We start from the raw sequence: 229,351 nt of genomic DNA, 5'->3' as shown, positions 1-229,351 counted from the left end.
GACCGGTTTTGAGATCCGGCAGACGGAGAAATTCCGCGAAGCCAGTGCCAGTGCGGAGTACCTTCAGGGAACACCGGACGGCAAAAGACCGGGAATCTTTTATGTTCCCCTTCCCGACCCTGCCAAATTCAATGTGACGTCCGGAATGGAATCTCTTTTTTTACATGAAGCGATTCCGGGACACCATTACCAGGTTTCCCTCCAGCAGGAAAACACCAGGCTTCCCAAGTTTATGCGGTTCGGATGGTTCGGGGCCTACGGTGAAGGCTGGGCACATTATTGCGAGACGCTGGGCCCGGAATTCGGCCTGTACACCGATCCTTACCAGAAAATGGGCTATCTGAGCGACCAGATGCTGAGAGCAGTGCGACTGGTAGTGGACACCGGCCTTCATACGGGAAGAATGACCCGGGAACAGGCCATCCAATATTTCCTCAGCAATATCTCTTATGACGAAGCCGGCGCTACAGCCGAGGTGGAAAGATACATGGCCATGCCCGGACAGGCCTTGGGCTATAAAATCGGATCGCTGCGAATCCGTGAGCTGAGGGAAAAGTACCAGAACGAACTGGGGAGCAAATTCAGCCTGGCAAAATTCCATGATGAAATCCTGAGCCAGGGATGCCTTCCGCTGGACGTACTGAACCGGAAAATGGAGCTTTGGGCGAAAAAACAGAGGTAATTTAACGTGAACCCGATGGACAACCGGATTGTAAGGCTGGAAGAAGCTGGATGACAGAAGTTCTCCTGTCGCTATTAAGATTAAAGGTATTGAATTGCTCGTCACTCCATCAAACAGATCAAGCACTTAGACGTAAAGTCTTTTGCTATCGATTAATTATGATCATTTAAAAGTAAAAACATTAGGAATTACGGAGGAATGGGCACCCGCGGACTGCGAAAAATTTATGACACCCTCTCAGAATTAAATAATAAATAAATTGACACCCTATGACAGAAAATTTAAGAGCTCTGTTCCTCAGAGATTTAACTAAATTAAAAACAGAAATCGAAGCATATCAAAACGAAGAAAGCCTCTGGAAAACCGATAAAGATATTCTGAATTCTGCAGGAAACCTGTGCCTGCATCTGATAGGAAACCTCAACACGTATGTCGGTGCTCAGCTTGGAGGTTCAGGATACATCAGACAGCGGGATCTTGAATTTTCGTTAAGGGATGTACCCCGTACCGAACTTATTGAACAGATCGAAAAAACAATTGATGTTGTTGTTTCTTCGCTAGCGAGATTAACGGAAGAAGATCTTAAAAAAGACTATCCGGCCGAGCCATTAGGATACAAAATGAGCACTTCCTATTTCCTGATCCATCTCTTCGGACACCTGAATTATCATTTGGGACAGATCAATTATCACCGCAGAATGCTGGATGAATAAATAAGATGAATAAATAAATTACCGCTCTTAGGCAACCTGAAAAACTGCCAGACAACCATTGATTTGATTTTAGAGTCAATACTATTCATTTTGTTTTCAGCTGCTCAAAGAAGACTCAGAGAATGTAATAAGGTTTAGCCCATACACGATATTTAAGACTCTTAAAAGTATTTTAAGAATATTTACTTCCAGCCTCCCGCATCCCTCTCCCAGCCTTTCCCATACAGCTTCTGCCCCGAGTTCACGCTGGTTTAATTATTTTTCAAACAGCATCTTTGTAATAAAGTCCTTTTCTCCTTTGCCGCGGGCGGGAGAATATTCCCTTCCGTAATAGATGATCTGAAGATGCAGTTTGTTCCAAGCCGTTGCCGGCCATAATGATTTCGCGTCTTTTTCTGTTTCCACTACATTTTTGCCTGAGGTAAGCTTCCATTTCGTCATCAGGCGATGGATATGGGTGTCTACCGGGAATGCAGGGAATCCGAAAGCCTGGCTCATCACTACCGAAGCGGTTTTATGTCCTACGCCTGGCAGTGCTTCCAGCTCTTCATACGTCTGAGGTACTATGCCGTCATGCTTTTCCATCAGCAGTTCCGCCATTCGTTTCAGGTTTTTGGCCTTTTGGTTGGAGAGTCCGATCTCTTTGATCAGTTCCTTGATTTCAAAGACCTCCAGCTTAGCCATCCGCTGCGGGGTCCCGGCTACGTGAAAAAGGTCGGGTGTTACCTGATTCACTTTTTTATCCGTGGTCTGCGCCGAAAGGGCAACGGCTACCAGTAAAGTAAAAGGATCGGTGTGGTCGAGCGGAACAGGAACCTGAGGATATAATTTTTCCAATTCTGTCAGAACGGTCTCGGCTCTTTGCTTTTTTGTCATGTAACCATTAAATTTGAACAAAAATAAATCATTATGTTGAAAATCGGAGATAAATTACCGGAATTTGAAGGAATAAATCAGGATGGCGAAGCTATTGATTCGAAAAAATTTAACGGAAAGAAGCTGGCTGTTTTCTTTTACCCGAAAGCGAATACCCCCGGATGTACCGCTGAAGCCTGTAACCTGCGCGATCATTATTCTGAACTGCAGGATCAGGGATTCCAGTTGCTGGGCGTCAGTGCTGACCCGGTGAAGAGCCAGAAAAGCTTCAGTACGAAATATGAACTGCCGTTTGATATCATCGCCGACGAAAACCGCGACCTTATTGAAAAATTCGGGGTATGGCAGCTGAAAAAATTTATGGGCAGGGAGTTTATGGGAATTGTAAGAACAACGTTTGTTTTTGATGAAAACGGAACCTGCATCCAGGTAATCGACAAGGTGAAAACCAAAGATCATGCGGCACAGATTTTAGAAGGATAATCACCTGATTTAAAGTGGACATGAATAGAAATCAGATGATAGGACGGACAAGGAAGTATTTCTTTGTCTTAAAAAATCATTCCGTTTCATAATACATGAGTTCTTCCGGATCATCCGGAATCGTAACGTATTTCCGGAATTGTAACCCTAACTTTTCAATTAATTTTTGAGAAGCGAAATTGTCTTTTGTGGTAATAGCAGAGATTTTTTTCAGTCCAAAGTCATTCATCCCTACCGATTTAATCTTTGAGGCCGCTTCATAAGCATAGCCTTTTCTTTCGAATTCATCCAGCAGTGAGAACCCGATGTCTAAGACATCCAGCCCTTCCCTTTCAAAAATTCCGACTCCACCGATCTTATGATTTCCTTCTTTTGTGATCATCAGGTAATTTCCGTAACCCAGGCGGTCGAACTGCGGAAGAAAACGGTTTTGAATATAGTTTTCGGCATCGGCCACTGTTTTCAGATTCCGGTTTCCGATAAACTGAATGAATTTCGGTCTGTTGTAAAGATCAAGGATAAATCCGGCGTCCTCCAACGACATCGGACGCAGTATAAGGCGCTCCGTCTCGTAAAAATCAGCGGCGTTTTGCCGGTCTTGAAGGTTTCTTTTTAGGCTCATCTTTAGGTTCTTCTTTTTTCTCGATTTTCAGAAGCCTGGGATTATTCGTGCATTTTTTATTATACAGTTCGATATAAGCGCCATTGTCTTTCACATCGGTAACGGTTCCTGATGATTTGCTGACCGTTAAGGTATAGTGCTTTTTCTGATAGGGGCATTCCGTGGAAGTAAGTTTGCCCAGATCCAGGTAATAATTGGACGGATCCTCATAATAGTTCCCGGCCATATCTTTGAATTCTTCGTCAATAATATAACCATCCGCAGCCGCAAGGACCGCCGCTTCCTGGACATCATCTGCTTTTCCGACAAATTTTTTCAACCCTTCAAGATCGGTAACATATGCAGTTTTTCCGCCCGCAACGTATGCGATGTAATAAAATTCGTCTTCTTCCGCTATTCCGATGTTAAATCCCGAAGATGGTGAAATATACCCTTTTACCACTCCTGCCTGCTTTAAAACCTGATCCTTTCCGTAGCTTTTATGAATCAGAATCCATGAATCCGTTTTCATATTGGGCACAATTCTCTGCAAAAGTCCCGGAACACTCGAAAACTGCTTTTTTTCCTGAGAAAATGCGAGAATTCCTAAGAACAGAAAGACAGAAATATGAAATTTAGTAATAAGTTTAAACATAGTAAGAGAACGGAAAAAACCTGCAGATTATTTTATATGAACCGGTCTCCTTTTTTCAGGTTTTTAAGATCAAGCACGTAATCTTTGATCAACTGATCATTATCCCGTGGGCAGATCAGCAGTGCTTTGTCGGTATCTACAATAATATAATTTTCCAATCCGTCAATAATTACCGCTTTGCTGTTGTTTTTGACGCGGATTACGTTTCCTTTGGCATTGTACGTAAGGATCGGCTGCTTGCTTTTAAGAGCATTCAGATTTTCATCTTTGTCCGCATTTTCATAAACGGAAGTCCAGGTTCCCAGATCGCTCCAGCCCAGATCGGCAGGAATTACATAGACGTTCTTTGCTTTTTCCATAATCCCGTTATCGATGGAAATCTTCTGTACTTTCGGGTAAATCAGTTCGATACAGCTTTTTTCATTGTCTGCATTGTATTCACAGACCATGAAGTGCTGGGTCATTTCGGGCAGATAGGTTTCAAAAGCATGCCTGATGCTTTTCACATTCCATATAAAAATTCCGGCATTCCAAAGAAAATCCCCGCTTTCAAGGAAGCTTTTGGCAAGCTCAAGAATCGGCTTTTCCGTAAATGTTTTTACTTTATAATATTCCGAATCGCGTTTGTCTACAAACTGAATGTATCCGTATCCCGTATCCGGTCTGGTAGGCGTGATTCCTAAGGTAACAAGATATTCGTTTTCAGAAGCGATATCAAATGCCAGCCTTACTTTTTCCAGAAAGGTTTCTTCTTTAAGGATCAGATGATCTGCCGGCAGAACAATCATCGTGGCCTCCGGATTAATTTCAGCAATTTTGTTGGCCATATAAAGATTACAGGGCGCCGTATTCTTCAGCAGCGGTTCTCCCACAACATTATCCTGAGGAATTTCCGGCAACTGCTGGTGCGAAAGCTCTACATACTCTTTATTGGTTATGACAAATATATTTTCATTAGGAATGATCCTGCTGATCCGGTCGTACGTCTGCTGAATCATGGTGCGCCCGACCCCTAAAATATCCTGAAACTGTTTCGGGAATTTCTGTGTACTCATAGGCCAGAATCTGCTGCCGATTCCTCCTGCCATAATTACGCAATATCTATCTGATTGTAACATTTTTAAGCATATTTTTCTACCCTCGCCAAGGGTTTGAAAGAATACTTCCTTCCCGTAGCCAGGTGCTTGCAAAGATAGTTTTTTTTAATAAGACCTTCTAGCAGGTACTTTTCATTCCGGTAAATAAAAAAGTCTCCTTTCTGTAATGTTTCAATAAAAACGAGTTTATCGTCCTGTTTTTCAACATGGAAATATTTTACCAGGTCGGGACTTGCCATGAAATTGGCTTTCGGAGATTTTGAAAACCTGATAATAACCGGTCTCAGATCTTCGTCGTACACCTCCAGGCTCTGCAACAGCATTTTCCGGAATGTTTCTTTCCATTCGTTACCATGCGGCAAAATCCTGCGGCCATATTTCTCAAATGCAATAAGATGGGCCAGCTCGTGGGTCAGCACAAAAAAGAACAGCTGTGGCACCAACGTGGAATTGATGGTAATTTCATGGGAGTGATCCGGGAGTCTGCGATAGTCTCCCAGCTTGGAGTCCCGGTTGCGGGTTATCTTGATATGAATGTAATAATCGGCAAACCAAGCCTTTAAATATTGATGGGTATTTTCCGGCAGGTATTTTTCTAAGGGTTGAATGGACATTTCTATAAACTCAGCGGAATTCCTGAATAGAAATTCAGCAATTTAAGGCTGAACACATAATTATATTTGGCCTGGGCTACAGATCCCTGGGCATTGGCGTAGTTGTTTCTGGCTACATTTACATCATAGATCGTCGATCTTCCGGCCGCATAGCTTTTATCTGCAAAATCCAATGCCAGCTTGGTGCTTCTTTCGGCCTGCAGGGCAGACAAGTAGATTTCATAGTTCGCATCCACATCAAACTGCGCCTTCTGCACATTTTCGCGGACGATCTGCTTCTGTTGCTGCATCGTTACTTTAGCAATGTTCTCATTTACTTTGGACTGTTCCACCTGGAGCCTGGTAATCCCTTTATTGAAAACCGGAATATTCAAAGAAACAGCCGCCTGCTGACCGAAGTTATCTTTGTACTGGCCAAAGAACCCCTGCTCCTGTACATAGAAAAGCGATGACCCTACATTATTGGTATTCAATAAATTATTATAGAAACTTCCGATCCCGACGCTTGCCGTTAAAGTAGGCCAGAATGCCGTTTTATTGATCTCGGTCTGCGCTGCAGCCGACTTGATCCGGCTTTCCGCCGCTTTGATCTGGGGCTGGTTTTCGTAAGCGATGGCCAGTACCTCATCCACTCCTTTCAGCTGCGGCGCAAGCTGATCCGGAATATCCACATCCTCCACATCAAAATCTTTGTATTCCTGAAGCTGTAAAAGCTGGGCCAGCGCAAACAGGCTTCTCCCGACGTTGATTTCTGCAGTTTTCAGATTCTGCTTTTCCCGGGCCAGTCCGGCTTCAGCTTCGGCAAGGACCGTCTGCGCAGTTGTTCCGATTTCCGTAGTAATTTTTGACCGGTCATATTGTTTCTTTGCATTCTCCACGGCAGCTTGAGATATCTTTACGATTTCTTTATTCAGTAAAGTAGTCAGGTATTGCTGGGCGATCTGAAGCGAAATATCATTTTTAATCGTCTCAATATCGTACTGGCTGGCCTCAACATCAAACTCAGTCTTTCTTACGGTCTTTTCCAGTCTTCCGTAATTGAAAACCAGGATATCCGCCCCCAGATTGGCACTGTTGCTGAAACGGTCGTTCCTTAAACTTCCGGTACCGAAAGAAGTCTGCCCGAAACTTACCGTATTGCCCACATTGGCGGAAACAGACGGCAGATAATTTCGTTTTGCGATTCTCAGGTTCAGATCCTGTACCTGTTTCGAATATTCGTTTTGGATGACCTGAAGATTATGCTCGGTTGCATAATCCACACATGCTCTCAAAGACCATTTTTTCTGGGCATTGACCGCCAGGCACGTTAATCCCAAAACAATAGTCAAAACTCTTTTCATAAGCTATTTTTCCCTATTAGACGAAGTAAAGATAAAAAAGTTACACTTTGTTATTTCTTTTTAAAAAACTTTTGAGAATTTTGTACCATGACTCATGAACAATATCAGGAGGCTGTAGACTGGCTTTTCATACAGGCTCCCAATTACCAGGTTGACGGTCAGAAGGCCTATAAGCCCGGACTGGATAATATTAAACGGCTCTGCGACTTTTTTGGAAATCCACAGGAAAAAATAAAATGCATCCACATCGGCGGGACAAACGGCAAAGGATCTTCCAGCAATATGCTGGCCTCCGTGCTGCAGGATTCGGGTTATAAAGTCGGATTGTACAACTCTCCCCATCTCATTGATTTTACAGAACGGATTAAAGTGAATGGCCACAACTGTGATAAGGAATTCGTTTTTGATTTTATCCAGAAATTAAAAGACCTGCCGGCAGATATACAGCCTTCTTTTTTTGAATTTACAACCATCATGGCTTTCGAATACTTTTACCGCCAGCAGGTAGACATTGCGATTATTGAAGTCGGATTAGGGGGAAGGCTGGATTCCACCAATATCATCAGCCCCCTGGTTTCAGCGGTTACCAATGTTCAGCTGGATCATCAGAATATTTTAGGCGATACCATTGAAGAAATTGCAGCCGAAAAAGCGGGAATTGTAAAACCGGGCATTCCGGTTGTTTCAGGAGATGAAAATGAAACGGTAAAAAGAATTATCCGGAATAAAGCAGATCAGGAAAAGGCGCCGTTTATTGATGCGACCCCCTCACAGACTTCATTAAAATCCGACTTGAAGGGAAATTACCAGGAAAAAAATATTAAAGTCGTTTTAAGTATAATTGAAGAGCTGAGAAAATTAAATTTCATTATTTCTGATAAGAATATTGAGACCGGACTTTTACATGTACACCAGAATACCGGCTTTATCGGGCGGTGGTTTGAGTTTTCAAAACATCCGCTGACCATATGCGATACGGGGCATAACCAGGCCGGCCTGGAATATGTCTTTGCCCAATTGAATTCGATTGATCGGCACAAGCATATAATTCTGGGTTTCGTCAATGATAAGAAAATAGATGACGTGATGAAAATTTTACCTGAAGATGCCACATTCTATTTTGCAAAACCGGCCATTCACCGGGGAAGACCGCCTCAGGAATATGAAGATTTGCTGACCGACGCAAAAATTTCCTATAAAATTTTCAATTCGGTGCAGGCAGCGTATCTTTCTGCAAAAGAGGAATGTACAAAGGAAGAAATGATTTTTATCGGTGGCAGCAACTTTGTCGTGGGAGAATTTTTAGAAAAAAATTTGGAGATTTCTAAATAAGTCGTATATTTGCACCACTCTAAACGAGGAAACAAGTATAGGGGCTCTTAGCTCAGTTGGTTCAGAGCATCTGGTTTACACCCAGAGGGTCGGGGGTTCGAATCCCTCAGGGCCCACAGAAAATCTCTCTTTTTTAAGAGAGATTTTTTTATTTCAGCTATTATTGAATAGAATATTGAATTAAAAAAATAAGCCTCCCAAAATGAGAGGCTGTATTTATAAAATCTTTTCTGCAATTTTCTGCACACTCAGTTCTTCCAGGCAAGCCCAGTCTCCCCGATAGCATTCTTTGTCCCCGAAAACGGAACATGGCCTGCAGGTGAGGTCTTTGATCTGCACCACATCATCTTCGCTTTGTCCGAAACCTAAGAATCCGGCATACGGATGGGTCTGCCCCCAGATGGAAACACATCGGGTTCCCATCAGGCTTGCCAGGTGCATATTGGCGGAATCCATGGAAATCATGAGCTCCAGTCCGGCAATCTTGTTCAGTTCTTCGGTAAGGCTCAGCTTTCCGGCCAGGCTGAAGGTATTCGGGATTTCCTGCTCCCATTTTTCCAGGGTTTCCGTTTCGGCTTTTCCTCCCCCGAAAAAGTAAACGGGATGTTTCCGGGCTAAAATCCGCACCAGCTCATACGATTTTTCAAGCGGAAGCATTTTCCCTCGGTGCTGGGCAAAAGGTGCAAATCCGATTCCTGATTTTTCACCCGGTACAGGTCGTAACCGGTGTGAAAGTTCGACATGATAACCCATTTCGCGGAAAACATCGGCATAGCGCTCCACCGTTTTTCTCAGCTGGACTTTATTCAGGTTCCAGACATCGGTCAGATTCTCTTTTTCTTCTTTCCCTTTATTGATTTTAAATACTTTAAGTCCTTTTCGCCGGTAAATCCGGTCCAGCACCTTGGTCCGGATCACATCATGCAGATTGGCAATGATATCGGGTTTAAATTCCCTGATCAGTTCATTGGCCAGCCTGTTTAATCCGAAGAAGCCTTTGTAGTCATCAAGATTCACTCCTTTAAAGATAATATTCGGAATATCCTCAAACAAGCCTTCAAAGTTCTTTCTGGAAACCATGATAATTTCCACCTCAGGATTCTGTTCCAGAAACTCGCGGAAAACCGGTGCGGTCATGGCAACATCACCGAATGCAGAAAAACGATATGCTAAAATCCGTGTCAAAACTAAGCTTTCAATTGATAGGCTACTGCGTAGAACTTGATTTGTTTGGTCATGGCCATCAATCCGTTGGCCCTTGAAGGGGAAAGGAATTCCTGCAATCCGATCTCGGAAATAAAATCAAAATCGGAATCTAAAATTTCCTGGGTGGAATGCCCGCTGTAAATGCTTACCAGCAGTGATACGATTCCTTTCGGCAGAATCCCGTCGGAATCGGCATTGAAAAATAAATTTCCATCCCTGAATTCAGCGTCGATCCAGACTTTGCTCTGGCAGCCTTTGATGAGGTTGTCATCCGTTTTCTTATCTTCCGGCAAACCTTTCAGTTCTTTTCCAAGATCGATAATATATTCATACTTCTGCTCCCAATCTTCAAGAAACGCAAATTCATCGATGATTTCCTGCTGTTTTTCTTTAATGGTCATGTTAAACTAATTTCTTACGGCAAAGATAGCCAATTTAAAAAAGATAATGTAATCGGGCAACCCTGGAAATAATTAGGTTCAGATCCGAATACCTGATGCTTTCTCAAAAACTCCGAGCAGCTTCTTTTCTTCATTTTCCCAGCAAAAGAGGCCTGCAGCTTTTTCAAGTTCAGTCTGGTAATTCATTCTTCCTTTACGTAAAACCGTTTGAATAGCCTTTGCAATATCCTCCGGCTGATGGCTGCTGATGATTTCACCAATGTCAAATTGTCGCTTAATATTCTGCATTTCAGGAAGATTTGACAGAATGACCGGCACGCGTGCCTGAATAGCATCCAGGACTTTATTCGGTAAGGAATAATAGTAGCTCTCTCCCCCATTCTCTTCAATGCTCATCCCGCAGTCGGCATTAAGGGTTACTTTTCGGAGATCTTCCGGCAGCAGCTTACCCAGAAATTCAACTTTATGCTGTAAATTTTCTCTTGAAACAAGGAGTTCATATTCCTTTTTCACCGGGCCGTCCCCTGCTATTTTAAAAACAGCATTCTCCAGATGTTTCATTGCAAGAATGGCCTTGTCGATGCCGCGAAACGGATTGATGGCTCCCTGGTACAGGATAATTTTGGGCTGATTGTCGGGAATATGACGGCTGAAATCCAATCTTCTCGGCGCGTTCTGAATAACTACGGGATCAACCCCGTATTTTTTTCTAAACCAACGGGCATATCCTGTGCTGGCTGTAATCATCAACGGCTGTCCGGGAACCAGTTTTCTTTCGAGATAACGCCACAGTTTCTGCGACATTCTGCCCTGGATCGCCGGCATTTCAGAAAAAATTTCATGACTGTCGAAGATCAATGGAATCCTTAATTTTTCAGCTAGAATAGAATTGGGAAGCAAAGCATCCAGGTCATTGGCATACAGAATGGTATCCTGATCCGCTTTCCGTTTCAATTCCCCGTATAATTTCCAGTTGAATTCAAAATAAGCCGTCTTTAAACTTTTAGAAACCAGGGGGATTCTTGTAAAAGGATAAGGCCGTGACATTTTTTCAGCACCGTTCCAGGTGTTGCCGATCAGCTCAATCTCATACCCGTTTTCATGTAAAGTCCGGCACACTTTTTCGATACGCTGATCGGTATATAGATTGCTGAAAGCAGAAATAATGGTCTTTTTCCGCTGCATTATTTTCTTTTATCCGCCAGCAGGTGGTAGATCTGGATAAAACAGATTAGACCGTTCGGGATGATGACCGGCCAAAGCATCCCGCTGAAGATTCCGTAAATGACAAAACAGATACAGCCGATCATGTTTACGATCCTTATTTTCCGGATGTCTTTCAGTATAAAGCTCAATACAATAAACAATGATGCGGAATATCCTATATAAGTGGCAATTTCGGGAATCATGGGAAATTTTTAAAGCACAACAAACTTAATCATTTCCAATAAGATAATAAAATTTTTTCTGCCATAAAGTCATTTATTGGTTTTTGGTAAAATATTTGTAATTTAGATAATGAATAAACGGCAATGTTGCCTTTATTCTAATGAGATATATTATGGATTATAAGTTTTCACAAGGTTTGAGCCAGGTGTTCAAACAAAGCAAGAGCGAAGCGAAAAGGCTCAAAAGTGAATTTCTTAATACAGAACATCTACTTTTAGGTATTATAAAAACAGAAAACTCTGCAAAAGAAATCCTTCAAAACCTTAATGCGGATCTAACCCAAATCAGAAGAAAAATTGAAACTTTAAATACAGCAAGTCTAAATCCTATTTCTGAGGAGGTTTCCAATATTTCTTTCACGAAAATGGCAGACCATGCCGTTAAGCGTGCCGAACTTGAATGCCGGCAATATAAAAGCAACGAAATCAATACCGTTCATTTGCTTTTAGGCATTCTCTACAAATATGAGGATCCTACTTCCAATATCTTAGGAGCTTATGACGTTGACTATGAAGGCGTTTCAAAAGAATATCAGACCATGCTCAAAAATTCCGGGCAGGCGCCTCAGATGAGTGCCTACGATGACGATGATGAAAGAGAGGATTTTGAGCAGATGAGAAAGCCAACAGGCAATCTGGGTTCTGCCAAAAGCAAAACCCCTACGCTGGATAATTTCGGAAGGGACCTTACTTCACTCGCCAGAGACGGGAAATTGGACCCTGTAATCGGGCGTGAAAAAGAAATTGAAAGGGTTTCCCAGATTTTGTCCCGAAGAAAGAAAAACAATCCGCTTCTTATCGGGGAGCCGGGTGTAGGTAAATCGGCTATCGCAGAAGGACTAGCTCTGAGAATTCAGCAGAAAAAAGTGTCACGGGTTCTTTTTGGAAAAAGAGTAATTACTCTGGATCTTGCCAGTCTGGTAGCCGGAACCAAATACCGTGGACAGTTTGAGGAAAGAATGAAGGCCATCATGACGGAGCTGGAGAAAAACAGAGATGTTATTTTGTTTATCGATGAGCTTCATACCATTGTAGGAGCAGGAAGTTCAACAGGAAGCCTTGACGCATCGAATATGTTCAAGCCTGCTTTGGCCAGAGGGGAAATCCAATGCATCGGAGCAACGACGCTGGACGAATACCGTCAATACATTGAGAAGGACGGTGCTCTGGAAAGAAGATTCCAGAAAGTTATGGTAGAACCGACTTCCATTGATGAAACCATCCAGATCCTGAATCAGATCAAAGATAAATACGAAGAGCATCACAATGTGGTTTATACGGATGAAGCCATTGCTGCATGTGTGAATTTAACTTCAAGATATATTACAGACCGTTTCTTACCGGACAAAGCGATTGACGCAATGGACGAAGCAGGATCCCGTGTATATATCAAAAACATGAAGGTTCCTACTGAGATTATCGATTTTGAGAAGAAAATTGAAGACATCAAGGAACTGAAGCAGAAAGCTGTGAAAGCTCAGGATTATCTTGAAGCCAGAAAGCTGAAAGATGAGGAGGAAAGACTTCAGATGGAGCTGAATTCTGCCCAGGAGAAATGGGATAAGGATGTAAAGGAGAAAAAAGAAACCGTAAGCGAGGAGAATGTTGCGGAAGTAGTTTCGATGATGAGTGGTGTTCCTGTAACGAAAGTGGGCAAAAACGAGCTGGATAAACTGGCCGGTATGGACAGCCATCTGAATGGAAAAGTTATTGGACAGGAAGATGCCGTTAAGAAAGTAGTGAAAGCCATCCAGAGAAACAGAGCCGGTCTTAAAGATCCGAACCGCCCGATCGGTACTTTCATCTTCCTGGGAACAACAGGAGTGGGTAAAACCGAGCTGGCAAAGGTAATGGCAAGAGAGTTATTCGAGTCTGATGAATCGTTGATCAGGATTGATATGAGTGAATACATGGAGAAATTTGCTGTTTCCAGATTGGTGGGTGCACCTCCGGGATATGTTGGGTATGAAGAAGGGGGTCAGCTGACGGAAGCCGTACGAAGAAAACCTTATGCAGTGGTTCTTCTGGATGAGATTGAAAAAGCGCATCCTGATGTATTCAATATTCTGCTGCAGATTCTGGATGAAGGACATGTGACCGATAGTTTAGGAAGAAAAATCGATTTCAGAAACACGATCATTATTCTTACTTCCAACATCGGTACAAGAGATCTAAAAGATTTCGGTGACGGTGTAGGATTCGGAACTTCTGCGAAAAAATCCACTTCGGATTCAAGAGCGAGAAGTACTATTGAAAATGCCCTTAAAAAAGCATTCTCACCGGAATTCCTGAACAGGATTGACGATATCGTAATCTTTAATTCCCTTGAAAAAGATGATATCAAGAGAATTATTGATCTTGAGCTGAACAAGCTGTACAGCAGACTTGAAAAATTAGGCTATAAAGTTGAATTGACCGATGAAGCCAAAGATTTCATTTCAGATAAAGGATGGGATAAAGATTTCGGGGCAAGACCATTGAAACGGGCAATCCAGAAGTATATTGAAGATTTATTAGCTGAGATGCTGGTAAACAAACAATTATCTGAAGGAGAAACCGTGGTTCTCGATCTGAACGAAGCCAAAGACGGATTAGCCGGAAAGAGCTCGAAGCCAAAAAAATCGGCTGCTGAAAAATCTCAGTCATAAATAAATAATTTAATCATATGAAAAGCACCGGGAAGTTTCCCGGTGCTTTTTTATGTAGGTACCACAAAAATTGCATTTTATTCACTAAATAATGATTAATTGATAAAATTGATTAATTTTACCGGACAAAATTAATTAATATGAAAATCAACAAAATGCTTTTGGTGATGGCCGTTCCATTGCTTACCATTTTTTCATGTACCAATGAAACGACAGCCAGTACCGCTGCTACCCAGATTAGCCAATCTGAGGCTGTAGGAAAATTCAATGCTGCCATAAGAAAGGTGGCCATGATGAAAGAACCAGATCCTTCACAGCCCAGAACTTCGGCAGAACTCAGTGATGAAAAAAAGGATCTTCTGATTCCTGCTGCTAAGGGACTTATTGTCTCTTCAGGCATCAGCATGGCTGAAATCGAACGCCAAACGGCAAATGACAGAGAAAAAATCCTGAAATGGGCTGTAAAAGTTTATGGAGACTACAACAGACAGATGAATCAAAACTACAAATCCCAAAACTAAACCTATGAAAAAGCTTTTATTGCTCGCTGCAGGATTGATGTCTTATTGCACTTTTGCCCAGGCTTTATACATACAGAACCTGTCTCCTTATAATATTGAATATACCATCTGGAAATCGAATCTCGGCAGTCCAAGTACAGGCTGTACCCCCCTGATCGAATCCAAGCTTTTTGTTGGTACCGTACCGGTTTTACCGGCTTCTCCGAATCCCGGAGTTACAGCTGTTGAAGCCTATTACGATGGAAATGTCAATTTATCGAATACATTTAATCCGGCTTATCCCAATACTCCTCTGATCGACGGATGGATGTTTAACGGAACCCATTATAACCTGGGAGCAAATCCTCCTCAGCAAATCCCTGTTATCTTTAGTAACGTTACCACCTGGACAGGTATAAAATTCAGTACAAGTGTACCTGGAGGTGGTACAGCTGGCGGATATACTATGAATATCGGATGTGGTACAAATCCAAGTACGGTAAATGTATCAAGCCCCAATCCTTCAACACCGTTCAACGGTTCATTGTTTACGTTTGGCGGCAATACCTGGATCGTTTTTTTTTAATGCAAAGAAACAGGTATTTACCATTAGAAATTCCCGGAAAATCTGATCCGGGAATTTTTTATTACAGCCCCACAACAAACCCGATGCTGGGAGCCAGTCCGCTTGAAAAAATACTTGAATTCTCTTTCCATAATACATTGTACATCAAGCCTAACTGCAGATAAGAATTATTTCCGATTCTCTGCATATAGCCTCCGCCCAGATACAGTGCATCTTCATTGGTCTTGGCATTAAAATCATAAATTTTATCTTTATAATTGATAAAATAATGCTGATAATTGGCACTTATAAAAAATGTTCTGGCGATATAATAATTCAGAAACGGCCCAACGCCGAACATCGTTGAGCTATAGGCATTGGATTTCTGCCAGGAGACACTTCCCAATACCCCGCCTTCAAGATCGTTGGTCAGCATATACCCGACCCTTGGCGCTGCCGAAAGATTGAAGTAACTGTTGCTTCCGAAGCCGAAGCCGACCCCGCCTCCGAAAGTCCAGCGGCTGTTATTCTGCACCGGAGTTTCCATAACCTCCTGAGAAAATATAAAACCTGAAAACAGGATAGATAGAGAGATCATAAGCTTTTTCATAGACATTGTTTTTATCGATGTCTAAATTATCATTTTTTTGCGAATCTTTTTAATTGTACTTTTGCAGCGTCAAACTAAGAACTCCCGTTAAGAGTTTCGTAAAATTGAAATACAATGAAAGTAGTAGTAGGCCTCTCCGGAGGTGTAGACTCAAGTGTAACAGCCTATCTGTTGCAGCAGCAGGGCCATGAAGTGGTGGCTTTGTTTATGAGGAACTGGAACGATGCTTCCGTAACCCTGGAAGACGAATGCCCGTGGATCGAGGACAGCAATGATGCGCTGATGGTTGCCCAAAAGCTTGGGATCCCTTTCCAGGTGATCGATATGAGCGATCTTTACAAAGAAAGAATCGTGGACTACATGTTCGACGAATATCAGAAAGGGCGTACGCCGAATCCGGATGTCCTGTGCAACCGGGAAGTGAAATTTGATGTTTTTCTGAAAACGGCGATGTCGCTGGGTGCAGATAAAGTAGCTACAGGGCATTATGCAAGAGTCGATTCAACGACTGATGAAAGCGGTAAGGAAATTTTCCATCTTCTGGCCGGAAAAGATAACAACAAAGACCAGTCGTATTTCTTATGCCAGCTGAGCCAGGATCAGTTGTCTAAAGCGCTGTTTCCGATCGGCGAACTGACGAAACCGCAGGTAAGGGAAATCGCCAAGGAAATCGGGTTGGTTACAGCAGATAAAAAAGACTCCCAGGGATTATGCTTCATCGGGAAAGTAAGCCTTCCGCAATTTTTACAACAGCAACTGGTTCCGAAAGAAGGGGAAATCGTAGAAATTTTCAAAGATTCACCTCTGTTTGCCCAGGAAACCCCTGAATTTTCTTCAAAACACAAAGAACTGGAATACCTGAGCCGGAAGATTAATTATAAAAAATCCGACGGAAAAGTAATCGGTAAGCATCAGGGTGCCCAGTTTTTCACCATCGGACAAAGCAAAGGACTTGGTATCGGCGGCCATAAGGAAAGCTGTTTTATCATCTCCAGAGATATGGAAAACAATATCCTTTTCGTAGGAGAAGGCCATCAGTTCCCGGGATTACTGAAAAGAGCTTTAAAAATAGACAATTCAGAGCTTCACTGGGTTCGTGAAGACCTGAGGCTTAAAAACGGAGAATCAATGGAAGTGATGGCCAGATTCAGATACCGCCAGCCATTGCAGAAAGCGACGTTGTATCAGTTTGAAGAAGGATTTTATATAGCGTTCGAAGAGCCTCAGTCTGCCATTGCAGAAGGCCAGTTTGCAGCCTGGTATACAGAAGATGAGCTGATCGGAAGCGGGGTAATTTCATAAAAGAAAAATATCTTTATGTAGCCTGTTTTGTTATATCATATCTAAACCCGGAAATCTGTTCCGGGTTTATTTTTTAAAATCATCGGGAAATTTTTGCTTCGTGTTAAAGTTGATATAATTTGATTTAATTACCAGTAAAACAATAAATTCCAATATTAAGATCAATAGCAGAAAACCTATGGGCTTTCCCAGAACCATTCCCCTGATCAGCTTGATGGCCCCCAGTATGAAAAGGAAGACCATTCCGGAAAAGCTTATTCGTGATAAGTGCACATTATGTTTTTTTAAAATAAAAGCTGAAGCATAAAATCCGATAAGGAGAATCAGATAAAACTTCAGAAAAGCAGGGCCTTTTAAAACAAATGGATTAAGCGGATGGCCGGAGAGAAGGAGCCAGATCAAACTGGTGGCCACCGGAACTGCATGAATGATTATCCTTTTCATTATTGTATTAATTAACGTGAACTCCAAAAAGAACCCGGATTAAACAGGTCCGAAGATGAAAGCCGGATACCGGAAGTTTTCATGGCCAAGAATACCCGCTGCTGCATCAAACCCGTTTTAAAGTTCCAACCCAACTATTTTACTTTTTCACCTGTCTGGCTGATTGAAAAATTAAACTGAATATCATCGAATTTATTTCAACTAATCTCCTCCACATCCTCCGCAACCTCCGCAACTGCTTCCGCAGGAATGTCCGGAACCGGAGGAATCATTTCCCCCGCAGATTCCCGAAAAACAGGAACTTCCGTCAGAATCATTGTCTTTATTATTTGCTTTAGATGATCTGATAATGCCCCATATGATGATAATGAAAAAAATTCCGGTAAAAGCCATGCTGCCTTCCCCCGAGCAGGAAATTACCGTCAACAGCAGCGGTAACAACGCCAGGAAACGAAAATATTTTTTAAAAAACCTAAAAGGTTTTCCTGCATTTTTCGTGAGCCAGATTTCTTCCGGCGGCATTTCTCCGAAGACTTTACGATAATTTTCCAGCGTTTCCGCAAACCATTTTCTGTGCTTTCCAGCTTCATTTCTGCCTCCCGGTGACGGATGATGATGCAGTTTCCGCTGCAGGATATCCGGACAGAACTCTTCCCAGTAATTCTGAGTATATGTAAGATGCAGATGCCAGACCTTATCGACGATTTCACTGGGAGAAGCGCCGTTGGGCAGTACACAGCACAGATAGATGAATTTCTTATATTCTTCAATGGCTTCCAGGGTAAAGCTTCTGGTCCAGTTTTGTTCCTGAGCCAGTTTCCTGGAAAAAGGAAATTCTGCATCCGGATGATCCGGTGTAAAATGCCGGAGCCTGTTCCAAAGCAGATCGTTTTCGGGTAAGATGATGGTTTTCATTGTGTCAACTTTTAGTTTCTATTCAAATATCATTTGATTTTAAAATATAAAAGTCTTAACAGGGCATTATTTAGTTTTAAATTAATCTTATATTCGTCTTAAATAAACCAAAATGACAAGAGAAGATCTCCTGCATCTTGAAAAGCTGATGAATTTTCTGAGCATGCAGTTCCTGAAGAAGAACCGGTGGGAAGATGTTTCAAAAACGGAGTGGTCTTATATCGCTGCTGAACTCAACGATTTGATCATCAAAGAATGGAAAGAAAAAAGAATTAAGAAAAAGCCCGATCTCCTGGGATCGAACTATCTTTATGAACATTTGATTATCAATAAATTAAAAAAATCCAGCCAGAATAAAAATGCCGTTCTCAGCAAGCCGAATCTTGCGAAACTGAGTGTGATCGTAAAAGTATTGGGCTACTCAAATTATATCGATTTCATCAATTCAAATACGGAATCCTTTAATTTTAATGATTTGCGGATTGAGATGAACAACGTCAGGCAGAATACGGATCTGCTGGACCGCCTGGTGGGCTGCTGGTATTCCTATAACCGGAATCTTCCGGAAAATCCGTCCCAAATAAAAGACAACCGGATCTGGCGTTCCGCTACGGAAATCTACAGATCGGAAACCACCGGCGAGTATTTCATCGAGCGAAGCGGCGGCGACCGTCACAAGTATTTCGGGAAGGTTACCGCTTATTCAGACTATGTTTTCATCATCATGAACAGCAATACCTTCATCCGGCAGCGGCATTTTATCTCAAGGATAAAAGATATCAAGGAAAAGCTGAAGAATCCAGAATATAAGCTCCATGAATTGCATTTTATAAGTACGTGTATCAGTTTCAATCAGGAACCGATTGCCCTTTTTGAAATCTTTCAGAAAGCAGACCGGAGAACATTCGTTACCGATTCCATCAGCTTCCCGATCGACAGCGATGAAATACCGAAATCTATTCTACAACAGCTTGAAGACACGGAATCTAACCGTATCGACTATAAGTAGTTATGAGTCATTAATGATGAGTTATGAATGATAATTGATAACAATAAATAATCCAGATTAGCTTACCAGCCAGTCTTTAAAATCCTTTACCCTCTCTCTGCTGACGGTGATTTCTTCCTGCGGCTGAAACTCCAGTTCCACTTTGTAATTGGGGGAAGTATGAATATTTTTGATGTAATCGGAATTGATGATAAACTGCCGGTTTGCCCGGAAGAATTTTTTTTCGTCCAGTACCTCTTCCAGTTCGTCCAGCGTGAAATCGGATGGATAAGTCCGTTCCTTGGTCTGCAGGTAAACGATTTTATTTTCGCTGAAAAAGCAACTTACTTCCTGCGTCTGTACGATTTTCAGGTTATATCCTATTTTTACCAGAATTCTGGAGAGCGTGGATTTATCTTTCTTAATCAACTGCTTAATCTCCTGAGAATTAACCGCACTTTCTGAAGGAATGAAAGATTTGAATTTTTCCACTGCAGCAGCAAGATCTTCATCCAGGATCGGCTTCAGCAGGTAATCGATGCTGTTCAGCTTGAAAGCCTTCAGGGTATATTGGTCGAACGCAGTCGTATAGATAATAAACGCTTTGGTCCGCACTTTCTCAAAAATATCGAATGACAGGCCGTCTCCCAGCACAATATCTGAAAAAATCAGCTGCGGGTGTTCATTTGCCGAAAACCATCCGATGCCCTCCTCTACGGATTCTATTTTGGCAACCAATTTGATATCAGAAAATTCACTGAGCATTCTTTCCAATTTCCTTGAAGCCGGCTTTTCGTCTTCGATAATTACTGTCTTAATCATGGGTTTCCCGATTCAGTTTTAAAATTCCGGATAAAAATAAACAAAATTTACCGTTTTTAAAATTTGACCGGCTGTTTTGATTTTGCCATCTCTTTTTCGATGATGCCCTTCTCCCATCCGGAATCCAGCAGGAAGAGTTTTACCGCTTTCACCGTAAGGATAATCCCCCAGATTGCCAGAAGTACAGATCCGTCCCTGAATGAAAAATCAAAAATTCCTTTTTCAAAAATATTATTGAAAAAAATAATAAAAGCGACGATAAAGAACCATAAAACGCTTTTGTAGAATTTTTTAAGATCTTTTACCCTTTGTTGTGCCTGATTGTAGTCCATTGTATTATATTTTTAAGTTTATGAATTGATTATAAAGTTTTTGTGCTCTTTCTTTCTTCGTTCATCAGCTCTTTGATCTTACGTTCTTCCCAGTCTTTCCCGATTCCGAAAGTACCGGCAGCATGGGCGGCAACACCGATTCCCCAGCCCATCATCGGCCATATAAACCATAGGTATCCCGGAGAAGTAAGAATGTTCAGGATCACCAAAAAGGAAATGACCAGAACGTAGGAAGTAAGATTTCCGTAGAACCCTTTCAGTTCTTTTACTCTTCTTGATGCTTTTTCGTAAGCCTGTGTTTCTTTGTTGATATACGTTTCCATATTTTTTGTTTTAAAGATGAATTGTTTGTTTTTGTTGATACAAATGTAGCACAGTAAACAGTCTCAGATCAATTTTATATCACCGAACGGTAGAATATGGAGACTGAACCGTAGAACAAGATGTTTTACGGAAAATATGTTAGCCTGAAAACCTTCCTTATGCTCTGGTCATCCTAAAAGAATGCTATGGACGGGCCATATTCCGTGAAGCATACAACTGCTCAAAATAATTGCCCAGGCTTACTACCCTATCGTAGTGAACGGAATTGATGTAGTTTAAAAACATATGTTCGGTACTGTGTCCGGTGGCCTGCATCAGCAAAGGAGTCGGGATCTGGCCATAAAAGTTGGAGGCAAAACTTCTTCTTCCGATATGGCTGGTCATGCTCTGCCATTTTTCCACCTGCATATCCTTTCCCCTGAACCCTACCCTCTTCCGCACTTTTACATAATCGCTGATGCCGGCTAATGCAGCAATCTTTTTAATATGCCTGTTATACAGCGTTGTGTCCAGGGGTTCCGGAAACGAGTTGCCGTATTTGTTCAGGATATTCAATACTTCAGGATGAAGAGGCAGTACAATTTCCTTACGGGTTTTTTTCTGTATAAATGACAGACACTGCTTTCCTCCGATCTCCGTAAGCTGTCCGGCATTAAAATGCATAAAATCCGAAATCCTCTGTCCGGTATAGCAGCTGATTAGCAGCCAGTCTCTTGCACGCTGAAGTTTTTCCGGGATCTCCGCTTCTGCAACCCGGCTGATTTCTTCTTCGGTAAGGATCATTACCTTTTTTACGTTCTTTACTTTAGGCACTTCCAGCTGCCTTACGCTGGTGAGGATTCCTTTCCGCTCCGCATGATTGAGAACGGTTTTAATGAACTCGATGGTCCTGCTGATGGTACTCTGGGTATAATTTTCCTCTTTTCCGAACTGACAAAAGCGGCCGATGAGCTCCGGATCAATCTCAGCAATGGAAATATGCCTGACTATAAAACCTTCAAACATTTCAACCATCCGTATGAATACCCTGTATCTTCTGTAGGTGGAAAGGCATATCGTCCCGCCCTTCTCCTCCAGGTATGATTTCATCATGTCAAGCAGCGACCCTTCAGCATATTCCTTTTTCCCGCAGGAACATATTTTCCTTATTTCCCGGGTAAGCCCTTTGAACGACAATCTTTTCCCGTTTTTACAGGCTTTGGCAACAAGCGGGACCACCTGAATTCTTACCGTATTCAGATGATCATAAATGATCTTGTATTTCTTCAGATAAATATTGAAAGGACGCTGTTTCTGCTCATCCCAATCCTCTTTTGTGATCATAAAAGGCATTTCGCAGATAAATGGCTTTTGAGAAAAAGCAGCAACAACGGAAAGACAGATCCTGTATTTCTCTGATAATTTTTCCGGCTTTAAAAAAAAAGTGATAACCATGGGAATTGAAAATATTAAATTAATTTCCCAAAAATAGTACAAATAATTAGTCTATTACAGACTAACAATGCAAAGGTAATAATTAAATTAAAATAAACAAGTAGGGTTTATTAAATTATTGTAAAATACAAGATTGCAGCTTTAAATTGAAAAAATAATATAACCTAAATTCTGCACATGATCATACACCAAATGTACAAATGCCTTTCTATACAAAATTAAAGTATTCATATATAATAACATCCAAATCCACATTAGTCTGTAATAGACTAATTAACTACTCTAACCATAATTAGTTCACGCAATGAAAAAAAAATTACTGACAATGGCCTCCCTTACTTTATCTGTTGCCATATACTCACAGGTGGGGATTAACAATCAGAATCCGAAAGCCACGCTGGATGTTACTGCAAAAAATACCGACGGTACTTCTCCTGAAGGGGTTATTGCCCCAAGATTGACTGGAGATCAGATTCTGAGTGCCGATTCCAGGTATACTGCGGCTCAGATAGGCGTTATTGTCTATGCTACCTCAACACCCACAACGTCGTCCGCAAAAACGGTAAACATTACCGCGCCCGGATATTATTACTTCGACGGGAGCGTCTGGAACGGAATGGGGGCCCAAAGTACCACCACGACTCTCAGTATCAGTACCGTTATCGATCCTAATATTTTGGGCTATGTTCCCAGCACCACCGCAACCGCTGCCACCAATGCCCCGGCTACCCTTACCGTAAACGGCGTTACCTGTACCAGAACAGGTACTGCTATTTACAACGGACATTCTTATGCGGCATATGCTGCTTCTGCTGCAGGAGTTTCCTGGTACAATGCTTATAACGCTGCCAAGAATATGGGAGCTTATCTTGCCACCTTTACCAATGATGCGGAATGGCAATATGTAGAAACCAATCTCCTGAATGCGACAGCTTTCAATACCCAGTATGCATGGATCGGGTTTGCTAAATTTTCATGGTTCGCAGGGGCTGCCCTGACTCCGGATCCGGAAGAAAAATGGATTACCGGAGAACAGCCGCTACACGATTATTCTGCAGGAGGAACATCAGCCGTACGAAAATCCAACTGGTTCGGCTCCGGAGAACCCAACAATGCCGGAGGTTCCGAAGGATTTGTACAGACCCTGAAGAAAAATGATGCCAGCAAAACCTATAATGGCTATACCTCAACCCATCTTTGGAATGACGTTGTCGCAAATACGACAAATGTTTCAGGATTCATTGTAGAATTCCAACAATAACCCAATACATAAGAATATGAGAAAAAAATTATGCCTGATTTTCCTGGCAATTCAGAGTCTCGCTTTTTCCCAGATTGGTATTGCAAATACAGCACCTGATGCGACGTTGGATGTAAAAGCTCTTAAGGCCGACGGAAGCACTTCAGAAGGAATAATGATACCGCGGCTTACCGGTGACCAGATAAAAAATGCAGGAAATCAGTATGCGGCAGCCCAAACCGGAGCCATGGTATATGTAACTTCCGTTCCTTCATCTACCGATACCAAAACCGCCGATATTACCGCTCCGGGGTGTTATTATTTTAATGGTAGCGTATGGAAAAGCATGGGTAAATCGGTTAATACGACCGTTATCAGCTATTCTACCACAGTGGATCCGAATATTTTAGGATATATTCCAAGTAAAACAGCAACCGCCGCTTCTGCTCCGCAAACCGTTTCGGCGGGAGGACATACCTATACCAAAGTTGCCAGTATCTCGTACAGCAGCAACGGCCATTCCTATACGGCTTATTCGGGATCTACTGCAATCAGCTGGTTTGATGCCTACAATGCCGCCAAAAATATGGGTGGTTACCTGGCTACCTTCGCTTCCGATGCCGAATGGCAATATGTAGAACAGAACCTGCTAAACAATTCCGTTTTTAATACCCAAAAAGCATGGATCGGCTTTGTCAAGTTTTCCTGGTATGCCGGGGCTGCCCTTACGCCCGATCCGGAAGAAAAATGGATCAGCGGCGAACAGCCTGTTCATGACTATTCCGCCGGAGGGACAAACGCCGTAAAAAAATCCGGCTGGTTTGCAAATGGTGAACCCAATAATGCGGGTTCAGGAGAAGGATTTGTTCATACCTATGAAAAAAATGCAGCAGGAACAAAAACCTATAACGGTTATACCAGCTATCACCTCTGGAACGATTTTCCTGCAAATAACGGTTATGTCAATGCATTTATCATAGAGTTCCAGCAATAACCGTCTTATATATTCCGGCAAAGACCGCAGGCCTGACGACCTCTATGCTTTGCCGGGATTATCCATCTCCCTGTACCTTAAATTACAGGGCGCTTAATAAAAACACATCTGTCTACATAAACCAATAGTCGTTATGGACTTTAAAAACATCCACATCGGAAAGATCATTCAAAAAAAGGTTGATGAAAGTGACATCAGTATGCTTCGTATCTGCAATTTTTTAAAAGCAAACGAAGCGCAGGTTTACCAAATGTATCAGTGCGAAGAACTCCCGACAGGCATTCTGCTGAGGTGGTCCAAACTTCTGGAATACGATTTCTTCAGGATGTACAGCCAGCACCTGATCCTTTATTCCCCGCAGAAAAGCTCCGAATGCAATCCGCTGAAGCAGGTTAAAAATTCCGGGCTCCCGCAGTTCCGTAAAAATCTTTACACTAAAGAAATTATCGATTTCATTCTTGAGCTGCTTGAAAGCCATACGAAGACAAAACTTGAAATCATCCAGGATTATAATATTCCAAAAACCACTTTGTATAAATGGATTGAGAAGAGTAAAAAGTAATCCGGCCTTTTGTTGAGATCACCGATCTGAAATAACGAATTCAGGCAAGTGCCGGATGATTTTATCATCCGGCCATTTAAATAAAATATAACCCCCCGTAATCCCGTCTCCGTATGAAAAATGTTCCGAACTACAAGAAGATTTACAGCGATATGATCTCTATGAAATATCCTGAAAAAGCTTTGTTCTGTCAAAAACTTTTGAAAAAAAATAGCATCAACATCATGGATGTCATCAGCCTCAACAGTATTATTAACGAAAACAATTCAGACCTGTTTTCCACCAATCAGCGGCTTAAATCTTATGATCAGCCTACCATCCTGAAAATGCTCGATTACCAGAAGAAACATGCACTGAACAACATTCAGCTGGCAAAACATTTCAAGATCAGCAGAAACTCAGTTACCAAATGGAAAAAAATGTTTGGTTATTAACGGTATCGCTTTACCGGAAAATGAAGGCGGCAGATTTTCTTTATTACTAACCTCCATCACCATATGATTTATCCTTCTCAATAAAGTTCCGTGCAGAATCTTTAAGCATAACTTGCCTTTTTAGACTGGTAAAAGGCAAAATTACAGCGGAGATTACCGGACTTATAGCAGGTTAATAGACAAACGGAATCAGTTTTTTTGTTTTTCGCCGGTACTCCAGGTAGTCTTCACCGAACTGTTCGATCAGCGCTTTTTCTTCCACTTTGATCCTGTACAGGAACGCCACAAAAGGAATGGTAAAAGCTAAACCCAGAGAAAGCCAGTTATTCAGGTATAAACCAAGCCCTAACGAAGTAAGCAGGGAAAAAGCATACGACGGATGCCTGATGTACCTGTAAAACCCTTCCCTTTTGATCTTATGGTCTTCGCGAATGGTGACATCCACCGTGAAATATTTACCCAAAGAGCGGATGATGACAAACCTTAAGATAATTCCGGTCCATATCAGGGCCGCTCCTGCATAATAAATCAGGACCTCATCGGAAATCGGAATTCTTATAAGGGATGAAACTGCAACAGCACTCAGAATAGATCCCGGAATGGCCATCCAGAGAATGTTCAGGGTAGACCGGTCTTTGCCTTTTTTATCCGTTTCACCGGATTTCAGGATATTTTTGTAAAGAATTTCCGTGATGAACCATACGAACATGGACACGGTAAACAAGATCTGTAAAGTCTTCATAACATCAGTTTGTATTGATTTACTTTAAACAGAGCTTACCGCTACAGCTGCTTCTCTTTATCCATCAGTTCCTTGATCTTACGGTCTTCCCAATTGCTTCCCAGCATAAAGTTCGGCATGAAGGTTCTCAGGCCATGAATGACCACGGCAATTCCCCAAAAGATCGGCAGTGAGAAATACTTCAGCTGCCAGATGGTATCTCCCGGCTGCAATTCTCTGTAATTGAGCACCAGGATAAAAATATTTACTGCGATATAGATAAACAGGAAAACATAGAATTTTTTGATTCTTTTTACCTGTCTTTCGGCTTCTTTGTAGCGGATGTCGTCTTTGCTGATATTTTCCATGATATACATTTTATCGTTTGTTTTGTTTTTCAAGAATCTCCCTGATTTTTTTGTCTTCCCATTTTTTACCGACACCGAATACCCCCATTCCATGTGCAGCAAGCCCGATTCCCCAGCCTAACATCGGATAAATGAACCAGAGGTCACCCGGGCTGGTCATGATGTTGACAATAATTAAAAAAGGAATGATGAGACAGTAGGAAATAAGGTTTCCGTAGAAGCTTTTGATTTCCTTAACGCGCTTCTGTGCCTTTTCATAGGACTCATTTTTTGTTTCCGGCAATATGCTTACGGCATTGGGCCTGGAAGAAAGCACCGGGAGCTTTACTTTAAAATAATCTTCCGATTTCTCAATGAATACGTTTCTCTTCGTCAGCAGGGAATACCGCTGAACGATATTCGACAGACCAATTCCCGAACTTTCCTTAATCTGCTCCCTTACCTGCAGGTTGTTTTCAATACAGAGCGTATCGTTTTCGGAGAAAATTTTAATGACCAAAGGTTTGGATGAAGTGGCGAAATTATGCTTGATGCAGTTCTCCAGCAGCAGCTGCAGCGACAACGGCACGACAAATCTCCGGTAATCATCTTTTTTCACGTCAAAAACAAAGTCTACGCTGTCTTCAAATCTCGTTTTCAATAAATCGCAGTAGGTTTTCGCAAATTCCAGCTCGTCTTCTACGGTTACGAGTTCCTTATCTTTCTGTTCCAAAACATAGCGGTAGATCTTTGACATCGAGGCGGTAAACTTCTGCGCCTGCTTGGGGTTTTCGTCGATCAGCGAGCTTAAAACATTCAAAGAATTGAAGAGAAAATGCGGATCCAGCTGGTTTTTAAGGCTTTCAAACTGGGCATTGGCCGATTTGGCAATCAGCTTCTGCTCCACCACTTCCTTTTTGGAAGTCTTTTTCAGCTCTTCCATAAAGCCTTTGGCATGGAGAAAGGCGGAAATCAAAAGGGCAATATTGATCGTAAACCAGTTCACAAAACCATATTTTCCTGAAAAATATTCTTCGGTGGTCGCTGCCTTCTGGAATACGACAAAATTCATGTAGTTGCAAAAATACACCATTACCGTATTGGCGATCAGGATAGAGACAATACTGATGACCGCCCTTTTTGTCGTCGCTTCAGACCACGGGAACTTCTTATTGAGATAATCGTTGATCAGCCCGTTTCCAGCACCCAGGATAAATGAATACATGAAACATACCGCCACGGTAAGCATGAAATTTTCCACCGTTTTCTCGCTGGTAAACCCAAAGAAAAAGACCATCGATGTGGCCACCGAGATCCAGCATAAAGTGATAAGGTTCTTCCGTTTCATTTACAATTTTCTTATTTCAAAAATAGGCTATATTCTAAGTACTAAAAATTATTTTTTTCCGAACGGTAGTTTTTTGGGACTGAACGGAAAAAACCTTCTTTCATGAGAAGGTTTTAAAGTATATTTCGGAATTATTTCGCCGCGCCGCTTAAAAAATACTGGGCTTCCGTTTTACTCCAGTTTTATTTGTATTTAAGTCACATCATCAGTAATTTAAAGAAAGGTCGGCCTACTGGGCTTGATTTATTGATTTCAAAGTATTTTAAAACGTTTAAAGCATAATTAATTGATAGGGCTTCCTATTATTCAACTTGTTATTTTTTGCTTGTAAAATGCAATTCTTTTTCATCTATATTTCTATCTTTTAAAAAATCCGCCCATTTTTACTTTTATAAGATCTTCAATATAAGTCCCCATCAAAGGTACTGCTTTATCACCTAAAATTCTATAATAAGGCTCTTCGTATTTTTGGGGTCTTTTATAAGAATAAGAATGTGAGTTTGAAATATCAATTCTCAAAGAAGGCTCAAATTCAATAGCTTGTGCTTTCACTAACTTTTCTTTTTGATAGCCGTGAAACTTATAAGGATCTCCCGGACTTGCCCACCTTCCGTCTCTGGTTTTATAAAAATCAAAGAACTGATATTTTTCATGGTATAATTTTCCACACCACTCTCCTACGAACAAGAGAACTGTATCATAAAGCCTGAATTTAGGTGCTCCATAATGATCATATGCTTTAAATTCTATAGTATCTGTGGGATAATTTCCGTAAATCTGTTCTTTAATTTTATACTTAAATCGAAATCCTCCCATATCTAATGAGAACACATTACAGTAATATGGATCTGGTTCCCAATCCATCGAAACTTTTTCTACAACAAAGATATAATACTTGGAAGGGTTTTTCTTTTTGCATTCTACAAAGGCGATGCAAGGTTCCGGCTCAAGCTGTACTCTTACTTTTTTCTTGATAATATCTGCAACTTTATATTTTTGGGTGAAATATTTATTGCTGTAAAAATATAATGTATCAGTAAGTTTTGCCCTTATTTCATAATTTCCTTTTTATCTGCGATTGTATTAAATTCTCTGTTTTTTGTGAGTTCTAAATAACTGTTTTTTTTTCAGCTTTTGTTTTTCTCCTGCATATTTCTATGCTTGCGTAAAGTATCATTTACAACAACCATTACAAAGTTTCTGTTCTTTGTAGTATCTCTGGCAATACCTCGGACCGTTATCTTTTGAGATTTATAAAACATTGACAGCAAAATCAAAAGTAACAAAATTATTTTTCCTCTCATCGATAAATTCTTATATCTTTTACGATCTTATTTCCGTAGAAAGCTTTCTCATCATTGGTGAAGTATGAATGATTCAAGACTTGATAATATTTACTATCTGACCTTGATATGGGTGTTTGCCACTCAACAATAAGGGTAACTGCATTATAAAAGGAAAACTCTTTATCACAAAATTTAAAATCTGTCGAGAAATTATAATGTTTTGTTTTAAAATTTGGAATAGGCCAAGCTGTTTTTGGCTGTATTTGAGTTATATCTTGTAATAATTTTGAAAATGGTTGACCAATATAATTAACTTTGTTTGCCTCAAATTGTTTTAAGTAATTTAATGTATCTAATTGTGCTTTGCTCTTTATAAACAAGAACAAAGCACAGAACAGGAATATTTCAGAAGACCATTTCATTAGCGATATACTTTGATATCTTTCACTATTTTGCTTCCATAAAGATTTTTTTCATCATTAGTGAAGTAGAAATCATGCAATTGTTGATAATATTCAGATGAACTTACTGGAATAGGTGTTTCCCACTCAACAGATAATGTTATTACATTAAAATAAGATTGTTCAACATTACAAAATTTAAATCGTGTACTAAAATTATAATTTTTATTTTTAAAATTTGGAGATGGCCAAACTGTTTTTGGCTGTATTTGGATCATATCTTGTAGCAATTTTGAAAACGGCTGTCCTATATAATTTGCCCTATTGGCTTCAAATTGTTTTAAATAATTTAATGTATCTAATTGTGCTTTGCTCTTTATAAACAAGAGCAAAGCACAGAACAGGAATATTTCAGAAGACCATTTGATTATCGATATACGTGTATATCTTGTATTATTTTACTGCCATAAAAAGCTTTCTCGTCATTGGTGAAATTACCATGATGAAGAATACCATAATAATCTGCTTGTGAGAAAGGAATTAAATCTGCCCATTCAATTGACATATTTATAACATTATGAAATGAGTAATCATAATCACAAAAGTTAAATATTGTTTTATAAGTTATATTTTTGTTATTAAATTTTGAAAATGGCCATGCCGTTTTAGGCTGTATCTGAGTCATATCTTGTAATAGTTTTGAAAAAGGCTGTCCAATATAATTAGCCTTGTTGGCTTCAAATTGCTTTAAATAATTTAATGTATCTAATTGTGCTTTGCTCTTTATAAACAAGAGTAAAGCATAAAATAGAAATATTTTAAAAGACCATTTCATTATCGATATACGTGTATATCTTGTATTATTTTACTGCCATAAAAAGCTTTTTCATCACTAGTAAAATAACAATTGTTTTAAAATGCAAGAGATGATGTCGTAGATTCTAATAATGGATTCTGCCATTTTATAAGTAATTTTATTGAATTGCCATAAGAATAATCTTTTTCGACAAATTTAAAATCGGTACTTAATATTATTTTTTTATTATTGAATGGTGTGTGGCTCCATACCGTTTTTGGCTGTATTTGGGTCATATCATTCAATAATTTTGAAAAAGGTTGACCAACATAATTTATTTTATTTACTTCAAATTGTTTTAAGTAATTTAAAGTATCTAATAATTGCGCCTTACTCTTAATTGAAAAAGTTAAAAGTATAATTCTATGGTAGATGTAGAAATTCCAGCTTTCATTGCGGTATTCTGATTAGCGATTACCGTTTGATTGAGGAGAGCTTTTGCTTTTAAATTTTCCGTAATTATCTTTTGACAAGGATCATCAAGACCATTCAAACCCGCATCTCCTCCGCTTCCCAAACATCCTGGCCGTACTCTATAAAATACTTTCGCCTGGGTACAGGGATCTTTCGGATAATCGATGGGAATTCCGCCCCCCCTCCGCCATGGCTACCGGGAAAGGATCATCGATCCAGGTAGCCGTTGTAGTGCAGGAAGTCACTAGCTTCCATAGACAGGATATTTTATTGGATCATTAAAATTACTATTAAATAAATAAAGCTGTAAATAGATGTAATGTTTTCATATTTGCAAAAAGGCTGTAGTTTTTGCTACAGCCTGTACTATTTTATTGCTTTATCAGATAATAAAAACCTCCAGGAATTACAGGATCACAAACTTGGTGTAATTCCATTGGCTTCTTTTTAAATATCTGTATTGCAGGTTGTCCATTTAAAGTCAATGTTCTTATTTCCATGTGACTTATACAGTCATTTTCTTTTATAGATATTTTGAGTCTACTATTATTAGTAGTATATTGTGCAAAAGGTGAAGTATTATTCATAAAATAATCTCCCCAAATAGCGTGATTTCTAGGATCTGATAGAGAAACGTTAATATCATTTAAAGTATTAATAATTTCTATTCCATTTTCTTTATATTGAAAACCTCCGATAATACAATCTTCAAAATATTGCCATACAGGAATTTTAATTTTCTTTATTAATACTATTTTAATATAAGATGTTCCATCATTATATACCCAAGTTCCTACATAGGGGTCAAATTTATCACCAATATCTTTATAATAAGTATTGGGAGTGTTTGTGGGATAAGTGTTATGCAAGTCTGCAACTGTCTGACAAGAAACTAAACTTGAAATGAATATCGTTAAAACTAAAAGTATATTTATCTTTTTCATAATTATTCGCAAGGTGTTGAGATTATTGTATTGTTTTCCAAAGTAATCTTCATCCATTTATTTGCTGTTTTGTCAAATTTATAAAGGCCTAATCCAAAGTTACCATATTTCTGTAAAAATTTTTTCTCTAATTCTGTAGGATTATCATCGAGACCTGCGTAATATTTATCATCTTCCGCTAATAATTGATCTCTTTTACCATCATAATTTAAAGAACTTAGATCGGAACGATCTAACATATCATCCACTTTTATTGAGATGGTATTAGAATCATCCGTTGCTATTGCATAAATATTGGCTTTTGTAGGGTCATTAGGACTTACAGGATTAGAACACACCACAATATTATATGCTACCGCTTTTGAAGGTGCAATATTTTCTTTACATAGCTTAAGCCACATGATATCTCCTACTGAAGGAATTCTTACTCCATTAGAAGGGTGATTGTGTGCATTGCCTTTTATAAAGCCTCCATAAGAAACCACTACCGAAAAGCCAACCCCTTCTTTTAAATTAGTGTCATAATCATAATCTTGGGTAGCATTATTGTATTTTCTCTCAATTTCATAAGTAAATTCTTTTTCTAATAAAGTCTTAGGTTTTAGATCTTCAAGAGCGTTATTTACTTTAGGATTCTGCTTTGCCTTTGTCAAAGTTTCACAGGGAGATTGCGGTGGCAATAGTTCTTCATCACTCCCGCCATCTCCAATCCCACCGCCATTACATCCGGGTAATACCCTGTAAAAAACTTTCGCCTGGGTACAGGGATCTTTCGGATGATCGATGGGAATTCCGCCGCCGCCCCCTCCGCCATGGCTGCCGGGAAAGGACGGGAAAGGATCATCGATCCAGGTAGCCGTTGTAGTGCAGGAAGTCACCACAAAGCAGCTTATAAATCCTCCGCAGGTACAGTTGCCGTAATCGCAGTTTGAAGTTCCTTGGCCGTGTACACAGTAATGAAAAGTGGTACAGACCGTATTGTAGATAAATCCTTTACTATGTTCTGCTTCTATCTTTATAGCCGGAATGTTCAGCCTGTTGTATTCGGTAGAACCTTTGTAAAGATCTTTCGGCAGGTTGGTAAACTCCTGATGGCCGAAGGTGAAGAAATCCATCTGCAGGAAGGTATCCATCAGCAGTTTCCGCTTCGCTGTAGGGTTATCGGCATTATACACATACGCTTCCAGGTAATCATTGGTGAAATTCTGAAGACGGGAAACGGCATTTTCCTCATCAATATTCACAATCAGCAATGAACTCAGTCCGGTCTGGTCTGCAGAAAGCGGCACATAGAGAACAGTCTTTTCACCGTTGTCCAATACCTGCATTTTATCCCAGACCGGCATCCCCTGCTGGTCGGGCATGGTGGAGAGGAAATCCTTTTCATCATTATAAGCTTGAAGGATCGCTACATAATCGACACTGCCTCTGGCTGCAGCCCCTCCTTTTGTAGAATGCAGGAAAAAATTGGCATTGTTTCTTTGGGGTTCGACATTACCGTTGGCAAAATCTTCGTTGTTACAGGACCAGAAAACGGTCAGAAAGACTATCAGGTAAGACAGCCTGAGAATAATTTTTCTCTTCATGGGTATTTTGTTTTTTTTAATGGGTCAAATATACTGTTCTTTTCTATATAGATGCAATATTTTGCCTTCAGGTTGGAAAAGATAAATATTTTTCCGTAATCAAGCTAAACTGTTCATCCAGGGACAAATTTGTTAAAAAAAATATTGAACGCTATCCAACTTTGGTTGTAAAATTTCCAAACCTTAGTTGTATTTTCTTTTTTTTATTACATTAGCATAAAATATAAAAATATGACTTTGGGGACCAAGCTGAATAAATTAAGGATAGGAAGAAATCTTACACAGGTACAGATCGCCGAAAGGCTGCAGGTCTCTCAGAATGCTTATAACAAATGGGAGAGCGACAAAGCGAAGCCTGCGATGGAAAACCTGATGAAGATTGCCGATTTCTACGAAACCGATGTCTATGAATTACTGGATGAAAAGGCTATCGTTCAGAATAATACGGATAAAGCCATTGGTAATATACAAGGAACTGTTACGATCAACCATTCAATTTCAGAAGAATTGATCAATAGCATTATAAAAAATCAACAGGACATCACAAAGCTTATAGAAGCCCAAAGCAGGCTTATTGAGAGTCTTCTTAAAAAAGAATAGTCCGGAAATAAAAAACCTTCTTTTGCAGAAGGTTTTAAAGTATATTTCGGAATTATTTCGCTGCGCCGCTCAAAAAATACTGGGCTTCCATTTTCCCCCAGTTCGGGTCCAGTGCGGTTTTGGGTTTAAAGGTATTGAATTTATCCAAAGCCATTTTAAAAAGTTCCATGCCTTTTGTCTTGCTTCCCCCGAACTGCTCCGGTGTGTAATAGGTATCTTCCGCTTTGATCAGGGTTACTCTTGGGTTGGATGGGTCCAGCTGCTCCGCTTTTTTCAGTTCTTCTTCTGCCTGGGATCCGAAAGTCCTGAACCGTTCCATTGGATTGACCATCATTTTAAGCGAATAGATCATTTTCTGAAGCAGATGAATTTCGGAATTGTTTTTTTCCAGAGATTCTGCTGCATCTACAAATTTCTGAGCCTGGTCTGCTGTTTCTTCCAATGCCTGGTTGTTGCCGCCCTGCATCTGCGATCTTCCTTTCTGGATGTAGGCCAATGCAGTGTAGTAATTGGGTTGCCATTTGTCTTTTTCCTTTTCGGCAATTCGCTGGAAATCGTTGGCCAATGCCTGCAGTTCTTCGGGAGACCGGGTGGCTTCCAGTTTGACTATTTTTTCAGTCATTACTTTTTCATAATTGGACTGAGCGTAAGTTACCAAGCTCATACAGCCTAAAGCAAAGCTTAAAAAGTATTTTCTCATGATTTCTAAATTTTTAAGATTATTCTATATTGATTTTAATTAAATTATCGATTAAAGATTATTGTCTATCGCTTCCTGGGTTTTATCGATTCCGAAGCTGATTAATGCGCCGATATAAACGAAAGTCTGGGCTGCAGGTAAAACCGGGGCACTCATTTCGCCGTTGGTGGAAAAACGGTAGCCGTATATGTTTTTATTGCCTAAAATATTGTTAACCCCGGCTACCAGGACAGTAAATGCCTTTGCATCTTTTTTCCCCAGATTCGGAAGATAGTTCAGGCTGAAATTCAGGGAACTGAAATCTTTTACCTTACCTTCCGTTTTAAGTATATTCTCTCCGTTTTGCACTATAATATTGTAGAAAGGCCGGCCGGAAGTATAGGTATAGGAAAAATTAAAACCCGTTTTCCATGAAGTCACAAACTTTTTCGCCACCAGGGAAATATTATGCTTTGCCGCAAAGCTTGGATAGAGTTCGGTAGGATAATTTAAGAATTCCCTTCTGCTGTCCAAATACGAATAAGAGATCCAGTAATCCACATTCTTAATGCTCTTCTTATCCCTCCATAAGACCTCCACTCCTTTTGCAAAACCGTTTCCATCATCGGGAAGCACAGCATTTTGGAATCCTGAAACCGAAGTTTTCACCAGGTTCTTATAATCTTTGTAAAATGCTTCCATCCTCAGCGTTCTGTTGTCCTCGCTTCGCTGGATCTGGAAAATATAGTGGGTCGCCTTCTGGAAATTCTGCTTAAAGCTCTGGGTAAGATATTTGGATTCCGGAGTCTGGTAAAAAATACCGTAGGCTAAAGAAGTTACCCATTTATCTGACAGCCGGTAGGCGGCTGAAACGCGCGGGGCTACATTCCATTGGTTCAGGAAGCTTGAATTTTCTGCCCGAATTCCTAAGCTGGCGGAGAAATTACGTCCGAAAGCCAGGTTATTTTCCGCAAACAAAGCCGTGGTAAAATTGCTGATGCTGCTCTTCTGCTGTGGCGAACCGAAGATGGAGAATGAAGACGTATCGTTTTCCGAAAGAAGCTCAAAACCGGCTTTGATATTGCTTACGGCTGCGATTTTTCTTTCGAAGACCGCCCGGCTGTTCCAGTACAGGCCTTCCGTATTCATATTGACATTGCCTATTTTGTTTCCTTCATTCACAATCCCTATTTCCAGATCATTTTTATTGATGCTGAAAGAAGACCCCAGGTTCATCAGGTAACGACCCATTTTCTTTTTGTAGGTAATGCTGTGAAAAGTGTTCTTCCCGTTAACCGAAGGCTGCTGCTCATCGTAATTCTGCTCCAGGCTTGGCTGCGAAACCGTCAGGGAATTGGCATCAAAGCTTCCGTAATATTTCAGGAAACCGCCGGATTTTGTTTTAATCCTGAAATTTCCGTTCACGGAAACACTTCTGGGTGCTTTGATAAAATCCGTCTCGAAATTCAGCACTTTGGTCACCAGTCCCAGATCAGAAATATTGGCATCGATCCCGTAGCTGAAGGTCTTCTTCTCATTAACGTGCTGGTAATCCCCGCCCAGCGAAAAAGGAAAAATATTGAAGGCATAGGAACTTTCATCCGGCATATCCACACTTTCCAAAAGCAGAACGGAAGACAACGCCTGTCCGTACAAAGCGGAATAACCGCCGCTGGAGAATACGCTTCCTTTAAAAATAGAAGTATTAAAACGTTCCCTTCCCGCCAGTCCCGGCACCGAGCTGCTGAAATAATTGTTCACCAGGTTACCGTCGATGTAAAATTTGGTTTCGGCACCTGTACCGCCTCTTACGAAAAGGCCCTCATTGTCTCCGGCGTTCTGTACCCCGGGTAAAAACTTGTAGCCGGTAGTGGTCTGGCCCTGGGAACCTGCCGTCGTATAAATATCCATCGGCGTCAGGGCGGCAGTTGCTCTTCTTTTATCGCTGGCTTCAATGGAACCTGCAGAAATAACCACCGCATCGATTTCGCTGATCTGTTCTTTTATTTCCGTATTGATTACCAGATCCTGGTTTTCAATAAGAATTGATTTTTCGACGCTGGTGTATTTAGGATTTGTAAAAACGATGGTATAATTTCCTTTTTCGGAGGTTTCAAAAGAGAAATTTCCGCTGCCGTCTGTAGTCGCGCCATCGTAAGTATCTTTTAAGGTTACGCTTACCTCTCTTACCCCTTTATTTTTGTAGGTTACTTTTCCCGAGATTCTGATCTGTGCAAAATGGAAAGTGAAAGATAAAAAGGTAATGAGAAGTAATAGTTTTGTTTTCATAGCTGTTTCTATTTCGATTCAAAAGTAGGTCGAAATTCCAGGGATAATAAATTTTTGTCACTGAACGGTAGATTTTACAGGCCGAACGGTAAAAATTGATTTTTTGCCTGTGATGCAGGGATTAAATTGGAATTTGAAAAAAAGATTTTAACGTTGGCCAGATGCAGAAATCAGGTAATGAAGCTGAAAGAGAAAACCGGATGCCGGAAGTTTCTTTTATTAGCAATATGGCCAAGGCATTTATTATCATTTAAATCATTTTTACGCACTCAGAGCCTAGTTGAGTCCATACTCAATAACTGATTGAAAATAAGTTGAATATCATCAAATTTTCCTGTTTTAAGTATGATCCCATAATTTAGCCAACCCTAAAGGAGTGGAATTTAGATTAAGATATTATCCGTGATTTTTATAATTTAGGGATAAGCCTTTACCCCTTCATATTTTCAAACCTGATATTCAGTAAATTGAATTGACGGGAAAAGCGAATTGACCATTTACGGTTTCATAAGGTTAATCAACCGGAATGCAGAAATCCACGGTCATTTTGCCTTCGGGATGTTCTTTGAAATTGGTATGGCAGATTTCAAACGGGAAAGCTTTACGTACGGAGTAACCGTTCTCTTTCATCCACAGAAAAAGGGAAACCCAGCTTTTCTCGAAATCATCCAGGGTGACTTCCCCGCTTCCGACGATGAATTTCCCGGCCCCAATGGTTTCGGCAAATATTTCGCTTTCCTGCTTTTCCAGTTTTTTATCCAAAAGCATGCAGGCATGGATTCTTACTTTATCCGGAGGCGTCACTTTAAAACTGTCGTGGTACACCGAGACCATCTTTATATTTTCCCGGGGAAAAAGATTGTTTTCCTTTGCCCAGTCGGTCAGAAGGGTATAAGAAGATTCCACATGGGCAATTCCCAGGCTCATCACGGCAGCCAGATTCATTTCAGGAAGCTCGGTAACTTTAATTTTTAAATTCATTTCTGTCCAGTTGATCAGGTTTTCGATATGGCAAAGATAGGTGCTGAAAACCGTATCGGCTTGTCCGTTCCTGCTTTCCTGTAAACGGATCTGATGAAAGTTCTCCGGCGCAGATTTCCTGAATGCGGAAGGGGAATGCCCGTAATGTTTTTTGAAGTTCTTTGTGAACGTAGAATGGCTTGAAAAGCCGAATTGGAGATAAATATCCTTCAGGCTCAGCGGCTTCCTCAAAGCCAGGTAAAACGCCGATCGCTCCATTCTTTTCCTGTTGATGTACTGCTGAACCGTTTCGCCGGTAACCAGCCTGAAAATCCTGTGGAAATGAAACGGTGAATACGCTCCGACCTCAGCAATTTTCTGCAGAGACAGTTCGGCGTCCAGGTGGTCATCGATATATCGGATGGCTGTTACAATTCTCTTTTTATATTCTTCCACGTTTCAGGCGCTTGCTGCAAATGTATTAAGTCCGGAATAAATTAACTTGCCTTTTGTTGCTATTCTGTAAAAAATCCTCGGATTGTGAAACTTTTCGCTAAATCTTTATTAAATTTATCCTGCAATCACTTTAAAACATTTAAACAATGAAAAGTAAAACATTAGCCTTATTGGCAGGCTGCGCTCTTTTTGCGGTTTCCTGCGGAACCACAAACACGTATCCGGTACTGTCCAAAAGCAACACCCAAACAGGAGGAACCGCCAAATTTACCCAGAAAGGAGATGAGGTCATCATGAAGCTTGCCGTAACCAATCTTACGCCGGGAATCCATGCCGTACACATCCATGAGAAAGGAGACTGCTCAGCGGCTGACGGAACGTCTACGGGAGGACACTGGAACCCGGCCAAAGACGATCACGGAAAATGGGGTGCCGAACACTTCCACATGGGTGATATCGGAAACCTTACTGCTGACGGAAGCGGAAATGCAATGCTGACCTTCAAGACCAGCAAATGGTGCCTGGGTTGTACAGATGCTTCCAAAAACATTATCGGAAAAGGAATGATCATTCATGCTGCAGCCGATGATTTCCATACGCAGCCGACGGGAAATGCCGGAGGAAGAGTGGGATGTGTGGAGATTAAGTAGTCAATTCACTTTAAATAAAAATCGCTAATAGTATTAGCGATTTTTATTTTAAGCCAAAACCTTTCAAACATTTCCCTTTTTTCCGGTTTTCAAAGTTTTTGGGATATTATCTGAAATCTTTGTTGAGTGGATCATTCTGTCAAAATCAGATTTGTATTCCTTATCTTGAACGGTTCTAAATTTTTCGTATTGCGTTTCTGCCAATTTTTTAGCTATGGAAGAAGATACTTTACCGGAATCTTTCAATAGATCATATTCGTTAAAGGAAAGGAAACTATCCAGCCTGCTGATCCACTCTATCATTTTTATTCATTCTGTCTCCTGGCCCTATTCACTGCAAAATCCAGGTACATGGTTACGATAGTATTGAGTTCTCTCAATTCATCTTCATTCAAATAGTTTTTAGCAACAGAAACATCAGTTCTCAATATTTTACCTCCACTCTTTTCATTTTTCCAGGAGGTAAGTCCCATATTGGTTTAGCAGCATCGGCTCTGAGACTGATGAGTTCTGCCGCTGTATGGTTGTGAATTGTCCAATGAAGTTTATTCTGTACCGTTGCATAAAATTCCTTAGTAAGAGGCGATTGAATATCATAATCAATAGCTGTAGCATAAATATCCGTAATCTTTTGGTAAAACAGTCGTTCACTTGCGCGGATCTCCCTGATTCTTTCAAGTAATTCTGAAAAATAATCTTTACCAAATAACTGATTCCCTTGTTTCAACCGTTCATCATCTAAAGCAAATCCTTTAATCAGGTACTCTTATAAAACAGAAGTTGACCATTTTCTGAATTGGGTGGCCTGATAAGAATTTACACGATATCCTACGGAAATAATGGCGTCAAGATTGTAAAATTTTGTCCTATACTTTTTATTATCGGATGCAGTTGTCAAAATTTCTTTTACAACTGAATTTTCTTCAAGCTCTTCTTATGTAAAAATGTTGGATAAGTGATAACTAATATTTTGTTTTGAGGTATTAAAAACGGCTCCTATTGAATTTTGCGATGCCCAGATCGTTTCATCCTTTTTATACTATTACCTGTACTTTTATTTTATCATCCTGCGACTGATAAAATATAAAATCCGATAAATTTTCTAATTGTTTTCCATCTGTTATTCTGCTATTTTATGTTTTTATGATGATTCAAATATAAGAAGTTCTCTGAATAAAAGCAGATTATTACCGGACATAAAAAAAACCGCTGACTATCATCAGCGGTTTTGTATGTTAAGACTTTGCGCTCATGTCGGCAATAATGTTCATTGCTTCCTGAAGGTACAGGTCTTTTTTAAGGTTTTTAATCCAGATTTCGGATTTCTTCTTGAAGGCTTCATCTTTTTTCTCCCTTTCGATTTCGTTCTGGTACAGGGTAAACTGAAGTCCGTTTTCAAATTTCGTCAACGACTTGAATTTGTCAATCTGCGCTTTTCTCTGCTTCATCAGTTCATTGAATTTATTGATATTCAAAGTGATGGTTTCTTCTTTATCCAGTTTCTCTCTCCACTGTGCCGACTCCAATAAAAGCTGATATTTCGCATTCTTCGCCATCCGGTCATTGCTGGCTTTTTCCAGTGCCTGAATATTGAAATAATTCAGTTTCTGGAAGCTGGTGGAAGGAATCTTATCCCAGGCAAGCGCATAATCATCATATCTTTCTCCAACCTCAGCATAGGTAAAGAAGTCTTTCATCTGAATGTCGGACACAATTCCTTTTCTCTGGGTAGATTCTCCTGTGATTCTATAGAACTTCTGGATGGTCAGTTTCAGGGATCCGAAATCATCTTCCGTATTTAAGAACCGGTTCAGGTCTACGAAGGTCTGTACGGTTCCTTTTCCGAAAGACTGAGGCGACCCTATGATCATGGCTCTTCCGTAGTCCTGCATCACTCCAGCTAAGATTTCCGATGCCGAAGCAGACAATTCGTTCTGCATAATCACCAACGGACCTGTCCATACCGGTGTCTCATTCTTATTCTTTAGGGTCTGTATTTTTCCGTTTCCGTCTTTTACCTGAACATAAGGTCCGGCCTGCATAAACAGTCCCATGATATCCCCTACTTCCGTTAAAGATCCTCCTCCGTTGTTTCTTAGATCAAGCACAATTCCCTGGATTCCCTGCGCTTTCAACTTAACAATCTCATTTTTAATGTCGTCCGAAGCATTTCTGCCGTTCGGATTTTCAAAATCGGCATTAAAGCTCGGTAAATTGATGAATCCGTATTTTTTGCCGTTCGGCGAGTTTACCACGATACTCCTTGCGAAAGTATCTTCAATGGCTACCTCCTCCCTAAGCATGGTTACATCCTTGATTGTCCCGTCTTTCTTCTGAACGGTAAGGGTTACCGGTGTACCTTTTTCCCCCCGGATCAAACGTACTGCTTCGTCAGAAAGCATTCCTACGACGTTCACGGCATCTTCTTTCGGTTTGGATCTTACTTTAAGGATCTTGTCCCCTTCTGAAAGCTGCTTCGATTTCCACGCCGGTGCTCCGATCGTAAGGGCACCCAGATAGAGATTTCCTTTTTTCTCCTGAATGATCGCTCCGATCCCGATAACTTTTCCGGTGAAGTTGGTATCGAAATCCTCTTTATCCTTAGGGGAATAATAATTGGTATGCGGATCGAAAACTTCGGTATAGGCATTCATATAGACCGTAAACCAGTCCATTTTCTTTCTTTTCTTGAATCTTGTAAAGGTTTCTTTTACCAGATCCTTCACCTCATCGGTCGCTTTTTTCAGCTTTTGGTCTGGTGCGAGAGGTTGATATTTGATGGTATCTTTCAGGTTGTATTTCTGTACGGAATCCTTCTTTTCTTTCTGCGCTTCTTCCTTGCTGTTCATCGACTCAATTTCCTGGAGGATGTTGTATTTGATGAACTTTTTCCATTCATTGTACTGTTCCTGTTTGTTGGCCGGAACTTTCTTCACTTTCGGCTCTAAAACCAGTGTTTCATCTTCTTCCAGGTTAATCGGTTTGCTGAAGATGTCCTGTGTGATTTTATCGATTTCGTCTACCCTCTGGTAAAGCCGGTCGATGGTAAGTTTATAAAACGTAAGATCGCCCTGGTTGATATAGTCGTCCAGCTTGGTTTCATGCTTGCCGAATTCATCCATATCCGACTGAATAAAGTATCTTTTACCCGGATCCACCAATTCGAAATAATGCTTGTAAACATCCTTGGAGTAAGCATCATTAATCGGTTTCGGGCTGTAGTGTAAATAAGAAAGTGTATTTTTTACGCTCACCATTATCGTCTGCATCTTTTCGTCATCATTCTTTGGCGAGTTGAAACAAAACATTAGACTTGTTAATGGAATCAGGAGTAAAAATTTATTTAGCTTAAAATTTTTCCACATAAATCTGTCATGTATTTTTATTAATTTCTAAAAAGTTTGTTTGATAGGTCGCCGATTTTCCGGCATCGTTACAAACTATCAAATTTAATACCTTATTTGCAATTATCAATTACTTTTAAGAGATTTTATCAATAGTACGGTATTTCATCAATTCAGACTGTTAAAATCCGGAATTAAGAGAATAAATCATAAACGTAAAAACTTATGACTGATGTTTTTTGGTTTGTATTTTAAATAAAAATATGAAAACAAACGAGTACATACGGGCATACTATTCCCGGCTATTACCCGTATATATTTTGGTAAGATTTGTGTAGAGAGATTCGGTACATGTTCAGATAATATTTAAATACAAAGGTTTTTAAAGAAAAGCTTTTATAGTATATTTGTTAAAATTAAAAATGTATATGGAAAGACCACTTATTCTGGTAACGAATGACGACGGAATTACAGCGCCGGGTATCAGAAATCTTGTCAGTTTTATGAATGAAATCGGAGAAGTAGTGGTGGTAGCGCCCAATTCTCCACAGAGCGGTAAAGGCCATGCCATTACCATCAACTCTACCCTAAGCTATGAAGAAGTCCATCTGGACGGCCCGCAGACTGATTTTTCCTGCAGCGGAACACCGGTAGACTGTGTAAAGATGGCACTCGATAAAATTTTGCCGAGAAGGCCGGATATCGTGGTGTCCGGGATCAACCACGGGGCGAATTCATCCATTAATGTGATCTATTCGGGGACAATGTCTGCCGCTGTGGAAGCCGGTGTGGAAAATCTTCCTGCGATCGGGTTTTCGCTGCTGGATTTCAGTTGGGAAGCCGATTTTACCCAGGCCAAAGAATACATTCAGAATATCGTTAAAAGAACACTGGAAAATCCGATGCCGAAAGGAATCGTTCTCAATGTCAACATTCCGAAGCTTACGAAAGAAGAAATCAAAGGCGTTAAGGTCTGCAAGCAGGCCCATGCCAAATGGGAAGAAAGCTTTGACGAAAGGGTAAACCCACATGGCAAAAAATACTACTGGCTGACCGGCTATTTCAACAATATGGATGAATCCGAAGATGCCGATGAAACGGCTCTGGCCAACGGATATATTTCCATTGTCCCGGTAAAGTTTGACCTTACTGCTTATGAGTATATGAATACGCTGAATGAAGTAATGAAATTTGATTAACAAAAATAGATAAGGCGTAAAAATTTACGCCTTAATTTTTTCCTACGGATTTCACAGATTTCCACATCATTCCTTGGGATTTTCTATTTAAAAAGATATGACATCATTAGGCATGAGCTTTGGCCTGTTTACCTTACCGTGCACGATGATCGGCTTAGCCGGAACCTGTATTAAAACAACACCTTATCCTCCCGTCTCAATTCTTCCAGGTATTTGCTTTTATCATCCCGGTAAAAAAGGTTCATCGTTTCAAAAGGAATCAGCTTCAGATCTTTATTCACGATATGGACACAGGATTTCTTAACGGCACGAACATCAAAATCATGGGCATCCATAAAATTCATAATGATGATCCGGAACAGGTTGTCGTAATCCAGGTTCGGCGCCGAAACTTCAGGAAGACAGCACAATAACTGGTTGACTTTGGGCTGTACTTTATCTACGGAAATCCCCGTGCTGAAAATATCCAGCAGCTGCATCTGCAATCCGGTGTCCTGTTCGTAAACGATGGTATTGCGGGTCTCATTATTCAGCAGATCAGCAGGGTTGATGTACCGGGTCAGAGGAATGGTTTCCCCTTCCAGCTTCAGGATATAGCCCATTGCTAAAGCATCGGGATTACACGGCACCGGAATGAGATCATCGGAATTCAGGAGCGGAAACTGGTTCAGGATTTCCTGCCGTACTTCGGTAAGCGTTATTTTCTCATGTGCCGAATCTTCCCGGTTTCTTCCGGCAATTTCCACCGGCTGAAAAGTAATCCCACGGACACATTTCTGTTTTAAGGCAAATTCAATGATTTTACCAATCTCATCGATATTTTTATCTTTCTGCAGGACGATCACCAATGTGGTCGAAAGGTTCAGGGCATTCAGTTTCTCCAGAGCTTTCATGCGGATATCGGTAAGATCCTTCCCCCTGAAATCCTGCAGCACTTCCGGTTTAAAGGAATCAAACTGGAGATAGACCTCAAATTCCGGGGCGTAGGCCGCCAGCTTCTCGGCAAATCCGGGATCGTTTGCAATCCTTACCCCATTGGTATTCAGCATCAGATGCTTGATGGGCTTCGATTTGGCAATATCCATGATTTTAAAAAACTCGGGATGGATGGTCGGCTCTCCTCCGCTGATCTGAACCACATCGGGCTCTCCTTCATTTTTAACGATAATATCGAACATTGCTTCGATTTCTTCCAGGCTCCGGTGGCTTCCGTAATGCGGCGAAGACATGGCATAGCAGGTCGGGCAGGTCAGGTTGCAGCGATCCGTTACTTCAACAATGGAAAGACAGCTGTGCTGCTCATGGTCTACACACAGACCGCAATCATAAGGACAGCCATATAATACTTCCGTTCCGAAATGTACGGGCATTTCAGAAGCTTTGTTGTAGTTCCTGATATTTTTGTAATAATGGATATCGGAAGCAATTTTCGTTTTGAAAAACCCGTGGTCCGGGCATCTTTTCGTCATGAAAACCGCTTCATCCTCAATGATAATTTTGGCACCTACCCTTTTCAGGCATTCCGGGCACAAACTGATGGTGTAATCGTAATACGTATAATTTCTTACCGGCATAATTTTCAGTTTAAATTCCCCCTCCGCAAATAAGTCCGCTGATCAAACCACAAAGCAGCAGGCAGATCAGCATGGTCTGAGCAAACTGTTTCCCGGAAAATTTCCGGTTATCTTTTGATTCGTAAATCGATTTGACAATAAAAGTGACGATCAGGGAAAAAATGGAAGCCACAAACAGGATAATGAGAATGATTATCAGGACCAGGCCTCCCAGGTCACCGACTTCCAACAGGGTCAGGGTTTTCATAAATTTCGTTTTTATGGTGATTAATACGGACCGTATTTTTTATTTTATAAATGTAGTAAATAATTACACAAATACATACGATCTGAATGGTTCCCAGATTTCCGATAATTTCCAGCCTTGGCTTTATAAAGTCCAGCAGGAACCTGAAGCTGAAGTAACTCAGCATAAAGATCTGAAAGACAAAACCGGAAGGGTATACTTTCTTCCTTTGAAGAATTGTTAAAATAACCCAGAGGATAATCAGAAAAGCAATTTCATACAATGCTACGGGATGTCTCAGGTACTGGTCCCCGAGATGCATTCCGAAGATAAAACCGGTGGGAACACCGTACGTTTCTTCGTAAATTCCGGTAAGGAAGCAGCCGATCCTTCCGATAATCATGGCCAGTATCAATGGGAAGACAATCAGATCACCGGTGCTTTCCTTATGGCCGACCGCTTTTTTGGCCAGTTCCACGCCTATCAGGCCGAAAGCCAGTCCCCCGACAATTGTATTGTTGGTCCAGATCGTCTTAAAGTCGAAATGTTCATACAATTTGTATGGGTTTTCCAGGTTGCCAATCAGTTTAGAACCGAACAGAGCCCCTGCCGTTGCTCCGATTAAAACAGCAGCCGAAATATTGAAGGAAACTTTTTCTGCGGATTTTCTTTTTAAATAAAAATAACAGCGCATCCCGATAAACATCCCCAATCCTTCAAAAAGCGGATGGGCAAGTACGGTTTTGCCAAAAAGATGAAAGGTTACCGGAAAATCCATGGTTTCAAAAGTATTGCTTTTAATTAAAACCGACAGCATTGTAGCCGGAATTTTTAGGGGAATTTATGATGGATTAAGTGCTTCCGCAAATAATTGTTTAAGGCATTAAGCATGCTTTTTTTGAAATTCAATTCTGGTCTGAAAGGATTCAGTCAAAGTTTTTTCATACATTTAAGTAAAATAATTTTCCAAATATGAGAATAGAATATGATATTAAACTGGGATTTAAAGATGTAATGTTCCGCCCGAAACGTTCTACTTTGAAATCCCGTTCGGAAGTTGACCTGGAAAGAGAATTTACCTTTAAGCATACTCATAAAAAATGGAAAGGAATCCCGGTGATTGCGGCCAATATGGATACGGTGGGAACTTTTGAGATGGCGGTGGAACTGGCAAAGGAAAAAATCATTACGGCTATTCACAAGCATTATTCTGTTGAGGAATGGACTGAATTTTTAAACAGCCAGCCAGAAGAGATCCATCAATATATAGCCTTAAGTACCGGAACAGGGAAAGCGGACGAAGAAAAGCTGGGAAAAATCCTTGGACTGCATCCGGAGATCGAGTTTCTCTGCATCGATGTAGCCAATGGCTATTCCGAACATTTTGTTGAATTCGTCAAGAAAGCCAGGACTGATTTTCCGGATAAGATTATCATCGCCGGAAATGTGGTCACCGGGGAAATGGTAGAAGAACTCCTGCTGGTAGGTGCCGATATCATTAAAGTTGGCATCGGTCCCGGCTCGGTCTGTACGACGCGGGTAAAAACCGGAGTGGGATATCCCCAGCTTTCCGCAATTATCGAATGTTCGGACGCCGCCCATGGTCTGGGTGGCCATATTATCGCAGACGGCGGCTGTAAGGTTCCGGGTGATGTGGCCAAAGCTTTCGGCGGAGGCGCCGACTTCGTAATGTTGGGAGGAATGTTTGCCGGACATGATGAGAGCGGAGGCGAAATGGTAGAAGAGAACGGCAGGAAATACAGACTTTTCTACGGTATGAGCTCAAAGACTGCGATGGATAAGCACTCAGGAGGTGTTGCAGAATACCGTGCCTCCGAAGGAAAAACCGTAAGAGTCGCTTATAAAGGTCCGGTTTCCGGAACGGTGAAAGATATCCTCGGCGGCGTACGTTCCACATGTACCTATGTCGGGGCTTCAAAGCTGAAGGAACTGTCGAAGAGAACCACATTCATCAGGGTTCAGGAGCAGGAAAATCAGGTATTTAACGATTAAAATACATTGATCTATTCAATACACTGAAAACAGAAATCCGTCGCAGTGACGGATCTCTGTTTTATATTTTATTTAAAAAAATTCTTAAGTCAATAAGCCTCCGTCTACATTTAAAGTCTGGCCGGTAACATAAGAAGCCATGTCACTTCCTAAAAATACGCAGGCATTGGCCACATCCTGAGTCTGGCCAAGCTTTTTCATCGGGATGGATTCATTCCATTTTTCTTTGGCTTTGTCATCCAGAGCATCCGTCATTTCAGTCTGGATGAACCCCGGAGCAATGGCGTTGCAACGGATATTTCTGGAACCTAATTCCAAAGCAACCGATTTCGTAAAACCGATCACGCCAGCCTTTGAAGCCGCATAGTTGGCCTGTCCGGCATTTCCGCTGATACCTACCACCGAAGTCATATTGATAATCGATCCTGCTTTGGCCTTCATCATCGGCTTGATGACCGCTTTAGTAAGATTGAATACCGAATCCAGATTAATATTGATTACTTTGTCCCAGTCTTCTTTGGACATTCTCAACAGCAGGTTGTCTTTTGTAATTCCTGCATTGTTGATCAGGATATCAATTTTTCCAAACTCAGCGATTACATCATCCACTAAAGTTTGGGCAGCATCAAAATCCGATGCATCCGACTGGTAGCCTTTAATTTGCGTTACAGAACTTAAAGCTGCTTCTAATTCCCTAGCTTTGTCTACAGATCCGGCATAGGTAAAAGCTACTTTTGCGCCCTGCTGAGCATACATTTCAGCAATTCCTTTACCGATTCCTCTTGTAGCTCCCGTTATTAGCGCTACTTTTCCTTCTAATAGTTTCATATATATGACAATTATTTACTTTATAATCCATTTACTTCCTGAAAACCGGCCGGTATACCGTATCGGCTCTACAGAAATAAAACAGTGCGCAAAGATATTACAAAATGTTGTTCATTACATTTTAAATCATTCTTTTAGCAAAACTTTTCAACTGTTTTTTGTCATAAAATCATTGCGGTTTCTTAATCGGTAAAATTTCGGTCTTTCTGTTCCGTGAAGTAAATAAACTCAGAATCCTTGCCTTTCGTAAGCAGGATGCCTTTCTTCTCATGAAGAAATTTATCATAAATTATTTCGGTCAACGGCTCATTCTGATGGTTGGTTACCCCAAACTTGTTATTCTTCTTTACGACAAACTCGTTGGCTCCCAGAAAAGTGGTAATATCATCATATACGAAGGGAACGATTTCGTTGCCGTTTTCATCCATCATTCCGTACAGATCATCGTTGTTTTTCCCGACGAGTTCAGGATAAAGTTCTGATTCCCTGACCTCTTTGAGGGTCTTCAGTTCCCGGTAAATTCCGTTTTTGGGAGAAAATGTATAATACCGATCTTCTTTGTTCAGAATAAGGGTATGGGGAAATATTTTTTCTATTCCGTATGTATCGTCCAGAATGTTTTTTAAATCCTTATTTAAAATTTTCTCTTCGTCATCCTTTCTCAGATAGAGGTATTTTTCGCCGGAAATGGTAAGCCCTTCCACCCGGTCGTATTCTTTTGGAAAAACAATTTCTCCGTTCAGACGCACGACGGCCGTTTTTGGATTTGTCTGGTCCTGCGACGTTTTGAAAAGACCGTTGAAAACAGGGTTTACGTAATGATAATCAAGATCATACAACTTCCCTTCCTTCTTTGAAAAGATACTTACTTTATCGTCTTTGGTAAGGTAAATATATTCCCTGCCTACAAAAGCCTGTTCGTATATTTCATCGGCAATCACCTTTTCGTTTTCATCGATGATGCCATATCTTTCTTTTGAGGCATCCAGAGTAATCAGATAAGGAAAAGCATTAATGTTATCTACATTATGACCGGAAATGGTACTGATGGTTCTGCCGTTGTTATCAATCACCTCACCGGACTTCTCTCCTTTCGTAAGATAGGCCCTGCCTTTGTAAAATCGTAAATCATCGGTAAACGTACGTTCGGAAACTTTATTTCCATTGAAATCGTAAATTATCCAGACCCCGCCATTTTTCACGAAAAACCTGTTCTCGCTTCCGAATACGATCTTTTCTGAAAAAGGAATGATCTCTTTACCGTTAAAATCATAGACCCTGTCTTTTCCCTTTTTGGTATAGATCATACGGTCTTTATTTTCCCAGGTCCTGAATCTGAACAGATCCATCGGGATAATCTCTTTTCCGCCAGCATCAATAACAGCTGTTTTTCCATTTGCTTTCCCGGCTTTTACTTTCAGAACGAACCTGTTCTTCCATAGAGGGGAAATTTCGCTTTTTACCGGATAATTGAACGTGATATTACCCAACGAATCTACAATTCCTGACCTTCCGGTTCCGGCATCGGTAAATATGCCGTAACCTTTTGAATAGGAACGGACTTCTTTACCCAATTTTTTGGTTAACAGGATTTGCTTGTACTGGTCCGTCTGTCCCAAACAGACCGACGAAAACAGCACGAAAATTAATTTTTTCAATTAAATGGAATTATTTACGATAAGGACGATTTCGCCTTTTAAGGTTTTGCTTTTTGAAAATTCAATGAGTTCAAGAATTGTTCCGCGTTTGGTCTCTTCAAATTTCTTGGAGATTTCGCGGCTCAGGCTTACTTTGGTTTCCTCACCGAAGAATTCCCTGATCTGTTCCAGGGTCGTATTGATCTTATGCGGACTTTCGTACAGAACGATGGTCTTTTTTTCTTCTGCCAGCTGTTTCAGCTTGGTCTGACGGCCTTTTTTCTGGGGCAGGAATCCGGCAAACAGAAATTCATTGTTCGGCAGTCCCGAAACCACGAGTGCCGGAACAAAGGCCGTAGCACCGGGCAGGCAGATCATTTCAATGTGATGGTCCGAGCCGGCTTTTGCCAGCAGATAACCGGGATCTGAAATTCCGGGAGTTCCGGCATCGGTAATGATGGCAATGTTCTGGCCGTTTTGAAGATCAGTAATCACCTTTTCAGTGGCCTGATGCTCATTATGCAGGTGATAGGATTTCAAGGGCTTTGAAATCTCGAAATGTTTTAAAAGAATACCTGAAGTTCGGGTATCTTCACACAAAATATAATCAACCTCTTTCAGGACATTTACCGCTCTGAAGGTCATATCTTCCAGATTCCCGACCGGTGTGGGAACAAAATATAGGATTCCGCTCAAAATTAAGTTTATAAAAATTTATTTTCTACCAATATCCAAAGCCTTTGGGCATATTCATCCACCTTGTTCCATTTTCTGGAATAATAGAGGTCACTCAGATATTCTTTCGCCTCTTCCAGGGTTTTAAAGCTGTTGAGATTGGCAACCACTTCATTCAGTTCAGACTGGCTTCCTCCGAATAACATTTTGGAAAAGGCAATCCTGTCATTCAAATCCAGTTTAAACTCAGGTTTTTTCTTTTCCGCTTCCATAAAATCCGTCGGAATATTGGTTTTTAAAATGCTTCCCGTTTCTTCTTTTTTTTCTGCGGGAACAGATTTTTCTTCCGGATGTTCCCTTTCCGGATGTTCTTCATCAAAAAAAGACTGTACGGCTTTCAGGCCTCTGATGTTGGCCAGCTTTATCTTTCTCTCATGATTATAGGCATTGTATGCCTCCAGGCTTTCAAAGCTTTCATCCGGTTTTCTTTCTTCTCTCACCTCAGAAACCGGCGTTCCAAAGTCTGAAACCGCTCTTCTGTCATGCTCTTCCGAAGCAGCTTCTTTCTGTCTTTCCTCCTCTGACGCTTCATTTTTAAGATCGTTTATGATATTTTCTGCGCCGGAAGTATCGCTGGCCATTTCTCCCTGTTCCATCATCTGGGATGAAAACAACGGATTATGGGATTCTTCATTCGGATATTCTTTCTTTTCCGAAGCAGATTCAAAATTGTTCAGGATTCTTTCTTCTTCCTCAAAGGAATTTGAAATTTCCCCGTCATTATCGGAAATTTCATTTTCAAATTCATCAATTTCATTCAACTGGTTGTTGAAAACAGCTTCTTCCTCCGTCTTTTTTTCATGGAATATTTCATCCCGGGTCTCATCCTCAAGATCTGCAGGCGTTTTTTCTTCCTCTGAAAAATGAACCGGTTCTTTGTTGGAATCGGGACTTTCCGATGGACTGTTTTCATCCGGCTGACCGTTAAAAATGTCTGCATTTTCATTCAGCACTTCCTGAAGATCCGCTTCTTTATTCTCCTCTGCAAAATTAACTAAAGTTTCGTGAAGTTCTTCTTCTACAATTTCATTTAACTGATTATTGAAAACAGCTTCTTCCTCAGTCACCTGGCCGGAATAATTGCCGGATCTGTTTTCATTGATTTCATTCAGCTCATTGTTAAAGATGGCTTCTTCTTCCGTTACTTCACTATTTTCAGCAGATCGGTAAAAATTTTCGTTATTTTCCGGAACCGGCGAAAAATTTTCATTTCCGAAATAGGCGATATTTTTTTCCAGCAAACGCAGGAAAGAAATTCTTTCGGCCAGCTCTTCTACCAGATCCAGCTTGGACGAAAGTTCGTCTACATGGCTTATTTTGTCCAGAATACCAATGATATTCCTGGATTCAAAAAATATCTTTTCCTTTAAATCTTGGATGTTCTGCATAGAAGAATCTTGTTAAAATTGCTTACTTTTGATCTTGAAAATATACGGCTAATTTAACAAATGTTTTTAGAAAATACAATTAATCATTCCAAACAAAGCGGTTGGATGGAAGTAATTTGTGGCTCCATGTTTTCCGGAAAAACCGAAGAGCTGATCCGGAGGCTGAGAAGAGCTGAAATGGCGGGGCAGAACGTGGAAATTTTTAAACCGAAACTGGATACGCGATATTCGGAAGAAGACGTGGTTTCCCACAACCAGAACAAAATCCGGAGCACATCGGTGGAAAACCCCAGCGAGATCCTCCTTCTGGCCTCAAATTGCCACGTCGTAGGAATAGACGAAGCCCAGTTTTTCGATGAAAGCATTGTATATATTGCCAACCAGCTTGCCAACAGCGGTGTCCGGGTGGTGATCGCCGGATTGGATATGGATTTCCTGGGAAGACCCTTCGGTCCCATGCCCAACCTGATGGCTACTGCGGAATATGTAACAAAGGTTCACGCCATCTGCAGAAGAACCGGAAACCTGGCCAATTATTCCATGAGGATTTCCGAAGGCAAAGACCTGGTAGAGCTCGGAGAAACAGAAGCTTACGAAGCCGTAAGCCGGAGGGTTTTCGTAGATGAAGTTTTGGATAAAAACTGATTCGATATCAAATTTTATCCGTATTTTTGCTTAAAATTTAATAGTAAAAACTATCGGAAAATGATATTGGAAATCAAAAATTATATAAAAATCAGCAATTCCATTGATGAGATTCTGAAAAATTCGCCGTTCAAAATGAAATACATTATTGAAAAGAGCGGGATTTCCGAACCTACCTTTTTCCGGAAAATGAAAGAGAAAAAATTTCTTCCGGAAGAGCTGCTGAAAATTGCGGAGATCATTGAGCCTGAAAAATCCTTCCTTCAATCTCTTGAAGAAGCCGAAAATGATTTCGAAAAAGGTATTTTTTATTCCCACGATAAAGTCATGAAAATTTCCGGAGAACGCTTTATAAAGAAATATGGAAATAAGGTGGTCTAGATTTGCAGTACAGGATCTGGAGCAGATTGAAGATTATATCGGAACCAGGTTTTCTTACAGGGAATACCGGAGCTTTATGATTAATCTAAACCATACAATAGAATTGATTCTCGACCGGAAAGCAGTTTTTCAGAAGCTGGAAAAGTTTCCCAATTATTATAAGCTTCTAATTGCAGAACAAACGACCCTTATTTACAAATTAGAACCTGACTCTCTGAAAATACTACGCTTGTATAATAATTATCAGGACGAAGACAAAAAATTTATCATAGACGATTTATAAATGAATTATACAGCAGAAGCTATTGCAAGGATTACCAATGCAGAAATTGTAGGGAACGGAAGTTTAATCATCCGGAATATCGCTTTCGACAGCCGGATTATTTATTCTACCAAAAACACGGCTTTCATTGCGATCAATACCTCCAAAAATTCCGGCGAAAAATTTATTGAAGCGGCCATAGACCGCGGCATCGATATTATTATTTCCGAGCACCATGATCCGCAGTTTGAAAATGTTACCTGGATCATTGTAGAGAATTCGGTGGTATTCCTTCAGAAATTAGCCCGGTACCATTTTGAACATTCCCGTTTGAAATCAATCGGAATTACCGGCAGCAACGGAAAGACGATTTTAAAAGAGTGGCTGTATCAATGTCTCTGGAATGAGTTTCCTACCGTAAAAAGCCCCAAAAGTTTCAATTCGCAGATCGGGCTTCCCCTTTCGCTTCTTCAAATTAATGATTCCCATGAACTCGGAATTTTTGAAGTCGGGATTTCCAAACCGGAAGAAATGGAAATACTGGAATCCGTTTTTCATCCGCAGATCGGCCTGCTTACCCACATCGGGACGGCCCATTTGGCGAACTTCAGCTCAGAAGAACAACTGATTGACGAAAAGATTAAACTCTTCATCAATTCAGAAGTGATTATTTACAACGGCGATCATCCTCTGGTCGGGAAAAAAATAAAAGAACGGTATTCCGGCAAAAAATTAATCGCTTACGGTTTTAAAGAATACAACCAGGTTTACTATAAAAACAGCCTTCAAAGAAATGAAGACGTGGTGGTGCATTATTTCGGAGAAGAAATTTCATTCCCCGTACATCAGAGAGACGAAGCGACATTAACCAATGTTCTGGCACTTATTACGGTCTTAAAGGAACTGAATATCGGCAACCGGGAGATCGTTGAAAAAATCAATGCGCTGAAGGCGGTTGAAATGAGGCTTGAAGCCATCGAAGGCGTAAGGGGCAATATCGTTATCAACGATTCTTTCAATCTGGATCTCGATTCCCTGAAGACAGCGCTCCAATTTCTTAACGAATACAAAAAGCCGAAAAAGTCTCTGGTACTGACCGACATCCTGGGAGTAAATTCCAATTCTAAAGAACTTTATGAAGAAGTTTCCGATCTGGTCAACGAACAGCAATTTAATTCGGTATTCCTGATCGGAAATGAAATATCAAAATTCAGTGAATTATTTGAAGCTGAAACCTTTACTTTCATCAGTACCCGGGAACTTATTGACAGCAGACACCTTAATGAACTGGAGAACCAACTTGTTTTATTAAAAGGTGCAAGAAAATTCGAAATCGAAAGATTGAAAGAGATCCTGGAACTGAGAAAGCATGATACAGTACTGGAGATCAATTTAAACGCCATTCTCCACAACATCAATTACCATAAATCCCTGCTTCAACCTTCCACGAAAATGATGGCCATGGTAAAAGCCAATGCCTACGGACTGGGAAGTTATGAGATCTCCGAGTTTCTGCAGCATCACCATATTGATTATTTAGGGGTTGCTTTTGCAGATGAAGGGGTGGAACTCCGGAAAAAAGGGATTACCGTACCGATCGTCGTGATGAATCCTGAGCAGCACAGTTATGAAACCGTCATTGCCTACAACCTGGAACCGGAAATCTACAGTTTCCGTGTACTGGAGTTATTTTATGATGCCGTCCGGAAATCCGGTTACGATAAGGAGTATCCCATCCACCTTAAGCTGGAAACCGGAATGCACCGCCTTGGTTTTAAAGAAGATGAGCTGGATCAGTTAAGCCTTACTTTAAATTCAATGAACGTTAAGGTACAGAGTATTTTCAGCCACCTTTCCTCTTCCGATATACCGGAAGAAAAAGAATTTACCCTGAATCAATTAAAAACATTTGAAAAGAATTCATCGTCTATTATAGAAAAACTGGGTTATGTTCCGATCCGGCATATCCTGAACTCTTCGGGAATTACTTCTTACACCGGTTACCAGTATGACATGGTAAGAATCGGCATCGGAATGCTGGGAGAATCACCAAATAGTGAAATACAGAAGCAGTTGCGGCCTGTCGTCAGTTTCAAAACCGTCATTTCCCAGATCTCAATGGTTCAAAACGGAGAATCAGTAGGTTACAGCCGCCGCTTTAAAGCAGGCCATCAGACCAAAATAGCCACGATTCCCGTGGGATACGCAGACGGAATCCCGAGACTGATCGGAAACCAGGTAGGAAACGTTGGAATCAACAAGACCCTTGCCCCCATTGTCGGAAGCATCTGCATGGATATGATGATGATCAATGTCGATCACATTCCCCATGTGAAAGAAGGTGATGCCGTAACGGTATTTAATGCGAAGCCCACTTTAAAAGAATTTGCGACCTACTGCCAAACGATAACCTATGAAGTCCTTACTTCTATTTCGCCCCGTGTAAAACGGATTTATATAAAAGATTAAGTCACACATTATGAGAAAGCTCCTGATTATTTTATTTGCATTTCAATTGCTCTTCATCCGGTCCCAGGTAAGAAAAGATCTGGTGATTCCCAAAAATCCAAGAATCGGACTTTCACTGGCCGGCGGCGGAGCTAAAGGATTTTCTCATGTAGGCGTTCTTAAGGTGCTGGATTCTCTAGGAGTAAAAGTAGATTATATAGCCGGTACCAGCATGGGAGCCATTGTCGGTGGCCTCTATGCTTCAGGATACTCCGGAAGAGAAATTGAAAAGATCGTTATGGATACCGATTTCTATTCCCTGATTACAGATCCGAAAGCCAAACGCCAGGAAACAACCTTCTTTAATAAATCGGTAGATAAATACCTTCTCTCCATCCCACTGAAAAACGGAAAGATCAATCTTCCTTCTTCCATCAGTTCCGGGCAGAAAAATGTTTACCTGCTGAAAGAACTTTTTAAAAATGTTTCCAACATCGAAGATTTCTCAAAACTTCCGATTCCTTTTATGTGTGTGGCCACCAATCTGGAAAGTGGCAACATGCAGATCTTTGAAAAAGGCGATCTCGTACAATCCATCATGGCGAGTTCTGCTTTTCCTTCCCTTATGGACCCTGTGAAAATCAACGACAGCATTTATATCGACGGAGCCATGACGGTGAACTATCCGTCAAAACCTTTAAAGGACAAAGGAATCGATATCGTGATCGGTGTCGATCTTAACCAGGATCTCTCCAGAAGAGAAGACCTGAACAGCATCATTGCCATTCTGAACCAGGTCATTGATTTCGGGATTAAAAAAGATACCGAACGCCAGTATAAATATACCGACATCAATATCAAGCCGAATTTACAGGGCATGACTGCGACGAGCTATGATGACAAGAAAAAAATTCTCGACAGCGGCTATGTGGAAGGCTTAAAATACGCAGATGTCCTGGACCAGCTTCCTAAGCGCCCTTTTGACCGCATACGGCAACAGATGAGTCCTATTTATTCCAATGTCTATAAGATTGACAGCGTTGCCATTGACGGAAACAGAATCTACGGGAAAAACTACATGCTCGGAAAAATGGGGCTCCGTCTCCCTTCTCTGCAGACCTATGGAAGCATTAATAAAAGAATCGATAAGCTGGTCGCTACTAATAATTATAAATTCATCAACTATGATATTATTTCCGACAGTAAAGCCAGTTATCTGAAGCTCTATGTTACCGAAGATGACGCCAGGCATTTCCTGAAATTCGGATTGCATTACGACGAGATCTTTAAAACCGGCCTGCTGGTCAATTACTCGGCGAAGCGTCTTTTGTTCCGTAACTCCAATCTTTCCCTGGACGTCATCGTCGGAGATAAACCCAGATACTACCTAAACTATTTTATCGACAACGGATACATTCCCGGCTTCGGAATTTATTCTTCCGGGATGAGCTTCAGCCTGAGGGATACCAGCAATAATGAATTCGACAAATGGCAATGGCTCCGGAACGAAGTCTACCTGCAGTCGATCTGGAAAGATAAGTTTGCCGTCGGCGGCGGGATCAGCCATGATTATTTCGAAGCTGAATTCAACGGCGATAATAAAAGATACAACCGGTTCCTGAATCCTTATGTATTTCTGAAAAGCGATACCCAGAATGACAGGGACTTCCCTACCCGCGGAATCTACATTAATGCGGAAGGGAAAGTGATCGATCTGCTCAAATCCGAGGTAGACCGGAGGCTGGTTCAAATCAAGGCAGACATCAGGATCAATATCCCCCTGTCCAAACAGTTTGCTTACCGGCTGAACCTGTATGGAGGAATCACCTTAGGTGAAAATCTGCCGGACTTTTATAAGTACAGGCTGGGCGGGATCTTTGAACAGAACATTGTTAACTTCAGAAGCTTTTCCGGGTTTTACTTTGCCCAGCTGAACACCAACAACGTAATTCTGGCTTCAAACGATCTTCAGTTCAAATTCAATAAAAACTATTTTCTGAGCGGAAATTTTTCCTTCGCCAATCTTTCAAATGACATTTCCTTTGAAGATGCAGTTAAATTAAACTACAGCTCCGTAGGACTTACCGCAGGATATAAATCCCCTTTCGGACAGATCAAAGTAAACTTCAGTCACTCTCTTAAAAACAACCAAAAAGGCATATTCAGTGTCATCTTAGGACACTGGTTTTAATTACAATGATACAATTCTTTTACGAAAACTTACCGGAATCGGTAAATACAGACTATACGGCATGGCTGGAAGAAATCATTCTTTCAGAAGAAAAAAAGCTCGGTGAGATCAACTATATTTTCTGTGATGACGACTATCTGCTCAAAGTAAACCAGGATTATCTTCAGCATGATTACTATACTGATATCATAACCTTTGACTATGTAAAAGGCAGGACCATAAGCGGAGAGATTTTCGTATCTTTGCAGCGCATTTCCGATAACGCTTCTACCCTATTTAAAAATTATGAAGAAGAATTAAGAAGAGTACTGGCTCATGGCATTCTTCATCTCTGCGGATATAAAGATAAAACGGAGGAAGAGGAAAAGCAGATGAGAGCAAAAGAAGACTGTTATTTGGCAAAATACAATTAGGGCCCTGTTTATTTTTCAGGAGCTTAATCCCGCTCTCCGCACTCGCTGTTTTCTTTTTCGGGAAAAAGAAAACGAGCTCAGACAAATGCTGCGATCGGGGCTAAATAAGATCTCAATACAGACGTTTTAAGACTGTAAAAAACGGATGATGTTTCACGTGAAACATTTGTAAAAAAGGACAAGATATAAAGCTTTAAAATAAGCGATAAAAATGATTTCAGAAATATATGATGTAATTGTAGTAGGTGCCGGGCATGCAGGATGTGAAGCAGCCGCTGCCGCTGCAAATTTAGGTTCGAAAACCCTGCTTATTACCATGAATATGCAGACCATCGGACAGATGAGCTGCAACCCCGCGATGGGCGGTATTGCCAAAGGACAGATCGTACGGGAAATTGATGCCATGGGCGGATATTCAGGAATTGTAGCCGATAAATCGGCTATACAATTTAAAATGCTGAACCTTTCCAAAGGCCCCGCGATGTGGTCTCCGAGAACACAGAACGACCGGATGCTTTTTGCCGAAGAATGGCGTCTGGCATTGGAAAATACACCCAATCTTGATTTCTTTCAGGATATGGTAAAACAGCTTATTGTTGAAAATAATAAAGTAACGGGGGTAGTTACCTCTCTGGGAATCGAGATTAAAGGACGCTCCGTGGTTTTGACCAACGGTACGTTCCTGAATGGCCTGATCCATGTCGGAGATAAGCAATTGGGAGGAGGAAGAATGGGTGAACCCCGAGCTTTCGGAATTACTGAGCAACTGGTTTCTTTAGGTTTTGAAGCAGGAAGGATGAAAACCGGCACTCCACCGAGAGTAGACGGAAGAAGCCTGGATTATTCTAAAATGGAAGAACAGAAAGGCGACGAAAATCCGCAAAAGTTCAGTTATCTGGATACGCCCAAATTAACCAGGCAGCTTAGCTGCCATATCGTTTATACCAACGAAACGGTTCACGATATTTTACGCGAAGGTTTCGACAGGAGCCCGATGTTCAACGGAACGATTCAAAGCTTAGGGCCGAGATATTGCCCGAGTATTGAAGATAAGATCAACCGTTTTGCCGAACGGAACCGGCACCAGCTGTTTGTAGAACCTGAAGGATGGAAAACTGTGGAAATCTATGTAAACGGATTCAGCTCTTCCCTGCCGGAAGATGTGCAGATCAAAGCCATGAAACACATCCCCGGATTTGAAAATGTAAAAGTTTTCCGTCCGGGCTATGCCATTGAATATGACTACTTCCCTCCTACCCAGCTCAAGCATACCTTGGAAACCAAACTGATCGGCAATTTATATTTTGCGGGACAAATCAATGGGACTACCGGTTATGAAGAAGCGGCCGGACAGGGTCTGATCGCCGGGATCAATGCCCATAACAAAGTAAAGGAAAAAGGAGAATTTATCCTTAACCGTGACGAAGCCTACATTGGTGTTCTGATTGATGACCTTATTACCAAAGGAACGGAAGAACCGTACCGGATGTTTACTTCCAGAGCGGAATACAGACTTCTTCTGAGACAGGATAATGCGGATATCCGGTTAACGCAGAAGGCATTCGATCTAGGATTAGCGAAAGAAAACCGTCTGAAGAGAGTTCACGAGAAAATAACTAAAAGTGAAGAACTTGAAGCCTTCTTGCGGGAAACTTCTTTAAAGCCCGGAATTATCAATCCGATCCTCGAAACTATCGAAAGCAGCCCTGTAGATCAGGCATACCGTGCAGCACAAATTCTTACAAGACCGAATATGACGCTGGAAAAGCTGGATGAAATTGATTTCATCAATGAGGTTTCTTCTACCTTTGATGAAGAAGTAAGAGAACAGGCTGAAGTAAATATTAAATACAGAGGATATATTGAAAAGGAAAAAGAAAATGTAGCCAAGTTGAACCGTTTGGAAAATATTAAAATCCCTGAAGATTTCGATTATTCTAAGATATCCAGCCTTTCTGCTGAAGCAAAGCAGAAAATGACCAACGTGAGGCCAAAGACAATAGCACAGGCCGGAAGAATCAGTGGAGTTTCTCCTGCGGATATTAATGTTTTACTGGTCTATTTAGGACGTTAAATTAAAAATGTTTCACGTGAAACATTTAAAAATTAAAAATGAAAATTAAGGTATTTATGAGGCTGTTATGGACTCTGAATATCTTAATTTTTAATATAAAGAAAACCATCAAATGAAAATAAAAGATCATTTTCTTTCCCAGGAAGTTTTTGAAATAGAAGAGACGGATACCAAAGGGGTTTTTAAGACCTCCCCTATTCCATCGAACATTTCAAAGTATTACGAAAGCGAAGATTATATTTCCCACCACCAGGATTCCGGAAGCTTAAAACAAAAACTTTACAAATTTCTACAGTCATTTAATTTACAGTATAAAAAAACCATTTTGCTTGACCGCATTCCTAAAGGGTCAAAAGTCCTGGATTATGGCTGCGGCGCAGGGGAATTTGTAAAATATATTGAAAACGATTTTGAAGTATCAGGATTTGAGCCGGATGAAGATGCGAGAAAAGCCGCCCAAAACAAAATTTCAAAAGCAAAAATTTTAAATGACATCAATTTAATTGAAGATCATAGTCTTGATGCAATCACCCTCTGGCATGTTTTCGAGCACGTAGAAAATCAGGATGAGATGCTTGAAATCTTTAACCGGAAACTAAAAGAAAAAGGTTTGCTGATTATTGCAGTTCCGAACCCGACCTCCTATGATGCGATACATTATAAAGAATATTGGGCAGCTTATGATGTTCCGAGACATGTGTACCATTTTTCCAAAACCGGTATGGAAAACCTGATTTCTAAAAAACCCAATTGGAAACTGAGAAAAATAAAACCATTGGTTCTGGATTCCTACTACATCTCCATGTTAAGCGAAAAATATAAAAAATCATCATTATTTTGGCTAAAAGCAGTGATCCACGGAACGATTTCTAACGTAAAAGCCCTTTTTTCCAATGAATTTTCAAGTTTGATATATGTTATCGAAAAAAAATAGAAAATTGATTTTTGAACCATTTCTGAAGGTCAATTTTAATCAATTTGAGTTAAAAATTGTAAAAAGTCCGGAGCTCTCTCCGGATTTTTTCCTTTTAAACCCCTCTCCCACCCTCTTTGCCGGCCGGAAAACTTTTAAAAAATTCCAGGCGTTTTAAATTTCACCGCTTTTGCTCCGGCATTGTTAGTAAAGAGTTAGTAACTCATATAAAAGAAGTCAAATTTTAGGATGATCACCACCATTTGTTAATTTTACCGAAACATCATCAGCATAAAAATTCCCGTAATTATTTTATAATGAATGTATGCAGCGGAAAATTATTATTTCTTAGGATTAAAACACATCTTCTAAATAAAAGCATAGCCAATTAAACACGGCAAAATGAATCATTAAAATATTTTCTTTCCGGATTAAAAATATTTTCCGGAATAAGGTTCTGACTAATCCATCCGAAAAATAAAAAGGTCCGCTGAAAAATTCAACGGACCTTTTTTATAAAATTAAATTTCTTAGTTATTGATTGCAGCAACCCCCGGAAGTTCCAAGCCTTCCAGACTTTCCAGCATTGCTCCTCCACCGGTAGAAACATAGCTTACCTTGTCGGCATAACCGAACTGTTTTACAAAAGCCACACTGTCTCCTCCTCCCACTAAAGAGAAAGCTCCGATTTTTGTCGCTTCAGCAATACTGTCTCCCAAAGCAACCGTTCCGGCAGCGAAGTTTGACATTTCAAAAACACCGATCGGTCCGTTCCAAAGAATCGTTCTTGAATTCAGTAAAACATCATTGAACTGATCTCTTGATTTCGGGCCGGCATCCAATCCCATCCATCCCTCCGGAATATCATAAATGTCGGATTCTTTTCTTTCCGCATCGTTGCTGAAACTTTCCGCGATGATCGTATCGGAAGGAAGGTATACTTTTACCTGATGTTCTTTGGCTTTCCCCAGAATCTCAAGGGCCAGAGGAAGTTTATCTTCTTCCACCAGCGAAGTTCCGATCTTTCCACCCAGCGCTTTGATGAAAGTGAAGGCCATTCCTCCTCCGATAATGAGATTATCAACTGCCGGAAGTATGTTTTCTATAATGGTAATTTTAGTTGAAACTTTAGAGCCTCCCAATATGGCGGTAACCGGCTTCTCACCACTCTTTAATACTTTATCGATCGCCTGAAGTTCATCGGCCATCAGTAAACCGAAGAATTTAGTTGAAGGAAAGAATCTAGCAATAACAGCCGTAGAAGCATGCGCTCTGTGTGCCGTACCGAAAGCGTCATTCACATAGGCATCCGCCAGCTGGGAAAGTTTTTCAGCAAACGCTTCGTCACCCTTCTCCTCTTCACTGTGGAAACGCAGGTTTTCCAACAGGAGAATTTCACCCGGCTGAAGAGCTGCGGCGGCCTGTTCTGCCTTCTCCCCCACACATTCTTCTACAAACTTGACCTCCTTACCCAATACATTGGAAATTTCATCAACGATATGCTTAAGGGAAAACTCATCCTTAGCCTCTCCTTTCGGTCTGCCCAGGTGGGCCATCAGGATGACGGAACCACCGTCATTCAGGATTTTATTTACCGTAGGCTTTACAGCCGTAATTCTCGTATTATCCGTCACCTTGAGCTGGTCGTCCTGCGGAACATTGAAATCCACTCTTACCAGGGCTTTCTTTCCGTTGAAATTGAAATCATTGATTGTTTTCATATGTACATTTTATATTTTTTCGGGGCAAAGCAGAACCGGTTCCAGGAAAAGATTTCCGTTAAAATTTTCCGGACAGTTCGGTTTCATGCTCTTTTCGATTTTCGTTTCACAAATGTAAGATTTTAAAATTTTCAGGACGAGACAGCCGTTGAAAAGTTTTCAAAAAGTTTCCCGCAGCCTCAACATACATCAATCAACATATTTTCTTTTCTCTTAAAAAAAATAAATGGGTACTGTTGTTGAGTGTTGTGAGTTTCGGGGATAAATTCTGCGTTAATACTTTCTGATAATGAATCAGACCGTAACTCACATTTTATCTACATTACAAGGTGTTGTAAATGAAATATTTAACACAGTTATCCATAATTGTGAGTAATTTTCCACAAAATGGAATATGGATAAAGTAAATATGGAAAACCATGGGAGTTTCTCCAGAAAACTTTGTGAAAAAATATATTGGATTTTCTGATGCCAATCTTCATTACAAAATTTTTCAATGTTACGAAAGATTTACTTTCCCTCTTTTTTCAACATTTACTCACAAGCCATTTCACATTTAATTCCCAAAAATTTAAGACTTATCCACATTATACTTAAATTTGTGTGAATAAATCTAAAAAAAGGCTTAATACGAAAATTATGAAAAGAAAAATAGCAATCGCTGCAGACCATGCAGGCTATGAATATAAAGAGATTGTGAAGAACTATCTTTCAGAAAGATTTGATATTCAGGATTTTGGAACGTTTTCCACAGACAGTGTGGATTATCCGGACTTTGTTCATCCTGCAGCAACGTCTGTGGAGAACGGTGAAAACGAACTGGGAATCTTAATCTGCGGCAGCGGAAACGGGGTTCAGATTACGGCCAACAAACATCAGAAGATCCGCTGCGCGCTGTGCTGGATGCCGGAGATTGCATCGCTGGCGAGACAGCATAACGATGCGAACATGATTTCCATTCCGGCCCGCTTTATATCTAAGGAACTGGCTATGGAGATTGCCGATAAATTCCTTGCTACGGATTTCGAAGGCGGAAGACACCAGAACCGGGTTGATAAAATTGCATTCTGCTAGACCGATAAAGGCTTGTAAATCATATTACAAGCCTTATTTAGTTTTTTATTTTGTATATTTGCAGCGTCCGGCAGGTTTACCACCTGTTATTTCCAGTTAACCTGATGAAATGGTAAAAGTACATTTCCTTCAAGGTTGTATCCATTCTTCTCCATATTTGTATTACATTTATACAAACCTAAAACTTCCGTTATAATAGAATTGGAAGGATAATTGATGTCGTCATTCTATATTGATGATACAATAGATCAGATGTCTGCAGTAGGGTTTTGTTTAAAACTATTTCTCTATGCGGAGTAGAGTAAAATCTTGTAATAAAAGAAATCGGCGTTAATAAAGCTTTCAATAAATATAGAGACAGAATAAAAAATCACATCCGATAGCAGAGCTGATACAGCAAATTAAATTTCACAAAAATTAAATAACGGATTGTGAAGAGATTAATTAAATAAATTAAAATGGCAAAAAAGAAAAAATATATAAGTCAGAAAAACGACCATAAATTAAGAGAGATCGGCAGACTGATCCTGAGATTTATGAATGAAAATTCCACAAAAGTCTACAATTACAAGCAGATTGCAGACGGCATCGACCACAAAAATCCCAGACAGCGGGAACTTGTTATACAGGCGATTCATAAACTTCAGGCGGAAGAAAGAATCAAGGAGAGCGAAAAAGGAAAATACATCGTTAACCTTAATATCAAAGGAACATTAACGGGGACGATCGATTTCAACCAGTCCGGGAATGCGTATGTAACTGTACAGGGGGTGGATGGTGATATCTTTATCCACTCCAAAAATGTAAAGGATGCATTGCAGGGAGATAAAGTCCTGATTGTCACGTATACGTATAAAGGAAAGAAAATGGAAGGTTCCGTGCTGGAAGTTCTGGAAAGAACACGAACGGAATTTGTAGGAACCTTACAGATGGTTCCCCATAAAGACTTCGGATTTGTGGTTTGCGATAAAAAGACCATCAATACCGATATTTTTATCCCGAGAGGAAATTTCGGAGGGGCTCAGGACGGTGATAAAGTGATCGTAAAAATGACCGAATGGAGACCGGGAGATAAAAATCCTCAGGGGGAAATCACACAGGTTCTGGGAGCTCCGGGAGAGCATGAAACGGAGATCCATTCGATTCTTGCAGAATACGGATTGCCTTATACTTTCCCTGAAGAAGTGGAAAGGGATGCCGATAAGATCGACAGAAGTATCAATGACGAAGAAGTGGCTAAAAGATGGGATATGCGGGGCACTACCACTTTTACCATCGACCCGAAAGATGCGAAGGATTTTGATGATGCCCTGTCCGTCAGAAAACTGGAAAACGGAAACTGGGAAATCGGTGTACACATTGCAGATGTTTCCCATTACGTAGTTCCGGGAACCATGCTGGATGATGAAGCTTACCAGAGAGCAACTTCCGTGTATCTGGTAGACCGTGTGGTACCGATGCTGCCTGAAGTATTGAGTAACGATGTTTGTTCGCTTCGTCCGCATGAGGATAAATTCACCTTCTCTGCTGTTTTTGAACTGAATGAGAAAGCCGAAATAAAAAAGCAATGGTTCGGGAGAACGGTGATCCATTCCGACAGGAGGTTTACCTATGAGGAAGCCCAGGAAAGAATCGAGGGGAAAGACGGCGATTTCAAGGAAGAAATTCTTGTTCTCGACGGACTGGCAAAAATCCTGCGTCAGAAAAGGATAAAAGACGGAGCCATTACTTTCGACCGGAGCGAGGTACGTTTCAATCTGGATGAGAACAACGAACCAATTGGTGTCTACTTTAAGATCAGTAAAGATTCCAATCACCTGATCGAAGAATTCATGTTGCTGGCCAATAAGAAGGTATCTGAATTCGTTTCACTGAACAAAAGGGGCGAAATTACCCAGAATACCTTTATTTACAGGGTTCACGACGATCCGGATCCGGCAAAATTGGAATCTCTGAGGGACTTTGTTTCCACTTTCGGCTATAAAATGGATCTTGCCAATACCAAAAAGGTGGCGGAATCTTTAAATAAACTGTTGCATGACGTAAAAGGCAAAGGCGAGGAAAACATGATCGAAACACTGGCCATGAGAAGTATGAGCAAAGCGGTCTATTCTACGGAACCCATCGGCCACTATGGTCTGGGATTCGATTATTACAGCCACTTTACTTCCCCGATCAGGCGTTATCCCGATCTGATTGCCCACCGTCTCCTCCAGCACTACCTGGACGGCGGAAAATCCCCGAATAAAGCGGAACTGGAAGATAAAGCCAAGCACTGCAGCTCTATGGAAAGGCTGGCTGCCGATGCGGAAAGGGATTCCATCAAATACATGCAGGTGAAGTTCATGGAAAAACATCTGGGGGAAACATTTAAAGGCGTAATTTCCGGTGTTGCGGAGTTCGGATTCTGGGTAGAGATTCCGGAGAACGGTGCCGAAGGGCTGATTAAATTAAGGGACTTAATGGATGATTCCTATACCTACGACGCAAAAACCCATGCCGTATACGGATCCCGACACGGGAAAAGGTATCAGCTGGGAGATGATGTACAGATCAAGGTAGTGAAAGCCAACCTGATTGCCAAGCAGCTGGACTTTAAAATCGTAGACTAAACCAATCAGATAAAATAAAAAAACCGCAAGCCATTGCGGTTTTTTTATTTTGACTCTACCCTGTTGTCGGGATAAGTCAGTATCCGCAAGGATATTTTGATGAAAGTCCGACGGTTTCGTTTCCGGCGAACCAAATTCATTTTCCTGTTTGCTTTTTAAAACATAAAGTTTAAATTTGTATAAATAGACGAATTTTATTCATCGAAAAACACCACTGAATGTTTGAACTTATATTGTCTGCCATTGTATTAGGATTCATGCTGAGTCTTGTTTTTATAGGACCTATCTTTTTCCTTCTGATAGAAACCAGCTTTTCCAGAGGCCCGAAACATGCATTGGCACTGGACCTGGGGGTAATTTCTGCAGACCTGCTCTGTATTCTGGCAGCCTATTATGCAAGTGCGGACATTGTAACGCTTATTGATAAGCATCCCGGGTTTTACCGGATTACCGCCATCCTGATCCTCGTCTATGGAATTGTGATGATGGTGACGAAGACCAAGATGCATATTCCGGGTGAAGAAAAATTCATGAACCAGAATTATTTCAAGACCTTTATGAACGGTTTTTTCTTTAATCTCCTCAATGTCGGCGTCATTCTTTTCTGGCTGGTAACGGTGATATCCGTAAGGAATCAGTATCCGGATACCGGCAATTTCATTTTATACATCGGGATCGTTATCGGCACTTACCTCTTTATCGATCTGGTTAAAATATTCCTGGCCAAGCAGTTTCATGATAAACTAACGCAAAGTTTAGCCAATAGAATCAGGAGGATTGTCGGCGGGATTCTAATCGTATTCAGTTTTTTCATCTTCCTGCAGAGCTTCAAGAAATTCAATCAGTTCGATAAACGACTGGAAGAAGCTGAAAAAACCGAAATTAAATACCAAAAAAGCAAATGAAAGAGATCATCTTTCCAAAAGCCCTTAAAAAAGGTGATGCAATAGCCGTTATTTCCCCGGCAGGCTCCGTAGAACCGGCACAGCTGGAAAAGGGGATTGAAATGATACGGAAAAAGGGTTACGAACCTGTGTTGGGCGAACACCTGTATACGAAGTTTTCTAATGGCTACAGTTATGCCGGGACGGAAGAGGAAAGATTGAAAGAGATGAACCGGGCACTGAATGACCCTGGAATTTCTGCCATCTGGGCTTCCAGGGGAGGATACGGATGCCAGCATCTGATCAATGGTATTGATCTTAAAGGTTTTGCCAAAAATCCGAAATGGTACATTGGATATTCCGATAATACGGTCATCCAGAGTTATCTGCTGAAGAAAGGTTTTGCCTCAGTCCATGGGCAGACCGTTAAAACGTCCAGCTTTGGGGTAACGGAAGAAAGCTATGATCTTATTTTTGATATTTTAAACGGCAGCCTGCCGGAGTACAGCATACAACCGCACGAGAAAAACAAACCGGGCTCCATCAAAGGAGAACTGGTGGGTGGAAACTTAGCGCTTATCTATGCGTTGCTGGGAACTAAGTATTCTTTTGATTTTAAAGATAGAATCCTTTTTATCGAGGATATCGGCGAAAACTTTTATGCGTTGGACCGGATGATCATGAGCCTTGAACTGGCCGGTGCCTTTAATAAAATCTCAGGTCTGGTTATCGGCGGAATGACGAATATGGGCGATGAAAAAGAAAATAAGCAGTATGAGGAAAGCTTTGACGAATTCGCATACCGGTTAATTTCAGAACGGATTGCAAAATATGATTTTCCTGTAGTTTTCGGCTTCCCGAACGGACATATCAGAGACAACCGGCCATTGATCATAGGAGGAGAAATACATGTGGAAATAGATAAAACAGTATCCATTAGTTACAGAAAATAAAGATGGCATATTCAAAATTTATCCTTTCTTTTTTATTAATTTCTGCAGGGATTTTACATTTTGTAAAACCTAACATTTTCATTAAAATCATGCCTGCCTATATTCCTTTTCATTTACAAATGGTCTATATCAGCGGTATTGCGGAGATCCTCTGCGGCCTTCTTCTTATTTTTCCCGGGACTCAGAAGATAGGTGCCTGGCTCAGTATTTTTCTTTTTATTGCAGTATTTCCGGCTAATATTGAAATGGCAAGAAAGTTTTATGAAGTTCATCACAAATATTTCTGGCTTACAGTGGCAAGGCTTCCTTTACAGGTAGGCTTGATCTGGTGGGCTTATCAATTCAGAAAATAATGGCAGATCACAACGATTTAGGCAAAACGGCAGAAGACCTTGCGGCTACTCATCTACAGGAGAATGGCTATACCATCCTGGTGCGGAATTTCCGGTTTCAGAAAGCGGAAATCGATATTATTGCCGAAAAAGATCATTTAATTATCATTGTTGAAGTAAAAGCACGTTCCACGGATGTTTTCATGCTGCCTCAGGAAGCGGTGACCAAAACCAAAATAAAGCGGCTGGTTTCCGCGGCCGATCATTTTATGGAAGAATTCAATAAAGACCAGGAAGTACGCTTTGATATTATTTCCGTGCTTACTGACCGTGAAAAGAATCTGACCATCGAACATATAACCGATGCTTTTGAAGCATTTGATGCCAATTGAAAATGCATAATCTGGATTGGGACGGCATGTACTCCGCAGTCTTGTACATCATCAGAAATTATCCGCTTACCATCCTTTTATACTGCCTCGTCTGTTTCGTTGCGGGTCTGCTCATCAGTCTGATGTTAACCTTAATCATGAGGAAATACAATGCATTTTACCGGACTCCGAAATATTACAACTGGCTGGTCAAGCTGTATATTCCGGCTATTTTTATCATCAACGGTCTTGTTTCATTACAGCTGGGTTTGTTCTGGGGATCTTATGAAGCCCTTAAAAAAGACAGTTTTTCCATCTCTTCACAGATTTATTCTTCAGGGGTAGGCGCTGTCTTTAAAGATCAGAAGGCAAAGGCTGAATTTATCGGAGGAGTAAGAACTGTTGTTTCGGAAATAAGCAGGAATAATGAAAACACAAAAATAAAGATAACCGATCTTGTAAGAGCCTATGATACAAAATATGGGATAATCAATCAACCCAAAAACCGCATGGCTTCATGGCTTATGGACCAGTATGGTGACCGCATCAATACCATGGTTGTATACGGCATCCTCAATTCCATACCGAATGTTGAGGTTACCGGGGATCTCTCCTACCGTGAATTTGATAAAATAACAAAACAATTACTGGTCCTTGATCCTGATGATATTGAAAAGTCTATTGTTGAAAAAATCAGGAATTTCTATCTTATGATTTTAAAATCACAATTTAAAACCTTGGCCGGAAGCCTGATGATGCTTTGGTTTATTCTGATGCTGATCCCATGGCTGGAATTTTGGATTTATACCTATGTAACGAAAAGAATAACAAAAAGAAACAATCAAATAAAATAAATGAAAACGATACTAATCACCGGAGCGACTTCCGGAATCGGAAAATCAACGGCCGAGCTCCTGGCAAAACAGGGAAACCGGATCATCATCTGCGGAAGACGAACTGAAATTTTGGAATCGGTACAATCGGAACTTTCTAAATTTACCGAAGTCTTTAGTTTAAATTTTGATGTCAGGAATCTGCAGGAAGTGGAAACAGCCATCGCCTCCCTTCCTGAAAACTGGAAGTCTGTGGATGTGCTGATCAACAACGCAGGAAATGCACATGGCCTGGATCCTCTTTCAGCCGGAAAAACAGATGATTGGGATTCCATGATCGACGGCAACGTGAAAGGCCTGCTCTATGTCTCGAAAATGATTATCCCGGGAATGAAAGAAAGAAAATCAGGCCATGTCGTAAACATTAGTTCAGTAGCGGCAAGACAGACGTATGCGAACGGTATCGTTTACTGTGCCACCAAAAAAGCTGTCGATGTTATTTCCGAAGGCATGAGAATAGAACTCACGGAATTTGGGATCAAAGTAACGAATATCCAGCCCGGCGCCGTAGAAACGGATTTCTCCATGGTAAGGTTTAAAGGGGACAGCGAAAGGGCTGCCACTGTCTATGAAGGGTATGAGCCTTTAAGAGCGGAAGATATTGCAGATTCAATTGCCTATTGCGTTAATGCACCGAAGCACGTCTGTATCTCGGATATGACCATCTACCCTACTGCACAGGCAGAACCGAGAACAATTTACAGAAAATAGTTTTCAAATAATGCTTTACCTTTGCAGGAGTAAAATAAGCTTTTGCCTATCAATTGCTGAACTGTTAAATCATTTACCTGTAAACAATGAAAATCTTATATCTTGAAACTTCTTCGAAGAACTGCTCGGTAGCCATTTCGGATGATGAAAAAATGCTGTGTGTCACGGAGGAGATTTCTGAAAACTACAAACAGTCCGAAAGCCTTCATGTTTTCATAGAATGGGCGCTTGAAGGTGCCGGCATTTCAATGAAAGATATCGAGGCTGTGTCGCTGGGTAAAGGTCCCGGTTCGTATACGGGACTACGGATCGGTGCTTCTTCGGCCAAAGGTTTCTGCTATGGACTTAAAGTACCGTTGATTGCCGTCAATTCCATGGAAAGCATGATTGTGCCTTTTTTAGGCCGGAACTATGACTGTATTATCCCTATGATCGATGCAAGAAGAATGGAGGTTTATACGGCTGTATATGACGGTCGGAACGGAATGCAGCTTTCTGACACCGAAGCTAAAATTTTAGATGAGACTTCTTTTGAGGAATACAGGGATAAAAAAATACTTTTTGTAGGAGACGGGGTCACTAAGGCAAAAGATCTGCTGCAACTGCAGAATGCCGGTTTTGATGATGGGGTCTACCCTTCCGCCCGATACTTAATGAAAAAGACTCTTGAAAAAATAAAGCGAAAAGAATTTGAAGATATTGCTTACTTTGAGCCTTTTTACCTTAAGGATTTCCATGGAGTAAAGAAAAAAGATAAAAGCGAAGAATAGTCTTCGCTTTTATTTTTTATTGGGGTTTTGCAGGCGCCTGGTTCGATGGCTGCAGCTGCTGATTGGTATTGCTGTTCGGCCTTTTCCTGCTGCCGTTATTTACGGGCTGCATCGGCGTAGTGTTGTTCATCATTTGTGCAGGTTGCGGAGAGTTCCTCTTTGATCCTCTGGCATTGAACTGCAGTTGCTGATCGGGAGCATTGTTATTGTTCGTATCAGCAACGTTCTGAGGTACCGCATTTCCCTTATTATCCGTTGCCTGGAAGGTCAGTTCGCTTTTCAGGTAATTCAGCATTTCTTTGGCCTTTTCACCTTCCGGGGTTTTGCCGTAGTTCAGGGCAATCTGCTCAAGCTGGAGGATCATCACCTCCTTCCCGCTTGCTTTCCCGGAATTGAAGGCATTCAGCAGATACAGTTTAGGCACCAGGGCATCCTTCGGATATTGCTGGATGGTCTTGTCTATAATGTCTTTGCTTTCACCGAACTTTTCAGATTCATACAAAGCAAAAGCCTGCTTATACTGGCTTTCCACGTCACCGGAAGATTTCACGAAAGAATTGCTCTTCGGATTTCTCGCAAACTCCGCATAGGAAGTATACGGATAATCTTTCAGGAGAATCTGTTTGGCCCGCTCGGCTGCCTGCGGGTTTTTCTCATAATTCATGGCATATATCTCATACAGGGCCTGCAGCATTACTTTTTCTTCAGGATTCACATCTACCAGGTTATACAGGGTTTTTGTGGCTAAAGGCGTATTGGTAAAATAATTCTGGTACATTACCCCAAGTCCCAGAGAAGCGGTATCACGGTCCTTTTTCAGATGATCCAGCTGTGCCATATCGGTAGGTATCTGCTCGATGTAAAATGCAGGTTCAAAACGTCTTGGGTTGGGTGCCGCCGTTGTCCCGAGGGCGTCATTTTTCATATCATCCAGCGTAGCCATCTTTTTGGAAAAACGCCAGTTGTCGATCAGTGCGCGGTCGCCCCAGGTTTGTTTAAAGGTTTGGGTTCCTTTGGAAACCGTTCCGGTATTGCTGAAATAAAATCCCTTGGTGGCAACTCCGAAATCCTCGAAGGAATTGGAGCTGTTGGCAAAGAGTGAGGTTGCGCTGTAATCGCCCGTGTCAAAGCCTTTGCTTCTTTCGGCACGCCTTCTCTCCTGTTCTTCTTTGTCTTCTTTCGCTTTAACTTTAGCAATGTATCTGGAAAAAAATTCCGTTTTCTGCTCCGGTGTCATCTTCGCCAGGTTCAGAATACTGTCGTTTTTTTTGATCAGATAATAATTTTTCGAAATCTTTTTGATGTACACCGACTGGTCTGCGAGGAGGACTTTTGATGGTTCATACGTCATTACTGCCAAAGCGGAATCATAATAGGCTCCGGCTCCGATGTAATCGTTTTTATCAAGATAGCCTTTTCCTATTTCATAATACGTAAGGCCCCGGACCTGGCTGTCGGAAACTTTTTCCTTCAACGACTTCCTGAAATATTCCTGGGCTTCCTCTTTTTTGCCGGCTTTGTTCGCCATTAAGCCCAAAGCATAGTAAAATTCATTCTTTCTGGAGCCGTAGGTTCCTTTTTTACTGATGTCTTCAAGGTATTTTCTGGCCCCGCTGTAGTCTCCGTTTCCATTGAATGTCTTGGCAATTTCGATCTGGGATTTTACCTCAAACTCGAAATTATTGGCATATTTATACGCTGACATAAAACTTTCCCGGGCTTTCTCGTTTTGGTTAAGGCTTTCCAGCACCTGCCCTCTGAGGTAGGCAATTCTGCTTTTCAGTTTCCGGTTGTCATTCAGCTCAAACGCGTTATCCAGTTCACGGACGGCATCTTCTTTCTTACCCGCATCCAGCAAAGATTCGGAATAGTAGATGCTCAGCAGTTTTTCATACTGTTTGGCTATTTTTTCGCTTTTGAGTTTGGCAAAAGTTTCGTGAGCTTTGTGATAGTTCTTGATCTGATCATATGCTAAACCCTGATAGATTCTTGCCAGGGGCAGTCTTTTATCATCTTTCATGTGGGTAAACACATAGTTCAGGGCATCCAGGGCTTCCAGCGATTTCCCGCGGTAGATCCTCGCCTGAGCCAGAATCATATAGGCTTCAAAAATCTGCTTATTCTTTTCTTCGCCATTTTTAATCACCGAATATTTGTTGATGGCTTTCAGTGCCTTGGCTTCTGCAATTTCAAGGATAGAGGCTCCTTTCTGTTCAGGCTGTCCCGGATCTCCCTGTGGCATTCCCGGACCTCCGGACATCGGATTTCCCGGCATTCCCGATGGCATTCCGGTAGGTCCGCCTTTTGTACTGTTCTGACCGGGCCGGTTCAGCTCCCCCATCTTCATGGAATTTTCCGCAAAGGCGGCAGACTGTCCCAGGTCGCTTCCCAACGGTTGGTCTTCATACGTGAGAATGGGAATATAAGGCGCATAAAAATTGTCTTTATGGCCTTTGTCCCGGGTTTCAAACTCCGTATTTAAAGCATCTTTTGCATTAAACAGCGTGTTGTAATATGTGGTAAACCCTTTCATGAACTTAGACCGCTGTTCCGGCTTTTTTACCTTGGTGCCACAGGAAACAACGATACACAATACCAAAAGGAATAAAATATTCTTTTTCATTATTCAATATAACTCTCTAATCTGCTTTTTATTATCGGCAGTTTGATGATTTTGTAAAAATAACAAAATTTTATGGGGAAACCCGTTATATTTCTTTCAAAATTTTGTAAACCAAATGGGTAGGAAGCCCCATAATCGTATAAAAGCTGCCGTTTATTCTTTTGATCTTGGTCATCCCGAGCCATTCCTGGATCCCGTAGCTCCCTGCTTTGTCAAACGGACGGTAATGCTGAATGTAGTACGCTATTTCATCATCCGAGATCTCATCAAATTCAACTTCGGCAACATCCGTATCCGTAACCGATTTTTCAGAGGTCTTAACGGTGATTCCCGTATACACCTGATGGCTTCTTCGCGAAAGCATCTTCAGCATCTGTTTTGCTTCTTCTGCATCTTTGGGTTTGCCAAGAAAATGATGATCTACGGCTACCACAGTATCCGCAGTAAGCAATACCTCCCCTTTTTCCAGTTCGCGGAACGCAGATGCTTTCAGTTCGGAAAGGTAGGCGGCCGACTCCCCTACCCGGATTTGTTCCGGCACAATTTCTTCGCAATCGATTTTTACCACTTCAAAGTCAAAACCCAAACCGGCTAATAGTTCCTTTCGTCTTGGTGATTGCGAGGCTAATAATAATTTCATTTCTAAAGTATTAAATGGATTGCGTATTGTCATCATGCCATTTCCCCTGTACTTTCATTACCTGTTCGATCACATCGCGTACGGCACCGCTTCCGCCTTTAACGGGAGAAATATAATCGGAAACCGCCTTGATTTCCGGGACTGCATTTTTAGGACAGGCTGCGATGGCCGAAGCGCGCATCATGTGAAGATCGGGAATATCGTCCCCCATCGTTAAAATCTCTTTGTCGGCAAGATTGTATCTTGATTTGAAATCTTCAAAATCAGTCATCTTGTCATGGGATTTCGGGTAATAATCCTCAATGCCCAGATAATTGATCCGGTGCTTTACCATTTCATCGTTACCGCCGGTAATGACACCGATCAGGTAATTGTTTTTTAATGCTTTTACTACCGCATACCCGTCCAGAACGTTCATTACCCTGCTCATATTCCCACCGGGCATCAGGTAAACGCTGCCGTCCGTAAACACACCGTCTACATCGAATACGAAGGCTTTGATATCTTTTAATTTTTCTTTATAGCTCATACATTTTCTGAATTGAATGGTTCATGGTTTTATATATTTCCAGGCTTTCATCTTTTAACAATTGCTCATGAAGTTCAAGGATTCTTCTATCGTTCCGTACTGCAGGACCAGTTTGCGCCGCCTGAGGTTCGATTTCATGGATTTTCTGAACCGTTTCGTCAATCAGGGGCAGGAAATAATCAAACGGAATTTCCTGCGAATCCGAAATCTCTTTGGCTCTGGAAAACAGATGGTTTACAAAATTACAGGCAAAAACAGCGGTCAGGTGGATGTATTTTCTCTTTTCATAAGTACTCTCCATGACGTTTTCCGAAATTCCAGAGGCAAGTTCGAATAAAAGAGTCCGGTCTTTTTCATTCTCTGCCTCGATGAAAAATGGGATTTTTGAATAATCAGGCACTTTTGATTTTGAAAAAGTCTGCAAGGGATAAAAACTGGCCTTCCTGTAATCGCCCTTCAGGATATCTTTCGGCAATGAACCGGAAGTGTGGGCAACCAGAACATCTTTTTTAGTTATCAGCTGCGATACCTCTTCCACGGCATTATCACTGACACAGATCAGGTAAATATCCGAATTGACTAAATTTTTAGTTGAATAAGGTATTTTTAGTTCATTGGATATCGTTTGAAGTTCGCTCTCATTTCTCCCGAAAATCTGTACCGGCGGAAGCTTAATTTCCACCAATGCCCTGGCAAGATGGTAAGCAACATTTCCGGATCCTATAATTACAGTTTGCATACAGCAAAGATAATATTTTATTCCTGCCGAAATAAACAGGCTGTAAAAGGATGGGATTTAACATAACATTGATTATAAAAGGAAAAACGCATACCATACAGGTACGATTTATTGGAATTTCACACCGCCGTTGTGGCAAATAATTACTATATTGGACTAAAAATTGAATAGATAGTTTAACTTTCAGCTATTTTTGTAATCCAAACAATGAAAGCATCTTATGAAGATTAAAGACGCGGAAATTATTTCGTTGATGCAAGACCCACGTACTCAGGAAAAAGGAGTGCGTGCTTTGATGGATGCTTATCAGAGCAGACTGTATTGGCACATAAGAAGAATTATTGTGGACGGAGATCTTGCTCAGGATACTTTGCAGGAAACATTTATTAAAGCCTATCAGAATTTTCATCAGTTTAAAAATGACAGCCAGCTGTACACCTGGCTATACAGGATTGCAACCAATGAAGCTTTGCAGCAGCTGAATAAGCTTAAGAGAATGCAGAAGACCGATGAAGATCCGGAATATCATATGCAGAACCTGGTAGCAGATAATGCGAGCGGTGATGCCGAAGAAATACAGATCCTGCTTCAAAAAGCCATACAAAGCCTGCCCGAAAAGCAGAAACTGGTATTTATGATGCGGTATTATGATGATTTGCCTTATGAAGAAATATCCAAAATTGTAGATATGTCCGTAGGCACGCTGAAAACCAATTATCATTATGCCAAACAGAAGATAGAAGATTATATAAAGGAAAATTACGAAGATAATTTTTGAGAAACTGAAATGAAAAAGTTCGATATAGAAAAATTAGAACGCAGAAATATTTACAAGGCACCGGATGATCTCTTTGAAAATCTCCAGGCCAGAGTATTAGGCGGAGTGAATGATTTTGACCTTGAAAAACTGGAGCGGAAAAATATCTTTACAGTTTCTGAAAATATATTTGAAGAAGTTCAGGACCATGTTATCAGTAAAGTTCTGCCCCGGAAAAAAACACCTGTTTTCAGAATCAACTGGGCATATGCTGCTGCAGCATCCCTGGCTCTGATTTTTGGAGCGACTTTTGTTTTCAGTAATGGCGGCAGTTCGGATGAAACAGGTCCAGCCGTGGCCTATGCGGTGAAAAACCAGCAGCAGAAAACCGAAAGCGAAGTGGCCTATGAAACTTTGAAATCGGATTTAACTTCTGTTGAAAATGATCATCAAAACAATGAAAAGCCAAAAAATAATAAATCTGTAGCACAGAATAAGCCACAGGCAAAAACAGATCAAGAAGCGGCTACAAAAACCGCAAAAACCGTTTCAAAACAGGATGATGCTCAGATGAACGATTATCTGGATTCCTTCTCAAATTCTGAAATCTCAGAATTGGCAAGCAATTCGACACAGGATGTTTATCTGGATTTATATAATTAAAAGAAGATGAAAAAGATATTGTTTACCCTTTTTATGATTTATGGTTTTGGCCTGAATGCCCAACAGACGGATTATGACTGGAAGAAAATGGACCCTAAGCAAAGAAAGGAAGTAATAAACAATCTTTCACCGACGGAAAGAAAAAAGCTTCTCACCCAGTTCAGAAATAATATGGTGATGGAGAACCTGGATATTGATCCGAGCGATAAAGAAGAGTTCACGGATGTTTATAATGAATATCTGGAAAGCCAGAAGGAAATCAAAAGCCAGTTCAACTCCAATTTCAATCCGGAAACCTTATCGGATGAAGAAGCCAAAGCCAAACTGCAGCAAAGCTTTGAAGTGGGGCAGAGGCTATTGGATAACAGAAAAAAATATGCTGATAAGATGCAGCAGATCATACCTTGCCAGAAAGTCTTGAAGCTGTTTCAATCCGAGGGGATGATGCGGGATAAGATGAATGAAAGAAAACCCCGGGAAAACGTTAACAGCATCGCTCCGAGACAGAGGCAAAACCCATAATAGTTTATTTTTTTAATGTTGGACGACCCTTGCAATTTATTGTGAGGGTCGTTTAATTAAAAATGAATGCTTAATTTTGCTGAAATTTTTAACTATGAAAAGGCTTATTGTATTTTTATTTCTTTCAGTCTCAGGATGGGCATCGGCTCAGAAAACGGAACTGATCAAACTGAACCAGAATATCAAAGACAAATCTTCCCGTACGAAATCCCTTACGGTAATCGATAACAGGCCGGATAAAAGTATCGGAACCGTAACTTATAAAGGTGAGACGGTAGACCTGAAATTTCCCGGCAGCAATTTAAAAAGCGATATTGAAACATGGTTTGCGGAAGACAATAAAGCCAGGGGAAATAATGATATCGTTTTACTGCTTGAAGAAATTAAAGTCAGTGAATTTAAAGAAACCCAGCTGGCAAAGGCGAAAGTAAAGATCAGCAGCTTCATCAACCGGAACGGAAGGTATTATTTTATCAACCGCTACAACAATACCCTCGATTTTAATCCGAAATTAACGCCGAATGTTCCCCGTACCATTTCGATGGCATTATCTACTATCTTATCTACCCTGATCAATGATTCCTACTCACATATTGCTTTCAGCACTCCGATTGCGGAAGCCGATCTGAATAATTACGAAGCCATCGTAGGGAAAAACATTAAATACCTGAATGTTCCGGAACTTGCTTCCGGTGTCTATACCGATTTCCGGTCATTTTACCTGCAGACGCCCAAAGAAGGATATTATGTAGACAAAAATAAAAAAGGAAAAGTAACGGGAATCAAGAACCGGGAAAATCTCCTGATTTCATCAGAAGAAATATTCGGATATGTGGAGGACGGCAAAGCATACCGGCTGACACCGGTAGGATTTCTCGAAATGCCTAAAGATGATAAAGGCTATTATGTTGTTTCCTCAAGACAGGAACTTTTTCCGCCGCAAAATAACAATGCCATGATGATCGGTGCCATGACCGGCGGGATGCTCGGAGCACTGATCGGTGCAGCAATCGATTCATCCGGTTCAGGCAGAAGAAATCCGAATACGGAACTTTCCAATGTTTATATCGATCCGCTTACCGGGGAATACAGCTTCTGATATTGAGGATATATTTAATTAAATTCTAAAAGCATTATTTTTGGATACCTTTATTTCCGCTTTCCTGATTTCTTAAAATTTATGTAAGTTTGAAAATTACCCGTCATAAAATTACCCAATGAAAAAAATAGTAGCATTTCTGCTTTTATCCGCGTTTTTATCTGCCCAGAAAACGGAGCTGATTAATTTATCCAGACCGCCGAAGGACAATAAAAATTTCATTAAAACTTTCACCGTAATTGATCAGCGTTCTGATAAAAATATCGGGACCCTTATAGATCACAACAAAGAGGCAACCATAGCATTCGAACATGATGCTGTAAAAGATCTCCAGGATTGGGTAGGCCAATCCACAGAGATGAAAGGGAAAAATGATCTGGTTCTTTTGTTTGAAGATCTTAAAATTTCAGATGAGCAGAAAGAGAAATCAACTGTCGGGAAACTTCAGTTCAGAGCAAGCACCTTCATAAAAAAAGCAGACGGGTACCATTTCCTGTATAGAAAAGATACGGTAACTACGGTTTCATCCCGGGTTAATCCGTTTGTTGCCCAGAACCTGGCAAGAAAATTTACCATGATCCTTACTGATTTCTTAAAAGATTCTTATAGCCGGGAACCATGGGAACAGGGCGTTTCGGAACAGGATCTTCCACGATATGACGATGTACTTAAGGATAAACTCGATATCCTGAAAGCAGATCAGCTGAAAGATGGGGTTTATAAAGACTACCATAGTTTTTTCAACCATCGCCCGGAACCGGGATTCGTTTTGGAAACCAACAATAAAGGGATCGTGACCAAAGCGGTAAACGGCGAAGATAAAACGGCAATCCGGCGCTTCTATGCCTTTGTACAGAATGGGGTGGCCTTTAAGATTATTCCCGTAGGCTATACTGAAATTCTGAAAAGTGATCGGGGTCTTTTTATTGAAGTCAAAAAAGCAGAACTCTTCCCTGAATCATCCAATGGTGTCATGATCGGTGCCATGGCCGGAGGTCTTATCGGCGGAGTCATTGGGGCTGCGATCGATGCAGGAGCCCAAAGCAGAAGAGACAGAATTCCGGAAAAGGAAGTCTATCTTGATCCGCTTACAGGACAATATATTTTGCCTGAAGGGTTTAAATAAATAAGAGAAATGAGAGAGGCGGAAGGTCTCTCTTTTTTATTTTAACATGGATTTCCAGTAGAATTCGGATTAACAGGCTGAAAGCCGGAAATTTCTCCTGTCAAAATTGGTTCGGAAATCTTGATCATCAAACTAAACATTTTGCTATTAGCATATTGAAAGACATGAAATGGAATGTAACAGAATAAAAAGGATGGTTCATGTTTATGTTCCGAGGGGACTTGACGATCATAGCTCCGGGTGAAACCCGGAGTTAATGAAATAGACATCAGCAATATCCTATTTGAGTATTCTTGTCATAGGAAACTTCCGGCATCCGGCATCCTTATTCCAGTCTGTTAACTTGAAGTTCATGTCAGTTTATTTCTGGTCCGTGAAATAGGAATACGGAAAATCCTTTTCATCCGTTCCGCGGTCTTTATTGGGCTGGGAAACCATTTGAAAATCCAGTTTGGCACCCTTCATCAGTTCCTGGTGGCTGAGCCAGTTTCTGGTATATTTCTTTCCGTTGAATTCCAGCGATTGTACAAAACGGTTGTTGTCATTATTGTTCCTGGCATTAATTTCAAGTGTTTTCCCATTTTCAAGATGCACTATGGCTTTTTTGAACAGGGGAGCCCCTAGAACATACTGATCTGTTGCCGGCGTTACGGGATAAAAGCCAAGCGCTGAGAAAATATACCAGGCTGAGGTCTGCCCGTTATCTTCATCGCCGCAATAACCATCCGGGCTGGGCTGGTACAGGCGGTTCATGGTCTCCCGTACCCAATACTGCGTTTTCCAGGGTTCCCCGGAATAATTGTACAGATAAATGATGTGCTGGGCCGGCTGGTTGCCATGGGCATACTGTCCCATATCGGCATTCACCATTTCCTGAATTTCATGAATCGTCGATCCGTAATACGAATCATCATACACGGGAGGCAACTCAAAGACCTGATCCAGTTTCTTTGAGAAGGCTTTCCGCCCGCCCATTAGCCTTGCCAGACCTTCAATATCCTGGAATACCGACCAGGTATAGTGCCAGGAATTTCCTTCCGTAAAGGCATCGCCCCATTTAAAGGGATTAAAAGGAGTCTGGAAGTTTCCATCACGGTTTCTTCCCCGGGCTAGTTTTGTTTCGGGATCGATGACTTTTTGGAAATTCTGGGATCGGCGGTAATATTCTTTCCATTCGGATTCCGGTTTACCTAATGCTTTTCCCAGTTGGGCAATGGCAAAATCATCGTAAGCGTATTCCAGCGTCCGGGCTGCATTTTCATTGATCTTTACATCGTAGGGAACATAACCGAGTTCTTTATAATACTGAATGCCCAGCCTTCCCGTTGCCTCCGGACCTTCGTTATTGGCTCCATGCAGAAGAGCCTGGTACAGGGTTTCAATATCATAACCGCGTAGGCCTTTCAGGTAAGCATCGGCTACCACAGAGGCGGAATTGTTGCCGATCATAATATCAGAATAGGACGGACTCGACCATTCGGGAAGCCAGCCGCCTTCCTTATAATCGTTAATCAGCCCGTTCTGCATTTCAACGTTGATTTCCGGATACACCAGATTCAGGAAAGGGTAGAGCGCCCTGAACGTATCCCAGAAACCTGTTCCTGCAAAGCGGTAACCGGTTTCCGTGTTCCCGGAATAAGGACTGTAATGAACAATCTGTCCGGCCTGGTCGATTTCATACATTTTATGAGGAAAGCAGAGCATCCGGTAAAGGCAGGAGTAAAAAGTACGCATCTGATCCACTGTTCCTCCGGCCACTTCCACTTTTCCCAGTTTTTCATTCCAGGCCTGCTTAGCCTTTCTGAACGTATCATCGAATGAATCCTGAGCCAGCTCCCGCTGCAGATTCAGTTCCGCCTGTCCGGGACTGATGAAGGAAGAAGCTACCCGGAGATTCACTTTTTCCCCTTTCTTCGTCGCAAAACCGATGACGGCTCCGCAATGATCCCCTGTAATTTCCGTAACATCCTTTACAAAATCCTTATCCTTCCAGGCGGAATATTTTACAAAGGGCTTATCGGAATAGATCACAAAGTAATTTTTAAAACCGGTCAGTTTACCGCGGGAATATCTTGTGGAATATCCTACAATTTTCTTTTCGGAAGGGATAATTCTGATGGCTGAGCCTTTATCAAAAGCATCTATCACAATCCATGAGTTTTCCGAATCAGGGTAGGTCAGCCTGAGCTGGGCCGCTCTCTCTGTGGGCGTAATTTCTGCCGTTACATTATGGTCAGCCAGGTAAACACTGTAATAATAAGGTCTTGAAACTTCGGATTTATGGGAAAACCAGCTGGCCCTTTCGTCTTCCGTGAAACGCATTTTACCGGTAACAGGCATGATGGAAAACATTCCGTAATCGTTCATCCAGGGTGAAGGCTGATGCGTCTGCTTGATCCCGCGGATTTTATCGGCATCATAGGTATATTGCCAGCCGTTCCCGTTTTTTCCGGTCTGCGGCGTCCAGAGGTTCATCCCGTGGGGAACGGCAACCGCAGGATAGGTATTTCCATTGGAAAGCGAAGGCTTCGATAATGACCCGATTAACGGGTTGACGAATTCCTCAGGATGCTCCGGGGCATTTTCGATCCACTGCGACCGGACCTGAATAAATGGAACAAGTAAAAGGATGAAAAGAATCTTTTTCATGGATGGATATTAAGTTGGGCTAATTTAACCACAAATATGATAAGGATGAATAAAAATGGCAGGACTTATCATATATATTTAATAAGCTTCAAGGGCAGGCTTTACGATCAGAATAAAATCTTTTGTATTGGTTTGGGTAAATAAAGCATACCGGTTTCATGTAAAAGATTGGTTTTATTCAGGTTTAAATCAGATTTAAAATTAAGAACGGCAAATTATCCTGCATTTTATTATCTTTGCAAATTACATAGTTCTTAAATGAAAAACATACGAAATTTTTGCATAATCGCTCATATCGACCATGGTAAAAGTACTTTGGCAGACCGTCTTCTGGAATATACCAATACGGTTTCCCAAAGAGAATTACAGTCCCAGACGCTGGATGACATGGATCTGGAGAAAGAACGCGGGATTACCATTAAGTCCCACGCCATCCAGATGGATTATGAGCTGAACGGCGAAAAATATATCTTAAACTTAATCGATACCCCGGGACACGTAGACTTTTCTTATGAAGTTTCCCGTTCCATTGCAGCCTGTGAAGGTGCGCTTCTGATTGTAGATGCGGCCCAGAGCATCCAGGCCCAGACCATCAGTAACCTGTACCTGGCACTGGAAAATGACCTGACGATTATTCCGATCCTGAATAAAATCGACCTTCCTTCGGCAAATCCTGAAGAAGTAACCGATGAAATCATGAATCTGATCGGCTGCGATTACGATGATGTATTAAGGGTTTCCGGAAAAACAGGGGAAGGGGTACACGACCTTCTGGAGCATATCGTTAAAAGAATTCCGGCACCGGTAGGAGATCCGGATGCACCGCTTCAGGCTCTGATCTTCGACTCGGTATACAATCCGTTCAGGGGGATCGAAGCGTATTTCAAAGTGGTGAACGGAAGCATTACCAAAAACGAAAAGATTAAATTTTTCGCTACAGGAAAAGAATACGGGGCTGACGAAGTAGGAACATTGAAGCTGAAGCAGGTACCGAAAAAAACGGTAGAATGTGGTGACGTAGGTTACCTGGTATCCGGAATCAAAGATGCGCGTGAAGTAAAAGTAGGGGATACCATTACTTCATTCACCAATCCGGCTGCCGGACCGATCGAAGGGTTTGAGGAAGTAAAGCCGATGGTATTCGCCGGGATTTACCCGATCGACTCAGAAGATTTCGAAGAACTGAGATTCTCCCTTGAAAAATTAAGGCTGAACGATGCTTCCCTGGTTTTCGAGCCGGAAAGCTCAGCTGCGTTAGGTTTCGGATTCCGTTGCGGATTTCTGGGAATGCTCCATATGGAAATCGTTCAGGAACGTCTGGACCGGGAGTTCAACATGAACGTGATCACGACGGTACCCAACGTATCATATTTCGGGTATACCAAAAAGGAACCTGAAGTTCCGATCCTGATCAACAACCCGTCTGAAATGATGGACCCATCAACCATGGACCGCGTGGAAGAGCCGTTCATCAAGGCCTCCATTATTACCAAGTCCGATTTCGTAGGAGCTGTGATGACCCTGTGTATTGAGAAAAGAGGGGAAATCGTTAACCAGAGCTACCTGACCTCCGAAAGGGTGGAGCTGGTATTCAATATGCCGTTGGCTGAAGTGGTTTTCGACTTCTATGACCGGTTGAAATCCATTTCCAAAGGATATGCTTCGTTCGATTACCATCCGATCGGATTCCGTTCTTCCAAGCTGGTGAAGATGGATATCCTGATCAACGGGGATATGGTGGATGCCTTATCTTCATTGATCCACGATTCCAACGCTTACTACATCGGTAAAAAGATGTGTGAAAAGCTCCGCGAGCTGATCCCGAGACAGCAGTTCGATATTGCCGTTCAGGCCGCTTTGGGGACAAAGGTAATCGCCAGGGAAACCATCAAAGCATTGAGAAAGGACGTTACCGCCAAATGTTATGGTGGGGATATTTCCAGAAAGAGAAAACTTTTGGAGAAGCAGAAGGAAGGAAAGAAGAAAATGAAGCAGATCGGAAGGGTAGAAGTACCGCAGTCGGCATTCATGGCTGTACTGAAGCTGAATGACTAAGAGCCTGTTTAAATTTACCTTTTATATTTTAACATTAAGAATTTAAGGCATTTTAGCTTAAAAAATCAATATGTCGGTTGCCCGGCAATATTCAATTAAGTCAATTGAAATCATCGTATTAAAGTGAAGAATAAACAAAGTTTATTTAATTCAGAAAATTAAGAGAAATGACGGAAAGTTTGATGAATTAAAATTTTAAACAGGCTCTAAATAAAAAGCCGCTAAATAGGCAAAAGATAAAAGTGAAATCCGCAGATAATCTCTGCGGATTTTTTTTGTTTATGACTCAGATAATTTTTTATTTCTCAACTAAACCGTAACTTTGTGTACTCACAACGCAAATTTAATTTATGGCAGGTTCAAAGAAATTACAGGATATCAAAGTGGCCGTGGATGCGGTGGTTTTCGGGTATTTCGATAAAAAAGAACTACAGGTGCTCCTGATCCAGCGGAATATCGAGCCTTTCAAAGGAGGCTGGGCACTTCCGGGCGGACTTGTTCTGGATGATGAAAACCTGGATGATGCCGTAAAGCGCGAACTCTGCGAAGAAGCCGGTATAAAGCCCGATTTCCTGGAACAGCTCTATACATTCGGCAATGTGGGCCGCGACCCCCGGAACCGGGTGGTTTCCGTAACCTACCTGGGATTGGTAAACCCGTCTTACCATGAGCTGGCTGCCGACTCCGATGCGGACGATGCCCAATGGTTCGGTATCAACAGCCTTCCGGAACTGGCTTTCGATCATCAGACCATTATCGATACGGCATTGAAAAGACTCCGGACTAAAATCCAATACCAGCCCGTCGGCTTCAATCTGCTGAACGGGGAATTTGCCTTCTCAGAGCTGGAAAACCTTTATAAAACCATCGTCGGACAGGAAATCGACCGCCGGAACTTCCGGAAAAAAATCATGAGTTACGGCCTGCTGAATGAAACCGACAACTTCAAGAAAGAAGGCAGCGGCAGACCCGGGAAAATGTTTACTTTCAACCAGGAAAAATACAAAGAACTGGAAGAGCAGGGTTTTTATTTTGAACTGAAATAGTTTAAGACGAGTCATACAAATATTTACACGAATTCATAATGGATTATTGTTCTGCTGTTGTGCATTACAGTGCACAGACTAAAAAAGCTTAACATTTCAATAGTAACTCTATTCTGTCAGAGTTTTTCGGATATACAATTCGGATTAAAGCTTATCTTTTAAAATTCATTAAAACAGAAAGAATACCACAAGTAATTCGCGTCAATTGTGCAAAACATTTGTGTCATTCGTGTTCACATTAGAAATTTTCATCATTGAAAATCAATAGTTTAGGTGTTTTAGCGTAAAATTAACACAAATTAATTTGGAAGGTAAAACCATATTCCTTTAAATTTGTGTAAAAATAACGCAATCATGAAATACACGATGCAACATATCATTGAAAAATTCCAGCACCATGAAAAACCGGACTTTCTGTTCTTCTGGGGGCATACGGCAAAAGGGGAAGTGACCAAAGCTTGCTTCAGTCAGTGGTTTCCTGCTGAGTTCCGGGAAGATGATATAACCTATAAGACTGCCGAACATTATATGATGGCCGGAAAAGCCAGGCTTTTTGATGATCATGAAATTTTGGAACAGATCATAAAGTCTGAAACTCCGGATCAGGTTAAAAGACTGGGAAGAAAAGTCAGAAATTTCGACCCACAGCTTTGGGATGAGCATAAATACGGGATCGTAAAACAAGGGAACCTGCTGAAGTTTTCACAGCATGAAGCGCTGAAAGAATTTTTGCTGTCCACGCAAGACCAGGTTTTGGTAGAAGCCAGTCCGTACGATACCATCTGGGGGATCGGAATGCCGGAAACCAGTTCCAAGGCTATGAACCCTTCTGAATGGAACGGTGAGAACCTCTTGGGATTCGCTTTGATGGAAGTACGGGACGAACTGAGAAGATAAAAACACAAAACCAAACACCTGATATTATGGAAAAGACAATATTACATCCGGAGATCTTTCTGATCGAAAATTTCCTGACGAATGAGGAATGCGATCATTATATTGAACTCACAAAAGATAAGGTATTTGAAGAAGCGAAGATCAATATGCAGGGCCGGCAGGTCATGAGCAAAGGCATCCGGAACAATGACCGGCTGATGGTTTTCGATAACGAACTGGCTGAAAACCTGTTTCATAGGGCCGCTGGATTTCTTCCTCAAACCCATGAAACCCATAAAGTTTCAGGTTTTAATGAAATGTTCAGGATCTATAAATATTCGCTGGGACAACGGTTCAAAATGCACCGGGACGGAAGCTATATCAAGAATGAACATGAGAAGAGCTTTTACACCTTCATGATGTATCTGAATGACGATTTTGAAGGCGGGGAAACCGAATTTGAAGGCCTGTGCACCGTGGCTCCGAAGAAAGGGTCAGCACTGGTCTTCCATCATCCGTTAAGACACGAAGGAAAAATACTGATCAGCGGACTGAAATATGTACTGAGGACAGACATCATGTACACAAGAGAACAATAAAAGGATAGAACCAAACTTCCGTATTGCATTAAAATTAAAGCCCGGCATGCAACGGGTAACTATAAAATCAGTATTTAACTAAAATTTACGTTATGGGAAGTACAAGATACGACATGGACGCTCGTTTCGACAGAGCAAGAAAGATGGGGTATGCATCAAAAAGTGCAGGTGAAATTTTCACTCAGAACGCAGAAAGAAGAGCACACGAATCAATGAATCCAAACGGGGTATTCTTTAGGGAAGCCCGGGATTCAGCCGTACACCCGGAATCATTCCCGATTATTTTAGGACTGGATGTTACCGGAAGCATGGGCCATATTCCGTATAACCTGATCCAGGAAGGGCTTCCCAAACTGATGGGCGGAATTATCCAGGGCGGGGTTCCGGATGCCGCACTCCTGTTTATGGGAATCGGGGATCACGAATGCGACAGTTATCCGCTGCAGGTGGGACAATTTGAATCCGGTGATGAAGAACTGGACATGTGGCTGACCAGGACCTACATCGAATCCGGCGGAGGCGGAAATGGCGGAGAAAGCTACCTGTTAGCCTGGTATTTTGCCGCTTTCCATACCCGGACCGATGCTTTTGAAAAAAGAAATCAGAAAGGATTGCTGTTTACCGTAGGTGACGAACCCTGCCTGAAAACCCTTCCTGCTTCTGCGATCCGGGAGATTATGGGAGCCGGGCAGCAGACCTTTACGCATAAGGAACTCCTGGCTGAGGCAAGAAAGAAATATGAGGTTTACCATATCAATGTCCTGCATTCAGACCAGGCGATGCGTGCTGACCAGGGCTGGAAAGACTTGCTGGGAAGAAATTGCGTATCGATCACCGATTACCGGGATGTTCCGTATGTGATCAAGGAAATTGTCTGCAAAACCCGTAAAGCCGGAGAACATGCGGAACAGGAGCAACGGGAAGGATGGAGCGGAATGATTCAGAGATTTTTAAGATGAAAACAGCAGAAATCGTTATAGGGCTGGGATTCGGTGATGAAGGCAAAGGCATCACCACCGATTTCCTCGCAGCCCGGAATCCGGAGGCTGTGGTCATCCGGTTTTCGGGAGGGCAGCAGGCTGCACACACCGTGATGATCGATGACCGCAAGCATGTGCATTCCAGCTTTGGCAGCGGGGGATTACGGGGCCTGCCGTCCTATTTTACAGAGCACTGCACCATTCATCCCGTTTTTATGTACAATGAATGGAAAGAACTGAAAGCCAAAAATGGAAATACCGAACTTCATATCCATCCGCTGGCTAAAGTAACAACGCCGTTTGATGTCCTTCACAACAGGAGAGACCTACGGAATACGGAGCACGGAACCTGCGGAAAAGGAGTGGGCGCTACGATGAAAAGGCATGAAAGTCCCTACCGGCTGTTTGCAGCTGATTTAATTGCGCCGAGACCGATGCTGATCGAAAAGCTGAAAGGCATTGCTTTGTATTACGGCTTTTCCGAGGGCGAAGAAATACAGCAGGCACTGGATGATTTCCTTAATGCCATCGATGAGATGGAGTGGAACATTGAAGGCTACGGCTACCTGGAAAGTTTTGACCATCTGATTTTTGAAGGCAGCCAGGGAATCCTGCTGGATATGGACCACGGCGTATTTCCGAATGTGACCTATGCCCATACCACTTCAAAAAATGCCCGTGAAATATGCCGGCAGCTGGGAATCGGTCATATCGAAATGTTCTACGTGACGAGAAGCTATGGCACCCGTCACGGAAACGGATGGATGAGCAATGAACGGGAGCTTCCGCTACGGAACAATGAAGAGGAAACGTGTACGTTCAATGACTATCAGGGAGCCTTCCGTACCGGGGATCTGGATTATCAGCTGCTGGATTATGCATTAAAGGTAGATGAAGGTTACGGCATTGCCCACCGGAAAAACCTGGTGGTTACCTGTCTCGATCAGCTAGACAAACCTTTTGAACCCGGAAAACTGAACGTCAAATTTGATGAAATTTGGGGATCATATTCTCCGTACTCGAAGGACTTTAAAAAATTAATGAATAAGTAAATTAGTAATGAATAAAAAGATATTTGTATTTGGAAATGGAAATCTCTCATGGGAAAACTTTCACCGGTTTTATATTGAACCATTGAAAGGAACAGCGGTTTCCGAATGCGAATTTATCATTGGTGATTTTGCCGGAACCGATACCATGATGATGGAATATCTAAAGGATAAAACTGAAAATGTTACCATTATTCATATGAAGGATCGGCCCAGATATTATGTTAATACTTTCAGGAATAAAGCTTCAAAATGGAAGACGGTGGGCGGATTTGTTTCCGATGCTGAAAGAGATAACTTCGGAATTTCAAACTGCACTCATTTTTTGGCTATTGATTTTAATTCCGATGAAACAAGAAAAAGCGGAACGCTTAAAAACAGTGAAAAATGCCTGAGTTTAGATAAAATCAGAATCATTTGAATATAAAAATAATAATCTGTTTATTTTTTGAATAAAATTGATTATCTATAATTAGTGGAGTCCGAAATCCTTGTGGACTTTGCTGAGTGAAACGTGTCATACTGAGCCTGTCGAAGTACCTTTGCGAACTTAAAAACAGTAGTAGTTAAAAAAAATTTGCGGCCTTTGCGTTAAAAACAAAAACAAATAACCATGAAAACACAAACCTTATACAGACCGGTCGGGGAAAAAGAAATGCTTTTAATCATTGAAAACGATTACAAGGCATTTCCTCCCAGACTGGAATGGCAGCCGATTTTCTATCCTGTGCTGAATGAAGACTATGCCTCCGAAATTGCAGAAAAATGGAACACCCGTGATGAAGCTGGAAATTATTTGGGATTTGTCACCCGATTTGAAGTGCTGGAAGAAGCGGTTAACAAATACCCTTCCCGAAATGTAGGGGCGAAAAACCATAACGAACTTTGGGTTCCCGCAGAAGAACTGGAAGCGTTCAATCAGGCCATCACCGGAAAAATTGAAGTCACTTAGGTTTTTATCGGGAAAGATTTCAAAGAAACGGGGCATACAGCCATAGAAAATTTATTATTCAACATTAAAAAAACTCACCATGACCAATAAAGGAATGGCAAAAGATACCTTGGAAATCTTAGCTAAAAAATATTATATCAACGGAAACAACGAAAAGATAAACATCGAAAACGAACTGGGAGCTTCTATGAAAGGAACCGTTCTGTTTTCGTCCGAAGCGCTTGCGGAACTTACCGAAAAAGAAGTTCCTGAAAAACATTTTGAGACCCGGTTTGAAGTATGGAGATGCAGTTCCCTGAAAGCCATTTTACAGCTGGCGGAAGAGGAAAACCGGGAAAAAATCATGTGCCTGAATTTCGCATCGGCTAAAAACCCCGGCGGCGGTTTCATCAACGGAGCCGAAGCACAGGAAGAGAGCCTGGCGAGAACTTCGGGATTGCATGAAAGCCTGCTCCAGGCATGGGATTATTATAAAATCCACCGGGAAATGGAATCCTGCTTTTATACCGACATGATGATTTACAGCCCGAAAGTCCCGGTTTTCCGTAAAGACAAAGGGGAATTGCTGCCAAAGCCGGTTTTGTGTAATTTTATTACCTCTCCGGCAGTGAACGCGGGTGTCGTTAAACGTCAGGAGCCGGAAAGAGCCGGTGAAATTTTCGGCGCCATGGATATCAGAACGGAGAAGATGCTGGCGCTGGCATTACACCAGGGAAATGAAACCCTGATTTTAGGCGCCTGGGGATGCGGTGTGTTTAAAAATGATCCGGCAGAAATAGCGGAGCTGTTTAAAAAGCACCTTCAGGGAAAATATAAAAATAAATTTAAAAGAGTGGTCTTTGCAATTCTGTCGAAGAAAGAAGAGATGATCAGGCCGTTCGAAGAAATATCATGAAGCTCAAATTAAAAAAATACAAAGAACAGATAGAGGACTGGCCGAAGGAAGGGCATCACCTCATGGCGCAATATGATGACGAAAAGATTATTGTGTACCAGTCTTACCGGAAGGAAATCGGGGAATTTGCCGTAAGAAACCAGTATTTCGGAGGGCCTTTCAGCATGGAAAGGATGACCTGGATCAAGCCGAACTTCCTCTGGATGATGTACCGGAACGGCTGGGGAAAAAAAGAAGGGCAGGAATATGTGCTGGCCATTCACCTGAAGATGGATGCTTTCAGGAATTACCTGGAAAACGCCGTTTATTCTTCCTACAATGGCCGGTTGGGAATCTCCAGGGAAGAATGGCAGGATGAGGTAAAAGCATCCTCCGCCAGATTGCAGTGGGATCCGGATCATGATCCTTTCGGGTCAAAGCAGGAAAGAAGAGCGATCCAGATCGGTTTGAGAAATGACCTGATTAAATCGTTTGCCAGGAAAGATCTCATTTTAATTGAAAACATTTCAGAATTTGTAAAAGAACAGCGTCAGTTTGTTTTGAATGGTGAGCTCGATCAGCTGATGTTGCCTGAAGAAAAACCGCTGCTGTTCGATGATGCGGATCTGAATAGAAAATTAAGACTCAGGTAATGAAAAATAAACGCTTGCTTGCTTTAAGATCGCTGACGGGAATCTCCATCGGCGATGCCTTCGGGGAAAGTTTTTTTGGAGAAGAAAGGTTAGTTAGGGCATCCATTCAGCAAAGGATCATTCCTGAAGGTAATCCGGATTTTACCGATGATACCATTATGGCCATTACCGTTTTCAGATCGTTGGAGCAATTCGGGGAAATTGATCAGGATTTTCTGGCGGAAAAGTTTACTAAAAATTATTATTTAGATACCAACCGCGGATACGGACCTTCCATGCACCTGTATTTCAGAGACGTGAAGAGCGGTGATTATTGGAAAGAAGTTTCTTATGCCAAATTTGAAGGTCAGGGTTCCATGGGAAACGGCGGTGCCATGAGGGCTGCTGTAATCGGAGCTTATTTTTATGATGATTTTACCAGACTGAAAGAAAATGCAGAACGGTCCTGTGAAGTGACGCACGCCAACCGGAAGCCATGGAAGGAACAAAGGCCATTGCCCTGGCTGCCGCCCTTGCCGTCCGGGAAAAGCTGGATATGGAAATTTTTGATCAGCAGGATTTCATCCGGATTATTCAGAATGAATTAAGTGATTCCGATATGAAAAGCAAACTGAACAAATGCTTATATTTAGATGGAAATCCCAGTAAAGAATTGTTGGTAAAAACATTGGGTAACGGAACCGGGATGACGGCCCAGGATACGGTGCCGCTGGTCATCTGGATGCTTTCCCGGTACAGGTACGATTTGGAAGAATGTCTTTGGAATACCGTTTCTATATTGGGCGACCGGGATACCACCTGCGCTATGGCTGGAGGTGTAAGCATTCTGTGCTGTAAGGAAAACACCATTCCGGGCTGGGCATCCACTATTGAAAACTGGAAAAAAAGCAGATTTTATGAACATTGAACTTATCAAAGGTGACATCACAAAAATTCAGGCCGACGCTATTGTGAACGCGGCTAATTCCTCATTGCTGGGCGGCGGCGGGGTAGACGGAGCGATTCACCGGGCCGGCGGAAAGCAGATTCTGGACGAATGCATCGAAATCAGGAACAAGCAGGGGAAATGCAATACCGGAGAAGCGGTGGTAACCACAGCCGGTAACCTTCCGGCGCAATACGTTATCCATACCGTCGGGCCGGTCTGGAACGGAGACGAAGGAAAATGCTTCCCGTTATTGGAGAACTGCTATAAAAATTCACTGAAGCTGGCAGAAAGCCTTGGTATAAAGACCATCGCTTTCCCCAACATCAGCACCGGCGTCTACCGTTTCCCGAAAGAAGCGGCAGGAAAAATTGCCGTGGAAACGGTAAAGAATTTCAGATCAGACACCGTCGGAAAAATTATTTTCGTCTGCTTCGATGATGAAAACGAAGCGATTTATAGAGAATTATTGGAGAACAATAATAAAATATAAGAGCTTTTTAAATTTAGTTCTGATTTTTTATCATTAAGTAATTAAGATATTTTAGCTTAAAATCAATTTGCTGAGCACTGTCTTATTTATTAAAATTGATTTAAAAGTTTCCACAGCGAAAAAAATTAAGAATAAGCAAAGTTTATTTAAGTTCAGAAAATTAAGATTAAAAATAATAACGTAAAATTTCTGAGTTAAAATTGAAACAGGTTCTAAGTTTTATGTTCTTTGCTGAGTGAAACGCCTTTGCGAACCTCTAAGCAGTTAGTTTACAAAAATTCTTTGCGAACTCTGCTTTAAATTTAAATAATAAAAACCAATGAAAAAATTAACCATATTAACCGGCGCCGGAATCAGTGCCGAAAGCGGAATAAAAACTTTCAGAGACGGAGACGGGCTCTGGGAAAACCACAGCATTACCGATGTGGCCAGTCCGGAAGGATGGCGCAGAGACCGGGCCCTGGTCCTGGAATTTTATAACCAGAGGCGCCGCCAGCTCCATGAAGTGGAACCGAATGACGCCCACTGCTTACTGGCGGAACTGGAAAAATATTTCGAAGTTCGGATCATCACCCAGAACATCGATGACCTGCATGAAAGAGCCGGATCCACCAACATCCTGCATCTTCACGGCGAGCTGTTCAAATCCTGCTCAAGCAACAACAAGAACCTGATCTACGAGCATAAACATGACATCAACATCGGCGACAAGGCGGAAGACGGATCCCAGCTGAGACCGTTTATCGTTTGGTTCGGCGAAGATGTGCCATTGATGAAAGAAGCCTCCCAAATGGCGAAAGAAGCCGATATTTTCCTGGTGATCGGAACTTCTCTGCAGGTGTATCCTGCAGCCGGACTGCTTCATGACATTAAGGACAACTGCCTTCTGATTGTGATCAATCCCAATGAAACAAACGTTGGCTACGGGCAAAGGGCAGTGGTTATGAAAGAAACCGCAACCCAGGGAATGAAACTGCTGTTTGACAAACTGGTAAACCTTGCCTGATGGGAAATCTTGTGAAAGCCGGAATCTTCGGTGTTTGTATCGGTGATGCGCTGGGCGTGCCGGTGGAATTCCGCAGCAGAGAACAGCTGAAACGTTCTCCAGTTACTGCGATGAGGTCGATGGGAACCCATCACCAACCCGCCGGCACGTGGAGTGATGATGGTTCATTAACTTTATGCCTTGCAGACAGCCTTTGCAAAGGATACGATCCGGAAGATATGGCGCTGAAGTTTCTGCAATGGTACAATGCGGAAATCTGGACGCCTCACGGGCGGGTTTTCGACATCGGAATTGCCACCTCACAAGCCATTCACAGAATTGGCAAGGGGACCTTTCCCACTTTATGCGGCGGAAACTCTGAATTTGATAATGGAAATGGCTCTCTGATGCGAATTTTGCCATTGGCCTTCTATATCAAAAATCTTCCGATTGGAAAACGTTTTGATACGGTAAAAGACGTTTCCAGCATTACCCATGGACATATCCGGTCTGTATTGGCTTGTTTTATTTATCTGGAACTGGTTCTGGAGCTTTTGAAAGGAAAAGACAAATGGGAAGCTTACCGGACCATGCAGCACACCGTCCGCGAGTTTCTGGATCATCATCCGATCTGCTCACAGAATGAAATGGATAAGTTCCACCGTATTCTGGAAGTAAAAGTTGGCAATTATGAAGTGGATCCCTTGTACATCTTACAGGAAAGCGAAATCAGCTCATCAGGCTATGTCCTTCACAGCCTGGAAGCTTCTTTATGGTGTTTCCTGAATTCGGAAAGCTATTCCGAAGCGGTTTTAAAAGCCGTGAATCTGGGAGAAGATACGGATACCACCGGAGCGATTACCGGCGGACTGGCAGGAATTTATTATGGCTTTGAAGCGATTCCTGAGGAGTGGGTTGAGGTGTTGGCGAAAAAGGAGGATATTGAAAACCTTTGTATTAAATTAGAAGAAAAATTAATGAGATAACACAAATCATGAACGAACAACATAAAAAAAGAATCAGCAAATTTCTGAGTCTGGTTCTGAGACACAAGCCTGAAGTAATCAACCTGACCCTGGATGAAAACGGCTGGGCCGCCGTAGATGAACTGATGGAAAAATGCGCAAAGAACGAAAGAAGCTTTACACGGGAAGAATTGATGGAAATGGTGGAAACCAACGACAAAAAACGGTTTGTTTTCAATGAAGATAAAACCAGGATCAGGGCCAATCAGGGCCACTCGATCGCTATTGATCTGGCTTTACAGCCACAACAGCCACCCGAATTCCTGTATCACGGGACAGCCGAAGCAAACATTTCGTCCATCCTGGAAAACGGGATTGAGAAAAGAAGCCGTCAGCACGTTCATTTAAGCCAGGATAGGGATACTGCCACCAAAGTCGGAATGCGTCACGGAAAGCCGGTGATCTTAACCATAGAAACCGAAAAAATGCATGAAGCGGGAATCCCGTTCTATCTTTCCGAAAACAACGTCTGGCTGACGGATTTTGTGGATTCCAAATACATACGGAATGACCACTGAAGAATTTGATGAAGAAGTAAAAGACTTCTGCCCTGAAAAAGACAGTTTGAAAAAGAAAGTGAATGAGCTTTTTTCAAAAGGTGCAGGAACTGTGCACGTTCTGCATTTTATTATTGAATTTAGAAACTGCCGGTTGACAGAAGCTATGGAAATTGTGGAATCCTGCCTAAACTACCATAAGAGATTTAAATGAAAAGAACATTAGCCATTGGCGATATCCACGGAGGCTTTAAAGCCTTGGAACAGATTTTGGACAAAGCACAGGTGACAGACACTGACACCCTAATTTTCCTGGGCGATTATGTCGACGGCTGGAGCGAGTCTTCCCGGGTGATCCGGTTTTTAATCAGACTGTCTGAGAAGCAGGAATGTATCTTCATCAAAGGCAACCATGATGCCTGGTGCGAAGACTGGCTTTCTTTCGGGAAAAGTGAAGACGTCTGGCTGTTCAACGGCGGAAAAAGTACGGTTGAAAGTTATGCCGGCTATTCTTTGGATGAGCTGGAAGTGCACCTGGAATTTTTTCAGCGGATGAAAAACTATCATACGGATGCGGAAAACCGGCTGTTTATCCATGCCGGCTATTCTTCCATGCACGGTCCTGAGAAAGAAGTCTATTCCAGCAATTACCGTTGGGACAGGACACTGTGGGAAACGGCTGCAGCAATGGATAGAAAGTTATCCAAAAACTCCGGACTTTATCCTAAAAGGCTGCTTCTGTACAACGAAATCTTCATCGGTCATACGCCGACTTTGCATCTCGGCAGCAAAGAGCCTGTGAAAAAGGCAAATGTCTGGAACCTGGACACCGGAGCGGCCTTTACCGGATCTCTAACCATTATGGATGTCGATACCAAGGCATTCTGGCAGAGCGATCCGCTTCCGTCTCTGTATCCGGATGAAAAAGGAAGGAATAAAGATCAGATCAAACCTGTGAAATAATATCCTTTAAGAAGCAATTTAATATATTATAAATTAATATTTTGCATTTATAGGGCTGAATTTCAATGCTTAATCGAAATTCTCTCCTTCGGAGGGGTGGCTCCGGCCAAAGGCCGGAGACGGGGTGGTTATTCACACTTATGTCAAAACTTCCAGCCTCGCACATCCCACTTCGCGCTCAAATCCCAAAACTTTAAGTACTTTTGAAGCCTCAAATATCCATCAATGAAACTGAACGCACTTCTCTTTCTTCTGGCTTCCTCTCTTTTATTTTCCCAAACCCATTTCAAAACCCCTTTTGAGAAAGGAAATGGCAACCAAACCGTTACCTATGACGAAATGAATGCCTGGTACCAAAATCTGGCGGAAAATTTCCCGGCCATCCAATACCTGAAAAAAGGAGAGGACGACAACGGGAAACCGATCTATGTGGTGCTTTACAACCCGTTTCCGGAAAAGAAAATAGAACAACTCAGAAAAGACAAAGCGGTGCTCTTCGTCAACAACGGGATCCATCCCGGCGAGCCGGACGGAATCGATGCCACCATGATGCTGATACGTGATCTGGCCTTGGGGAAAATTAGAAGTCCCCGGAATTTCATCGTGGCGGCCATTGCGGCCTATAACGTCAGCGGAATGCTGAACCGCGGACCGTATTCTAGAGCCAACCAAAACGGCCCTGAGGCTTACGGATTCAGGGGAAACGCGCGGAATTTTGATCTGAACAGGGATTTCATCAAGGCCGATACGAAAAATGCCCGGAGTTTCCAGGAGATTTTCCAATGGCTGAAGCCGGATGTCTTCATCGATAACCATGTGAGCAACGGAGCCGATTACCAATACACCTTTACCTACATTTCAACGTTCAAGGAACGTTTGGGAAACGTGCTCGGGAATTATTTTTACACCACCTATCAGGCTAAAAACCTGGAAGATTTAAAGAAGATAGGCTACGAAAGCACGCCGTACGTTAATATCCACGGGGATGTCCCGGACATCGGGTTTGCCGCTTTTGAAGATTCGCCACGATATTCTACCGGATATGCTTCTTTATTCAATTCGATGTCGACCATGCCGGAAACCCATATGCTGAAACCTTATGACAAAAGGGTGGATGCCACTTACCAATATATGCTGGTGAACCTGCAGAACCTGGATCAGGAATACCGGAACATAAAGCAGCTGAGAACTGAAAACCTGAAACAGTACCAGGCCGGAAAATCCTATGGCATCCGTTGGAAGATCGATTCCACGAAATACACGACTATGGATTTCAAAGGATATGAAGGGAAATACAAACCAAGTGAAATCTCCGGGAAGCCGAGGCTGTATTACGACCGGAACAAACCTTTTACGAAGAATATCAGGCTGTTTACAACGGCTGTTCCGACCGGCTTTATTACCGTTCCGAAATATTATGTTGTTCCCAAGTCCCAGTACCGGGTGATTAAAGAGCTCAGAAGAAACGGGATCCGGATGCAGCAGATTAAAAGCGACAGTACTTTTGCCGTGGAATCTTATAAAATCAATGATTTTAAGACCACTAAGAATCCCTACGAAGGACATTACCCGCATTTTGAGACAACCGTCGACAAATCAAACAAAACCATCCTGTTTTCAGCGGGAGATTATCTGGTTCCAACCGCTCAGGAAGGCGTAAAGTACCTCATCGAAACCCTGGAGCCGGAAGCACTCGATTCGTTCTTCAACTGGAACTTCTTCGACGGTATTTTAGCACAGAAAGAATATTATTCCGCCTATATTTTTGAGGACATGGCAGCTGAACTGCTTAAAAAAGATAAAGCTTTAAAACAGAAATTCGACTCCAGAAAAGCATCCGACCCAAAGTTTGCACAAGACGGTACCGCTCAATTGGACTGGATCTACAGAAACTCATCCTACTTCGAAGAAAAGACATTCAGACAGTATCCGGTTTACAGAATCTTATAACTTTTAAAATATGATTTAATTTATTGATAATCAGATGGTAATTTCCGGGTTTTTCACATGCGGAACTGTTGTTTTTACGGAAGGTTATTCATTTTTATCATGCGAAATTTGCTTTAGCTAAAAACAATAAAACCAAAAATTATGGCTACTAAAAAGCAATTTTTTGTTTCGCTGGAAGGTGTTGACCTTACTGACGAACAGCTGAAAAACATCGACCGGGGAATCCAGAACGTGGTTCTTTCCGAACTTTCCAAAGTAGACAACAGCCAAGCCTTTGGGGCGCACCGGAATTTCAAGGAGCTGGCAAGGCCGTTACGGGTAAAAGACTGGTTCCCGTGGGGAATCATTATCTTCAAACCGGGGATTGATTTCAATAAACAGCTTACAGACATCCATAACCAGATTAAAAATTATGGAGGCTGATTTTAACAGTACCCAAAAGAAGTGCCCCAGCTATATTGCAAAAGCGGGGGCACAGCTTTTCGGAGTCGTCAATAAGGATGGCAAGGTGCGGTTTATTACGCCGCTTACCGTCACGGAAGAGTTTATTGAAACGAATGATCACCTTGAACAGCGGTTCCGTTTTACCGGGAAATGCATTGAAAAAGGCTGTGCCCAGTGGAATGATTACGACCTGAAATGTTCCCTGCCCGGAAAGGTGCAGCTGCTGGATTTTCCCGAAGTTCCGGAAATGTCTTTCTGCCCGATCCGAAACCAGTGCCGGTGGTTTTTTCAGGACGGAGCCAGTGCCTGCTTTTCATGCAACGAAATTACCCGCAATATGGAAGAGCTGCTTCTCAACATTCAATCATGATCAGCCATCAGACCGGACCCACACACTTACTGAGCAGGCATTGACACTAAAAACGGCTTTCCCGTTTTTATCCGTTATAACTTCGTCATCCCTCTGACCGAGAAAATCTTTAAATGTAGTTTCTGCATATTCTTGTCCAAGCTCAATTTCTTTAAAGCCTTCTTCGTTGTTTGAGAGGATCGTGACACATCCGGAATGCTCCACGTTACCTTTCCGTACCCAGGCGATACAGTCCGGGTAATCAAAATAGCGGATCTCTTCGCCATAGGCAAACCGCTGCCGGGCCTTCAGCAATGCAGGAAGAACTTGAATGGCAGGCATAACGATTTTAATTTCTTCACCGTCTCTGGTATCCGTATATTCGGCCCCGAAAAGATCCGGATAAAAGACGCACGGACAGGCATTTTCCGAAAGCAGGATGATGGCGTAGGCCAAAGGTTTGAACCAGTCTTTCACTGTCGATTCCAGGGCCTGGAGCTGCTGTGTATCATGATTTTCGACAAAGGAAACCGACAGCATGGGTTTCTCTTCGGAAAAGCTTCCTTCCAGGATCCGGCGGAGGTCATAGGATGCCCCCTCTTCCGATGCTTTAAAAAAATTATAGTGAAGCGGCACATCAAAACAGGAGATCAGGCCATTCATTTTATCGGAAAAAGATGAAATTTTTTCAGCTTCATCCTTCCAGAATTCCCCTAACACAAAGCAGTCGGGCCTTAGTTCGGTTTTGATGTATGTGATCCATTCCTGAAGAAAATTGGAAGAAAGGTGTTTCAGCGCATCGAGCCGGATCCCGTCTACTCCGGTAGTCCCGAAGTACCAGCGGATCCAGTTTTTTCATTTCCTGAATAACATGGGGATTCCGGTATTCCACATCGGCACCCATCAGATAATCGTAATTTCCGAACTGGTGGCTTACATCATCCGTCCATTCTGTACCGTATTCATTATGGATCTTAAAAACCCCGGTAATTTTTTTTCCTTCTTTCCGGGCAATGTCGATTCCGCTGAAACAGCGGTAATCCCAGATGAAACCGGAGTATTTCCCGTTTCTCCCGGGAAAGGTAAATCTGGTGTATGCCGAAACCTGCATCGGTTCCGAGATGATTTTATTCCGGTCTTCTTCATCCACTTCATGTACGGTAATCAGTTCTTCTTCTTCACCGCCCATCCTGTGGTTAAGTACAATATCGGCATAAATGGAAATGCCGGCTTCATGCGCTTTTTCGATGGCATTCAGGTATTCTTCCCGGGTACCGTATCTTGTAGGAATTCCGCCTTTCTGATCAAATTCTCCAAGGTCGTAAGGGTCATAAATATCATATCCTCTTCCTTCCTTTCCAAACTGGCATTTTGTAGCCGGCGGAAGCCAGGCAGCTGTGAAACCGAGTTCCCGGAGCCGGGCTGCACGGCCGGCAAATTCATTCCACAAATCTCCCGGGTGGTACCAATGGAAATACTGTATTATAACTCCGTTCATACGTCTGCTATCCGTTTACAATAGATCCTCCGTTAGGATGCAGCACCTGTCCGGTCATCTGTGAAGCAGCATCGGTTGCTAAAAATAAAAAGCAAGCAGCAATTTCATCCGTAGACGCATTGCGTTCCAGCGGCGGTTTGCTGTAGTCATCTTCTTCCTCGCCGAATGTTTTTTCCGTAAGCGGTGTCGCCACAGGTCCCGGTGCCACAGCATTTACACGGATGCCTTTCGGCTTGGCCTGTAAAGCCAATGATCTGGTAAACGAAACGATAGCCCCTTTGGTTGCTGAATAATCGACCAGTTCCTCATGCCCGAGGTAAGCGACAGCCGATGTCGTATTAATAATCGAACTGCCTTGCTTCAGGTAGGGGAATACCGCTTTCGTCAGCAAAATCATCCCGATAATATTGGAGTTGAACGTTTTTCTCACTTTTTCTTCTTCCAGCTCCAGGATGCTTTCCGTGGGGAACTGGGTGCCGGCATTGTTGATCAGGATATCGATGCCTCCGAATTCGGAAACGGTTTTTTCTACCGCCCTTTTACAAAATTCGGTATCATTAATATCCCCGTCAAAACACAAAGCCTTTCTGCCCAGGTTCAGGATCTCATTCTTAGTAGCCTCTGCCTCTTCCGTATCATGATAGTGAATAAAGGAAATATGGGCACCTTCTCAGGCAAAAAGCAAAGCCGTCGCTTTTCCTATTCCGGTGGCAGCCCCGGTAATAAATACGTTCTTGTCTTTGAGCTGTAAGTTTCTCATAAATAATATTTGTGGTGTTGATAATGGCTCTTGATCTTTAAGATTCTTCTTCTTTCCGGATCCGCTGATTTTCGATTTCAACTTTAAGGCATTCCAGCATAAATTCACTGTAGCAAAGCTGTGCGCTGATGGCATCTTTTCTGGAATTCAGGTCTATTTTCCTGGAAAGAACAATTTCTCCTTTATAAGCAAATGAAAAATAAGCAAACAGTTTAAAATCCGATTCCTCAACGGGGGTGGCATAGCCTGTAACGGCCATTCCCCAATCGGTCCCGAATGATCGGGCAACATTCAGTGCCATGGTATCCGAAATATTCTGTGAAACACAATCGCAGGCTTCCGCTTCCTTTTCGTCAACATCTAAAAATTTCACTTTTTCTTCCAGGGTATAGACGGTGATCCCGCCTTTAAAAACCTTTGAAGCATCCCTGACCTGTGAAAAGGAAAACTGTAAAAACCCCGCAGTAACACTTTCTGCGGTAGCCACGGTTTCCTCGGATGCCTGCAGGTAATTTCCGATATCTTCCAATAAATCTTTCTGGGGGTTCATAATTCAATATTTTTTGGTTAAAGCATAACAGGCAGGGAAGTCCTGAAAGAATCCCTCCTGATCGTATTTATTTACATCTGATTCCGGAACGATTCTTTTTTTGAAGTTCTTTCCAAATTGTCCGGATAGTTACCGGAATCTGCCGTTCATCATCTTGCCGGTTTTCTATCGGACCGGCGAGACTGCTCCGGATGACTTCAGCATTTTTAGCTTCCGCTTTCCGTATAAGAAAAAACATTAAAAAGGTAATCCTTGATATTTCAGTATTGGCGCTAAGCTGCCGGTTTTGGCATAACTTTAATACTGGAGCCACAGTTTCCCCGATGATGACCGGATTTATTTTACCGGCGAAAGCTTCGGCACTTACCGCAAAACATATTGCCCCATTCGTAAACCTGTCAGAAAAATTCTTTTTCATATTCATAACGCTTCATTTCTTCCACGGCAAACAGGATCGGCGGAAGTCATTTTGTGAATCAGTCAACCGAATTTCGTAAATAATACCCATAAAAATTATGATTACAATCAAGATGGCATATTTACACTACCCGTTGTGATTCTGCTCATAATAATTACCGGTGAGGGGTGGTAAATTTGTAAGGACCACAACGAAAGATTATGAAGCCGAAGCAGATTCCGGGAGTTCCTATTCAGAAAAAAGGAGGATTCCATGACAGTGAAAGTACAAAAGCGTGTACCGATTCAGACGTATATTCCCAATTTGATTTGCTGAAACAGCGTTTTTTTTCGATCAATCAATGGAAGTCGTATGCCGGAGGCTCCTCGGCAGATTTCAGACATTTCGATTCTTCAGGAAAGCCGGCAGAACGGATGCCCCAAAAAGGGGATTTCATAAGAATAGAAATTCCCGGCCCCGGAAACCGGGAGGGCAAAGGATATGACTGGGTGGAAATCATAAATCTGTCCCACCATGATGCAGTGACTGCCGAATATTACCTGATGGTTTGCAGGCCCTGTAAAGACCCCGATCAGCCTGAAGGAAAGGTTGCTCATTTTTACAGTACGGCTGCCACCTCCAATATCATGATCTCCAGAGAAGGAAACATGTTGAAAGTCGGTGTATACGGAAGAAACGAAATGCCGAACTTCCAGGCCGGTTTTACAGACAAAATAAGAAATTTTTTCATCGGCATCGGCGGCATGTTCGGATTCAGTAAAATCCACTGGAAAAGCCTTGCCGAAGGATTGATTAAATTTTAAGATCTATTAATTTTTTTCAGACCCATTTTACTTTTCTTTAGCTCCTCATGTTTTGAGGAGTTTTTTGTACATAATAACAGACTCAGGAACAGTAAAAAAAGGGTTTATATGAAATAATACGGAGAATCAAGGCCACAAATTTTTACCGGTATGATACCTGTCATAAAAAAAGGCTGATAAATATAATAAATTAGCTATTATTCTTTTAACTCATCAGATCCATCGTTCTTATTTTCACGGATAAATTTATGTTTAAAAATAAAAGCCGTAAAATATTTATAAACAACGATCAGACGGAGGGCCGGAAAGTTTAGAAATAAGCTTTAATAAAGTCTTCCAAAACCATCTGAAGAGATAACCGGATCTGATGATTTCCAGATTCAAAATTCATAGTTCATAGTTGATATTTTAGATTACCTCTTCTTTTGTGTTCCGAAGAGGTAATCGCTTTTAACCTATGCTTTCCGGTTACGGGCACCATAATAAAAATTAAATTCCGGTTCAGGTTATTTGGTATCCAGCCAGGCGGCCATATATTCCCTGTTCATCCGGGAAATATTATCCAGGGAGATCTTTTTCGGGCACTCCACTTCGCAGGCACCGATGACCGAACAGTTGCCGAATCCTTCTTCATCCATGGCCTGTACCATATTCAGTACCCTTCTTTTGGCTTCTGCCTTACCTTGGGGCAGGAGGGCAAAATGAGAGACTTTAGCTCCTACGAAAAGCATGGCTGCTCCATTCGGGCAACACGCCACACATGCTCCGCAGCTGATGCAGGAAGAAGCGTCCATGGCCTTGTCCGCATCTTCTTTGGGAACCGGGATGGCATTGGCATCCAGCGTATTTCCTGAAGTATTGACTGAAATAAACCCGCCGGCAGCCATAATCCGGTCAAAAGCGCTCCGGTCGGTAATCAGATCTTTAATTACGGGAAAAGCGATGCTCCTCCAGGGTTCGATAACGACTGTTTCCCCGTCGCTGAACATCCGCATGTGGAGCTGGCAGGTTGTAATACCTGTATCGGGACCATGGGCTCTGCCATTGATATATAAAGAACACATTCCGCAGATGCCTTCCCGGCAGTCATGGTCGAAAGCGACCGGCTCTTTGTCTTCGCGGATCAGCTGTTCGTTAAGGATATTTAGCATTTCCAGGAAAGAAGCATCGGTAGAAATATCCGAAACTTTATAAATTTCAAATTGCCCTTTCGTTTTCCTGTTTTTCTGCCGCCAGATTTTCAGGGTCAGGTTTAAATTTCTTTTTATAGCCATATGACATTCTTTGATTGGTTGATTTTAAAAATACGCTTAAAAAGAGGATAATTTTATGAGACAGCTCATATAATAATGATAAAGTTAATTTAACGCAATCCATAAAAACTGAACGTTTAGGGCAAGGAATTTGCTTTATGATTACAATCATAACAATGCTGTTTTTTTACTTCTAATTTTATTTAAAATCCCCGCGTATACCATTTGAATACAACTTTAAAACCTTTATATATGCTGATATCAGAAGAACTTTTACAGGCTTACGGAGCCGAGCTGGAGACCCTTGAGCGTTCCCATATTATTTTCCGGGAAGGCGACAATCCCAAATATTATTATCAGGTGGTTAAAGGAAGGATTAAGCTGAATCATTACAATGAGGAGGGAAAAGAGCTTATCCTGGCTATTCTTGATGTAGGGCTGAGTGTTTGTGAGCTCCTTTTATTTATCGACCAGACTTATCCCGTAAATGCCATAGCTTTTGAAGAATGTACCGTTTTAAAGCTTCCGAAAAGTGATTTCATCAGATTGCTGGACGAAAATCCCCAGATTTCCAGGGATATTAATAAATTTTTATCGGAAAGGCTGTACTATAAATACATTATGCTGGAAAACAACTCTTCCCTAAGGCCGGTTACCAGGATCAAGGGAATGCTCGATTATCACAAGAGCTTCCGGGAAGACCAGAGCAAGTTTTCCTACGAAGTCCCGCTTACCAGACAGCAGATTGCTTCCATTACGGCATTAAGGGTAGAAACGGTAGTAAGGGCCGTTAAGCAGCTGGAAAAAGAAAATTATCTGAAGATCATTAACAGAAAGGTTTACGTTTAAATACCACAGTTCAATGGTTCCGGTAAAAGTGGTCTTATAGTTGCAGATTTACAGGAATCAACACTAAAAATATTTATATTATGGAAACTAAAACAGCGACTAAAAAGTCACCGGCTAAGAAGACGGTTACCTCTAAAAAAACAGCAGCCTCTAAAGCGGCAGCAACAAAGACATCTTCTAAAGCGGCATCCAAAGCTTCAGCAAAGACGCCTGCGAAAAAAGGATCGGCAAAAGAGCTTAAAGATCTTTTTGAAGATTCTCTTAAAGATATCTATTGGGCAGAAAAGGCATTGTTGAAAACACTGCCGGTAATGATGAAGAATGCAACCGATAAAAAGCTGAAAAAAGCAATCGACAATCATATTACTGAGACGGAGGAGCAGATTGACCGGCTTGAAGCATGTTTCAAAGCTTTAGGTAAAAAAGCGCAGGCTAAAAAATGTGATGCCATGCAGGGACTGCTGGAAGAAGGCAAAAGCATTATGGAAGAAACGGAGCCCGGAACCGTAAGAGATGCAGGCATTATTGCTGCTGCACAGAAAGTAGAACATTACGAAATCGCAACTTACGGAACCCTGGCCGCTTTCGCAAAGGTCCTGAAGGAAAAAGATTGTCTGAAATATCTTTTGGAAACACTGGAAGAAGAAAAAAGATGTGATGAGCTTTTAACGAAAGTTGCTGATACCAACCTTAACAGCAAAGCTTTATAATTAAAAATACAATCATTATAGAAAAAGGAAACCTGATTTCAGGTTTCCTTTTTTGTTATGCTCCGGTGCCTGCACCCTGGAAAGTATCGCTGTTAAAGTCAAGCTTACAGGTATCGGTCAGGATATGGATCTTCAGGTTTTCGGCATAGATGGGAGCACCTTTCTTTACCGTATGGGTATTGGTCTGCCCGATATGCCTGGCATTGATGATCCAGGCCATTCCGGATCCCCGGCAGGTGGCTTTGCATCCTTCTTCTATCATCAGGGCCGTATCTTCCCCTAGACCGATTCCCCAGCATTCCTGGTGGAGGATAACGGCATGTGCCAGCCTTCCGAATCTGGCTCGGTGGATGAAATGGGTATCGACGATGCAGTTGTCTATAAATCCAAGCCCGGTATCCAGCTCGATATCATGCTCAAGCATCGCTTCGCCGTTTACTGCCTCCACAATAACGATTTTAGGCATGCACATCGCTCCGGCGCTGGTTCCGGCAATTGTAAAGCCGTCTTCTTCCTGATATTTCTTTTTCAGAAGATCGGTAAGAACGGACTGATTCAGGCTTCCGCAGATCCTGCTTTGGTCGCCGCCTGTAAAAAATACCGTCCTGGCGGCCTCCACCCGTTTAAGATGAAAATCGGAATGTACGTGCTCGTCACAGATATCCAGAAAATCAAAATTCGTGTATCCTATTTTGTTAAATACTTTGCTATAAGTTTCCCGCATGTCTTCCGGTTCAGAACTTGCGGTAGTAATTACCTCAATACGGTCATCTTTGGATTCCGCGAGCAGCTTCAGGATTTCTTCAGGCGAAAAATTATTGTTTTTTTTCTCCGTTTCGGAATGGTCTTCTCCTTTATCCTCTTTGCCGCCGATAATCAGCAGCCGTCCTTTTGGTATCATAGTCGTCATTTATTTTAATTATTGTCTGGTGTTCCTGTTGGTGAAATTCAAATTATAGTCAAAAGGCACCTCTCGGATAAGGTCACCGTTGATGAGGTTCAGGGTAGAACCGGCAGTGAGGATATGGCCTTTCAGGTTTTTTGCAAATACGGAAAACCCTTTTCTCGGTTTTTTTCTTCTTACGTTCCTGGCGTTTACAACGATCATGGAACTGCTTCCGATACATTGGGCCTTGTATCCTTTTTCAATAATCAGGGCCATTCCTCTATTCAGGCCGATTCCGAGGCATTCCCGGTGGGAAACAACGGCTTTTACAAGGTTTTTGAACCGGGTTCCGTGCCTGAAACGGGTATCGATGATACAATTATTGATGAACCCGAGACCCGGATGGATTTCCTTGTTGTTCAGGAACAGTTCTGAAATAAACATCCCTCCCGCATTGATGCCTGCCACCGTAAATTCCTCCTCAAGCAGGTATTTTTTTAACATCAGTTTTGAAAGAGACGAATTTTTTAAGGTTTCGCAGAGGTCAGGGCTGTCGTCAATAAAGAAAACCACCTTTGCCGCCAGGATCCGGGGATGATAATCTTCCCGGTTATTTTTGAGATGGATAAAACCGAAATTGGTATATCCTTCCTGCTGTAATGCCACCGAATATTCCGCTGCCATAGCTTCCGTAGCATCCGGCGATGCGGTAATCATTTCAATACGGTCCTCTTTCCGGGATGATAGTAAGCGGAAATTTTCATAAGCCGGAAAGTGTGTTTTCAGGTTTTCCTGATCCGCTTCATGAACTGCGCCTGCATCATTGCCGCCCATGATGATTAATCTGCCTTTCGGAGTCATAAATAGTAATGGTAATTATTCGTTATCAGTTTTCATAGTGTTGGGAAGCTGTTCTGCATTAGCCGTATCCGAAACCTCGTTCAGGGCCCGGATGGTATCTGATTCTTTGTTGTCTACCGATTCCCTTTTATTCTGCTGGTCTGTATATTGGGTTTCGGATTTTGTGCATGCCGATAAGGTGTACAGCAGGAATGCTGCGAAGATGATTTTTTTCATGAGATAAAAATGATTTGATTACCTCAAACTTAATCATGAAAAAACAAAAAATTTATGACGCGGGTCACAAGGTATATCATTAAAAAGCCCCTCGCAGAAAGGAGAGGCATTGTGAGAATAAGTGCAAAAATTAAATAAGGATGTATTCCAAAGGTAGAAAGTATAATTCCTGAATTTTATGATGAACATCATATTGAAACCTGAATTTCTGTTATTTTTTATCTGTTAATTAAATGTGGTATTTTTTATCCTGATTGCAGGTTTGTATGGTTTATTATTTGCAGCATTTAAAAAAATAACGGGTTAATACTCATTTATTTAACAGCTATACTGAATATATAATGGATGAATGCTTAGCTTGGTCTCCAATTTAGTTGTTGGCGAAATTGTATAAGTCTTAGGGAGCCATCATCGAAAGCATAAGAATGTAACAATTTATTATTAAAGTTTAATATGTATGTATCTACAGGTTTTGACACCGCAGATCCGGATCTGCGGTCATAAATGAAGCAACGGCAGGCATCCCTTGTTCCCTCCGTTGCTTCATTTTTCTTTTAGGTATTTTAATTATAAGATCCGCAGATTAACCACCTTTTTTTGATTAAATAATGATAAAAAAATAAGCTACTTTAGGAGTAGCTTATTTTATATGATGACCGGATCGCATCAGAAAGTATCCCTGTAGGTAAGGTTACCCGTAGCACCCTGAGGAAGGAAAACCACTTTCCTTTTGATGCTTTTTGCTTTCTCCAGTGCTTTAATCGCTTTCTGTCGTTCCATTTCACGGTTGAAGTGGGAATTGATGTTTTCAGTTTGTGAAGATGCTTTCATAAGTAATATTTTTAAGTGTGTGTGTTGTCATCAACCAATCTAAAAGTGTACCATTTTTATAAATGTTCTGCAAATGAGGTATGTGATAAAATATATTACTGAAAAATCATTTTATTTCCGCAAAAAAGAAGGAGTTTCCATTCATGGCATAATAGTTGAATACTGTACTGCAACTATTAAAAAATAAACACACAAAGGGATCTGAAAATATTTCCCGGAGCAATTCGGGAATATTTTTGATTTTTTATTGCAGAAAACACCAACCACAATAAATATTAATACTTTTGATTATCCTCAGTCTGACTGAGGATTTTTTCATATGCTTTAATTTGAATAACTTTACAGAAAATTACCGGATGGCTTATATAATAAAAACAACATCGGACGGCTTGATTTACATTAAAGCATCTTTCGTTATTCATGTAAAGAAGCCGAATTCACTGGAAGGGGCAAAAGTCCTGGGGCAGCCCCTGGTGGTAAATGCCGGGAATATCGCCTTTTTAAGTTTTAACGTTGAGGGCCATGTGACTTATTTTATGGCCAATGGTTTTGAAATTTCAGTGAAAGTCCTGTTTGAGGAAGCGGAAGAAGCCTTTAATTGTGCGCAGGCCAGGATGGAGCGGATTGTCAGATAAATTCATTAAATAAACTAAAAAAGACGTTTCCCGGAAACGTCTTTTTTATTATGCTCTTGGTAAGCCTTTCCTGAGGGCAATCTCAGCCCTTTTGACGGCTACTTTCTCTTTCCAGTCCATGTATTTTTTTCTGAAATTCTTCTTCATGACATCGTCGAACTTACGCTGCACCGTCAGGTTCCATAATGAGTGGGCTTTTACTGCCCACGACTTATCCCAGGCCCTCAGCGAGATGGAGAAGCTGCCGTCCAGATATTTCATCCAGTGCCACCATCCGGTTGGCATAAACAGGGTGTCACCGTGTTCCAGGAAACATTCGATGCCTTCTACACCGTCCAGTGCGGGAAATTTTGTGAAATCGGGATTTTCAATATCGTAATCTTCCAGGGCATAGGTCGCATAAGGAATCTGATAAAGCCTCTCCCTCCATTTATAATCGAACAGGAGAATGTGTTTTCTTCCGTTGAAATGGGTGTGGAAAATATGCGCCATATCGATATCGAAGTGAAGAAAGGTAACGGAACCTTTGCCACCGAAAAACATATTGGGGTATTTATCCAGAAACCCGCCCATTAATTCTTTGGGCGAAAGGTAATCTTCCAGCAGCTTCGGTGCAAATTTAATGGGATCGAACAGGAAAATCCTCAGATCCGTCGGTTCCCGCTGGATAAGATCAATATAATCCCCGAATTTCATTTTTGCCGCGGAAGCATTAATGGGAGCGGAAGGGTCTGCTTTCGAGCTGTCGTATAACGGAACTTCCACGTCACCGACTACCTCCTTCATGTATTCCATGGTCCATTTCTGGTAAGCGGGCCACTTTTTTGCCATATTTTTGATCACTACCGGCTTTCTCGGCTTCAGGTATTTCTCAATGAACTCCTCCTGCGTAATATCATCTACAATATCAATCGGCTTTAAATTGATTCCCATTTTTAAAAATTTAATGTTACAAAATTATTAAATTAAATAGATATGTTAAGAGGTTTAAGCTTTTTTTAATCTATCATGTAAATTATTTTTGCCTATTTAGACTAAATAAAAAAATAATGAATTAATCTATCAGGTGCTCCCTGTAATGTCTTTCAACTTGTTTTGTGATTTCCAAGAAAGACTTTTGCTACAAATCAATTCAAATAATAAGCCTTAACAATTTATCGTTTCAATTCCCTCTTTACAAATTTTTTTCAGTGGAAAGAATGATCGGCTAAAAAATCCAGTCAAAATATATTTTTTAAAGAAAAATTTTAACTTTCATAACTCTAATATGGTGTGATTTATACCTAAAAAAGACAGCGTAATTTGCTGGTTTTCTTAGACAATGGATATCAGAATATCTTCATAAGTTTGTGGTATGACACAAGTGGGAAATTCGCGAAACATGCTTTGGTATCCTGCTAAAGCATGTATTTCTTAAAAGTCATAATGATGCATCATCCGGGACGGTTTCTTATTCTAGACAGAGATGATCAGCCAGGGAAAAAATGAGTATTAACTTTTTAAAGCAAATTTTTATGAAAAAGAAGATTTTATTCTGCGCCATGATCGGGATCTCCGTGATGGCGTTTGCAAGAGTTCAGGCAGTCTGGACTTCTACTTGTGGTGTTAAGCATTATACTACATTTTCGGATAATGCAACCTATTCACAAATGGCTCAAACTATCCAAGCAATAAACTTTCTTGAATGTGGTACGAAGCCAGATGTAACAATTAATCCTTAATTAATTTAGGCGGAGATTTCTCCGCCTATTAAAATATAAATCATGAAGAAATATTATTATCTACTTTTTGTATTATTTTCATTTTATTTCAATGGTCAAAAAATAAATTTCATTCCTTCGGTTAGGGTAAATTATGATTCATCAATGAAATTTGGAGATAAATACCAGCAGGTTCAAAAATTTGTTTTAGTCGGAAATTCTCAGGATTATTATTTTGCTGCAGCCCAAAACTATTTAAATGATACAGGTCAATATAAACCCAATGAGGGAATAGATTTGAGACCATTAAGCGATTATTTTCAGGAAAGGATGATAAAAAAAGATGAAATTACATATGTTTTCTTTAAATATGGAGAAGATAAGATCCGTTACGAAGAAAAAGTTACTACAAAATGGGTGCTTTATAGAGATACAAAATTAATTAATGGAGTAAAATGCCAAATGGCGGCAATCAATAAATATGGCAGAAGGTGGATTGCCTACTTTTCTAAAGAATATCCACAATCTTTAGGTCCGTATAAATTTAGTGGATTACCAGGTTTGATCTTCGAATTGTATGATACAAGAGATGATTATCATTTTACACTAACAAAAGTTGAAAAGTTTACAGATGAATTTAACTTTAGCCTTTCAATATTTAAAAACTACCCGAAAGATAAGTATTTAAAAGCAAAATATAATCTGGAGAATACTCTTGCCGCATTTCCAGGATTGGAGATTGGAGCAGAAGAAAGTAAATATTTCCTTTCCCTTTTGGAGAAAAGAAAAAAAATGTTCAACAATCCATTAGAATTGAAGCCTTTCGAATGATTTATGAGTAAATGTTTTTTATTTTTTTTTTTACTGGGTTTTACAATATCTTTTGCCCAAAAGATAGCATTTATTCCTTCTATAAAAGTTGAATATACAGGTTCCTTACAATTAGGAGAAAAGTATCATCAAGAACAAAAATTTATTTTGCTTGGTAATTCCCGGGATTATTATTTTGCTGCAGTCCAAAACTATTTAAATGATACGAGACAATATGGAATTAGAGGAATAGATACCAGAGCGATTAGTGATTATTTTCAGGAAAGATTAATCAAATGGAAAGATAAAACAACAGTGCTTATCACAGTAATGGATTCTAAAATACGATATGAAGAAACCGGAGGAATAAAGTGGGTTTTATATAGTGATACAAAAGTAATTAATGGGATAAAATGCCAAATGGCAGCAACCAATAAATATGGCAGAAGATGGATTGCTTACTTTTCTAAAGAGTATCCTCAATCATTGGGACCGTATAAATTCAGTGGATTGCCCGGATTGATTTTCGAATTATATGATATAAGAAATGATTATCATTTTATATTGGAAAAAATAGAAAAATACACGGATGATTTTGATTTTAACCTTAATGAATATAAAAATTATTCAAAAGCTAAATATTTAAAAGCTAAATATAATATGGAATTTACTCTGGCTGGCTATCCGGCAGATATGGGCGAAGAATTGAGAAAAGAATTGCAAAATGCCTATGATAGAAAGAAAAAAATGTATAATAACCCTATAGAGTTAAACCCTTTTGAATGATTTTTTTATTTATAATTTCGTAAGAGCCCGAGTTAAATTAGTCATCAAATTAGCCTTTAGATTTCTACAGAATAAAAACAGATCATAAATTCTTTGTTTATTTTTTCAGGCTTTTAATCAATTCTTTCAGTTGAGAGCTGATAATTTTCGCGGCTTCAGAATCAGTAATGTTAATGATAATGCCTTGTTGGAAATCTTTCTGCCCGATAGCATTATCCTTCAAATCTGCATTTTCCAAATTATGATAAGAGGATTCATTTTTTCCGGCTTCAAAAAGATCTAAAATACTTACCTGAAAGATTTCTGCCAGTTTAGGAATGTATTGTGATTTGATGTCTGTGGTTTCATTTTCCCAGTTGGTATAGGTGTTCCTATCCAATCCCAACATATCGGCAATTTCCTGTTGGGAAAACTTGGTTTTGCTTCTGAGTCTTTTAAGATTTGTTCCTACTCCCATGATAAAATTCTCTTTACAAATGTAGAGATTTAAGCAAAAAATAAATAATCAAAACCTATAAATTTCCATAGATGCCTTAAACTGATACAGTAATTCTCAAAGGAGAGAATTTTTTTCCGGACTTCTTGAAAGACAGATGAAAAAAATAAGCTCGCAAATACAAAAAATATAACTATGTTTGTAGTGATAAAAGATAAGCTTTAACTTTCCGCTTTGAATACAATCTTTATAAAGGTGTAACAAAATGAAGGAACCATTAACTAATTAGTCAAATAATAAATTATGAAAACGAAAATTTCTTTGTTTCTGATGATTTTTTTCTCTGTGATCGCTTTTGCACAGAAAACGGTTTCAGGGAAAATCACGGATGAAGACGGGGTTGGAATTCCCAGTGCCAGCGTAACGGTGGAAGAGCCGGGGAAGGATGCCATCCTTGCTTACGGAATTACCAATTCGAAAGGGGAATATAAGGTCACTTTCACATCTGCGGAATCCAATGTGGATCTTAAAGTAAAAGCTTTCAACCAAAAGTCGGTGACGAGACAGATCAGCAACAGCGATCAGACCCTGAACTTTAAGATGGATTCGGAAGCAACGGAAATCAAAGAAGTAAAGCTTAAAACCAAAATGGTCACCGCGAGAGGCGATACCATTTCTTACGATCTGAAAGCTTTTGACAGCAAAAGCGACAGGACCCTGGCCGACGTTCTGAAGAAAATGCCGGGAATTGAAGTAAATACGGACGGAACCATCCTTTACCAGGGGAATGCTATCAACAAATTTTACGTCAACGGAAAAGACCTGATGGAAGGCGGCTACGGAACGATCAACAACTCGCTTCCGAAAGATGCCGTACAGAAAGTGGAAGTGCTGGAAAATCACCAGCCGGTAAAGATTTTACAGGATAAGGTGCCTTCGGACCAGGCGGCTATCAACATCAAGCTTAAAAACTCCGTGACCATGACCGGAAGGGGAGAAGTGGGCGTCGGAGCCAGCCCGTTATTATGGAACGTTAAACTGACCCCTATGTTTTTCGGCCAGAAAAGCCAGTGGGTGGTCAATTACAAAACCAATAATGTCGGCGAGCAGGTAGAAAATGAAGGAAATATCTTATCCTTCGGAAACAGGTTTGAAGGAAGAAGGATCAATGCAACCCAAAACGACTGGCTGAATGTAGAGAACGCAAGCGCTCCGAATCTTCCGGTAAAAAGATACCTGATGAACAGTGTACATTATGTCTCTGCCAATTACCTGACCAATATCGATAAGAAAAAAGAATGGGAACTTAAAGCCAACGCAAACTATACAAATAATGCAGTAGAAAGGGAATCTTATACTCAACAGGAATTTTTTGCAACAACGGATACCCCTGCATCAACGGTCGTTCAAAATATCCGCAACAATTTCTATACGGATAAGGCAAAAGGAGAACTGATTTTCACTAAAAATGCAAAAAAAGGATTTTTTAAAAATACCACTAGCTTTTCTCAGTACTGGAATGCAGACCGGGGAATTGTCGACAGAACGGCCAACGGTAATCCTGTAAGCCATGGTGACGAAGCATTGGAATCGCCTACAACTTCCTTCCAGAACTCATTGAGTACCATTGTTCCATGGAAAGAAAAGATGGTCAATGTTTTGTCATATATCAGTTATCAGACCGACAGACAGTCCCTGGAGGTTTCGCCGGCATCTTACCTGCAAATTCCGGGATTTCTGCCTACATCTGCAGATTTTGTAAGCCAGAATTTAAGGCTTAAAACTTTTGAAGCGAATCATTCTGCAAATATCGGGTTTTCTGCAAAAGGATGGACGTTTACCCCGGAAGTCGGATTTAATTTTAAATCCACGGATCTGGTTTCGAGTTTATCAAATATTATAACCAATCCTTTTACTGGTCCGAATTCTACACTGTCTTCACGATACAATAATGATTTAAGTTATACAACGGCAACACCTTATGGAAGTGTCGGGGTAAATTATAAGAGTGATTCCTGGATGCTATATGCAAACTTTCCGGTAAACTCCAATAATATTAAAGCCAGTGATCCTTTAAGACAGGTTTCAAAAGATGTAAATAAAGTAACCTTTGAACCGAGCGTTTTTGCCCAGTATAATTTTGCTTCTTTTTGGAAAGCTTCGGTAAATGCCAATATCAACAATAACTTTGGAGAAATCAATACAGCTTATTCCGGATTCTTAATGACTTCACCAAACGGAATTAATACGATGGATCCAAACAATCCGATCCCTCAGAATAACAATAAATCGGCAGGGACGAGATTAGAATACAGAAATCCCCTGAATAACCTATTCTTTAACATTAATTACCGGTATTCGGATGCCAGAAGAAATTTAATCTCTAATCCGAGAATTATTTCAGGGTATACGGTAATGCAGTACAGGGAACAGGAAAATCACATATTGAATAACGGCTATAATCTTGAAGTAGGAAAGTATTTCCCGAAATTCAAAACAAATGCTTCCGTTAACTACAGTAATAATACGGTAAAGTCTGATGCGTTTTATAATGATGATTCGTATACCAATAAAAACAACAGCCAGTCATTTGGCCTGAAGTTCAACAATACGTATTTCAGCTGGATGAGTATTGACTACAACGCCAGCTTCTCAAGAACAAAACAGACAAGTACCGGACAGGTGATTTCAAATGCGGCCAGAACAGGATTTACCCATAACCTGGGCCTTTTCTTCTACCCGATTGAAAATCATACCATCGGATTCAACTGGGATCAGGTGAATACCAATGCGCAAAATCAAAAATACCACAACGGATTCTATGATGTATCTTATCAGTTTACGTGGTCTAAGAAAAAAATAGACTTTGAAGTAAAATGGATGAACATTGCCAATAAAAGAGTATTTGAAACGTATGATATCAATCCTCAGAGTACTTCTTTTACCAGAATCCAGCTCCGCCCGAGCCAGGTGATGTTTACGGTAAAATTCAATTTTAAATAAACGGATTTTAATATATTTAAAAACAGGCTGTCCCAAAAGGGCAGCCTATTTTATTGATCCCTGCCAATATGAAGGTTTTAAAAATATTCAAATCTTCAGCAGATCGCTTTATAACGGCATACAACATATCAAACTCATCATTAATTATTCTGTAAATCAATTTATAACAAGTCGATAAAAATAAAAAATAAAAAAATCTGTAACAAAAGCCGGAAAGCGTTAACTAATCCTATAAACAGTTTTATTAAAATGAAAAAGCTATTTTCAATATTCCTGATTGCCATTTTTGCATTTGCAAACGCTCAGAACAGCGACTCAAAGGAAACGGCCAACCGTTTTTTCTATGAGCTTACCTTCAAGCCCAGAAAAGACTCTGCCAAGCTTGAGAAAGTGATCATGGCGCTGGACATCGTTAAAGACAGATCCATTTACCGTGACTATACAGCCATCGGCCAGGATTCGATTCTTAAAGTTCAGTTTGATGCCATGCAGAAAGCCGGTGTATTCAAAGATTTATCCAAATCCTTTAAAATGCCCAAGTTTTCGGAAAAGATCGTGAAGACATATCCGGATATGAAAATTGAATATATCGAAAGGATTGCAAACGGTTTTACCCCAATGAATATCGGTTATAGTGAAAATCTGAAATTCAACTGGAAGATTTCAAATGATAAAGCAAAGATCGGAGCCTATAATGCTCAAAAAGCAACTACCGAATTCGGCGGAAGAACGTGGACGGCCTGGTTCAGCACAGAGCTTCCTTTCCAGGATGGTCCGTATAAATTCTCAGGGCTTCCGGGGCTTATCGTAAAGATTGAAGATGACGGCAAAAACTATTCATGGGTACTTCAGGGAAATAAAAAAGTACCGAACTGGGAAGAGCTTACTTACATGGAGAAAATCTCAAACGTAGGAACCAAAGTGACGGAAATGCCGAAAGACAAGTTCGACAGGACCTTCAGGGATTTCAAGAAGGATCCTTTTGCATCAGCAAGACCTATGATGACCCAGGAAATCATGTCAAGATCAATTCCGGGAATGGACGGGACCATCGGGGATATGATGAAGAAACAGGAAAAAATGTATAAAGATTTCTTTAATGCCAACGATAATCCGATTGAGATTACCCAAGCGGCTGCTACGGAAAAGAAGAAAAAATAACATTCATATTAACTAATTATATCAGATCAACCCAAATGTTTTCATGCATTTGGGTTGATTTTTTTCATGGCCTGACGTTATTTAGATTAAATTTAAATAGCGTATATTTGCAGACACAAAAATCCTGGCTTTGAAAGATAGAGGTTTACATAAGTTGAGTGGTTTTCCCAAAAACAAGATGGGAAAGATACTGGGGTATGATAACGACAGCCTGAAAATGCCTAATAAAATCATTGAGATGGGGCTTCTTCCCGAAACCGCTTTCCGGATTTTATACCAGGCTCCTTTCAGCGGACCGATGTATGTGGAATTCGGCGACGAAAAAAGCCGCATTGCCCTTCGTGAGGAAGAAGGCAACTATATTATTGTTGAAGAATTGAATTGATGCAGGACAGTCAGAAAAAACAGGTGCTTTTAGTCGGAAACCCCAATGTAGGGAAGTCGACGGTTTTCAATGCCTTAAGCAACAAAAAACAGAAAACCGGAAACTATGCCGGGGTTACCGTAGCCAGCCACTCCGGAACCTATACCTACAAAAACGAAGAGGTGGAAATCATCGATCTGCCGGGTTCTTACAGCATTTATCCCAGTTCTGAAGATGAAGCGATCTTTTCTAAATTCCTGATCGATGAGCAGGAAAATTATGCCGGCGTTATTTATATCCTTGAAGCATTGAGCCTGAAAAGAGGGCTGCTGCTGTTTCAGCAGATCCAGGATCTGGAAATTCCGATGATTCTGGTGGTCAATCAGATCGACCAGGCGGAAAGAAGGGGGATTACGATTGACATTCAGAGATTTTCCGAAGCTTTAGGCATAAAAATTATCCAGACCAATGCGAAAGAGCAGGTTGGAATAGACGATCTCAAGGAAGCCGTCCTTCATCATCAATTTGTAAAGGCAGACCGGGTTTCCTTTGAAACTCCGGCTGAACATAAAGGTTTTATTCAGAAATTAGCTTCCCATAAAGGCTTGGATAACGAATATAAAGCCTGGATGAGCCTATCAATGGGAGCGGACCTTGGCAAAATAGAATCCATTGTCGGACTGATCGAGGAGCCGGATTCCAAAAGCCTGGTCCCAAAAAGGCTACAGGTGCAGGAAACAGTCCGGAGATACCAGCATATTGATAAAATCTTAGCGGATGTGATTTCTAAAAAGCCGCAGTTCAAAGAATTATTAACGGAGAAATTAGATAAGGTCCTGGTTCATAAATTCTGGGGATATGTGGTATTCCTGATGATTTTACTCGTCATCTTCCAGAGCGTCTTTTTCCTTGCCGAATATCCGATGGACTGGATTGACACTTTTTTTTCATGGCTGGCCGCTTTCACTTCGGAACATTTGCCCGAAGGTCCGGTCAATTCTTTGATTTCAAACGGAATTGTTCCGGGGATTGGCGGGATTGTGGTTTTTGCGCCGCAGATCGGGATCCTTTTATATTTTCTGTATCTGCTTGAAGACTCAGGATATATGGCCAGGGTGGTCTTCCTGATGGACCGGCTTCTCCGGCCGTTCGGATTAAACGGAAAAAGTATCGTTCCACTGGTTTCAGGAACGGCGTGTGCCATTCCGGCCGTAATTTCCACCCGGAATATTGAGAACCTCAAGGAAAGACTGTTGACTATTCTGGTAACGCCTTTTATGACATGTTCGGCAAGGCTGCCGGTATACAGCATCATTATCGGGCTTATTATTTCAGACGGCTCTTTTCTGGGGATTAAATATAAGGCGCTGGTATTAATGGGCATGTACCTGCTGGGCTTCCTGGTAGCCCTGTTTTCGGCGGCGGCACTTAAAAGATTTATTAAAAATAAAGGAAAAACCTATCTGGTAATGGATCTGCCGACCTATAAAAAACCGCTTTTTCTCTATGATCTGAAAATGGTTTTGGGGAAGGTCTGGGAATTTATTACCGGAGCGGGAAAAATTATTTTCATCGTCAGCATCATCATCTGGTTCCTGAGCTATTTCGGACCGAAACAGCGTCCGGATCAGTTTGTGGCGACCAATGTGGAGCTGGATCATTCGTACCTCGCTAAGATGGGGAAAGGTATTGAACCTGTGATTGCCCCACTGGGCTACGACTGGAAAATGGGGGTGGGAATCCTTACCAGTTTTGTTGCAAGAGAGGTTTTCGTAGGTACAATGTCCACTTTATACAGCCTGGAAGATGATGCTCCCGAAGTAAAAGTTATCGATAAAATGAGGCGTGACATAAAACCGGACGGCGAAAAAGTCTTCAGCTTTGCCACGGGAGTTTCCGTCCTTTTGTTTTACGCATTTGCAATGCAGTGTGTTTCCACACTGGCAGTAGTCTACAGAGAGACCAAAAGCTGGAAATGGACCGGCCTGCAGGTAGCGATGATGACCGGTTTGGCCTACTTTGTGTCGATGATAGCTTACCAGATCTTAAAATAATGGATACTTCACTCATCTTACAATACATCATTGTTCTTCTCATCGTTGCATTCGCCTGCTATTCCCTGTTCAGGGTCCTCAGGAAAAATTTTGCACCGAAAAAATTCAGCTCCAAAAGAAACGGCTGCGATAAGGATTGCGGGTGTTCTTAACCTAACTGATTCTATTAAAAATCTATAGGCCGCTTTAAAGCGGCTTTTTCTGTTCTGCGATCAACTGAATGATTTATTTCCCATACCAGTCAAGAGTTTTATTTGTACTTTTGAACAAAATTTAACATTATTTTCCCGGCATCAGTAAAATGATACAACAGGAAAATGTATAAATAAAATATAAAATGTCATTAATAAAAAGTATTTCAGGGATCCGCGGAACCATTGGCGGAAAAGTAAATGATAACCTGACCCCGCTGGATGTAGTGAAATTCGCTTCGGCATTCGGAACCTGGCTTCAGAACAACAAAAATAAAAAGGACCTGACGCTGGTCATCGGAAGAGATGCCCGGATTTCAGGACAGATGGTTTCCTCGCTGGTTTCAGCAACATTGCAGGGACTTGGGATCCATGTGGTGGATCTGGGACTTTCTACAACGCCGACGGTTGAAATCATGGTTCCCGAACTGAAGGCTGACGGCGGCATCATCCTTACCGCTTCCCACAACCCGAAACAATGGAATGCACTCAAGCTTTTAAATGACAAAGGAGAGTTCATCAGCGGCGAAGACGGAGCAGACGTACTGGCACTGGCTGAAAGTGAAGACTTCAATTATGCGGAAGTGGATGACCTGGGAAAATACGAGACCAGGGATGACGCTTTTGATATCCATATCCGGCAGATTTTAAATCTTCCGATGGTAGATGCGGAAGCGATTAAGGCAAAGAAATTTAAAGTAGTGCTGGATGCCGTGAACTCTACAGGCGGAATTGCCATTCCGATGCTGCTGGATCAGCTCGGCTGCGAAACCGTGAAACTATACTGTGAGCCGACGGGTCATTTCCCGCACAATCCGGAACCGCTGAAAGAACACCTGGGCGATATCTGCGGGCTGATAAAAAAAGAAGGGGCCGATGTCGGGATCGTTGTCGATCCGGATGTGGACCGACTGGCCTTGATTGATGAAAAAGGCGAAATGTTCGGGGAAGAATATACCCTGGTGGCCGTAGCGGATTATTTACTGAAACATAAAAACGGCGTGGCTGTTTCCAACCTTTCTTCCAGCCGTGCTTTACGGGATGTTGCCCGGGCACACCAATCGGAGTACTTTGCCAGTGCAGTAGGAGAGGTGAATGTAGTGACCCTGATGAAGGAAAAAAATGCCGTGATCGGAGGTGAAGGAAACGGCGGCATCATTTACCCGGATCTCCATTACGGAAGAGATTCATTGGTAGGGGTAGCCTTGTTCTTAACACACCTGGCGAAAGAAAATAAAACGGTTTCCGAATTAAGGGCAGGCTACCCGGCTTATTTCATGGGAAAAAAGAAGATTGAGCTTACCCCGGAAATCAACGTAGATGATATTTTATCCCAAATGGAAAAAGAATACCGGAACGAAGAAGTATCTACCGTGGATGGGGTAAAAATAGATTTTGAAAACAACTGGGTGCACCTCAGAAAATCCAACACGGAACCGATTATCAGAATTTATACGGAAGCCCGATCTCAGGAAGAAGCGGATCAGCTGGGAGATGATATCATCGCAAAGATCAGAAGCCTGATCGGATAGAACTGATGAGAACGGGACTGTTTGTTCCGTTCTTTTTTTAATGATTTAATGTCTGAATAATTGGTCAGATGCTGCGATAATCAACTATTATCAAAACGTTAAATTATTGATAATTCCATTTTTTTTATCCACAATGATTTGGGAATGATGTTCTTTTTACTATCTTTAAAATAGAAATTTACGAAGAGGAATGTCGAAAAAATTTCGCAACTTTGCATACCTTTTGAATCTTAAATTTCAGAAGTAATATTAATTTAAATGAAGTTTATCGAGGTTTGTAAGCATATTCAGACATTGATTGACTAAGGATACAAGTATTGGAAGAATATTTTGGAAATGAACTTGTAAAGAAGTTCGAAGAAATGATGGATAACAATGATGAGTTCTACTTCGATACCGAAGAACTGGAAGACATTATTGTTTATTATCTGGAGCTCGGAGACTTTAATTATGCCGATGTAGCGGTGAATTACGGACTGAAGCTTCATCCCAATTCTTTGGATATCAAGATCAAGAAACTTGAAATCCTTCTGGAATGGGAAGATTATACGACTTCAAAAGCACTGATCGATGAGCTGAAAGGCTCTTCTATGGAAAACACTGATTTTCTGGTGTGCTATGCGAAGTACTATTCGAATCTGGGAAACCCTAAAAAATCCATTGAAATTTGTAAAAAGGCACTGGAGCTGAGAGAAGAAGAAAATTTCCTCCACAACTTTATTGCAGATGAGTATGTGAATCTGGGCGACCCTTTCAACGCTCTTAAACACTACAAAAAAGCACTTAAAGAAGACCCTACGGATGAGTATTCCCTGGAAAACTGCATGGTGTGCTTTGCAGACCTGAATAAGAGTGATGAGGCGATTGCCTTTCTGAATGAATACCTGGATGAATTTGCCTATTCCGAAATAGCGTGGTTTGAATACGGGCAGTTTTATTTCAACAGGAAGAATTATGAAGAAGCCATTAGGGGGTACGATTACCTGCTGGCCATCAATTCCAATTCGGTAGGGGTATATGCCAACAAGGCAGCCTGCTATGAAGCATTGGGGCAGTATAAAAAGGCAATCGAAGTATATGAGGAAATGCTTGAACTGGAATATACCAAAGCATTTACCTTCTACAAAATCGGACTTTGCTACAAAGCATTGAAACAGCCGATTGTCGCTTTAAACGCTTTTCAGAAATCGCTGAGGGAAGATCCTCAGTTTTATCTGGCTATGATGGAGCAGTCCTACATCTACGAAGACATGGGCGGAATGACGGAAGCACTGCATTTTGCAAAAGAAGCCACTCATCTCAATGAAAATAACCTGGATTACCAGAAAAGGCTGGCTTTTCTGTTCATCGATTCCGGAAAGTTTGAAGAAAGCCTTTCGTGCCTGAAAAAGCTGGTGGATGCAGAACCTGCAAGGTTCTACAACTGGTATGCCTATTCGGAAGTGCTGATGCTTCTGGGGGAATATGAAGAAGCCGTAACGCTTTTAAACAATGCTCTGAAAGCACATCACCGGGCTGAACTGTATTACCAGCTGAGCAACTGCTATTTCAACCTGAAAGACCATGAAAAAGGTACCGAGTCGCTTCATCAGGCATTGGAACTGGATCCTTCTCTGGTAACGGATATGCAGAAGAAATATCCTTTCATCAGAGACGAGGTAAAAAAGGTGAAGGCTAAAGTGAAGAAAAGGAATTCATAAAAATGAAATTCAGCTGATGCGTTTTAAGGTTCACTGAATTTTAAAACTGAATATAGATCCTGCAGTGATGCAGGATTTTATTTTTGTAGGACATTCGGTCTTGCCCTTAAAAAGATCAGTCCGGCAATAATAATCCCTGCACCGACAAACTGCAGGACGGAAAGTTTTTCGCCGTCCAGCACGCCCCAGATAATGGCTACAATCGGCATCAGTAAGGTTACCGTAGAAGCGAACAATGGGGAAGAGACCTTTAACAGACGGTAATTCATCATCATGGCCAGTCCGGTTCCGAAAACGGACAACAGGCTGACGAACATCAGACCCACAAGGTGGTTTTCATCTAAACGGAATGTTGAGAAAAATCCGGTAAAAATCAATGATATAAGAGAGGGAAGAAACAGCACGAAGGAAAATACGAAGGCCGATAATACCGTAGACGAAACTTCCATCAGCCTGGATTTTACAGTCGTGGTGCTTATGGCATAACATAAAGTAGCCATGAGCAACAGGAGAATCGGAATCAGTTTAAATTGGGTTCCGTCACCTTCACCGCCAAAAGCCAGCAGGCATACGCCGGTAAAACTGATGAAGGTCCCGATCATCTGCCGCTGCGTCGTTTCAAATTTCCAGACCAGGGCACCGACAATAATCACAAAAATAGGCATCATGGAATTGATAATGCCCGCAATACTGCTGCTTACTTCTTTTTCAGCAATCGGAAACAGGAACATGGGAATAAAATTTCCGGTAACAGCGGCCAGGATCAGCCATTTCAAATGTTTTTTAGGAAACAGTTTATATTTTGAGACGGCTACCGGCATCAGGATGATCCCTGCAATCAGAACCCTTAAGGCACCTACCTGATAAGGAGTGAAATGGCCCAGGGATTTTTTGATCAGAATAAAGGACGAGCCCCAGATGAGGCTGAGTACGATTAGAAGCATCCACTTTTCTCTATCCGCGTTCATTGTTTTTCGTGTAAAATTTTTAGAAATTCTTTTTTAGGAATCATCGTTGCGCCCAGGCTTTCAAGATGTTCCGTATGCGACTGGCAGTCGATGAGCTGGAGATGCTCTTTATGGGTTTCCACGAAATAGATGAATCCTGCTTTGGAAGCATTGCTCACTTTTGAAAACATGCTTTCCCCGCAGAAGACCTTGCCTATCTGTATTCCATAAAATCCGCCCACCAGCTTTCCGTCCTGACATACTTCGATGCTTTTCGCCAGGCCGTACTCATGAAGCTGGATAAATGTCTGCATCAGTTCATCCGAAAGCCAGGTGCCGTCCTGCCCGCGGCGGCTGATTTCCTGACAGTTTCTGATCACTTCCCTGAACTTTTGGTTCTCCGAAAAAGTAAAGACATTCCGGTTCATGATTTTCCGCATGGATTTGGAAACCTTCAGTTCGTCAGGAAACAGAACAAACCGGGGGTCGGGGCACCACCATAGAATCTCTTCACCGGGGTTGTACCAGGGAAAGATACCAAGCTGATAGGCAAACCATACCCGCTCCGCTGAAAGGTCACCACCGAGCGCAATAACGCCCTCGTGCCCGTCGTAGATGGCGGGATCCGGAAATGAAATTTCGTTTTCGTCTAATCGGAACATACTTGTGAAAAAAAATCCTGCTAAAAAGCAGGATTTATATGAAGGGTCATCTTTTAATTAGAAAGGAAGATCGTCATCATCATCTCCTGCAAAAGGATTTTCGTTAGAAACCGGAGAAGCCGATTGAGAAGGTGCTGCCTGGGTAGGCTCTGAACCGTTATCGGAAACTTTCTCTACTCTCCATCCTGTAATCGAGTTGAAGTATTTCGTCTCGCCCTGTGGGGAAACCCATTCTCTTCCCCGGATGTTGATTCCTACTTTTACATTTTCTCCTTCTTTAAGACTGTCCAATAAACTGATCTTGTCAGACAAAAATTCTATGTTTATCGGCTGGGGATACTGCTCCTGTGTCAGAATCACCATTTCTCTCTTTTGGAAACCGCTCGCAAAAGTCTGAGCGTCAAATATTTTCTTTACCGTTCCTTGTAATTCCATATCATATTAATTAACGGTGTAAAAGTAATAAAATCAATTGTAATAAAGAGTATGCGGGAAAAAAAATGTAAAAATTTTAATTTTTTTTGCCCAAAAGTTTGGAGGTAAAAGAATTTATCCTATCTTTGCACCACTGAAAACGAAACAAGTTCTTTAAAAATATAACTTAATAAAAACTGCGGATGTGGTGTAATTGGTAGCCACGCCAGACTTAGGATCTGGTGCCGTGAGGCGTGGGGGTTCGAGTCCCTTCATCCGCACAGTTTGCGAAAATAGCTCAGCTGGTAGAGCACAACCTTGCCAAGGTTGGGGTCGCGGGTTCGAATCCCGTTTTTCGCTCCACGCCTGCCCTGGTGGTGGAACTGGTAGACACGCAGGACTTAAAATCCTGTGCCTCTTTTGGCGTGCGGGTTCAAGTCCCGCCCGGGGTACAAAAAAACCTCCGTAATGATTCATTACGGAGGTTTTTTGTTTTCGGACGGTCAACACCGTTAATTTCTTATTGCATTTGCTGATCGACCAACCAGAGCTCTTAGTTTTGAAGGCACCGATACATTTCTCCGCTGTGCTGCAAAAAAAACATTCGAACTGACGTTATTTAATTGAAAGCTAATTAAATTTTTTATCCATATTTTGTGCTTTGATCTGAAATTACATGCCAAATGCATAATAAACAATAGGATAAATGACTGTAAGAGAATAATTTTTTTAGCTTATATTCAGTAATTTACTATGCCGGATGTATAAAATTTTGGTTAGGACTTACATCTTTTCTGAAAAAATCCTATATTTGCAACCTTAACGCGGATGTGGTGTAATTGGTAGCCACGCCAGAATCAGGATCTGGTGCCGCAAGGCATGGGGGTTCGAGTCCCTTCATCCGCACAGGATTGATAAACCTTTGTAACAATGTTACAGAGGTTTTTTTGTTTTCAGAATTCTTGGTACTTGAGTTTTTCCTACTTTTGTACATTATTCATTCCCCATGAAAAAAATTATCCTTATCGAAGACGAAACCAGTGTGGTGTCCTTTATCAAGAAAGGGTTACAGGAAAGTGGCTATGAAGTTTCCGTGGCTTTTGACGGCAGAACCGGCGTGCAGCTGGTGCAGTCGAATGATTTCGATCTGGTGATTCTGGATATCATGCTGCCGGAAATGAACGGGCTGGATGTCTGCAAGGAGATCCGTAAAACCAATCCTCATGTTCCGATCCTGTTTCTGACGGCTTTGGGAACTTCGGAAAATATTGTGCTTGGCCTTGAAAGCGGAGGCGATGACTATCTGGTAAAACCTTTTAAGTTTATTGAACTCGTAGCAAGAATAAAATCTCTTTTAAGAAGAAGCGGTAATGGAAATGCTGCTGAAATTCCCGGACCGGAAGTGGATCATGAACACGTATTCCAGTTCTCGGATCTTGTGCTCAACGATTATACCAAAAAAGTAACGCGGGGAGGAGCGGAGGTCTCGCTGACTTCCACCGAATATAAATTGCTTCTTTATTTTTTAAACAATCCCGAAAAAGTGATTTCCCGGGCCGAAATTTTAGATTCGGTATGGGGCGTGAATTATGAGCTGGGAACAAATGTTGTAGATGTCTATGTAAATTACCTGAGGAAAAAACTGGACCATCAGGAAGATCATAAATTGATCCATACGGTAATAGGAATGGGGTATGTCCTTAAAAAAGCGTAATGATGTTCAGCCGGGTAATGACGAATCAAACCAAAACGATGGTGCTTCTGATGTTGGTTTTTACCGCCATCATTTTGCTGTTCAGCGGATTGGTGTATTTCTCGATCGTGAACTTTTCGCATCAGAGGTTTTATGAGTTGCTGAAGATCCGTACCACCACCATTATCCAGATCGAAAAAGGAAAAGACGACCTGGACCTACCGGAAAATTATATCCTGAACGGGCTGAATGATGAAGAGCTTCCCATGGAACGGGATTATGTTTTTGCCATTCCCGCCGATTCCAACTTTCAGAAAATTTCCGGTGAAATCCATATTCCTTCTTATTTTTTTAAAAATATTATTAAAAAGGGAGAATCCAACTACAACGACCAGGAGTTTTATTATATCGGGCAGACCTTCCGGCATGACGATAAAAATTATATCGCCATTGCTTCTGCCAAAAACCATTATGTGGTCTATTATCTCGGGTTCCTGAAGCGTACCCTGGTCACCTGCATTGTGCTATCGCTGTTCTTCAGTATGATTTTTTCATTTTATCTGTCTAAAACTTTATTCAAACCCATTTTGAAGATTACCGGAAAAGTACAGGAAATCAGCTCGGAAAATCTGCACCTGCGGCTTGAGCCCCAGCCGGATAATAAAGAACTGAATGAGCTTGTGGACACCTTCAACGGTATGCTCAACCGCATTGAAACTTCGTTTGAAACCCAGAATCACCTCATCGGAAATGTATCGCATGAACTCCGCACCCCTCTGACTTCGATTATGGGAGAGGCGGATGTGGCGCTTTCCATTTCCCGGACCAATGAAGAATATAAAGAAACATTAGGGATTATCCTGAATGAAGCGGAAAAATTAGATAAGAAAATCAAAGCGTTGCTGATGATCGCCCAGACCGGATTCAACGGGAAAATCCAGAAAGTGGATAAGATACGCATCGACCAGCTGCTTTGGGATGTCATTGAAACCCTGCGGAAAATAGATTTCAGGAACAATATTTACCTGGACATCAGCATGCTGCCGGATAATCCCAGAAAACTGAAAGTACAGGGGAATGAGCAGCTGCTGCATCTTGCCGTGACCAATATCATCCAGAACGGCTGTAAATATTCCGATTTCCAGCAGGTGAAGGTTTCATTGGGCGCAACGGATACGGATGTTTATATCATTGTAAAAGACCATGGGATCGGTATTCCCGGGAAAGAAATGAATAAAATCTACGATCCTTTTTTCCGGGCTTCCAATACCAACAATTATGAAGGGTACGGCATCGGGCTTCCCCTGGCCCGAAATATTGTAAGGATACACCAGGGTGAACTGATCGTAAGTTCGCATGAAAACCAGGGAACCACTGTGCAGCTGCGTTTCCCGAATTTTTATAATGCTCACCCTGAAGACAAAGAGAGTATTTAAAAAGTATTGTTAAAATAGAAAGAGGCGGGTGGTTTTTAGCGGGAAAAAAACTTCCAGCCTCCGGCTTCCCTCTTCCTGCTTCAGATTTTCTAATCACATTTTAATCTCTTTAACCACATTCTAATTCCTTTCCAAAGAAACTCTAATTCGGTCGTCCTAGATTTGTAGTATCGAAAAAGATATACGAACCCAAATCTTAAAAATATGATCAGGACGATTTTAATAGCTACCGATTATTCTCTTGAATCTTTAAATATTTTAAAGAAAGTGATGAGGGAAAAAGATACTGCGGAAGATCAGAACCGATATAATATTCTTTTGGTTTCCGGATATGACATGGGAGACTCCATCCGTGATCTTCTGTTCAATACGAAAAGTACGGTCTTTAATAGGCTGAGACCGGAGGAATTTTGTGATGCCTACGGAATCATCAGGAATAAATATTCCCATCTGATCAATAAAATAACCTGCGATATTTTCACCGGCAGTTTCCAGAGGACTTTCAATAATTATATAAAGGCGGGAAATATTCAGGAAGCTTATTATTCTCCGGCCATCAGGAGCAAAGGAAAAGGTAAATTCGATCTGATTCCTTATATCAGAAAATGCAAAGACCTGGAATCCCGTGAAATTTCTCTTGAAGTGCGGGATCGTCTTCCTGAAAAAGGAAGGCTGGCGGAGATTTTCGTGGAAGCTTAAATTAAACATTAAAAATTTTAAAAATGTTAAGGAATTATAGTAACAGCAGGACGTTGGGAGACAACATCAGATTGGGGACGCTGACTGCCTTTACGGCAGGTACTATAAATATTGCCTCGCTTCTGATATTCCTTTCTTTCACATCGAACGTTACGGGACATTACGCTATTTTTGCGGCGGAAATCAGCAAAGGAAACTGGTCGCAGGTAGCCGTTGTGGGATTATGGATTTTCCTGTTCTTTTTCGGAGGTTTTGTTTCAAATTTTATCGTAATTACCTTTAATAAAAAGAGCAAATATTTCGCCCATTCCATGCCGCTGGTGCTGGAAATTGCATGCCTGCTGTTTGTAGGGATTTACGGGCAGTTTTATTACCGCAAAACACTGGAAGAAACAGAATTGCTGGTGGCACTGATGCTGTTTGCCACAGGTCTGCAGAACGGGTTAACGGCGAGTATCTCCAATTTTTCGGTAAAAACCACCCACCTTACCGGTACCACCACCGACCTTGGGATTCTGTTTTCGATGTTTACCAGGAAAGAATTCAGAAAAAACGGTGAGCTGGTGGCGAGAGCAAAACTGTTGATGAGTATTATGATTTCCTATGTGGCAGGGGCTGTTTTCTCAGGGCTGACGTATTATCACCTGGAATTCAGGGTATTTTATATCATCTGTCTATGCCTGCTGGTGGTGATCGGGTATGATGCCTATAAAATCCATGTCAGACACTTTAACACCGGATACCGCTACAGTAAAATTTATAAAAAGCCGAATCTTATCGCTTCCTTTTATCATAAAGTTCATGGAGTTCCTAAAATTCATTTACCCGAAGGACGGAAGAAAAGAAAGCTTGTCTTCGACGAATAAAAGAGGTGTAATGGAATAGAAAAGCCGAAAGTTGTTGATAACATTTTTCCTGTTGATTGGCGGAACAGGATGCCTGAAAATTAAATATTAATAAAAAAATAGAGATATCAGTATTAATTTTGTGTAAACTAGCTGTGAATCAATCCTCTAATTGTGTAAGGCAATTGGGGGATTGTGTTTTGAAAAAGTACTCTGAAACAGGCCTGTTGTGTGGAGGGATGCCGATCTTACATCTTGTTAAAATGTTGATAATTAAATTTTAATTCAGACCTTTATAGTTTTAATTCTTAATTTGAATGACTATTTTTGTAAGTTGATTTACGTTTTTTATGTCAGATATTATTCAGCTTTTACCGGATCATGTAGCCAACCAGATTGCAGCAGGAGAAGTCGTTCAGCGACCTGCGTCCATTGTAAAAGAACTTTTGGAGAATGCGATTGATGCACAGGCCACGAAAATTGAGTTGATTATACGGGATGCAGGAAAAAATCTGATCCAGGTGGTCGATAACGGTAGGGGAATGTCTGAAACCGATGCGAGAATGGCTTTTGAACGGCATGCCACCTCAAAGATCAGGGGTACGGAAGATATTTTCAGAATTGCAACCAAAGGATTCCGCGGCGAAGCACTGGCTTCCATTGCGGCCGTTTCTCAGGTTGAACTGCGCACGAAACAGCCGGAAGCAACCATCGGGACGAATATCTATATCGAAGGCGGTATCTTCCAGTTTCAGGATCCGGTGCAGACGGCAGACGGATCCAATTTCCTGGTAAAGAATTTATTTTACAATGTTCCGGCCAGAAGAAAGTTTCTCAAAAACAATAATGTTGAATTCAGACATGTCATCGATGAATTCCAAAGGGTTGCCCTGGCACATGAAAATCTGGAATTTTCTTTGTTTCATGATGACGATGCGGTCTTCAGGCTCAGAAAAGGAAGCCAGATGCAGCGTATTGTCGATATTTTCGGAAGAAAGTTGCAGCCGCAGCTGGTCCCGATAAAAGAAGATATCATCTGGTGCAGGCTTCACGGGTTCGTGGCAAAACCGGAAGGAGCCAAGAAAACAAGGGGCGAACAGTTTCTTTTTGTGAACGGAAGGTATTTCAGAAGTGCCTATTTCAATAAAGCGGTTCAGGAAGCTTTTGAGGGGCTGCTTATGCCGGGCTATGCTCCTACCTTTTTCCTTTTTCTGGAACTTGATCCCGAGAAAATCGACGTGAACATCCATCCGCAGAAAACAGAAGTTAAATTTGAAGACGAACACCTGATTTTTGCCCTGCTGCGTTCTACCATCAAAAGATCGCTGGGAATCTATAATGTCTCCCCGAGCCTTGATTTTGAAAGGGATCCCGAACTGGACGATATGATGCAGAAAACGTTCCCAAGCAAAAGCAACGGCGGTGGAAATACCGTCATTAAAATGCCGGAGATTATCGTAGACCGGGATTATAATCCTTTCTTGGAAGAACGGGAGGTAGCCCATGCTGAAATCCAGAATCTTACGGAGATGTACCATCAGAATATTTCGACGGCAGAACCTTCCAAGATCAATTTATTTGAAGATGAGGATTTCGATGAAGATCTGATGCGGCTGCCAAACGGATACTGGCTTTTCAATAAAGGAGATAAAACCCTGATGCTGGATCTGGGAAGAATGCACCGGCTCTGGGTTTCCGCCAATACAAAACCTTCAAAGAAAGGAACACCGAACAGCCATTCCCTGCTTTTTTCTCTGGAATACCATATGAATGAAATGGAGAAGTCGAAATACAATTCCATTAAAAAATACCTTCCGGAACTGGGCTTTGAAATGAGTATCGCCCATGAAAGCGTACTGAGGATCGATGCCGTACCCGAAGGCCTGAAGGAAACCCAGGTGATGAAATTCCTGGAAAACATTTTTGAGATCCTGGAGTATAAATCGGAAGAGGAATTTATGCAGCACTACCAAAGCCAACTGAATAAAATGCAGTCTAAATCCAGGTTCGATTTTATATATAAAAAAGATGCGGAACAGCTGATCCGGGATTTTACGGCCCTGGGCTTCCCGGAATTTTTGCCGGATGGGAAAAGATGTTTTTTCGAGGTTCCGTTTAATGATTTTAAGAATAAATTTTAGAAGATATGTTTAATAATATTCCGCCACTTACAAGAAATATCATCATCATCAATATTGTGGTGTTTATTATTTCCTTTTTTATTCCTCAACTAAATGATCTGCTTTCCGCATATTATCCCTTTTCCCCCAATTTTAAATCATGGCAGATTATTACCCATATGTTTATGCATGGAGGGATTATGCATATTGCCTTTAATATGTTTACCCTTTACAGCTTCGGGCCGATTCTTGAGCAAAGGCTTGGAGATAAAAAATATTTGATCCTTTACTTTTTAAGCGGTTTAGGAGCTTTTTTCCTGTTCAACTTATGGAATTATTTTGAAATACAGCAGTTGACCGCTGCTCTGATGACCAATTCCAATGTTGATGTACACAAAATATATGAAAGTGCTGATCTGAGCCGGTATGGTTTCAATCCTCAGCCGTATATGAACAATGAAGATGAATTCAACCTTTATATGGGGCTGATCAGCAGGATGGTAGGAGCTTCCGGAGCAATATTCGGGGTGATCGCAGCTTTTGCAACTTTGTATCCCGAAGCAAGAATAGCCATTATGTTTATTCCGATTCCTATAAAGGTAAAATATGTTTTACCGGTGGTCATTATCGGTTCTGTTTATTTGGGAGTGTCCGGAAACGGAGGCGGCATTGCGCATCTTGCCCATGTCGGTGGAGCTATCGTTGGCTTTATTCTGGCAAAAATATGGAAGAAACATTTATACAGATTTAATTAACGTCCTGTGAAAATCGTCCGTTTTGTCCTTTTCGTACTTCATCTGATTACATTCCTGCTTTTGACGGGAATGCTGCTCAACGCTTATATTTCTCCGAAGGTCTTTCCGGGGTTCAATCTGCTGTCCCTGGCTTTTCCGGTACTGATTTGCGGCTATGCAGCCCTTACCGTTTTCTGGATCATCAGCTGGAAAAAGAGGGCTTTTGTCTTTTTCTTTCTGGGATTGCTGTTCTTTAATCCGGCATTAAGATGGGTGAATTATTCATCTGTAAAAAAGGAAGTGCCGGACCTTAAAGTGATGTCTTTCAATACAAGATCGGGCGGTACCTCAAAGAGTGTGACAAAAGAATATCTTAAAAATTCGGGTGCAGATATTATCCTGCTTCAGGAAGATGACGGTCAGGAATACGGATCTTTAAAATATGAAACCGCAAGTTTTGGAAACATTATCATTCTGTCAAAATATAAAATTATTGACAGGCAGTTTATAAAGCTTAATGACGGACATATTGATGATCCTGCTCTGCAGGTTGATGTAGAAATCAAAAGAAAAAGGTACCGGTTAATCAGTGCCCATTTGCAATCTTTCAAATTTGAAAAAAATATGGTTAAGCTTAACGGCAACAATGAAGAAGACGAGGCAAAAATAAAAAATATCATCAAAAGGCTGATGCCTACTTTTAAAATGCATCAGGAACAGGTCGCTATTATTAAAAAAGCGGTAGAAGCCTCACCATATCCGGTAATCCTTGCAGGCGATTTAAATTCCGTTCCCAATTCATACGAATATTATCATCTTTCGGAAGGGGTGAAGGATGCTTTTGTCGAGGCAGGACGGGGAAGCGGTACCAGCTTTCACGACTATAAATTCCCGATCCGGATTGACTATATTTTTACTTCAGAATCAATTAAAGCGTTAAGTTATCAGGTAGACCGCTCCGTTAAAGTATCCGATCATTTCCCTGTTATTGCAACCTTCAGGCTGGAAAACTGATCATAAAAACCGTTAAAGTTTTGGCCATGGTAAGATTTTTGCTGAAATTGCTACGGTACCTTATACTGTTTTCATGAAGCTGATCCAGATATTGTTATTTGCCCATATTGCCATTGCCGTTTTGCTGTTGTGTACCTTAGGGAATGCATGGGTACCGCCTAATCTTTTAGGTGTTCTCAACCTTCTGTCGTTGGGGTTTCCTTATTTAATCTCCCTTTATATTATTTTTACCCTCTTTTGGATTGTCAAAAGAAAGAAATTCGCCATTGCCTTTGTACTGGGAATATTCCTGTTTTATAATCCGATCAGAAGATGGATCAACTTTACTCCCAAAACGGAAAATCTAAAATCAGTAAGGGATATTAAGGTTATTACCTTTAATGTAAAATACGGGGAATCGGGATGGGATAAGGTAAAAAAATATATTATGGACCAGGATGCCGATATTATTCTGGTACAGGAAAAAGATACCAACCGCGCCCTGAAACAGGACATGGTAAAATACCCTTCTGTTATTCTCAAGACCAAGCATAAAATCGTAAGGCAGGAAGAGCTTATTACGGATAAATCAAGGGGAAATTCTTTTTATGCCGATGTAGACATCAACGGAAAAATGATCCGGATCATTAATGTTTACCTTGAGCCTTTCCGTTTACATAAATCCATGCTTAAATTCGAAGGTATCGGAAAGGAGGGGAATAAAATCAACACCCTTCTCTCGCACATGACGCCTACTTTCAAGGCGCATGAAAATCAGATTAAAAAAATAAGGAAAGCGGTTGATCTTTCCCCTTATCCGGTGATCCTGGCGGGGGACTTTAATTCCGTCCCGAATTCCTATGAATATTATAATCTTGGGAAAGACCTTCAGGATGCTTTTTTAGCTGCCGGAAACGGCAATTCCTCCAGTTTTCACGATTACAAGGTGCCGCTGAGGATCGATTATATTTTCAGCTCAAAATCCATTATCCCTTTAAGCTATAAAGTGGATAATTCCGTACAATTGTCGGATCACTATCCCGTAATTGCGGAATTTCTACTAAATTAGTTCCCATGAAAAATTTATTTTTTGCCGCATTTGTTTTTTATGCTGTTACCTTATCCTGTTCCAAAAAAGAACCGGCAGACCTGTATCCTGCAGACAGCCCGAAGGCAAATTATGATACGGCAGCCATTGATTCTTTTTCCAATGGAGCCACTTCCATTGATGTAGTCCGGGAAATCAGGATGTCTTCCCGTAAATACCAGGACTCCGTAAAGGAAGCTGTGAAAGCCCGGGAACAGGAAAAGAAACTGAAAGAAGAAATAGAAAAAGAGAATAAAAAAAGTGCAGAAGAAAAGAAAGCGGAAGAGAAAAAGCTTAAAACCGACGAAACCCTTCCTGCCGGTGATACGAAAATACCATAATACAGATACACGGAATACATTTTAAAAATTTCAATACCTATGAAAAAAAACATTTTATCAGGACTGATGATCGCCGCAGTGGCGGTATCCTGTACAAAATCAACATCTAAGACAGAACAGGTGGAAAATGCGGACGGAACGGTAACCACCACCACAACTACTGAAACGGGCGTAGGTGTGGATACGGCAAAGATTAATCAGACCAGGGCAAATGCCAAGGCAAGGCTTGATGAAGCCGGAAACAAAATCGATAATGCTGCAGAAGATGCAAAAAGTAAAATTGATGCTACGGCAGATAAGGCAAAAGCAGACCTTCATCAGGCAGGCCAGGAGGTAAAGGATGCTGCAGCCAAAGGCGCTTCGAAAGTAGAGGAGGGTGCCAGGAAGCTAAAAGAAGATTTGAAAAAATAAGAAAAAAACCGCAGTAAAAGCTGCGGTTTTTTATTTATCGGTTCAGTTCCAGCAAAGGATCGATGTATTCCCGGTCATTGCTCAGCCGTGGGACTTTATTCTGTCCGCCGAGCTTCCCTTTAGACTCCAGCCAGCAATAGAAAAGATTGGGCTTGGCAATATGGACGATCGGTCTCTTCAGCGTAATATTGTTGTAACGTTTGGCTTCATAATCCGAATTGATGGATTTCAGATGGCTGTCAAAAATATCTGTAAAACGGTCCAGATCATCCGGCTTCTTACAGAATTCAAAAATCCACTCATGGGCACCGCTTTCGTTCTCTCTCATAAAGACAGGAGCTCCGGTAAAGTCCGAAACGGCAGCATTGGTTTCCTCACAGGCTTTGGTAAGCGCAGATTCCACATTGGTGATCATCAGTTCTTCCCCGAACGCATTAATGTAATGCTTCGTTCTTCCCGTAATTTTGATTCTGAACGGATTGGTTGAGGTAAATACCACGGTATCCCCGATCAGGTATCGCCATAAACCGCCGTTGGTGGTAATGACCATGGCATAATTCCTTCCTGTTTCCACCTCTTCAAGGCTTACCACTTTGGGATCTGAGGAATGGAACTGGTCCATCGGGATAAATTCATAAAAGATGCCGTAATCGAGCATCAGGAGCATCTCGTCGCTGTTGGAGCGGTCCTGAATCCCGAAGAAACCTTCGGAGGCATTATAGATTTCGTAATAATTGATATTTTTACCAATGATCTGCTGATACTGCTCGCGGTAAGGTTTAAAACTGATTCCGCCATGAAAGAACACTTCCAGGTTGGGCCAAAGCTCCGCAATATTATTGAACTCGGTTTCTTTAAGTACCCGCTGCAGCAGCACCATCATCCAGCTCGGAACGCCCAAAATGCTTCCTACATCCTGGTTCTTTACCTCGGATGTGATGGCTTTAAGCTTGCTTTCCCATTCGCCCATCAGGGAAACCTTTTTGCTGGGCGTAGTGGTTACTTCCACCCAGAACGGGAGATTATCAATCAGGATAGCCGATAAATCACCGAATTTGGTGTTGAAGTCGGCATAGAGTTCGGAACTTCCTCCCAGGCGCAGGTTTTTATAATTGAAAAGCTGGTTTTCGGGATGGTTGTTGGCATAGATGGAAACCATGTCTTTTCCGGCTTTCATGTGGCAATATTCCAGGCTTTCAGCTGAAATCGGGATAAACTTACTCCTGGCGTTGGTCGTTCCCGAAGATTTCGCAAAATGCTTGATGTAGCCCGGCCAGCTGACATCCTTCTGTCCCTGTCTTGCTTTCTCAATATAAGGCTCCATTTCTTCGTAAGTCACGATCGGAACTTTGTTTTTAAAGTCCTGATAACTCGAGATGGAATTAAAACCATATTTCCTGCCGTACTCCGTATCTTCGGCATGAAACAGCTGGGAAAATAGGATACCTTTCTGGGTTTCAATGGGGTGATCCATGAAATTCTGAATCTGATCGATCCGCTGACGGATAAACCAATTGACCACCGTATTGAAAAGTGCTTTCGTTGCCATTCCAACAAATATAACAATAATTGGATTTTCCAGGAATTTTTTCCGGGTGAAAAATGTAAATTTTCATGTGTTTTTCTATATATTTTTATCGGAATAACATACCAACAGGAAAACAGGAGAAGGATAAATATTTATTAATGTAAAAAATGATTATCCGGCTATCGGAAATAAAAAAAACCGCTGCAAAATTTGCAGCGGTTCCTGTATTTAAAGTTTTATTCTTAGCAGTATTCATCGTAAGCCGCCTGAAGGTTGGCTGCGATAGCGCCGGCAGGGTTTCCTTCAATGTGATGCCTTTCCAGCATATGAACCAGTTCCCCGTCTTTGAAAAGGGCTACACATGGTGAGCTCGGAGGAAATGGGGCCAGGTGCTTTCTCGCTTCCGTTACCGCTTCGGTATCGAAACCTGCAAAAACGGTAGTCAGATGATCCGGCTTCTTATCTCCCGTCAAAGAATAAACAACGCCCGGTCTTGCTGCTCCTGCTGCGCACCCGCATACGGAATTGATCACCAGAAGGGTGGTTCCTGATTGTTTCAACGCTTCTTCTACCTGAGCCGGGGTGGCCAGATCCTCAAAGCCTTTATCTGTAAGTTCAGCCTTCATCGGCATTACTAAATCTTGTGGATACATATTTTTGTTTTTTGTAAAGTACAAATTTAAGCAATTCCCCGCTTTTCATCAATATATAAAAACTATCAATGTTTTTGTTAAATAAAATGCATTAAATGGAAATTATATAAACATAACTAACATTAGATAAATTAAGTTTGTTAATAATGCTAAAATATTACTAAATTTGAAATGATTCTGAAAACAATGGCCATGAAAAAATGTTTATTGTTTCCCTCGGTTTTATTTAAATGATGAGTTCCGGACAATGACAGGATGATTAAATAAAATCTGAACACAAAATGAAGCCCGGAACTTAAAAATCCCGGGCTTCTTTAATCAAATCGATATGCAAAGGTTGAATATCCAACAATAAATAAACAAAAATAAAAATGATGAATTACCAATTGATCATCATTCATCAATCATATTCAGGAAAGCAGCTTCTTTGCCATCTCGGAAATGCTTTTTCCATCCGATTTTCCGGCTAAGGATTTCGATGCGATCCCCATAACTTTTCCTAAGTCCTTCATGGATTCGGCACCGGCTTCAGCGATGATCTTTTTCATTTCCGTTTCCAGCTCTTCCGCAGAAAGCTGTTTTGGCAGGAACTGCTCAATGATTTTCATCTGGGCTTCTTCCACTTCGGCAAGATCATTCCTTCCCTGTGCGGAAAACTGCTCGTAAGAATCCTTGCGTTGCTTAACCATTCTCTGAAGGATGGCGATTTCCTGTTCTTCCGAGACTTCAGCACCCAGGGTTTCCGTCTTCAGCAGTTGTATCTGTGATTTTACAGCACGGAGAGAGTCCAGAGCCACTTTATCTTTGGCTCTCATGGCTGTTTTTATAGCTTCGTTTATGGTATTTTCTAAACTCATGTTTTTAATTTAACAAGGTATCAATGAAACAGTTTACCAAAGGATAATAGGCACTGTTACATTGGTACATTTCTACATTGTTATATTTTTTAGTCTACGTCTTTATTCAAAAAACGGTTTTCCCTGATCTGCATATTCCCGTTGTTGTCGGAAAGATACGTATTGATATTCTGGTCTGAAGCATTGTTTCCTTCAATCGAAATATTTTTTCTCTTGAAAGCAGGAACGGATTCAAATTCGCTGGAACTGTCAAAGCTCTGATAGCGGGAATTGAATTCTTTCAGCTTGTTTCTTCTTTCCATGATTCTCTCCTGATCAACGGTTTTATTTACGAAGGTAAATTCTTCTTCAGCCGGAGCCGGCGCTGAGGTTTCCGTTTTATTTTCAGCCACAGGTTCTTCCTTCAGGTGCTGGAAGAAATGTTCCACTTTCTGAAGCGGTTCTTCGGTAAGCTGGTTTACTTCTCCCGAATTGGTAAATTCCGCTTTAGGCTGGCCATAATCGGATTTGGAGTCGTTCTTCGGCTCATTGACAAAGAAGCTGAATTCCACCAGCTTTTCTTCAGCATAAGAATTGCTGAAAGAATTGCTTTGCTGCGGCTCATCCTTCTTGCTGTCGAAATCAAAAGTAAAAGATTCGATTTCCAGATCATTCGGATCTTCGGCTTCGTCGTCTACGGAAAACAGGCTGAAAGATTCCTGTTCGTCTTCCTCTCTCCATTGATGGGACCCGTTATCCGTATCTTCCTCTTTATCAAAGAATTTTATTTCATTTCTGGTCTCTTCGTTGCCAATAGTCATTTTTTTTTCAGTAGCTGTGTTTCCGAACTGCGGCATGTCGCCGTCTTCATCGTCCAGCCTGAAAAGGTTTTTGCCGCCGAAATCATAGCTGTGATCAGATGCTCTTTCGTCTCTTGTTTTGAAAGGCGATTCTTTCGGAGACTCCAGGCTGTCGTTCAGGCTGATCTTGATCTTTTCAGTCGGACCTGCAAATTTCTTGTTGTCATTTGAAAAACCAGTGGCAATCACAAGAACGCTTACGGAATCTCCAAGTTCTTCGTCAGCACCCACCCCGAAAATAATATCAGCGGTATGTCCTGCCTCTTTCTGGATATGATCCATAATTACCCCGATTTCGTCCATGGTAACTTCTTCCGCACCGCTTCTGATAAGCAAAAGTACGTTTTTGGCTCCGGTAATCTTGTTATCGTTCAGCAATGGGGAATCCAGCGCTTTTCTTACCGCTTCTTCGGCTTTATTTTCCCCTGAAGCAATACCGGTAGACATCAGCGCCGTTCCGGAGTTCTGCAGCACGGATTTGGCATCTCTGAAGTCGATATTTACATCAAAGTAACCGGTAATTACTTCCGCCATGCCTTTCGCAGCGTTGGTTAAAACCTCATCGGCTTTCGAGAACCCCTGTTTAAAACCCAGGTTTCCGAATTGCTGTCTTAATTTATCGTTGTTGATGACAATCAGTGAGTCAACATTATTTCTTAATTTATCAAGGCCGTTTTCAGCCTGTTCCAGCCTTCTTTTGCCTTCAAAGCTGAAAGGGACGGTAACAATCCCTACCGTCAGAATGCCCATGTCTTTGGCTACTTTGGCAATCACGGGAGCAGCACCGGTTCCGGTACCGCCGCCCATCCCGGCGGTGATAAATACCATCTTGGTATTCTGGCCCATGGCCGCTTTGATGTCTTCGATGCTTTCGATAGCCGATTTTTCCCCTACTTCAGGGTCTGCGCCGGCACCGAGGCCTTCTGTAATGGTGGTTCCCAACTGAACTTTGTTGGCCACCGGATTATTATCTAAAGTCTGAGCGTCCGTATTGCATATCACGAAATCTACTCCGTGAATCCCTTTTTCGTACATGTGCTTGAGTGCGTTGTTTCCGCCGCCGCCTACACCGATTACCTTGATGATCGACGAATTTCCCTTTGGCAAATCAAATGAAAACCCCTGTGTACCTATATTTTCCATAACTTTTCTTTTTAATAATTAATAACCGATTCATGATAATTGAGGCATCATTCACATCTTATCACTTCTCTTTTATAATTTACTCTACTTCCTCAAAAAATTTTTTCACTTTTTCCATCAGTGACTGCCCGAAAGTAAGCTTTGCTGCCCTTTTCTGCTGCTGTTCACTTACCGTTTCCAGCGGCAGAACAGGCTCCGGCTGCTGTACCTGAGGCACGGCTTCTGCCTCAGCAGCTACTGTATCTGCCTTCGGTTGCGGCTGAACTTCCTCTTCTACAGGAAGTTGTGCTTCAGCAATCTGTTTTTTGTCGCGGATCTTCAGGCTTTCCATTAATAACCCGATCGAAGTAGCAAATTCCGGGCCTTTAAGATACTGATTTTTATCATTCGCCACATACTCATTTGCAAAACCTATACGGCTGTCGAAACCGGTGGTATAATTGGCGAGCTGACGGAGGTGTTTCAGGTTGGATCCGCCTCCTGTAAGCACAATTCCTGCAATCAGTTTCTTCTTCTGTTCAAAGGCACCGTAGGCCTTTAATTCGGTATTCACCATTTCAAGGATTTCTTCCACCCGCGCGTTGATGATCTGGGCCAGGGTTTTCAGGGAAATTTCTTTGTCCGGTCTTCCGTGGAGCCCCGGAATGGTAACGTAGGTACTGTCTTTTTCAAGCTCCGGAACTGCAGAACCGAATTTTACCTTCAGTTGCTCGGCATGTTTTTCAATGATGGAGCATCCTTCTTTGATATCGTCTGTAATGATACCGCCGCCATAAGGAATTACACAGGTATGGCGGATGATATTGTCTTTAAAAATTGCAATATCCGTGGTTCCGCCCCCGATATCTACAATGGCCACACCGGCCTCTTTTTCTTCTTTGGTAAGAACCGCTTCTGAAGATGCCAGCGGTTCCAGGGTAAGGGCTTCCATTTCCAGCCCGGCTTCACGGACGCATCTCGCAATATTACGGATGCTTCCCATCTGCCCGACCACTACATGGAAGTTGGCTTCCAGACGTTTGCCATGCATTCCTACAGGCTCCTGGATCTCTCCTTCGGAATCCACTTTATATTCCTGGGGAAGAACATGGATAATTTCTTCACCGGGAAGCATGACCAGCTTCTTGACCTGGTCTTTCAATGCTTCAATGTCGTCATCTGTAATAAACTTATCGGGGTGCTCACGCATAATATAATCCGAGTGCTGCAGGGAACGGATGTGTTTTCCTGCAATCCCTACCGTCACTTTACGGATCGGAACGCCTGCACTGGACTGTGCCTCTGACACTGCAGCCTTAATTGAATTAATGGTCTGCGAAATATTATTCACAATCCCTTTGTGAACCCCAAGACTTTTCGCCTTTCCTACACCGAGAACTTCTATTTTCCCGTGCGCATTCCTCCTCCCGACAATCGCGACGATTTTCGTCGTCCCGATGTCCAGACCTACTGAATACTCTTGATTTTCCATTTTATATCGATTTGATTTTTTATTCTATTTTAACCGTTGCCTTTTTCTTCGGCTTTGCCGCCGCGGGCTTTTTCTCTATTCTTTTAGTTTCTCTGAGCGTGGTTATTGTTTTCTTTTTTTCACTCTCCTTCGCTTTTACTGAGGGAGAAGATATTTTCCGGCTTTCCGTCAGTTTAGGCTGGCCCTCTGTCTTTCTTACCGTTACCAAAGGTGCTTTGGCCAGTTCTTTATTGCCGGCCTGCAGAATACTGTCGTTTTCTTTAAAATAAGGATTCAACGTTGTGACGATCTGGTTCTGGTATTTTACCGAAACCCGGCTGTATTTTTCAGGATCCTGATACACCAGGTATTTTTCCACGAAGGTTTTAAATCCTCTTACCTTAAAATCAATATGGTCCAGGTCACCGATTTCCACTTTGTAATGGCCTTCACTGGTCAGGAGGTTATAATTGCCGTTCCGGTCTTTGGAGATTCCGATGAAATATTTCTTGCTGAAATCATCCTTATCGATCTTTTCCACCAGTTCGGCCAGCTTTTCATATTCGTCCCGTTTCACATTTCCGGTCACCAGCATACAGGGATGTGAATAGGTTTTGGAAATCGGGAATTCCACCCCTTTTTCATCAACATAAAAGTCTCTTCCTTCTTTATTCAGTCTGAATACCGGAACCCTCTGCCTGATGTCAAGGTTCAGCTTGCCGTTCAGGTTCAGATAAACATTGGCGCTGTCTACTGCCGGAAGATTGCTGATCTTCTTCTCCAACGCCGGAATGTCCAGGTCGCCCACTTTTCCGGAAGGATTTTCTTTTTTCACGATCTCACGGATGTCTTTTTCATCAATAAAATACACCGGCGTCCTTTCATTCATCTTTACAGAAATCTGATTGTCCGTAATCTCCTGCCCCCCGAATTTCTTCAACGAGAAACTCAGCAGGAACCCAAGGATGATCACTGTTACGGCAATTTTTAATATTCTGTATTTCTTTTTCATTTTCTTTTTTTGAACACAAAGTTCACGAAGCTTGTTCTTTTTTAGTTTCACCAAGCCGCTTCGCTTATAAAAGCTGACAGCTATTTCAAATATCCATTTATTATTCTGTTAATCCCATTTTTAAAAAGTCTAGAATTAAAATTTAATAATAAACCTAATTTATAATTTCCTAATTTTAAATAATTTAAAAGCTGTGCATTATGATAATTGTCAAGACTTTCCTGTGCTTTAATTTCTATTACCACTTTATTTTCAACCAATAAATCGATTTTAAATGCATTCGATACTTTCAGGTTTTCATATTGTATTGAAAGGAATTTCTGTCTTTCAACAAATAATCCTCTGTTCAATAGTTCATATTCAAGACATTGCTCGTAAACAGTTTCATATAACCCTTGTCCCAAACTTCTATGCACTTTTAAACCTGCATCAATAATAATTTTTGCAATTTCATTTTCATTCATTTGTGTGTTTTTATAATTTCGTTGCCGGTATTCTTCTATTATAAGCGAAGCGGCTTTGTGAAACGATTTTTATTTATCTCTGTGTGCTTTGTGTTCCATTCATCCATTCACAGACAGGATCATACAGGGTATCAATGTTTCCTGCGCCTACGGTGAGAAGGATGTCGAAATCTTTTTCTTTTATAGTCCTGAAAGCTTCGTTTAAGGTTGAAACTTCCTTTTTAATTAAAGTTACTTTTTTTAACAACCAATCGGAAGTAATTTCTTCAAAATTTTCCTGAATTTCTCTGGCGGGATAGATATCCAGCAAAATCAGTTCATCTGCGCGGCTGAGGCTTTCGGCAAATCCGTCGGCAAAATCCCGGGTCCGGCTAAAGAGGTGCGGCTGAAAAACCACCAGCAGTTTCTTATCAGGGTAGAAGGTCCGGATCGATCCTATTACCGCATTGATTTCCGTCGGATGGTGGGCATAGTCGTCGATATATATTTTACCATCCGGATACCGGTGCTTGGTGTATCTTCTTTTAATCCCCATGAAATTGGCAATTGCTTTTTTCAGAGTTTCGAAATCTACCCCTAGATTATGAAGAATGGCCAATGCCACGGTTGCGTTTTCAACATTATGGATACCCGGAATTCCCCAGATGAAATCCTTTACGGTTTCAGTGGGCGTATGGAAGTCGAAATAAATATGGTCTCCCTCCATTCTCAGGTTATCGGAGTAATAATCGGCTTCTTCATTGACGGCATACGTCAGGGACGGTCTTCCGATTTCGATACCTTTACGTACAAACAGCTGCTTATCGTCCGGAACCAGGGCAGCAAACTGCCTGAACCCTTCTTCGATGGTATTTTTATCGCCGTAAATATCCAGATGGTCGGCATCGGTAGAAGTGATCACGGCCCAATCCGGTGAAAGGTTCAGGAAACTCCGGTCATACTCATCGGCTTCCACTACAGAATATCGGGAACCGTTGTACAGGAAATTCGATTTAAAATTTTCGGAAATTCCTCCCAGGAAACAGGAAAAAGACAGGCCCGCTTCTTTACACAGGTGGGATACCAGGGTAGAAGTCGTGGTCTTTCCATGGGTTCCGGCGACAGCGATACAATTGGTATTTTCAGTAATCAGGCCCAATACTTTTGCCCGCTTCAATACTTCAAACCGATTATCGCTGAAGTAATCCAGAATTCCAAGCACTTTGATGGCCGGGGTATAAACCACCAACGTATCTTCTTTCTGAAGTACGGTGATTCTTTCGTCAATAACATCTTCAAAAACGATATCAATTCCTTCGCTTATCAGGGCCTGTGTGAGTTTGGTATTGGTTTTATCGTAGCCCAGAACTTTTTTGCCTGAGGCATGGAAATAACGTGCCAGCGCACTCATCCCGATTCCCCCGATGCCGACGAAATAAAAATTCTGATATGTCTTTAAACTGTTCATTTTATCTTGATAACCTTTTCAGAAGCTTGTAATGGCTTCTGCATTACTAATTTTTTTTAATCTATTGCTTTAAAAATCTCGTCCACAATCTCTTTTGCTGCGTGCGGTTTGGCAAAGTAGCTGAGGTTCCGGGACATTTCTTTCCTTAAGCTTTCATGGTCGCAAATTTCTGAAAGCGTGTTCCAGAACTGATCTTTCATCTCCGTGTCTTTTACCATTCTGGCGGCATTTTTCTCCACGAGGTTCAGGGCATTTTTGGTCTGATGGTCTTCCGCTGCAAACGGGAAGGGAACCAGCAGGACCGGTTTCTGAGCTACGGCCAGTTCTGAAATGGCAATGGCACCTGCCCGGGAAACAATCACATCCGCTGCGGAATAGGCGGTTTCCATGTCTTTGATGAATTCTTTCAGCTGGACGGAAGCCGGAAGCCGGAGACTTGAAGATAGTTCGCTGTAATCCAGTTTTCCCGTCTGCCAGATCAGCTGGTAGCCTTTTTCTTTTACGTCTTCCAGATGATCTTTCCATCCGTTATTCAGGGTTCTTGAACCTAGTGAACCGCCGACTGATAAGATGGTCAGCTTATCTTTATCGAGCCCCATCCTTTCTTTGGCCCGGGTACTGTCCTGCATTCCCGATACAATGTTTTCACGGATCGGGTTGCCCAGGAACTTTATTTTTTCAGCCGGGAAGCCTTCCACTTTCGGGTAGGCGGTAAATACGGCTTTTGCTTTCTTACTTAAAATTTTATTCGTTACTCCGGCATGGGCATTCTGCTCCTGAATGAAAATCGGGATACCCAGTTTGCTTGCTTCATATAAGGCGGGTCCGCTGGCAAATCCTCCGGTTCCGACTGCAAAGTCCGGATTGAAATCTTTGATGATCCTTTTCGACCGGGACAGGCTCTTCAGAATCTTGAATGGCAGACCTAAATTCGACAGCATGTTTCCCCGGTTTATGCCGGCAATGTCAATTCCTTCGATGCGGTAGCCGGCCTGCGGAACCTTTTCCATTTCCATTTTGCCGTTGGCCCCGATGAATAAAAACTCGGCATCCGGATATCTTTTTCGGATCTCATCGGCAATAGCAATAGCCGGAAAGATGTGTCCTCCCGTTCCGCCCCCCGATAATAAGACACGGATGGCTGCTGGCTGCTGGCTATTGGCTGAATGATTATTCATTTTAAAGTCTGTTTCCAAGTTTATTTTTTATGCAATATCGTTTATTTCGGCAATGCTCTGTTTTTTGCCCATTCCTTCTTCATCGTAAATCTGGATCCTTGAGCTGATGTTCAGGATAATTCCCAGCTGCAGATACGTTACGAGCATCGAGGTTCCTCCGTAGCTGATCAGCGGCAGCGGCTGTCCGGTAACCGGAATCAGATTGACGGCAACGGCAATATTTACCGCAAGCTGTACAAAAATCATCACTCCAAGGCTGAGCACGAGCAGGGAGCCGAAAAATGCAGGCATCTTACTGGCAATCATCACAATCCGGATAATCATAATCAGATAGAGACTGACTAAAAATACAGCCCCTATAACACCGTATTCTTCTACAATCACTGCAAAGATAAAATCGGAGGCCGACTGGGGAAGCATTTGTTTTAAAGCACTTTTCCCGGGTCCCATTCCGGTAATTCCTCCGTGAACAATGGCGGCTTTGGCCTGCATGACCTGGTAATTCTTGGCTTTTACGCTTTCATCGTCCACATCGGCACTTTTGGCTTTGCTCGAAGTAAAGGTCTCAATCCGGCTCATCCAGGTATGTACCCGGTTTCCGCCGATAAGGTTGGTATTTAAAGCAATCAGTAAAAACAGTACGATCGCGATGAATGAAGCGGAAATAAATCCGGCAATGTATTTCCAGTGCAGCTGCCCGATGACGAGGACCACTACGGAAACCATCAGGATCATCAGGGCAGTGGAACCGTTGTCTTTTGCTACCAGAACAAAAACAAGCAGGATCGGCCCGAAAATATACATGATGTTTTCGATGGGTAAACGCTCACGGGTAATTTTCTTGGTGAGATACCGGCACAGGTAAATAATCAGCATCAGGAAAGCGAATGAGGAGGGCTGGAAAGAGATGGGCGTTCCCGGAATTTTAAGCCATCGGGAGGCACTTGCCCCATCAATGGTCTGTCCCGTAAACATCGTGACGATCAGTAAAACCACCATTAAGCCAAGCAGGATGCTGCTGAGCTTGCCGATGTATTCGTACTTCACCATTCCGACCACTCTCATAATTCCCAGTCCCAAAACCACAAAAAACATATGTTTGATAACGTGACCGGTAGTGGTGCCGTTGTTGACAATATATTCCAGGTTCGAACTGGCAGAGTATACAGGGAAAATAGAGAAAATGGAGATCACGAGAATAACCATCCAAAGTACTTTATCGCCCTTTAGAAATTCAAATCTGCTATCTGTGTCCTGTCCGTTCATAATTCGTGTTCGCTAAGATGGGTTAGCGGATTTCTTTTGTTACCTGCTCTTTAAACTGATGCCCCCGGTCTTCATAGCTTCTGAATAAATCAAAGCTAGCACAGCAGGGAGACAGCAGAACCGTATCGCCTTTTTTTGCCAGCGATTTTGATATTTCCACTGCTTTTTCCATGCTGGAGGTATCGTAAATAAATTTTTTTTTATCTTTAAAGAAATTGATAATCTTATCGTTATCAATTCCGAGGCAGACAATAGCCTTTACTTTTCTTTTGACTAATTCTTCAATTTCGCTGTAGTCATTTCCTTTGTCTACTCCGCCCACAATCCATACGGTCGGGGTTTTCATGCTTTCCAGCGCATAATAGGTGGCATTCACATTGGTGGCCTTGCTGTCGTTGATGTATTTTACCCCATCGATTTCAGTTACCAGCTCCAGCCTGTGTTCCACCGCCTGAAAGGTCATCAATGAGTTTCTGATGCTCTCATTGTTGATCTCCAGGATTTTACCGGCAATGGATGCTGCTAAGCTGTTTGCCACATTATGGTTTCCTAAAAGTGACAATTCATCAATTTTCATGGAAAAATCATCTTTTAGCTTTATTTCTATCCGGTCGCCGTTGATGAATCCTCCTTCCGTCAGTTGTTCTCTGGTGGAGAAAGGAATCATTCTGGCCTTTATTTCTAATTTTTCCAGGATGTTTTTGCTCATTTCGTCATCTTTATTGTAGATGAAGAAATTGTCATTTTCCTGGTTTTCAGCGATCCTGAACTTGGCCAGCGCATATTCTTCATAGTTGTAGTTATACTGGTCCAGATGGTCCTGGGACAGATTCAGCAGCAAAGAGATATACGGCCTGAAATTCTGGATGTCATCCAGTTGGAAGGAACTTACTTCCAAAACATAATATTCATGGTTTTCGTCGGCCACCTGCCTGGCAAAGCTGTAACCGATATTCCCGCCCAGTCCTACGTTCAACCCGTCGTTTTTCAGGATGTAGTAAATCAGGGAAGTGGTGGTTGTTTTTCCGTTGCTTCCGGTAATGGCGATGATTTTGGCATCGGTAAATTCAGAGGCAAATTCAATCTCAGAGGAAAGTCTGATGCCTTTCTCCTGGATCTTCCGGATCATTTCAGCCTTTTTCGGGATCCCCGGGCTTTTCACGATCCAGTCTGCATTCAGGATCCTTTCTTCATCATGGCTTCCTTCCTCAAATTCAATGTCCTGCCCGGTAAGAAACTGCCTGTAATTGTCTTTGATGGCACCTTTATCCGAAAGAAAGACTTCCATGCCCTTCTTTTTCGCCAGATAAGCAGCGCCGCAGCCACTTTCTCCTCCTCCTAAAACAACTATTTTCATATAATTTCTGATTTAATGGCCGAATGACGTTTGGTAATCATTCGGTTTTTAAATTAATTTTTATCTCATTTTCAGGGTAATCAGGCAGACAATAGCCAACATGACCCCGATGATGATCATCCGGTTTACAATTTTGCTCTCATGAAAGCCGCCCTTCTGATAATGGTGATGCAGAGGGGACATTCTGAAAAGTCTGTTATTCTGGGCATATTCCAGCCCGAATTTTCTTTTTCTGTATTTGAATACGATAACCTGAAGCATCACGGAAATATTTTCAATTAAGAAAATTCCGCACAGCACGGGAATCATCAGTTCTTTTCTTAAAATAATCGCCAGAACGGCAATCACACCGCCCAGCATTAAGCTTCCGGTATCGCCCATGAAAACCTGGGCCGGATAGGTGTTGTACCAGAAAAACCCGATAACGGCACCTACCATGGCCACTACAAAAATGGTGGTTTCCCCCATATTGGGAAGGAACATGATATTCAGGTAATCCGCAAAAATAATGTTTCCGGAAAGGTAGGCAAACAGGCCGAGGGTCAGGAGGATCACGGTGCTGGTTCCGGCGGCAAGCCCGTCGATCCCATCCGTAATATTGGCTCCGTTTGAAACGGCCGTTACGATAAAAATGACGATCGGGATGAAAACTACCCAGGCCCACTCATGGGCATCTTTATCATTCATCCAGAACAGTATTCCGCTGTAATCGAATTCGTTGTTTTTAGCAAAAGGCACGGTTGAAATGGCAATTTTTTCAGTAGCCATAAAGTTCTGTTCCACATTATTCCGGTTCACCACCTTCGCATCCGAATATTTTCTTTTAACGGTGACATCAGGATGGAAATACATGGTTACCCCGACAATCAGTCCCAGGCCGACCTGACCTACGATTTTAAATTTTCCGCTGAGGCCGTCCTTATTCTTTTTGATTTTCTTTAAGTAGTCATCCAGAAAACCGATTGCCCCCATCCAGATAACTGAAACGATAAGAAGCACAATGTAGACATTGGTAATTCTTGTAAAGAGGAGCACAGGGATCAGGGTGGCCAGAATAACAATCAGCCCTCCCATGGTTGGTGTTCCTTCCTTCTGTTTCTGCCCGTCCAGTCCAAGGTCACGAACCAGCTCACCCATCTGCTTTGCCCGCAGGTAATTGATGATCCTTTTGCCGAAGACCAGAGCAATGGTCAGGGAAAACAGAACCGCCATTCCTGCCCGGAACGAGATGTACCTCAGCAGTCCCATTCCGGGAAGGTGGATGCCGTGGTGGGCGAGATATTCATATAGATAGTATAACATTTCTTTCTCTGTTTACGTTTAATGACAGCTTATTTACTGCGGGGTGCAATTTTTTCCGTCACATATTTTTCGATGACCTGTAATTTTTTTACATCGGATTCCCACATCAGTACGGAAGCTTCCGATTCGAAAAGATCCATTTTTAGGATCAGGTTTTCAAATGAAATAAATTCTTCCAGAATTTGGTTTTTATCAATTTCCTGCAAAAGAATTTTTAGCAGTACAAAAGCTTCATAGCTGGAGATATTACGGCTGTTTCCAAAAACTGATTCCAGGTCTATCTGTTCCGGGGAATTTCCGTTTTCAAAATGGTTTTCCAGTTTAAAAATCGAGTACTCCGGAAAATTCTGCATCAACGGCTTCCAGTCTGTATTCCCGTTTAATTTGGCCCTTACATACTGAGTAATTGGCAAATCAGGATAGTTTTCCTCAATATGTTGTAATGCATCACCAAAATCTTCAATTACAGGGGGCTCGCTATCGGAAATTCCTGTAATAGCATCAATGCATTCGGAAAAGTATTCGTCATCTTCTTCCGAAATCGCTGCGGTATCATTGCCCAGTAAAGAAGGGGTAATGTATTCATTATCTACTGTATAGCCGAGAATATTATTCCAGCTTTCAGGATAGTTCTCCCCGCTGCTGTAAAATTTTTCCAAGGCGTCCCTGACCATAAAAGCGTCATTGAAAGGGGCCTGTTCCGGATTGAGCCTTTCCTCGGAAGAAAAGGTAAGATATTCCTGCTGCAGTTCCTCCAGGGTGTAGGCTTCATATTTTTTCTGAATATCCATCATCGACTCCAATCCGTTAAGAAGGTCTTCGGTCTCAAAATGATTCTGATTCAAAAGTTGGTAATCGAAACCGTCTTTTCCTACGCTTTTCTCCAGTGTTCTGATGATTTTATTTGCTTCAGAAGCTGATTCGATGCCCTGCTCGTAAAATGGCCTGCCGTTTCTTCCGCATTCGATCTCAATTAGCGGAATATCGTCGTTATCCTCTTCAAGTAAATATTTTGTTGTGTTTTCAAAAACCGGGCTTTGCTTTATTCCCAGATCCAGCGCATATTCATAAGCCGCATAAATGATGTTGTGAGCCTTTACGTAATCGACCTCGGTAAGATCTGCCGCATCATACATTGTTTCCAAAAGTAAGTTGAAATCGGATTCCGTTAAATTGAAGTCGAAGAATGAATCTTTTATTCCCAGGCACCAGAGGTCGACAAGATAGAATCCTACCGTGATATTTCCCGTTTTATGCTTTCTGGAAATAATAACCTGCAGTTTTCCTGTTTCAGTATTTCCGATCAGGAAGCACCGGCTTATTTCAAGTGTTCTCGATTTTGTAACAATATATTTTTCAGGACTTATTTTATTTTGTGCTTTCATTTATTTTCCCATTAATTGTGATAGTTTCTTAATTGTTTCCTTATCATCAAAATGATGCTTTATACCATTGATTTCCTGATAATTTTCATGGCCTTTACCGGCTACAAGAACAATATCTTTCGGTTCTGCAAATTTAATGGCCATTTTGATGGCTTTATGCCTGTCTGGAATGGAAGTGTATTTACTGAAGTGCTGAGGTTCAACACCCGCTTCAATCTCTTTGATGATGGCTGCCGGATCTTCCGTTCTCGGATTGTCTGATGTGATAATCGCCAAGGTCGATTTCTTAGTGGCAATATTCCCCATTTCAGGTCTTTTGGCATGATCCCTGTCGCCGCCGCAACCGAAAACGGTAATTAATCTTTCGTTTTTGGTCCGGATATCGTTGATGCTGTCCAGGATATTTTCCAGGGCATCCGGGGTATGGGCATAATCCACGATAAAGAAAATCCCTCCGTCCGACTTAAAGGTCTCAAATCTTCCGGAAACCCTTTTCAGCTGACTGATCGCCTGAAGGATTTCTTCCTGTTCAAAGCCAAGCTCCGAGGCAATCCCGAATACCAGCAATAAATTATAGACATTGAATTTTCCGGTAAGGGTCGTCCAGAATTCTTTTCCGTTGAAGTTCAGCAGCATGCCGTTGAAATCCACTTCCAGAAGTTTCCCGTGGTAATCGGCCATGGTCTTCATGGCGTAAGATTTCTTTTCAGCCTTGGTGTTCTGAAGCATGACCATCCCGTTTTTATCATCGATATTGGTAATGGCAACGGCAGTCGGGCCCAGTTCATCAAAAAACCTTTTCTTCGTTTTTAAATATTCGTCAAATGTTTTATGATAATCCAGATGGTCGTGGGTGAGATTCGTAAACCCGGCTATCGAAAAGTGAAGCCCTTCGATTCTGTTCTGGGCAATCCCGTGGGAGCTTACTTCCATAAAGGCGAATTCACAGCCTTCCTCAATGGCCTGGGCAAGGATTTTATTGATGGTAATAACATCAGGTGTCGTGTGGGTGGCAGGAATAACCTCACCGGCAATCCTGATTTCAACCGTAGATAATAACGCGGAATCATAGCCTAAATTTTTGAAAACATCAAACAGCAAAGTGGCTACTGATGTTTTTCCGTTGGTCCCTGTTACTCCGATCAGTTTTAATTTTTCGGAAGGGTTCCCGTAAAAATTGGAAGCCAGCTGCCCTAAAGCTATGGATGAATTTTTTACTTTCACATACGTGATGGTTTCATCCGGGTTTTCAGGGAATTCTTCACAGACAATGGCTTTTGCCCCTTTTTCCACCGATGCTGCAATAAATGAATGTCCGTCCACTACGGTTCCTCTCATAGCTATGTACAAAGAGTTTTCCGTCACCTTTCTGCTGTCGAAGACCAGTCCGGAAACTTCCCGGCTGTCATTGCCTAGGATTTCCATTACCGGGATTCTTTTTAATAATTCATTTAGCTGCATGTATCTGATGCTTTATCTTTTTAATACTCTGTTTTTATCCTTTTTTTTCGGGTTGTCCTTTCCGGACTGGTTTTAATTCTGCAGGGATAAATAAATCCTCTGGTTCTTACTGATGGTTGTGCCTTCGGTCGGGAACTGTTCCGTAATCCTGCCGACACCTTTGTAATCGACACGGTAACCGAGGTTTTCCAGCTGCGGGATTATATTTTTACCGATTAATCCGACGACATTGGGCATCTGCTTGTGGTTGACGGCAACTTTTACATTGGGTTCGACCATTTTATTGAGGTTTACTTTTTTGTCCACCAGCATTTCTTTCTCAACATTCTGAGGCGTTTTCAGAAACGTCTTTCCTGCAATTTCCTTGAATACCGGGGCGGCAACGGTAGCTCCGTAAAAACCTTTTGCGGTATTCGGTTCGCTGATCATCACGTAGCAGGTATATTTCGGGTTGTCGGCAGGGTAGAAGCCGGCAAATGACGCACGGTACTTCATAGGGCCGGGCAGCCAGTATTCAAATCTTGCGGTTCCCGTTTTTCCGGCCATTTTCAGGTTGGGGGTAAAAATACTTTTCCCGGTACCTTTTTCAACCGCTTTGGTCAGGGCGTGGGTCATCATTCTGATGGCTTTTTCAGACGCCATTTTGCTGACCATCACTTCCGGTTTGGCCGTATAGGATGTTTTGCCGTCTTTCATAATTTTATCGATGAAAAGCGGCTTCAGCATTTTTCCGTTGTTGGCAACCCCATTGTAGAAAGTGGCCAGCTGCAATAAATTGATGTTGGAAGCATAGCCGTACGCAAGCGATGCCAGAGCGGCAGGATTCCATCTTTTGCTTTCCGGTGTTACGAACCTCGGTTTGGTAATTCCCGGAAGCTCGATGTCCATTTTGTCGAAAAGTTTCCAGCGCCTTAAATGGTCTAGGAAAATCTGCGGTTTTTCTGCGTAATATTTCGTAATTAATTTGGCTGAACCAACGTTGCTGGATTTGGCCAGTACATCACTGATGTCGTATATTCCGTGGCCGTGGCCGTCGGAAATTCTCTGCTTGGCATATACCCAGACACCGTTTCCTACGTCTACCGTTGTATTTTCATCAATAAAGCCGTCATCCATGGCGGCCAGAAGCGAAATGGTTTTGAAAGTGGAGCCCGGCTCAATATTGTCTTTCAGGGCATAGTTGTAGGAATCTACATAATCGCCTTCGTCGGTTCTTCTCAGATTGACCATAGCACGAACCTTCCCGGTGGCCACTTCCATAACGATTACGGTTCCGTGTTTCGCTTCGAAATTAATCAGCTGTTTCTGCAAGGCGGAATGGGCAATGTCCTGAATCCTGAGGTCTAAAGTCGTGTAGACATCTTCACCGTCAATCGGTTCCTGAACTTTCCAGAAGTCGATCGGTTTCCACTGGGAAGAGTTGATCCGCTGTTCCAGTCTTTTTCCGTCGGTTCCCCTTAAATATTTTGAAAAGGCACCTTCCAGTCCGGCGGTGTGTACGCCGTCATCCATCCCGATGGTTCCGGCTCCGATCTCCGTCGTTGCAAGTTCTCTTTTGTAGTTTCTGTCTACAATGAACCCTCCTTTGTTTTTTCCCTTTTTGAATATCGGAAACTTGCGGATCCGGTCGTACTGGTCGAAGTCCAGGCCTTTTATCAGAGTGTAATACTGGTTCTTCTTCCTTCGCTGCTCGTCGAATTTCTTTCTGAATTCGCCTCTCGGCTTCCCGAACATTTTGCTTAAAGAGTCACTCAAAGCCCCGATGTTGTTGGTGTACACCGTATCTTTCATGGTCTTGAAATCCAGATAGATGTCGTAACGCATCACGGTGGTGGCAAGAATGGAGCCGTCGGAGGCAAACAGGTTACCCCGGGCGGCCTTTAATGTTGCTTCGCGGTAGTTTTTGTTGATGTAATCGTCTTTGATTTCCTGGACATTGGTATTCTGGAGGATGACAATCCGGGCAAGGAAAAGGGTAAATACGCACAAAGCCACCACTGCAAAGAGGTAGCCCCAACGTAAAGTTTTCTTACGCTTGTTGTCATATTCATTTTGCTTTTGCATCTGTACTGTCCAGTTTGATTAGCAGTTTATGAGGATGGTTTTCCAAAGTCATCAGTGAGTCCCGTGCAACTTCCTTCCCCAGTTCCGATTCCATTTTTACTTTAATCAGCTTACTCTGTGCGTAAGCGTTCCGCGATTTATATTCTTCCGTTTCTTCTTTTAGCGCGTTTACGATTTTAATTTTTTTATTGACGAGATGATTGGTATAAATCATCGCCATCATCAGCACAAACAACAGCAGGAAATACTTATAATGTATTTTGATCTCGTCACGGTTCAGAAAATTGCCTTTTATAATGTCTATAAAAGTCAGTTTCTTCTGAGGACGGTTTGTTGTTGCTCTTTTTGCCAATTTATTGTCAATTTGCTTCGCAGTGAATCCGCTTTGCTTGTGAATGGTCAATTTAAATTCACGATTGACCATTCACCATTCACTTTTTTACACTTTAATGCCTGTTCTCATTTTAGCACTTCTTGCTCTCGAGTTTTCTTCGATCTCGCTTTCATCGGGAACGATGGCTTTGCTCTTTACCAGCTCAAATGCTTTTTTATAATTTCCGTAAATGTCTCTCTCGGGCTCGCCCTCAAACATTCCGTTTTTCAGGAATCTCTTTACTAAACGGTCCTCCAGGGAATGGTAGGAAATTACGACCAGCCTTCCTTCGGGTTTTAAAACATTGTAGGCCTGGACCAGCATTTCCTTTAAAACTTCCAGCTCCTGGTTGACTTCAATCCGGATTGCCTGGAACAGCTGGGCATAAAATTTATTCACTTTATGCGGCGGAAGGTAGCTGAACAGTTTTTTCAGGTCTTCCGTCGTGTTGATGCTTTTTATTTTCCGGTGATGAACGATGTCCCTTGCCAGTTTCCTGGCTTCCCTCAGTTCGCCGTAATAATAAAAGATGTCGGCAAGCTGTTCTTCATCATAATCGTTGATCACTCTTTTGGCATCAAGCCCCTGCATCACGTTCATTCTCATATCCAGCGGTGCGTTGCTCCTTGTTGAGAAGCCCCGGTCGGCTTCATCAAACTGGTGGGAAGAAACGCCCAGATCGGCCAGAACCCCGTCAACCCGGGAAATTCCGTAAATCAGCAGCGAATTTTCCAGGAACCTGAAATTCTGATTGATCAGCGTAAACCGGGGATCGTCGATGGTATTTTTCAACGCATCAAGATCCTGATCGAAACTGAACAGTTTTCCTTTGTCCGAAAGCCGGCTCAATATTTCTCTTGAATGGCCTCCGCCACCAAAAGTACAGTCTACATAGATTCCGTCCGGATTCGTTACCAAATCATCAACACTCTGCTTCAACAAAACGGGGTTATGATACATGCTTAAGGTGTGTTTTTTTATCGCCTTACCGGCGGTTATTCTTCATCTAAAGAGCCCATGACATCTTCGGCAAGGCTGGCAAAATCGGCTTCATCTATGGAAATAACTTTTTCATAGGCTTCTTTATCCCAGATCTCGAAAAGTTCGCCTGCCCCGGTAATCACAATGTCTTTCTGAAGACCGGCGAAAACCGTGAGGTCTTTTGAAATCTGCAGCCTTCCTGCATTATCCAATTCTACTGTTTTTACTCCTGCCGTAAACATTCTGATGAAATCAGCATTCTTTTTTACAAAACGATTTAGCTTATTGATCTTGCCCATCATCTTATCCCACGCATTCATGGGATACACTTCCAGGCAGGATTGGAACACGGATCTTTTGACTACAAACGCCTTATCGTCGAAGTTTTCCATCTGTTTAATTAAAGATGAAGGAACTTTTAAGCGGCCTTTGTCGTCAATTTTACACTCATATGTTCCAATGAAACTTTTCATTTGGGACAAATTTATATAATAATTTCTAAATCCTCCCACTTTTTACCACTTTTTGCCTTAATGTTAATAAGTTTTATTAAAGATTTAATTTCAGGGGGTTAATATTCTGATATGATGACGATTGAAGGAAGTATTATTTGCCCCATACAAAAGAGTTTCACAAAAAAGTGAAGAAAAACGAGTTTGGTATATTATTTTTATTTTAAATTAGAGTATTCAAAATATTTTTGAGGTTTAATTTGTATTTTTGCAAGGCTTGATTAAGGCATTTTATGATATTTAGTACAAAAAAAGAAAAGAAATATACCTTTATAGAGGCGGGAGAGGGACATCCATTGGTGCTGCTGCACGGTTTAATGGGTGGGTTGAGCAATTTCGATAAGATGGTGGATTTTTTTTCAGACAGGGGATTCAAAGTGTATGTTCCCCAGCTACCGATCTACGAATTGCCGGTACTTAATACCAATCTGACGACTTTGGCAAAGTATATTGCCAAATTCCTGGAAACCCATGTGAAGGGTCCTGCTACCATTGTCGGAAATTCGATGGGTGGCCATGTGGGGCTTATCCTGACGCTGGCAAGGCCGGATCTGGTGAAAAATCTTGTACTTACGGGAAGTTCAGGGCTATACGAAAGGACCTTCGGGGACAGTTTCCCGAGAAAGAACGACCGTTCCTATATCAGAAAGAAAACTGAAGAGGTCTTTTATGATCCTTCGGTAGCCACGGAAGACCTTGTAGACGAGGTTTTTGCAGTGGTAAACGACCGGATGAAAGGAATAAAGACCGTGATGCTGGCCAGAAGTGCCATCAAACACAATATGCTGAATGATCTGCCGAAGATCAAAACGCCGACCTGCCTGATCTGGGGAAGGAATGATAATGTAACACCGCCTGAAGTGGCTCAAGACATGCATAAGTTTATTCCGGATTCGGAACTTTTCTGGATCGATAAATGCGGTCACGCAGCCATGATGGAAAAGCCGGATGAATTCAACGAGATTCTGTACCGCTGGCTGAAAGATAAAGTTTAAAAAGTAAGGCAGGAAGTAAATTTTTACTTCCTGCTCTGTTTTAAAGGCTTAAATACGACCCCATAGGTTTTAAAAAGCTATGGGGGTCTGCCTTACCTGCTAATGAAATGCCTCTTAAAATTGCACGGATCAGGACTTAAGTTTTTATGTCGTTTATTTTATTACGATATTTGACGAATTAAATATGCAAAGAAATGGTTATTAAAACAGCAACGTTTGTAAAAAGCAGCGGAAAATGGCAGGAATGTCCGGAACCCAACATGCCGGAATATGCTTTTATCGGGAGGTCAAATGTAGGGAAATCTTCGTTGATCAATGCAATGATGAACCATAAGGATCTTGCGAAGACTTCAGGAACGCCCGGAAAAACGCAGCTTATCAATCATTTTTTAGTTAATGAAAACTGGTACCTGACCGATTTACCGGGATACGGCTATGCGAAAGTTTCCAAATCGATCCGGAAGGATTTCGAAAAGCTGATTACCAACTATATCCTGAACCGGAAAAACCTGGTTAATCTTTTCGTGCTGGTGGATTCCCGTCACAAGCCTCAGGCCATCGATCTGGAATTCATCCAATGGTGCGGGGAAAGCGGAGTTCCTTTTTCTATCGTTTTCACGAAAGTGGATAAGCTGAAGCCGAATACTGCGATACAGAATGTGGAACATTACAAAGCGGAACTGCATAAAACCTGGGAAGACCTGCCGGAAATTTATGTTACGTCGGCCGAAAAGAAGGAAGGCTGTGACGAAATCCTGCATTTCATCCAAAAGACCAACGAATTCCTCATCAATAACAGTGTAAGCTTCGATGAGTAAGATAATCTGGAAAATAAAAACGTTTGACGAATTGACGGTTCCCGAGCTGTATGCCGTTGTCAAAGCCAGAATTGACGTTTTTGTCGTAGAACAGAACTGCCCGTATCCGGATCTGGACGGATACGACCAGAAAGCCATTCACCTGTGGGCAGAAGAAAACGGTGAAATACTGGCTTACTGCAGGATTTTTGATAAGGGGATCAAATATGATGAAGCGTCTATCGGAAGGGTCCTTACCACCGAAAAGGCGAGAGGAAAAAACCTGGGCAGACAGCTGATTGCCTATGCTGTACAGACCATCGAGAACCGTTTCCGTACTTCGGAGATCCGTATTTCCGCACAGGACTACCTGCTGCGGTTCTACAGCGGATTCGGTTTTGAAGATACCGGCAGGAAGTACCTGGAAGACGACATCCCGCATACGGAGATGCTGAGAAAATAAAAAAAGCGAAGGGCTGATCTTCGCTTTTTTAATGAGTATATAGAAGTGTGTTTTTTATTTTCCCGCAACAGCTTTAAGAATAATCGGTTCCAGATTGGAAGGCAGATCGGCGGATTTGATCTGGTAGTTTTTAATTTTCATATCTTTAAACCAGTTCTCCCAATATTCTTTGATAACCGCTTCTTCAAAAGGATTTCCTTTTTCGGGATTAATCCCCAAGACAATCACTTCAAGGTTGCTCAGGTTATCATTGGCTTTTACAAAACCGTATTTGTTCTTTTCTATGGTGTTTTTAAAATCTGAAGTATTAAGATTATTCGATTTTATTAATTTTCCGGTCAGATAAGAAGTTTTATTTTCTTCCGTAAACTTCGTGTTTTCATGATACATATATCCATCTGTTAAAATAAAGAGAATGTTCCTTTTATCACCTTTTATACAATAGTCTTTTACTTTATTTTTAAAAAATTCCCAGATGTCGGAGCCTACATACTTTCCGTCCTTAATGGCCGATTGATAAATGTATGACGGAATTTCGAAATATCTTTTTTCAACAGATGCAAAATAATCTTTCGATGTATTTTTATCAAAAGAAACCTTTAGTTCTTTTGTGAAATCATTGATCTTGGGATCGGAAGGCTCAGGATTAAAAAACACCTGCATCTGATCGTCATAGGTGATAATTCTTTTGGATTTCATGTGATTGAGAAATCCTTTTTCAATGGCTTTGATGTATTCGGTATCTCTTTGAAAATATGGCATCGCAGGATTAGGATTGGTGCTGGGATCTATTCTGTCTGACAGGTCGATCAAAATGCTGACATTGATGTTATTTGTATCAGCAATAATTGAGTCTTTTATCTTTTCTTCTGTTGTTATTTCCTCTTTTTTACACGAAGAAATCAAAAAAAAGATTAGTAATAAGTAAAATATTTTTTTCATATAACAAGATTATAAAGATGATAAATAAACCAGGTTTTGGTTATCCGAATTGGCTCCAACGGTCTCCAGATTCGTATTGTAGGTGTCGATACAGCTGTCGATCATGGTTTGCTTTTCCGTTTTGGAAACAGCAATTTTTTCTCCGATAAATGTAATCCAGCCCTGTACATATTCCGAAGCATAGAGTTTATAATCTTTGGTAGGAATAATAACGCCGTCTATGATGTTCTGCAGTTCTTCAATCCTGCCACGGGTTTTGATAATGACTTCTTTAGTATTCCCGATATTGGCTATAATCTCTTCAATTTCTTTTTTTAATGTGTTGATCTTTTCCTGAAAGAATTCTACTTTTTTCTGTCGGATTTCCTGCTCGTTTTTAATCCTGTCTTTTTCCCGGTGCTCTTTCATGATAAAATCAAATACCAGCCCCCAGATAACATATACAACGAATCCCGCGAAGATAATTCCCCAGAACTGAATCTTTGTAAAAGCGATTTTTAGATCGAATGGAGGAGACTCAAAAATCTTGTTTAGTTCGTATAATTTTGACTCGATTTCATAAGCTAAAATAGCATCGAAAATGAAGGTTACAATAAACAGCAAAGTCAGTTTTATATAATTGATTTTGGTTTTATTTTCTCCGAACATATGAATCAGAAATCCTAATCCTAAAAAAACAAATGGAATCAGGGTGACGAATGCCACTTCAATAAAACCGTCATTCCACGCTTTCATCCAGGCATTGGCATCCAATACACTTTGGATAACCGTACTTTTTGCATCAAAACTTTTAAAAAAAGCTGAATATGAGGTTGATATATAAAAAGTAGCAAGATATAAAGTGATAGGAATCAGTAGAATTGTGCCGATCCAGAATTTGGCAGAAGCTCCTCTTCCCGCTTTCACATTGTACTTTTCAGGATTTCTTGGCAGATCAAGGATTTCAGCTTTTAAGTTTTCAATGGTATGCTGATGGTTTTCAATTTCTGTGTTCTTTGTTTTCAGCTGTTCCTCCCGGGTTTCTTGTGAGACCGTTAATGCCTTGATTTCCGTTTCCCTGTTTTTTTGTTCATTAACGTAAGATTCTTTCAGCTTCTGCTGTTTTTCGACCATTTCTTTTTCTTCATTCTGGAATTTGGAATATACCGCATCCAGGCAGATGGAAAGGGTAGAGTGGTTTCCGCTGGTACGCGAACTGTCACGGTATCCCGATTCATGATAGGTTCTTCTCCTGCTTTCTTCAAAAGATTCATCATCAGGGTTCGCTTCGGCTTTGGGAAGCGCTTCCTGTGCTGGTTCTGCAGGAGCCGGCTTCAGCCGGAATAAATTTTTTATGTTGGATGTATCCATAATGCTTAGTTTTTGAGTTCATATAAAATTTCACTTTTGTTTTTTCCGGTTTTTACAGCTTCAATAAGATAGTCTACGATAGCTGTTGTATTTTCTTCCAGGAATCCGAACATAACCACATATTTCTGCAGAGCAGAATATTCATTCGGGGAAACCGTGCCGTCTGCCCAGATCATAGCGGTAAGATCATAGAGATAATCTACTTTTTCTTCAATGGTCTGTGGCACCCAGGATTTTAAATTAATCGGGTTCATCAAAATTTCATCCAGGTTTCTAGAGGAAATCCCCCTTTCTTCAGCACATTTGTAGAGCATTTTCAATTCCAGTGCGCTGAAATCATCGTCACAGACAGCCATTTGATAAAGCCTTAAGAAGTGAGCTTTGAGGTTTTCCGTTATGTGATTGTTTTCCATACGGTTATTGTTCTTTTAGTTTTTTAGGGTTAATGATTCTGTCTCTGGCAACAGCTCTCTGGTGTATCGGTAAGGCGTGTTCCTGTGTCTTTTCGGTAATTTCCTCTTCTTTTTCAGGTGTTTGTTTTTCAATAAAATTGATCAGCAGAAACAGAATTCCCGTTATGGTATCAATCGGAATCCAGATGCCTTTCCGGTAGAGATAAATAGGGAAAACAGGATTGAAAAGAATGAGGATGGCAAGAAATACGATACTGAAATAAGGCAGCCTCGAAGTTATCGTATGGTATAAAACCAGTAAAGCTCCGGCGGAAACGAGAATTCTAAGAAAAGTATAATATTCAATAGGAAGCTTGAAAATACCGATGAAACAACACAACGCACAAAAGGTGGGAAATATTTTTAAAGGGGTCATTCTATTCTCTTTTTGGCTTCAACTTGTTCTTCATACCAGAACTTCTGCGTACTGAAATCCAATGGCCAATCTTTTTGAGCTTGCTGTTTTATAGGGTTATCTTCAATCGTTTCCATATAATCATAGGCTTCAATTTGTTCATTAATCCAAAATTCCTGAGTAGAATAGTCATTTGGCCAATCTTTTTTTGCTTTTTCCTTTAGCCGGATAATTATTGCTTCTTTTTTAGGATCTGTGCTTTCTACCTCTAATTCCTGTGGATGTATATCAGAATCTTTAAAAGATCTCAGACTTTCATATGATGAGGTTTTACTTTTATTATCATCCATACTGCCAAATGCAATAAAGAGAAATAGCAAGAACAAGCCTGCTGAAATAAAGTGCTTATAGTTTTTCATAATTTTTCAGTATTAAATTGTTTTTGTTGAGATATAAAAGGGATCATTATTCCAATCAAGTAAAATATTACATCTGTAAAATCAAAAGTTCCCGGAATGATTTTAAAAAATTGAAAAAATTCAGACAATATCGCAGTTATAGGTATGCTGAAAATCCAGAATAAATTTTGTTTTGTTATTGAGTATTTCCAGATTTCTAATAAAATACTTGTATATGAATAGATCCAAAGACCGTCAGGAAGACTGAAGATAAACCAATCCGGAAGAACATAATTATTAGAATATTTTTTTAAAGCAAAAATTTCCTGGGAAATATTTAAACATTCAAACCAGCGAAACATAATCAATTTTTCTGTTCTGAATATGACATAAATAATACCTCCTAACAGTACCGGAAGAAATAATACGGTTATCTTTAAAATGCGAATTTTCATTTTACATCTTTACGCCTAACGTATCCCGTTTTCCCACTCGACTCTACCTTTACTCTATACCAGTCTTTTATCTCTTGAAGCTTAATCAGCCGTGCATTTTTTGTAACAGTAACTATGATATCGGACTTGTCAGAAGGTTTTTCATAAATTCTGACTGCCGCAACCCCTGCAAAATATCTGTTGTTTGAATTGATATTGATGTTTACTCGGTCAATAAGAACTTTTGGCGGCTTACTGGATTTCGTTTTTGAGGTTGTATGCTTTTCGGAACGGTCTCTTTTGGTAGAGTTTCCGGAAGACGAATTTCTTCCGGAAGATTTTCCACTACATGCTCCGCAGGTTCCGCCGCTGCCGCAATGTCCACACCTTGAACAATTGGTACAGGCAGAACAGTAAGCAGAGCCGGTACATCTAGCGTCATGGCCTACGTTGTCGTTGGCCTTGAAACATGAATTTAAGATAGATGCACTGAAGGTAATTATGATGAAGGATATTAGTTTTTTCATGGTTATCAGTTTAGTTATAGTTCTCCAGGGTCATCAGGAGTTTATCACGGTAATTATAAATTTCATCCAGGTTGCCCAGCAATATTTTTTCGCCGGCTTCCTTTCCGTTATGGAAAGTTTCCAGGTATTTGTTATTTGTATTAAAATGAAGCCTGCAGAGCGGTTTCCGGTTGTTGTCGTCCAATAGGATCCCAAAATACGATAGCGTATCGCGATAAGCAATTCTGGTAGAAGGAATTTTCTCCCGTAAGATGGCTTTTACAATCTGAAAGCCTTCCAGTTCCTCTTCGGTGGTTACAATTTTCGATTCATTGTTTTCATCAACAGGCTGCTGGGTTTTCACCGCATCATCCTGTTTCTCGATCTGTTCATTGATGCTTAGAGCGGATTTCAGCCTGAAACTGATCGACTCATTGATCGAAGTGGTAAGGGCTTTTTTCGTATATTCCTTAAAAGGAACCATTCGGTTCGCCGTTATCGGTTTGTCAAAAAAACGGCTCACTAATAGCTTGACCATTTCATCCGAAGGGTTTTCTATTTCCTTTTCAAATTCTTTACGGATCGCTTTGATGTATTTCAGGGCTTCCGCAGAATCAAGGATTTCTTCAAGATTGTAATCCTTCTTGGTGAATTTTTCCAGGATCTTAATGGAACTATCTTTAATGTCTTCGATATTAATGGTGAAAAATGGCTTTTCATCCATGATATTCGGCTTTTCCAGATCGGTATAGAAATTATAGACAATTCCGTTGGTCAAAACGCCAAACCGGGTTTTTGAAACATGATAATAGCGGTGAAGCTGAGAATTGTGGGCGTCAGCACTTTCTTTCCAGTGCTTGCACTCTATGATAAAGATCGGTGCGTTGTTGTGCCGGATTACATAGTCTACTTTCTCTCCTTTCTTAGTCCCGATATCACAGACATGCTCCGGAACAACTTCGGTAGGATTGAAAATATCATAGCCTAAAATCTGGATGAAGGGCAGTACAAAAGCATTTTTGGTCGCTTCTTCCGTTCCGATCTGGTCTTTCAGCCCAACCACTCTCTGATGCAGCTGCTCAAGTTTAATTTTAAGATCCATACTCACTGGTTTTTAAGGTTTCATCAATGATTTCTGCCGTATGTGCATTAAATTTTACGGTAGCAATTCCGCTTTCCATGCCGGATTTTGAACTGTACAACTGGCTTTTGCCGATAATTTCGCCGTTTCTTGCTTTTAAAACAAAGTATACTTTCCCGTTAACGGCCGTTCTCTTATCATATCGGGAATCATCCTGCGAATTGACTCTTACTGATTCAATTCCTTTGTGGCAGGATCCTTTCTGAACATAGCCTTCGCTGGTTAAAATAATTTCGCTGTTTCCGGCTTTCAGATTAAACTGATACTCCTGGTTTACCCTTCGGGTAATGACAAATTTTCCCATGGTTATTGATTTTTATTTTTAATAAATCGTTCTGAAATTTCTGGTTCATTCAGAATCCTCCGGTTAGGCAGGATAATATATATTTCTCCTGTTGGGTGCTCTATAATCCCGGCTCCGGATCTGCAGTTTTTGAAGCGGTATTTCAAAGCTTTTAGTCCTGAAATAAATCCTTCTTCTGCAGTTTTTTCATACACATGTTTCGAACAGCTTGTTCTGAAAATGCATTTTCTTCTTTTCGACGGATGAATCATCCGCCAATACATTTTAATAAGAAGGAGCAGGAGATTTTTCATCTTCTTTTTTACTGAATACGACCATTTGAAAAGAAGTCATATAGCCTGGCTTTTCTGTGTTTCCAAAGCAGCCTTCCACCGGCTGGATATAGGTGGAAACACTTTCGAGCCTTACATATTCCCAGCCATCTACTGTATTGTTTTTTATTAACTGATCTAATTGTTCGGCAATATTTTTAGAACTCATGTTGTTTTGGTTCGCTGTTGCCACAAAAGGGATTACTTTGTATTCCATGATTGTTTTGTTTTACCTTCCAAAAGTATCACGCTTTAAGGAGTAATTTTTACGGAAAACCGTAAAACGGGCAAAAAATAAAAAAACCTTCCAAAAGAATTGAAAGGTTATGAGTGAATGAAGGGGTTTCAGATGATCCCGAGATCTTTGCAGAAGGCGACCAGCTGCTCGTTGCTATTCACGCTGAGGTCTTCCTTCAGGCTGTTGAGTCTTTTTTCCACGCTGCTGAGGCTGGAAGGGCGGATGCTCTTTTCTTCCAGATGGACCGGAATGTTTTTTTGGAGCACGCCTTTCGAGAGCAGGGAAACAATCACAATATCGTAGGTGGAAAATTCGTAATTGTTGAATTTCTTCATTTCCTGCTTAAGATCAAACGACAGGTAATTTTCGCCGATGTAGACGGAGGCGATGGATTTCTTCAGATCTTTGGAATCGTTTCGGGCTTTTCCCACATAGCCGTTGATGTGATAATCGGAGAAGAGATTTTCAATGACACCGGATTTGCGTTCGGCGGAAAAGACGATTACTTTCAGACCGGGTTGCAGCGCTTTTGCTTTTTCAATAAGTTCCTTCCCGTCTTTAAGGGTCTGCGTATGGTGGTCTTCTTCATAATAAAGATCGGTGATCAGCAGGTCGTAGGGCTGTTCTTCCCTCAGGGCTTTTTGGATCTTTCCGATGGCATCATCACAGTAGTACACGTAGTCTACCGTCGGGATATTCAGGTCTTCCAGGGTTTTCCGGACGGAGATATTGATGCTTTCATGATCTTCGGCAATTAAAATTTTTTTGAACATGGTTATTTGGTTTAATTAGAAACATAGGTTTAAGACCTCAAAAGTAAAAGCATTTATCATTCCGCCATTACGGGTTCACGTAAAACAGCGAAAAAAATGGGCAGGCCGGTCTTTTTAAATCAGATCAGTCCGATGTCTTTACAGATTACAATCATCTCAATATTATTTTTCGCCCCGAAGCTGTCGCGGAGCTCATTCAGCCGCTTTTCGATGGAGCGGATGCTGTGCGGCTGCATCTGCTGTTCTTTCAGGCAGGTCTGAATCTCGCTCTGTTTGGATCCTTTGGCCAGCAGTTCCAGCAATTTGAGATCATACGTATTCAGGGCAAAAGGAATATTGCGGATGGCATTTAAAATATCCTGCGACATGACGATTTCTCCTTTAAAAATCCTTTCAATTGCATTTCTGAGTTCTTTTCCGTCATTTCTGGCTTTGCTCACAAACCCGTTGATGCCATAGATTTTATAAAGATCGTCAATAACCTGTGCGCGCTTTTCTACGGAAAACACCACTACTTTCAATTCAGGCCGGAATTTTTTCGCTTCCAGGATCAGTTCCTGACCGCTTTTCAGATCCTGGCGGATGTGGTCTTTTTCAAAAGAAAGATCGGCAATCAGCAGGTCGTAGGATTTGTTTTCTGCCGCTGCAGTTTTCATTCTCTGCAGGGCTTCATCGCAATACGTTACAAATTCAAACCTGGGAACAGATAGTTCTTCCATGGCCCGGATGATGCCCAGGTTGGCGACTTCCTGGTCTTCCACGATTAATACTTTTTTAAACATAACAAAACGGTTACGAAGCAGGGAAGGAAAGGTTTACTTTCAGCCCTTTTTCAATTTTCGTGTCAAAAGTAATCGTCCCGCCGATGGCTTCAATACGGGAAGCCGTATTCCGTAAGCCGTTTTTATAAATAAGGTCCCCGGAAATCCCGACGCCGTTGTCTTTGTACTGGATGTCAACCGTCCCGGCGGTCTTTTCAAATTTAACGGCGACATGGGTGGCCTGGCTGTGTTTCTTCATATTCACCATCAGTTCGCGGATCATCTGATAAACTTCTTCTCTTACCGCCGGAGGCACTTTTTCCCAGATTGAAGGGTCATTGCCTGCCGTAAAGGTTTTTACCGTGGCATTGTTAAATCCGGCAATCAGCTCCGAAATCTCCTGGCTGAATTCCTTTTCTTCACCGGCTTTCTCATAAGAAAGGTCCCGCGATTTTTCATACACGTATTCCAGTTCGTCCAGTGCTCTGTTCCGGTCAAAATCTTCCTGGTTTTCAATCTTGGCCATCACCTGGTAAATCCCGTTGGCCACTACGTCATGTACCCGTTTGGACATTTTAAGCTGCGTGTTTTTGACTTCGAGTTCTTTTTCCTGCTGAAGTCTTTTCTTTCTTTTTTTATACCAGAAAATACCGGTAACTAATGTTAGTGCTAATAATGAAACAATTAATCCTTGTTGAAAATTTTCATTTTTTAATTCCTCATTTTCACGTTTTTGCTTCTCGACATCAAATTTTATCAGACCAAATCTTTGAAAATCATTATTACGTGAAGTTTGTAGACTATCTCTTAAATTTATATATCGATTAAAATTTTGTTTATAAGTCTTATTATTTAAAAGAATTATTTTATTTAATGCTTCCAATTGATCATCTGGACTTTTATTCTTTAAAGCAACGGAATACATTGAATCTGCATAAAGTAAAGATTTATTTTGATCCTTATTTGAATAGAAATCGGATAAAGTTGCGAAACTGGAATTTATTTCGGCATTGTCTTTTGACTTTTTACGAATTGTTAAAGACTTTTCTAATAAAGGGTAGGCATTATAAGATGAATCCTCTAAAAAACCAGCTCTTGCTAAATTATTTAAGGCTCGAGCATAATCTAACGTATCACCAGTCTGTAAAGCTTTCTTGAAATAATATTTAGCTTCTTTAGTCTTTCCTTGTTCTAAATAGGTATCTCCAATATTATTATAAAATGCCAATGAATTCTCTTTTTCAACGGATGTTTTTATTGCACGCCTGTAATAAGAAATTGCTTGGTTATAATTTTTTAAATTTTTAGACGCTATAGCAATGGAATTGTAGTTGCTTGATGCAATGTTAAGTGCTGCATGATCACTATTGTTTAATAAAAGTTTTTCAACTTCAATCGAATTGGCTATGCTTGAATAATAGTCACCTTTGTCACATTCTATAATAGCAATATTTGTAATCGCTCGAGCTGCCTGAACATAATTTTTGTTTTTTAGAAAATCTTCTTTCGCTTTAGTATAATATACATAAGCTGAATCATCGTTATTTGAATTTCGGAATTTTATTGCTTTGTCTAAGTTAATATTCTCTTCTTCAGAAGTATTAGTTTGATTTTTTTCTTTACAATTAATTAAAAATAGTAATGTAAATATTATTAGTTTTTTCACGGTAGTTTTTTTTCGAAATTACGAAAAAGGGAGTAATAATTAATTACTCCCACTTTTTTATTAAAAATTATTATGGATTGATTGGTAAAAATGGAGGCTTTTGTCCTGTATTTCCACCTGTATCTCCACCTGAACCTCCCGTTCCCGGATCCGTTCCTGTTCCCGGGTCAGTGCCCGTTCCCGGATTGGTGGTCTGAATGGTTACCGTTCCGTTATTATCGTTGTTGCAAGATTGCGTATTGGCATTATTGTGTCCGAATGCTAAACCTAATAGCATCAAAATGAATTCGATCATTGTCAAAAAATTTAATTGTTGAGGCATTCGTGTTCTTCCCTGCGAAACAGATCGCAGATAGTTTTACACGTGAAAAATTTCGAAGCGCTTCTTAAATTTTTTGGGAAGTAAACCTTCAAAAACGGAAGAGAAACATCTGCTTCCCAACCCGGATCTTTTCTTCCGTTTTATCTGGCGGTTTTTGAAATCAGTTTCGTAACTTTGGTTTTGTCTATTGTTTTAATTGTTTGTTTCTCACTGATTTCTATGGCAAAGTAACGGCGAAAGGAAAAGTGAGTGTTAGACAAAACAAGGACATCGATTGACAAGAAAATGGACAGGAAAGGCATTACGGAAATCCGTAATGCAGAATGGAAAAAAATCAATTATTTTGTGATACCCTTAAAAAAAACTGATTATGTCCAAGAAAAAACTATTAATTACTGAGGTATTCAAAAAGGCAGAAGAAGAATCCCAACGGGATACAAAAAATGGATTAGCTTCATATCTATGGCTATACTTCAAGGAAGACATGGGATTTGATATAAATGATAGAAGCTTTTCCAGATACTATGATGCTTATGTGATTGGAAATAAAGAGATTAGAATTAATCCTGACCGATTAGATATGCTAAGTGAGTATTTGGGTTATAAGAACTTTGATGATTTTTCAGGAACTTTTGTCAAAGAAAATAACGAGGTAAATAAAACAACCGTAAAAGTGAGTGTTGATAATGATGAAGAATCTTTAACCGAAAAACTTTCAAAAATTGTTATCAATATTACTAATGAACAATACTTTAAAATTCCTGATTTTTTGAAGAAAAATGGGATGGGTATTGTAGAAATGGCCTTTCTGGTGCTGCTTGTAACCGGTGGAGTTGTATTTTCTAAAGATAAGAAATCAACTTTCGGATTCGCATCACTTTGGGGAACGCCTGCGACTGAAAAGCCTTACATGTATTGGGATAAAGACCGGTATATAGCATCAGACAGCAGTTACATAGGCCCACAGATTAATATGTTGCCTATGAAGCCAGAGGTATTTGTATATCAGAAAAAGATTACAAGACCGGACACGCTTACTATTGAAAATGGCGATCATAAGGTTTGGTATGATAAAACCAATAATCATGTAGAATTTTTTACCAACTATGGAATGCATCCTGAAAATGGAAAAGCGTTAAAAATAGCCACCAGATACATTATTGAGACCTATGCCGGTACTCATCCTAAAGAAGAATTTGCCGACAATTAATTATTGTTTTGAAAATATTTTGCACAAAAAAAGGCGAAGAGATTCTTTCTCTTCGCCTTTTACCTTAGGTGTTCTGTTTAAATTATTCTGCATTCAGCATGCCCAGTTCACCATAATGCTTCTTGAATTTCTGGATTTTCGGCCCTACTACCGCACTGCAGTATGGTTGGGTAGGATTTTCGTTGTAATATCCCTGATGGTATTGTTCCGCCGGCCAGAATTTATCGAATGGGGTCAGTTCGGTGACGTAAGTTCCGGCCCATCTTCCGGACTGCTGGGATTTTTCAATGGCTTCTTCAGCTTTTGCCTTTTCCGCCTCATCTTTGTAATAAATAACGGAACGGTATTGGGTGCCGACATCATTCCCCTGTCTGTTCAGTTGTGTGGGATCATGCAGGAAGAAGAAAACATCCATCAGCTGTTCGTATGAAATAATGGCAGGATCATAGGTGATCTGTACCACCTCTGCATGACCTGTTGCTCCCGTACACACCTCTTCGTAAGTCGGGTGGTCTTTATGCCCTCCGGAATATCCGGAAACGGCTGAATGTACGCCTTTCAGCATATTGAAGCAGCTTTCTACGCACCAGAAACATCCGCCTCCGAAAGTGATCTGTTCTAAATTATTGTTGTCCATTGTCGTTTGATTATTGTCGTTAAAAATATTTTTCTCTTCAGGGAATAGGTTGGAGAAAAAACCTATCAAAAATAAGGAAAACTTTCTCAATTTCTGCGCCATCATTCGCCTCATAACCAAATGATGATGATAGATCAGACAAATTAATGAAGCTTTAAGCAGTAAATCTGCATCATCTGTTCAATCTGCGTGCTGTTTTTGACGCAAAGATTTCTCTCTTAAATCTGCATACTGAAGGGAGCAAAGCATGAATCAGCAAGCTGATTGATGAAGCTGGCGTCCGCTTCGTGCAGCAGACTTGTCTGCCCCTGCCTCCTGAAATGAGCGGTCTGTAATAGATCTTTGCGTTGAAAAAATTTCGCAACAAAATCCGGGCATCGGTTCAGCCTGTGTGCTAATTTTCAATGCAAAGAATCTTGCAGGCATCAATAGGAATTCAGCCCATTTATATGATAAGGTTCCATGACCGGCTTTAGCCCCATTCAGATATAGGTAAGCTCTGATCAATATTAATCCAATAATCCGCACAAAAAAAGCACCCTGAAAAAGGATGCTTGTATTATTTAAATAAGATTTCAATTATTTTTCCCAAACCAGTGCACTTGCCCCTAAAATGGCAGCATCCGCTTCGTCCAGTTCACTGAAGACCAGTTTCACTTTATTTCTGAAAATCGGCAGCAGGTTTCTTTCCATGTGGAGTTTGGTCGGTTTCAGGATAAAATCGCCGGCCTTGATTACCCCGCCAAACAGAAGGATGGCTTCAGGAGAGGAGAACATCACGAAATTGGCGAGGGCTTCTCCCAGTTTCTGTCCGGTATACCGGAATACTTCCATGGAGATCGGGTCACCTTTGAGGGCGCATTCATGGACGGTTTTGGAGTTGATGGATTCTTCAGGATATTGGTTGAGGATGGATTCCGGGAATTCAGCTCTCATTTTCTTGGCCGTAATGGCAATCCCCGTTGCGGAGGCATAAGCTTCCAGACAACCTTCGGAGCCCGTGCTCCAGTGTTTCCTTCCGCCTGGTTTTACGATGGTATGTCCCAGCTCTCCGGCAAAGCCGTCATGTCCGTAGATCAGCTTTCCGCCGGCTACGATTCCGCTTCCTACGCCGGTACCTAAAGTAATCATAATAAAATCTTTCATTCCGCGTGCCGCGCCGAAAAGCATTTCCCCGATGGCCGCCGCATTGGCATCATTGGTAATGGTGCACGGAAGCCCGAATTTCTCTTTTATCAGCTTGGCAAAAGGGATGGTTCCTTTCCAAGGAAGATTAGGGGCCTGTTCGATGGTTCCCGTGTAGTAGTTGGCATTAGGAGCGCCTACACCGATTCCGTCGAAATTCCTTTCATTTCCGTGTTTTTCGATCAGGGGAGCTACCGCTTCGTACAGGGCATTGATATATTCTTCTACGGTAGGATAGGCATCGGTACGGATGTTTCCTTTTTCCAGGACTTCCCCCCGGTGGTTTACCACTCCAAATTTGGTGTTTGTCCCGCCGATATCAATTCCGAGCGCAACGTGTTTTGACAAATCTACTAATGACATTCTATTCTAAAATTCTAAAAGGTTAAAATTATAAAAAAGATTGTATTAATGGATGATTAACAACATAATTATTGAAAAAAAAATTCAGGCTGTTTTTACGGATTTCTTTTTTCTTCTTCCCCACCAGATCATAAAGCCGGTGACTGGTAATGAAGCACATACAAGGCTGACGAAGAAGGCAATGATCTTTGTGGGAAGCCCTAAAATGGATCCGACATGGATATCGTAATTGGCACCGACGGCTTTTTCGCCGAAATTTTTGTCTTTCATATCATGGGTATGAAGCAGTTCGCCGGAGTTTTCGTCAAAGATCAGGCTGCTGCTTTTATGATAGGAATAAGACAGGTGCTTGACGTACACTTCAAAGTTCGGATGTTCATGATCATCCATGTGTTCATGGCCAAGATCGAGGGAGAATCCGTAAGAATCGGGGTATTTTGCTTTGACGGTATTGCTGATTTTATCCAGCGTGCCTTCCGTTCTTAATTCGATGGGTGCCTTCGTTTGGATGGAGGAAAAATCAGGATAAGCTGTTTTCCCGCCTGAGAATATGAAATAGATGGAAGCCTGTACAAAGAAAAAGGCATAGAATAATCCGGTGATGGAAAAGATTAAAGCAAAGATAGATGCATAAAAGCCGAGGACGTTGTGTAAATCATAGTTTTTTCTTTTCCAGTTTTTTACATTCTGCCATTTGAAAGAAAACCGCTGTTTCCGGGCCGCTTTGTTCTTAGGCCACCAGAGAATGATTCCTGAAATCAGCATGATGACGAAAATGATCACCGGGATCCCGACCAGGTATGTTCCCCACGACTGCTTCAGCAGATAGCTCCAGTGGATCATCTTAACGATCTGGAAGAACCCGTTTTTCTCATCATAGGTCCTCAGGACTTCTCCGGTATATGGGTTGACGTAAGCGACTTTATACACCGGGAATTCATCAAAATAATTCCATCCATTTGGATCATGCTCGTACCAGTAGAACAGATACGACATTTTTTTGTCAATGGGGATATTTACCCAGTGAACCGGATATTTTTCCTTCACCTGTGCCACCACGGCTTTTTCCAGAGTCCTGATGGGAAGCGCCTGTTTCTGCCCGATATTTTGTTCGTGATGGTAAATAACGTCTTTCCGGGTGGCATTCTCAATTTCATCCTTGAAAACATACAGGGCACCGGTGATGGAGATAATAAAAATCAGAAATCCTACGCCGAGGCCCAGCCACAGATGCATTTTCCCGGTCCATTTCTTGAACGCGCTTGGCTTTTTCTTATGATGATGCTTTTTCCTCATGTTTTCCTTAAGTCCCGCAAAGATAATATTTTAATTTTTATTTAGAATATTTATAATTAAGGAAATTTTGCTTAAAAATATGTGTAAAATATCGGGTAAGCGCAAAGCACAAAAATTTTATTCCTGTTAGAATTTTACCAGGTATTAATGAAAACAGGGCAATATCAAATTCGCTTAATGGTCAGTCTATTAGTATCTGTTCTTAAAAAGACTTCCAGCTTCCTTCTTCCAGCCTGTCAAGCTTAAAATCTATATTCCACCATCAGCGTTCCCCTTGTTCCCAGGGCATTCACGAAATCGCTGTCCCGGGCTGCCCACCAGGCAATAGCCGGCTGGTAAGACCTGTTGAACAGGTTCTCGATTCCTGCAGCAACCCTCCAGTTTTTATTGATTTCATAGCTTGATTTAAAGTTGAAGACCGTATATTCCGGAACCTTTCCTTCACCGTATGTGTACAATCCCGTTTTTGCATTCGGCTGGAACCGGTCCTGTTCAAAGGCATGAAGCATATCGAGTCCTACCGATAAGCCCCGGACCGGCCTTACCTGGACATAGGCCAGGACTTTTGGAGCCGAAATCCTGCTGTTGTTGATCTTGGTTGAATAATCGCCGTCGTCTTTCGGGGAGGTAATGCCTTCCATCCAGCTGTAGCTTCCCCCGAAATTAATCCAGTTTAACGGGCTGAACTGAAGGAATCCTTCCACGCCGTACACCACTTCCGGAGCACGCTGGATCATCAGAGAACGGTCGGGGCTCTGAACAAAGGTCGCTCCCAGTTTGGACGTACTTACATAAGAGGTGATTTCGTAATTCAGCCATCTGGTGATTTGTCCGGTGGCCCCCAATTCATAATTGTTGACAATAATCGGTTTGGTCTCCAGCTGATTGATGGTCTCTGCGGTTGACGTCCTCAGGATTCTTCCCAGCTCATTGATGGAGTAGGACTGTGAAAAGCTTCCGAAGAGATTGATTTGCGGATTGAAATTGTAACGGAACCCGATATTTCCCACCAGGGCATTGTACTCCAGGTCGCCGCCTTTCACAAAAATACTTTTGGTGAAGGTCCCGTCGTTTTTAATGGTGGAAAGGGTATTGAAATCACCTACTTTTACTTTGATGTTCTCATACCGGAGCCCGCCTTTCAGGATCAGCTTTTTAAACAGATCGATTTTTACGAGCATAAACGGGGCGATGTTGGTCATGTCCATATCCGGCGTCCAGTACCGGCCGTCTTCCAGTTTCTGTACGGTCTTGTCATTCAAGATGTCGGCTCCGTAAATTACTTCTCCCTGGGAATTCCGGGTATTCCAAAGTTCGGTATCGAAATTGAATCTCGCGCCTTTCTTCTTTGAAATGACGTTGGACTGGCCGCCGTTCAGGAAGGTATCGCTGTATCCGTAGACCGTCCGGAAATCCTGCAGGTACAGGCTGATGTTCAAAGCCGTACCTTTCCAGAGATTCCGGTTGTCGTAGCTGATTTTAAAATTGTGGTTTCTCGGTGTTCCCTGCGGCGTGGTTTCCTGGTTTTTTGAAGAACCTTCGCCAATGGTCGGGGTTACGCCGTATTTCCCGGTTTTAAGGCCGAGATCCAGATCGGATTTTGACGCATACCCGATGTAGGACGCTTCAATTCGCTGGTTGTCGTTCAGGTTGTACCCGAATTTCAGCATTCCGTTGTAATTGTCCATTTTGGCCGGACTGGACGTAGGGCTGAGGTTGACACCGTCGGCATCTTTCATATAGCCGGTTCTTTCATAAGCCAGGGATGCGGCATAATCAAATTTTGGAGTAATCTTTCCCGTTAAAAACTGACTGGCCCGGATGCCCAGGGTTCCGCCGTACAACTGACCGGTAACCCCGATCTGCGATTGTCCGGAAATCCTGCGGTCGCTGCCCGCTCTTCTGGTAATGTAGTTGATAATCCCTCCGTCGGACCCGTTGCCGTAAATGGAGGTGGCTCCTTTGATCACTTCAATTCTTTCGATAACGGACGGATCAATGGACCGGATATCCCTGGAACCGTTCCGTAAAGGGGTGGATTGAGGGATGCCGTCGATCAGGACAAGCACCTGTCTTCCCCTGAGCGTCTGGCCGCTGTTGGTGGTCATTCCCGAACTGGTAGCCAGACTGGGAACGGTGTACTGTAGAATATTGGTGATGTCGGAATTGACGGTAAGCTGCGACTGGATCTGTTTCCGGCTCACAACCGTTACGGAGCTCGGGACTTCCTTGATGCTTTCTTTTTTCCTTGAAGCGGTCAGTACGACTTCATCCACATCTTTCACCTGTAAAGAGTCTTTCTGCTGTGCCGTAACAGTAATGGCAGCCAGAACAGCTACCGGTAAAATAATTTTTTTCATGATGTTTTTTTAATTCCTTTTTTCTTCCTCTTTCCCAGCCACACCAGAAATCCGGTAACGGGCAGTGAAGTGCAGATCAGCCCTGCCATAAACCAGATGATCTTCCCGGTGATCCCAAAGTAAGATCCCGTATGAATGTCATAATTGGCGTGGGCATATTTTTCTGCCGTATTTAATTCCTGATGCGGCCTGTTCAGCAACAATTTCCCGGAGTATTTGTCAAAAGCCAGCTGGTTTCTCACGGCAAACCTTCCTTCTTCACCGTAAACCGTTACCGGAATATTGTTTAATGCTTTTCCTTTTTTATTTTTTCCGTTCAGCGGGATTCTGAAACTTGATGATTCGGCATAAAGCTTTTTTGTTTCCCGGGCCGTAAGATCAAAGACTGCTTTGTTTTCTATCAGCAGTGAATCAGGTGATTTCACTTCCTTTTCTTTCGGCAGTTCAATTGAGCCGGACAGTGCCAGGCTGAAAGTATTTTTCACCCACGGATAGGCAAAGTAAATTCCCGTGATGCTCATCAGCAGCGCAATGAAGGATGCATAAAACCCGAGGATGTTGTGAAGGTCGTAGTTTCTGCGTTTCCAGGTTTTCACATTTTTCCAGTCGAAACGGAATCTTCCTTTCCGCGCTTTTTTGTTTTTGGGCCACCACAGTACAATACCCGTGATCAGCATGATGATAAAAAGTACGACCGGGATCCCCACCACATATTTTCCCCAGTCGGCTTTTAAAAGCAGACTCCAGTGGATGGACTTCAGGATCGGGAAGACATCGTACTTTTCGTTGTATATCCCTAGTATTTCACCGGTGTACGGATTTACATAAACCAGTTTGTTGATCTTTACTTCATCAAAATAATTCCACCCGTTTTTATCCTTCTCATAGTACAGGAATTCATAAGCCCGGTTTTCAGCCAAAGGAATCTCAACGGAGCTTACGGGATATTTCTCATTGACTTCCCGCGACACCTTTTCCTTCAGGATTTCAACGGAAAGCGGCTTCTTCGTCATCGTTTCAGCCTTCACGAACATGGCTTCTTTCCGGAGCTGATGCTGGATTTCATCTTTGAAAACATACATCGTTCCCGATAAGGAAACAATGAAAACGATCAGCCCAACGGACAAGCCAAACCACAGGTGCAGTTTGGCAGACCATTTCCGGACAAAAGAAGGTTTCTTTTGATGATGATGCTTCTTTTTCATAAAATAAGCTGTTCCTGGAATTCCGGGAACAGCCTTTTATTTTTGATGATTAAAATTTATAAGTAACCGTTCCTAAAGCGTTGACCAACTTCTGGGGGTTTCCCGTTGTGTATCCGATCCAGTAGTGCTGGTTGGTGAAATTGTCTACTTTTACGCCGATCCTGAATTTTTTGGTATCATAAAAAGCATTGGCATTCAGTACAAGATATTTCGGAAGGGTAAAATTGGCGGTGGCGGTATTGAATATTTTATTGTCGCTTGCATAATTTCCTCCGACACCGATACCGAAGCCTTTAAGTTTTCCGTCAAGGAACTGGTAGCTCGCGTTAAAGTTGGCCAGCCATGGAGATCCTCCGGTGCTTGTCCGTAAACCCGTTTCTACATTGGAAATGTCATTGTAGGCAACTCCTCCTATTAATGAGAAGCCTTTAACCAAATAAGCATTTACTTCAAGCTCCAGACCTTTGCTGTGTATTTCTCCCGCCTGTTCTTGTACGGCCTGCCCGGCTGCGGTATATTCCCCTGTCCCTACCAACAGGTTTTTCACTTTAATATCGTAGTAGCTTACCGAAGCGTTGATTTTTCCGTTTAAAAGGTTGGCTTTGAAACCTCCCTCATACTGGTTGGCTCTTTCCGGATCTGAAAGAGCGATATTTCCTGAAAGATCCGTATTATAATAGCCATTGCTGGTAAAACTGTTCTGGTAATTACCGAACACCGAGAATTTATCCTTTATAATCTGATAGACCAGTCCTGCCTTCGGAGACCAGGCTGATTGGTTAAATGCAGGGGTATCGTTTACCCAGACCTTACCGCCCAGGAAATCATTGCTTTCGTAGCGTAATCCGAAAACAACATTTAATCCTTCAACCGGAGTAAAAACGTTGGAAATATATCCGCTGTAGGTGTTGGTAATTCCGTCCACGTCATAATTGCTGATATTTCCCGGATTGCTGTAAAGGTTGCCTAATACGGTTCCGTTAAATCCTGAATAATCTCCTCCGTTGGCAGGCACTGTGAAATTCGCGCCATTGGAGAGATAAATAAATCTTGACCGGTCGGTGGTTTTAAGATAATCGAAACCTGCAACGGTGCGGTTCCTCATACCGTTTCCGAAATTATAATCAAAATTAAAATTCTGCTGTACCTGAAAATATCTTTTTCTGCTGTCCCGGGTTGCCTGATCGAATCTGCTGACAGAAACATTGTTGCCAGCATCTACGCTTGCAGAAAAATAAGGCCCGAAACCGTTAGAATAGCTGCTGGAACTGTTAACGTTGGTAGAAGATTTAATGTGGTCATTAATTTTATAATTAATCTGGCCAAAAATGTTGTTTACCCTTGCAGTCGTATACAGATCATCACCGATATAAGATTCTTTATAATTAAGTCCTGCCTTTTCAAGATCCTTCATATTGTCAATCCCGTTAAGCGTGGCCGGATTCAGGTAAAAAAAGAACTGCTCGCCAACGGCTCTTGTATTAAACATTTCATATTCCACATTGAGCTGAAGCCGGTCGTTTGCATTGTAGGTTAATGAAGGCGTAAAGGCAAAGTAAGAGTTTTTGGCATCTGTCTTTTGGAAGGTACCTTCATTTGTATAAGCGGTATTTACCCTGAAAAGAAGTTTCTTGTCTTTTGTAAGAGGGGTATTTACATCAGCCTGAGCCCTGTAGGTACTGTAGCTTCCTCCCATCAGGCTTATCTGACCTTCAAAGCTGTCAAAAGGTTTTTTTGTAATCCTGTTAATCAGTCCGCCATACGAAGCTACATTACTTCCGTACAATGTTCCCGAAGGACCTTTCAGTACTTCCAGCCTTTCAACATTGATCGCGTCAATGGTGGTAGTAACAGGGGATACCAACCCGTTTCTCATAGAATTGTTGGATGGAAAACCTCTCAGAACAACGAAAGACCCTCCGTCGCCCGCTCTGCTCGTAGGCGTCCACATCTTCTGAAGACCCGTCACATTTCTGTAAGAATCATCAATCGTGAAAATAGCCTGATTTTCCAATACCGATCTGCTGATGGAAGAGAATACCTGTGGGTCTTCAATGGCTTTTAAAGACATTTTATTGGAATAATCGGAATCTTTTTTAATATAGGTATTAAGAATTACTTCATCAATATCTCCAACTTTTGTTGAATCTTTTTTTTCCTGGGCGAAAGTCAGCATGGAACCTAACAGAGAGGCGCAGATCAGTACATTTTTCATGAAACTCTAAATTTTCTGCAAATATATTGTTTTTAATTATTCTAAATAAATTAATGGATTGATATTTATCATAGATTTAATATGCTGGAAATAAAAAACCGCTTCAGGATAGCCTGAAGCGGTTTTTATATGGTTAAAAAATTAGTATCCTTACGCCGGAATTTCCCCTTTGTACAAGAATGAGATAATTTCTTTGTTTAATTTATCGATCATTTCGCTGAATAAGTGGAAAGATTCCTGCTTGTAAATCACCAGCGGATCTTTCTGTTCGTACACGGCACCCTGTGAAGATCTTCTCAGATCATCCATTTCACGAAGGTGAAGTTTCCAGTTTTCGTCGATGATGGACAACGTGATATTCTTTTCAAAATCGTTGATTAAGCTGTCGCACTGTGTTTCGTAAGCTTCCTTAAGATCGGTAACGATGGTCATCGTCTTATGTCCGTCTGTAAAAGGAACCTGGATCATTCTGAACATCGATCCCTGGTTCTGGTATACATTCTCGATAATCGGGAACGATTTTTCTTTCAGCAGGTTCAGTTTCATCTGATAATCTTCCTGAGCAGCCTTGAAAAGAATATTGGTAAGGTCCTGAACCGTTTTGTTTCCGAAATCGCTTTCTGAAACAGGGGAGCCCATCGTGAAATGCTTAATCACTTCAAATTCGAAATCCTTATAATTTCCATTGGCTTTTCCTTTTGCGGCAATGGAATTGGCGACATCGAAAATCATATTCGTGATATCGTATTTCAGGTGATCGCCGAACAAAGCGTTCTTTCTTCTCTTATAGATCACGTCACGCTGTTTGTTCATTACGTCATCATATTCAAGAAGTCTTTTTCTCGTTCCGAAATTGTTTTCCTCTACTTTTTTCTGAGCTCTTTCAATCGACTTGCTGATCATGGAATGCTGAATGACTTCACCTTCCTTATGGCCCATCCGGTCCATCATTTTGGCAATTCTTTCCGACCCGAACAAACGCATCAGGTTATCTTCCAGGGATACATAGAACTGGGAACTTCCCGGATCTCCCTGACGTCCCGCTCTACCTCTCAGCTGTCGGTCGACCCTTCTGGAGTCGTGTCTTTCCGTACCGATGATGGCCAGGCCTCCGGCTTCTTTCACTTCTTTGGAAAGCTTGATATCCGTACCACGACCGGCCATGTTGGTGGCAATGGTTACTACACCCGGCTGTCCTGCACCGGCTACGATTTCCGCTTCCTTTTTGTGAAGTTTCGCGTTAAGAACCTGGTGCGGAATTTTTCTCAGCTGTAAAGCTTTTGAAAGCAACTGTGAGATTTCAACCGAAGTGGTTCCTACCAGTACCGGTCTTCTTGCAGCCGTCAGCTTTTCGATTTCTTCGATAACGGCGTTGTATTTTTCACGGTTGGTTTTGAAAACCAGATCCTGTTTGTCATTTCTTAAAATCGGACGGTTGGTAGGAATGACCACCACATCCAATTTGTAGATTTCCCAAAGCTCTCCCGCTTCTGTTTCAGCCGTACCGGTCATCCCAGCAAGCTTGTTGTACATCCGGAAATAATTCTGAAGGGTAACGGTAGCAAACGTCTGGGTAGCCGCTTCGATCTTTACGTTTTCCTTGGCTTCGATTGCCTGGTGAAGACCGTCGGAATAACGTCTTCCTTCCATGATACGTCCGGTCTGCTCGTCAACGATTTTTACTTCACCGTCGATAACCACATATTCATCGTCTTTTTCAAACAAAGTATACGCTTTCAGCAGCTGGCTCATGGTGTGAACACGCTCTGATTTTTCTCCGAAATCGGAAAACAATCTTTCTTTCGCTTCAAATTCTTCCTCTTTGGATAAATTCTTGGCTTCCAGTTCGGCAATTTCAGTTCCGATGTCCGGAAGGACGAAGAAATTCGGATCGGAGTTCCCCTGGGACATATATTCAACCCCTTTGTCGGTAAGGTCTACCTGGTTGTTCTTCTCTTCGATTACGAAGTAAAGGTCTTTATCTACGATCGGCATATCGCGGTTATTGTCCTGCATGTACTGGGCTTCCACTTTCTGAAGCAATGCACGGTTTCCGCTTTCCGATAAAAATTTAATGAGTTGTCTGTTTTTAGGAAGCCCTCTGTAGGCCTGAAGCAATTTGAATCCTCCTTCTTTTGTGTTTCCTGCCGCGATTAGTTTTTTCGCTTCATTGAATATGGCAGAAACGGTTTTCTTCTGAACCTCGACGATCCTGTCAATTGAAGGTTTCAGAACGTCAAATTCCTGACGGTCTCCCTGAGGCACCGGCCCGGAAATGATCAACGGCGTTCTTGCGTCGTCCACCAATACGGAGTCTACCTCATCGACGATGGCAAAGTTCAGCTCTCTCTGCACCAGTTCGGACGGAGAAGTTACCATGTTGTCTCTCAGGTAATCGAAACCGAATTCGTTGTTCGTTCCGTAAGTGATATCTGAATTATAAGCTTTTCTTCTGCCGTCTGAATTCGGCTGGTGGTTGTCGATACAGTCGATCGACATGCCGTGGAACTGGTATAAAGGTCCCATCCATGCGGAGTCCCTTTTCGCCAGATAGTCGTTCACGGTTACTACGTGAACCCCTCTTCCCGGAAGGGCATTTAAGAAAATAGGAAGCGTACCTACCAGGGTCTTTCCTTCACCGGTTGCCATTTCGGCAATTTTTCCGCTGTGCAGGATCACCCCTCCGATAAACTGGACGTCGTAATGTACCATGTCCCAGTTCACCGGTGTTCCGGCAGCATCCCATGAGTTTTTCCAGACTGCCTGATCACCCTGGATTTCTACGAAATCTTTTCCGGCGGCCGCCAATTGTCTGTCCCAGTCGGAAGCGGTTACACGGATTTCTCCGTTCTGTGCCCATCTTCTTGCGGTTTCCTTTACCAAGGCGAAAACTTCAGGAAGGATCTGGCCCAAAACTTTTTCTTCAATTTCGTATGATTCTTTTTTCAGGGCTTCGATCTTCGAAAAAAGGGCTTCTTTTTCATCCACATTTTTCGAATTCCTGATCTGTTCCTGGATCTGTTCTATCTGAGCTGTGATTTTACCGGTTGCAGATTTAATATTTTCTTTAAACTCAGCCGTCTTTTCTCTTAAACCGTCGTCAGACAATTGCTGGATCGCCGGTTCAACAGCTTTGATTTTTGTTACAACTTTTTTTACTTCTTTTAGGTCCTGCGCTTTTTTGTCTCCCAAAAACCCTTTTAGAACTTTGTTTAAAAAACTCATATATATTTGCTTATGGCAATTTGCCTTTGGCGAATTGCTTTATTATTAGGTTAAAAATATTGGCCAACAGCTATAAGCCATCAGCCAAATGCTGTATTAATATTCGTCTTCGTTCCAAAGATAATCTTCGTCCGTAGGGTAGTCGCTCCAGATTTCATCAATTGCATCATAAATTTCTCCTTCATCTTCGATAGCCTGAAGATTTTCCACTACTTCCATAGGGGCACCGGTTCTGATGGCATAGTCGATAAGTTCTGCTTTAGTCATTGGCCAAGGTGCGTCACTTAAATAGGAAGCTAATTCTAATGTCCAGTACATAATTTTTTAATTTTTTGCAAAAGTATAAAAAACGCTTATATTATATGCTTTTTTACACCTGATTTTCAATTCTTTTTATTAATTTTTGTTCACCGTAAGCTACAGGAGTCTTTGCAAGGCTTCCCAAGCGTATTCGAGGTCATTTTCTCAAAAACCATTCCACAAATTTTTTTATGCCATTTTGGAAGTTTGTGTCAGGTTTATAGCCAATTAATGTCCGTGCTTTTGTAATATCGGCATTGGTTTTCAGGACATCTCCGGGCTGCATTGGCAGATTTTTCCGGATGGCAGATTTTCCGAGTGCGTCTTCTATGGTGGCCAGCATTTCATTCAGGCTGATGACTTCACTTTCCCCCAGGTTAATGATTTCGTATACTCCGGAATTGTTTTGCAGGTACTGGATGGATTTCAGGATCCCGTCGGTGATATCATCTATATAAGTATAGTCCCTGGCCGTCGTCCCATCCCCGTAGAAAGGGATTTCCTGATTTTCCGAGATCAGCCGGGTAAATTTATGGATGGCCAGATCAGGCCTTTGGCGGGGTCCGTATACCGTAAAGAATCTGAGCTGGATCATATCGATTTTATAGAGGTCGTGATAAACATGGCCTAAGATTTCGCCGCACCTCTTGGTTGCCGCATACGGGGAAATCGGGTGGTCCACATTATCGGTTTCAGCAAACGGCACTTTTTCATTGTTTCCGTAAACACTTGAAGAAGAAGCGCAGATGAATTTTTTAACATTGAAATCCCGGCATAATTCCCACAGATTCATAGTTCCTCTTACATTCACTTCTTCATATTCCAGGGGTTTTTCGATGGAGGGGCGTACTCCGGCAAGTGCTGCCAGATGGATTACAGCATCAATCTGATACGTTTTGAAAATTTGCTCCAATCCTCTCTTATCACGGATATCCTGATAATAGAGACTGTACTTTTCCGATTTTGAAAGAGAAATTAATTTTCTGATATCTTTTTCTTTATCCGAATAATCAAAATCCGAAAAATTAAAGATAGCTTCTAAAGTATTTTGAATTTTTATATGATAATTATAGAAATCGTCAAAATTGTCAATGTTTATGACAGAATGTCCTTTTTTCAATAATTGTTCCGTGAGGTGGGAACCAATAAAACCGCTTCCGCCGGTAACGAGATAATTCATCCGTATGTTTTTCTTGGTACAAAAATATAAATTTACTTCGGGAAAAATATAATCATTAAATTTACTTAAAAAAGTAATATAAATTTAATATGCAGTTTAAAGGGCAAATTTTAAAGATGACGAGCTTTCACGACAAGCCGATTCAATACTATCTCAATCTTTCAGGGGATCTGATCCACATGAACGAACTTTTTGGCAAAGAGCTTACCATCAGGCATACCGGCTATCAATGCGTGCACTGCCAGCAGGATAAGACCATCTACCGCATGGGGTTCTGCAAAAGCTGTTTCTTTGAGAGCCCGTATGCCAGCGATACCATCATCCGGCCGGAACTTTCCACGGCCCATCTCGGAATTGCGGAACGGGATTTGGATATAGAAAAACAAATTCAGTTACAGCCGCATACCGTTTATCTGGCCTACACAGGAGAGGTGAAAGTAGGGGTAACGAGAAATACGCAGATCCCGACCCGGTGGATCGATCAGGGGGCTACTTTTGCCCTTCCGATTGCCAGAACCGAAAACCGTTATGAAGCAGGAATTATAGAAGTCGCTTTAAAGCAGCATGTGGCCGATAAAACAAGCTGGAAGAAAATGCTCCAGGATGATTTTGAAGATGAAATAGACCTGATTGATTTTCAGCAGAAAATAAAAGCATATTTTCCTGAAGATTTCCAGAAGTTTTACAGCGAAGGTGAAAACCTGTGGACCTTCGACTATCCTTACGACAAACCGGAAAAAGTAACTTCCTTTACCCTGGATAAGAAGCCGGAGTTTACCGGAAAGTTAACCGGGATTAAAGGGCAGTATCTGGCGTTCGACGGGGGGCAGTTTATTAATGTACGAGGGCATGAAGGGTATGTGATTGAATTGGATGTAGCGAATTAACCGGATCTCAAATTAAACCAGATCACAAACTATGAAAAAATGGGTCAGAAAATTAGTAATCAGCCTCGGAATTCTGTTAATCATTATTTTACTGGCAAACTTCGGGCTTAATATCTGGCTTAAGACCCAGCTTCCCAAATACATCAGAAATAATACGGATTATAAGGTCTCTTATAAAAGCCTGGAAGTTGATTTGCTGTCAGGAAATATTCTGTCAACAGGAATTACGATTAATAATAAAAACCCGCAGAACATCAATGTGATGGGTTTTCAGGGGACGATGGATACCCTGAAGGTAAGCCGCTTCGGGATTTACAATGCACTTTTCAATAATCAGATCAGTTCGTCCGATCTGTTGCTGTCCAAGCCCAATCTGAATATTATTCTCGCCCGTCCCGTTGATGCTAAAACGGGCAAGAAAAAGAATCCTTTTCTGTTTGAAAACATCAGGGTCAATGGAGGCACTATCAGCGTTTTCAGGTATACAAAACAGAAGTTCTTTTCCGTAAAAGATCTTAGCCTGTATGTGGAAAACCTTCAGATGACGGAAGAAGATGTCGAGGACAAGCTGCCCGTTGTCTTCGATCGGTATAGTATTAAAGGCACGGATTTTTTCTATCGTCCGGATGATGTGTATGCATTGCAGATCGACAGGATTGAGACCAAAGACGGGCAAATGTCTGTTAATAAATTTCAGCTGACCCCACTCGTTACTTTTGAGCAGTTTAAAAAATATTATCCTAAAAAAACTCAGCTTTTCCAATTCAATGTAGAGAAAATACAGCTCAAAGATATTTTGCTGGCGAAAAATAAAATTTCTTTAGCCAATGCCGGGTTTTACAATCCTGATCTTTTGATATATACCACTAATGCGGTTCCTGTTAAAGCCAGGAAACCTTTAAATCTGGAACTGGATCTGAAGGACATCCGGCTGAATAATGCAACGGTACAGGTGATGAAGCCCGACGGCAGCAAGCTTTTATATACCCGTAAAGCCAACCTGAATATCAATCAGCTTCATTTTGATAAGGAAACCCGTGAAGAACTGATTCCGGTAGGATATAAGGATTTTCAGTTTTCGGCACAGGATATCCTATACTCCAACCACCAGGATTTTAAGGTAAAAAGTTTTACACTCACTCCAAAAAAAGGAGTGCTCAAAACAATCTCCGTTGTGCCGAACGGTTCGGGCGGAAGTAAGACATCCATGGATCTTACAGCAAATTATATAGGATTTGCCATGAACCGATGGGATGTTGCCGATAAGAAAATGAACCTCGACATCAGAGAAGTGCTGGTGGACCAGGTGAAAGGGAGCATTAAGGCGGGAGAAGCAAATAACAGAACGGATAAAAAAGAAAATATCAGAGGAATTCAGTTTCCCGTCAATATCAGGAAAGTAATCTTAAGGAACTCAGATATTACTTATGACAAAAACAGCCAGCCGTTAACTTTAAACCACCTGAATGCCACGGCTAATGAGATCCGGCTGAGTGCTGATGAAGGTAAGCCGGGAATGGATGTGGGAATCAAAAGCTATACGGTTACTTCCGATAATTTTTTATATAAAACCCGGTTTTACCACATGACTGCCCGGACTTTGAAAGCAGACCAGAATCAGATCAATATTTCCAGGTTTGCCATGAAGCCTACCGTTTCGAGAGCCCAGTTTATCAGAATGATACCGGTGGAGCGGGATTTATATGATATTGAAGCAGCACAGATTACCGCCAACGGAACCTGGGATCTGTTTTCGGATCATCAATCCATCAATGCTTCCAATGTTGCGATTCAGTCGGCGGATGCCAATATTTTCAGGAGTAAAATCCCGGCCGACGACCCGAAAGAAAAGCCACTGTATTCCAGGCTGCTGCGATCCATTAAAATCCCGATGGTTGTAAAAAACCTTGATCTGAAGAATTCACTGCTGGTCTATGAAGAAGATACGCCGGAAAGCGCCGGACCGGGCAAGCTGACGTTCAGCAATTTCAATATGAATGTAAAAAACCTGAACTCTGCCAAAATGAAAGGCAAACCGACACGGGTTGATATTAAAATCAATTGTTCATTCATGAACCTGGCGCCGCTTTCTGTCAACTGGAATTTCGATGTGGCCGACCAACGGGATGTATTTAACATTTCCGGACGCACAACCAATCTTCCTGCCAGGGGAATCAACCCCTTTATCCGTCCTTACCTGCATGTAACGGCAACGGGAACCATTCAGGAGATGCTTTTCAATTTCAGAGGCGACCCGAAAGGGCTGAACGGGCGTTTTAACCTGAAGCATAAAGATCTTAAAGTCGCTATTTTAAATAAGGAAAACCGTGAAAAAAAAGGGTTTTTAACGGCGATTGCCAATCTGCTGGTAAAATCCGATTCGGGTAAACTTCCTGAAGATGTGGATATCGAAGATGTGGAAAGGGATCCCACCAAATCTTTCTTCAATCTGTTCTGGAAAGGAATTGAGCAGGGCCTTAAAAAAACACTGATCGGGATCAATATTGATACGTCTAAAAAAGGAAAGGATGACGGAAAAACTGAAGCGGCAAACACAAACAGTGAGGTACAGAAAAAAGAAAATGCTGCCCAGCCGGTAAAGCAGAATGGAAAGAAAGGGTTTTTGAAAGGAATATTCAAGAAAAAAGAAACATCCGGGACTGAATAATCCCGGATGTTTTTCTATATAAAAGTATGCGTTTTAAGACTATTCGAAATCAAATTCATGGCTTTCAAGGATTGGTACTGCCCTTAAAAACTTATCGAAGTCCTCTCCCGGGTAATTGCTCTCGGCGCCATAAGAATCAATCATCATCCCGATATTTCCGGCATTGTCTTTTACCACATACAATACTGCATTGTCATCCGGAGCACTCGGACCTTCAAAACGGTAGGTCTTAACGATGGTCAGCTCATCCGGCTGGTAAACCTTCTCAGAATTTTCAAACTTCATTTCTCCGTCTTCATTCATACGGAATTCCCTGTGTACGCCTTTTTGCGTCAGTTTGGTCATCACCTGACTCAATGTGGTCATTTTATCAATATTTCCTGTACTGTCCATAATAATTTTTTCCGTTAAATCTGCAATAATTAAACCATTGATAAATAAAACTTCATCTTCTTGTACTATTCATCTGCTCAAAGACCCTTCATAACGTTAACAAAATTTATAATTGCCGAAAAAGATTGGGTATACTTTTTGCAGTAATTGCTCATACATAAATCAGGCAGAATATGAAAAAAGAAGTCGGAGTTTTGCTGGCAGGAGGAGTAGGTCTTCTGGCAGTATTAAGTATCATAGGAATAAAAAAAATATTACATCGGAAAGATAAAAAATACAGCGATGCCTACTCGGATTATCACCGTCATTTCGAAGGAAAAAGTCTTGATGACGAATATCACGGCATTGAATTCTATGCATTGAAGTAGTTATAAAATATACCAGATTAAGTTGATCCGGCACTATTATAGTGTTGGATTTTTTTTGTTATAAATTGTAACATGGAACATGATGATTTTCCGGAAATTACCGCTTAATTTTACATTAGTCATGGAGAATAGGGATATCATAAAAGGTCAGGGTGCCCAGCGGAACATCATCAACCGTTTCGACCGGTACACCTATGAGCCTGAGGAGGAAGATTTTGAAACGATAAAGAGGTCCTTTACTGAAGTTTTTCCGAAGACAATTGTTAATCAGATAAAAAGTGAGGACTTACCGATGGAATATTCCATGAATCCTTATCAGGGCTGCGAACATGGCTGTTCCTACTGTTTTGCAAGACCTACCCATGAATACTGGGGCTACAGTGCAGGGATTGATTTTGAAAGGAAAATCATGGTGAAGAAAAATGCTCCGCAGTTACTTGAGAAATTTTTCCAGAAAAGAGGCTACCGGCCGGCGCCGATTTTACTCTCCGGAAACACCGACTGTTACCAGCCGGCAGAGCGCAGGTTTGAGATTACCCGGAAAATCCTGCAGGTCTGCCTGGATTACCGGCATCCCGTTCATGTCCTTACCAAGAATGCGCTGGTGCTGAGAGATCTTGATATTCTGAAACCTATGGCTGAACAGAGTCTCGTTTCCGTTTCGTTAAGCATCCCGACCATCAATGAAGAGCTGCGGAGAAAAATGGAGCCCCGCACAAGTTCGGCAAAAAATAAATTAAAAGCCATCGAAATTTTATCTGCGAATAAAATTCCGGTAAATGTAATGGTCGCACCGGTTATTCCCGGACTAAACAGTGATGAGCCGCTGTCTGTCTTAAAAGCCGTTTCCGAAGCAGGGGCGCAGAGCTTCGGATATACGCTGGTCAGGCTTAATGATTCGGTGGAACCGGTTTTCGTTAATTGGATCGAGCATGCTTTTCCGGACCGTGCCCAGAAGGTTTTAAATCTGATCCGCTCGATGCGTGGCGGAAAACTGGGTGAGAAAAGATATTTCGACCGGCAGAAAGGGGAAGGCAATATTGCCGAAATGATCCACGATACCTTCAGAATCGGAAGGAAAAAGTTTTTTGACGGAAGAGATTTTCCAAAACTTTCAACCCAAAATTTTACAGGAACTAAAGATCAGCAGCTGAGGTTGTTTGACTAGCTATTGATAAAAAGCTCTTTTCATATTTAATATTTATCCTCAAAGAACATAATTTCATCCTTTATATCGTACACAGTGGTAATTCCATTATCTCCATTCCTCAATATTAACATTTAGGAAGAGCAATTTGTTTCTATTTGAAATGAGATATTTTTAATTTTTACGTCTCTTTATAATATTGTTTGGCATATTTTAAGATAAATTGCCATATTGACTTAAAAGTTTTTTAAATTGATGTACATTCAATGATTTATTTTTTTCCAATATAATTTAAAATTTATCTAAAATTAGTAATAAATCTTTATGGGTTGAAATATTTTTCAGATATTTAACTTTATATATGTTATTTGGTTTTCAGTAATTTAGAACTAATTTTAATAAATGATTTTACATATTAAGGCCTATATAAACCTTTAATTTTTAGTTTTTTTTTAAAGAATTTTTTTAATTTTAGCTTGTTAAATTAAAAATTTTAAACAATAAAAAAACTTAAAAAACTTTCGAGAGTAGAACTAAAAAAAAATTGATGGAGGAAAGCTTCCTGTTGGTATGGGTAATTGCGGAGACGCTTGCGGTCCAAATGACGGATATTGTGAACAGTTTGGCTTAACTTGCAGTACTTATGTTATTTCCAATAGTGATAATGGACAAATAACAAGTTAGTGTCGAAAATGTTTGTAGATAAAAATTTTAACAAATCATATTGAAGAAAATTTTCACTATACTTTTATTTTTTGCGAAAACTCTATTGTTTTCGCAAAATTTATCATTTGCTTATGAAGTAACAACAAATTCAGGTCAGGATAAAAAATCAATTAAAAAAGAAAATTACTTTCTTGATATTGCTGAGGGAAAATCTGTTTTTAGATCAGAAAATGATAAATATTATGATTCTCTTAGAGCAAAAACAGGGCGTGGCTTAGGCACTCCTCTTAACTTTAATCAATTATATAGCCGTAAAGATAAACTTAAAGGAGAAATATACAAAACGGTTACTGTCCCTCTTATTTTAAATACTTATGATATTTTAATTGATGAAAAATTAGATTGGAAATTATTAAATGACTCTGCTACTATTTCTAATTTAAAATGTCAAAAGGCAATAGTTACTTATGGAGGAAGAATGTGGGAAGCTTGGTTTGCAAAAAACATTGTTATTCAGGACGGACCTTATATATTCCATGGATTACCAGGATTGATTGTACAGATTATTGATTCTTCCAATGATTTTAAATTTAGCCTTATATATTATGAACGCGAAAAAAACATTGCTTTTTTTCCTCCTAAAAAAGGTAAGTTTCTAAGTTTTTCCCAATTTAAATTATTAGAAGAAAATTTTTATCATCACCCGTTTGCAGAACTTGAAAGCAGCGGAATGAAAATGGTACTGGCAGATGAAAAGGGAAATAAATTATCATGGGATTCACGTGCAATGTCACAGAGTATGCAGAAAACATTAAGAGAAAATAATAATCCGATAGAGCTTAATTATAGACCTGATTTTAAGTAACAGATAAAATAAATATGATAAAAAGAAACCGCTCCAAAAGGAACGGTTTTATTGTTTGCAGATAAAATCTATGTTTAGATTGAATCATCCGGGCATTTGAAATCATTGCTGCAGGCAGCGCAGATCACCATGTTTCCACAAGCATATAAACAGAATTCAGGTTCATTGATGGGCTTGATGCCTCCTGCTCCCTTAATGTTTTTTAATTGGCTTTTGTCTAATTTTTTTAAGTTTTTCATATTGTTTAAGTTAAAAATTTGATACTAATGTAAAGATAATCAAAAAATCAATAAGTCAATAGGCTGTGGTATATTTTATTTTCAGAATGAATAAAAAATTCATATTCCTGTGAATAAAATAAGTTTAAAGTTTTGATGATTAGCATGAAAACTGCTATTTTTAGAAAAAATAGCGGAATCCGAAAAGCTGATAGAGTAGGAAACATTCAAATCAAAAATCATGAAAAATTTCAGAAAACTGTCAAGAGAAGACAAAAAGGGGATTTCTGCAGGAGCACCGCCTTCATTCTGTTTTGAAGGAGATGGTCCGGGAACGGGCGGCTGCGGATCAGGGGAAATCTGTTCAGGCGGGAAGTGTGTCCCTTATTCACCGGATCCGGGAGATCCTGGAAATCCTGGAGGCGGAGGAGACACTTATATCTGCATCTGCCCGTGGGGAACAGTTATACAGAATACACCATGCCCACCGTTTTACTGCATCACAGGATAATTTCAGAAGTATCCTTAAAAGTTTCACGTGAAACGGTCTTAAAACAAAACCGGGCCCAAAAGCCCGGTTTCCTGTTTATTTTTTGATTAATCCCAATTCAATTAATCTCTCATGCAGAAATTCACCAGCCGTCGTATCTTCGTACAGTTTCGGATGATTTTCATCCACACAGTTCTCAAGCGCATTTAACGACATGGAACTTACCGGGTGCATAAAGAAAGGAATGGAATATCGGGAAGTTCCCCACAGTTCTCTTGGCGGGTTTACCACCCGGTGGATGGTAGACTTCAGCTTGTTGTTGGTATGCCTTGAAAGCATATCCCCGACATTAATCATCAGTTCGTCCGGTTTTGCGATTGCATCGATCCATTCGCCTTTGTGGTTCTGAACCTGAAGGCCTTTTCCCTGGGAACCCATTAATAAGGTAATGAGGTTGATGTCTCCGTGGGCTGCCGCTCTTACTGCGTCATCCGGCTCTTCCGTGATCGGCGGATAGTGGATCGGTCTTAAAATGGAGTTCCCTTCCGCGATCTTGTCGTCGAAATAAAACTCGTTGAGACCCAGGTACAGCGCTAATGCTCTCAGCACATACTGTCCGGTCTTTTCCAGCATCTGATAGGCTTCCTTGCCTACTTCGTTGAATTTTGGAAGTTCTTCAACGATCACATTGTCAGGATACTCGTCTTTGTACTTAGAATCTTCAGACACGTACTGTCCGAAATGCCAGAACTCTTTCAGGTCTCCCTTTTTAAAGCCTTTTGCCGTTTCTTTACCGAAGCCGACGTAGCCACGCTGGCCGCCGATTCCCGGAATCTCATACTTCCGTTTTGTTTCCGTCGGCAGTTCAAAAAAGTTTTTTACCTCTCCATACAATTCCTCTACCAACTGATCATCAAGAAAATGACCCTTTAAGGCTACAAAACCAATTTCTTCATAAGCTTTTCCGATTTCATTTACAAATTTCTGTTTGCGTTCCGGGTCACCCGAAAGGAAATCACGCAGGTCTACACTAGGTATTTTGTCCATTTTTAGAAATTTACGAATGGCTAAATTACAGATTTTTAAATTAAATTCTTTTTCGTGTTAAGCATTTATCAATTAAATTTGCTTTATGAAAAAATATTCTTCCAAAAGAAGTATTCAGATACTCGCGCACCTTCTTCAGCAATACGGAATCTCAGATATTATCGTTTCACCCGGATCCAGAAATGCCCCTCTGGCGATTCATTTTTCAGAGATCGACAGTTTCAACTGTTACAGCATTGTGGATGAAAGAAGCGCGGCTTTTGTAGGAGTGGGGATGGCAATGAGTGAGAAGAAACCGGTGGCGATTACCTGTACCAGCGGTTCTGCAGCAGCCAATTATTACCCGGCTGTGACGGAAGCTTTCTATTCCAATATCCCGCTTCTGGTGCTTACGGCAGACCGGCCGATGGACTATGTGGATATTTTCGACGGGCAGACCATCCGGCAGAATAATCTTTTTCATCAGCATTCCTACGGCGATTTCCAGCTGATGGAAGATGGCAAGGAAAATGCGGAAGACTATAATTTCGGGATTATCAAAACAGCGATTGAACTCTGTATTGAAAAGCAGGGGCCGGTACACATCAACATCCCATTGGAAGAGCCTTTGTACGAATTAATTTCCGAGCTGCCCACCTTTCCGACGGTGGAAAGAACCATCCGGCAGAAAGAATACGAGGTTCCGTCTAATCTGATTGCCGACTGGAATACTTCCCAAAGGATCATGATCCTGGTGGGAACCAAAGACCACAGTCCCGAACTGGAAAACCAGCTGACCCAACTGGTGAAAAACCATACGGTGGTGGTCCTGAGCGAAGCCAATTCCAATCTGTACCATGAAAAATTCTTCCGGCATATTGACCGGTATGTCTTCAATTTTACCGAAGAGGACTTTAAAATGTATGCGCCTGATCTGCTGATTACGGTAGGACAGAACGTAGTTTCCAAAAAAGTAAAACAGTTTTTAAGAAAAGCAAAGCCGAAGCAGCACTGGCATCTTGACCCGGTGTGGCAGCCTGATACCTATTTCGCTTTAACGGAAAAAATAGAAGTGAAGCCGGAGGTTTTCTTTTCAAAACTCTTGAATTTCATTAATCTCGAGCCGCGGCCTTATTACAATCTCTGGGATGTCCTGAGGGATAAAAAAGATGCAAGACATGAGAAATTTTTAAGCACGGTTGATTTCTCCGATTTCTATTTCTTTTATAAAACCACGCAGACGGTTCCTGAGAATTACAACATCCACTTCAGCAACAGTTCGGCGATCCGGTATGCCCAGCTGTTTGATTACGGGAAAAGAAAAATCTACTGCAACAGGGGAACCAGCGGGATCGACGGTTCTACCTCAACGGCCATGGGTTTTGCAATTAAAAAAGCCCAGCCGACTTTACTGATTACCGGTGACCTGAGTTTCTTTTATGACATCAATGGATTATGGAACCAGTATATTCCGCCGTTTGTAAGGATCATCATCTTTAACAACGGAGAAGGGAATATCTTTAAAATTATTCCGGGACCGGGAAATGCCAATCCGAATACACTGGATGAATTCATTGCTACAAAACACCACAGGCATGCAGAGCATCTGGCGAAACATTTCGGGTTTTCATACACCAAAGTGGATGAAGAAGTGACTTTAGACCGTGTGCTGGAAAATTTCTTCAAGCCGGATACACAGCCTAAAATCCTGGAAGTTAATACCCAGGCGATGCACAATGCCGATATCCAGAAAGCGTATTTCAACTTTCTGAAGGAAAATTAAAGCTCCGGATAGTCTTCGTTTCCCGGCAGGTTGATAATTCTGCCGATGGGATAAGTGAAATTTTCGTCAAAATCGTTTAGCGCATTAATGAGCTGGAAATGAGAAAATTCCTTCAGGTTCTGTAAGGTGATTTCCGTTTCTTTTATTTTTTTCTGCTTTAAAAGATTCTGTCGCTGTACACCGTTCAGCAGATAGGTAGAAGGAGTGAACCAGTCTTTACCTTTTTTAAACAGAAGATTGCTGTAGGAAGTATCGGTGATGTGGTTATTCTTCACAATAATGATTTCTTCCGCCCTGGATTTCATCTTCATCTTTTCCAGTTCTTTCCGGTCTTCGGATTTGAAGGAGTAGTCGAAGCTGTTGTTTTCCACCAGCTGGAAATCGTTAAGTTCCGGAATGGCATACGGAATCATCTGGGTTCTGACTTTCTTATCCAGATCATAGAGGATCCTCAATTTAAAAAGGCCGTCTTCATTATGTTCCAGATGCTTATAGATTTTGGCCAGGTCGATGGAGTCTTCTTTCCCGAAATGGGAAAAAGTATGGTCTACACGCTTCTGGTGAAGTTCCGGTAAGAAAATTTTCCGGTTTTCTACTTTTATGCTTTCAATGAATTGGGACATAGATTTTATTTTTCATTTCCTGATATTCGTCTTCTAATCTGCTCATGTGGGTAATTCCGCCCCCGCTTTTGAAATACAGTGCCTCACCTTCTTTTTCAATAAACCGGATCATCACGCAGCTGTCGGTGTTTTCTCCGTCAAACCAGCCGCAAACGCCCGTATAATAGCCTCTTTCGTAACCTTCCGCCTCCAGGATGATGTCCAGGGTTTTCGGCTTCGGGGCTCCCAAAATAGAACCGGCAGGAAGCAGCTGTTTCATCAGGCTTCCCAGTTTGCCGCTAAATTCAGGCTTTACGGTTCCCGATATTTCGGAGCTCATGGCATACAGGTCTTTCTGCCTGGTTTTAATGAAATCGATGTACTGAAACTTATCCACCCTTACATCATCAGCCACCATGCTCAGATCGTTCCGGAGTAAATCGACCACGGTATAATGTTCAGCCTTTTCCTTTTTATCATTTTTCAGGATTTCGGCGGCATGATCCAGAGTGGCATCGATAGTGCCCTTCATGGGATACGTTGATATTTTCCCGTCGGTGATCTTTACGAAAGTTTCAGGAGAAAAAAATACGAAAAAATCTTTATACAAAACTTTATATTTTGCTGATGAATGAAAAAAAATCTCTTCCAGGGTTAAATTGGTTTCCACCCTTGTCTTCCGGGTATAATTGGCGAGATACGAATTTCCGAAGCGGATATTTTTCTGCACTTTATCAAAGCCGGTTTTAAAATGTTCCAGGGTTTCGGGATATGATTTCCACTCTACTTTTTTTTGTAACGGAAGCGGTGTTTCCGTGGTTGAAAAATTCTGAAAGTCAATCTGCAGACCTTCTTTTCCAATCTCATGCTCTTTGAAGATTTCGACTTTTTCCCCAAGAAAATCGATAATGAAAAAATAAGGAACCTTCCGGAGCGAAAGTTCGTCCATTTCCATAAATTTTTGATGATTCACTGAAAACATTCCGCAAAAGTAATTATTGATGTTTACTTTTGCACAAAATATTTTTAATGGACAGCAAATATCCGCAGAAACCGGGATTGGATTTTATATTGAAGCAGGCCTTTTTTTACTGGAACAAAACATTGGTATTCCAGCTGATGTTCTCCATCATGTACTTTGGAATTTTTCTCACCGTATTTTTTATGTGTGATATGAAATACGGAATCATAGGAGAATTTAATGAAGTGGGAAAATATATGCAGGACGGAATGAAGGCCTATATGGAGCAGCTCAATAAGCTGGTGGCTACGGAAAATTACCAGAGTTTCTCTTTGTGGATCATGGGTACTACAATTTTTTTGTATCCGCTGAACCTGGGCTTTTTTCAGATTTACAGAAAAATGGATGCCGGGGAAAAGCCTGAGCTCAGCGACCTGTTTGCAGGATATAGCGGACTGAATTTTTTCAGGTATGTTTCTTATTATATTTTCTGGTATTTTATTTACCGGTTTACATTTCCGACCATTATTCTTGCCATAGCCTGGGTTTCCATCACCATCTTTGTGGCACCGATGATGTTTTTTATGAACAAAACCATTTTCGAATCGCTTTCCCTCAGCTTTAAAGCCATGAAAGTATATTTCCTGGAAATCATTGTCTGTGTCATGGTTGCGGTGATTTTCAAATATATCGGCTTTGCTTTGCTGTTTGTCGGCGGATTGTTTACTTTCCCCTTTTGGAATGCCGTGATATATTCGCTATACAAAACCATATTTTCAGAAAAGACATAAATTTCATGGGTTTTTAATGTTTTTAAAGCCAAAAAAAAGTTAAATTTGGTGAAATCAACATTAAAAATTTAAACACCATGTCAGAATTTAACGAATTTGACCAGCAAGGCTCTGTTCCGGAAAGAACTACAGGCGCCATTATCTCCCATGCTTTCGAAATGTACAAAGGCGTATTCCTGTATGCCGTTGTCGCCATGATCATTTACAGTATTTTAGGAGCCGTTATTCAGGCACTGACCGGGATGAATTCCGCGGCAATGCTTGAAGACATGCGCGATGCGGGGGATTACTCGAGATTTTCCGTATTCAGTGCGCCGGGTTTTCCTTTATACCTCACCCTATCCGGGATTTTAGGGCTGCTCCTTGCTCCTTTGTATGTAGGGCTGATTTATATGATTAACAAATACAATACAAAAAATCCTGTTGAGTTTTCCGACCTGTTCATCGGATACCGTCAGAATTTTGTAAATATTTTAATCTATGCCTTACTTTCAGGAATTATTTCATCGGTTGCCCTTTCCCTTTGTGTGCTGCCGATTATCTTCGTCTATCCGCTTCTGATGCTGGGCTATCCGATTCTGCTGTTTGAAAATGCTTCTGCCACAGAGGCTTTAGGAAAGTCCTTTAATATTGCCAAAGAAAATTACGGGGTTTTTCTTGGCGCAACATTTGTAGGTTTTCTGCTGTCAATGGCAGGAATCGTACTCTGCTTCATCGGAATTATCATAACGGCACCTTTTATCTTTGCCGTGATGTATTCCCTCTATTGCGCCCATTTGGGAAAACCAAGACCGATAATTTTTAATAAATGATGAATAAAGACCAGCAAATCAGCAGTATCAAGATCAAACAGGTTTTTTTGCTTGCTATAATTTTAATTTTAGCCGCCTTAATCTGTTTCAATCTTTCCCTCTTTATCCCTTCTGTACTGGGAGCTATAACCATTTACGTTTTGTGCAGGAAGTATAATTTTTATCTTCAGGAACAGAAAAAATGGAAACCCTGGGTAGCTGCAATGGTGCTGATGGGAGCCAGTCTGATCGTTCTTATTCTTCCCATCTATTTCATTGGGGACCTTCTTATCGAAAAGCTTGGAAATGCCCAGGCCTATATGGAAAAGTTTAATGTCTTCCTTGAAAAAATCCACACGTATATCTATTCGAAATTTAAATTCGATATTCTAAGCAAAGGAAATATGGACAAGCTGAAGAGCAGTGTAGGGCAGTATTCAACCAAGGCCCTCAGCGGAACGGTAAATACCCTTACGATTGTGGCGTCCATGTACTTTATTCTTTATTTTATGCTGGAAAAACCCCGTTTTTTCGAAAGAATCCTTTCATCAGCGGCACCTCTCAAAAGATCCAATGTATCGATGATCGGCGAAAAAATGAGAAAGCTGATTCTGGCCAATGCCATCGGGATTCCTGTAGTGGCTCTCGGCCAGGGTATCGTTGCCTTGGTGGGTTACTATATCTTTGGAGCTCCGAGCCCGGTATTGCTTTTTGCGCTTACCGCCGCTACTTCCATGATTCCTGTAGTGGGTGCAGCTATTATATACGGGCCGGTCTGCATTTTTATGATTGCGGAAGGCGACATGGGAAGCGGTCTCGGATTGGCTGCTTACTGTATGATTGTTGTGGGATTAACGGATAACGTTCTGCGTTTTACCCTTCTGAAAAAGCTGGAGGATATCCACCCTTTAAATACGGTTTTCGGAATTATCATGGGCATGAATCTATTCGGTTTTATGGGACTGGTTTTCGGGCCGATTATGGTTTCCCTAACCTTGCTCCTGATCCAGGTTTACCGGAATGAATTTTCGGATGATGATACCCCTGAGCTGCAGCTGCCGGATAAAGATGAAGAGCTGGAAACCAAGATTAACTTAATCGTATAAAAATAAAATATGCAGGACGGAATAAACCCGGAAATATTAAAAGAAATCTGTATCGTCAAAATGCCTTTCGGGAAATACCAGGGAACGGTCCTTGCCGATCTTCCGATAAGTTACCTAGAATGGTTCCAGCGGACCGGAATGCCCAAAGGCAAACTGGGAATGCAGCTGGCAACCATTTATGAAATAAAATTAAACGGCCTTATGGATTTGCTGACACCACTTCGCGGCGGAACAGCAAATTTTGAAAAGCCTAAAACAAAGAATTATAAATTCTGAAAAAATTACGGCGGTCTTACTAAAAGACCGCTATAATTTTTTAATTAATAAAATACTTCCGGTTTCCTTCTCCGGCTATTATACTATTTAGGTTCCCAAAGTTCGACCTTATTTCCTTCAAGGTCGAGGAGGTGAACAAATTTTCCGAAATCATAAACGGCAATTTCATCTAGAATTTCCACGCCTTCTTTTTTTAATTCCACAACTAAGGCTTCCAGATCCGAAACGGTATAATTGATCATAAATTCTCTTGTCGAAGGCTCAAAGTAAGAAGTTGTTTCAGGCGAAGGGCTCCAGGTCAGCGATCCTTTCGGATCAGCATCAGACATTTCCTTCCAGCCGAAAGTCGCTCCATATTCGTTGACATCAATTCCGAGATGGCTTTTGTACCATTCTTTCAGTGCTTTCGGATCTTTACATTTAAAAAATATTCCGCCGATTCCGGTTACTCTTTTCATGGGTTTGGATTAAAGGGTTAATAATTTTATTTAATGCCTGGCATAAAGATTTGTGTTATTCTCTTAAAGCGGCAATTTCATCCCTCAGTTTGGCCGCTTTGATAAAATCAAGGTTCTTGGCAGCCATTTCCATCTCCTTCTGCTTTTGGGTAATGACTTTCTCCATATCTTCCGAAGTATAACTGGCTTTGGCTTCAGCCACTTTCTGAAGGATTTCTTTCTGGGTATATTTTTCATCCGGGAAGTCCTTGCTTCTTCCGACAAGGCTTTCGGAGATTTTCTTGTTCAAGGCTACAGGTACCTGCCCGTGTTCTTTGTTGTATTGTTCCTGTTTGGCGCGCCGGTATTCCGTTTCATCCAGCGTTGCCTGCATCGATTTTGTCATTTTATCGGCGTACATGATGGCCTTTCCGTTAAGGTTACGGGCCGCACGGCCTACCGTCTGGATCATCGACCGGCGGCTTCTCAGCATTCCTTCTTTATCGGCATCCAGGATGGCCACCAGGGAAACTTCCGGTAAATCCAGGCCTTCCCTTAAAAGGTTTACCCCGATCAGGACATCGAAAAGCCCTACCCGGAGATCCTGCATGATCTGGATCCGTTCCAGGGTTTCCACGTCCGAGTGGATATACCGGGTTCTGATCCCGAATTTGGTAAAGTATTTCGTCAGTTCTTCCGCCATTTTCTTGGTTAAAGTGGTCACCAGAACCCTTTCGTCGAGATCGGCTCTTTTCTGGATTTCCTCCATCAGGTCATCGATCTGGTTGATGGTCGGACGGATTTCAATAACAGGATCCAGAAGACCAGTCGGACGGATAATCTGTTCGATATATGCTCCTCCCGTTTTTTCCAGTTCATAGTCTGCCGGAGTTGCCGAAACATAAATTACCTGGTTCTGGATGGCTTCGAATTCCTCAAATTTCAATGGGCGGTTATCCATGGCGGCGGGAAGCCTGAATCCGTATTCTACGAGTGCCTCTTTCCGGCTACGGTCGCCTCCGTACATAGCGTGAACCTGCGGTACGGTAACGTGGCTTTCATCGATTACCATCAGGTAGTCCTTCGGGAAATAATCCAACAGGCAGAACGGCCTGGTGCCCGGCAGACGTCCGTCCAGGTATCTTGAATAATTCTCAATCCCCGAACAATAACCCAGTTCTTTGATCATCTCCAGGTCAAGCTCCGTTCTTTCCTGTAATCTTTTGGCCTCCAGCGGTTTTTCAATCGAGCCAAAGAAATCCACCTGTTTCACCAGGTCGTCCTGGATATTCCGGATGGCTCCGTTTAACGTTTCTTTCGAAGTAACGAAGAGATTGGCGGGATAAATCTGGATCTGTTCGAAATTGGCCGTTACATTTCCGGAAACCGGATCAAAGCTCTGGATTTTTTCTATTTCGTCTCCGAAAAACTGGATGCGGATTGCATTATCGGCATAGGCAGGAAATACATCGATGACGTCTCCTTTTACCCGGAATGTCCCCCTTTGAAATTCGTTGAGTGTCCTGGAATAAAGCGCATTCACCAAAGCATGCAGGAGGGCGGTACGCGTTACCTTTTCACCGATCGCAATAGAAATGAGGGATTTGTGGAATTCCGTCGGGTTCCCGATCCCGTATATACAGGAAACCGAAGCAACGATCAGCACATCCCTTCGCCCTGAAAGCAGACTGGCTGTGGCGGAAAGCCTCAGCTTTTCCACTTCTTCGTTAATGCTCAGGTCTTTTTCAATATAAGTTCCCGAAGTCGCAATATAGGCTTCCGGCTGGTAGTAATCGTAGTAGCTGACAAAGTATTCCACGGCATTTTCCGGAAAGAATTCTTTAAACTCCATGAAGAGCTGTGCTGCCAGTGTTTTGTTGTGGGCCAGAACCAGGGTCGGTTTCTGTACGTTCTGGATTACATTGGCCACGGTAAACGTTTTACCGGATCCGGTTACACCCAGCAGTGTCTGATATTTTTCGCCGATCTTAATGCCCTCAGTGAGCTTGTCAATAGCTTGTGGCTGATCGCCGGTAGGTTTATATTCTGATTGAAGTTTGAAATTCATAAAATTGGTGATGTTGTCCTAACAAAAATACGAAAGAATTATTTGGCATCCACCTAAATGATGGGTCTTAATTTATATTGCGCCGATTCATTTTATGTATCATTCGTTAAATAAAAAAGCATCCCGCTGTGGAATGCTTTCTGTTTTATTGAAATGACATGGTTAAAGGCAGTCTCATAGTGTAATTCACCGGTTTTCCGTCTTTTTCTGCAGGCTTCCAGACGATATTCTCATTGGCCTTTTTGAACGACGTTAACACCTCATTATTAAAGAGCTCATTATTACCGGCGACTTTTACATTCACCACATTTCCCGTTTCGTCAACGGTATAGGAAATATCCGCTTTCAAGAAACCTTTCGGCTTTTCAGTTTCTATCTTAGAGGCGTCAAACATTTTGGAAACCCTGTTTCTCATTTCATTTATCCCGCCCGGAAATTGGGGAAGTAATGTCGGCTCGCCCTGCAGTGAGGCAGTGAGGGGCTCGTGTCTTGTGCTCTTTGGATCCGGATCTGTGTTTTTACCTTCCTTCGGCCTGATGGTATCATGAATCCTCTTTTCTTCTCTGGATTTTTTAAGTGGTTCTTGAGGTGTTTCAAAGAGTGCAGGCAGACTAGTTTCTGCGGAATCTGTTTTGGTTTTCTCTGTAGTTTGGGCTTCCTGATCGTAATCCGCCATTTTCTTCCGGGTTTCCTCAATAATTGTTTCCATCGGATGGGCGTAGGTTTTCTGTACGAATAATCCGAAGGCGATCATCAGAGCAGGAATGCTGATGGCTTTTTTGATTCGGACCATTTTAGATTTCTTGGTGTTCATCATAATCAATCGTTTTTTGGTGTTGTTAAAATTGAAGGTATGGGTAAGGTTATAGTTTTGGGATACAATAATTTCATCCAGAATTAAATTCTGATATTCTTTTATATTAAAATAATTCTTCAGGACTGATTCATCTGCCAGGAATTCATGATTCATTTGGATGGCTTTTTTGTAAAAATAAACTGCCGGATTAAACCAGGTAAATGCTTTGATAATTTCAACGATCATAAGGTCGATGCTGTGCCTTTGTCTGACATGGCTTTTCTCATGCAGGAAAATTCTCTCATCGATCTGTTGTTCGATAAAGTAATTTTTCCCCAGGTAAATGGTTTTCCAAAAGCTAAAAGGCGGAGTTTCTTTTTCCGTTATTAAAACTTCCTGATTCTGATAAATAATTTTCTGACCTTTTAAATTTTTGATTTTTAAAAATGAAAAGATCATTCTGCTTAAAAAAATGCAGGTGATCATTCCATAGACTATCCAGATCAAGTCCACGAAGTTAAAATGGGCCTGTCCGGGCTTGAGTTCCAGAATCTGCTGGGTGGTTTCAAAGGTTGTCTGTAGACGGTTCGCCGGTTTCGGAGTTTGTGTACTGATCGAGATAAAAGGAACCGTGTAAGAAAACAGCAGCGAAAATAACAGGTAGATCCTGTTGAACCGGTACATCTTTTCTTTCTGCAGAAAACGGTAATAAAACACAATCAGCAGGGTAGAACATAGTATAATTTTAACAAGGATTATCATTATTCATCAATTTGACGGTCGATAATTTCACGAAGTTCTTTCAGCTGTTTTTGGGAGAGCTTTGCATTCGAGGTAAAAAACGAAGCAAACTGGGTCACGGAACTGTTGAAAAAACGCTCAATCATGGAAGACATCTCTTCTTTGAAATATTCCCCTTTCGCGATTTTCGGAAAGTATTCGCGGGAATTTCCATACAATTTGTAGCCGACAAAATCCTTGTTCTGCATTCTTTTCAGCAGGGTAGCAATCGTAGTCGTTGCCGGCTTCGGCTCCGGATAAGATTCCAGAATCTCTTTCATGAAGGCTTTTTCTTTTTCCCAAAGGATTTCCATAAGGTCTTTTTCGGAATCGGTAAGTTTTATTTCTTTCATTTTCTACGGACTGATAATTTACTCTACAAATGTAGAATAAAAATCCGGATCAGCAAATTTTTATGGCATTATTTTTCCATCTATTGGATCAATCATCAAATCTAATTGTATGAATTTCAATAAATTTTACATTTCAGCCTTCAGTTTATTCCTGATTTTATCTTCTTGTAAAGACCATATGCTTCATGCTCAGAAGCTGGGAAAAGATGGCAGTGTAGAAACCAAAGAGCCGAATTCTCCGGAATATAAACCGGCATTTACAGGACAAACCCGGATAAAAGCCGTAAAGACCTCAACACCTTATAACGTGGAGGTTTTAAGCAAAGATCTGGGAAAAACCTGGGGAATTATCAACCTGCCGGACGGGAGGTTTTTAATTACCGATAAAAGGGGATATATGAACGTTGTTTCGGTGGATGGAAAGCAGATCTCTAAAATCGAAGGTTTCCCGAAAGTGGATACCAAAGGGCAGGGCGGTATGCTTGATGTCGCTTTGGATCCTGATTTTAAAACCAATAGTATGATCTACTTCAGCTTTTCGGAGCCTTACGAAAAAGGAAATCATACTGCCGTGGGTAAAGGAAAACTTTCTGCTGATCTGAAGACTATTTCTGGAGTTCAGGTTATTTTCCGGGCTACTCCAACGTATGACGGCGACAAACATTACGGCAGCCGGCTGGCGTTTGATAAAGACGGGAACCTTTTCGTAAGTACAGGAGAAAGATCAGACAAGCAGACCAGGGTATACGCCCAGAGAACGGATAATTATTTAGGAAAAATTCTAAAAATAACCAAAGACGGAAAACCGGCGCCGGGGAATCCTTTTATCGGCCAGGCAGGATTTAAACCCGAAATTTATGCATACGGCATCAGGAATCCGCAGGGAATGGCCATTGATCCGAACGGAACGCTGTGGGATGTGGAAATGGGACCAAGGGGCGGTGATGAGATCAACCTGATTAGGCCGGGAAAAAACTACGGTTGGGGCGATGTAACTTACGGAATTGAATATTCCGGGGAAAAGATCAATAACGGAACTACGCAGAAGGCAGGGACCGAGCAGCCGGTCTATTACTGGGATCCGGTAATTTCACCAAGCGGCGTTACTTTTTACACCGGAAACATCAGTGAATGGAAGGGTAACCTGATGATCGGCTGTCTTAGCGGAGAACATATCAATCGGATTGTGATGAAAGATAATAAAGTGATCGGCGAAGAACGTCTTCTGGAAAGTGAAAATGAAAGATTCCGGGATGTCCTGAACGGGAGCGACGGAAATTTATATGCCGTTACCGACAGTGGAAAGCTTTATAAAATTTCGAAAAAATAGAAAGACCGGAAGGAGGATGCCGGATGCTGGAAGTCTCCCAGTTAGTACCAAAAGCCCTTGGTCTTAAATATCAATAAAATTTTAACTGTTAAACAACAACTCCGGGCAGAAAATAATTTCTGCCCGGAGTTGTTTATCATGTCTTTTATTTAAAAGCTGTTGATCAGTCGGTTCAGTCCTTCCGTCAGGATCTCCCGAGAGGTGGAGAAACAGATCCGGATATGCCCTTCAGCTCCTTTTCCGAACCATCTTTCCGAACCCGGGACAACGGCTACTTTTCCTGCTTTTAAAACGTGTTGGGCGAATTCGTCGCTCGACATTCCGTTTTCGATTTTCGGGAAAATAACGAAGGTGGCTTCCGGAAGATTAGGGGTCAGAATTCCTGAGTTGCCCAGCATGCTGTGCGCCAGATCCCTGTTGTGCTGCAGATGCGTAAGGAAATCGTTGAACCACGGTTTCGCCCGGTCAATTGCCACACTCGCCGCAATTTGAGACAGGGTGGAAACTCCTTCAATGGTTGAATTGAACTGGGATTTCTCCGTAAAATCATCCATTAATTCCTGGTCATTGCACAGGACGGCACCGATTCTCAGCCCTGCAATACCGAAAGACTTTGAAAACCCGAATACGGTAAAGCTCTTTTTCCGGGCTTCTTCGGAAACGGAGGAATAGGTATTGAATTCCCTGTGGTCATAGACAATATCGCTCCAGATCTCGTCACTCATTACCCAAAGATCATGAGCAACGGCAATTTCGGATATCTTCTTCAGGATTTCTCTGGAGTAAACCCTTCCCACCGGGTTATGCGGATTGCAGATGCTGATCATTTTTGTTTTCGGGGAAATCAGGGAAACCAGCATTTCGAAATCGATGTCGCCGGTTACGGAGTCTACCGCACACAAACGGATGTTCCCACCGACGGCTTCCACGGTCTTTTTAAACAGGAAATCCACCGGATCGAAGATGATTGCTTCATCTCCGGGGCTAAGGACGTATTTTGCGATCAGGAACATGCCCTGGGCGGCACTGTTAACAGCTAAGACATTGTCCGGTGTAAAATTTCCTTTCTTCTCAATGTTAAAATGCTCAGCAACACTTTTTTTGAATTCCGGGATTCCGGAGAAGGGTCCGTAACTCAGATAACCGTCTTTAATATATTCAATGATTCCGTTTTCTATTTCTTCCGACATCCTGAAATCGGGATCGGCGGCCGTTAAAGGAATAATGCCGTCTTCAAGGGTAGCCCATCTTCCGTTGTAGGCTTTTCTTTTCAGGGCTTCAAAATTGATCTCTTTATTTGTAAACATTTTTTATTTGTATGAAATGGGTAATGTATTTTTCGGTTGTTCATCAAGCGGTAGAAGAAACTGGTCCAGCAAAGCCCTTCCGTTGGCAATGTGGATGTCGATTTCAGGCCTTCTTTCTTCTTCGTACTTCTGGAAAGTTTCCTGAAGAGGTTTTCCTTCGGTTAAAAGATTCGTCAGCGTAAAAGAATCCTTCAGGGCAGAAGTCACGCCCTGGCTGGTGAAGGGGATCAGCGGATGGGCAGCGTCACCGATAAATACGACATTCCGGTGATAAAAAGGATTCAGCTTTTCCAGTTCATAGACTCTCCAGATATGGGCGTTTTCGTAGCTTGAGCCTTCGATAATAGAGGAAATCAGGGGGTTCCAGGTTCCGAAATTATCGAGCATAAACTGCCTGATGCAATCCGGAGTGTAATCCTCGTTGATGAAATATTTGGTAATGTCGAACTGGCAGTACCAGAGGATTTTTGAAGAGGAAAGCTTTAAAACTCCGAAAGTAAGACCGCCGTTCTCATGGTGGAACTTCAGGAAGTTGCTTTCGATCTCACCGGCCAGTGCTTCATTTTCTATAATGTTCACCACTTCATTTTCCAGCACCGCTTTCATTGTTTCGTCCTGGAAAATCGTTCTTCTTAAACGGCTTCTTGATCCGTCTGACGCAATGACGATATCCGCATCCAGTTTCTGGCTGCCGTCCAGGGTAATCTGGGCTTTACCGTCTTCAAAGCCATTCAAAGCGACAGTAGAATTGTAAGAGATTTTATCTGCCGGAACGCCTTTGGCAAGGATTTCAATCAGCGCGCTCCTGGAAACCACAAATACGTTGTCCAGGTCTTTTTCGGAAATGATTTCTCCCGACCGGTTGTAATGAATATACTTTTTGAGGAAACTTCCCTTTGCATAAAGTTCGTCGATATCAATGATCTCGGAAAGAAATTCGATCCCTTCTTTCGGAAGGATGAACCCATGTCCCTTTAGGTCATTCGGAGTTCTTCTTTCGTACAGGTGATAGTCAATCTTATTTTTTTCCAGATAATTCGCCATGCTCAGCCCGGATACGCCGGCACCTATGATTGCAGCTTTGCCCATCTTTATTGGTTGTTTGTTTTGTTTTATTGTAGGATGTAATTTTTCCATTAAAATTATCGCATGGGGGAAAATGATGCCCCGCAAATAATTTTAATGAAAAGGAAAGTGGCTTTTAGCCAAAATGGTTGAAAGTAGATAAGATAATATCAGGACGGTATTATCTTACAGAACACCTATTCCGGTGCTTTAAAAATATTGTCGTCGGAATGGAAGCCTGCCACGCCGCCACTCACCGCAAATTTCATGGCGGAAGCAGCCGTCATGCCGACTACCGGTTTGATGTTTTTCTCCTCAGTAACGATCACCCAGCCTGAAATTGCATAGGAATGCGGGAGGTATACGGCCACATAATTGTGCTTTTCCACATCGGCCATTTCTTTCTGGGTCAAAAAACCGATTCTCCAGATTTCAGGGTTTTCATTGGTCTTTACCCAGACCGGATCATTGAATTTTTTCTTGTCGCCCACAAAGGAAGACATTACATCTTTCGTCGGGGTATAAATATGCTTGACACCGGGCGTCTTTTCCAGCAGGCGGTCCATGGAATCGAAAAAGAATTTTCCTACCACAAACTTATTGCCTAAAAAGCCTAATAATGCTGTGATTAAAATCGTGGAAATGAACACCAGTCCCGGGATTTCCCTTGCCACGGAAGGGATGATGTTATCAATTGACGTTACCACATACCAGATCACAAAGATCGTCAGCCCGATCGGACCGATGATCACTAATCCCTGAAAGAAGTTTTTCAGGAAAAAATTGGCGATATTTTCAAACGTCAGCTTTTTCACTCTGTGTTATCCGTGGATGGTTTCTCCTTTTCCGTAAGACTGGATCACCTTGGCTTCATATTCCAGCCATTCTTCCCATCTTGCGTTTACCTTCTGTTCATCACCCAGCTCCCTGGCAAAACCGATGAAAGTCGTATAATGATTGGCCTCCGAAATCATCAGTTCCCTGTAGAACACTCTCAGCTCTTCATCTTTAATATTTTCCGTAAGCACCTTGAACCTTTCGCAGCTTCTTGCTTCGATCATGGCTGCAAAAAGCATCTTGTCGATAATCAGATCGTCCCTGTTGCCGCCTTTCTGGATAAACTGTACCAGTTCGTTTACGTAATCGTCTTTCCGGGTGCGTCCGAAAGTATAGCCTCTTTTCTTAATAATCTCATGCACCTGCCCGAAATGCTCCAGTTCCTCCCGGGCAATGGCCAGAAGCTCGGTTACCATCTCCGGATACTCCGGCAGCATGGTAATAAGCCCGATGGCGTTGGTTGCAGCTTTCTGCTCACACCAGGCATGATCCGTTAAAATTTCTTCTATGTTTCCTTCCGCAATATTTGCCCACCTCGGGTCGGTAGGAAGTTTCAACTTAAACATGTTTTAAATTAGATTTATTTATATAGAACTATATTTTTCTAACATACTTTTCAATAAAGCAATCTGACAATCTTTATCTTTAAGCCTTTCTTCATACTGCTCGATAATTTTTTCAGAGAGATATTTAGTAATGTTAGAGTTTTCGGCACTAGAATTTTCATTTACATCAACCATATATTCAGGTAATAAATTATTTAATTTTTTATCAAAAATTTTAGCAATTCTACATAGAAGAAATATATCGGGAAAACTTTTATCTGCTTCGTATCTTCTATATGTTGATTCTGATATGTTTGACCAATTCTCATATAATATTAGTTTTAACAAAAATAAATAAGTTTTTTGATTTGGAAAATATAAAAAATTAAAAATTAATAAAATCGGTCATTATTTATTAATCATTTGTCATTTTTGATTGGGAAAAATTACAAATGATTACTATTTTTGATAAAAATTTTTAACAAAAAATAATTAATTAAAACTTTTAAAATGAAAAAAAATCTTATTAACTTTGTTAGTATAAGTGTATTTTTAGTAGTAAGTTCTTGTAGCAATGATATTGATAGTAATAGCTCTACTAATATCGTAGCAAAGAGTAAAACTTCAAAAAATGTGCAAAATAATAACTTTAGTAGGTCATCAAACGATGAATTGGATAAATTTGTAAGTAATAAAAACTTGCAGAAAATTATTGAAAATATTGATGCATATAAAAAAGCAGCTGCAATTGATGATGTTGATGCTCAACATCAAGCAATAGATGTTATAGTTCAAAGTAGTAATTTGCTTCTTGAAGATTATGGTGGTAAAGAAGAGGTTGTAATGAGTTTTTTCGAAGAATTAGAGGCTAATGACTCTAGTCCATCTCAAAGATATTATATGGGAGGAGGAGATAAATGTCACAAAAATTCAAATGGCACAATAAATACTGACGCTTGTAATTTTTGGGAAGAAATTGCTGTTGCATGGCAAGGTGCATTTGGATGTACTAAACCTGGATTTGGGGCTAGTCATCAATCATGGAATAATTATTACGATTGTTATCAGAGTATTGTTTGTAGAACATGTTAATTTAAAAATATAAAACAATGAAAAAGAAATCCGTAATATTTATAGGTATAACAATTTTAGCTATTATCTTTGCTATTAAAGTATTTGATAGATATAATGACGTTAAGAAGTTAACGCCATTAGAACTTCAAGCTAAAAACAAGTAAATAATATTTTTTAACAATTTAAAATTGGGATTAGTTTTACTGATCCCAATTTTAAGTTTATAATATTTCATTAAGTGGTATTTTTTTTGTTATGTTTAAAAAATCACTAAAAAAATATCAGTTATGAAAACAATCAACAACTTCAAGTCCAGAGTAAACGCTTTATTATTAATGATCTTCACCATGGGTACTTCTGCTTTGGCTTTTGCCCAGGAAACGACCACAGGAAGCGGAACCGTAACAACAGAACAAAAAACCACCACCACGACAGAATGGTATACCGATCCGATGTATATTATCGGCGGAGCGATTCTTCTGATCATCATTATTGCGCTGATCGCCAGAAACGGAAGAAGCAGAGCTTAACCGGCAGCCGTTTTTCTTCTCAGGAACTGAAGGGTTTTCCAACCTGCTTCATCCACTTTTTTCAGGCCTGCCGAAATGACGGATGCCAGAATGATATTGATACTGTAAATTAAAATCATTAAAACCCACCACGGCATGCTGTCCTTCAGCGGAACCACCAGAAAATAAATCAGGGAAGAACTGATGCCTTGCCCGAAATAGAAAAAGATAGCATTTCTACCAATATAGGTCACAAAATTTTCTTTTGTGACCTTTAATCTGTTGTAAAAAACGAAAAGTGTTACCAGAGAAAATAAAGTCCAGACAATATACGGTGTCTGGGGAGGAAATTTGTTTTTGCTGATCTTAAAGAAAACTTCATTTCCATAAAACGAGAACAGCCCTATCAATGCCAACGCAACCGCTGCATAGAGGACGGGGATGGCCTTTGTCGGAATCTTTTTGCCTTTCAGTCTATTTCCTGCCAGGAAAATCGTCATATAGAAAGCCACATAACCTACCTGTCCGGACGGATAAATTTCTGGAAAAATGTTGAATAATAAAGTCAGTGCTCCGCAAAGCCCGATGAACCAGTTGATATGTTTCGGAAAGAATCTTAAAATCAGGACCCCGAAAACGGTCAGGATATAGTACACCTTTAAATACCAGAAGCTTCCCATCACCACAGGGAATGTATCCGCATTGGTGTACTGATGCAGGTACCAGTTGCCCAGGTTTTCCCATTGCGGAACGGTGGAAATACTTGTAGCGGCGTATTTGGATCCAAAGGTCGAATAGAAATTCTGCAGCCATTCCGGTGAGAAGAAAGTCAGTCCGAACACCTTAAAGAAATAGTCGAGAAAAAACAGCAGGGTTACAAAAATCATGTAAGTGATCTGCAGTTTCAGAAGCCGGTAAAACGTTTTCTCGATATTCGATCCGGATGTGATCCCGCTCAGTGCATAGAATAGGGCGACATCAAAAACCAGGGAAAAGATCCTGATCTCCGGCAGGATGTAAAACTGCCCCGACCAGAAGGCCGTATGGATGAATATAATGGAAAGGGTGGCCATCCCTTTGGCGAAGTCGATATAAAGGTCTCTGTTCATGAATGCAAATATGAAGTTTCAAAAATAAATAAACTTTATGGATTCAGGGGTAAATAAAAAGAGACAGGAACTAAGTTCCTGCCTCTCAAGAAAAGATATTTCAAAAATGATGATTACTTTAAATTTTTAAATTCTTCAGCAGATATTTCGCCGGTCTGAAGTTTCTTAATCTCATCCAAATAAGGCTTCATATAAGCATCCAGCTCAGGATACTGTGAATTTTTTGCCATTTTATAGGTTCCGTTCAGCACGCCCTGGTAGTAATAGAAGAAATTATAATCGAAAGCTGAAGCGGTAAGGTCATACTGGCCCAGCAGGAATCCTAAACGGACGGCCGATCTTCGTTGCGGCGGTGTCCCGTGATGTCCGGCACTGTTGGTCTGGTAGTCACCGATGCTCTGGGCAAATTCATAGGCTGCGGCAATCTGTGCAAAGCTGGTCTGGTTATAGCCGTTCGGCCTTCTCAGGTAGTACCCGGCGAAACCGTCAGCTTCCAGTTCATTCGGTCTTGCGGTAGACTCGGTTACGGAAGGCAACCCGAAGATATATTGCAGCTGGTGGCCGTATTCATGGGCCAGGATCATCGCATTGACGATATCTCCGCCTTTGGATTTCGCATCATAATAAATAGCGTAGCCATAATAGATTTTCCCGGTAGAATACGAAATCGCATTGTAAGTGGAATTGTAGTTCGAAGGATCGTTCACGAATCTCAGCGTCGGATTGCTTCTTCCCCACATCCCTGAGATTTTGGTCATCTGGGAATTCATGAAGCTGGTATCCGTGGAATTCTGAAGCGAAGTGAGCAGCACCGATGAGGAACTCCAGTACTGGTCTACATAATAGCATACTTTTTCCAGGGCATTCGGCTGGTCGATGGTCAGGCTCTCCGTCTGTGGTGCAGGCTGCACCGGAGTTTCCATGGCATCGTCGTTACAGGCTGACAATGAGAGTGCAGCAATGGCTCCCAATAGGATGGGAAAATGGATGTTTCTTTTCATATATAAATATTTTGTAGGACGAAGTTATTCATTTTAACGGTACATCATATCACTTTATTGTGATAAATTATTCAAAACATAGTTAAAATTTTATTTTTAAAAAAGATGGGATTGAATTTGAATGGATTAGAAAATATTTCTTATATTTGCACCTCGAAATAACTAAAAATCTTATAAACAATGTTTGCAATTGTAGAAATAGCAGGGCTTCAATACAAAGTTGAGCAAGACCAAAAGCTGTTTGTAAACCGTTTAGCAGGAGACAAAGGAGGAAAAGTATCTTTTGATAAAGTACTTCTTACTGTAAACGGAGCAATCACGGTAGGCGCCCCAGCTGTAAGCGGAATCACTGTAGAAGCAGAGATCCTGGATCACGTAAAAGCTGATAAAGTAATCGTTTTCAAAAAGAAAAGAAGAAAAGGTTACAAAGTGAAAAACGGTCACAGACAATCTTTAACTCAGATTCAGATCACGGGGATTACCGGATTTGAAGGAGCTCAGAAAGCAGAAAAGCCTGCTAAAAAGACAACCAAAAAAGCTGACGCCGAAGCAACTGAAAGCGCAGAATAATTGTAAAACCAAAAAACCTTAAAATAAAATGGCACATAAGAAAGGAGTTGGTAGTTCCAAGAACGGTAGAGAATCTCACTCCAAAAGATTAGGAGTAAAGATTTTCGGTGGTCAGGAGGCTATTGCCGGAAACATCATCGTTAGACAAAGAGGTACGCAACACCACCCGGGTGCAAACGTGGGTATCGGTAAAGACCATACTTTGTTCGCTTTGATCGATGGTAAAGTAGTTTTCAGAAAGAAAGCAAACAACAGATCTTTCGTATCTGTAGAAGCAAACGCTTAATCAGGCGTTTTATAAAAATCAAAACCTCAGCATCTGCTGAGGTTTTTTTATGTCTTTATTTCAGTAAAGTTAAATTTTTCATAATTAATCATTTTAAAGGGAAATATTTTTATATCTGGCTCTGTTAAATAACTAATACACTGCGGAAGCCGAAAAGCAAAATAGAGTAGGCGTCAAATTAAACAAAATTTATTATGAAAAACCTGAAAAAGCTAACAAAACAGGAGTTAAAGTCTATCAGAGGTGCTGCAGGCTGTGTCAAGGTGAGGCCTGCTTCCAATTGTGAAGAACTCTGCCGATATCTGATCATGGGAGAAGCTGCCTGTCTCAGTGCTCCGGCAAAACCTCTGGCCTGTATTGAACCCTGTTTATAAAATCTTCATCACAAAAAAACTCCTTCGCCTTGAAGGAGTTTGTATTTTAAAAGTTTACCTGGAACCCTGCTTTTACGCCAAAAGTTGAAATATCCGGACGGTCCAGATAGTTTCCCCGCCAGTTGAAATCCACCCTGAAGATTCTCAGGTTTCCAAACCCGATGTTTTCAATCCCAAAACCGTATTCGTAGTAAATGTGTTCGCTGGGCGCAGAGTATTTGAATCCTTCTACATTAATAGCTTTCGAAGCATCACTCAAAGTTCCGTAAGCGCCTCTGATGAACGCAATTTCCCTCAGTTTTAATTTCTTGATCAAAGGGATGAAAGAAAGGATTTTTCCGTTGAAATGGTGCTCCAGATGAAGTGTGGTATACGTATCCGCTACAAACTCATAATAATTGAGCTGGGCAAAGGTATTCTGGGCTAAGCTGTATGACTGGTTCCCGGGTATTACATTCTGTAAGGCCAACGGTACGGTATCAAAGTTTTTCCCGGCTTCAAAGTTCAGCATCAGTTTACCCCAGCTTCCGATAAGGATCGGCTTGTAAAATAAAAACTGCAACTTATTGTAATTAAAGTCCGATCCGAATAATCCTTCCACTCCTCTGGTATATTTTAAAACAATTGTCGGTGCAAGCGTTCCATGCTCGGTTCTGTCCAAGCCGGTTTGTGAAAACTTGGCACCCGGTCTGGCAATCAGACTTAAAGTGAAATGGGAATCGTTGGTCGTCTTCCTCAGGTCTCCGTTTTTATAATACATCAGATTAAAGCCGGAAGGATTGGCGGATTTGATGCTCTGCATCGTTCCGTCCAGCCTGATCTGAAAGTTCTTCCAGGGTTCGATGGATGTAAATACATTGGTTTGGTTTAATGAGCTTAAGGAAGCATTTTCACCTCTGGCAAATATCGTGGAGGAAGCAAAGGTCCTGGCCATAATTCCGTCATCATTGGTCAGCTGGACTCCGAGCTGGAGAATGTCCCGCCTTGTTCCGGCGCCGATGGTAAAGCGGTTGACCCTGTTGAACATGTACCGTGCTTCAGCTCCGTATTTTACCTGGTGGTCCTTAAAGCCGTAGGCTGTGTAAAACTGAAGTCTCCACGGGTCATTGCGGGTAAAATAGGTTCTGGCTCCGATCCTGATCCGGTCACCTTCCACTTCATTTTTTCCGTAAACCGAGAAAATAGGTCCTAAATCGATTGCATTGCCAATGTGGTAATAACCTGACGCCAATGTTTCATAAAGCTTTACGATCCGGTTGAATTTCGGGGTCTGCTGAAGTTTGTCAAGCATTTCATAAACGCCCTGCTCACTTTTCGATAATGAATCCGGCCTTGCTTTTACCCAGTAGGCATCATCTTTGTCAACAAAATTATCCTCATATTCTTCTTCCTTCCGTTTGAAAATCTTCTCTTCCAGCGGCTTGTTAAACTGGTATTCGGAATAATCGACGGTCCGTTTCGCAACAATACTTTTGGCTGTTTTCTTTTTTGAAAAAGGCGTCATCTCGATTTCCGTTATTACTTTTCTGGGTAAAAATGTATTTTCGTCCGGATTGTCATATTCCAGCTCCGTTGAAATCCCGTTAATGAAATTGACGTTAATCTTCTGTGTGGATTTAAGGGTTGCTCCCAAAACGGCGTAGCTGTCGGTATCGATATACAGATAGCCCTGGAATGCCAGTACCTCCGTTCTTTTCGGTTGATAGCGGATTTTAAAGGCTTCTTCACCACGGATCGAAATCGTATCGGTCAGGTTGTAATCATAGGTGCTGAACCCTGTTTCTCCTACCGGACTTGGAAAGCCGATATCAAAATAATTCAGCGTATTGTCGTAAATATTGATATCGCGGTAAAGATTTTTTGCCGTTAGGGTAATAATCTGGTTATCCTGGAAACCGGAAGTCTTCTGAGCAACGAGGAGCTTTTTGTTTCTTTTAGACGGCCTGTTCTCCCCATAATTTTCATAAACCGCTTCGTTCAGAAATACCGGAAGCCCTAATTTCCCGTTTGCCGTGGAATCTTTATAATCGAAAATAAATTCAAGCTTGTTAAAGATTTTCCTTTTCATGAAAGCGCTGTCGAGGTTGTTCGCGTCAAACTGGATTTTCTCGTACTCTTTATAGGTATAAGTGTCGAATTTATCAAGCCCGTTGTTCCTCTTTCTTTCCCAGACCTTCTGCATAATGGCATACGCGGGATTCTCCTTTTTGTTTTTGTATTTCGGCTTTTCGTTGTGGATAACGACTTCCTGGATGCTGCTTACCTTTTCCTGTGCCAGTTTTACAAAAATATTTGAAGCGTTTTCAGAAGTTACGTCTATGGTTTCTAAAGAATAGTTTTTTCTTAAAAACCGCAGTTTATAAATAACAGTGTCGGACTGTACCGTAAAATTCCCCGAAGTGGTTGTTAATGCAGGCTTGTCTTTTTCATTGATAAAGATATCCACACCACTGATCGGCTTGCTGGTTTTCGCATCAATGATCTTTCCGACGGCTGTGTTTTGTGAATACACCCATCCGGTAAAAAACAGTAAAAAAAAGAGGGGATAATATCTGGAGTTACTAATTAACATTTATTGTTTCTTCAAGCTATGGCATAAACAAAAAGCATGCAGATTTTATTGTGCCGCATTAATAATATTTACATTTGAACCGATGCAAATACAAAGCTGCAAAGGTAAGGAAATAAGGCTACGGTTGAGCAACCTGTTTGTGCCTGTTTCCATAAAATAAAAAATAATTGCGGGTCTCGCCGGGCTAGGCGTATATTTTGCATCATTCAGCTCAGCGATACGGCTTCTCGTATCAGTATGGTTATTACATTACAAATTTTAAACAGTATGAAAATAGAAATCAAGACCCCGATTGAAAAAGTAACCCTGGAATTTGATAACGCAGAGTACTTCAAAAAAATTCATGAAGAGATTACCGAATCGATAACGGATGAACTGAATATAAAAGGCGTTTATTATGAAAAAGAAGGTTCAGGAACCATGTTTCCGGCCCTGCTTCTGAAGAACAGCATCATTACGGTGTATACGTCACCGGATTCATCTTCAGCTTCGCCCTTCTTTTTATAACTGATACAAAGCCCCTTGACCGGGGCTTATTTTTTTAGATTCAGAATAGAGTATTGGGTGTTTTCTCCGGTTCCAGGTCAATGTACTCCAGATTCGGCGAATAATTCGGAAACTGGAATTTCTCAATAGGTTCCAGTTCCAGGAATTCTCTTCCCATTTTTGCGTCGAGGGTAATGATCATCCGGTCATGTATTTCTGCCTGTACGGGATTCGGAAGGGTAGTGACCAGCCCGAAACCCAAATTACCGTCTGTATATACATTAAAGAACCCGGCTATATAAAATTGCGCTTTGTCTTTCCAGAACATTTCATGCTTTGCTTTCACCGGGGTTTTTCTTCCCGGAACCGGAATGCTCTTATGTTCGAAATAGGAGGATGCCGGGATCAGGCATCGGTTCTTTTCAATTTTCCGGTAATACGTATGGGTATTTTCGGACTGCAGGTTTTTCCCTTTGGTGGGCGCATCCGGATTTTCTCTAACGCCCCAGAAGGTATTCATCAAAACAATCCCGTTATGATTGGCTATTGCCGGAATGGTTGGGGCAGTTTGTTTCGTGAATGCGTTGATGCTTCCGTTTAAGACAAAGTTTTCCTCTTCATATCCTTCCGCCCCCAGATCCTCGACGGCTTTCTTTAAACTGACTTTTTTATTGTTGAAGTTATAGCACATACTGAATTTTAAAGGATGGGTACAAAATACATGCAAACTGAGACTGCTGGGTTAGAATTGAGGGATGTAAATAAAAGAGTCTGTCTCACAATTAGTAAAAACGGACTTTTTGTAGGATTTTTCTCCACCTCCTGTCTGATAATGGTTCTCATACAGGCAGTCCTTAGACCGTATCATTTGATTGTAAGACTAACGCTATGTGCTTCCTTACTGTGTGAATATCTAGTTGTTGTAGTTGGTTACTAGGCTTTATAGTCATCATTTTTAAAACATATTATAATTGTGTAACACTTTTGTTAAAATCATTTTAACCAAATGTATTTATATTTTCGGATCTATTACGATGTTTGATGGAGATTGTAAAGATCTCTGATTTATAATATCTCACCAAATAATCATAAATTATCATTTCAAATACTCTTTGATTGGAAACAAAAAGCCTGTTGATATTCATGTGGAATATGCTTTGAAAAAAATTCTGCAAAGACATTCTCAAAGATTGATTTTCATTGCGACGAAGAACATTTTCTAAAGCAGCATTGTTTTTTTCAATATTGAATAAAATGGCACTCCTCTCTTCCGAAAATTCGTCTGAAATCAAGAAATCCAAATATTTAGGTTTAAACTCCTTGTATTTTTTATCCAATTGAGAATTAAGTTTTTTATCGGCATTGAATTCTCTTTTAAAAGCATTATTAAAATCTTTCATCCATTCTAACTTTTCCTGCACTGAAAGATTTAATTTATTGAGCATCTGATCAATCAAAAAAAGGCTGACAATAATCTCTTCCTCATCGTCATAATGGAGACATTGCAGAGTAAACTCACTGTTTCTATAAAATACAGTTTCTGCATCTTTTATGGTATTTTTTCCATAACGTTCAATTTCCCTGTTATACGTATCTACTACAATATTTGAAATTTCCCCGCTTTCTGTAAATTTTTGAAGAGAAGCACTGATACTTTTTAAAACTTCAGGGTAGTTTTGGGGATCAGTCAGCATAAACCTTAACCTCAGGTGAGGTTTTGGATCATTGTAACGGATAAAAAACCATTTGGAAATATAATTTTCTTTCTGAAAACACTTTACCAAGGGCACAACCGACTCTTCTAAAATAAGGTCTGCCGTTTTTATTCCTGTGTAAATTTTAAGATATAACCATTCGCTTCCCGGAGCAAATTTTCTTTTCATCATTTTTGTAGTGCTTTTTATTTTACTTTTAGCATGGGAAAGATGAATTCCCTCTTAAAGTCATCATTTCCGTTATATAAAAATTCTTCAATAACAACCGTCTTTTCTTTTTTTACCGTTTGTAAAAAAACCGTTGACATATCATCGTTTTCCAAATTGACGGATAAAGTATTATCGGATTTTACCAATTGAATCCATTGAGGAATTTTTCTTTTCAGTCTCCAGTCTTTCAATTTCGAAATAATCTTATCATTGCTTAGGTGTTTTTCAGATAAAAAAAGCAAGATCTTTTTCTGTGATTTTCCACTGTGCTTTTGAAAGAACGATATTGTTGTATTTAACCCGTGGGAGAAACTTATAGATATGTTCCAATCCGCCCCAATTAAAGTACAGTCCGGATCTGATGTCCTGAGACTGGAGATCACACAAAAAATGATATACCGGTAAAGTATTGTTGGAATAATTGTGCGCATTAGTGAGATAGGGTTTAACCTCTTTATTCAACTTCCGTGAACGTAGAACAATTCTATTATTTTTTACAGAGATAAAAAGATCTTCTACCGAAATCTGATGATCAGCAGATAAGACCGATTGTGCAAGAAAAGGAATTTCATATTCCCTTAAAGTTGGTCTTCTTACAATATTTCCTATTCTTGCTTCCGGAAGATGAATAATTTCTGCAAGAGTATAATTTTTATAAAACGCTTCTTCTTTCTTAGCAATATTTTTTGTTAAATCTCTCACTTGCGATTTTTCTGAACAGAATCTTCCTAAAAGATTGGCTGCACTTTTTCCAGTACTACCGTTCAGTATCATTTTTTCCTGATCTCCTTCTGAAAAAATTTCAGCCATAAAAGAAATTGTTGCCGGAAGATCATCCCAGTTCTCCTCTTTGAGGTCTTTGAAGTCGGCGTCAGTAAGTTCAATTTTATATTGTTGTTCTAATAAAGCTTTCTGTAGTCTTTCATTTAGAATTAAGTGAATAGAATTAAGTGTCAACTGTAAATTCTGTTTTTTTCCGGAACCCTGAAACTTCAGATCTTCCAAATAAGGATGAATTCCCGAATTATTTTGAATATATCCAACCCCAATTTCAGTATCAAGAGCATTCAACAAAGGGACTTCCTGAGTTTCAAACCTTTCAAAAAATGCTTTTTTAAAATTTTCGAAATGAGTTTTTTGTGAAGGAAATGATATTTTATTTGATAGTATAATAGCTTTTTTTAAATCTGACTTTAGTTTTGAAGATAAATTATAATTTTCATTATAATACAGGTCTGTCTAGAAAAGATACTTTTGATCATAATCTGTTTTAAATTCAAATTTTTGAAAAAAAAAATAAAAACATCATATTCAGATAGATGCCTGTCTAAATTTATAAATATCGAAAATTAATATATCGGAATTTATAAATTCCGATATCGCTTTTTTTGTTCAAATATAAAAACGACGCAACTTTGCTTCAATCAAAAACACAAATGTTTGTTTTCTTTTATATGTGCGCAGTATAAAAAGAAAGTATAATGCTGATCAGCAAAACCCATGTCAGGGATTATATGACAAAAACATTTTATTAAACTTAAAAATCAAAACATGAAAAATTTGAAACAACTTTCAAGAAAAGAAATGAAATCTTTAACTGGAGCTAAAAAAAATCCTAACGAATCTGTTGTAGCAGCAGGAGAAGATGTAGGTTGTGGTTGTGTAGCTGCATTTTGTGTAACTAGTAGCAACACCGACGGAAGTAAATATTGTAGCGCAAGCAATTGCTGCTAATTAAAACTTAAAACTAACAGCAACATATTTAAAAAATGTTGCTGTTTCTTTATTGAAAATATCCAAAAAATGAATGATAAAAATTATAATACACTATTGAAATATTTGAATCACAATAAAATAAATATTGATAGTGAGGAATTTAAATTACAACTTCAAGGGCATCCAGACTTCCCCACTTTACTATCATACTCTGATACAATGAAGTTCTTCAATATTGAAAATACATCATATCATGTAACGAATGATGAAATCAATTTATTACCGGAAAAATTCATTGCTTTATCAAATGGCGAATTCAGATTTATTGACAATAAAAAAAATAATAGCTTTTTTTCAGATTGGGATAATATCGTTTTGATAGTAAATAATATTGAAGAAAAAGTTAAAAATAAACTTAGTTTTCCTTTGTTAGAAATATTTTCAATAATATTTTTTGTTTTTATCTTCTTACTTTTTAAAGTGGATTCAACAAACCTTTCTTTGAAAACAATATTTTTTTCTACATCAATTATTGGATTAACTTTAGGATTTGAAGCTTACAAAAAAACACATGGAAAAGGAACAATCATTCCTATTGGTGTTTGCCAAAGTAAGGTTTTAAAAACTGATTGTGATTTTGTTTTTAACGCGAAAAGATGGAATATTTTAAAATATATTGATTTGTCAGAAGTTTCAATCGCTTTTTTTGCAACTCAAATCTTTTGTTTTTTAATAGCATCATTACTTAAGCAAACAGAAGTCTTTTTTTATATTTATAAGATAGGATTGTTGTTTTTTATTCCTATTGCATGTTTATCAATCTATTATCAGCTTTTCATAGTTAAAAAACTCTGTCCGATTTGCCTTGTGATAATTAGCTGTGTTGCTATTCAATTAGCAACATTATATACTTTGTTTTCTTTTAAAAATTTCAATAGCATTGCTATTTTATTCTATTTTTTAGCCTTTACATCTACCCTTATTGGTCTTTATTATTTAAAAAGTAAATTTACTGTATTTCAAAAATTGAAAGATGAAAATACAAATTATATAAAGTTTAGAAAAAATTTCACTTTCTTTAAAAATAATTTATCTATTCAGAAAGAATTAATAAATAAAGACTTTTCAAATGCATTTAAGTATGGAAGCAGAGACTCTTATATTAATCTAACACTAGTTACGAATCCGTACTGTAAACATTGTAAATTATTCTATCCCTACTTTATGAAAATAATTAATCATTTATCGGAAAAAATAAGTATTAATATTTTATTAGATGTAGATTTTGAAAAGCAGCCAAAAGAAATTAATCAAGCATATATTGAATTAGCTCAAATTTATAATAATGCTGAAAATAAAAGTGAATTTTTGAATGCGTTGAACGAATGGTATATTTTACATAATGCCACCAATAAAAAAGAAAACTGGTATGAAAAATATTCAAAATATTTTCAAAATGAAGACAAAGCAATTTCAATTTTAAAAGATCAAAGAACTTGGCTTAATGAAAACGAAATATATTATACACCAAGTATTTTTATTAACAACTTTGAATACCCAACAGAATATGAAAGATCGGATATAGAATATTTTGTATCTGAAATCATAGACAATAATGAAAACTATTAAATCGCAATTATGAAAGAGCTTATAACATTCCTTTTATTATTACAAACTTTTTTATTGTTCTCTCAAAATAATCGATTTATTTATGAAGTTGATTATAAAAAGGATTCTACTTCTAATGAGATTACAAAAGAAAATTATAATTTAGATATAACACAAAATGATATTAATTATTACAATAGACTTTATTACATTAATGATTCTTTATATACTAATATAAAACAATATGGTTTTGAAGGATTTAAGCTGACATCCTTTCTCCTAAAAAAAATAAAAAATCCTTTTTATGAAAATTATGAATATATAGGAGATGTTAATTTTTATAAGATAGAAGAACCTGTAAGTTTTGAATGGGAAATTACAGATAGTACAAAAAGCATAAATGAATTGAAAGTACAAAAAGCAGAAACCAATTTTGGAGGAAGAAAATGGATTGCTTGGTTTACTGCCGAAATACCATTTTCTTATGGTCCATATAAATTTAATGGCTTACCAGGACTTATTATAGAACTTTATGATAGCCAAAAAAATTACTTTTTTAAACTTATAAAAAATGAAAAAATTCCTAAAGACTATGAAAGTCTTACTTTAGATGGTTTTAAATCGAAATCGATTAAAACAAATTATCAAAAACTAAATAAGTTGAAATTAGAACTTTATCAGAATCCTTTTAAATATGTTCTTAATGGAAAATTAACTATTCCTGATGGAAAAAAATTGCAACTGGAAGATGGAACAATTTTGACTAAAGAACAGTTAAAACCAGCAGAAAAAAAGGAAAGAATAAAAATAAAATCTTTAAATAATCCTATTGAGTTGAATAAGGCTATAAAATATTCCCCATAAATTATAATTACAAATTAATTTGCATTATTTTTTTGCAATGCCTTTATAAAATAAGATGGCAAAGTACTAGTGATTTTTTTAAAAGCGTTTGTGAAAGATTCTGCATTATTATATCCCGCATACTCTGCAATACTTGCGATTGTAAATTTTTGAAGCTGTGTATTTGTTTTAATCTCCTCTATTATGTAATTTATTCTTAATTCATTTAGATATTGTGAAAAATTCTTCCCTTTTAATTCATTTACAGATCTTGATAAATAAGCTCTATTTGTATTTAGTTCTTTAGATAAAATATCTAAATTCATATTTTTATCTAAAAAACGTTTTCCTTTTTCAAATTCCTCTAATTGAAGACTTAGTTGCAAAAACTTATCGTCAGATAACTTTACTTTTGATTTTTGAATCTTATTGTCAACAACTGCTGAAGTTGAAGAATTAAAATTTTCATCTGTATTATTTACAATAGACGGTTTTGAATTAGATAACAAGAAGTCAGCCTTTTTTTTATATAGTTTGACTTTCTTTATATTACTTAAATATAAGAATAATGCAATAGCTAAGAATATACTGCCAATTCCTAATAACCAAAAAAGAATATGATTTTTTGAGTTGAGATCAGAAATTAATTTTTCCTTTTCTTTAAGTAAAATAGGAGTATCATACTTTTTATTAATTTGATTTGAGAGTATGCTTTTCTTTTTGTATAATATATTATCTACAGCAAGTAAACGCTCTATATAATACAATTGTTTATCTTTAATTTGAAGTTTTTTGTAATAATCAATTAGAATAGGGTATGTATCTCTTAATTCAGGAGTAATATCTTTAGTTTTTATTATAATAGAATCAATAGTTTCAAATTTTTTCAAAAAATTACTATTGTTTAGTTTTATAAGACATTTGCCCGAGTAATATTCACTCAAAGCCAGATTTTGAGGATCAAAAGAATTTGTTTTAATTAATCCTGAAACTTTAGCTAGTGTTTGCAAAGATTTTTTGTAGTCTTTTTGATTGTATTCATTTATTCCAGCTATTAATAATAAATTTGAATGCATTTTTGCATTTTTAGCTTTGACATTTTTTTGGAATCCCAGCTTTAAATACTGATTTGAAGTTTTAATATCTTTCCGCTTATTATAGGCATAAGCTAATGCGTAAAGGCATCTTACATAATTGGATTTTTCAGTTAATTTATTTTGTTCCAGAGAAGATTTGTAATTTAAAAATAGACTTATTGCTTCATCATAATTTTCAAGCTCAAGTTTTAATAATCCAATATTAAAATTGATTATATTATAATTTTTGCTATTTTCTTCACAAAAATTTTTAGCTAATAAATAATTATCCAGCGACTTTAAATAATCTCCTTTTAAATAATAATGATTTCCCTTGTATGTATATGCATCAGACAAGTATTCTCTATTGTCAATCTCTTTTGCAATGATAAGAACACTATCTAAATAAGGAATAATTTTGTTTTCGTTAGAAAATCGTGATAATATTAAATATCCATTGATTAGCTTAACATTATTACTGTTTTTCTTGCCATTTAAAATTAAATTCTTGGCATAGGTTGTCGCTTTTATAGAATCTTTTATATGAAATTTTTCTATGCTTAGTGAAAAGCATAGGTTTTGGTAAAGAGAAAAAATTAAAATAAACAAAATCCTATACATCTGTGTTTTTTCAACTTGCAATATTACAATTTTTCTGCATTTTTAAGTAATTTAGATAACATATTAATAATTAGTTCTTTAAGCTATTATATGTTTGAATTTATAAATTTTATACTATAACGACTCAAAATATATAAATCTTATGTTACTTTTCTTGTATGACCAAAAAAGCACTTGCATCTTTGCTACAGAAAAAACGATAGTATGGAAAGAATATTTTTTATAATCATTGTATTATTTTTTAGCAAGGCATACAGCCAAACTGAAGCAAATAGATTTTTTTATGAACTTACTTATAAAAAAAACAAGGACTCTTTAATATAATTGCTTTCTATCCTGCCACGTTTTCAGTACTAATTGGGTATTGGAATGAAAAACGATCAGTTATATTTAAACAAAATAATAAAAATAATGAAGTTACAACTTAAAGATATTTCCTATACAGTTGGAGATAAAATAATTTTAAATAAAATTAATCTGGAATTTGAAAATGGCCTTTATGCATTATTAGGATTAAATGGGACAGGAAAAACTTCTCTGATTAATATTATTTCAACATTAAAAAAGCCATCGACCGGGAATTTTTTTTATAATAATGTATCAGTATTAAATAAACCGGAATATCTACGAAAAGATCTGGGATTTATGTCTCAGAATCTTGGGCTTATTCAGGATTTTGACATTATACAAAACTTAACCTATTTTGGACTATTGAAAGGATGTGAGAAAAAAAGTCTCAACAACAATATTTCAAAAATTTTAAAAGATTTTGATTTAGAAAGTTATAATAATCAAAAAATAAAAAATCTGTCAGGTGGAATCAAACAGAAGATCTCATTTGCGTTATCTATAATTAACAGTCCTAGTGTTTTAATACTAGATGAGCCTGTCAATAATCTGGATTATTTGGAACGTGAAAAGATGTATTTGCTTCTAAAAGATATTTCAAAAACTAGTATAGTCATTTTATCAACACATTTAATAGAGGAAATTTCCAGATTCTGTGATAAGAAAGTAACAATTAGTAATGGAACAGTCTCTCTGGAAAACAATATTAATTTTCAAATAAACAGCTAAATGTCAAGATTGCTCTCTTTGTCATCTTTATACTATACGTATTTAATCAAAAAAAAATCCTTTATTTTCTGTACCCTGATTTTAGTCGTATTAGGGCTTTTTCTTATACCTAATAAAGATGCAGATTATGTAACATTCTATATGGGTAACATAAGCCCTGCTCCAAATAAATTTTGGATTGGAAACTTGTCCGCAATTTTTTCTAATGTGATTATTTCATGGCTAATGATTCATATTTTAGCAGGAGAAAGGGAAAACGAAATTTTGAGTTATACTTATATACAGGAAGATCTTTCTTTTTTAAGCTCATTTTTTAAAGCATTACATAAAATCCTAGGACTTTTCTTTATAGGAATCACATTTCTATTTATTTTGAATATTACGATTTTCATCCAGAACATCAAGCTTACGGGATCATATTTTGTTCTGCCTCTTTTATATTTTTCGGTTCCATATATCCTGATTATTGCTGGCCTAAGTTATTTTATAGAATTTTATATAAAAAATAAATTTTTCAAATATGCAACCTATTACATATTTGTATTTTTAATCATGTTTAATGATAAGTTTTTTTTAGGAATTTTAGGAATTCATGAATTAAATTTTATAATCAATAAGAATATTTCTGAAACAAATCTATTTGCCATTGGATATTTACCAAAGTCTAGACTTCATATTATTTCTCTACAAGAACCTATTTTTCCTATATTCTGGCTGAATAAATTAGCCGCATTTTTACTATTTATTCTAACGGTGTATTTATTATGTAAAATTCCTATAAATAGGAAACTTACCACAATTAAAACACTAACCGATTTTTCACAAAAAGCCTCAGAAATAAAGTCTATTAAGTTTTCCTTTAGTCAGATAAAAAAAGATCTGTCATTTTTCAATATACTTCAAAAAGACTTTTATCTGTTTTCACACTCAATAGACAAGACTGCAATTTATGCCATTCTTATTATATGGGTTTTGTTATTCCTGGTAAAAGAAGATTTTTTAAAATTCCTGTTACCTTTACTCTTTTTCTTTACTCTTTTTATTAATAAATTTCTTACAAGATTATCTTTATATAATATTGACTATGCGGAGAAGATTTCCCCTTACAAAAGTTTTGAAATAATTTTTTCCAAAAATGCTATAATCTTTGTTTTCTATGCAATATTATTAATACCACTATTAATAAAACATTCATTTACACAAAATTTGTATGTATTACTAAGCTTTTTAATACTTGCATTTTTTCAAGTTATCATGTCTCGTATTTTTAGAAATAATACATTTACTGATATCCTATTGATTATTTTATTTGCCACTTATTTAACAGGTAAACCTATTTTAAATATTTTCCAGTTATGAAAATTTATTACGATAATTATTGTCCCAACTGTACTTTATTTGTTAAAAATATTAAAAGATTGGACTGGATGAACATGCTAGAATTCAAGGAGTTGAGAAACCTTAATCATATTAAAGAAGCTATCGATATAAATAAAGCATTAGCAGAACAACAAATGGCTTCATATAACGGAAAGTGGAGATATGGTTTTGCTACTATTTATATGATATTTTTAAGACTCCCACTACTCTGGATATTCCTTCCAATTTTCTTCCTGTTTAAAATAACAGGTATTGGACAATTAATTTATAAAGAATTAGCTGTAAAAAGAAAGATTATTCCTATACATTGTGACAAGAAAAGTTGTAAAATACCATAAAAACTATCTCCTTAACTAAATGGGACTGTCTCTCTTGCTCAAAAACTTACAGTAATCGGAATTACTATTGGGCATTTTCTGAATTCCCTTGATAAATTCAAAGGCATTCAAGTTTCTATCAAGAAAAGTATAGAATTCACCCGTTGTGCATTATGGGTAAAAAATAATAAAGTTATTCATTTGATTAATAATCAGTAAATTGTTTTTACCACAAAACATCTACAATGAACAACTTGAGGGCAAATTACGAAAGAATTTTGGAAGTATTAAGAAAAATATCAAATGATGATCTTTTATATTATCAACGCCGAACTCCAAAAATGAGTGATTTAGAATTAATTAGTTTAACTGCAGAATACATGGGGATTGATAGCGAAAATCATTTATTCAGAATTTTACCGCAATTCTTTACAACCAGAATTGAGAGAACAGTTTACGATCGGAGAAAAAGAAGATTAATGAGTACTACAAATACAATAAGACTGCAGTTATCCGAGATGCTTAATGAATTTGAAAATTATTTCATTGTTGACAGCATACCTTTAAAAGTATGTAAAATATCTAGAAGCGCTCACTCTAAAGACTGCAAAGAAGCAGAGTTTAGTTTTCCTGACAGAGGATTTTATGCTTCGCAAAAATTTCTTTCTATGGTTATAAATTACATGCAGTATGTTCTGTAAACGGAGTTTTTCAAAGTGTGGATCTCAGTGCAATGACATTCATTATCTTAAAGATATACGGCATCAAATGTCTGATTGTGTTTTGATTGGAGATAAATGATACTTATCTGAAAGTGTGCAGCTTAACTTGTTTGAAACTGCTAATATCAGGCTTGATACTCCCAAACGGAAAAACCAAAAACACTATAAACCTCAATTTTATCTATTCAGAAAGAAACGAAAAAGAATTGAAACTTTATTCTCTCAATTATGTGACCAGTTTATGATGAGAAGAAATTATGCAGAAACATTTTCTGGGTTTAAACCAGAATAATATCAGAAATCACTTCTTTAACGGTTATACAATACATTAATAAAGTGATTTTTAATAGAAATATTAATAATGAAGTTGTTTAAACTTATTTAGAATAAAAAGTTCCGAGAAAATTAGCAATTTTGGATTGCAATTTAAAAGACAAATAATCTGGAACTCATCAGCAAAGATAAAATAGAGAAATGTGTAATCTTCCCAAAAAACTGGAGCATTTAGAAATATAGTTTTTAAATTTGGGAGACAATGAAAAACAGTAAATTTTCAGAAGTTCAGATCATCAAGATTTTATCTGAGCAGCATCAAGGCAAAACAGTGAATGAAATTTGCCGGGAACATGGTATCAGCCAGCCAACCTTTTATAAATGGAAGAATAAATATTGCGGTTTGGATGTTCAGCAACTCATTAAAATGATGGAACTTGAAAAGGAACTTTCGT

At 40.7% G+C, this 229,351-nt stretch carries 233 protein-coding genes, 5 tRNA genes and 4 pseudogenes (1 of these 242 cut by a window edge); 119 read left to right on the top strand and 123 right to left on the bottom strand.

From position 1 onward, the window contains the following. On the top strand, nt 1-682 hold the end of the coding sequence (locus CHA01nite_RS07070) for a DUF885 domain-containing protein (RefSeq protein ID WP_146940603.1). Its footprint begins 1,115 nt before the window's first position; 682 of the gene's 1,797 nt are visible here — the last part of the coding sequence; its start codon lies off the left edge, out of view; the stop codon is at nt 680-682. 269 nt (nt 683-951) lie between these two features. Beyond that, nucleotides 952-1,395, top strand: coding sequence for a DinB family protein (locus tag CHA01nite_RS07065; RefSeq protein ID WP_146940602.1), 444 nt, complete (start codon nt 952-954; stop codon nt 1,393-1,395). Between the two features lie 255 nt (nt 1,396-1,650). On the opposite strand, the gene nth is transcribed toward CHA01nite_RS07065, so the two are convergent. Then, a complete protein-coding gene (nth, locus tag CHA01nite_RS07060; RefSeq protein ID WP_146940601.1) occupies nt 1,651-2,271 on the bottom strand; it encodes an endonuclease III in 621 nt (206 codons plus the stop codon). Between the two features lie 33 nt (nt 2,272-2,304). Between nth and bcp the strand changes: the two genes are divergently transcribed. After that, nucleotides 2,305-2,754: a thioredoxin-dependent thiol peroxidase gene (bcp, locus tag CHA01nite_RS07055; protein WP_146940600.1), complete on the top strand. Its 450-nt coding sequence runs from the start codon at nt 2,305-2,307 to the stop codon at nt 2,752-2,754. 76 nt (nt 2,755-2,830) lie between these two features. On the opposite strand, the gene CHA01nite_RS07050 is transcribed toward bcp, so the two are convergent. The 5 genes from CHA01nite_RS07050 to CHA01nite_RS07030 form a co-directional block, all read right to left on the bottom strand. Continuing rightward, complete coding sequence (locus tag CHA01nite_RS07050) at nt 2,831-3,376, bottom strand: GNAT family N-acetyltransferase (protein ID WP_146940599.1); 546 nt, start codon at nt 3,374-3,376, stop codon at nt 2,831-2,833. After that, nucleotides 3,333-3,887: a hypothetical protein gene (locus tag CHA01nite_RS07045; RefSeq protein WP_228458360.1), complete on the bottom strand. Its 555-nt coding sequence runs from the start codon at nt 3,885-3,887 to the stop codon at nt 3,333-3,335. The genes CHA01nite_RS07050 and CHA01nite_RS07045 overlap by 44 nt, the downstream gene beginning before the upstream one ends. 155 nt (nt 3,888-4,042) lie before the next feature. Then, entirely contained in the window at nt 4,043-5,128 is a 1,086-nt protein-coding gene (locus CHA01nite_RS07040) for a mannose-1-phosphate guanylyltransferase (RefSeq protein ID WP_228458359.1), read from the bottom strand. 2 nt (nt 5,129-5,130) lie between these two features. Further along, nucleotides 5,131-5,721 carry a SprT-like domain-containing protein gene (locus CHA01nite_RS07035; RefSeq protein WP_146940597.1) on the bottom strand — a complete coding sequence of 197 codons (591 nt, stop codon included), beginning with the start codon at nt 5,719-5,721 and terminating at the stop codon, nt 5,131-5,133. Between the two features lie 2 nt (nt 5,722-5,723). Further along, entirely contained in the window at nt 5,724-7,064 is a 1,341-nt protein-coding gene (locus CHA01nite_RS07030; RefSeq protein ID WP_146940596.1) for a TolC family protein, read from the bottom strand. An 87-nt stretch (nt 7,065-7,151) separates the two neighbouring features. Between CHA01nite_RS07030 and CHA01nite_RS07025 the strand changes: the two genes are divergently transcribed. Together CHA01nite_RS07025 and CHA01nite_RS07020 are read left to right on the top strand one after the other, a co-directional pair. After that, on the top strand, nt 7,152-8,396 hold the full coding sequence (locus tag CHA01nite_RS07025) for a bifunctional folylpolyglutamate synthase/dihydrofolate synthase (protein WP_146940595.1): 1,245 nt from the start codon (nt 7,152-7,154) through the stop codon (nt 8,394-8,396). Between the two features lie 41 nt (nt 8,397-8,437). Next, nucleotides 8,438-8,512, top strand: a tRNA-Val gene (locus CHA01nite_RS07020). A gap of 100 nt (nt 8,513-8,612) precedes the next feature. Here the strand turns inward: CHA01nite_RS07020 and CHA01nite_RS07015 are convergent. The 4 genes from CHA01nite_RS07015 to CHA01nite_RS07000 form a co-directional block, all read right to left on the bottom strand. Then, nucleotides 8,613-9,581: a glycosyltransferase family 9 protein gene (locus CHA01nite_RS07015; protein ID WP_228458358.1), complete on the bottom strand. Its 969-nt coding sequence runs from the start codon at nt 9,579-9,581 to the stop codon at nt 8,613-8,615. A gap of 2 nt (nt 9,582-9,583) precedes the next feature. Further along, a complete protein-coding gene (locus CHA01nite_RS07010) occupies nt 9,584-10,003 on the bottom strand; it encodes a SufE family protein (protein WP_146940594.1) in 420 nt (139 codons plus the stop codon). A gap of 78 nt (nt 10,004-10,081) precedes the next feature. Further along, the gene (locus tag CHA01nite_RS07005) at nt 10,082-11,188 is read right to left on the bottom strand and encodes a glycosyltransferase family 4 protein (RefSeq protein WP_146940593.1); all 1,107 of its coding nucleotides are present in this window, start codon (nt 11,186-11,188) and stop codon (nt 10,082-10,084) included. Continuing rightward, entirely contained in the window at nt 11,188-11,412 is a 225-nt protein-coding gene (locus tag CHA01nite_RS07000) for a uroporphyrinogen decarboxylase (protein WP_146940592.1), read from the bottom strand. The genes CHA01nite_RS07005 and CHA01nite_RS07000 overlap by 1 nt, the downstream gene beginning before the upstream one ends. Nucleotides 11,413-11,564: 152 nt before the next feature. Between CHA01nite_RS07000 and CHA01nite_RS06995 the strand changes: the two genes are divergently transcribed. The 3 genes from CHA01nite_RS06995 to CHA01nite_RS06985 all read left to right on the top strand — a co-directional run bounded on the left by CHA01nite_RS06995 (nt 11,565) and on the right by CHA01nite_RS06985 (nt 15,185). After that, complete coding sequence (locus tag CHA01nite_RS06995; protein ID WP_146940591.1) at nt 11,565-14,099, top strand: ATP-dependent Clp protease ATP-binding subunit; 2,535 nt, start codon at nt 11,565-11,567, stop codon at nt 14,097-14,099. Between the two features lie 140 nt (nt 14,100-14,239). Further along, nucleotides 14,240-14,620, top strand: coding sequence for a hypothetical protein (locus CHA01nite_RS06990; RefSeq protein ID WP_146940590.1), 381 nt, complete (start codon nt 14,240-14,242; stop codon nt 14,618-14,620). 4 nt (nt 14,621-14,624) lie between these two features. After that, entirely contained in the window at nt 14,625-15,185 is a 561-nt protein-coding gene (locus tag CHA01nite_RS06985) for a hypothetical protein (protein ID WP_146940589.1), read from the top strand. Between the two features lie 61 nt (nt 15,186-15,246). Here CHA01nite_RS06985 and CHA01nite_RS06980 read toward each other — a convergent pair whose 3' ends face one another. Continuing rightward, nucleotides 15,247-15,774 carry a hypothetical protein gene (locus CHA01nite_RS06980; protein ID WP_146940588.1) on the bottom strand — a complete coding sequence of 176 codons (528 nt, stop codon included), beginning with the start codon at nt 15,772-15,774 and terminating at the stop codon, nt 15,247-15,249. A gap of 114 nt (nt 15,775-15,888) precedes the next feature. Here CHA01nite_RS06980 and mnmA point away from each other — a divergent pair, with 114 nt between their 5' ends. Continuing rightward, complete coding sequence (mnmA, locus tag CHA01nite_RS06975) at nt 15,889-17,076, top strand: tRNA 2-thiouridine(34) synthase MnmA (RefSeq protein ID WP_146940587.1); 1,188 nt, start codon at nt 15,889-15,891, stop codon at nt 17,074-17,076. Between the two features lie 645 nt (nt 17,077-17,721). Here mnmA and CHA01nite_RS06965 read toward each other — a convergent pair. Beyond that, complete coding sequence (locus tag CHA01nite_RS06965) at nt 17,722-18,435, bottom strand: glycine-rich domain-containing protein (RefSeq protein ID WP_146940585.1); 714 nt, start codon at nt 18,433-18,435, stop codon at nt 17,722-17,724. A gap of 112 nt (nt 18,436-18,547) precedes the next feature. Here CHA01nite_RS06965 and CHA01nite_RS06960 point away from each other — a divergent pair, with 112 nt between their 5' ends. Then, nucleotides 18,548-19,444 carry a hypothetical protein gene (locus CHA01nite_RS06960; RefSeq protein ID WP_146940584.1) on the top strand — a complete coding sequence of 299 codons (897 nt, stop codon included), beginning with the start codon at nt 18,548-18,550 and terminating at the stop codon, nt 19,442-19,444. A gap of 57 nt (nt 19,445-19,501) precedes the next feature. Here the strand turns inward: CHA01nite_RS06960 and CHA01nite_RS06955 are convergent, their stop codons facing one another. The 4 genes from CHA01nite_RS06955 to CHA01nite_RS06940 all read right to left on the bottom strand — a co-directional run bounded on the left by CHA01nite_RS06955 (nt 19,502) and on the right by CHA01nite_RS06940 (nt 22,224). Then, complete coding sequence (locus CHA01nite_RS06955) at nt 19,502-20,245, bottom strand: LytR/AlgR family response regulator transcription factor (RefSeq protein WP_146940583.1); 744 nt, start codon at nt 20,243-20,245, stop codon at nt 19,502-19,504. Between the two features lie 56 nt (nt 20,246-20,301). Continuing rightward, a complete protein-coding gene (locus CHA01nite_RS06950; RefSeq protein ID WP_146940582.1) occupies nt 20,302-20,577 on the bottom strand; it encodes a 2TM domain-containing protein in 276 nt (91 codons plus the stop codon). Nucleotides 20,578-20,606: 29 nt separating this feature from the next. After that, nucleotides 20,607-20,900 (bottom strand): 2TM domain-containing protein, encoded by a 294-nt coding sequence (locus CHA01nite_RS06945; protein ID WP_146940581.1) that lies wholly within the window; start codon nt 20,898-20,900, stop codon nt 20,607-20,609. A 184-nt stretch (nt 20,901-21,084) separates the two neighbouring features. Then, nucleotides 21,085-22,224 (bottom strand): site-specific integrase, encoded by a 1,140-nt coding sequence (locus CHA01nite_RS06940; RefSeq protein WP_170234698.1) that lies wholly within the window; start codon nt 22,222-22,224, stop codon nt 21,085-21,087. Between the two features lie 415 nt (nt 22,225-22,639). Between CHA01nite_RS06940 and CHA01nite_RS06935 the strand changes: the two genes are divergently transcribed. From CHA01nite_RS06935 to CHA01nite_RS06920, 4 genes are all read left to right on the top strand, one after another. Next, nucleotides 22,640-23,596: a C-type lectin domain-containing protein gene (locus tag CHA01nite_RS06935; protein ID WP_146940579.1), complete on the top strand. Its 957-nt coding sequence runs from the start codon at nt 22,640-22,642 to the stop codon at nt 23,594-23,596. A gap of 16 nt (nt 23,597-23,612) precedes the next feature. Then, nucleotides 23,613-24,569 carry a phage tail-like protein gene (locus tag CHA01nite_RS06930; RefSeq protein WP_146940578.1) on the top strand — a complete coding sequence of 319 codons (957 nt, stop codon included), beginning with the start codon at nt 23,613-23,615 and terminating at the stop codon, nt 24,567-24,569. Between the two features lie 133 nt (nt 24,570-24,702). After that, entirely contained in the window at nt 24,703-25,131 is a 429-nt protein-coding gene (locus tag CHA01nite_RS06925) for a transposase (RefSeq protein WP_146940577.1), read from the top strand. Between the two features lie 113 nt (nt 25,132-25,244). Then, the gene (locus tag CHA01nite_RS06920; RefSeq protein ID WP_146940576.1) at nt 25,245-25,565 is read left to right on the top strand and encodes a helix-turn-helix domain-containing protein; all 321 of its coding nucleotides are present in this window, start codon (nt 25,245-25,247) and stop codon (nt 25,563-25,565) included. A gap of 172 nt (nt 25,566-25,737) precedes the next feature. On the opposite strand, the gene CHA01nite_RS06915 is transcribed toward CHA01nite_RS06920, so the two are convergent. The 9 genes from CHA01nite_RS06915 to CHA01nite_RS06870 all read right to left on the bottom strand — a co-directional run bounded on the left by CHA01nite_RS06915 (nt 25,738) and on the right by CHA01nite_RS06870 (nt 33,468). Next, nucleotides 25,738-26,307, bottom strand: coding sequence for a methyltransferase family protein (locus CHA01nite_RS06915; protein WP_146940575.1), 570 nt, complete (start codon nt 26,305-26,307; stop codon nt 25,738-25,740). A 41-nt stretch (nt 26,308-26,348) separates the two neighbouring features. Then, on the bottom strand, nt 26,349-26,654 hold the full coding sequence (locus CHA01nite_RS06910; RefSeq protein WP_146940574.1) for a 2TM domain-containing protein: 306 nt from the start codon (nt 26,652-26,654) through the stop codon (nt 26,349-26,351). A 10-nt stretch (nt 26,655-26,664) separates the two neighbouring features. After that, entirely contained in the window at nt 26,665-27,981 is a 1,317-nt protein-coding gene (locus CHA01nite_RS06905; RefSeq protein ID WP_146940573.1) for a 2TM domain-containing protein, read from the bottom strand. Nucleotides 27,982-28,338: 357 nt separating this feature from the next. After that, nucleotides 28,339-28,845: a hypothetical protein gene (locus CHA01nite_RS06900; RefSeq protein ID WP_146940572.1), complete on the bottom strand. Its 507-nt coding sequence runs from the start codon at nt 28,843-28,845 to the stop codon at nt 28,339-28,341. Nucleotides 28,846-29,281: 436 nt separating this feature from the next. Further along, nucleotides 29,282-29,689: a hypothetical protein gene (locus tag CHA01nite_RS06895; protein WP_146940571.1), complete on the bottom strand. Its 408-nt coding sequence runs from the start codon at nt 29,687-29,689 to the stop codon at nt 29,282-29,284. Then, complete coding sequence (locus CHA01nite_RS06890) at nt 29,689-29,946, bottom strand: hypothetical protein (protein WP_146940570.1); 258 nt, start codon at nt 29,944-29,946, stop codon at nt 29,689-29,691. The genes CHA01nite_RS06895 and CHA01nite_RS06890 overlap by 1 nt, the downstream gene beginning before the upstream one ends. A gap of 149 nt (nt 29,947-30,095) precedes the next feature. Further along, nucleotides 30,096-30,503: a hypothetical protein gene (locus tag CHA01nite_RS06885; protein WP_146940569.1), complete on the bottom strand. Its 408-nt coding sequence runs from the start codon at nt 30,501-30,503 to the stop codon at nt 30,096-30,098. Between the two features lie 806 nt (nt 30,504-31,309). Continuing rightward, nucleotides 31,310-31,882 carry a DUF6705 family protein gene (locus CHA01nite_RS06875; protein WP_146940568.1) on the bottom strand — a complete coding sequence of 191 codons (573 nt, stop codon included), beginning with the start codon at nt 31,880-31,882 and terminating at the stop codon, nt 31,310-31,312. A gap of 2 nt (nt 31,883-31,884) precedes the next feature. Continuing rightward, on the bottom strand, nt 31,885-33,468 hold the full coding sequence (locus CHA01nite_RS06870) for a hypothetical protein (protein WP_146940567.1): 1,584 nt from the start codon (nt 33,466-33,468) through the stop codon (nt 31,885-31,887). Between the two features lie 231 nt (nt 33,469-33,699). Between CHA01nite_RS06870 and CHA01nite_RS06865 the strand changes: the two genes are divergently transcribed. Continuing rightward, complete coding sequence (locus CHA01nite_RS06865) at nt 33,700-34,068, top strand: helix-turn-helix domain-containing protein (protein WP_146940566.1); 369 nt, start codon at nt 33,700-33,702, stop codon at nt 34,066-34,068. A gap of 52 nt (nt 34,069-34,120) precedes the next feature. Here the strand turns inward: CHA01nite_RS06865 and CHA01nite_RS06860 are convergent, their stop codons facing one another. The 3 genes from CHA01nite_RS06860 to CHA01nite_RS06850 form a co-directional block, all read right to left on the bottom strand. After that, entirely contained in the window at nt 34,121-34,768 is a 648-nt protein-coding gene (locus tag CHA01nite_RS06860) for a hypothetical protein (RefSeq protein ID WP_146940565.1), read from the bottom strand. Between the two features lie 51 nt (nt 34,769-34,819). Further along, on the bottom strand, nt 34,820-37,036 hold the full coding sequence (locus tag CHA01nite_RS06855) for a TonB-dependent receptor (protein WP_146940564.1): 2,217 nt from the start codon (nt 37,034-37,036) through the stop codon (nt 34,820-34,822). A 513-nt stretch (nt 37,037-37,549) separates the two neighbouring features. Continuing rightward, on the bottom strand, nt 37,550-38,452 hold the full coding sequence (locus CHA01nite_RS06850) for an AraC family transcriptional regulator (protein ID WP_146940563.1): 903 nt from the start codon (nt 38,450-38,452) through the stop codon (nt 37,550-37,552). A gap of 146 nt (nt 38,453-38,598) precedes the next feature. On the opposite strand from CHA01nite_RS06850, the gene CHA01nite_RS06845 reads away from it, so the two are divergent. Beyond that, complete coding sequence (locus CHA01nite_RS06845; RefSeq protein WP_146940562.1) at nt 38,599-39,102, top strand: superoxide dismutase family protein; 504 nt, start codon at nt 38,599-38,601, stop codon at nt 39,100-39,102. Nucleotides 39,103-39,165: 63 nt separating this feature from the next. Here CHA01nite_RS06845 and rhuM (CHA01nite_RS21020) read toward each other — a convergent pair whose 3' ends face one another. The 3 genes and pseudogenes from rhuM (CHA01nite_RS21020) to CHA01nite_RS06835 all read right to left on the bottom strand — a co-directional run bounded on the left by rhuM (CHA01nite_RS21020) (nt 39,166) and on the right by CHA01nite_RS06835 (nt 42,467). Next, complete coding sequence (gene rhuM, locus CHA01nite_RS21020) at nt 39,166-39,405, bottom strand: RhuM family protein (RefSeq protein ID WP_307725980.1); 240 nt, start codon at nt 39,403-39,405, stop codon at nt 39,166-39,168. A gap of 2 nt (nt 39,406-39,407) precedes the next feature. Beyond that, a pseudogene (rhuM, locus tag CHA01nite_RS21015) lies at nt 39,408-40,000 on the bottom strand (RhuM family protein). Nucleotides 40,001-40,337: 337 nt separating this feature from the next. After that, entirely contained in the window at nt 40,338-42,467 is a 2,130-nt protein-coding gene (locus CHA01nite_RS06835) for a carboxy terminal-processing peptidase (RefSeq protein ID WP_146940561.1), read from the bottom strand. Between the two features lie 407 nt (nt 42,468-42,874). Between CHA01nite_RS06835 and surE the strand changes: the two genes are divergently transcribed. Then, the gene (surE, locus tag CHA01nite_RS06830; protein WP_146940560.1) at nt 42,875-43,645 is read left to right on the top strand and encodes a 5'/3'-nucleotidase SurE; all 771 of its coding nucleotides are present in this window, start codon (nt 42,875-42,877) and stop codon (nt 43,643-43,645) included. Between the two features lie 170 nt (nt 43,646-43,815). Here surE and CHA01nite_RS06825 read toward each other — a convergent pair whose 3' ends face one another. The 3 genes from CHA01nite_RS06825 to CHA01nite_RS06815 are packed head-to-tail and all read right to left on the bottom strand — an operon-like array spanning nt 43,816 to nt 46,262. Continuing rightward, on the bottom strand, nt 43,816-45,219 hold the full coding sequence (locus tag CHA01nite_RS06825; RefSeq protein WP_146940559.1) for a radical SAM protein: 1,404 nt from the start codon (nt 45,217-45,219) through the stop codon (nt 43,816-43,818). A gap of 10 nt (nt 45,220-45,229) precedes the next feature. After that, entirely contained in the window at nt 45,230-45,466 is a 237-nt protein-coding gene (locus tag CHA01nite_RS06820) for a hypothetical protein (RefSeq protein ID WP_146940558.1), read from the bottom strand. Then, nucleotides 45,435-46,262 carry a prolipoprotein diacylglyceryl transferase gene (locus CHA01nite_RS06815; protein ID WP_228458357.1) on the bottom strand — a complete coding sequence of 276 codons (828 nt, stop codon included), beginning with the start codon at nt 46,260-46,262 and terminating at the stop codon, nt 45,435-45,437. The genes CHA01nite_RS06820 and CHA01nite_RS06815 overlap by 32 nt, the downstream gene beginning before the upstream one ends. A gap of 155 nt (nt 46,263-46,417) precedes the next feature. Here CHA01nite_RS06815 and CHA01nite_RS06810 point away from each other — a divergent pair, with 155 nt between their 5' ends. Beyond that, entirely contained in the window at nt 46,418-47,458 is a 1,041-nt protein-coding gene (locus CHA01nite_RS06810) for a GMP reductase (RefSeq protein WP_146940557.1), read from the top strand. An 84-nt stretch (nt 47,459-47,542) separates the two neighbouring features. On the opposite strand, the gene fabG is transcribed toward CHA01nite_RS06810, so the two are convergent. The 4 genes from fabG to CHA01nite_RS06790 all read right to left on the bottom strand — a co-directional run bounded on the left by fabG (nt 47,543) and on the right by CHA01nite_RS06790 (nt 52,046). Further along, nucleotides 47,543-48,286 carry a 3-oxoacyl-[acyl-carrier-protein] reductase gene (gene fabG, locus CHA01nite_RS06805; protein WP_146940556.1) on the bottom strand — a complete coding sequence of 248 codons (744 nt, stop codon included), beginning with the start codon at nt 48,284-48,286 and terminating at the stop codon, nt 47,543-47,545. A gap of 182 nt (nt 48,287-48,468) precedes the next feature. Continuing rightward, nucleotides 48,469-49,944: a WG repeat-containing protein gene (locus CHA01nite_RS06800; RefSeq protein WP_146940555.1), complete on the bottom strand. Its 1,476-nt coding sequence runs from the start codon at nt 49,942-49,944 to the stop codon at nt 48,469-48,471. Then, nucleotides 49,945-50,619, bottom strand: a complete 675-nt coding sequence (rsmI, locus tag CHA01nite_RS06795) for a 16S rRNA (cytidine(1402)-2'-O)-methyltransferase (protein ID WP_146940554.1) — start codon at nt 50,617-50,619, stop codon at nt 49,945-49,947. A gap of 8 nt (nt 50,620-50,627) precedes the next feature. Next, complete coding sequence (locus CHA01nite_RS06790; protein ID WP_146940553.1) at nt 50,628-52,046, bottom strand: DUF8457 domain-containing protein; 1,419 nt, start codon at nt 52,044-52,046, stop codon at nt 50,628-50,630. Between the two features lie 60 nt (nt 52,047-52,106). On the opposite strand from CHA01nite_RS06790, the gene CHA01nite_RS06785 reads away from it, so the two are divergent. From CHA01nite_RS06785 to CHA01nite_RS06750, 8 genes are all read left to right on the top strand, one after another. Further along, on the top strand, nt 52,107-52,691 hold the full coding sequence (locus CHA01nite_RS06785; RefSeq protein WP_146940552.1) for a thymidine kinase: 585 nt from the start codon (nt 52,107-52,109) through the stop codon (nt 52,689-52,691). 60 nt (nt 52,692-52,751) lie between these two features. Continuing rightward, on the top strand, nt 52,752-53,072 hold the full coding sequence (locus tag CHA01nite_RS06780) for a hypothetical protein (protein ID WP_146940551.1): 321 nt from the start codon (nt 52,752-52,754) through the stop codon (nt 53,070-53,072). Further along, on the top strand, nt 53,053-53,355 hold the full coding sequence (locus tag CHA01nite_RS06775; protein ID WP_146940550.1) for a type II toxin-antitoxin system RelE/ParE family toxin: 303 nt from the start codon (nt 53,053-53,055) through the stop codon (nt 53,353-53,355). Before CHA01nite_RS06780 ends, CHA01nite_RS06775 begins: the two co-directional genes overlap by 20 nt. Beyond that, complete coding sequence (locus CHA01nite_RS06770) at nt 53,356-55,803, top strand: bifunctional UDP-N-acetylmuramoyl-tripeptide:D-alanyl-D-alanine ligase/alanine racemase (RefSeq protein WP_146940549.1); 2,448 nt, start codon at nt 53,356-53,358, stop codon at nt 55,801-55,803. Between the two features lie 10 nt (nt 55,804-55,813). Next, the gene (locus CHA01nite_RS06765; protein WP_146940548.1) at nt 55,814-57,973 is read left to right on the top strand and encodes a patatin-like phospholipase family protein; all 2,160 of its coding nucleotides are present in this window, start codon (nt 55,814-55,816) and stop codon (nt 57,971-57,973) included. Nucleotides 57,974-57,978: 5 nt separating this feature from the next. Continuing rightward, complete coding sequence (ybeY, locus tag CHA01nite_RS06760; protein ID WP_146940547.1) at nt 57,979-58,386, top strand: rRNA maturation RNase YbeY; 408 nt, start codon at nt 57,979-57,981, stop codon at nt 58,384-58,386. Nucleotides 58,387-58,597: 211 nt separating this feature from the next. Then, a complete protein-coding gene (gene mnmG / locus CHA01nite_RS06755; RefSeq protein WP_146940546.1) occupies nt 58,598-60,460 on the top strand; it encodes a tRNA uridine-5-carboxymethylaminomethyl(34) synthesis enzyme MnmG in 1,863 nt (620 codons plus the stop codon). Nucleotides 60,461-60,572: 112 nt separating this feature from the next. Next, complete coding sequence (locus CHA01nite_RS06750; protein WP_146940545.1) at nt 60,573-61,394, top strand: class I SAM-dependent methyltransferase; 822 nt, start codon at nt 60,573-60,575, stop codon at nt 61,392-61,394. Between the two features lie 509 nt (nt 61,395-61,903). Here the strand turns inward: CHA01nite_RS06750 and CHA01nite_RS06745 are convergent. Then, nucleotides 61,904-63,094, bottom strand: coding sequence for a phosphoglycerate kinase (locus tag CHA01nite_RS06745; protein WP_146940544.1), 1,191 nt, complete (start codon nt 63,092-63,094; stop codon nt 61,904-61,906). 639 nt (nt 63,095-63,733) lie between these two features. Here CHA01nite_RS06745 and rpiB point away from each other — a divergent pair. From rpiB to tsaB, 9 genes are all read left to right on the top strand, one after another. Continuing rightward, the gene (gene rpiB / locus CHA01nite_RS06740) at nt 63,734-64,168 is read left to right on the top strand and encodes a ribose 5-phosphate isomerase B (protein ID WP_146940543.1); all 435 of its coding nucleotides are present in this window, start codon (nt 63,734-63,736) and stop codon (nt 64,166-64,168) included. A 458-nt stretch (nt 64,169-64,626) separates the two neighbouring features. After that, nucleotides 64,627-66,780 carry a ribonuclease R gene (gene rnr, locus CHA01nite_RS06735; RefSeq protein ID WP_146940542.1) on the top strand — a complete coding sequence of 718 codons (2,154 nt, stop codon included), beginning with the start codon at nt 64,627-64,629 and terminating at the stop codon, nt 66,778-66,780. A gap of 218 nt (nt 66,781-66,998) precedes the next feature. Beyond that, nucleotides 66,999-67,685: a LysE family translocator gene (locus CHA01nite_RS06730; protein WP_146940541.1), complete on the top strand. Its 687-nt coding sequence runs from the start codon at nt 66,999-67,001 to the stop codon at nt 67,683-67,685. After that, entirely contained in the window at nt 67,682-68,617 is a 936-nt protein-coding gene (locus CHA01nite_RS06725) for a S66 peptidase family protein (protein WP_146940540.1), read from the top strand. The genes CHA01nite_RS06730 and CHA01nite_RS06725 overlap by 4 nt, the downstream gene beginning before the upstream one ends. 2 nt (nt 68,618-68,619) lie before the next feature. Then, nucleotides 68,620-68,970, top strand: coding sequence for a DoxX family protein (locus CHA01nite_RS06720; protein WP_146940539.1), 351 nt, complete (start codon nt 68,620-68,622; stop codon nt 68,968-68,970). Next, nucleotides 68,970-69,341 carry a YraN family protein gene (locus CHA01nite_RS06715; protein ID WP_146940538.1) on the top strand — a complete coding sequence of 124 codons (372 nt, stop codon included), beginning with the start codon at nt 68,970-68,972 and terminating at the stop codon, nt 69,339-69,341. Before CHA01nite_RS06720 ends, CHA01nite_RS06715 begins: the two co-directional genes overlap by 1 nt. 2 nt (nt 69,342-69,343) lie before the next feature. Continuing rightward, nucleotides 69,344-70,174 (top strand): hypothetical protein, encoded by an 831-nt coding sequence (locus CHA01nite_RS06710; protein ID WP_146940537.1) that lies wholly within the window; start codon nt 69,344-69,346, stop codon nt 70,172-70,174. Further along, nucleotides 70,175-70,924: an SDR family NAD(P)-dependent oxidoreductase gene (locus tag CHA01nite_RS06705; RefSeq protein ID WP_146940536.1), complete on the top strand. Its 750-nt coding sequence runs from the start codon at nt 70,175-70,177 to the stop codon at nt 70,922-70,924. It abuts the gene before it with no gap. A gap of 86 nt (nt 70,925-71,010) precedes the next feature. Further along, nucleotides 71,011-71,694 carry a tRNA (adenosine(37)-N6)-threonylcarbamoyltransferase complex dimerization subunit type 1 TsaB gene (gene tsaB, locus CHA01nite_RS06700; RefSeq protein WP_146940535.1) on the top strand — a complete coding sequence of 228 codons (684 nt, stop codon included), beginning with the start codon at nt 71,011-71,013 and terminating at the stop codon, nt 71,692-71,694. Between the two features lie 16 nt (nt 71,695-71,710). Here the strand turns inward: tsaB and porW are convergent, their stop codons facing one another. From porW to CHA01nite_RS06680, 4 genes are all read right to left on the bottom strand, one after another. Next, on the bottom strand, nt 71,711-74,317 hold the full coding sequence (gene porW / locus CHA01nite_RS06695; RefSeq protein ID WP_228458355.1) for a type IX secretion system periplasmic lipoprotein PorW/SprE: 2,607 nt from the start codon (nt 74,315-74,317) through the stop codon (nt 71,711-71,713). An 85-nt stretch (nt 74,318-74,402) separates the two neighbouring features. Beyond that, nucleotides 74,403-74,957, bottom strand: a complete 555-nt coding sequence (locus tag CHA01nite_RS06690; protein WP_146940534.1) for a Maf family nucleotide pyrophosphatase — start codon at nt 74,955-74,957, stop codon at nt 74,403-74,405. Between the two features lie 10 nt (nt 74,958-74,967). Further along, entirely contained in the window at nt 74,968-75,486 is a 519-nt protein-coding gene (locus CHA01nite_RS06685; RefSeq protein ID WP_146940533.1) for a KdsC family phosphatase, read from the bottom strand. Continuing rightward, on the bottom strand, nt 75,476-76,225 hold the full coding sequence (locus tag CHA01nite_RS06680) for a Rossmann-like and DUF2520 domain-containing protein (RefSeq protein ID WP_146940532.1): 750 nt from the start codon (nt 76,223-76,225) through the stop codon (nt 75,476-75,478). Before CHA01nite_RS06680 ends, CHA01nite_RS06685 begins: the two co-directional genes overlap by 11 nt. A 220-nt stretch (nt 76,226-76,445) precedes the next feature. On the opposite strand from CHA01nite_RS06680, the gene CHA01nite_RS06675 reads away from it, so the two are divergent. The 5 genes from CHA01nite_RS06675 (at nt 76,446) to CHA01nite_RS06655 (ending at nt 80,392) form a co-directional block, all read left to right on the top strand. Continuing rightward, complete coding sequence (locus tag CHA01nite_RS06675; RefSeq protein ID WP_146940531.1) at nt 76,446-77,003, top strand: RNA polymerase sigma factor; 558 nt, start codon at nt 76,446-76,448, stop codon at nt 77,001-77,003. Nucleotides 77,004-77,012: 9 nt separating this feature from the next. Next, nucleotides 77,013-77,645 carry a hypothetical protein gene (locus CHA01nite_RS06670; RefSeq protein WP_228458354.1) on the top strand — a complete coding sequence of 211 codons (633 nt, stop codon included), beginning with the start codon at nt 77,013-77,015 and terminating at the stop codon, nt 77,643-77,645. 6 nt (nt 77,646-77,651) lie between these two features. Next, nucleotides 77,652-78,167 carry a hypothetical protein gene (locus CHA01nite_RS06665; RefSeq protein WP_146940530.1) on the top strand — a complete coding sequence of 172 codons (516 nt, stop codon included), beginning with the start codon at nt 77,652-77,654 and terminating at the stop codon, nt 78,165-78,167. Between the two features lie 94 nt (nt 78,168-78,261). Continuing rightward, nucleotides 78,262-79,266 carry a YajG family lipoprotein gene (locus tag CHA01nite_RS06660; RefSeq protein WP_146940529.1) on the top strand — a complete coding sequence of 335 codons (1,005 nt, stop codon included), beginning with the start codon at nt 78,262-78,264 and terminating at the stop codon, nt 79,264-79,266. A gap of 118 nt (nt 79,267-79,384) precedes the next feature. Next, nucleotides 79,385-80,392: a hypothetical protein gene (locus CHA01nite_RS06655; protein ID WP_146940528.1), complete on the top strand. Its 1,008-nt coding sequence runs from the start codon at nt 79,385-79,387 to the stop codon at nt 80,390-80,392. Nucleotides 80,393-80,752: 360 nt separating this feature from the next. On the opposite strand, the gene CHA01nite_RS06650 is transcribed toward CHA01nite_RS06655, so the two are convergent. Continuing rightward, nucleotides 80,753-83,041 carry a GH92 family glycosyl hydrolase gene (locus CHA01nite_RS06650; RefSeq protein ID WP_146940527.1) on the bottom strand — a complete coding sequence of 763 codons (2,289 nt, stop codon included), beginning with the start codon at nt 83,039-83,041 and terminating at the stop codon, nt 80,753-80,755. A gap of 258 nt (nt 83,042-83,299) precedes the next feature. On the opposite strand from CHA01nite_RS06650, the gene lepA reads away from it, so the two are divergent. From lepA to CHA01nite_RS06545, 20 genes and pseudogenes are all read left to right on the top strand, one after another. Continuing rightward, a complete protein-coding gene (lepA, locus tag CHA01nite_RS06645) occupies nt 83,300-85,096 on the top strand; it encodes a translation elongation factor 4 (RefSeq protein WP_146940526.1) in 1,797 nt (598 codons plus the stop codon). Nucleotides 85,097-85,446: 350 nt separating this feature from the next. Next, entirely contained in the window at nt 85,447-86,142 is a 696-nt protein-coding gene (locus tag CHA01nite_RS06640) for an NUDIX hydrolase (RefSeq protein ID WP_146940525.1), read from the top strand. A 354-nt stretch (nt 86,143-86,496) separates the two neighbouring features. Then, on the top strand, nt 86,497-87,039 hold the full coding sequence (ybiA, locus tag CHA01nite_RS06635; protein WP_146940524.1) for a riboflavin biosynthesis intermediates N-glycosidase: 543 nt from the start codon (nt 86,497-86,499) through the stop codon (nt 87,037-87,039). A gap of 26 nt (nt 87,040-87,065) precedes the next feature. Further along, nucleotides 87,066-87,617 carry a 2OG-Fe(II) oxygenase gene (locus tag CHA01nite_RS06630; RefSeq protein WP_146940523.1) on the top strand — a complete coding sequence of 184 codons (552 nt, stop codon included), beginning with the start codon at nt 87,066-87,068 and terminating at the stop codon, nt 87,615-87,617. A gap of 92 nt (nt 87,618-87,709) precedes the next feature. Next, a complete protein-coding gene (locus tag CHA01nite_RS06625; protein WP_228458353.1) occupies nt 87,710-88,576 on the top strand; it encodes a hypothetical protein in 867 nt (288 codons plus the stop codon). Further along, complete coding sequence (locus CHA01nite_RS06620; protein WP_146940522.1) at nt 88,573-89,649, top strand: adenylosuccinate synthetase; 1,077 nt, start codon at nt 88,573-88,575, stop codon at nt 89,647-89,649. Before CHA01nite_RS06625 ends, CHA01nite_RS06620 begins: the two co-directional genes overlap by 4 nt. Before the next feature lie 7 nt (nt 89,650-89,656). Continuing rightward, nucleotides 89,657-90,067 carry a hypothetical protein gene (locus CHA01nite_RS06615; RefSeq protein WP_146940521.1) on the top strand — a complete coding sequence of 137 codons (411 nt, stop codon included), beginning with the start codon at nt 89,657-89,659 and terminating at the stop codon, nt 90,065-90,067. 192 nt (nt 90,068-90,259) lie between these two features. Continuing rightward, entirely contained in the window at nt 90,260-90,598 is a 339-nt protein-coding gene (locus CHA01nite_RS06610; RefSeq protein WP_146940520.1) for an ADP-ribosylation/crystallin J1, read from the top strand. Between the two features lie 79 nt (nt 90,599-90,677). Beyond that, nucleotides 90,678-91,493: a TIGR02452 family protein gene (locus tag CHA01nite_RS06605; RefSeq protein WP_146940519.1), complete on the top strand. Its 816-nt coding sequence runs from the start codon at nt 90,678-90,680 to the stop codon at nt 91,491-91,493. Further along, complete coding sequence (locus CHA01nite_RS06600) at nt 91,490-92,125, top strand: DUF4291 domain-containing protein (RefSeq protein WP_146940518.1); 636 nt, start codon at nt 91,490-91,492, stop codon at nt 92,123-92,125. Before CHA01nite_RS06605 ends, CHA01nite_RS06600 begins: the two co-directional genes overlap by 4 nt. Next, nucleotides 92,125-93,032 (top strand): annotated as a pseudogene (locus CHA01nite_RS21065) (ADP-ribosylglycohydrolase family protein). The gene CHA01nite_RS06600 and the pseudogene CHA01nite_RS21065 overlap by 1 nt, the downstream one beginning before the upstream one ends. Then, nucleotides 93,022-93,543 (top strand): O-acetyl-ADP-ribose deacetylase, encoded by a 522-nt coding sequence (locus CHA01nite_RS06585; protein ID WP_146940515.1) that lies wholly within the window; start codon nt 93,022-93,024, stop codon nt 93,541-93,543. The pseudogene CHA01nite_RS21065 and the gene CHA01nite_RS06585 overlap by 11 nt, the downstream one beginning before the upstream one ends. 319 nt (nt 93,544-93,862) lie before the next feature. Beyond that, nucleotides 93,863-94,549: an SIR2 family NAD-dependent protein deacylase gene (locus CHA01nite_RS06580; protein ID WP_146940514.1), complete on the top strand. Its 687-nt coding sequence runs from the start codon at nt 93,863-93,865 to the stop codon at nt 94,547-94,549. Continuing rightward, entirely contained in the window at nt 94,549-95,514 is a 966-nt protein-coding gene (locus CHA01nite_RS06575; protein WP_146940513.1) for an ADP-ribosylglycohydrolase family protein, read from the top strand. The genes CHA01nite_RS06580 and CHA01nite_RS06575 overlap by 1 nt, the downstream gene beginning before the upstream one ends. Nucleotides 95,515-95,522: 8 nt before the next feature. Further along, the gene (locus CHA01nite_RS06570; RefSeq protein ID WP_146940512.1) at nt 95,523-96,071 is read left to right on the top strand and encodes an RNA 2'-phosphotransferase; all 549 of its coding nucleotides are present in this window, start codon (nt 95,523-95,525) and stop codon (nt 96,069-96,071) included. Further along, the gene (locus CHA01nite_RS06565) at nt 96,061-96,264 is read left to right on the top strand and encodes a hypothetical protein (RefSeq protein ID WP_146940511.1); all 204 of its coding nucleotides are present in this window, start codon (nt 96,061-96,063) and stop codon (nt 96,262-96,264) included. Before CHA01nite_RS06570 ends, CHA01nite_RS06565 begins: the two co-directional genes overlap by 11 nt. Then, on the top strand, nt 96,261-97,013 hold the full coding sequence (locus CHA01nite_RS06560) for a metallophosphoesterase family protein (RefSeq protein WP_146940510.1): 753 nt from the start codon (nt 96,261-96,263) through the stop codon (nt 97,011-97,013). The genes CHA01nite_RS06565 and CHA01nite_RS06560 overlap by 4 nt, the downstream gene beginning before the upstream one ends. Before the next feature lie 225 nt (nt 97,014-97,238). Next, nucleotides 97,239-98,963, top strand: coding sequence for a M14 family metallopeptidase (locus tag CHA01nite_RS06555; RefSeq protein WP_146940509.1), 1,725 nt, complete (start codon nt 97,239-97,241; stop codon nt 98,961-98,963). 141 nt (nt 98,964-99,104) lie between these two features. Then, a complete protein-coding gene (locus tag CHA01nite_RS06550; protein WP_146940508.1) occupies nt 99,105-99,386 on the top strand; it encodes a toprim domain-containing protein in 282 nt (93 codons plus the stop codon). Further along, nucleotides 99,376-99,777, top strand: a complete 402-nt coding sequence (locus tag CHA01nite_RS06545; protein WP_146940507.1) for a hypothetical protein — start codon at nt 99,376-99,378, stop codon at nt 99,775-99,777. Before CHA01nite_RS06550 ends, CHA01nite_RS06545 begins: the two co-directional genes overlap by 11 nt. Here CHA01nite_RS06545 and CHA01nite_RS20935 read toward each other — a convergent pair whose 3' ends face one another. From CHA01nite_RS20935 to CHA01nite_RS06525, 5 genes are all read right to left on the bottom strand, one after another. After that, entirely contained in the window at nt 99,778-100,419 is a 642-nt protein-coding gene (locus CHA01nite_RS20935) for an alpha-amylase domain-containing protein (protein ID WP_507762371.1), read from the bottom strand. A 31-nt stretch (nt 100,420-100,450) separates the two neighbouring features. After that, nucleotides 100,451-101,254 (bottom strand): alpha-amylase family glycosyl hydrolase, encoded by an 804-nt coding sequence (locus CHA01nite_RS06540; protein WP_262712138.1) that lies wholly within the window; start codon nt 101,252-101,254, stop codon nt 100,451-100,453. 7 nt (nt 101,255-101,261) lie between these two features. Further along, nucleotides 101,262-101,912: an SDR family oxidoreductase gene (locus CHA01nite_RS06535; RefSeq protein WP_228458361.1), complete on the bottom strand. Its 651-nt coding sequence runs from the start codon at nt 101,910-101,912 to the stop codon at nt 101,262-101,264. 139 nt (nt 101,913-102,051) lie between these two features. Further along, nucleotides 102,052-102,564 carry a CinA family protein gene (locus CHA01nite_RS06530; protein WP_146940506.1) on the bottom strand — a complete coding sequence of 171 codons (513 nt, stop codon included), beginning with the start codon at nt 102,562-102,564 and terminating at the stop codon, nt 102,052-102,054. Nucleotides 102,565-102,631: 67 nt separating this feature from the next. Continuing rightward, a complete protein-coding gene (locus tag CHA01nite_RS06525; protein WP_170234697.1) occupies nt 102,632-102,982 on the bottom strand; it encodes a low affinity iron permease family protein in 351 nt (116 codons plus the stop codon). Between the two features lie 200 nt (nt 102,983-103,182). Between CHA01nite_RS06525 and CHA01nite_RS06520 the strand changes: the two genes are divergently transcribed. Beyond that, nucleotides 103,183-103,785 carry a hypothetical protein gene (locus tag CHA01nite_RS06520; protein ID WP_146940504.1) on the top strand — a complete coding sequence of 201 codons (603 nt, stop codon included), beginning with the start codon at nt 103,183-103,185 and terminating at the stop codon, nt 103,783-103,785. 506 nt (nt 103,786-104,291) lie between these two features. Here CHA01nite_RS06520 and CHA01nite_RS06515 read toward each other — a convergent pair. Next, entirely contained in the window at nt 104,292-105,059 is a 768-nt protein-coding gene (locus tag CHA01nite_RS06515; RefSeq protein ID WP_146940503.1) for a succinate dehydrogenase/fumarate reductase iron-sulfur subunit, read from the bottom strand. Between the two features lie 231 nt (nt 105,060-105,290). Between CHA01nite_RS06515 and CHA01nite_RS06510 the strand changes: the two genes are divergently transcribed. Beyond that, nucleotides 105,291-105,887, top strand: coding sequence for a Crp/Fnr family transcriptional regulator (locus CHA01nite_RS06510; protein WP_146940502.1), 597 nt, complete (start codon nt 105,291-105,293; stop codon nt 105,885-105,887). Between the two features lie 80 nt (nt 105,888-105,967). Further along, nucleotides 105,968-106,597 carry a YciE/YciF ferroxidase family protein gene (locus tag CHA01nite_RS06505; RefSeq protein ID WP_146940501.1) on the top strand — a complete coding sequence of 210 codons (630 nt, stop codon included), beginning with the start codon at nt 105,968-105,970 and terminating at the stop codon, nt 106,595-106,597. Nucleotides 106,598-106,652: 55 nt separating this feature from the next. Here CHA01nite_RS06505 and CHA01nite_RS06500 read toward each other — a convergent pair whose 3' ends face one another. From CHA01nite_RS06500 to CHA01nite_RS20470, 4 genes are all read right to left on the bottom strand, one after another. After that, nucleotides 106,653-107,498 (bottom strand): cyanophycinase, encoded by an 846-nt coding sequence (locus CHA01nite_RS06500; RefSeq protein ID WP_170234696.1) that lies wholly within the window; start codon nt 107,496-107,498, stop codon nt 106,653-106,655. An 18-nt stretch (nt 107,499-107,516) separates the two neighbouring features. Beyond that, nucleotides 107,517-108,344: a hypothetical protein gene (locus tag CHA01nite_RS06495; RefSeq protein ID WP_146940499.1), complete on the bottom strand. Its 828-nt coding sequence runs from the start codon at nt 108,342-108,344 to the stop codon at nt 107,517-107,519. Between the two features lie 15 nt (nt 108,345-108,359). Beyond that, nucleotides 108,360-108,560, bottom strand: a complete 201-nt coding sequence (locus CHA01nite_RS06490) for a membrane lipoprotein lipid attachment site-containing protein (protein ID WP_146940498.1) — start codon at nt 108,558-108,560, stop codon at nt 108,360-108,362. A 666-nt stretch (nt 108,561-109,226) separates the two neighbouring features. Continuing rightward, nucleotides 109,227-109,391 (bottom strand): hypothetical protein, encoded by a 165-nt coding sequence (locus CHA01nite_RS20470; RefSeq protein WP_170234695.1) that lies wholly within the window; start codon nt 109,389-109,391, stop codon nt 109,227-109,229. Nucleotides 109,392-109,747: 356 nt separating this feature from the next. Here CHA01nite_RS20470 and CHA01nite_RS06485 point away from each other — a divergent pair, with 356 nt between their 5' ends. Further along, nucleotides 109,748-110,026, top strand: coding sequence for a hypothetical protein (locus tag CHA01nite_RS06485; protein WP_146940497.1), 279 nt, complete (start codon nt 109,748-109,750; stop codon nt 110,024-110,026). Nucleotides 110,027-110,074: 48 nt separating this feature from the next. Here CHA01nite_RS06485 and CHA01nite_RS06480 read toward each other — a convergent pair whose 3' ends face one another. Then, nucleotides 110,075-110,959, bottom strand: a complete 885-nt coding sequence (locus CHA01nite_RS06480; RefSeq protein WP_146940496.1) for a cupin-like domain-containing protein — start codon at nt 110,957-110,959, stop codon at nt 110,075-110,077. A gap of 581 nt (nt 110,960-111,540) precedes the next feature. On the opposite strand from CHA01nite_RS06480, the gene CHA01nite_RS06475 reads away from it, so the two are divergent. The 3 genes from CHA01nite_RS06475 to CHA01nite_RS06465 are packed head-to-tail and all read left to right on the top strand — an operon-like array spanning nt 111,541 to nt 113,322. Further along, nucleotides 111,541-111,747, top strand: a complete 207-nt coding sequence (locus tag CHA01nite_RS06475; RefSeq protein WP_146940495.1) for a hypothetical protein — start codon at nt 111,541-111,543, stop codon at nt 111,745-111,747. Nucleotides 111,748-111,789: 42 nt separating this feature from the next. Beyond that, nucleotides 111,790-112,557: a GLPGLI family protein gene (locus CHA01nite_RS06470; protein WP_174771811.1), complete on the top strand. Its 768-nt coding sequence runs from the start codon at nt 111,790-111,792 to the stop codon at nt 112,555-112,557. Between the two features lie 3 nt (nt 112,558-112,560). Next, complete coding sequence (locus CHA01nite_RS06465; protein ID WP_146940493.1) at nt 112,561-113,322, top strand: GLPGLI family protein; 762 nt, start codon at nt 112,561-112,563, stop codon at nt 113,320-113,322. 97 nt (nt 113,323-113,419) lie between these two features. Here CHA01nite_RS06465 and CHA01nite_RS06460 read toward each other — a convergent pair whose 3' ends face one another. Then, nucleotides 113,420-113,779: a helix-turn-helix domain-containing protein gene (locus CHA01nite_RS06460; protein ID WP_146940492.1), complete on the bottom strand. Its 360-nt coding sequence runs from the start codon at nt 113,777-113,779 to the stop codon at nt 113,420-113,422. Nucleotides 113,780-114,061: 282 nt separating this feature from the next. On the opposite strand from CHA01nite_RS06460, the gene CHA01nite_RS06455 reads away from it, so the two are divergent. The 7 genes from CHA01nite_RS06455 (at nt 114,062) to CHA01nite_RS06430 (ending at nt 123,763) form a co-directional block, all read left to right on the top strand. Further along, on the top strand, nt 114,062-116,761 hold the full coding sequence (locus CHA01nite_RS06455) for a carboxypeptidase regulatory-like domain-containing protein (RefSeq protein ID WP_146940491.1): 2,700 nt from the start codon (nt 114,062-114,064) through the stop codon (nt 116,759-116,761). A gap of 249 nt (nt 116,762-117,010) precedes the next feature. Continuing rightward, a complete protein-coding gene (locus CHA01nite_RS06450; RefSeq protein ID WP_146940490.1) occupies nt 117,011-117,922 on the top strand; it encodes a GLPGLI family protein in 912 nt (303 codons plus the stop codon). 130 nt (nt 117,923-118,052) lie between these two features. Beyond that, complete coding sequence (locus CHA01nite_RS06445) at nt 118,053-118,307, top strand: FeoA family protein (protein WP_146940489.1); 255 nt, start codon at nt 118,053-118,055, stop codon at nt 118,305-118,307. Beyond that, nucleotides 118,307-120,340, top strand: coding sequence for a ferrous iron transport protein B (gene feoB / locus CHA01nite_RS06440; protein WP_146940488.1), 2,034 nt, complete (start codon nt 118,307-118,309; stop codon nt 120,338-120,340). The genes CHA01nite_RS06445 and feoB overlap by 1 nt, the downstream gene beginning before the upstream one ends. Next, the gene (locus CHA01nite_RS20465; RefSeq protein WP_170234694.1) at nt 120,340-120,492 is read left to right on the top strand and encodes a hypothetical protein; all 153 of its coding nucleotides are present in this window, start codon (nt 120,340-120,342) and stop codon (nt 120,490-120,492) included. Before feoB ends, CHA01nite_RS20465 begins: the two co-directional genes overlap by 1 nt. 185 nt (nt 120,493-120,677) lie before the next feature. Further along, a complete protein-coding gene (gene glmM, locus CHA01nite_RS06435) occupies nt 120,678-122,063 on the top strand; it encodes a phosphoglucosamine mutase (protein ID WP_146940487.1) in 1,386 nt (461 codons plus the stop codon). Nucleotides 122,064-122,380: 317 nt separating this feature from the next. After that, nucleotides 122,381-123,763 (top strand): tetratricopeptide repeat protein, encoded by a 1,383-nt coding sequence (locus CHA01nite_RS06430; RefSeq protein ID WP_146940486.1) that lies wholly within the window; start codon nt 122,381-122,383, stop codon nt 123,761-123,763. A gap of 77 nt (nt 123,764-123,840) precedes the next feature. On the opposite strand, the gene CHA01nite_RS06425 is transcribed toward CHA01nite_RS06430, so the two are convergent. Genes CHA01nite_RS06425 through CHA01nite_RS06415 form a run of 3 tightly spaced genes read right to left on the bottom strand, consistent with a single transcriptional unit; the run spans nt 123,841 to nt 125,807 of the window. Then, nucleotides 123,841-124,731 carry a DMT family transporter gene (locus tag CHA01nite_RS06425; RefSeq protein WP_146940485.1) on the bottom strand — a complete coding sequence of 297 codons (891 nt, stop codon included), beginning with the start codon at nt 124,729-124,731 and terminating at the stop codon, nt 123,841-123,843. Continuing rightward, nucleotides 124,728-125,372 (bottom strand): leucyl/phenylalanyl-tRNA--protein transferase, encoded by a 645-nt coding sequence (gene aat, locus CHA01nite_RS06420; RefSeq protein ID WP_146940484.1) that lies wholly within the window; start codon nt 125,370-125,372, stop codon nt 124,728-124,730. Before aat ends, CHA01nite_RS06425 begins: the two co-directional genes overlap by 4 nt. A 57-nt stretch (nt 125,373-125,429) precedes the next feature. Beyond that, complete coding sequence (locus CHA01nite_RS06415) at nt 125,430-125,807, bottom strand: DUF3127 domain-containing protein (RefSeq protein ID WP_146940483.1); 378 nt, start codon at nt 125,805-125,807, stop codon at nt 125,430-125,432. A gap of 178 nt (nt 125,808-125,985) precedes the next feature. On the opposite strand from CHA01nite_RS06415, the gene CHA01nite_RS06410 reads away from it, so the two are divergent. The 14 genes from CHA01nite_RS06410 to CHA01nite_RS06345 all read left to right on the top strand — a co-directional run bounded on the left by CHA01nite_RS06410 (nt 125,986) and on the right by CHA01nite_RS06345 (nt 136,145). Next, nucleotides 125,986-126,067, top strand: a tRNA-Leu gene (locus CHA01nite_RS06410). Nucleotides 126,068-126,073: 6 nt separating this feature from the next. Beyond that, a tRNA-Gly gene (locus CHA01nite_RS06405) sits at nt 126,074-126,149 on the top strand. A gap of 5 nt (nt 126,150-126,154) precedes the next feature. Then, a tRNA-Leu gene (locus tag CHA01nite_RS06400) sits at nt 126,155-126,238 on the top strand. Nucleotides 126,239-126,610: 372 nt separating this feature from the next. Next, nucleotides 126,611-126,692: transfer RNA gene (locus CHA01nite_RS06395), tRNA-Leu, on the top strand. A 100-nt stretch (nt 126,693-126,792) separates the two neighbouring features. Continuing rightward, nucleotides 126,793-127,500 carry a response regulator transcription factor gene (locus CHA01nite_RS06390; RefSeq protein WP_146940482.1) on the top strand — a complete coding sequence of 236 codons (708 nt, stop codon included), beginning with the start codon at nt 126,793-126,795 and terminating at the stop codon, nt 127,498-127,500. Beyond that, entirely contained in the window at nt 127,500-128,915 is a 1,416-nt protein-coding gene (locus CHA01nite_RS06385) for a sensor histidine kinase (protein WP_228458352.1), read from the top strand. Before CHA01nite_RS06390 ends, CHA01nite_RS06385 begins: the two co-directional genes overlap by 1 nt. A gap of 204 nt (nt 128,916-129,119) precedes the next feature. Beyond that, the gene (locus tag CHA01nite_RS06380) at nt 129,120-129,614 is read left to right on the top strand and encodes a hypothetical protein (RefSeq protein WP_146940481.1); all 495 of its coding nucleotides are present in this window, start codon (nt 129,120-129,122) and stop codon (nt 129,612-129,614) included. 23 nt (nt 129,615-129,637) lie between these two features. Then, a complete protein-coding gene (locus CHA01nite_RS06375) occupies nt 129,638-130,480 on the top strand; it encodes a YoaK family protein (RefSeq protein ID WP_146940480.1) in 843 nt (280 codons plus the stop codon). Between the two features lie 329 nt (nt 130,481-130,809). After that, entirely contained in the window at nt 130,810-132,600 is a 1,791-nt protein-coding gene (gene mutL, locus CHA01nite_RS06370) for a DNA mismatch repair endonuclease MutL (RefSeq protein ID WP_146940479.1), read from the top strand. A 5-nt stretch (nt 132,601-132,605) separates the two neighbouring features. Beyond that, the gene (locus tag CHA01nite_RS06365; RefSeq protein ID WP_146940478.1) at nt 132,606-133,334 is read left to right on the top strand and encodes a rhomboid family intramembrane serine protease; all 729 of its coding nucleotides are present in this window, start codon (nt 132,606-132,608) and stop codon (nt 133,332-133,334) included. Nucleotides 133,335-133,340: 6 nt separating this feature from the next. Further along, entirely contained in the window at nt 133,341-134,327 is a 987-nt protein-coding gene (locus CHA01nite_RS06360) for an endonuclease/exonuclease/phosphatase family protein (protein WP_228458351.1), read from the top strand. 73 nt (nt 134,328-134,400) lie between these two features. Further along, a complete protein-coding gene (locus CHA01nite_RS06355) occupies nt 134,401-135,375 on the top strand; it encodes an endonuclease/exonuclease/phosphatase family protein (protein ID WP_146940477.1) in 975 nt (324 codons plus the stop codon). Nucleotides 135,376-135,380: 5 nt separating this feature from the next. After that, nucleotides 135,381-135,734, top strand: coding sequence for a hypothetical protein (locus CHA01nite_RS06350; protein WP_146940476.1), 354 nt, complete (start codon nt 135,381-135,383; stop codon nt 135,732-135,734). Nucleotides 135,735-135,773: 39 nt separating this feature from the next. Next, complete coding sequence (locus CHA01nite_RS06345) at nt 135,774-136,145, top strand: hypothetical protein (RefSeq protein ID WP_146940475.1); 372 nt, start codon at nt 135,774-135,776, stop codon at nt 136,143-136,145. Between the two features lie 34 nt (nt 136,146-136,179). Here CHA01nite_RS06345 and CHA01nite_RS06340 read toward each other — a convergent pair whose 3' ends face one another. From CHA01nite_RS06340 to mraZ, 18 genes are all read right to left on the bottom strand, one after another. Continuing rightward, nucleotides 136,180-137,694 (bottom strand): GH3 auxin-responsive promoter family protein, encoded by a 1,515-nt coding sequence (locus CHA01nite_RS06340; protein WP_146940474.1) that lies wholly within the window; start codon nt 137,692-137,694, stop codon nt 136,180-136,182. Nucleotides 137,695-137,915: 221 nt separating this feature from the next. Then, nucleotides 137,916-138,326: a BrxA/BrxB family bacilliredoxin gene (locus CHA01nite_RS06335; RefSeq protein ID WP_146940473.1), complete on the bottom strand. Its 411-nt coding sequence runs from the start codon at nt 138,324-138,326 to the stop codon at nt 137,916-137,918. Between the two features lie 410 nt (nt 138,327-138,736). Further along, entirely contained in the window at nt 138,737-139,183 is a 447-nt protein-coding gene (locus tag CHA01nite_RS06330) for a GatB/YqeY domain-containing protein (protein WP_146940472.1), read from the bottom strand. Nucleotides 139,184-139,272: 89 nt separating this feature from the next. Beyond that, nucleotides 139,273-141,165, bottom strand: a complete 1,893-nt coding sequence (gene ftsZ, locus CHA01nite_RS06325; protein WP_146940471.1) for a cell division protein FtsZ — start codon at nt 141,163-141,165, stop codon at nt 139,273-139,275. Nucleotides 141,166-141,244: 79 nt separating this feature from the next. Beyond that, nucleotides 141,245-142,636 (bottom strand): cell division protein FtsA, encoded by a 1,392-nt coding sequence (ftsA, locus tag CHA01nite_RS06320; RefSeq protein WP_146940470.1) that lies wholly within the window; start codon nt 142,634-142,636, stop codon nt 141,245-141,247. 19 nt (nt 142,637-142,655) lie between these two features. Continuing rightward, complete coding sequence (locus CHA01nite_RS06315; protein ID WP_146940469.1) at nt 142,656-143,627, bottom strand: cell division protein FtsQ/DivIB; 972 nt, start codon at nt 143,625-143,627, stop codon at nt 142,656-142,658. An 80-nt stretch (nt 143,628-143,707) separates the two neighbouring features. Beyond that, complete coding sequence (locus tag CHA01nite_RS06310) at nt 143,708-144,091, bottom strand: GxxExxY protein (protein WP_146940468.1); 384 nt, start codon at nt 144,089-144,091, stop codon at nt 143,708-143,710. A 73-nt stretch (nt 144,092-144,164) separates the two neighbouring features. Further along, nucleotides 144,165-145,538, bottom strand: coding sequence for a UDP-N-acetylmuramate--L-alanine ligase (gene murC / locus CHA01nite_RS06305; RefSeq protein WP_146940467.1), 1,374 nt, complete (start codon nt 145,536-145,538; stop codon nt 144,165-144,167). A 56-nt stretch (nt 145,539-145,594) separates the two neighbouring features. Beyond that, on the bottom strand, nt 145,595-146,716 hold the full coding sequence (gene murG, locus CHA01nite_RS06300; RefSeq protein ID WP_146940466.1) for an undecaprenyldiphospho-muramoylpentapeptide beta-N-acetylglucosaminyltransferase: 1,122 nt from the start codon (nt 146,714-146,716) through the stop codon (nt 145,595-145,597). A 27-nt stretch (nt 146,717-146,743) separates the two neighbouring features. Continuing rightward, nucleotides 146,744-147,982 carry an FtsW/RodA/SpoVE family cell cycle protein gene (locus tag CHA01nite_RS06295; protein ID WP_146940465.1) on the bottom strand — a complete coding sequence of 413 codons (1,239 nt, stop codon included), beginning with the start codon at nt 147,980-147,982 and terminating at the stop codon, nt 146,744-146,746. Nucleotides 147,983-148,004: 22 nt separating this feature from the next. Further along, nucleotides 148,005-149,339 (bottom strand): UDP-N-acetylmuramoyl-L-alanine--D-glutamate ligase, encoded by a 1,335-nt coding sequence (murD, locus tag CHA01nite_RS06290; RefSeq protein WP_146940464.1) that lies wholly within the window; start codon nt 149,337-149,339, stop codon nt 148,005-148,007. Nucleotides 149,340-149,399: 60 nt separating this feature from the next. Continuing rightward, nucleotides 149,400-150,641, bottom strand: coding sequence for a phospho-N-acetylmuramoyl-pentapeptide-transferase (mraY, locus tag CHA01nite_RS06285; protein WP_146940463.1), 1,242 nt, complete (start codon nt 150,639-150,641; stop codon nt 149,400-149,402). A gap of 29 nt (nt 150,642-150,670) precedes the next feature. Next, nucleotides 150,671-152,026 carry a hypothetical protein gene (locus CHA01nite_RS06280; RefSeq protein ID WP_146940462.1) on the bottom strand — a complete coding sequence of 452 codons (1,356 nt, stop codon included), beginning with the start codon at nt 152,024-152,026 and terminating at the stop codon, nt 150,671-150,673. Next, complete coding sequence (locus CHA01nite_RS06275) at nt 152,027-153,487, bottom strand: UDP-N-acetylmuramoyl-L-alanyl-D-glutamate--2,6-diaminopimelate ligase (protein WP_146940461.1); 1,461 nt, start codon at nt 153,485-153,487, stop codon at nt 152,027-152,029. 72 nt (nt 153,488-153,559) lie between these two features. Further along, on the bottom strand, nt 153,560-155,551 hold the full coding sequence (locus CHA01nite_RS06270) for a penicillin-binding transpeptidase domain-containing protein (protein WP_146940460.1): 1,992 nt from the start codon (nt 155,549-155,551) through the stop codon (nt 153,560-153,562). Continuing rightward, nucleotides 155,535-155,903: an FtsL-like putative cell division protein gene (locus CHA01nite_RS06265; RefSeq protein WP_146940459.1), complete on the bottom strand. Its 369-nt coding sequence runs from the start codon at nt 155,901-155,903 to the stop codon at nt 155,535-155,537. The genes CHA01nite_RS06270 and CHA01nite_RS06265 overlap by 17 nt, the downstream gene beginning before the upstream one ends. A gap of 87 nt (nt 155,904-155,990) precedes the next feature. Then, nucleotides 155,991-156,884: a 16S rRNA (cytosine(1402)-N(4))-methyltransferase RsmH gene (gene rsmH, locus CHA01nite_RS06260; protein ID WP_146940458.1), complete on the bottom strand. Its 894-nt coding sequence runs from the start codon at nt 156,882-156,884 to the stop codon at nt 155,991-155,993. Between the two features lie 35 nt (nt 156,885-156,919). After that, nucleotides 156,920-157,378 carry a division/cell wall cluster transcriptional repressor MraZ gene (gene mraZ, locus CHA01nite_RS06255; protein ID WP_146940457.1) on the bottom strand — a complete coding sequence of 153 codons (459 nt, stop codon included), beginning with the start codon at nt 157,376-157,378 and terminating at the stop codon, nt 156,920-156,922. A gap of 272 nt (nt 157,379-157,650) precedes the next feature. Between mraZ and CHA01nite_RS06250 the strand changes: the two genes are divergently transcribed. From CHA01nite_RS06250 to CHA01nite_RS06240, 3 genes are all read left to right on the top strand, one after another. Continuing rightward, nucleotides 157,651-158,412 carry an alpha/beta fold hydrolase gene (locus CHA01nite_RS06250; protein ID WP_146940456.1) on the top strand — a complete coding sequence of 254 codons (762 nt, stop codon included), beginning with the start codon at nt 157,651-157,653 and terminating at the stop codon, nt 158,410-158,412. Between the two features lie 194 nt (nt 158,413-158,606). Then, nucleotides 158,607-159,230 (top strand): ribosome biogenesis GTP-binding protein YihA/YsxC, encoded by a 624-nt coding sequence (gene yihA, locus CHA01nite_RS06245; RefSeq protein WP_146940455.1) that lies wholly within the window; start codon nt 158,607-158,609, stop codon nt 159,228-159,230. Next, on the top strand, nt 159,223-159,672 hold the full coding sequence (locus CHA01nite_RS06240) for a GNAT family N-acetyltransferase (protein WP_146940454.1): 450 nt from the start codon (nt 159,223-159,225) through the stop codon (nt 159,670-159,672). Before yihA ends, CHA01nite_RS06240 begins: the two co-directional genes overlap by 8 nt. 54 nt (nt 159,673-159,726) lie before the next feature. Here CHA01nite_RS06240 and CHA01nite_RS06235 read toward each other — a convergent pair whose 3' ends face one another. From CHA01nite_RS06235 to CHA01nite_RS06165, 15 genes are all read right to left on the bottom strand, one after another. Then, complete coding sequence (locus CHA01nite_RS06235) at nt 159,727-160,614, bottom strand: hypothetical protein (protein WP_146940453.1); 888 nt, start codon at nt 160,612-160,614, stop codon at nt 159,727-159,729. Between the two features lie 9 nt (nt 160,615-160,623). Further along, nucleotides 160,624-161,964: a TEX28 family protein gene (locus tag CHA01nite_RS06230; protein ID WP_146940452.1), complete on the bottom strand. Its 1,341-nt coding sequence runs from the start codon at nt 161,962-161,964 to the stop codon at nt 160,624-160,626. A gap of 5 nt (nt 161,965-161,969) precedes the next feature. Beyond that, nucleotides 161,970-162,377, bottom strand: a complete 408-nt coding sequence (locus tag CHA01nite_RS06225) for a hypothetical protein (protein ID WP_146940451.1) — start codon at nt 162,375-162,377, stop codon at nt 161,970-161,972. A gap of 4 nt (nt 162,378-162,381) precedes the next feature. After that, a complete protein-coding gene (locus CHA01nite_RS06220) occupies nt 162,382-162,792 on the bottom strand; it encodes a DUF6804 family protein (RefSeq protein WP_146940450.1) in 411 nt (136 codons plus the stop codon). Then, on the bottom strand, nt 162,789-163,190 hold the full coding sequence (locus tag CHA01nite_RS20810) for a hypothetical protein (RefSeq protein ID WP_228458350.1): 402 nt from the start codon (nt 163,188-163,190) through the stop codon (nt 162,789-162,791). Before CHA01nite_RS20810 ends, CHA01nite_RS06220 begins: the two co-directional genes overlap by 4 nt. Beyond that, complete coding sequence (locus tag CHA01nite_RS06210) at nt 163,187-163,624, bottom strand: hypothetical protein (protein WP_146940449.1); 438 nt, start codon at nt 163,622-163,624, stop codon at nt 163,187-163,189. The genes CHA01nite_RS20810 and CHA01nite_RS06210 overlap by 4 nt, the downstream gene beginning before the upstream one ends. Beyond that, nucleotides 163,621-164,130, bottom strand: coding sequence for an SH3 domain-containing protein (locus tag CHA01nite_RS06205; protein WP_146940448.1), 510 nt, complete (start codon nt 164,128-164,130; stop codon nt 163,621-163,623). Before CHA01nite_RS06205 ends, CHA01nite_RS06210 begins: the two co-directional genes overlap by 4 nt. A gap of 10 nt (nt 164,131-164,140) precedes the next feature. After that, complete coding sequence (locus CHA01nite_RS06200) at nt 164,141-165,211, bottom strand: type I restriction endonuclease (protein WP_146940447.1); 1,071 nt, start codon at nt 165,209-165,211, stop codon at nt 164,141-164,143. Beyond that, nucleotides 165,201-165,554, bottom strand: coding sequence for a YegP family protein (locus tag CHA01nite_RS06195; protein ID WP_146940446.1), 354 nt, complete (start codon nt 165,552-165,554; stop codon nt 165,201-165,203). Before CHA01nite_RS06195 ends, CHA01nite_RS06200 begins: the two co-directional genes overlap by 11 nt. A 2-nt stretch (nt 165,555-165,556) precedes the next feature. Next, nucleotides 165,557-165,805 (bottom strand): membrane protein insertion efficiency factor YidD, encoded by a 249-nt coding sequence (gene yidD, locus CHA01nite_RS06190; RefSeq protein WP_262712137.1) that lies wholly within the window; start codon nt 165,803-165,805, stop codon nt 165,557-165,559. A gap of 13 nt (nt 165,806-165,818) precedes the next feature. Next, nucleotides 165,819-166,082 (bottom strand): hypothetical protein, encoded by a 264-nt coding sequence (locus CHA01nite_RS06185; RefSeq protein WP_146940444.1) that lies wholly within the window; start codon nt 166,080-166,082, stop codon nt 165,819-165,821. 128 nt (nt 166,083-166,210) lie between these two features. Further along, nucleotides 166,211-166,876: a response regulator gene (locus tag CHA01nite_RS06180; RefSeq protein WP_146940443.1), complete on the bottom strand. Its 666-nt coding sequence runs from the start codon at nt 166,874-166,876 to the stop codon at nt 166,211-166,213. Between the two features lie 119 nt (nt 166,877-166,995). After that, nucleotides 166,996-167,658, bottom strand: coding sequence for a response regulator (locus CHA01nite_RS06175; RefSeq protein WP_146940442.1), 663 nt, complete (start codon nt 167,656-167,658; stop codon nt 166,996-166,998). Nucleotides 167,659-167,668: 10 nt separating this feature from the next. Further along, nucleotides 167,669-169,303, bottom strand: a complete 1,635-nt coding sequence (locus CHA01nite_RS06170) for a tetratricopeptide repeat-containing sensor histidine kinase (protein ID WP_146940441.1) — start codon at nt 169,301-169,303, stop codon at nt 167,669-167,671. 70 nt (nt 169,304-169,373) lie between these two features. Beyond that, nucleotides 169,374-169,598 carry a hypothetical protein gene (locus tag CHA01nite_RS06165; protein ID WP_146940440.1) on the bottom strand — a complete coding sequence of 75 codons (225 nt, stop codon included), beginning with the start codon at nt 169,596-169,598 and terminating at the stop codon, nt 169,374-169,376. A gap of 397 nt (nt 169,599-169,995) precedes the next feature. Here CHA01nite_RS06165 and CHA01nite_RS06160 point away from each other — a divergent pair, with 397 nt between their 5' ends. Continuing rightward, nucleotides 169,996-170,835, top strand: a complete 840-nt coding sequence (locus tag CHA01nite_RS06160) for a hypothetical protein (protein WP_146940439.1) — start codon at nt 169,996-169,998, stop codon at nt 170,833-170,835. An 82-nt stretch (nt 170,836-170,917) separates the two neighbouring features. Here CHA01nite_RS06160 and msrA read toward each other — a convergent pair whose 3' ends face one another. The 9 genes from msrA to CHA01nite_RS06115 all read right to left on the bottom strand — a co-directional run bounded on the left by msrA (nt 170,918) and on the right by CHA01nite_RS06115 (nt 184,801). Further along, nucleotides 170,918-171,472, bottom strand: a complete 555-nt coding sequence (gene msrA, locus CHA01nite_RS06155; RefSeq protein ID WP_174771810.1) for a peptide-methionine (S)-S-oxide reductase MsrA — start codon at nt 171,470-171,472, stop codon at nt 170,918-170,920. 579 nt (nt 171,473-172,051) lie between these two features. Continuing rightward, nucleotides 172,052-173,020, bottom strand: a complete 969-nt coding sequence (locus tag CHA01nite_RS06150) for an ROK family protein (protein WP_146940437.1) — start codon at nt 173,018-173,020, stop codon at nt 172,052-172,054. Between the two features lie 84 nt (nt 173,021-173,104). Beyond that, nucleotides 173,105-174,316 carry a PepSY-associated TM helix domain-containing protein gene (locus CHA01nite_RS06145; protein WP_146940436.1) on the bottom strand — a complete coding sequence of 404 codons (1,212 nt, stop codon included), beginning with the start codon at nt 174,314-174,316 and terminating at the stop codon, nt 173,105-173,107. A gap of 242 nt (nt 174,317-174,558) precedes the next feature. Continuing rightward, nucleotides 174,559-176,676, bottom strand: a complete 2,118-nt coding sequence (locus CHA01nite_RS06140) for a TonB-dependent receptor (protein ID WP_146940435.1) — start codon at nt 176,674-176,676, stop codon at nt 174,559-174,561. Next, nucleotides 176,673-177,881: a PepSY-associated TM helix domain-containing protein gene (locus CHA01nite_RS06135; protein WP_146940434.1), complete on the bottom strand. Its 1,209-nt coding sequence runs from the start codon at nt 177,879-177,881 to the stop codon at nt 176,673-176,675. The genes CHA01nite_RS06140 and CHA01nite_RS06135 overlap by 4 nt, the downstream gene beginning before the upstream one ends. A 49-nt stretch (nt 177,882-177,930) precedes the next feature. Continuing rightward, nucleotides 177,931-180,096 (bottom strand): TonB-dependent siderophore receptor, encoded by a 2,166-nt coding sequence (locus CHA01nite_RS06130; RefSeq protein WP_146940433.1) that lies wholly within the window; start codon nt 180,094-180,096, stop codon nt 177,931-177,933. A 150-nt stretch (nt 180,097-180,246) separates the two neighbouring features. Then, on the bottom strand, nt 180,247-183,321 hold the full coding sequence (secA, locus tag CHA01nite_RS06125) for a preprotein translocase subunit SecA (protein ID WP_146940432.1): 3,075 nt from the start codon (nt 183,319-183,321) through the stop codon (nt 180,247-180,249). 96 nt (nt 183,322-183,417) lie between these two features. Beyond that, nucleotides 183,418-183,639, bottom strand: a complete 222-nt coding sequence (locus CHA01nite_RS06120) for a DUF2795 domain-containing protein (RefSeq protein ID WP_027382805.1) — start codon at nt 183,637-183,639, stop codon at nt 183,418-183,420. Between the two features lie 139 nt (nt 183,640-183,778). Then, a complete protein-coding gene (locus CHA01nite_RS06115; protein ID WP_146940431.1) occupies nt 183,779-184,801 on the bottom strand; it encodes a GDP-mannose 4,6-dehydratase in 1,023 nt (340 codons plus the stop codon). An 89-nt stretch (nt 184,802-184,890) separates the two neighbouring features. Here CHA01nite_RS06115 and CHA01nite_RS06110 point away from each other — a divergent pair, with 89 nt between their 5' ends. Continuing rightward, a complete protein-coding gene (locus CHA01nite_RS06110; protein WP_146940430.1) occupies nt 184,891-185,688 on the top strand; it encodes a DUF2797 domain-containing protein in 798 nt (265 codons plus the stop codon). Nucleotides 185,689-185,719: 31 nt separating this feature from the next. Beyond that, a complete protein-coding gene (locus CHA01nite_RS06105; RefSeq protein ID WP_146940429.1) occupies nt 185,720-188,356 on the top strand; it encodes a hypothetical protein in 2,637 nt (878 codons plus the stop codon). Nucleotides 188,357-188,395: 39 nt separating this feature from the next. Here the strand turns inward: CHA01nite_RS06105 and CHA01nite_RS06100 are convergent, their stop codons facing one another. Next, nucleotides 188,396-188,749, bottom strand: coding sequence for a hypothetical protein (locus tag CHA01nite_RS06100; RefSeq protein WP_146940428.1), 354 nt, complete (start codon nt 188,747-188,749; stop codon nt 188,396-188,398). A 173-nt stretch (nt 188,750-188,922) separates the two neighbouring features. Here CHA01nite_RS06100 and CHA01nite_RS06095 point away from each other — a divergent pair, with 173 nt between their 5' ends. The 3 genes from CHA01nite_RS06095 (at nt 188,923) to CHA01nite_RS06085 (ending at nt 191,795) form a co-directional block, all read left to right on the top strand. Next, a complete protein-coding gene (locus CHA01nite_RS06095; RefSeq protein WP_146940427.1) occupies nt 188,923-189,117 on the top strand; it encodes a hypothetical protein in 195 nt (64 codons plus the stop codon). A gap of 121 nt (nt 189,118-189,238) precedes the next feature. Beyond that, nucleotides 189,239-190,285 (top strand): PA0069 family radical SAM protein, encoded by a 1,047-nt coding sequence (locus tag CHA01nite_RS06090; RefSeq protein WP_146940426.1) that lies wholly within the window; start codon nt 189,239-189,241, stop codon nt 190,283-190,285. A gap of 703 nt (nt 190,286-190,988) precedes the next feature. Beyond that, a complete protein-coding gene (locus CHA01nite_RS06085; RefSeq protein WP_170234693.1) occupies nt 190,989-191,795 on the top strand; it encodes a GLPGLI family protein in 807 nt (268 codons plus the stop codon). 74 nt (nt 191,796-191,869) lie between these two features. Here CHA01nite_RS06085 and CHA01nite_RS20460 read toward each other — a convergent pair whose 3' ends face one another. Next, a complete protein-coding gene (locus tag CHA01nite_RS20460; protein WP_170234692.1) occupies nt 191,870-192,034 on the bottom strand; it encodes a bacteriocin-like protein in 165 nt (54 codons plus the stop codon). A 220-nt stretch (nt 192,035-192,254) separates the two neighbouring features. On the opposite strand from CHA01nite_RS20460, the gene CHA01nite_RS06080 reads away from it, so the two are divergent. After that, nucleotides 192,255-192,524 (top strand): hypothetical protein, encoded by a 270-nt coding sequence (locus CHA01nite_RS06080; RefSeq protein ID WP_146940424.1) that lies wholly within the window; start codon nt 192,255-192,257, stop codon nt 192,522-192,524. A 75-nt stretch (nt 192,525-192,599) separates the two neighbouring features. Here the strand turns inward: CHA01nite_RS06080 and CHA01nite_RS06075 are convergent, their stop codons facing one another. Continuing rightward, on the bottom strand, nt 192,600-193,550 hold the full coding sequence (locus tag CHA01nite_RS06075; RefSeq protein WP_146940423.1) for an isopenicillin N synthase family dioxygenase: 951 nt from the start codon (nt 193,548-193,550) through the stop codon (nt 192,600-192,602). Between the two features lie 85 nt (nt 193,551-193,635). Here CHA01nite_RS06075 and menD point away from each other — a divergent pair, with 85 nt between their 5' ends. Continuing rightward, the gene (menD, locus tag CHA01nite_RS06070) at nt 193,636-195,312 is read left to right on the top strand and encodes a 2-succinyl-5-enolpyruvyl-6-hydroxy-3-cyclohexene-1-carboxylic-acid synthase (RefSeq protein ID WP_146940422.1); all 1,677 of its coding nucleotides are present in this window, start codon (nt 193,636-193,638) and stop codon (nt 195,310-195,312) included. Here menD and CHA01nite_RS06065 read toward each other — a convergent pair. Next, on the bottom strand, nt 195,309-195,935 hold the full coding sequence (locus CHA01nite_RS06065; protein ID WP_146940421.1) for an aminotransferase class IV: 627 nt from the start codon (nt 195,933-195,935) through the stop codon (nt 195,309-195,311). The genes menD and CHA01nite_RS06065 overlap by 4 nt on opposite strands. Beyond that, nucleotides 195,919-196,896 carry an aminodeoxychorismate synthase component I gene (locus CHA01nite_RS06060; RefSeq protein ID WP_146940420.1) on the bottom strand — a complete coding sequence of 326 codons (978 nt, stop codon included), beginning with the start codon at nt 196,894-196,896 and terminating at the stop codon, nt 195,919-195,921. The genes CHA01nite_RS06065 and CHA01nite_RS06060 overlap by 17 nt, the downstream gene beginning before the upstream one ends. Before the next feature lie 47 nt (nt 196,897-196,943). Here CHA01nite_RS06060 and CHA01nite_RS06055 point away from each other — a divergent pair, with 47 nt between their 5' ends. From CHA01nite_RS06055 to CHA01nite_RS06040, 4 genes are all read left to right on the top strand, one after another. After that, nucleotides 196,944-197,666, top strand: a complete 723-nt coding sequence (locus CHA01nite_RS06055; RefSeq protein WP_146940419.1) for a hypothetical protein — start codon at nt 196,944-196,946, stop codon at nt 197,664-197,666. A 77-nt stretch (nt 197,667-197,743) separates the two neighbouring features. Beyond that, nucleotides 197,744-198,478 (top strand): beta-carotene 15,15'-monooxygenase, encoded by a 735-nt coding sequence (locus CHA01nite_RS06050; RefSeq protein ID WP_146940418.1) that lies wholly within the window; start codon nt 197,744-197,746, stop codon nt 198,476-198,478. Further along, nucleotides 198,475-199,563: an AI-2E family transporter gene (locus CHA01nite_RS06045; protein WP_146940417.1), complete on the top strand. Its 1,089-nt coding sequence runs from the start codon at nt 198,475-198,477 to the stop codon at nt 199,561-199,563. Before CHA01nite_RS06050 ends, CHA01nite_RS06045 begins: the two co-directional genes overlap by 4 nt. A gap of 21 nt (nt 199,564-199,584) precedes the next feature. Then, on the top strand, nt 199,585-199,839 hold the full coding sequence (locus CHA01nite_RS06040; RefSeq protein WP_146940644.1) for a DUF3820 family protein: 255 nt from the start codon (nt 199,585-199,587) through the stop codon (nt 199,837-199,839). Between the two features lie 83 nt (nt 199,840-199,922). Here the strand turns inward: CHA01nite_RS06040 and CHA01nite_RS06035 are convergent, their stop codons facing one another. The 4 genes from CHA01nite_RS06035 to CHA01nite_RS06020 form a co-directional block, all read right to left on the bottom strand. Then, the gene (locus tag CHA01nite_RS06035; RefSeq protein WP_146940416.1) at nt 199,923-200,297 is read right to left on the bottom strand and encodes a VOC family protein; all 375 of its coding nucleotides are present in this window, start codon (nt 200,295-200,297) and stop codon (nt 199,923-199,925) included. 55 nt (nt 200,298-200,352) lie between these two features. Beyond that, nucleotides 200,353-202,344 carry an excinuclease ABC subunit UvrB gene (gene uvrB, locus CHA01nite_RS06030; RefSeq protein ID WP_146940415.1) on the bottom strand — a complete coding sequence of 664 codons (1,992 nt, stop codon included), beginning with the start codon at nt 202,342-202,344 and terminating at the stop codon, nt 200,353-200,355. Between the two features lie 145 nt (nt 202,345-202,489). Then, nucleotides 202,490-203,902, bottom strand: a complete 1,413-nt coding sequence (locus tag CHA01nite_RS06025; protein ID WP_146940414.1) for a M56 family metallopeptidase — start codon at nt 203,900-203,902, stop codon at nt 202,490-202,492. Next, nucleotides 203,902-204,273 (bottom strand): BlaI/MecI/CopY family transcriptional regulator, encoded by a 372-nt coding sequence (locus tag CHA01nite_RS06020; protein WP_146940413.1) that lies wholly within the window; start codon nt 204,271-204,273, stop codon nt 203,902-203,904. The genes CHA01nite_RS06025 and CHA01nite_RS06020 overlap by 1 nt, the downstream gene beginning before the upstream one ends. A gap of 109 nt (nt 204,274-204,382) precedes the next feature. Between CHA01nite_RS06020 and CHA01nite_RS06015 the strand changes: the two genes are divergently transcribed. Next, the gene (locus CHA01nite_RS06015) at nt 204,383-205,603 is read left to right on the top strand and encodes a PQQ-dependent sugar dehydrogenase (RefSeq protein ID WP_146940412.1); all 1,221 of its coding nucleotides are present in this window, start codon (nt 204,383-204,385) and stop codon (nt 205,601-205,603) included. 149 nt (nt 205,604-205,752) lie between these two features. Here CHA01nite_RS06015 and CHA01nite_RS06010 read toward each other — a convergent pair whose 3' ends face one another. The 5 genes from CHA01nite_RS06010 to CHA01nite_RS05990 all read right to left on the bottom strand — a co-directional run bounded on the left by CHA01nite_RS06010 (nt 205,753) and on the right by CHA01nite_RS05990 (nt 209,705). After that, a complete protein-coding gene (locus tag CHA01nite_RS06010) occupies nt 205,753-206,910 on the bottom strand; it encodes a pyridoxal phosphate-dependent aminotransferase (protein ID WP_146940411.1) in 1,158 nt (385 codons plus the stop codon). Between the two features lie 3 nt (nt 206,911-206,913). Then, entirely contained in the window at nt 206,914-207,999 is a 1,086-nt protein-coding gene (locus CHA01nite_RS06005) for an FAD-dependent oxidoreductase (protein WP_146940410.1), read from the bottom strand. A 173-nt stretch (nt 208,000-208,172) separates the two neighbouring features. After that, nucleotides 208,173-208,790 (bottom strand): DUF502 domain-containing protein, encoded by a 618-nt coding sequence (locus CHA01nite_RS06000; RefSeq protein WP_146940409.1) that lies wholly within the window; start codon nt 208,788-208,790, stop codon nt 208,173-208,175. A 6-nt stretch (nt 208,791-208,796) separates the two neighbouring features. Beyond that, nucleotides 208,797-209,378 (bottom strand): MiaE family protein, encoded by a 582-nt coding sequence (locus CHA01nite_RS05995; RefSeq protein WP_146940408.1) that lies wholly within the window; start codon nt 209,376-209,378, stop codon nt 208,797-208,799. Nucleotides 209,379-209,396: 18 nt separating this feature from the next. Further along, nucleotides 209,397-209,705: a helix-turn-helix transcriptional regulator gene (locus CHA01nite_RS05990; protein WP_146940407.1), complete on the bottom strand. Its 309-nt coding sequence runs from the start codon at nt 209,703-209,705 to the stop codon at nt 209,397-209,399. Between the two features lie 162 nt (nt 209,706-209,867). Between CHA01nite_RS05990 and CHA01nite_RS05985 the strand changes: the two genes are divergently transcribed. The 3 genes from CHA01nite_RS05985 (at nt 209,868) to CHA01nite_RS05980 (ending at nt 210,961) form a co-directional block, all read left to right on the top strand. Continuing rightward, the gene (locus tag CHA01nite_RS05985) at nt 209,868-210,449 is read left to right on the top strand and encodes a hypothetical protein (RefSeq protein WP_146940406.1); all 582 of its coding nucleotides are present in this window, start codon (nt 209,868-209,870) and stop codon (nt 210,447-210,449) included. Nucleotides 210,450-210,466: 17 nt separating this feature from the next. Beyond that, nucleotides 210,467-210,595 (top strand): hypothetical protein, encoded by a 129-nt coding sequence (locus CHA01nite_RS20930; RefSeq protein WP_262712136.1) that lies wholly within the window; start codon nt 210,467-210,469, stop codon nt 210,593-210,595. Between the two features lie 123 nt (nt 210,596-210,718). Next, on the top strand, nt 210,719-210,961 hold the full coding sequence (locus CHA01nite_RS05980; protein WP_146940405.1) for a hypothetical protein: 243 nt from the start codon (nt 210,719-210,721) through the stop codon (nt 210,959-210,961). Here the strand turns inward: CHA01nite_RS05980 and CHA01nite_RS05975 are convergent. Both CHA01nite_RS05975 and CHA01nite_RS05970 read right to left on the bottom strand, forming a co-directional pair. Further along, entirely contained in the window at nt 210,958-212,049 is a 1,092-nt protein-coding gene (locus CHA01nite_RS05975; RefSeq protein ID WP_146940404.1) for an acyltransferase family protein, read from the bottom strand. The genes CHA01nite_RS05980 and CHA01nite_RS05975 overlap by 4 nt on opposite strands. Before the next feature lie 113 nt (nt 212,050-212,162). Continuing rightward, nucleotides 212,163-213,050 carry a neutral zinc metallopeptidase gene (locus tag CHA01nite_RS05970; RefSeq protein ID WP_146940403.1) on the bottom strand — a complete coding sequence of 296 codons (888 nt, stop codon included), beginning with the start codon at nt 213,048-213,050 and terminating at the stop codon, nt 212,163-212,165. Nucleotides 213,051-213,230: 180 nt separating this feature from the next. Between CHA01nite_RS05970 and rplU the strand changes: the two genes are divergently transcribed. The 3 genes from rplU (at nt 213,231) to CHA01nite_RS21125 (ending at nt 214,280) form a co-directional block, all read left to right on the top strand. Then, nucleotides 213,231-213,620, top strand: coding sequence for a 50S ribosomal protein L21 (rplU, locus tag CHA01nite_RS05965; RefSeq protein WP_146940402.1), 390 nt, complete (start codon nt 213,231-213,233; stop codon nt 213,618-213,620). A gap of 28 nt (nt 213,621-213,648) precedes the next feature. Continuing rightward, nucleotides 213,649-213,906, top strand: coding sequence for a 50S ribosomal protein L27 (rpmA, locus tag CHA01nite_RS05960; RefSeq protein ID WP_027387413.1), 258 nt, complete (start codon nt 213,649-213,651; stop codon nt 213,904-213,906). Nucleotides 213,907-214,100: 194 nt separating this feature from the next. Next, complete coding sequence (locus CHA01nite_RS21125) at nt 214,101-214,280, top strand: bacteriocin-like protein (protein WP_444979414.1); 180 nt, start codon at nt 214,101-214,103, stop codon at nt 214,278-214,280. 46 nt (nt 214,281-214,326) lie between these two features. Here CHA01nite_RS21125 and CHA01nite_RS05955 read toward each other — a convergent pair whose 3' ends face one another. Beyond that, nucleotides 214,327-216,852 (bottom strand): DUF5686 family protein, encoded by a 2,526-nt coding sequence (locus tag CHA01nite_RS05955; protein WP_146940401.1) that lies wholly within the window; start codon nt 216,850-216,852, stop codon nt 214,327-214,329. Between the two features lie 267 nt (nt 216,853-217,119). Here CHA01nite_RS05955 and CHA01nite_RS05950 point away from each other — a divergent pair, with 267 nt between their 5' ends. Next, nucleotides 217,120-217,359, top strand: a complete 240-nt coding sequence (locus tag CHA01nite_RS05950; protein WP_146940400.1) for a hypothetical protein — start codon at nt 217,120-217,122, stop codon at nt 217,357-217,359. Nucleotides 217,360-217,399: 40 nt separating this feature from the next. On the opposite strand, the gene CHA01nite_RS05945 is transcribed toward CHA01nite_RS05950, so the two are convergent. The 3 genes from CHA01nite_RS05945 to CHA01nite_RS05935 form a co-directional block, all read right to left on the bottom strand. Beyond that, nucleotides 217,400-218,029: an SOS response-associated peptidase family protein gene (locus CHA01nite_RS05945; RefSeq protein ID WP_146940399.1), complete on the bottom strand. Its 630-nt coding sequence runs from the start codon at nt 218,027-218,029 to the stop codon at nt 217,400-217,402. Between the two features lie 307 nt (nt 218,030-218,336). Then, nucleotides 218,337-219,224 carry a thiopeptide-type bacteriocin biosynthesis protein gene (locus CHA01nite_RS05940; RefSeq protein ID WP_146940398.1) on the bottom strand — a complete coding sequence of 296 codons (888 nt, stop codon included), beginning with the start codon at nt 219,222-219,224 and terminating at the stop codon, nt 218,337-218,339. A gap of 264 nt (nt 219,225-219,488) precedes the next feature. Next, entirely contained in the window at nt 219,489-220,496 is a 1,008-nt protein-coding gene (locus CHA01nite_RS05935) for a lantibiotic dehydratase family protein (protein WP_146940397.1), read from the bottom strand. 318 nt (nt 220,497-220,814) lie between these two features. On the opposite strand from CHA01nite_RS05935, the gene CHA01nite_RS05930 reads away from it, so the two are divergent. The 3 genes from CHA01nite_RS05930 to CHA01nite_RS05920 all read left to right on the top strand — a co-directional run bounded on the left by CHA01nite_RS05930 (nt 220,815) and on the right by CHA01nite_RS05920 (nt 223,451). Continuing rightward, entirely contained in the window at nt 220,815-220,997 is a 183-nt protein-coding gene (locus CHA01nite_RS05930; RefSeq protein ID WP_146940396.1) for a bacteriocin-like protein, read from the top strand. Between the two features lie 69 nt (nt 220,998-221,066). Further along, a complete protein-coding gene (locus CHA01nite_RS05925; RefSeq protein ID WP_146940395.1) occupies nt 221,067-222,608 on the top strand; it encodes a vitamin K epoxide reductase family protein in 1,542 nt (513 codons plus the stop codon). A 9-nt stretch (nt 222,609-222,617) separates the two neighbouring features. Continuing rightward, nucleotides 222,618-223,451: a GLPGLI family protein gene (locus tag CHA01nite_RS05920; RefSeq protein ID WP_146940394.1), complete on the top strand. Its 834-nt coding sequence runs from the start codon at nt 222,618-222,620 to the stop codon at nt 223,449-223,451. 14 nt (nt 223,452-223,465) lie between these two features. On the opposite strand, the gene CHA01nite_RS05915 is transcribed toward CHA01nite_RS05920, so the two are convergent. After that, entirely contained in the window at nt 223,466-225,148 is a 1,683-nt protein-coding gene (locus CHA01nite_RS05915) for a helix-turn-helix domain-containing protein (protein WP_146940393.1), read from the bottom strand. A gap of 348 nt (nt 225,149-225,496) precedes the next feature. Here CHA01nite_RS05915 and CHA01nite_RS05910 point away from each other — a divergent pair, with 348 nt between their 5' ends. From CHA01nite_RS05910 to CHA01nite_RS05900, 3 genes are read left to right on the top strand one after another with little or no spacing between them, the layout of a single operon-like run. Continuing rightward, nucleotides 225,497-226,204, top strand: a complete 708-nt coding sequence (locus tag CHA01nite_RS05910; protein ID WP_146940392.1) for an ATP-binding cassette domain-containing protein — start codon at nt 225,497-225,499, stop codon at nt 226,202-226,204. After that, the gene (locus CHA01nite_RS05905) at nt 226,205-227,563 is read left to right on the top strand and encodes a hypothetical protein (protein ID WP_146940391.1); all 1,359 of its coding nucleotides are present in this window, start codon (nt 226,205-226,207) and stop codon (nt 227,561-227,563) included. Beyond that, entirely contained in the window at nt 227,560-227,922 is a 363-nt protein-coding gene (locus CHA01nite_RS05900) for a DCC1-like thiol-disulfide oxidoreductase family protein (protein WP_146940390.1), read from the top strand. Before CHA01nite_RS05905 ends, CHA01nite_RS05900 begins: the two co-directional genes overlap by 4 nt. Nucleotides 227,923-227,937: 15 nt before the next feature. On the opposite strand, the pseudogene CHA01nite_RS21145 reads toward CHA01nite_RS05900, so the two are convergent. Beyond that, a pseudogene (locus tag CHA01nite_RS21145) lies at nt 227,938-228,039 on the bottom strand (hypothetical protein); the annotation flags it as partial. A 107-nt stretch (nt 228,040-228,146) separates the two neighbouring features. Between CHA01nite_RS21145 and CHA01nite_RS05895 the strand changes: the two are divergent. Both CHA01nite_RS05895 and CHA01nite_RS05890 read left to right on the top strand, forming a co-directional pair. After that, nucleotides 228,147-228,998 (top strand): annotated as a pseudogene (locus CHA01nite_RS05895) (IS982 family transposase). A gap of 160 nt (nt 228,999-229,158) precedes the next feature. Then, a partial coding sequence (locus CHA01nite_RS05890; protein WP_146940389.1) for a transposase occupies nt 229,159-229,351 on the top strand: 193 nt, incomplete at its 3' end.

It is taken from the genome of Chryseobacterium hagamense (genome assembly GCF_007991455.1).
GTDB classification, from domain to species: domain Bacteria; phylum Bacteroidota; class Bacteroidia; order Flavobacteriales; family Weeksellaceae; genus Chryseobacterium; species Chryseobacterium hagamense.
The sequence above is the reverse complement of the archived record's forward strand: the minus strand, read 5'-3'. Positions and strand labels throughout refer to the sequence as shown.

Bases quoted from the DNA above. Each gene is read 5' to 3' on its own strand.
- CHA01nite_RS06515 (WP_146940503.1), bottom strand. From the start codon at position 105,059: ATGGCTATAAAAAGAAATTTAAACCTGACCCTGAAAATCTGGCGGCAG.
- CHA01nite_RS06555 (WP_146940509.1), top strand. From the start codon at position 97,239: ATGAAACTGAACGCACTTCTCTTTCTTCTGGCTTCCTCTCTTTTATTT.
- CHA01nite_RS05975 (WP_146940404.1), bottom strand. From the start codon at position 212,049: ATGAACAGAGACCTTTATATCGACTTCGCCAAAGGGATGGCCACCCTT.
- CHA01nite_RS06610 (WP_146940520.1), top strand. From the start codon at position 90,260: ATGAAAACACAAACCTTATACAGACCGGTCGGGGAAAAAGAAATGCTT.
- CHA01nite_RS06920 (WP_146940576.1), top strand. From the start codon at position 25,245: ATGAAAAATGTTCCGAACTACAAGAAGATTTACAGCGATATGATCTCT.
- CHA01nite_RS06905 (WP_146940573.1), bottom strand. From the start codon at position 27,981: ATGAAACGGAAGAACCTTATCACTTTATGCTGGATCTCGGTGGCCACA.
- CHA01nite_RS06575 (WP_146940513.1), top strand. From the start codon at position 94,549: ATGGGAAATCTTGTGAAAGCCGGAATCTTCGGTGTTTGTATCGGTGAT.
- CHA01nite_RS07005 (WP_146940593.1), bottom strand. From the start codon at position 11,188: ATGCAGCGGAAAAAGACCATTATTTCTGCTTTCAGCAATCTATATACC.
- CHA01nite_RS06835 (WP_146940561.1), bottom strand. From the start codon at position 42,467: ATGTGGAAAAATTTTAAGCTAAATAAATTTTTACTCCTGATTCCATTA.
- msrA (WP_174771810.1), bottom strand. From the start codon at position 171,472: ATGGACAACAATAATTTAGAACAGATCACTTTCGGAGGCGGATGTTTC.
- CHA01nite_RS06915 (WP_146940575.1), bottom strand. From the start codon at position 26,307: ATGAAGACTTTACAGATCTTGTTTACCGTGTCCATGTTCGTATGGTTC.
- CHA01nite_RS06860 (WP_146940565.1), bottom strand. From the start codon at position 34,768: ATGAGAAAATACTTTTTAAGCTTTGCTTTAGGCTGTATGAGCTTGGTA.
- CHA01nite_RS06115 (WP_146940431.1), bottom strand. From the start codon at position 184,801: ATGAATTATCTCGTTACCGGCGGAAGCGGTTTTATTGGTTCCCACCTC.
- CHA01nite_RS06180 (WP_146940443.1), bottom strand. From the start codon at position 166,876: ATGTTCAAAAAAATTTTAATTGCCGAAGATCATGAAAGCATCAATATC.
- CHA01nite_RS06055 (WP_146940419.1), top strand. From the start codon at position 196,944: ATGGACAGCAAATATCCGCAGAAACCGGGATTGGATTTTATATTGAAG.
- CHA01nite_RS06495 (WP_146940499.1), bottom strand. From the start codon at position 108,344: ATGACTCCGAAAGGCAGATTAATCATCATGGGCGGCAATGATGCAGGC.
- CHA01nite_RS06455 (WP_146940491.1), top strand. From the start codon at position 114,062: ATGAAAACGAAAATTTCTTTGTTTCTGATGATTTTTTTCTCTGTGATC.
- CHA01nite_RS06690 (WP_146940534.1), bottom strand. From the start codon at position 74,957: ATGAAATTATTATTAGCCTCGCAATCACCAAGACGAAAGGAACTATTA.
- CHA01nite_RS06250 (WP_146940456.1), top strand. From the start codon at position 157,651: ATGATATTTAGTACAAAAAAAGAAAAGAAATATACCTTTATAGAGGCG.
- CHA01nite_RS07035 (WP_146940597.1), bottom strand. From the start codon at position 5,721: ATGTCCATTCAACCCTTAGAAAAATACCTGCCGGAAAATACCCATCAA.
- bcp (WP_146940600.1), top strand. From the start codon at position 2,305: ATGTTGAAAATCGGAGATAAATTACCGGAATTTGAAGGAATAAATCAG.
- surE (WP_146940560.1), top strand. From the start codon at position 42,875: ATGGAAAGACCACTTATTCTGGTAACGAATGACGACGGAATTACAGCG.
- CHA01nite_RS20930 (WP_262712136.1), top strand. From the start codon at position 210,467: ATGAAAAAGAAATCCGTAATATTTATAGGTATAACAATTTTAGCTATT.
- CHA01nite_RS06295 (WP_146940465.1), bottom strand. From the start codon at position 147,982: ATGAACGGACAGGACACAGATAGCAGATTTGAATTTCTAAAGGGCGAT.
- CHA01nite_RS06550 (WP_146940508.1), top strand. From the start codon at position 99,105: ATGGCTACTAAAAAGCAATTTTTTGTTTCGCTGGAAGGTGTTGACCTT.
- CHA01nite_RS06415 (WP_146940483.1), bottom strand. From the start codon at position 125,807: ATGGAATTACAAGGAACGGTAAAGAAAATATTTGACGCTCAGACTTTT.
- CHA01nite_RS05950 (WP_146940400.1), top strand. From the start codon at position 217,120: ATGAAAATAGAAATCAAGACCCCGATTGAAAAAGTAACCCTGGAATTT.
- secA (WP_146940432.1), bottom strand. From the start codon at position 183,321: ATGAGTTTTTTAAACAAAGTTCTAAAAGGGTTTTTGGGAGACAAAAAA.
- CHA01nite_RS05910 (WP_146940392.1), top strand. From the start codon at position 225,497: ATGAAAAACGATCAGTTATATTTAAACAAAATAATAAAAATAATGAAG.
- CHA01nite_RS06505 (WP_146940501.1), top strand. From the start codon at position 105,968: ATGGAAACTAAAACAGCGACTAAAAAGTCACCGGCTAAGAAGACGGTT.
- CHA01nite_RS07000 (WP_146940592.1), bottom strand. From the start codon at position 11,412: ATGATTCCCGAAATTGCCACTTATATAGGATATTCCGCATCATTGTTT.
- CHA01nite_RS21125 (WP_444979414.1), top strand. From the start codon at position 214,101: ATGAAAAACCTGAAAAAGCTAACAAAACAGGAGTTAAAGTCTATCAGA.
- CHA01nite_RS06075 (WP_146940423.1), bottom strand. From the start codon at position 193,550: ATGGACAAAATACCTAGTGTAGACCTGCGTGATTTCCTTTCGGGTGAC.
- CHA01nite_RS07050 (WP_146940599.1), bottom strand. From the start codon at position 3,376: ATGAGCCTAAAAAGAAACCTTCAAGACCGGCAAAACGCCGCTGATTTT.
- mnmG (WP_146940546.1), top strand. From the start codon at position 58,598: ATGATTTCAGAAATATATGATGTAATTGTAGTAGGTGCCGGGCATGCA.
- yihA (WP_146940455.1), top strand. From the start codon at position 158,607: ATGGTTATTAAAACAGCAACGTTTGTAAAAAGCAGCGGAAAATGGCAG.
- fabG (WP_146940556.1), bottom strand. From the start codon at position 48,286: ATGAAACTATTAGAAGGAAAAGTAGCGCTAATAACGGGAGCTACAAGA.
- CHA01nite_RS06010 (WP_146940411.1), bottom strand. From the start codon at position 206,910: ATGTTTACAAATAAAGAGATCAATTTTGAAGCCCTGAAAAGAAAAGCC.
- CHA01nite_RS06950 (WP_146940582.1), bottom strand. From the start codon at position 20,577: ATGGACTACAATCAGGCACAACAAAGGGTAAAAGATCTTAAAAAATTC.
- CHA01nite_RS06100 (WP_146940428.1), bottom strand. From the start codon at position 188,749: ATGGACAGTACAGGAAATATTGATAAAATGACCACATTGAGTCAGGTG.
- CHA01nite_RS05900 (WP_146940390.1), top strand. From the start codon at position 227,560: ATGAAAATTTATTACGATAATTATTGTCCCAACTGTACTTTATTTGTT.
- nth (WP_146940601.1), bottom strand. From the start codon at position 2,271: ATGACAAAAAAGCAAAGAGCCGAGACCGTTCTGACAGAATTGGAAAAA.
- CHA01nite_RS07045 (WP_228458360.1), bottom strand. From the start codon at position 3,887: ATGAAAACGGATTCATGGATTCTGATTCATAAAAGCTACGGAAAGGAT.
- CHA01nite_RS05920 (WP_146940394.1), top strand. From the start codon at position 222,618: ATGAAAGAGCTTATAACATTCCTTTTATTATTACAAACTTTTTTATTG.
- ybeY (WP_146940547.1), top strand. From the start codon at position 57,979: ATGATACAATTCTTTTACGAAAACTTACCGGAATCGGTAAATACAGAC.
- CHA01nite_RS06520 (WP_146940504.1), top strand. From the start codon at position 103,183: ATGAAGCCGAAGCAGATTCCGGGAGTTCCTATTCAGAAAAAAGGAGGA.
- CHA01nite_RS06015 (WP_146940412.1), top strand. From the start codon at position 204,383: ATGAATTTCAATAAATTTTACATTTCAGCCTTCAGTTTATTCCTGATT.
- CHA01nite_RS06525 (WP_170234697.1), bottom strand. From the start codon at position 102,982: ATGAAAAAGAATTTTTCTGACAGGTTTACGAATGGGGCAATATGTTTT.
- CHA01nite_RS06485 (WP_146940497.1), top strand. From the start codon at position 109,748: ATGGCTTATATAATAAAAACAACATCGGACGGCTTGATTTACATTAAA.
- uvrB (WP_146940415.1), bottom strand. From the start codon at position 202,344: ATGAATTTCAAACTTCAATCAGAATATAAACCTACCGGCGATCAGCCA.
- CHA01nite_RS06870 (WP_146940567.1), bottom strand. From the start codon at position 33,468: ATGAAGAGAAAAATTATTCTCAGGCTGTCTTACCTGATAGTCTTTCTG.
- CHA01nite_RS06605 (WP_146940519.1), top strand. From the start codon at position 90,678: ATGACCAATAAAGGAATGGCAAAAGATACCTTGGAAATCTTAGCTAAA.
- CHA01nite_RS06185 (WP_146940444.1), bottom strand. From the start codon at position 166,082: ATGGAATACAAAGTAATCCCTTTTGTGGCAACAGCGAACCAAAACAAC.
- CHA01nite_RS06205 (WP_146940448.1), bottom strand. From the start codon at position 164,130: ATGAAAAAACTAATATCCTTCATCATAATTACCTTCAGTGCATCTATC.
- CHA01nite_RS06815 (WP_228458357.1), bottom strand. From the start codon at position 46,262: ATGCTGTCGGTTTTAATTAAAAGCAATACTTTTGAAACCATGGATTTT.
- CHA01nite_RS06150 (WP_146940437.1), bottom strand. From the start codon at position 173,020: ATGTCATTAGTAGATTTGTCAAAACACGTTGCGCTCGGAATTGATATC.
- CHA01nite_RS06955 (WP_146940583.1), bottom strand. From the start codon at position 20,245: ATGATTAAGACAGTAATTATCGAAGACGAAAAGCCGGCTTCAAGGAAA.
- rhuM (WP_307725980.1), bottom strand. From the start codon at position 39,405: ATGATAGAGTGGATCAGCAGGCTGGATAGTTTCCTTTCCTTTAACGAA.
- CHA01nite_RS06785 (WP_146940552.1), top strand. From the start codon at position 52,107: ATGTTTTTAGAAAATACAATTAATCATTCCAAACAAAGCGGTTGGATG.
- CHA01nite_RS06570 (WP_146940512.1), top strand. From the start codon at position 95,523: ATGAACGAACAACATAAAAAAAGAATCAGCAAATTTCTGAGTCTGGTT.
- rsmH (WP_146940458.1), bottom strand. From the start codon at position 156,884: ATGTATCATAACCCCGTTTTGTTGAAGCAGAGTGTTGATGATTTGGTA.
- aat (WP_146940484.1), bottom strand. From the start codon at position 125,372: ATGTTCCGATTAGACGAAAACGAAATTTCATTTCCGGATCCCGCCATC.
- CHA01nite_RS06060 (WP_146940420.1), bottom strand. From the start codon at position 196,896: ATGTTTTCAGTGAATCATCAAAAATTTATGGAAATGGACGAACTTTCG.
- CHA01nite_RS06210 (WP_146940449.1), bottom strand. From the start codon at position 163,624: ATGAAAATTCGCATTTTAAAGATAACCGTATTATTTCTTCCGGTACTG.
- CHA01nite_RS06655 (WP_146940528.1), top strand. From the start codon at position 79,385: ATGAAAAAAATAGTAGCATTTCTGCTTTTATCCGCGTTTTTATCTGCC.
- CHA01nite_RS06770 (WP_146940549.1), top strand. From the start codon at position 53,356: ATGAATTATACAGCAGAAGCTATTGCAAGGATTACCAATGCAGAAATT.
- CHA01nite_RS06350 (WP_146940476.1), top strand. From the start codon at position 135,381: ATGAAAAATTTATTTTTTGCCGCATTTGTTTTTTATGCTGTTACCTTA.
- CHA01nite_RS07065 (WP_146940602.1), top strand. From the start codon at position 952: ATGACAGAAAATTTAAGAGCTCTGTTCCTCAGAGATTTAACTAAATTA.
- CHA01nite_RS05925 (WP_146940395.1), top strand. From the start codon at position 221,067: ATGAATGATAAAAATTATAATACACTATTGAAATATTTGAATCACAAT.
- CHA01nite_RS06145 (WP_146940436.1), bottom strand. From the start codon at position 174,316: ATGAGGAAAAAGCATCATCATAAGAAAAAGCCAAGCGCGTTCAAGAAA.
- CHA01nite_RS06315 (WP_146940469.1), bottom strand. From the start codon at position 143,627: ATGAAAAAGAAATACAGAATATTAAAAATTGCCGTAACAGTGATCATC.
- CHA01nite_RS06945 (WP_146940581.1), bottom strand. From the start codon at position 20,900: ATGGAAACGTATATCAACAAAGAAACACAGGCTTACGAAAAAGCATCA.
- CHA01nite_RS06050 (WP_146940418.1), top strand. From the start codon at position 197,744: ATGTCAGAATTTAACGAATTTGACCAGCAAGGCTCTGTTCCGGAAAGA.
- CHA01nite_RS07040 (WP_228458359.1), bottom strand. From the start codon at position 5,128: ATGTTACAATCAGATAGATATTGCGTAATTATGGCAGGAGGAATCGGC.
- mutL (WP_146940479.1), top strand. From the start codon at position 130,810: ATGTCAGATATTATTCAGCTTTTACCGGATCATGTAGCCAACCAGATT.
- CHA01nite_RS06365 (WP_146940478.1), top strand. From the start codon at position 132,606: ATGTTTAATAATATTCCGCCACTTACAAGAAATATCATCATCATCAAT.
- lepA (WP_146940526.1), top strand. From the start codon at position 83,300: ATGAAAAACATACGAAATTTTTGCATAATCGCTCATATCGACCATGGT.
- ybiA (WP_146940524.1), top strand. From the start codon at position 86,497: ATGAAATACACGATGCAACATATCATTGAAAAATTCCAGCACCATGAA.
- CHA01nite_RS06375 (WP_146940480.1), top strand. From the start codon at position 129,638: ATGTTAAGGAATTATAGTAACAGCAGGACGTTGGGAGACAACATCAGA.
- mnmA (WP_146940587.1), top strand. From the start codon at position 15,889: ATGAAAGTAGTAGTAGGCCTCTCCGGAGGTGTAGACTCAAGTGTAACA.
- CHA01nite_RS06220 (WP_146940450.1), bottom strand. From the start codon at position 162,792: ATGACCCCTTTAAAAATATTTCCCACCTTTTGTGCGTTGTGTTGTTTC.
- CHA01nite_RS06140 (WP_146940435.1), bottom strand. From the start codon at position 176,676: ATGAAAAAAATTATTTTACCGGTAGCTGTTCTGGCTGCCATTACTGTT.
- CHA01nite_RS06630 (WP_146940523.1), top strand. From the start codon at position 87,066: ATGGAAAAGACAATATTACATCCGGAGATCTTTCTGATCGAAAATTTC.
- CHA01nite_RS06675 (WP_146940531.1), top strand. From the start codon at position 76,446: ATGAAGATTAAAGACGCGGAAATTATTTCGTTGATGCAAGACCCACGT.
- rpmA (WP_027387413.1), top strand. From the start codon at position 213,649: ATGGCACATAAGAAAGGAGTTGGTAGTTCCAAGAACGGTAGAGAATCT.
- murD (WP_146940464.1), bottom strand. From the start codon at position 149,339: ATGAAAATAGTTGTTTTAGGAGGAGGAGAAAGTGGCTGCGGCGCTGCT.
- CHA01nite_RS06965 (WP_146940585.1), bottom strand. From the start codon at position 18,435: ATGAAAACCATCATCTTACCCGAAAACGATCTGCTTTGGAACAGGCTC.
- CHA01nite_RS06105 (WP_146940429.1), top strand. From the start codon at position 185,720: ATGAAAAAATGGGTCAGAAAATTAGTAATCAGCCTCGGAATTCTGTTA.
- CHA01nite_RS06820 (WP_146940558.1), bottom strand. From the start codon at position 45,466: ATGAAAACCCTGACCCTGTTGGAAGTCGGTGACCTGGGAGGCCTGGTC.
- CHA01nite_RS06095 (WP_146940427.1), top strand. From the start codon at position 188,923: ATGAAAAAAGAAGTCGGAGTTTTGCTGGCAGGAGGAGTAGGTCTTCTG.
- CHA01nite_RS06235 (WP_146940453.1), bottom strand. From the start codon at position 160,614: ATGAAAAAAATATTTTACTTATTACTAATCTTTTTTTTGATTTCTTCG.
- CHA01nite_RS06175 (WP_146940442.1), bottom strand. From the start codon at position 167,658: ATGTTTAAAAAAGTATTAATCGTGGAAGACCAGGAAGTCGCCAACCTG.
- CHA01nite_RS06390 (WP_146940482.1), top strand. From the start codon at position 126,793: ATGAAAAAAATTATCCTTATCGAAGACGAAACCAGTGTGGTGTCCTTT.
- menD (WP_146940422.1), top strand. From the start codon at position 193,636: ATGAAAAAATATTCTTCCAAAAGAAGTATTCAGATACTCGCGCACCTT.
- CHA01nite_RS20465 (WP_170234694.1), top strand. From the start codon at position 120,340: ATGGATACTTCACTCATCTTACAATACATCATTGTTCTTCTCATCGTT.
- CHA01nite_RS07010 (WP_146940594.1), bottom strand. From the start codon at position 10,003: ATGACCATTAAAGAAAAACAGCAGGAAATCATCGATGAATTTGCGTTT.
- CHA01nite_RS06380 (WP_146940481.1), top strand. From the start codon at position 129,120: ATGATCAGGACGATTTTAATAGCTACCGATTATTCTCTTGAATCTTTA.
- rpiB (WP_146940543.1), top strand. From the start codon at position 63,734: ATGAAAAGAAAAATAGCAATCGCTGCAGACCATGCAGGCTATGAATAT.
- feoB (WP_146940488.1), top strand. From the start codon at position 118,307: ATGCAGGACAGTCAGAAAAAACAGGTGCTTTTAGTCGGAAACCCCAAT.
- CHA01nite_RS05940 (WP_146940398.1), bottom strand. From the start codon at position 219,224: ATGATGAAAAGAAAATTTGCTCCGGGAAGCGAATGGTTATATCTTAAA.
- CHA01nite_RS06230 (WP_146940452.1), bottom strand. From the start codon at position 161,964: ATGGATACATCCAACATAAAAAATTTATTCCGGCTGAAGCCGGCTCCT.
- CHA01nite_RS06665 (WP_146940530.1), top strand. From the start codon at position 77,652: ATGAAAAAGATATTGTTTACCCTTTTTATGATTTATGGTTTTGGCCTG.
- CHA01nite_RS06585 (WP_146940515.1), top strand. From the start codon at position 93,022: ATGAACATTGAACTTATCAAAGGTGACATCACAAAAATTCAGGCCGAC.
- CHA01nite_RS06425 (WP_146940485.1), bottom strand. From the start codon at position 124,731: ATGAACGCGGATAGAGAAAAGTGGATGCTTCTAATCGTACTCAGCCTC.
- CHA01nite_RS06890 (WP_146940570.1), bottom strand. From the start codon at position 29,946: ATGATCCAAATACAGCCAAAAACAGTTTGGCCATCTCCAAATTTTAAA.
- CHA01nite_RS06460 (WP_146940492.1), bottom strand. From the start codon at position 113,779: ATGGGAGTAGGAACAAATCTTAAAAGACTCAGAAGCAAAACCAAGTTT.
- CHA01nite_RS05905 (WP_146940391.1), top strand. From the start codon at position 226,205: ATGTCAAGATTGCTCTCTTTGTCATCTTTATACTATACGTATTTAATC.
- CHA01nite_RS20460 (WP_170234692.1), bottom strand. From the start codon at position 192,034: ATGAAAAACTTAAAAAAATTAGACAAAAGCCAATTAAAAAACATTAAG.
- CHA01nite_RS06580 (WP_146940514.1), top strand. From the start codon at position 93,863: ATGAAAAAATTAACCATATTAACCGGCGCCGGAATCAGTGCCGAAAGC.
- CHA01nite_RS06110 (WP_146940430.1), top strand. From the start codon at position 184,891: ATGCAGTTTAAAGGGCAAATTTTAAAGATGACGAGCTTTCACGACAAG.
- CHA01nite_RS06080 (WP_146940424.1), top strand. From the start codon at position 192,255: ATGAAAAATTTCAGAAAACTGTCAAGAGAAGACAAAAAGGGGATTTCT.
- CHA01nite_RS06730 (WP_146940541.1), top strand. From the start codon at position 66,999: ATGTTTGAACTTATATTGTCTGCCATTGTATTAGGATTCATGCTGAGT.
- CHA01nite_RS06960 (WP_146940584.1), top strand. From the start codon at position 18,548: ATGACAAGAGAAGATCTCCTGCATCTTGAAAAGCTGATGAATTTTCTG.
- CHA01nite_RS05930 (WP_146940396.1), top strand. From the start codon at position 220,815: ATGAAAAATTTGAAACAACTTTCAAGAAAAGAAATGAAATCTTTAACT.
- ftsA (WP_146940470.1), bottom strand. From the start codon at position 142,636: ATGGAAAATCAAGAGTATTCAGTAGGTCTGGACATCGGGACGACGAAA.
- CHA01nite_RS06865 (WP_146940566.1), top strand. From the start codon at position 33,700: ATGACTTTGGGGACCAAGCTGAATAAATTAAGGATAGGAAGAAATCTT.
- CHA01nite_RS06135 (WP_146940434.1), bottom strand. From the start codon at position 177,881: ATGAAAAAGAAGCATCATCATCAAAAGAAACCTTCTTTTGTCCGGAAA.
- CHA01nite_RS06775 (WP_146940550.1), top strand. From the start codon at position 53,053: ATGGAAATAAGGTGGTCTAGATTTGCAGTACAGGATCTGGAGCAGATT.
- CHA01nite_RS06120 (WP_027382805.1), bottom strand. From the start codon at position 183,639: ATGTACTGGACATTAGAATTAGCTTCCTATTTAAGTGACGCACCTTGG.
- CHA01nite_RS06340 (WP_146940474.1), bottom strand. From the start codon at position 137,694: ATGGCAACGAAAGCACTTTTCAATACGGTGGTCAATTGGTTTATCCGT.
- CHA01nite_RS06275 (WP_146940461.1), bottom strand. From the start codon at position 153,487: ATGCAGCTAAATGAATTATTAAAAAGAATCCCGGTAATGGAAATCCTA.
- mraZ (WP_146940457.1), bottom strand. From the start codon at position 157,378: ATGAAAAGTTTCATTGGAACATATGAGTGTAAAATTGACGACAAAGGC.
- CHA01nite_RS06935 (WP_146940579.1), top strand. From the start codon at position 22,640: ATGAAAAAAAAATTACTGACAATGGCCTCCCTTACTTTATCTGTTGCC.
- CHA01nite_RS06910 (WP_146940574.1), bottom strand. From the start codon at position 26,654: ATGGAAAATATCAGCAAAGACGACATCCGCTACAAAGAAGCCGAAAGA.
- CHA01nite_RS06270 (WP_146940460.1), bottom strand. From the start codon at position 155,551: ATGCAAAAGCAAAATGAATATGACAACAAGCGTAAGAAAACTTTACGT.
- CHA01nite_RS06490 (WP_146940498.1), bottom strand. From the start codon at position 108,560: ATGAAAAAAATCATCTTCGCAGCATTCCTGCTGTACACCTTATCGGCA.
- CHA01nite_RS06225 (WP_146940451.1), bottom strand. From the start codon at position 162,377: ATGGAAAACAATCACATAACGGAAAACCTCAAAGCTCACTTCTTAAGG.
- CHA01nite_RS06345 (WP_146940475.1), top strand. From the start codon at position 135,774: ATGAAAAAAAACATTTTATCAGGACTGATGATCGCCGCAGTGGCGGTA.
- CHA01nite_RS06005 (WP_146940410.1), bottom strand. From the start codon at position 207,999: ATGGGCAAAGCTGCAATCATAGGTGCCGGCGTATCCGGGCTGAGCATG.
- CHA01nite_RS06710 (WP_146940537.1), top strand. From the start codon at position 69,344: ATGCATAATCTGGATTGGGACGGCATGTACTCCGCAGTCTTGTACATC.
- CHA01nite_RS20810 (WP_228458350.1), bottom strand. From the start codon at position 163,190: ATGAAAAACTATAAGCACTTTATTTCAGCAGGCTTGTTCTTGCTATTT.
- CHA01nite_RS06330 (WP_146940472.1), bottom strand. From the start codon at position 139,183: ATGAGTTTAGAAAATACCATAAACGAAGCTATAAAAACAGCCATGAGA.
- CHA01nite_RS06615 (WP_146940521.1), top strand. From the start codon at position 89,657: ATGAATAAAAAGATATTTGTATTTGGAAATGGAAATCTCTCATGGGAA.
- CHA01nite_RS05995 (WP_146940408.1), bottom strand. From the start codon at position 209,378: ATGTTTAAGTTGAAACTTCCTACCGACCCGAGGTGGGCAAATATTGCG.
- CHA01nite_RS06845 (WP_146940562.1), top strand. From the start codon at position 38,599: ATGAAAAGTAAAACATTAGCCTTATTGGCAGGCTGCGCTCTTTTTGCG.
- CHA01nite_RS06195 (WP_146940446.1), bottom strand. From the start codon at position 165,554: ATGGGAAAATTTGTCATTACCCGAAGGGTAAACCAGGAGTATCAGTTT.
- CHA01nite_RS07025 (WP_146940595.1), top strand. From the start codon at position 7,152: ATGACTCATGAACAATATCAGGAGGCTGTAGACTGGCTTTTCATACAG.
- CHA01nite_RS06930 (WP_146940578.1), top strand. From the start codon at position 23,613: ATGAGAAAAAAATTATGCCTGATTTTCCTGGCAATTCAGAGTCTCGCT.
- CHA01nite_RS06720 (WP_146940539.1), top strand. From the start codon at position 68,620: ATGGCATATTCAAAATTTATCCTTTCTTTTTTATTAATTTCTGCAGGG.
- porW (WP_228458355.1), bottom strand. From the start codon at position 74,317: ATGAAAAAGAATATTTTATTCCTTTTGGTATTGTGTATCGTTGTTTCC.
- CHA01nite_RS06640 (WP_146940525.1), top strand. From the start codon at position 85,447: ATGGCAGGTTCAAAGAAATTACAGGATATCAAAGTGGCCGTGGATGCG.
- CHA01nite_RS06855 (WP_146940564.1), bottom strand. From the start codon at position 37,036: ATGAAAACAAAACTATTACTTCTCATTACCTTTTTATCTTTCACTTTC.
- tsaB (WP_146940535.1), top strand. From the start codon at position 71,011: ATGAAAATCTTATATCTTGAAACTTCTTCGAAGAACTGCTCGGTAGCC.
- CHA01nite_RS06680 (WP_146940532.1), bottom strand. From the start codon at position 76,225: ATGCAAACTGTAATTATAGGATCCGGAAATGTTGCTTACCATCTTGCC.
- CHA01nite_RS06280 (WP_146940462.1), bottom strand. From the start codon at position 152,026: ATGAAAGCACAAAATAAAATAAGTCCTGAAAAATATATTGTTACAAAA.
- CHA01nite_RS06810 (WP_146940557.1), top strand. From the start codon at position 46,418: ATGAGAATAGAATATGATATTAAACTGGGATTTAAAGATGTAATGTTC.
- yidD (WP_262712137.1), bottom strand. From the start codon at position 165,805: ATGATTCATCCGTCGAAAAGAAGAAAATGCATTTTCAGAACAAGCTGT.
- CHA01nite_RS06780 (WP_146940551.1), top strand. From the start codon at position 52,752: ATGATATTGGAAATCAAAAATTATATAAAAATCAGCAATTCCATTGAT.
- CHA01nite_RS06600 (WP_146940518.1), top strand. From the start codon at position 91,490: ATGAAGCTCAAATTAAAAAAATACAAAGAACAGATAGAGGACTGGCCG.
- CHA01nite_RS06660 (WP_146940529.1), top strand. From the start codon at position 78,262: ATGAAAAGGCTTATTGTATTTTTATTTCTTTCAGTCTCAGGATGGGCA.
- CHA01nite_RS20470 (WP_170234695.1), bottom strand. From the start codon at position 109,391: ATGAAAGCATCTTCACAAACTGAAAACATCAATTCCCACTTCAACCGT.
- CHA01nite_RS06560 (WP_146940510.1), top strand. From the start codon at position 96,261: ATGAAAAGAACATTAGCCATTGGCGATATCCACGGAGGCTTTAAAGCC.
- CHA01nite_RS06450 (WP_146940490.1), top strand. From the start codon at position 117,011: ATGAAAAAGCTATTTTCAATATTCCTGATTGCCATTTTTGCATTTGCA.
- CHA01nite_RS06715 (WP_146940538.1), top strand. From the start codon at position 68,970: ATGGCAGATCACAACGATTTAGGCAAAACGGCAGAAGACCTTGCGGCT.
- CHA01nite_RS06540 (WP_262712138.1), bottom strand. From the start codon at position 101,254: ATGAACGGAGTTATAATACAGTATTTCCATTGGTACCACCCGGGAGAT.
- CHA01nite_RS06355 (WP_146940477.1), top strand. From the start codon at position 134,401: ATGAAGCTGATCCAGATATTGTTATTTGCCCATATTGCCATTGCCGTT.
- CHA01nite_RS06310 (WP_146940468.1), bottom strand. From the start codon at position 144,091: ATGAATGAAAATGAAATTGCAAAAATTATTATTGATGCAGGTTTAAAA.
- CHA01nite_RS06510 (WP_146940502.1), top strand. From the start codon at position 105,291: ATGCTGATATCAGAAGAACTTTTACAGGCTTACGGAGCCGAGCTGGAG.
- CHA01nite_RS06985 (WP_146940589.1), top strand. From the start codon at position 14,625: ATGAAAAAGCTTTTATTGCTCGCTGCAGGATTGATGTCTTATTGCACT.
- murG (WP_146940466.1), bottom strand. From the start codon at position 146,716: ATGAATAATCATTCAGCCAATAGCCAGCAGCCAGCAGCCATCCGTGTC.
- CHA01nite_RS06385 (WP_228458352.1), top strand. From the start codon at position 127,500: ATGATGTTCAGCCGGGTAATGACGAATCAAACCAAAACGATGGTGCTT.
- CHA01nite_RS06335 (WP_146940473.1), bottom strand. From the start codon at position 138,326: ATGTATCCACAAGATTTAGTAATGCCGATGAAGGCTGAACTTACAGAT.
- ftsZ (WP_146940471.1), bottom strand. From the start codon at position 141,165: ATGGAAAATATAGGTACACAGGGGTTTTCATTTGATTTGCCAAAGGGA.
- CHA01nite_RS06465 (WP_146940493.1), top strand. From the start codon at position 112,561: ATGAGTAAATGTTTTTTATTTTTTTTTTTACTGGGTTTTACAATATCT.
- CHA01nite_RS06475 (WP_146940495.1), top strand. From the start codon at position 111,541: ATGAAAAAGAAGATTTTATTCTGCGCCATGATCGGGATCTCCGTGATG.
- CHA01nite_RS06065 (WP_146940421.1), bottom strand. From the start codon at position 195,935: ATGTCCCAATTCATTGAAAGCATAAAAGTAGAAAACCGGAAAATTTTC.
- CHA01nite_RS06885 (WP_146940569.1), bottom strand. From the start codon at position 30,503: ATGAAATGGTCTTTTAAAATATTTCTATTTTATGCTTTACTCTTGTTT.
- CHA01nite_RS06470 (WP_174771811.1), top strand. From the start codon at position 111,790: ATGAAGAAATATTATTATCTACTTTTTGTATTATTTTCATTTTATTTC.
- CHA01nite_RS06500 (WP_170234696.1), bottom strand. From the start codon at position 107,498: ATGATACCAAAAGGACGGCTGCTGATTATCGGCGGCAAAGAGGATAAA.
- CHA01nite_RS06045 (WP_146940417.1), top strand. From the start codon at position 198,475: ATGATGAATAAAGACCAGCAAATCAGCAGTATCAAGATCAAACAGGTT.
- CHA01nite_RS06545 (WP_146940507.1), top strand. From the start codon at position 99,376: ATGGAGGCTGATTTTAACAGTACCCAAAAGAAGTGCCCCAGCTATATT.
- CHA01nite_RS06725 (WP_146940540.1), top strand. From the start codon at position 67,682: ATGAAAGAGATCATCTTTCCAAAAGCCCTTAAAAAAGGTGATGCAATA.
- CHA01nite_RS06745 (WP_146940544.1), bottom strand. From the start codon at position 63,094: ATGAAAACAATCAATGATTTCAATTTCAACGGAAAGAAAGCCCTGGTA.
- CHA01nite_RS06750 (WP_146940545.1), top strand. From the start codon at position 60,573: ATGAAAATAAAAGATCATTTTCTTTCCCAGGAAGTTTTTGAAATAGAA.
- CHA01nite_RS06685 (WP_146940533.1), bottom strand. From the start codon at position 75,486: ATGAGCTATAAAGAAAAATTAAAAGATATCAAAGCCTTCGTATTCGAT.
- CHA01nite_RS06895 (WP_146940571.1), bottom strand. From the start codon at position 29,689: ATGAAATGGTCTTCTGAAATATTCCTGTTCTGTGCTTTGTTCTTGTTT.
- CHA01nite_RS06530 (WP_146940506.1), bottom strand. From the start codon at position 102,564: ATGAACCCCCAGAAAGATTTATTGGAAGATATCGGAAATTACCTGCAG.
- CHA01nite_RS05955 (WP_146940401.1), bottom strand. From the start codon at position 216,852: ATGTTAATTAGTAACTCCAGATATTATCCCCTCTTTTTTTTACTGTTT.
- rnr (WP_146940542.1), top strand. From the start codon at position 64,627: ATGGCAAAAAAGAAAAAATATATAAGTCAGAAAAACGACCATAAATTA.
- CHA01nite_RS06990 (WP_146940590.1), top strand. From the start codon at position 14,240: ATGAAAATCAACAAAATGCTTTTGGTGATGGCCGTTCCATTGCTTACC.
- CHA01nite_RS06565 (WP_146940511.1), top strand. From the start codon at position 96,061: ATGACCACTGAAGAATTTGATGAAGAAGTAAAAGACTTCTGCCCTGAA.
- CHA01nite_RS06790 (WP_146940553.1), bottom strand. From the start codon at position 52,046: ATGCAGAACATCCAAGATTTAAAGGAAAAGATATTTTTTGAATCCAGG.
- murC (WP_146940467.1), bottom strand. From the start codon at position 145,538: ATGAACAGTTTAAAGACATATCAGAATTTTTATTTCGTCGGCATCGGG.
- CHA01nite_RS05985 (WP_146940406.1), top strand. From the start codon at position 209,868: ATGAAAAAAAATCTTATTAACTTTGTTAGTATAAGTGTATTTTTAGTA.
- CHA01nite_RS06620 (WP_146940522.1), top strand. From the start codon at position 88,573: ATGAAAACAGCAGAAATCGTTATAGGGCTGGGATTCGGTGATGAAGGC.
- CHA01nite_RS06765 (WP_146940548.1), top strand. From the start codon at position 55,814: ATGAGAAAGCTCCTGATTATTTTATTTGCATTTCAATTGCTCTTCATC.
- CHA01nite_RS06670 (WP_228458354.1), top strand. From the start codon at position 77,013: ATGAAAAAGTTCGATATAGAAAAATTAGAACGCAGAAATATTTACAAG.
- CHA01nite_RS06035 (WP_146940416.1), bottom strand. From the start codon at position 200,297: ATGAAAAGAGTAACCGGAATCGGCGGAATATTTTTTAAATGTAAAGAT.
- CHA01nite_RS06925 (WP_146940577.1), top strand. From the start codon at position 24,703: ATGGACTTTAAAAACATCCACATCGGAAAGATCATTCAAAAAAAGGTT.
- CHA01nite_RS06980 (WP_146940588.1), bottom strand. From the start codon at position 15,774: ATGAAAAAGCTTATGATCTCTCTATCTATCCTGTTTTCAGGTTTTATA.
- CHA01nite_RS06825 (WP_146940559.1), bottom strand. From the start codon at position 45,219: ATGCCGGTAAGAAATTATACGTATTACGATTACACCATCAGTTTGTGC.
- CHA01nite_RS06940 (WP_170234698.1), bottom strand. From the start codon at position 22,224: ATGATCACAAAAGAGGATTGGGATGAGCAGAAACAGCGTCCTTTCAAT.
- CHA01nite_RS06705 (WP_146940536.1), top strand. From the start codon at position 70,175: ATGAAAACGATACTAATCACCGGAGCGACTTCCGGAATCGGAAAATCA.
- CHA01nite_RS06020 (WP_146940413.1), bottom strand. From the start codon at position 204,273: ATGAAAGAAATAAAACTTACCGATTCCGAAAAAGACCTTATGGAAATC.
- mraY (WP_146940463.1), bottom strand. From the start codon at position 150,641: ATGTTATACTATCTATATGAATATCTCGCCCACCACGGCATCCACCTT.
- CHA01nite_RS20935 (WP_507762371.1), bottom strand. From the start codon at position 100,419: ATGAATGGCCTGATCTCCTGTTTTGATGTGCCGCTTCACTATAATTTT.
- CHA01nite_RS06240 (WP_146940454.1), top strand. From the start codon at position 159,223: ATGAGTAAGATAATCTGGAAAATAAAAACGTTTGACGAATTGACGGTT.
- CHA01nite_RS06165 (WP_146940440.1), bottom strand. From the start codon at position 169,598: ATGATCGAATTCATTTTGATGCTATTAGGTTTAGCATTCGGACACAAT.
- CHA01nite_RS06900 (WP_146940572.1), bottom strand. From the start codon at position 28,845: ATGGATTGGGAACCAGATCCATATTACTGTAATGTGTTCTCATTAGAT.
- CHA01nite_RS06130 (WP_146940433.1), bottom strand. From the start codon at position 180,096: ATGAAAAATGTACTGATCTGCGCCTCTCTGTTAGGTTCCATGCTGACT.
- CHA01nite_RS06200 (WP_146940447.1), bottom strand. From the start codon at position 165,211: ATGGATCTTAAAATTAAACTTGAGCAGCTGCATCAGAGAGTGGTTGGG.
- CHA01nite_RS05945 (WP_146940399.1), bottom strand. From the start codon at position 218,029: ATGTGCTATAACTTCAACAATAAAAAAGTCAGTTTAAAGAAAGCCGTC.
- CHA01nite_RS05980 (WP_146940405.1), top strand. From the start codon at position 210,719: ATGAAAACAATCAACAACTTCAAGTCCAGAGTAAACGCTTTATTATTA.
- CHA01nite_RS06160 (WP_146940439.1), top strand. From the start codon at position 169,996: ATGTCCAAGAAAAAACTATTAATTACTGAGGTATTCAAAAAGGCAGAA.
- CHA01nite_RS06025 (WP_146940414.1), bottom strand. From the start codon at position 203,902: ATGATAATCCTTGTTAAAATTATACTATGTTCTACCCTGCTGATTGTG.
- CHA01nite_RS06480 (WP_146940496.1), bottom strand. From the start codon at position 110,959: ATGGGAATCAATTTAAAGCCGATTGATATTGTAGATGATATTACGCAG.
- CHA01nite_RS07030 (WP_146940596.1), bottom strand. From the start codon at position 7,064: ATGAAAAGAGTTTTGACTATTGTTTTGGGATTAACGTGCCTGGCGGTC.
- glmM (WP_146940487.1), top strand. From the start codon at position 120,678: ATGTCATTAATAAAAAGTATTTCAGGGATCCGCGGAACCATTGGCGGA.
- CHA01nite_RS06090 (WP_146940426.1), top strand. From the start codon at position 189,239: ATGGAGAATAGGGATATCATAAAAGGTCAGGGTGCCCAGCGGAACATC.
- CHA01nite_RS05970 (WP_146940403.1), bottom strand. From the start codon at position 213,050: ATGAAAAGAAACATCCATTTTCCCATCCTATTGGGAGCCATTGCTGCA.
- rplU (WP_146940402.1), top strand. From the start codon at position 213,231: ATGTTTGCAATTGTAGAAATAGCAGGGCTTCAATACAAAGTTGAGCAA.
- CHA01nite_RS06995 (WP_146940591.1), top strand. From the start codon at position 11,565: ATGGATTATAAGTTTTCACAAGGTTTGAGCCAGGTGTTCAAACAAAGC.
- CHA01nite_RS06650 (WP_146940527.1), bottom strand. From the start codon at position 83,041: ATGAAAAAGATTCTTTTCATCCTTTTACTTGTTCCATTTATTCAGGTC.
- CHA01nite_RS06875 (WP_146940568.1), bottom strand. From the start codon at position 31,882: ATGAAAAAGATAAATATACTTTTAGTTTTAACGATATTCATTTCAAGT.
- CHA01nite_RS06625 (WP_228458353.1), top strand. From the start codon at position 87,710: ATGGGAAGTACAAGATACGACATGGACGCTCGTTTCGACAGAGCAAGA.